Origin of the sequence: Homoserinimonas sp. OAct 916 (assembly GCF_003260275.1) — a bacterium.
In the GTDB taxonomy this organism is placed as follows: Bacteria; Actinomycetota; Actinomycetes; order Actinomycetales; family Microbacteriaceae; genus OACT-916.
Window position 1 is genome coordinate 115344 of record NZ_QJHB01000003.1, and the last position, 199385, is coordinate 314728.

A 199385-nucleotide genomic window follows, 5' to 3' on the forward strand; every position below is an offset into this window, starting at 1 on the left:
CCGAATAGGAGGCTGTTTCAGACTCAAGGCTCTAGTCAGATTAAGAGCTGTGTCAGATAGAGGGCTGTGTCAAATAGAAGACTCCGCCGAATAGCGGAAGCAGCACTTCATGTGGCGTGAAAAATTCTCCAGGAAAGCACCGCAATTGAACGCTGACGATTTTCTGGTGGTCGGGCTCGGTAATCCCGGGCCCGACTATCAGGGTCATCGGCACAACGTGGGGCAGATGGTACTGGTCGAACTGGCCGAACGAATGCACGCCACATTCAAGTCTCAGAAGACCCAGTGTCAGGTGGCGGAGGGTCGCCTCGTCCCCGGCGGCCCCAAACTGGTGCTCGCCAAACCCAACTCCTTCATGAATGTGTCCGGTGCGCCGGTCGCCGCACTCACCCGGTTCTACTCCAGCGAGCCGTCCCGGCTGATCGTCATCCACGACGAACTGGACATCCCGTTCGACACAGTCAGATTGAAGCTCGGCGGTGGGCACGGAGGGCACAACGGACTGCGCAGCATCATCCAATCCCTCGGAACCGGTGACTTCATCCGCGTTCGCGTCGGTATCGGGCGCCCGCCCGGCCGGCAGAGTGCGGCCGATTTCGTGTTGCGAAATTTCTCCTCGACCGAGCGTTCAGCGTTGCCGAACCTGATCGCGGATGCCGCAGATGCCGTCGAACTCGTCGCTGCCGCTGGTCTCACCGCCGCTCAACTCAAGGTGCACACTCGGCCGGCCGATTGAGCGGCTGCGGCCTCTGAATGGCCCCGAACTGATCGTGTCGGCCTACGTGAGTAAACTGGGACGAGTGATCCTTCAGGGCTTTGTTACCGCGCTCACCGGTGCCACCACGTTCGACGACGCGCTCGCGCACGCCGATCGTGACACCGATTTCTCCCTGACCGATGGTCTGCGCGCTCCGCTGATCGCCGGCCTCCTGCGGGAGCGGGGGGCCGAGTCTCCGCCGTCGGTGCTTGTGATCACGCCCACCACGCGGGAGGCCGAAGGGTTGCGGGCGTCGCTTTCCAGCGTGCTCCCCGATGCCCAAGTCGTCGACTTCCCGGCGTGGGAGACGCTGCCGCATGAGAGGCTGAGCCCGAGCGCCGAGATTGTCGGGCATCGGATCGACGCACTGCACCGCATCAGCCAATGGAGTGATGGCGCTGATTCGGCTGCTCCGTTGGTCGTCGTCGCGTCGGTGCGGGCCGCATTGCAGCCGTTGGCCGACAATCTCACCAGCGTCGCCCCGGTGCGACTGGCCGTCGGCAGCCGCGGTCACGATCTGCGCGCACTGACCGAGCATCTGGTAGAACTGGCGTACTCACGTGTGGATATGGTCACCCGGAGGGGTGAGTTCGCCGTGCGCGGCGGGATCGTCGATGTGTTCTCCGCCATCGCCGAGCATCCGTATCGGATCGATTTCTTCGGCGACGAGGTGGACTCGATCCATTCGTTCTCGGTGGCCGACCAACGATCACTGCCCGGGGCGGTCAGCGAAATCCGTCTCCTGCCCGGCCGGGAAATGCTCTTGTCTAGCGACGTCAGACAGCGGGCGCGAGAGATGCAGCATGAGTTTCCGAACCTCGGAGACATTCTTGCCAAGGTCGCGGAGGGCATCCCGGTGGAGGGGATGGAGTCGCTGGCACCCGCGTTGCTCGATCGGTTGGTTCCGCTGGCACATTACCTGCCCCAGTCAATGGCAGTGGCGGTCATCTCCCCGGAGCGAGTCGCCAGCCGTGCGCTCAGCCTGACGGAGACGAACCGGGAGTTCCTGGCCGCGGCGTGGAGTGCGGCGACCGCAGGCGCTGAGGCGCCCATCGACCTTGCTGCCGGCGAATTTCTCACGTTGAACCAACTGCACGATGCCATGCGCTTCACCGCCCCCGGCGCCGAAGCCGCCGACCACCCGTGGTGGACGATGAGCAGTTTTCAAGCCGGACCCGCGGAACCGATCCCGGGGTCAACCGACCACCCCGACTCCGCACGCCTCGATGCCGTTCGCCTCGATGCCGTTGCGGTACCCAGTTTTCACGGCAATGTGAACGGGGCGATCGAGCACGTGTCCGCCCGACTGAAGGCGGGCTGGCGAATGGCAATAGTCGCGGAGGGCATCGGGTTGCTGGAGCGCGCGGCCGACGTGCTCGCCGAGCAGGAAGTGCCGGCGCGGCTGGTCGACCATTTTCCAGATCCCTCGGCCGGAGAAGAGGTCGAGCCGGGAATCGCCTATCTCGTGCGGGCCTCGGCCGACCACGGATTCGAGATCCCAGATGCCCGCATCGCGCTCATCTCCGAGGCCGAGTTCTACGGGCGCACGGCGAATTATGACCCCAGACGCTCAAGCAGGGTCGCCACCCGCAGCAAGAACGTGGTTGACCCGTTACAGCTGAAAGCCGGGGACTTCGTCGTGCACAACAGTCACGGCATCGGCAAGTTTGTGGAACTCACCCAGCGCCAGGTGTCATCGGGCGGCCGCAACCCGGTGAAGACCATGCGCGAATACCTCGCGATCGAGTATGCGCCGTCGAAACGCGGCTACCCGGGTGACAAATTGTATGTTCCCACCGACCAACTGGACCTGTTGTCGCGTTATGTCGGGGGCGAGGCCCCCGCCCTGTCGAAGATGGGTGGCAGCGATTGGGCTCAGGCGAAGGGCCGTGCGCGCAAGGCCGTGCGCGACATTGCGGTCGAACTGGTCAAGTTGTACTCGGCGAGAATGGCCAGCATCGGGCACGCGTTCGGGCCAGACACTCCCTGGCAGCGCGAACTCGAGGAGGCGTTTCCATTCACAGAGACGCCCGACCAGTTGACCACCATCGACGAGGTGAAAGCCGACATGGAGAGGGCGATCCCGATGGACAGGCTCATCTCCGGCGACGTCGGTTTCGGCAAGACGGAGATCGCGGTGCGAGCGGCATTCAAGGCGATCCAGGAGGGCAAGCAGGTGGTCATGCTGGTGCCCACAACGCTTTTGGTGCGCCAGCACCTGGAGACCTTCCAGGACCGGTTCGCCGGATTCCCGATCCAGTTGCGGGCACTCAGCCGTTTTCAGAGCGACAAAGAGGCCCAGGAGACCCTCGCGGGTCTGGCCGACGGCACCGTCGACCTGGTCATCGGAACCCACCGTTTGCTCGCCAAGGGCGTCACGATCAAATCCCTCGGCCTCGTCATCATCGACGAGGAACAGCGCTTCGGCGTCGAGCACAAAGATGCCCTGAAGAAGCTGAAGACCAACGTCGACATCCTTGCGATGAGTGCAACGCCGATCCCGCGCACCCTGGAGATGGCGGTCACCGGCATCAGGGAGATGTCGACGCTGGCGACTCCGCCCGAGGACCGACACCCGATCCTCACCTTCGTCGGACCGTACTCCGAGCGGCAGGTGGGGGCTGCGATCCGGCGTGAACTGCTGCGGGAGGGTCAGGTCTTCTTCGTGCACAACCGGGTGTCGAGCATCAACAGGGTGGCCGCCCAGATTGCCGAACTCGTGCCGGAGGCGCGGATCGCCGTCGCGCACGGGCAATTGCCCGAACACGTCCTGGAGCGGGTCATCATCGACTTCTGGGAACGTCGATTCGATGTGCTCGTCTCGACCACGATCATTGAAACAGGGTTGGACATCCCCAACGCCAACACGCTGATCATCGACCGCGCAGACAAGTATGGGTTGAGCCAGCTGCACCAGTTGCGCGGGCGAGTCGGTCGAGGCCGGGAGCGAGCCTACGCCTACTTCCTCTACGACGCGGACAAGCCGTTGTCTGAGACTGCGCACGATCGCCTGGCCACGATCGCGGCCAACAACGAACTGGGCAGTGGCATGCAGGTGGCGTTGAAGGACTTGGAGATCCGCGGCGCCGGCAACCTGCTCGGCGGTGAACAGTCCGGCCACATCGCCGGAGTCGGCTTCGACCTGTATCTGCGCATGATCGGGGAGGCGGTCAGCACGTTTCGGGGCGACGAGACGACGGGCCCGACCGAGTTGCGACTCGAGTTGCCGGTCGACGCGCACATCCCCGAGGACTATGTCGACAGCGAACGCCTGCGACTGGAGGCGTACCAGAAGTTGTCTGCTGCCAGCAGCACGGCAGCTGCCGACGGCCAGATCGACCTGGTGCAGGAAGAGCTCGTCGACCGCTACGGTTCGCTCCCGGAGGCTGTGGAGAACCTGATCGCAATCTCCCGGCTGCGGAGAATGGCCGGCCAGGCGAACCTCGCCGAGGTCGTGGCAATGGGATCGAAACTGCGGGTGGCGCCGGCCGATCTCGCCGACTCGATCCAGGTGCGCCTGCAACGCATGTATCCCGGCTCCCGATATCTGAAACAGACGAATTCGCTGGTGGTGCCCATGCCTGTGCGTGATGGCGAGCCGCTTTCGGATGCGGCCCTGATCGCCTGGGTCACTGGGTTCTTCACGGCAATCTTCGCTCCCGTCGAACCGGCCACGGAACCGGCCACGGAACCGGCCGGCTGACACCCGCCGGTTTTCAGGTCCACCTGTTGCACACGGGTGGGCGGCCGGGAACACTGGGGGAATGACGATTGCACCCTCGGGCGAACAATTCACACTTCGGCACGGCGAGATGGAGGCGACGGTCGTCGAGGTCGGCGGCGGTGTTCGCAGCTTTCGCGACGCCGACCGTGATGTGTTGGAACCCTACTCGGTGGATGCCCTGTGCGACGGCGGCCGCGGCCAGGTACTCGCGCCGTGGCCAAACAGGCTCGCCGATGGCCGATACACCTTCGACGGCGCCGACCATCAGCTCGCACTGACCGAGCCGGCCGCGCATAACGCGATGCACGGGCTTCTGCGCTGGCAACCCTGGCGTTCTGATGGGGTCGACTCCGACCGCGTGAGCATGACCACGACCCTGTTTCCCACCCCGGGCTACCCGTTTCTGCTCGGTATGCGCGTCGACTACCTACTCGATGACTCGGGGCTCACAGTCACGACCACCGCGACCAATCTCGGTGACCGGGCGTTGCCGTACGGCTCGGGCCAACACCCCTACCTCGCGGTCGGTGGCGGCGTTCTGGACGAGAGCGCGCTGAAGTTCGAGGCCGAGACCCGGATCACCACAGATCCCGAACGTCAACTGCCTATCGGATCAGAACGGGTGGCCGAGGGAGCGTTCGATTTTCGAGAGACCCGCGTACTGGGCGACCTGGCGATCGATCACGCGTTCACGGGCCTGGCCAGAGACAGCGATGGAGCGGCGTGGGTGCACCTGACCGGTACCGACGGCCGCACGGTCGCGTTCTGGGCGGGGGCGGGCTATTCGCTGGTGCAGTTGTACACCGCCGACACCCTGGCACCTGCCAAGCGCCGGCGGAGCCTGGCCTGTGAGCCGATGACCTGCCCTCCGAACGCGCTCGCCACGGGCGACGGCGTCATTCGGCTGCAGCCGGGGCAATCGTCATCAGCGGCCTGGGGGGTGGGGTTACTGCCCGTCTGACCGGGGCGCCGAATCCAATTCGTCCGAGTCCGAGGTTGCCGCAGGCTCAGCAGCTGTTTCAGGTTCAGCTGCTGTCGCCTCAGCTATCTCAGTCTCAGCAGCTTTCTCGGCCTGCGCTGCGGCATCAATTCGCAGGTACCGCCGGGATTCGATGCTCACCACCACGGCTGCGATCACCATCGAGATTCCCGAGCCCAGCAGCACGGCCAACGTGCCCTCGTCGATGACCTCGTGTTCGCGACCGAACGCCAACTCGTTCATCAGCAGCGACACGGTGAAACCGATCCCGCCGAGGCAGGCAACCATGACGATGTTGCGCACCGTCAACGCCTGGCTGGATCCACGCCACTTCGCTACCGCGGCGCCCAGTGCCCCCGCGGCAGTGATCCCGATCAGTTTGCCGACCGGCAACGCGATCAGGATCCCCCAGAACGCCGGGCTGAGTTCGCTCATTCGCACCTGCGGAATGGCAACCATGGCCGCAGAGAAAGCGAACAGCGGCAACACGACCCCGTTGGAGAACGGCTGCAGGGCATGGGCCGCGGCACTGCCCGGCCACCGGTTCATGGCCAGCCCGAGCGCCACTCCGGCAATGGTCGCGTGCACGCCCGACTGCAGGGTGAAATACCAGGTGAGGACCCCCGCCACGATCATCGCGGCGACAAGCGGCCACTGCGGTCGACCGACGATGCCCCAGGTGCCCTCCGGCCGGATCAACCAGCTCAGGTACCAGAACACGGCGCAGCCGATCGCGGCCAGGCCGAGAGGTAGGAAAGCGACGTTGTCCGTGAAGAAGGTGGCGATGATGATGATGGCGACGAGATCATCGAGCACAGCCAGGGCGAGAAGGAAGATGCGCACCGGGCTGGGGATGCCCTTGCCGAAGACCGCCAGCACCCCAAGCGCGAAGGCAATGTCGGTGGCGGTCGGGATGGGCCAGCCCTGCGCGAGCCCGCTTCCGGTGGTGACCAGCAGGTAGACACCGGCCGGAACCACAACGCCGCCGAGGGCCGCGATGGCCGGCAGGGTCGCCTTGGCGGCGCTGCTCAGCTCGCCCACCACCAGCTCGTGCTTGAGTTCGATCGCGACGATGAAGAAGAAGATAGCCAGAAGGCCGTCACTGATCCAATGCCGGATCGACAGGTCGATGCCGAGCCACCCCAACGGATGCGTCCCACCGGCGAAACGGAGCAGGTCGGGCCCGAGCACGGTGTTCGCAATTATCAGCCCGGCCACTGCGGAGCCCAACAGGAGGGCCGCGGCGTAGCGTTCGGAACGGATGATGCGCATACGGCTTCTTTCTGGTCGCCTCCGGGTGATCCCGAAGTGTACTGCGCGGTCTCGCGCAGGCCGACCAGACTTCCCGGCACTCCGCGTGTAATCCTACTCTGGCCGAGCGATCCCCGTTTGCCCGGGACGAGAGTTCCGCTCAGCAGGTCACGAGCTCGGGTCGACCGCGTGCCGTTCGAGAAACTCGTAGACCTCGGTGTCATCCACGCCGGGGTAACTGCCGCCGGGCAGCGGGGAGAGGATGTGGGCGTGCGTCTTGGCGCTCGGCCAGGCCTGGTCGGACCAGCGTGTATAGAGGTCGTCGGGCGGGCGGCGGCAGCACGACTCGTCGGGGCATTCCGACTTCACCCTCCGAAGTGTTTCTCGGCCACGGAACCACTTGGCGTCTGCGAAGGGAACCCCCAGGGTGATCGAGAACTCACCCGTCTGGCCGGAGCTCGTCTGCGCTGTGCACCAGAACGTTCCCGATGGGGTATCGGTGTACTGGTGGAACTCGGTGGTGCGGGTAGCGCGCTCGTACGCCGTTCTTGCCGCCCACTTGCGGCAGACCAGCTGCCCCTCGATCGCCCCGTTGATGTCCCGCGGGAGAGGCAGCCCATCATTCTCATAGGCCTTGTACAAGGTGCCATCGTCTCCAGTGCGCAGAAAGTGGGTGCGCAGGTCGAGGTGCGAGGTGGCAAGATTCGTCAGTCGCAGCGCTGCGGTCTCCTGGGTGACCCCGAACGCGTCACGAAAATCTTCGACGGCGAGGTTCTTCTCGGCCTTGGCCGCCCGCAGGTATTCCAGGGCCGGGGTTCGCGGCATCAGGCAGGCGGAGGCGAAGTAGTTCGTTTCCAACCGTTGTTTCAGGAACTCGGCATAACTGGTCGGCTGCGGGTGTTCCAGAAGCCGGTTCGCCAGGGCCTGCAGCGCAAGAGAGCGCAGGCCGTGGCCGCCGGGAATGGATGCCGGTGGCAGGTAGATGCGCCCATTGGCAATATCGGTGACAGAACGAGTCGAGTGCGGCAAGTCGTCGACGTGAATCAGGGTGAAACCCAGCTTCTGCGCCATGATCGCGACCGTGCGGTGGGTCAGCGCACCGCCCTTGCCGCGATCGCAGGCCCGCAGTAGGTCGTCGGCGACCTTCTCGAGCTCTGGCAGATAGTTGTCCTTCTGTCTCATCTCGGCACGCTGCTCGGCGACCGCTCGCCTGGTCTCCTCCGGAGTGGCGGCCGCTTCCTTCTCTCGGCGTTCGATCTCGCGGTGCAGACCCACCATTGCCTCCAGTGCGGCGGTCGGCATCGACTTGCCGGGTCGCACGTGCGGCAGGCCGAGGGTGGCGAAGACCGGGCCGCGCTGGGCGCGATCCAATTCGATCTCCAACGCCGCGCGGTGATCGGGGGCGCCGCCCGTGAGCAGGTCGGCCAGGCTCACACCCAACGCTTGGGCGACCGCGGTCAGCAAGGAAATCTTGGGTTCTCGCTTGCCGTTCTCCACCTGCGACAATTGGCTGGCTACCACTCCGACAGCCTCCCCGAGTTGGTCAAGCGTGAGTCCGGATGCGGTGCGGAAGTGTCGCATTCTCTTACCGAGGGTTAAAAGATCTTGTGCCATCTATTCACTATATGTAAAGAATCGCGAATATTCACGCACGAATTTACCCATTTTTTGCCAGTTTTGCGCCATAGTTAGGGGACAAGGCATGATATTACAGCGGATCACCCTCTTTCGTGGGGGTTAGTTGAGAGAATAGATCCCAAATGCAGGAGGTAAGAGAGAATGACTCACGTTGCGAGCGCTCGAACCGAAAGTACTGCGGCTGGCTATCCGCTGTCATTGGTGCAGAGCGCAGAGCCGTTGACCCTCGTCGCCGGTGTCGACGGTGTTCCCGCTGAAGTGGACAACGATGAGCTGTTGGCCTGGGTTGCGGAAGTCGCCGCGATGACACAGCCGGCTCAGATTCATTGGTGTGACGGGTCTGAAGAGGAATGGACCGCCATCACCGACGGGATGGTCGATGCCGGAACCCTCATACGGCTCAACCCCGAGCTTCGCCCCAACAGTTTTCTCGCCCGCTCGGATGCCGCCGATGTGGCCCGGGTCGAGGACCGCACGTTTATCTGCTCGAAGACCGAGGCAGACGCCGGGCCGACCAACAACTGGCGTGAACCGACCGCGATGAAGAAGACGCTGGTCGAACTGTTCACCGGAAGCATGCGCGGCCGCACGATGTACGTCGTGCCGTTTTCGATGGGGCCGCTGGGCGGCCCGATCTCCCAGCTCGGCGTTCAGATCACCGACTCGCCCTATGCCGTGATCAACCTGCGCATCATGGCGAAGATCGGGCTGGAACCTCTGCGGCAGATCCAACAGGACACCGAGTGGGTTTCCGCCCTGCACGGGGTCGGACACCCGTTGGTCGATGATGAAGGCAATGCGGTGCCGGAGTTGACGTGGCCGAGCAACGAGACCAAGTACATCACCCACTTCCCGGAGTCCCGAGAGATCTGGTCGTATGGCTCCGGTTACGGCGGAAACGCGTTGCTGTCCAAGAAGTGCTTTGCCCTGCGGATCGGCTCGGCGATGGGCCGTGACGAGGGCTGGTTGGCCGAGCACATGCTGGTGCTCAAACTGACCAGTCCTGCCGGTCGGAACTACCACATCGTCGCGGCCTTCCCCTCGGCCTGTGGCAAGACCAACCTGGCCATGATGGCGCCGACCGTCCCCGGCTGGACCTCACAGACCATTGGCGATGACATTGCCTGGTTGCGGCCGGGATCCGATGGCAGGCTCTGGGCGATCAACCCGGAGGCCGGCTTCTTCGGGGTCGCGCCCGGAACGTCGCCGAAGACGAACCCGGTGGCACTGGCGACCATGGAAGCGAATACGGTCTTCACGAATGTCGCCCTCACCGATGACGGAGACGTCTGGTGGGAGGGGCTGACGCCCGAGGCTCCCCAGCATCTGCTCGACTGGGAGGGCAACGATTGGACCCCCGACTCGGGCACGCTGGCAGCCCACCCGAACTCGCGCTTCACGGTGCCGATCGAGCAGTGCCCAACGATGGCGCCCGAATGGTACGCACCGGAAGGAGTGCCGATCGACGCGATCGTGTTCGGCGGCCGACGTGCAAGCAATGTCCCGCTGGTGGCCGAGGCCTACGACTGGCAGCACGGGGTGTTCCTCGGTGCCACTGTGGCCAGTGAGCAGACCGCAGCGGCTGAAGGCCCGGTGGGCGAACTGCGCAGGGATCCATTCGCCATGCTGCCGTTCTGTGGTTACAACATGGCCGATTACTGGTCGCACTGGCTTGAAATGGGGCGCAGGCTCGGCGACAAGGCGCCGCGTATCTATCAGGTCAATTGGTTCCGGAAGGGCACCGACGGCCGTTACCTCTGGCCCGGGTTCGGCGAGAACTCCCGGGTATTGGAATGGATCGCGCGGCGCGTGGACGGCCTCACCGATGCGGTGGACGCCCCGACCGGCCGGGTACCGGGAGACGGTCTGAACCTTGACGGCCTCGAGGTTCCCGCCGAAGACCTGGCGGAAATGTTCATGGTGGACCGAGAGTCGTGGGAGATCGAGTGTGACCTCACCGAAGAGTATTTCGAACAGTTCGGCGACGCGATGCCCGACGAGCTGCTCGACGAACTGAAATCCCTTCGGAACAGGCTCTCGAAGATCTGAACACCGCTCAGGCGGCGTGTTCGGTTGATGCCGCAAGCACGTTCTCCTCTACGGAGTTGACAGCGCGGTATCTACCCAGCCAACGTCTTCACAGCCCGCGCCGTAACACTGCGACTGCCTACTCACAGTGATTGCGCGATGGCGTCGGCCGCCGCCTCAGTCACTTTTCGATCGACCATTTCCGGAGTCGCGGGGGAGTAGCGTGGGCCGCCGAAGGTGGACCACACGGTTGGCAACAGTAGAGATGCCGCACGAGCGTAGCCGGCGCTGGACGGGTGAAAATGGTCCGCGCCGAACATCAGTTGCGGCTGCCTGACGAAGATCGGCCCGAGGACTATCCCAAGCGGTACCGCGCTGCCCCCGGCGCGCAGCACCACCACCATCTGTGCCCGAGCCAGCGCGCGGCTGGCTCGGTGGGCCAAATAGCGCAGCGGTTGGATCAGAGTCGGCACGGTCCCCATGTCGGGACAGGTGGCGACCACGACGCGGCTCCCGGCACGGTGCAGCTTGACCACCGCGCTATAGAGGTGCCGCGCCGCGATAGGGATCGACTCGCGCTGCATGACGTCGTTACCGCCGATCACGATCACGGCGACGTCCGGAGGCTCGGTGATTGAGTCAAGTACCTGCAGTTGCAGGTCGAGGTCGGTCGAGATGCTGCCGGTGACCGCCACGTTGACCAGATCGACCGGTCGCTCAGCCAAGGTAGCCAGACCGCAGGCGAGCAGAGCTCCGACTGTTTGGGACGGTTTGTCGGCACCCACGCCGACCGCCAGCGAGTCTCCGATCATCGCCATGGTGATGGGGGCTCCGGTGAACTCCTCGCCGAAACGCCCGGAGGCACGGGGCTCAGGCTGTTCGGAATCGATGCGCAGCGCGCGCTCTGCGCGGTAGATCTCCAGCCCTCCGACTGCCACGAGGACCGCGGCAGCAGCGGCGAAAGCACCGGCGATTCCGGCGGCGATGGCAGCCGGATGCATCCCTGAAAGAATGTCTCCGAGCCGATTGAATTCCTTGGCACTGGATCCAGACACGCTCTGTCCCTTCTCTCGACTACTCCTCAGTATGTCCCCCGCCGTGGCTCCAGTCACCCAGGTGGTTCGAAGTAGCATGAACGCCATGGGTGATTCAGCTGTACACAATTCAGAACAGAGCCGAGCAGACCAGGTTCGACCAGATCAGAACCGAGCGCATCAGGATCGTTCGGGAGAGTCTGGACTCGATGAGTTGGTGCGGGTCCTGGCTCGATTGCGAGGCCCTGGCGGCTGCGCGTGGGATGCCGAACAGACTCACGCCTCGCTGGTCAAACATTTGATCGAGGAGACGCACGAATTGGTCGAGGCTATCGAGCAGGGCTCACGCGAAGACCTGATCGAAGAGTTGGGTGACGTGCTCTATCAGGTGCTGTTCCACTCTGACATCGCCGCCCACACGCCTGGGGAGGAGTTCGACATCAATGACGTCGCACAGGCGATGACCCGCAAGATGGTCGCCAGGCATCCGCACGTGTTCGGAGACGAGGTCGCCGATTCTGCCGAACTCGTGATGCTCAAATGGGATCAGTTGAAGGCGCAGGAGAAACCGGAACGCACCAGCGTTCTCGATGGGATTCCGCTCGGCATGCCGTCGCTGCTGCTCGCCGACAAGATCATCGGCCGGGCGGCCAAGGTGGGAGTGACTGTCAAAGAGGTCGACGGTCGGGGTCATTGCGGTCCTGTGTGGGAATTTGATACGGAGGAGGCCCTCGGAGAAGTGCTGCTCTCGATAGCGGCCACAGCCCGGGCCAGAGGATGGGACGCAGAGAGGGCATTACGCGGCGCACTTCGCGATCTGCAGGCCGAGGTCGGCGCCGCTGAAGGCACCGCTGGGGCGGTTCGCACGGATGTCGTCGGGTTTGCGCCAGGGACACAGGGCTGAGCACCGACACGTGCCTGAGCACGCCGGCCTGTCAGGCGGGAAGTCTTGCCGACAGTGGTTTGTGCAACGGAGCTTTGTGCAACGGAGCTTTGTGCAACGGAGCTTTGTGCAACAAAATGGTGCCCCTTCCAACCCGAATGGAAGGGGCACCCATGTTTTGAACACACCGGCGGATTTCCCGATCCCCCAGTGACAAAATAAGTGTATTACATAACAACCGTTAGCGCAATCATCCGTTATGTTTGTGTCCATGGCACGTAAACCGGACCCGGCGAGAAAGCAGGAACTCCTCGCCCAGATACTCGACTACCTGCTTGATCGCTCCCTGGCCACGGTCTCCCTTCGCACCCTCGCGAACGCGTTGGACGTGAGCACTGGAACGCTCGTCTACCAGTTCGGAACCCGTGCCGAGATGGTTCAGGAGATTGTTCAGGCGATCTCGTCCCGGCAGGTGGATATCCAGGAGAAGCTCGCCCAGAACCCGGGTGATCTGGATGCCTATTTCGATGGGCTTTACATGTCTTGGGACTGGACGCTGCAGTTGCGCAACCGCAAACTGCAGCGGATGGAGTTCGAGGCGGCCATGGTGGAGACGCTGGACCGTGACTCGTATACGATCATCCGCACGCTCTATTCGACCTGGCTCGACGATGGAATCACAGCGTTACTGGCCCTGGGGCTGAGCCCGAGCGACGCAGAGATCGAAGCGCGGGTCCTGGTCAACTTCATCTATGGCGCGCAGTACGACCTCGTTGTCAATGACAACGCAGAGGCGGCAACCCTCGCGTTCAATCGCGTCGTTGCTCGGCATCGCCGACACCTGGAGGAGTTGATCCGCGAGAGCAACGAGGCCGACTGACGTCACTCGTCAAACCCGCCCGGTGAATCCTCCCGAGCGGTAGATGGAAGAATGGGCTCATGGCTCGTGACATCAATCCTCCGCGCGGCATGCGCGATTTCCTGCCCGACGAGAAAGCGAAGCGGGAGCACGTGCTCCGGGTGATCCGTCGGGTATATGCCACGCACGGCTTCGACGAGATCGAGACCCCGATGATGGAAGACATCGAAAGGTTGCACTCCGGGCTGGGCGGCGACAACGAGAAACTCGCATTCAGCGTGCTCAAGCGGGGACTGAATGCTGCCGACATCGCGCGGGCGGTCGACGACCCCAGACAGCTCGCAGACCTGGGTCTTCGCTACGACCTGACCGTGCCGCTGGCCCGTTTCTACGCCTCCCACCGGGGCGAGCTGCCGAGTGTCTTCCGGGCGTTGCAGATCGCACCGGTCTGGCGGGCGGAGCGTCCGCAGAAGGGACGCTATCGCCAGTTCGTGCAATGCGACATCGACATCATCGGCGAGAGCGGGTTGCTTGCCGAAGTGGAACTCATCACGGCCACCGCCGCCGCGATTGCCGAGCTGGGGCTCGCGGACTGCATCATCCGGATCAACGACCGCCGCATCCTGGTCGGACTCCTGGAGTATTGCGGGTTCGCAGCCGACGCGCACGCCCCAGCCCTGATCTCGATCGACAAACTCGACAAGATCGGATCCGCCGGCGTGATCGCCGAACTGAACGACCTCAGCACCGAGGCGGCAGCGGTTCTGGGCCAGTTCTTGACGAAGATGGAGACGGCTGCCGCGGCCGGGGTGGCGCTCGATGAAGCGTCGATCATGGCCGTCCTGCCCGCGGGGATCGACCCGGCCGCCGTAAACGACCTGGTGAGGCTCGCGTCATCTTTGGGCGCACTGCCCGATGGGGTGACCCTCAGGTTCGACCCCACCCTCGTTCGTGGAATGGGGTATTACACCGGAACCATCTTCGAGATCGCACACCCCGGCTCAGGATCTTCGGTCGCCGGGGGCGGCCGCTACGACGGCATGATCGGCCGTTTCCTCGGAACCGACGTGCCGGCGTGCGGCTTCTCGATCGGCTTCGAGCGGGTCATCGACCTGATCGAGGTGCCCACGGAGCAGGCCAGAGATGCCGTCTTGCTGATCCATGACCCGATCACGCCCGGTGGCGTGAGCGTGGCGCAGTTGGTCGCAATCAAGGACGGCTTCGTCGCGGACGGATGCCGCGTGCGACTGGAGCGACGCACCAAGAATGTGCGCAGCCTGTTGGAGCGCGGACTGGCTTCCGGGTTCACGACGTTTGCCTTCGTCTCCTCCGATACTACGGCCGACGACCTGGTGTTGAAACCGCTCGGTTAACCGCCAAATATGGGAACTCGGTGGGAGCTTCGGCAGGGCCCGCTGTGCGAACAGGCCCAGTCGATACACTGGCACCGGCGAAAATTTCTTGAAACCGGCCCAAGGAGAGAACTGTGTCACTGATCGACGTCATCCATGCGCGCGAGATTTTGGATTCCCGCGGGAATCCGACCGTCGAAGTTGAGGTTCTCCTCGACAACGGTGCGACTGCCCGCGCGGCGGTGCCGTCTGGGGCATCCACCGGTGCGTTCGAGGCGTATGAGTTGCGCGACGGTGATCAGAAGCGTTACCAGGGCAAGGGGGCGCTGAAGGCAGTCGATTCCGTGATCGACGAGATCTGGCCGGAACTGGAAGGCTACGACGCCACTGACCAACGCCTGGTCGACCACACGATGATCGAGCTCGACGGCACCGAGAACAAGAGCCGCTTGGGCGCCAACGCCATTCTCGGAGTGAGCCTCGCGGTCGCCAGGGCCGCGGCGGACTCCGCCGACCTTGATCTTTTTCGCTACGTCGGTGGCGCCAACGCCCACACCCTGCCGGTGCCCATGCTGAACGTGATCAACGGCGGGTCGCACGCCGACACCAACGTCGATATTCAAGAATTCATGATCCTGCCCATCGGTGCCTCGAGTTTTCGTGAGGGTCTGCGTTGGGGAGTGGAGACCTACCACGCGCTCGGCAGCCTGCTGAAGTCGCGTGGACTCGCCACCGGTCTCGGCGATGAGGGCGGTTTCGCGCCAGACCTCACCAGCAACCGGGCCGCGCTCGACCTGCTGGTCGAGGCGATCTCTGCAGCAGGGTTCACCCCCGGGACCGACATCGCGCTCGGGCTGGATGTCGCATCCACCGAGTTCTTCGACAATGGAAAGTACGCATTCGAGGGGCGCTCCGTCGACGCCGGCGACCTGAGCGACTACTACGAGGAACTGTTGAACGCGTATCCACTGGTCAGCATCGAAGACCCGCTGGCCGAAGACGACTGGGACGGCTGGGCCCACCTGACCGAACGGATCGGCAACCGCGTGCAGATCGTCGGCGACGACCTGTTTGTGACCAACCCGGCGCGTCTCGCCGATGGCATCGCCCAGTCATCGGCGAACTCCATCCTGGTCAAGGTGAACCAGATCGGCACCCTCACCGAAACCCTCGATGCCGTGGCGATGGCCCATCGCGCCGGATTCACCGCCGTGATGAGCCACCGGTCGGGTGAGACGGAAGACACGACCATCGCCGACCTCGCGGTCGCCACCGACTGCGGTCAGATCAAGACCGGTGCGCCTGCGCGCAGCGAGCGCGTGGCCAAGTACAATCAGTTGCTGAGAATCGAAGAGGACCTCGGGGATTCCGCTGTCTATGCCGGGCGGGGCGCCTTCCCGCGGTTCACCGCCTGATTCTGCTCGGAAAGCTACAGCGCTCCGTCAGTGAAGCGCTCAAAAACAGTCCGTTCAGCCAGACAGACCGGGAGACGCCATGATCAGGGCGCGAAAGCGCACGGTGCCGGTCGCCTTGCCCCAATCGGATGAGGCGACGGGTAGCTGGTTGCGCGGTATTCGATTCTCTGGGTTCACCATGCTGGCGCTCGGGTTGCTGATCGTGGCGATCATGGTGCTCGCACCCGGGTTGCGTATTTTCGTCGAACAACGCAATGAACTCGCTGACCTGCGGGCGCAGGTCAGTCAGCAGCAGGAACAAGTGACGAAGATGGAGGCTGAGCGTGCGCGCTGGGACGACCCCAGCTATTTGCGCGCGCAAGCGCGCAACCGCCTGTTCTTCGTCATGCCGGGCGACGTGAGTTACCTGGTCATCAACGATGTTGTGGTCGAGCAGGACGACACGACGCTGGTCAGCAAGTCCATCCAGATGACCGAGACGGATTGGGTGCAATCGGTGTTCAACTCGGTCATGGTCGCCGGGCTCAGCAGTAAGCCGGCCGATGAACTCCAGGTCGTCGGGGGAACGGACAAGTGACGACACCGCCCTTCGCCCCGGTGACGGAAGACGACATCGCTGTGGTGTCGGCCCAGCTCGGTCGTCCCGCACGAGATGTCGTGGGGATCGCCGCACGTTGCATTTGCGGGGCACCGACTGTGGTGGCCACCGCGCCCAGGCTCAGTGACGGTTCACCGTTCCCGACCCTCTACTATCTCTGCCACCCGGCTGCCACCGCGGCGGTGTCCACCCTCGAGGCCAATCAGGTGATGGCCGAATACTCGGACCTGGTGCTGGGCGATGCCGCCGTGGCGTTCGCCTATGCGCGTGCCCATGCTGCATATCTGGCGGATCGGGACCGGATCGAGGTCGTGCCGGAGGTGGCCGGGATCTCCGCGGGTGGGATGCCGAATCGTGTGAAGTGCCTGCACGCGTTGGTCGGCCACGCGCTGGCGGCCGGCCCCGGCGTGAACCCGATCGGTGACCTCGCCCTTGAACGCGCCGACTGGTCGCCCCTGGTCTGCGAGTGCATCGACTACACGGACAAGACGTGAGGCGAACCGGGCGACGCTCCGGTGGGCTGAAGGCCGCTGTCGCCATTCTTCTCGGCTCATTCCTTGTGCTCGCGGTCGCGGCTCCTGCTGCCGCCGACAGCATCCGTGACCAGCAGTACTGGCTGGCCGATTACGGCTTCACTGCTGCCTGGCAGTTCACCCAGGGCGAAGGGGTCACGGTTGCCGTCATCGACACCGGGGTGGACGGCAGTATCAAGGATCTGGCGGGAGCCGTGGTTGGCGGCACCGATGTGTCGGGCATCGGTTCCCCTGACGGCCAGAAGCCCATCGGTTCAAACCCAGACCACGGCACCCTGGTTGCGTCGATGCTGGCGGGGCGGGGGAGTGGCGCGGGTAATGCCTCCGGCATCATCGGGGTCGCGCCCAAGGCGTCGATCCTGGCGATCTCGGTCGCGTTCGGTGACGCTGCTGCAGAGATCAACAGCGACGACCAGATCGCCAACGCGGTTCGTTGGGCGGTTGACAACGGGGCTGATGTTATCAACATGTCGCTGACCCGCAACAGCCTGCAGTGGCCAGAGAGCTGGGATGACGCCTTTCTGTACGCCTTCGAGCATGATGTCGTCGTCGTCGCCGCAGCCGGCAATCGCGCGGGCGGCACGACCGAGGTGGGTGCCCCGGCGACGATTCCGGGGGTGCTGACGGTGGCAGGGGTGGATCGCAACGGGGAGGCGAGTTTTGACGCCTCATCCCAGGGGATGACGATAGCCGTCTCCGCGCCGAGTGAGGATCTGGTCGGGGCCGCGCCCGGTAACCGCTACTTCGTCTGGGACGGCACCAGTGGCGCCGCACCCCTCGTGTCGGGGTTGGTGGCGCTGGTGCGGTCCGAATACCCGGAACTCGACGCCGCGAATGTGATCAACCGGGTGATCTCCACCGCGACACCGGTGGGCGACTCCAAACACAGCCCGATCTATGGGTTCGGGCTGATTGACGCCTATGCGGCCCTGGTCGACTACGTGGCCGAGATCGATGAGAATCCCATGGGTGATCTGAGTGAATGGATCCGTTTGTATCGCCGGGCTGACGCCCCCGAGGTCGTTCCGAACCCAGAGGAGGCTCACGTGCCTGCGGCCATTCTGCCACCCCCGCCACCGGACCCGGCGAGTGCCGATGGTTGGCCGGATAGGCGGGAGACCATAATTTCTACTGGGATTCCCCTCGCACTGGCCCTCGGATTCGGTAGTCTTGTTACTTTGGGCTCCATCGGGGCTCTCCGACACTTCAAGCGTGCGACGCGAAAGTAACAAAACCGCCCACGCCGATGTTTGTGCCCTGAACGAAAGCTATAAGGAGACATGTGTCCGTGCCCCAAATCCTGATCGTCGGCGGTGGTTACGCCGGTTTTTACACGGCCTGGAAACTCGAGAAGCAGTTGCGTCGTGGCGAGGCCGTGGTGACGCTCGTCGACCCGCTTCCCTACATGACCTACCAGCCGTTCCTGCCCGAGGTGGCGGCCGGCTCGGTGGAGTCACGGCACGCAGTGGTCTCGCTGCGCAGGCACCTGCGCAAGACCACGATCATTACGGCTGCAGTCAGCCATATCGATCACGCCACCAAGACGGCGACGATCACCCCGGCCGAGGGCGAGCCGTGGACAATGACGTATGACCACGTGGTCGTCACTGCGGGCGCCGTCACGCGCACGTTCCCGATTCCGGGCGTCGCCGACAACGCCATTGGGCTGAAGACCATCGAAGAGGCCACGAACCTGCGTGATCGGATGCTCGCCAACTTCGATCGCGCAGCAAACCTGCCCGACGGCCCCGAGCGCGACCGGCTACTGACCGTGGTGGTCGTCGGCGGCGGATTCAATGGCATCGAGGTGCTCGGTGAGCTGCGCTCTCTGGCCAGTTCGCTGATCAAGTACTATCCGCGGATCTCGTTCGACGATACACAGTTCCACCTGGTCGAGGCGATGAGCCGCATCATGCCGGAAGTATCACTCAAGACGGCCGAGAAGGTTGTTCAGCAGTACATCCAGCGCGGCGTGCAGATGCACCTCGACACGCAGTTGACCTCAGCGGTGGACGGTGTGGTCGAGATGTCTTCTGGGCTCATCGTTGAAACCGACATGATCATCTGGTCGGCCGGTGTGATGGCGAACCCAGTCGTGAAGAACACCGACCTGCCGCTGGACGACCGCGGTCGCCTGCGAGTGCAGCCCGACCTGCGCGTCGTCGGCGATGACGGTGTCATCGAGGGTGCGTGGGGTGCAGGTGACGTCGCTGCGGTACCCGACCTCACCGGCGGCGGTGTCGGGGGGTACTGCGTGCCGAATGCCCAGCACGCCGTGCGCCAGGCCAAGCGGCTGTCGAAGAACCTCGTGGCGCTGCTGCGCGGGGAGGTTCCTGTGGAATACAAGCACAAGGGCCTCGGCGCAGTGGCCGGACTCGGCGTCGGCCACGGCGCCTTCCAATCGGGCAAGTTCGGCTTTACCGGCCCGCTCGCGTGGATTGCGCACCGTGGCTACCACGGCTTGGCTGTTCCCACCGTGGAGCGCAAGATGCGCGTGTTCGGAAACTGGCTGTTCAACTTCCTGGCCACGCGCGACATCGTTGGTCTTGAAGCGATCCAGACTCCGCGTGCGGCGTTCGAGGCGGTGGCGGCGCGACCGAAGCCCGCCGTGGAGAAGCCCGCTGAGAAACCGTCATCCGAATCCACTGCAGCCAAGGTCGACACGGAAAAGGTAGCGGTCACGGCAGCGGCAGCGAAGGCTCCGTCTGGGAAGGCTCCGTCTGGGAAGGCCCCTGCCAAGAAGGCCCCGGCAGCAAAGGCAGCAACCGCGACGGCCCCGGCCAAGGCGCCGACCTCCAAAGCCGCTGCGTCTCGGGCAGCAGCGACAGCGGCCACGAAGGCCCCGGCCACGAAGGCCACCCCGAAGGAGACTGATTCCGCGGCCGATTCAACGGAGAAGGCCGACCCCTCGAAGGCATAAAAGGCGCGGTATCCGCGGGCCCCCATAGCCCAATCGGCAGAGGCAGACGACTTAAAATCGTTCCAGTCTGGGTTCGAGTCCCAGTGGGGGTACTTGGGCACGAACAGTTGATGTCAGATGCGAACAGTGCCTCGTGATTCTGGCGCGTTTCGCCCTTACTTGACTGGCGCGGCGTGATCCGGGTGGTGGGGTGGAAAGGATTCGGGGAGCACAGATTCCCCTTGTCGTTTACCGCAGGCGGCGAGATGCTGCATACTATGGTGATGAGTGGGACGATTGACTCACTCTCATCGAGCAAGGATGCACGATGCTGTGCGACCGAAGGAGCTGCGTGACTTGATCATGCACGAACCAACCCAGCACGAACCAACCCAGCACGATTCAACCCAGCACGACCCAGCCAGCCAGGCGACCCAATGACCGATGAGACGGTGATGACGTCGAGCACGTCCGACGTCAAATCGCCCCAGCGCATGCCCGTTGCCGAGCGACGGACCGCCCTCATCGACGCGGCACTACGGGTCGTTGCCCAACACGGGGTGTCCGGGGCGACCACGAGGGCGATTGTTGCCGAGGCAGGTATGGCGCTGGCGAGCTTCCACTACGCCTTCTCCAGCCGTGACGAATTGATGACCGAACTTGTGAATCACGTCATCGAGCACGAACAGACAGCGCTGGTGCCGCCGCTGCCCCATGAGGCAGCGAGCGTGCGCAATGTTCTCCGTGACGGCCTTCAGCGCTATTTCGATCACCTCGTCGAGGAGCCCGAACGCGAACAGGCGATGCTCGAGCTGACACAGTACGCGCTGCGCACTCCAACGCTGCAATCCTTGGCCCGCCGGCAGTATGACCGCTACTTCGAGATGGCCCGGGATTCGCTGACTCTGGCGGCTGAGCTCACCGGAGCCGTCTGGCGTGTTCCCACCGAAGAGATCGCCCACCTACTGGTCGCCGTCACCGACGGGCTCACCGTCGGCTGGTTGGTGAACAGGGACGACGCCGCTGCCCGCGCCCTCATGGACCTCGCCGCCGACAGCATCGCTCACCTCGCGGAGGAAAGCGCATGAGTGGCGTGGTCAAGGCGCCGGCGACGACCATTGGTGTCTTTCAGGAACCCACCGCCCGGGTCACCTCCGGCTGGATCGCGGTTTTCGCCACCGCCTGGTTCGGTATCTGGATGGCGCAACTCACCCCGATCCAGCTCTTGTTGCCGGCCCAGATCGAAGCGCAGCTGCACGCCACGAACTGGGTCGACAACGTGGTCGCCTTCGGCATCATCTCGGGTATTGCGGGCCTGTGCGCGCTGGCCGCGTACCCGTTGACCGGTGCCCTGTCTGACCGCACCACGAGCCGCTTCGGTCGACGGCGTCCGTGGATGGCTGCAGGGGCGCTGGTGTTTGCCCTCTCATTGTTCCTGCTCGGTCTGCAGTCGTCGATGATCGGGATCGGATTCTTCTGGTCCTGCGCGCTGATCGGGTTCTGCATGCTGACAGCGGCACTCACCGCCACGATCTCCGACCAGGTGCCAGTGACCCAGCGAGGGTACGTCTCCGGCTGGTTGTCGGCCCCGCAGGCCATCGGCACGATCGCTGGTCTCATGCTGGTGACCATGCTGTTCACCGGCCAATTCGTCGGATATTCCGTGATGGCCATCCTGCTGGTGGTTCTGGTCACCCCGTTCCTGTTGTTCGTGCGCGACACCCGGTTGCTGCCTGACCAGCGGGAGCCGCTCACCGCGCGGGGAATCCTGGAGAGCCTATGGATCAGCCCACGTGAGCATCCGGATTTCGGCTGGACCCTGCTCAGCCGAATACTGGTCAATTTCGGCAATGCGTTCGGAACCACGCTTCTGCTGTATTTCTTGGCGTTTGGTTTAGACCTCGGGATGGGCGACGCCGAAGACGGCCTGCTGCTGTTGACCGGGATCTACATGGTGTTCGTCATCCTGGCCTCCCTCGGCGCCGGCAAATGGTCGGACAAGGTCGGCAGACGCAAGGTGTTTGTGTTCGTGGCATCCACGCTGCAGGCGATTGCCGCCCTGTTGCTCGCGTTCGTGCCCAGCCTCGATGTGGCCATGGTCGCCGCCGGCCTCCTGGGGCTCGGCTACGGCTGTTTCCTGTCGGTCGACCAGGCTCTCGCAACGCAGGTGTTGCCCGACCCCGCCTCCCGAGGCAAAGACCTCGGCATCATGAACATCGCAACCGCCGTGCCGCAGGCCATCGCTCCGCTGCTCGGTGCAATCACCGTCGCCGCGCTCGGGGGATTCAGCGGTTTGTTCATCATGGCCGGAGTGTTTGCCTTCGCGGGTGCGCTCGCGGTGGCTCAAGTGAAATCTGTGCGTTGAAATAGTCGTGCGTTCGAGAGTTTGTGCGTTGGAGAAGTGGCGTGTTGACGAAGCAGCGTGTTGAAGAAGCAGCGTGTTAAAGATGCAGCCGCTAGAGAAGGTGTGTTGAGGTAAATGAAACTGACACTGTCCCCGCCCGAGGGGTCGATGGGCCGCCCCGCGACTCCCTGGACCAGCCCCGAGCACTACTGGCCCGAGCTGACGCGCGCGACCGAACATCTGGATCCACCTGTTGCCGTGCTCCACCTGGGTGCGCTCGAGCACAACGCGGCCGACATGGTGCGGCGCGCGGCGGGCAAGCCTATCCGGGTCGCCTCCAAGTCGGTGCGGGTGCGCGGAGTGATCGATGCGGTGCTGGAGTTGCCCGGTTATCACGGGGTGCTCGCCTACACCTTGGCCGAGGCGCTGTGGTTGGCCGAGCCCTCTGCCGCGCGCTCGGGTATCGACGACGTGGTCGTCGGCTATCCGACGGTCGACCGGAAGGAGATCGCCCGGTTGGGTGCCTCCGCGGAGTTGGCCGGTCGGGTGACCCTGATGATCGACTCCGTCGCGCAACTCGACCTGATCGACCACGTGTGCCCACCGGGAAAGCGGGAATCGATTCGGGTCTGCCTGGAACTCGACGGCTCTTGGCTGGCGCCCGTGCTGGGCAAGCTCGGCGTGTGGCGTTCACCGATATACACTCCGGCCGACGCGCGGCGGCTCGCCGAAGAGATCGTGCAGAGGCCCGGCTTCGAACTGGTCGGAATGATGGCCTATGAGGCGCAGATCGCCGGGGTCGGGGATGCCCCGGCCGGGCAGCCGGTGATGGCACGGGTGAACCGGTGGATGCAACGCCAGTCCAGACCGGAGATCGCCACCCGTCGCGGCGAGGCAGTGACCGCCGTGCGGCAGGTCGCCGACCTCGAGTTCGTGAACGGTGGTGGAACCGGGTCGCTGGAGTCGACTTCTGCAGACGCCTCGGTCACTGAGATCGCTGCCGGCAGTGGCCTGCTCGGCGGCCACCTGTTCGACAACTACGCCGGATTCCTGCCGGCCCCCGCCGCGGCTTTCGCCCTACCGATTGTGCGCAAGGCCACGGCAGATTCGGCGACCATGCTCGGGGGCGGCTGGATCGCATCCGGCGTACCGGCCGCCGACCGGTTGCCGAGCCTGGAGTGGCCGCTTGGGCTGCGTTACGCACCCAGGGAGGCAGCGGGCGAGGTTCAGTCGCCGGTCTTCGGCACGGCGGCGGCCGGCCTGGTACCCGGCGACCGGGTGTGGTTGCGGCACACGAAATCCGGTGAGCTGAGCGAGCACGTCGACCGATTCCACATCGTTGACGGGAACAAGGTCATCGGCACGTTGCCGAGCTACCGAGGTGAGGGGAAGGTCTTCCTGTGACCGTCAGCGAACGCAATGAGAAGACGGGATCCACTCTGATTTCTGGAACGGTGTGGCGCAACTGGGCCCGCACGGTTGAAGTGCGGCCGACGCTGGTGGCGCGACCCACCAGCGTCGCAGGTGTGCAGCGTGCCATCGAAACGGCTCGTGCGCGCGGCATCACGGTGAAGGCAGTAGGGGCGGGGCACAGTTTCACAGCCATCGCTGAGGCGCCGGGTGTGCAACTCGACCTGACCCGGCTCACGGGGCTGATCGACGTGGATCAGGCCCGGCGCCGTGTGAGGCTTCTGGCCGGCACCTGCCTGCGCGACATCCCCGAGCTGCTGGCCCCGTATGCGTTGGCGATGGAAAACCTCGGCGATATCGACTCACAGTCGATCAGCGGTGCGATCTCCACCGGGACCCACGGAACCGGGGCGTCGTTCGGCGGCATCGCAACGCAGGTGGTGGCAGCGCTGGTGGTTACGGCATCCGGGGATCTGCTGAGAATCGACGAGAACCAGAACAGCGAATTGCTGCCGGCACTGTCGCTCGGGCTCGGTGCCCTGGGAATCCTGGTCGAAGTGACACTGCAATGCGTGCCACAGTTCGTGCTACAGGCCGTGGAGCAGCCCGAACGACTCGACGCCGTGCTGGAGTCGGTGTTGGAGCGCGCGGCGGCGGTTGACCATTTCGAGTTCTACTGGTTCCCGCACACGAAAACCGCTCTGACCAAGTCGAACACCCGGCTGCCGGCCGACGCGCACCGTGAACCGTTGACCGTGACCAAGGCCTATCTTGACGACGTCGTCGTCGCGAACGGCGTGTTCCGCCTGACCTGCAACCTCGGCCGGATCGCGCCGGCTGCGATACCCGGCATCAACCGGATGGCGGAGAAACTGACCGGTAACCGCCGATTCACCGACCTGTCGACCAACGTGTTCATCACCAGGCGCACGGTGCGGTTCAAAGAGATGGAGTACGCCATCCCGGCTGAACACGTGGTGAGCGCACTGCGCGAGATCAACGCGGTGATCCAGCGGAGGGGGTTGCGAATCTCCTTTCCCCTTGAGGTGCGGTTTGCGAAGGAGGATTCGTTGTGGCTGTCGACCGCCAGCGGGCGGGCAACGGTGTACATCGCGGCGCACCGGTTCTTCCGCGAAGACCACCGCGAGTACTTCGCGGCGCTGGAGGAAGTGTTGCGTTCCTTTGGCGGGCGACCACATTGGGGCAAGATGCACACGCAGGACGCCGAGTCACTGCGCCAGGTGTACCCCCACTTCGACAACTTCATCGAACTGCGGGACCGGCTCGACCCGGAACGGTTGTTCGCCAATCGGTACTTGGACCGCGTGCTCGGCGCCTGAGCTGTGGGCGCCAATTGAGCTGTGTGGGCGCCCCTGAGCGGTGTGGCCCTCCTGGCCCCGACTTGTCCTCGTCATTGCCCCCGGGAGTGCAGTAGATGGGGGAATCCGCGTCGGTTAACCCCATCTGCTGCACGCTCGGCGGAGGACGGGAGGATATCCAGAGGTCAGGGCGAGAGGTGTGGGCGAGGGGTGAGGGCGAGAGGTCAGGACGGCTACGGGGTCCGGCGGCGCAGGGTGATGGCACCGAGCACGATGAAGCCGACGATGAACGCGGCGATGATCAGCAGTTCCACCCCGATCCAGGCCGCGTCATGGCTGCCGGTGGCGACGGCGTTCAACGCGTCGATGGCGTGGGAGAGCGGCAACCAGTCGGAGATGAAGTGCAGGAAGTCTGGCAGTTGATCACGGGGCAGGAAGATGCCCCCCAGCAGGATCTGGGGAAATATCAACGCCGGCATGAACTGCACCACCTGGAACTCGGTGCGGGCGAACGCGCTGGCGAGAAGGCCGAGCGTGGTGCCGAGAATTGCGTCCACTACAGCGATCGCGAACAGCAGCCAGAGGGAACCCTCGATGGTCAAGCCGCACACCCAGACGGCGAACGAGACCGTGACCGCGGCCTGCAGCAGGGCCAGCAGACTGAACGCGATGGCGTAGCCGAGGATGAACTCAAGCTGCCGGATCGGCATGGTCAGTAGGCGCTCCAGCGTGCCCGTGCGGCGTTCGCGCAACGTGGCGATGCTGGTGATCAGGAACATGATGGTGAACGGGAACAACGCCAGCATTGCCGGGCCGATCTGTTCGAACACCGGGGTGTCGACGAACAACCAGGCGATCAGCCCGATGAGCAGGCTCGGTACGACCAGCAGCAGGCCGACGGTGCGGGGATCGTGACGGATCTGCTGCAGTGCCCGGCCCGCCGTCGCAAACGTGCGCCGGGCGTTCACGACCCACCTGCCCGATGCTTCGGGTGCTGCCGGATGATGGCGAGGAATGCCTCCTCCGCCGTGGCAGCGCCGGTGCGAGCGAGTAACTCGCTGGGGGTGAGATCCGCTACGAGGTCACCATCGCGCATCAGCAGCAGACGGTCGCAGCGAGTGGCCTCATCCATCACATGCGAGGACACCAGCAGGGTACTGCCACCTCGGGCCAGATCGTGGAAGAGGTTCCAGAGATCTTCGCGAAGCACCGGGTCCAACCCGACAGTCGGCTCGTCGAGTACCAGGAGGGGCGGGCTGGACAACATCGCGACGGCCAAGGAGACCCGGCTGCGCTGGCCTCCGGACAGGGTAGCCACCAGTTGGCCGGCCGTGTCGCTCAGCGCGGTCTCCTGGAGTACCCGGTCGATGTCCTCGGCCCGGGCGCCGAGCACAGACCGGAAATAGCTCAGGTTCTGCCGCACCGTGAGGTCGTCGTAGATGCTGGCCGCCTGGGTGGAATATCCCACCAGTCTGCGTAGCCGTGCGTCTCCGGAGGGTAGACCGAGCACCTGCACACTGCCGGATGCGATCCTCTGCACGCCGACGATTGATCGCATCAGAGTCGTCTTGCCGCCGCCGCTGGGCCCCAACAGCCCAACCACCTGTCCGCAGGGTACGGTGACTGTGATGCCGTGCAGTACCAGCTTCTTGCCGCGCCGCACACGCAGGGACTCGCATTCGATGGCGGGGGCGGTGTCGGGCATCCGTAGTCCCTTTCCTCCGTGATGCTGAAAACCTGAGTGTACTCGCTGACTCGCGTGCGGAAAAGGTGAGGGCGTACCGCCAGTTGACTGAGAGGATACTCATTCTCAGCGACTGTCACAGGACTGTCGATATAGTGAAGATCATGGAATGGCTGATCCCTGTACTCATCGTTGTTGCACTCGTTCTGATCATTGGTATTTACCTGTGGTCCACATACAACGGGTTGGTGACGCTCAACGTTCGCGTTGATGAGGCATGGAGTGACATCACGGTGCAGCTCAAGCGGCGTGCTGATCTGATCCCCAACCTGATCCAAGCGGTCAAGGGCTATGCGGCGCATGAGAAGGGCGTGTTCGAGTCGGTCACGCGGGCCCGGGCAGAGACGCTGTCGGCGCAGGGGCCGGTCGAGGCCTCCGCCGCCGAGAATCATATGCAGCAGGCGTTGAAGAGCATTTTCGCAGTCGCTGAGGCATACCCGCAACTGCAAGCCAGTCAGAACTTTTTGCAGTTGCAGGGCGAACTGGTCGACACCGAAGACAAGATCCAGGCATCTCGCCGCTTCTACAACGGAGGTGTGCGCGAGTTGAACACCAAGATCAAGGTGTTTCCGAACAACATGTTCGCCAAGGGCCTGGGTTTCACCTCTCGCGATTTCTTCGAGGTGGCAGATGTCGCAGCGATCGCCGAGCCGCCACGCGTTCAGTTCTAGGAGTTCCGATACTCGCATGAACCACGCTCGAATCCAGCCGCCCAGGCCGGTTCGGTGGGCAACGGGTACCCGTTCACGAGTTGAGTCGATATGTACAGTGCGATAGCGCGCAACAAGCGCAACACCGTCTTCATCATCATCGTCTTTCTGGCGGTGATCGGAGGCCTGGGCTATCTCGCCAGCGTGGTCTATGCCGACCCGTGGATCACCCTGATCGTCTTTGTCGTGGCCACTGCCTATGCCCTCATCCAGTATTTCGCTGCCGACAAGCTGGCGGTGTCGATGGCCGGTGGGCACGAAATCCAGAAGGCCGACAATCCCAGGCTCTACCGGGTGGTGGAGAACCTGGCCATCACCGAGGGACTGCCGATGCCCAAGGTGTACATCGTGAACGATCCGGCGCCGAACGCGTTCGCCACCGGGCGGGATCCGAAGTCGGCGGCGGTGGCCGCCACTTCCGGGCTGCTCGACCTGATGACCGACCAGGAGTTGGAAGCGGTCATGGCGCACGAGATGGGGCACGTCAAGAACTACGACATCCGGGTCTCCATGATCGTGTTCGGGCTGGTCGTTGCAGTCGGCTTCATCGCCGACATGTTTCTGCGCGTCGCCATCTTCGGCGGGGGGCGCAGCCGCAACAACAATGGGGGAAACCCGATCATGCTGGTGTTCGGCCTCGTCGCCATGATCATCGCTCCGCTGATTGCTGCAGTGGTTCAGGCCGCCATCTCCCGCCAGCGCGAATACCTTGCCGACGCCACCGGCGCGATGACGACAAGAAACCCGGATGCCCTCGCGAGCGCGCTGGCAAAGCTGGGTGAATACGGCCGCCCGATGAAACGGCAGAACTCAACCATGTCGCATCTGTGGATCTCTGACCCGAACCGGCCCGGCCTGATGAGCCGCATGTTCAGCACCCACCCGCCGATCCCAGAGCGGATCGCCCGCCTGGAAAAGATCGGTCGCACCTTCTAGCCGGCACGTCCTTCTAGCCGGTACGTCCTTCTGGTTGTACTGCCCATCTGACTGGCGTTGCCTGTCAGGCGATGGCAGCCACCTCACTGCGCAATGCAGTCGCCAGGTTGCCGCGAGCGGCCACCCACACATCGTCTGCACCCTGCCAACGGGCGGTGGCGGCCAAAACCGCGGCCAGCCGAGCTGCGGTATCCGGCGGCGCTCCAGCCTCCTGCCAGGCCGCCTGGACACGCAACACCCCGGCCTGACGATCATGCTTCAGGTCGACACGGCCCACGACCCTGTCGTCAACCAGCACCGGGAGCACGTAGTAGCCGAAGACACGTTGGGGCGCTGGCGTGTAGATCTCGATCCGATAGTGAAAGTCGAACAAGCGCTCGGTACGTTTGCGGTCCCAGACGACGGGGTCGAATGGTGACAACAGCGCGGTGGCCTCGATGGTGCGTGGCTGCCGGGCGTCACGATGCAGCCAGGCGTTCTGCTTCCAACCGTCCACGCGCACCGGAACCAGCACTCCGGCGTCTTCGAGTTGGCGCACGGCAACAATCGAATCGGCGATACCGAGACGAAAATAGTCAGCGAAGTCGGCGACCGTTCCGATGCCGTGGGCCCGGGCGCCGACCTCGACCAGGCGCCGGTGCGCCTCGGCGCGCGGTACATCTTGCGTGAGCAACTCCGGTGTGAACACGTGGTGCGGAAGTGCGTAGTGGCGTTCGAAACGTTCGCGACCGGCGATCACCACATCGCCCCAGCGAAAGAGCGTCTCCAGCCCGCGCTTCACGTCAGACCAGCCCCACCAGGGCCCGCGACGCTGATTGGCATCATGCTCGATCGCACTCGCCGGTACCGGGCCGGTCGCCTCGAGTTCGGCCACCAGCCAGCCCAGCAGGGTTTCGTTCTGCCGGGCCCAGGAGTCTGCTTCGACAAGGGACCGGTCACGAAACTCAGTCATTCGCCAACGCATCAGTGGCCACGTCTCCCGGGGCAGGAAGGAGGCCTCATGCGCCACGTACTCGATGAACCTCGGGGCTGGGCCGAGGGTCAGGCGGTCGAGATCGCCCTTGTCATAAGCGCCCAGCCGTGCGAACACCGGCAAGTAATGAGCGCGCTCGAAAACGTTGACGCTGTCAATCTGAAGCAGACCCAACTTCTCGACCATGTTGGACAATGAGCGTATCCCCGGCCGGCGTTCAGACGACGTCTGATCGTGCTGTCGGCGAAAGCCCTGCGCGGCCAGGGCTATCCGCCTGGCCAGTCGGGGTGAGATCGAGTCCGTCACGCTGACGACTCTAGCGCGGTGTTCCGTCATCGTTTCAGTGTCGGTGCGCGGTGATTCATGGCGCCGTCGGCATATAACCGGCCATAGACTGAAACGGTGGAGGATCACCAGGGAGCAGGCCCCACGGCGGAGCCGGGTGAGCGCTCGCTGGTGCCACCAGGCGTGAGGGTTGCTGGCGCCTGGTCGTGGCGCATTCTGGTCATGGTCGGGGTGCTCGCCGTTCTGGTCTATACAGCGATCCAGTTCAGCCTGATCGTCATTCCGGTCATGGTCGCCATTCTCTTGGCAGCCCTCCTTGTTCCCCTGATCAATTTTCTGCAGCGCCACGGTTGGCCGAAATGGCTTGCCGTCATAGCGGTCACCCTGGGGTTCATCGTGGTGGTGACCGGACTGGTCGTTCTGATCGTCACCCAGATCACCTCCGGGATGGACGAACTCCGGGTTCAGACGCTGGCCTCCTATGACCAATTCAAGGACTGGTTGCGCGCCCCTCCGTTTGAGCTCAGCGAGTCGCAGATCTCCGGGCTCGTCGGGGATCTGATCGCGGTCGTCCAAGGAGACCCCAACCTGCTGTGGAACAGGGCGCTCACCCTGGGCAGCGGCGTGGGGCACTTCCTTGCCGGGTTTCTGCTGACCCTGTTCGCGACGCTGATCTTCCTGATCGACGGCAAGGGCGTTTGGCGTTGGCTCGTGCGACTGTTCCCGAAAGCGGCACGGCCCGCGGTGGACGGAGCGGGCCAGGCCGGTTGGCGAACCATGGGAAACTTCGTTCGAGTGCAGATCGTGGTCGCCGCTATCGACGCGACGGGAATCGCCGTCGGTGCCGCGATCCTGCAACTGCCCCTCGCCATTCCAATCGGGATACTCGTCTTTCTGGGCTCGTTCATTCCGATCGTCGGGGCTGTTCTGACCGGAGCACTGGCAGTGTTCATCGCGTTGGTCTACCAGGGTTGGGCCATCGCGTTGGTGATGCTGGCCATAGTGCTCGTGGTGCAGCAGGTGGAGGGTCATGTGTTGCAACCGCTGATCATGGGGAATGCGGTCAAGATTCACCCGCTCGGTGTCGTGCTGGCAGTGACTGCGGGGGCGCTGGTCGGGGGAATTGCCGGGGCGCTCTTTGCGGTGCCGATCGTCGCCTCGCTCAACGCCATGATTCTTTACGTCGCCCGGGGGAGCTGGCGGGAACCAGAGCCCCCACCTCGGGCCGCGATGGAGGCGGAACCGGCCGCGGCCCCTTAGGGCGCGAGCGGGCGGCCGTTGATGAGAACCCGCGACCGTGACGATCCGCGATGACCACCTGACGATGATGCCCCGCTACAACCAGACAGACGACAGCGGCAGACAGACGACAACAGCAGTGAGATGACAGGCAGTGAGATGACAGGCAGTGAGATGACAGGCAGTGAGATGACAGAGAATCCCTTTCCGGGCCCGACACTCGATCAGTTCCGGGCAGCCCGGGAAACCGTCTACCGAGTGGCCAAGGTCACCCCGATGGACACGTCCCAATACTTGTCCGAACGGTTGGGAACATCGGTTTATCTCAAGTGTGAGAACCTGCAGCGCGGTGGATCCTTCAAACTTCGCGGAGCCTTCTATCGGTTGTCGCAACTGAATGAGGAGGAGCGTCGGCGGGGTGTGGTGGCGGCGTCGGCCGGCAACCACGCGCAGGGTGTGGCCCTGGCGGCTCGAGAGTTGGGGATCGCCGCAACCATCTTCATGCCCGAGGGGGCGGCACTGCCGAAACTGCAGGCAACCCGGCGTTACGGCGCCGATGTCATCCTGCAGGGGGCAACGATCACCGAGGCATTGCAGGCCGCTGCAGACTTCGCTGCCGAGACCGGGGCGTTGATCATTCCCCCGTTCGACCACGAAGACGTGGTGATCGGACAGGGCACATTGGGGTTGGAGATCCTGGACGAGATCCCCGACCTGGAGACCGTCATCGTCCCGATCGGTGGCGGCGGATTGGCGGCCGGAGTGGCCAGTGTGGTCAAACAACAGGCTGCGGCGACCGGCCGGACTGTGAAGGTCATTGGGGTGCAGGCCGAGGCCGCTGCGGCCTACCGGCCGTCCTTACTCGCTGGAGAGCCTGTGCAGATCCAAATGGGCCCCACCATCGCTGATGGCATCGCCGTGGCGAAGCCCGGTGACCTCAACTTCCAGATGCTCGAGAAGACCGTCGACGAGATTGTCGAGGTGTCTGAAGACGAGGTGGCTCAGGCGATCCTGATTCTTTTGGAACGCACCAAATTGGTGGTGGAGGCCGCCGGCGCTGTGGGAGTTGCTGCGATCATCGCCGGCAAGGTGCACGCGGTCGGCAAGACCGTCGTCATCCTGAGCGGTGGAAATATCGACGCGTTGCTGTTGCAGCGTGTGATCAGCCAAGGCCTCGCGGCCTCGGATCGCTACCTCACGGTGCGGGTGATCCTTCCCGACCGTCCCGGACAATTGGTGCGTGTGGCGCAACTGGTCGCCGAAGCGAACGCGAATGTCGTCGAGGTGCTACACACCCGTCATGGACTGGGCGCCCAATTGAGCGAGGTGGCAATCGAATTGAGTGTCGAAACGCGCGGCGGAGACCATAAACAGCAGGTGATCGACACAATTCGTGCCGGCGGCCTCGACGTGTTCGTCGAAGAGTAGCGGGTGGGGCCGAAAGGCGTTCAGCGGGGGACGAAAGGTGCTCAGCGCGCCAGGTAGGTCTCCACCTTGTTGATTGACACCTGAATCTTCTTGCCGTTCGGGGCCTCGTAGCTGGCCTTGTCGCCCACCTTCAAACCGAGGATCGCGGTGCCGAGGGGGCTCTGCGAACTGTAGACGGACAAGTCGCTCTTGTCGCCGGCCATCTCGCGGTTTCCGATCAGGAATACGCTCTTGTCTCCGGCGATCGTGGCCGTGACCACCGTTCCGGGCTCGACGACCCCCTCGCTGGCAGGTGCCTCGCCAACCTCGGCGTCTCGCAGGAGGATGGTGAGCTGGCTGATCCGTGCCTCGATCTTGCCCTGCTCGTCTTTGGCCGCGTGGTAGCCGCCGTTCTCCTTGAGGTCGCCCTCTTCGCGGGCCAGTTCGATCTTCTTCGCGATATCTATGCGCCCAGCCGTCCGCAACGTCTCGAGTTCGGCGGAAAGTCGTTCGAAGGCTTCACGCGTGAGCCAGTTCGCTGGAACAGTATTGGACACGGTGGCCTCCCTTAGGCTTCACGATCGTATGAATCAGCGCCCCGGCGGTGACCGTCAGGGCGCATCAACCCATTATTCTACCGGCCAGCATCGGTAAATCAAACCGGTCACGCTCAGTTCGGTGGTGCGAACTGTCTCGGTGAAAGCGCGTGTTCGTTGGGTGGACGCGGGGATGTCCACCACCTTCCAACCGACGATTGCGAACGATTCGTTCATCGCTTGCAGCGCGCAGGCGGCGGCCTGCCCGGGGGGCATGCTCACTTCGAAGGAGACGCTGACGGCGTGCTCTCCCAAGACTGTGTGTGCGGTGTCTCGCGCATCCACCGGGTTGGGGCTGCCGCCTGCCCACACCACCCACGCAGTGAGCACGACGACGAAACCCACCGCTGCCAACCACCAGACGAGTCGAATCCGGCGCCCACGACCCGCACTGCGACCGTAGCGCTTGTCAAGGTCGGGGTGAGTCGAGGTGTCGAGAACGCCGCCGCCGGATGGCGGCGTGCCGGAGGAGTCAAAGTCTTCCGCGGCCTCATCGCTGACCGGGTCGGACACTCTCATACAACTCCAGATCGGGTTCGTTACTCTAGTGGGGGCCAGTATTGTTGACTGACATAGCCTGTCTACCATTCAAGGTTAGGCGAATACCGAAGAAGGAGTGAGACCACTCACGTGTCCCTGCGAATGATGGCGGTTCACGCCCACCCCGATGACGAATCGAGTAAGGGCGCCGCGACGTACACCTATTATCGCAGCATCGGCGCCGAAGTGATGGTGGTCAGTTGCACCGGCGGTGAACGCGGGGACATCCTGAACGACGGGATCGAGAACCGCGCCCAGGCTGAACGTGACATCACCGGGTACCGGCGGCGGGAGATGGCACTGGCCGCGGAGGTCATGGGGATCGAACATCGCTGGCTCGGCTACGTCGACTCCGGTATGGCTCAGGAAGACGGCACACTGCCGGTGAACTCGTTCGCAGCCATCCCGCTGCAGACCTCGACCGAACCGTTGGTGCGATTGATTCGCGAGTTCCGGCCCCAGGTGCTGATCACGTACGACGAGAACGGCGGCTACCCGCATCCCGACCACATTCGCTGCCACGAGATCTCGGTGGAGGCGTACCGGGCCGCAGCCGACCCAGACAGATACCCCGACACCGGGGACGCCTGGCAGATCAGCAAGCTCTATTACGACCGCATTTTCAATGCAGAACGAATGAACAGCGTGTACGAGCTGATGAAGGTCGAGCACCCGGACTCTCCGTTGCTCGAACAGATGGCCCAACGACGCTCCTGGGTAGACCTGATGCCGAAGCTGGCGACCAGCCGGGTGTCGGTGGGAGAGTTCTTCGAGCACCGCGACAACGCGCTGCGGGCACACGCCAGCCAGGTGTCGCCGGATAGTTCGTTCTTCTTCTGGCCCAACGACATCCAGCGTGAGGCGTGGCCTTACGAGGACTTCCAACTCGTCGACTCAAAGGTGGAAAGTGTGCTCCCTGAAACCGACCTCTTCGCCGGTGTGAAGGACCTGTCGTGATCACCGCCCTCGGCATTGGTGCCGCAGGTGCGCTGCATGCGGCATCGACGCCCCCGTCCGCGCCCACCGAGGCGCAGGCGAATCCGGGCGTGTGGGGATTCGTGATCACCTTTTTGCTCGCCCTCGCCGTGATGGTCATCATCTATGACATGATCCGGCGAGTGCGGCGCATGAACTACCGCGCCCAGGCCCAAAAGGAGTTGGCGGATGAGGCAGCCGAAGCAGCCGAGCTGGAGGCGTTGAGCGGGCATGTCGGCACTGATGGTGCTGACGGTGCCGATGGTACTGACGGTGCCGATGGTACTGACGGTGCCGATGGTACTGACGGTGCCGATGGTACTGACGGTGCCGGCGATGCGGCGAAACCACCGAAGGCGGCTCCGCCAACGTCCTAACCGGGCAGTTCATCCAGCCGGGTTGCGCAACAACGAGGCCAGTGCGAGCAGCTGGCCAGCGCGCCTAGCCGGCTGGACCAGCAATGCAGAAGTCCTGGATGGTTCCGACCAGGATTTTGGTGAGTGCACGCACGGATGAGCCGGTGGTCCATTCGTCGGCTTCGTGTGCGCCGGCTCCGTCGACACCGAGCAGCAGGCACGGAATGCCGGCGGCCGCGATGAGCCCGGCATCCGTCCAGAAGGGCTCGCCGCGTCTGCCGGGTGCGACCCCGAGAATCTGCGTGGCGTGTTCTTCGAGGATGCGCACCAGAGGGGCCTCCGGGTCGGCCTGGAGGGCTGCTCGTGCGACCTGTCGCCGAAGGGTGAAGGTGAAATCAGGAATCATCGCGGCCAGTTCGGACAGAAGCAGGTGCAACTCCTGTTCCACAGAGTCTGGGGATTCGCCCGGCAGCATGCGTCGTTCGACGCTGATCCGGCATTCGTCGGCGACGGTTGCCTCATCGGTGCCACCGTGAATCTTGGAAACCCGCACTGTGCTGTGGCCCAGAAGTGGATGCCCGGGTCCGGCTGAAAGCCGGCCCGCCAGACAATCAAGTGCGCGCAGCACATGCGTGGCGTGGGCGATTGCATCCACCCCGCGTTCGGGCATCGACCCGTGGGCGGCAACGCCGGTCAGGACGATCTCGAACCACGCGAATCCGCGATGCGCGACGACGAGCTGCAGATTCGTGGGCTCCGCGACAATCGCAGCATCTGCGGTGAACGTTCGCAACACCTCCTCGGTGCCGAGGCTGCCGAACTCCTCGTCGGCCACCAGGGTCACCAGCACGTCGCCCGCCGGTCGATTCCGCCCCGCGGTCGCAGTGGCCGCCAGAATCGCTGCCACACCGCCCAGCATGTCGAAGGTGCCGCGCCCATGCAATTGGTCTCCCCGTTCGACGAGTTCGAAGGGGTTGCCGGAGTACCCGGCCACAGGCACTGTGTCGAGATGGCCGTTCAGCATCAGCGAACGGCCGTCACCGGTTCCGCGCAGGATGCCGACTACCGACGGTCGACCGGGGGTCTCTTCGAGGCGATGCACCTCGAACCCGTGCCGGGTCATCCACTCGGCACAGAAGGTGGCGATTGCGCCCTCGCCGGCTCCTGAAACAGTCAGATCTGGATTCACCGAGTCGATGGCGACCAATTGCCTCAGCAGGTTCACGGGGTCGATCGGCGGCACGGCTCTCCTTGTGGCTGGTTTCAGATGGGTGATTCAGGCGGTTCGGGGGTTCAGAAGGTCGGGCGTTCAGAAGGTCGGGAGTTCAGAAGGTCGGGGGTTCAGAAGGTCGGGGGATTGACGGCCACCAGGAGAATCGCCGTCCAGTGGCAGAGGAAAGCCAGCACGGTCAGGGTGTGGAAGATCTCGTGGAATCCGAATGCACCGGGGAAGGGATTGGGGCGCTTCAGGGCGTAGATAATGGCGCCCACACTGTACAAGAGCCCCCCGACGATGATCAGTATCATCGTTGCCGCATTGGCCAGGAAGAACTGCGGCATGAACATGACCGCGGCCCAGCCCAGCAGCAGGTAGAGCGGAACGTAGAGCCACCGCGGTGCACCGATCCAGAACACGCGAAAGCCGATCCCAAGAACCGCTCCTCCCCAGACCAGGCTGAGCAGTAGGGCGGCCTGTTTGGGAGGCAGGCACAGCACCGTGATCGGCGTGTAGGAACCTGCTATCAGCAGAAAGATATTGGCGTGGTCCAGCCGCTTGAACAGTCTCTTGGTCGCTGGCTTCCAGTTGAACCGGTGGTAGAGCGCAGAGACGCCGAACAACAGTAACGAGGACGCCACGAACACACTGCTGCTGATGGTGGCCGCCGCTCCATCGGCCGCGACGATGAGGATGATTCCCAGGACCACGGCGAACGGAAACGTGCCGGCGTGGATCCAACCGCGCCAGGTCGGCTTCAGGTCGAGAGGGTCTGCTGTGGCCGCCTCCAGCAGTGGCATGTGCAGGCTGATCGGCTCATCAGCGTCATTCCCGGTTGCCTCATCGGCGTGGGCATCTGCGCGGCGGCTATCTCTCGAGTTGCTGTCTGCGGAGCGCGGATCGCCTACTGAAGGATGACCGGTCATTCCACAAGCCTAACGGCGTGAGCCGGGCCCGCCATGAAGGTGGGCGTCGCCCGCGAGCGCGCGATCGGAAGGCGAAAACTGCGGATTGCACTCATTCGGGCCAGAAGTGCACTAGCGTGACTGTGTGCAGAAGCAGAGACTACCAATGGCTCGCGGGTTTCTCTATCGCGTCTACCAGAGTCGACTCAGGCGCCGACTCGACACGACCAGCCTGCCCTGCCATGTCGCGATGATCATCGACGGCAACCGCCGTTGGGCGAAGCAGTTGGGCCTGGAGACGGCGGCGGCCGGTCACCGTGCCGGGGCCGCGAAGATGAGGGAGTTCCTGGAGTGGTGTGACGACCTCGGCATCCCGATGGTCACGCTCTACCTGCTCTCGAGCGATAACCTGGTGCAGCGTTCCAGCCAAGAACTCGCCGACCTCATCGAGATCATCGCCGAGCTGGCCGAAGACCTTTCGCACTACCGCAACTGGCGGATCAAGAAGGTTGGATCGGATACGGGTCTCGCTCCCGGCCTCACCGCAGCTCTTGACGCCGCCGAGGCGCGTACTTTGAACAACTCGGGAATGCACATCAATCTGGCCGTCGGCTACGGGGGACGCACCGAGATCACGGATGCCATGCGGAACATCGTCGCGGAGCACATGAAGGGTGGCGGCACCCTGGACACGCTGGCCGAGCGGCTCACGCCCCAACTGATCGGTGAGCACCTCTACACCGGTGGCCTGCCCGATCCAGACCTGGTCATCCGCACGTCGGGGGAACAACGGTTGAGCGACTTCATGCTCTGGCAGAGTGCCCACAGCGAGTTCTACTTCGTGGAGGCGCTCGGTCCCGATCTGCGTGAAGTTGATTTCTTGCGCGCGTTGCGCGACTATTCTCGTCGCAAGCGACGCTTCGGCAGTTGAGGGAGGACGTGGGCAGATGATGACCATCGACGAGTTCACGCAGCAGTTCAACGAAGAACCGGGCTATTTCGACTTTGCCCGGGTCGGGCCGCCGGGTGCCGCCGTTCTGGCAGAGATGCAGGGGCAGGGGGAGATCTTCTCCCGTGCTCGGTTCGGCGGCCTCGACAACTTTGAGTATCAGGACGAACGGGTACGCGACGTGGTCGGCGCCCTGACCGGATTCCCGGCAGATCAAGTCGTGTTCCAGCCGAATACGTCGATGGGGCTGATGCACACCATGTTCGGCCTGACCGGCGGCGTGCTGATGTCGGGTTCCGAGTTTCCCAGCATCACCTATGCCGCAGTGCGCGCGGCCCAGTCGCTGGGGGTCGTGGTTCCCCAGTGGCTGGAGACCGACCATGGGCGGGTGACCCCCGGGCAGATCAGGGAGCAGATCACACCGAACACAGTCGCTGTCGCGGTCAGCCTGGTTGACTTTCGTACCGGTTACGTTGCAGATCTGGAGGGCATCCGCCAGGTCATCGGCGACCGATTGCTGATCGTTGACGCCATCCAGGGGTTCTCTGTCGTCGACGCAGCGTACGAGGCAGCTGACGTTGTCGTGGCTGGCGGTCAGAAGTGGGTACGGGCCGGCTGGGGGACCGGGTTCATGGCGCTGAGCCAACATGCCCTGGAGCGGATCACTCCCGTCGTCTCCGGGTTCAACGCGACAGATCTGGCCGAACCCTGGTCGAACTCCGAGATCCAGGAGCCCACAGCAGGCGCGGCCGCGTTCAGCGTGTCCATGCCCGATTGCATCGCTCAGGCCCGGCTGGCCGCCGCTTTGGAACAAGTCGACAAGGTCTCCGTGCCCGAAATCGTGCAGTCGATCTCACAGAAAACCTCTCGCCTGATCGACCTTGCCGACGAATTTGGGTTGCAGGTGACCTCTCCGCGCGACGTCGCAGAGCGTGCCGGGATCGTCGTCGTCACCCCGAGGCCCGACTGCGCCAGCCTTCTGACCGCCTCGCTGTTCAACCACGGCATCTCTGCAACGAGCAGGGAGGGGTCTGTTCGCTTCGGCGTTCACGTCTCGACCGACGATGACAGTTTCGATGCCCTGGCACTCGCGTTCACCGAATTCGGCAGGCTCGCCGCGGCGCGGTAGGGCAGCGTCACCCCCTCCTGTCTCTCATCCCGTCCTGCCCCTCACCCCGTCGCACGAGTGATTCTCGAACGCGATCGACCGACTGCGGCGTGTCGAAGGAGCGGTGTGGCGATCGGGTCGTAGCGTCACGACTATCAGGCAAGGCGCTTGATCGAGAATGCCTCAACGGGAGTGCTCGACATCGGCGCAGGACTGAACGCCGGTACTGCGCCAACACATGACAGCCGCTCCCGCGGGGCACTCGAGGCAGAGCCCGCACGCTTCGCGTCGGGATAGGGGAGTGCAACATGGTCGTCACCCGAACACCAGCAGGCCCGGTCACAGGTTCAGCATCCAAGGGGGCGAGCACCTCTCGACGGCCGCAGGCCCAACTGACCTACGTACTCGACACCTCGGTTCTGTTGTCAGACCCGAGGGCGCTGTTTCGATTCGCCGAACACGATGTGGTGTTGCCAGTGATCGTGATCAGCGAGCTTGAGAAGAAGCGGCACGATCCTGAGATCGGCTATTTCGCGCGGCAGGCGCTCCGTCTACTCGACGACCTGCGCGAAGAACACGGGAGACTCGACTTTCCGATCCCGATCGGAGATGGTGGGTCGCTTCGCGTGGAACTCAACCATTCCAGCCAGGCTGCTTTGCCGTCGGGGCTGCAACTCGGCGACAACGACTCGCGCATCCTGGCGGTTGCGCTGAACCTCGCCCATGACGGGCTCGACGTGATTGTGGTGTCGAAGGACATGCCGATGCGGGTCAAGGCGGCGTCGATCGGCTTGACCGCCGAAGAGTATCGGGCGGAGCAAGTGGTCGACTCCGGCTGGACAGGGATTCAAGAGGTGTCGGTGACCGAGCAGGACATCCTCGACCTGTACGATGGCGCGCAATTGCAGACCGACCTGGTGGCCGGGATGCCGGTGAACACCGGGCTCGTGCTGCAGTCCGATCGGGGTTCAGCGCTCGGGCGGGTCACCGGAGACGACGAGGTGACCCTGGTGCGTGGTGACCGGGACCTGTTCGGGCTGCACGGGCATTCCGCACAGCAACGCATCGCCATCGACCTCTTGCTCGACCCCGCAGTCGGCATCGTCTCGTTGGGCGGCCGCGCGGGAACCGGCAAGTCGGCGCTCGCCCTCTGCGCGGGGTTGGAGGCCGTGCTCGAACATCGCCAGCACCAGAAGATCATGGTCTTCCGACCGCTCTACGCCGTTGGTGGGCAGGAACTGGGATATCTGCCCGGCGACTCCGCCGAAAAGATGAACCCGTGGGCCGAAGCCGTGTTCGACACGCTCGGTTCGGTCGTCTCGCAGAATGTACTGGAGGAGGTGCAGGCCAGGGGCATTCTGGAGGTGCTGCCTCTGACACACATTCGTGGGCGGTCGTTGCACGACGCGTTCGTGATTGTGGATGAGGCCCAGTCGCTGGAGCGGAACGTGTTGCTCACGGTGCTCAGCCGAATCGGTCGCAATTCGCGGGTGGTCCTCACCCATGATGTGGCGCAGCGGGACAACCTGCGGGTCGGGCGACACGATGGGGTGGCCTCGGTGATCGAATCGTTGAAGGGGCACTCCCTGTTCGGCCACGTCACGCTCACCCGGTCGGAACGCTCGGAGATCGCGGCATTGGTCACCCAGTTGTTGGAATAAGTACTACTGGAATAAGCGGTGGAATAGGTGCTGCTGGAATAAACATTGCTGGAATAAACATTGCCGGAATAAACACTGCCGGAATAAACACTGCCAGAATAAATGCTGGGGCGATAAGAGTCGGGTCACCGCCGCACAGGCGACCGCCCACGGTCGTAGTCTGGGGGGATGACCGAATCCGTGCTCTCTGACGAACTGTTGGCCAGAATTCGCGGCCGTGCGGCCGGGTATGACCGTGACAACGCCTTCTTCCACGAAGACCTCGCAGAATTGGTGGAGGCCGGGTACCTGCGGCTGTTCACCCCGACCGCACACGGCGGACTCGGCCGCGGCCTGTTGGACGTGGCACGCGAACAGACGCGTCTGGCCACGGCCGCCCCGGCGACCGCGCTCGCAATCAACATGCACCAGGTCTGGACCGGAGTGGCGAAGGTGCTGCTTGACCGGGGCGACGATTCGCTGCTGTGGGTTCTCAAGGAGGCCGCCGCCGGTGAACTGTTCGCGTTCGGCAACAGCGAGGGCGGCAATGACCAGGTGTTGTTCGATTCGCGCACCCGTGCCGAACCCGACGGCGATGGGGGCTACCGCTACTACGGCACCAAAATTTTCACCTCGATGTCTCCGGCATGGACGCGGTTGGGCATCTTCGGAAAGGATGCGACCGACCCCGACAACCCCCGCCTGGTGCACGGTTTCATCACCCGCGACAGCGAGGGTTATACCATCAAGGACGATTGGGACACTCTCGGCATGCGTGCCAGTCAGAGCTGCACCACCGTGCTTGACGGGGTGCATGTGCCGGCCGAACGGATCTTCCGGTCCTTGCCTGTTGGGCCGAGTGCCGACCCGTTGATCTTCGCGATCTTCGCGAATTTCGAGTTGCTGCTGGCGGCGGTCTACGCCGGAATCGGGCAGCGCGCCATCGAATTGGCCGTTGAATCCGGCCGCCGACGTACTTCGCTGAAGCATGGCGGCCGGAGCCTGGCCGATGACCCAGACATTCGCTGGCGGATCGCCGACGCCGCGATCTGGCAGGATGGGCTGTACCCCCAGATCGATCAGGCGGCAGCCGACGTCGACAACCTGGTTGACCATCAGGCCGCCTGGTTTCCGAAGCTGGTCGGCGTTAAGGTGCGCGTGACCGAGACCGTCCGCCAAGTGGTCGACGGTGCAATCCGGGCCTCCGGTGGCTCATCCTATTTTTCTTCGAGCGAGTTGGGCAGGCTCTACCGAGACGTATTGGCTGGGTTGTTTCACCCCTCCGACGACGAGTCGGCGCACAGCACTTTCGCGAACGCGGTGCTCGGCCCGCCGGCATAGGAACTTTCTCCAAAGGTGTTTGTTCAGAGGACCGTTCTCATCTGCAAGTACCGGTCACGCTTTCGGTGAAGGTGGGCCAGGTGTCTGGCTGGTCGGTGATTACCCGGCCGGTGGGGGTGGTCCATTCCAGTACTCCCGGGGAGACTTGTTTCACTCCCCACCCGCCGTGGTGTTTCAACGTGTGGTGGCCGCGGCAGAGGTGGGCGAGGTTGTCGGGCACGGTGGGGCCACCGGTTTCGGCGGGGATGGTGTGGTCGATGTCGCACCGGCCGGCAGACCGGGTACACCCCGGCTGTCGGCACCGGCCATCTCGCAATCGAAGGAACCGGCGAAGTTTCGCCGACGGCCTATACGTGTCGGCGGTCAAGGCCATCCCGGTGACCGGGTGGGTGAGCAGCCGGGTCAGCCTGGGTGCGTCGGCGGCCAACCGGCGGGCGGTGGCCGGGTCGATCGGACCTTTCCCCGCGAGCGTCGGTGGTTCCAGAGGAACTTTCCCGGGTTTCGTCCCAGTGCCGGTGCCAGCGCCAGTGCCACCGCCACCGCCGTCAGTGTCAGCGTTGTCTGTGTTGAGGAGGGTGAGTGCGGGGATCACGATGGCGATCTCGGCGCGGATGCCGATGCCGGCGTGGTGGGGTGCGTCTTCGCAGCCGGTGGGTTGCCCGGTCAGTAACAGCTCACAGGCCAGGTCGGTGCGCAACTGGTCATAGCTGCGTGGCTCACCGGTGACCAGGTCACCGGTGTCAGGGTCGAGGGTGCGGGCGCCGGCGGCGCCGGTGATGGCTTTGGCCTGCTGGGTGAGCCGGTCCAGGATGCCCTCCGCCAACACGGTCGGCACGGTCATACCCAGCTCGGACAGGCCGTCACCGATGTCCTGCACCCATACCCGGCGTTGCTTGTACACCTGGTCGTACCGTTGCTGAAAAGTGACCTCGCCGCACGTCGCGGCCGCCCGTTGCGCGTACCGGCCGAGCCTGCCCGGGGTGGTGTCGGCCGCTTTGTCCAACACCGCTTGTTCGTAGACGGACCGGGCGGTGTCGTCCTGGATGGGCAGGCCGTGGTCGGCGATCACCCGGATATGGCCCAGGTCGATGCGGCCGTCGTTGAGAGCGGCAACCGCTGCCGGGTAGTCGGTGACGAACCGTTCCGCGTCAGCGAGGCGGCGACCCATGGTGCGGTCAGAGACCCGGTGGGCCGCGGCGAGGTCGGCGACCAGGGACCGGTGCGCGATCGCCGTGTCACAACCGTACAGTTCGGTGTTGCCGGCCCGCACCCACACCGCCAGGGTCGCCAACTCGTGCAACTCCTGGGCCTGCAGGGCACCCATCTGCTGCCGGATCACCACCGTGCGGGCGATCGCAGCCGCCGCCTCCTCATCACCGGGACCAAACAGGACAGCGTTCCCAGCTACAGCGGAGTCGTCGGACCGGGTCGGGTTGGCCGGGATATTCGACGGACCCGGCACCTTGTGGTCGGCTGGAACCCCCAGGAGGTGAGGACCTTCCCCCGCGCTAGGTTCGAACATATGTTCCATGCAAGCAGTCAACCATGACCCACCGACATCCGCCCAGCAACGGGTAAAACTGTGGATAACTCCGATCACTTCCACCTGGACGGAGAACTAACGGGTCAACTCCCGGGACGGCCAGTCATAGAACTCGTTACCGCATCGATCCGTGCCTGTGGCCGCGTGAGCGCGCGCTGCCGGAGCATCAACTGAAGTATCAGGCTCAGGGGAGCGATCGCGGCGAGACCCGGACGAGTTCGAGCTAAGACCGCCGCAACGCCGACGAGCTCGGTCTTCTTCGCGGGCACGCGACCGAAGCCGGTCACAGACGATCGGTCGCGAGCGGTGCGCACGTGCGCACCGCTCAACGGATTGCTCTACCAGCTGCCGCCCTACGCTGACGGTGCCTTCGTCATCGACAGCACGTCGAGTGCGTCATCGAGGATCTGCTCCGTCAGCTCACCACGTTCGACGAATCCGAGTTCGATCACGGCCTCGCGCACGGTGATGCCCTTCTCCACTGCACGCTTTGCCACTGTCGCAGCCGCCTCATAACCGATGACCTTGTTCAGCGGGGTGACGATCGCAGGCGAGGATTCGGCCTGGGCGCGCATCCGCTCCACATTCGCCTCAAGCCCATCGATGGTTTTGTCGGCGAGCAGGCGGGAGGCGTTCGCGAGCAGTCGGATCGATTCGAGGAGCGCGGTTCCCATCACCGGGATCGCCACGTTGAGCTCGAAGGTTCCCGATGCGCCACCGTACGCCACGGCGGTGTCATTGCCGAGCACGCGCATGCAGACCATTAGGACGGCCTCGGGAACCACCGGGTTGACCTTGCCGGGCATGATCGACGATCCGGGCTGCAGGTCGGGGATGTGCACCTCGCCGAGACCTGCGTTCGGGCCGGAGCCCATCCAGCGCAGGTCGTTGCAGATCTTGGTCAGACCGATTGCGATGACGCGCAGCGCACCGGATGCCTCGACCAGCCCGTCGCGGGCGCTCTGCGCCTCGAAGTGATCGCGCGCCTCGGTGATCGGCAGTCCGGTCTGCTCAGCCAGCAACGAGATGGCCAGTTCGGGGAAGCCGGGCAACGTGTTGATGCCTGTACCGACCGCGGTGCCACCGAGTGGAACCTCGGCAACACGGGGAAGCGCGGCCTCGATGCGTTCGATCCCGTAGCGCATCTGCGCGGCGAACCCACCGAACGACTGACCGAGTGTGACCGGGGTCGCATCCATCATGTGGGTGCGGCCAGCCTTCACCACGTCAGACCAGAGAGCCTGCTTGGCCTCGAGTGCTGTGGCGAGGTGCTCCAACGCCGGGATCATGTTCGAAATCAGCGCGCTGGTGACGGCGACGTGCACCGAAGTGGGGAAGACGTCGTTCGACGACTGGGAGGCGTTCACATGGTCGTTGGGGTGCACTGGTGAGCCCAGGCTCTTGGTGGCCAGGGCGGCGAGCACCTCGTTCATGTTCATGTTCGACGACGTGCCGCTGCCGGTCTGGTAGACGTCGATCGGAAACTGGTTGTCGTGCTTGCCGGCGGCCACCTCGTCGGCGGCGCGCGCGATGGCGTCGGCCATCGGCTGCTCGAGCTTGCCCAGTTTCGCGTTGGCCAGTGCGGCGGCCTTCTTGATCTGAGCCAATGCCGCGATGTGCGCGGGTTCTAATCCGGTGCCGGAGATCGGGAAGTTCTCGACCGCTCGCTGGGTCTGTGCGCTGTAGAGCGCATGAGCGGGTACGCGAACCTCACCCATCGTGTCGTGTTCGATCCGGTATTCGGTGTTGTTGTCCACCACGGTGTTTTCCTCTTTCTGTGAGAATGAACTTAGGCTGGCAAAAAATCGTGGGCCGCGCAGATGTTCGCAATACTGGCGCCCATTTCAGGCAAATGTGTTCAGGCATTCCCGACAACAATGTCGGAGACAACCCGCCCGTCCTGCAGTACGTAGTTGGCTCCAACGATAGCCAATGTGCCGTCGGCAACGGCGTCGCTGATCATTTCGGAACTCGACAACAACTCGGCCACCGTCTCGCGCAGATGTTCGCGGCCGACGACACTCGGGTCGACGAGGCTGGTGTCGACCTCGGCCCCATCGGCGACGCCTGCAGCCCGGCGGACGGCCGGGATGATCGGCTGGATCAACACGTCGATGTGAGGCGGAAGCGCGGGAACGTCGGGATCCATGCAGTCGATTGCAGCCTGCACTGCGCCGCACTCATCGTGGCCGAGCACGAGTACGAGCGGAACGTGCAGCACTCCGACGGCGTATTCGATGGAACCGAGCACCGATGTGGAATTCACCTGTCCGACATTGCGAATCACGAAGGCGTCGCCAAGGCCCAGGTCGAAGATGATCTCTGCGGCCAGACGCGAGTCGCTGCAACCGAAGATTGCGCAGACCGGATACTGCCGGTGCGCGAGTTCGGTGCGGCGTTCGACATCCTGGCGCGGATGGCGTGGTGTGCCGTCGATGAAACGTCGGTTGCCCTCTTGCAAGACATGCCAGACTTCGCCGGGGGTGAGCGTGGTCGGTTCGCTCATGGATTTACCGCCTTCCCGGCCGCCAGGATCTGGTCGGCCAGCGTCGCCTGGACCGTGTGGAACTCTTGATCGGATGCGGTGCCGTGCAGCACAAGGATGCTGGACGCTGTGACAGTGCTCACCGCGAACTGCAGGTTGCCCTCGCCCTTACTGGCAGCCCGGTTGTCATAGACCTGCCAAGTGACTCCATCCACGGTCTCCTCACCGGTGACCTGGAGCGTGGGCAACTCGGCGGCGAGCCAAGTGGGGCTCGCATCGAGGCCCTGCTTCAGCGCGATGTACTCGACGGACGGCGTCAGAAGACCGATTTGCCAGTTCAGCACATCGTCTGCGCCGGTACGCAATGCTGCGACGTTCGCTGTCCAGTTCTCCGGGAGCGCGGGCACGAACAGCGTTTCGGCGACAGAGGTCTGCGCCTGGCTGGCCACCTGGGCATAGTCCACATCTGGCATATGATCCTGGTCGCCCCGCGGAACGATCAGAACGATCAGGATGACCACGCCGACTGTCGCCAGCAGCGATAGCACCAGATTGTTGGGGGTCTGGCGCGCGCGGTGATTCTTCGAGTTCTGGGCCTTGCGTGCCGCTGTCTCCTCGGGGGTCTCTGGGCGGCCCAACTCGGCCACCACTCGTGGCTCGTGAGCCATCAGGCCTTCTCGTTCGCGTCGGTGGTGGGCTCGGCGATGGAGGCGCGCGCGGCCTCGAGGCGCTGCTTGGCTCCGATCAGCCACTGTTCGCAGCGGCGGGCAAGCGCTTCACCCCGCTCCCAGAGCGCAAGCGACTGCTCCAGCGTCGAGGCGCCCTGTTCGAGGTCGCCCACCACCCGGATGAGTTCATCGCGGGCCTGCTCGTAGGTGAATTCCTCGATATCGGCATGCGGGTCGACGGTTTCGGGCGCGGTGGCATCAGATTTCGGCATGGCTTCCATTCTAACCGTCGGTCGTCCGGTCTCGCCGGGCCCCTCGGGAGGCTGCATCGACGGTACCGTCGGCCAGGGTCAGAGTGAACACGGTGCCGTCGGGGGCGTCGGTGTGCGATCGCATGACCGACCCGTCTGCCAGCTGCGCGATCGCGTACCCGCGATCGAGGGTGCGTTGCGGCGACAGCGCCCGCAGGTGAGAGCGCAACTGGGTGGTTCGGGCGGTCTGGTCCTCGACCAGTCGCGTGGTCAGTTCGACCCCGCGCGCCACGTAACGCGTGAGATCCTCCGATCGGGAATCAATGATCCAAGTTGCAGAGGCCAGCGCCGGACGAGAACGCAATTGCCCGAGCCGGTCGATCTCCGTCGCTAGGTACCCTGTTAGCCGCTGGCGAAGCCTCAGCCGGGCCTGCTGCACGAGGGTCAGCTCCTCGGAGACATCCGGAACCACCCGTTTGGCGGCGTCAGTCGGGGTGGACGCGCGCAGGTCGGCCACGTCATCGAGCAGTGGCCGGTCGGCCTCGTGGCCGATCGCACTGACGATCGGGGTGCTGCAGGCTGCGGCCGCTCGCACCAGGTTCTCGTCGCTGAAGCCGAGCAGGTTCTGGAAATCACCACCGCCGCGGGCAACGATGATCACCTCGACTTCGGGGTCGGCATCCAGGGTGCGCAGAGCCTGGGTCACCTCTCCGACGGTGCGATCGCCCTGCACCGCCGTGTGGATGGTGCGAAATCGCACTGCCGGCCAGCGTAACTGGGCGTTGCGCAGTACGTCTTTCTCTGCATCTGAATCCTTGCCGGTGATCAGGCCGATCACGCCGGGCAGGAAGGGCAGACGCTTCTTTCGGGCCGGGTCGAAAAGGCCCTCCGCTGTGAGGGTGGCACGCAGTCGCTCCAGCCTCTCCAGCAGGTCGCCGAGACCGATGTGTCGCATCTCGAACACCTGCATCGTGAGAGTGCCGCCCTTGACCCAGTAATTGGGTTTCATCAGGGCGACCACCCGGTCACCCTGTTTCAGGTCGGCAGGAATCTTCTGGCGTACTGAAGACCAGATCGTGAAACTGACGGTGGCGTCCTGGTCGAGGTCCTTGAGCTTGCCGTAGACATTCCCGCCGCTGCCGCCCCACTGGGTGATCTCACCCTCCACCCAGACCGTGCCAAGGCGTTCGATGTATGCGCGGATCTTCGTCGCTAGCAGGCTGACGGGCCACGGTGCCTCGGCCGTGGCTGGGCCCTGGGTCTCGGTCATGCTTCGGGCGCCTCGTGGACCCGCACGATGTAGTCATCGACGGTCGACATCGAGACCAGACGCTCGCGGAAGAAGGTAGTGACGCGGGCATCGTCCAAGGATTTGTGAGACAGCGCTCTTCCTTCACGATAGCGTGGAGCGAGACACCGCATGCTGGTATCGGCCCACGAGCCGCCTGCCATGCCCGGGTAATACGACTTCAGATCGAGTGGGGCGTTGCCGAACGGGTTGGTCACGCCGAACCGTTCGAAGTAGTCGCACACGAACATCCAGTCGAACGGAGCGTTGAACCCCACGAAGACCGGTGCGTGGCTCTCGCCCACCTGCGCGGTGACCCAGTCGGCGAATGCCGTCATGGCCGCGACCGGGTCAGTTCCGTTGATCGCCGACTGCTTGAGCGACCGGCCGCTCACTGCCCGGGCTTCGTCAGTGGAGCGATCGTTCACCGGAGCGAACTCGATAGAGAACTGCAGATCGGGCTGATCCACCACGCAGGCACTGATCGACAACAACGAGAACCTGCTGGGCGCCGCACCCGCCGTCTCCACGTCGATACTGAAGTACATCTCCGGTCGGGAGGTTTTCTGCGGGGCGGTCGGAACGTTGTTCATCGGGCTCCTGAAAGATTGTGATGGGGATACTGACCCCCGACAATGGCTGATATCAGGCTACGGGATACCACCAGCATCGCCTGCGCTCCTGAGCCTGTGGTGGCCCGAGCACGCTGTTTTCCGAGGCGCACATTCGCCGCCCAGTCGGCGGACCTAAACTGGCACCGGAGCCAGGCCCAGGCGAGAACTGAGCCGGTATTGCACAATGGACACCCACGAGAACAGTTGATTGGCAGATGCGATGACCGACCCCAGGCCAAAACCCCAATACGGCGAATATGCGCCGCCCGGGTGGGTCTCACCGGTGCAACAGCCGGTGTCACACGCACCGGAGTCGATACTGCAGCGTCAGCCCGACAGGCGCGCCCCATCTGCTGGCCCGCTATCACCCCGACGGCCGCTTGCCCGCGCCTGGGACCGGGCGGTGACATTCGGCCTGCTGGTGCTGTGGACGATTCTCACTATCGAGGGTCTGTTCAGTTTTCCGCAGCTTTCGGAAACCCTCAACGTCATCTACGCGCAGTTGGGGATCGGCACCTTCACCCTCGTGGACGAGGCTCGTACTGCCGGATTCGTGCTCGCCGGAATCCAGGTGCTCTTACTCGCACTCACCATCTGGCGGTCCTACCGAGCGCTCCGGCGCGACCGGCTCGCCTTCTATTGGCCATTGGTCGGTTTCGTGATCTTCTACGTGACGCTCATGGTGGTCATGGCGGTCGTGGTCTTCTCCGACCCGGCCTACCTGGCGTACGTCAAGACGCTCGGCGGCTGAGCATGGGCTCAGCCGATCGAGTTGCCCGCCGACCCCAGGTCAGTGGCGGCTTCCACCACACGGGCGGCCATCGCTGTCTCCGCGGTCTTGCCCCACGAGCGCGGGTCGTAGACCTTCTTGATGCCGACCTCGCCGTCGACCTTCAGAAACCCGTCGTAGTTACGCAGCACGGTATCCGCGACGGAACGGCTGAACGCGTACTGGGTGTCGGTGTCGATGTTCATCTTGATGACACCGTAGGAGACGGCATCCGAGATCTCCTGGTCGCTTGATCCTGAACCACCGTGGAAGACCAGGTCGAGCGGTTTTTCTCCTGTGCCGTAGTGCGCAGCCAGACCCTCTTGGATCTCTTTCAGCAGCTCGGGTCGCAACTTCACGTTGCCCGGCTTGTACACACCGTGCACATTTCCGAAGGTGAGTGCGGCCATATAGCGCCCGTTCTCGCCGAGGCCGAGCGCTTCGACCATCTTCACAGCGTCTTCCAGTGTCGTGTACAGGTGCTCGCCGATGTCGTGGCTGATCCCGTCCTCTTCGCCGCCGACGACACCGATCTCAACCTCGAGAATCGAGTTGATCGCTTTCATGCGCGGCAGCAATTCCTTCGCGATTCGCAGGTTCTCGGCTATCGGAACCGCGGAGCCGTCCCACATGTGTGATTGGAAGATCGGATTGCGGCCGGCCTTCACCTCCGCCTCGGATGCCTCGATCAACGGCATCACGAATCCGTCGAGCGCATCTTTCGGGCAGTGGTCAGTATGCAGCGCGACGGTCACGGGATAGTTCTTGGCAACCTCGTGAACGAATGCAGCAAAGGCGAGGGCCCCGGAAGCACGGGCCTTCACCGATTGACCGGCGAAATAGTCGGCTCCTCCGGTGGAGACCTGAATGATTCCATCCGAGCCGGCGTCGCTCAATCCCTGCAGCACCGCGTTGACCGTCTGAGAACTGGACACGTTGATCGCAGGGAAGGCGAATTGCTCCGCCTTGGCCCGGTCGAGCATCTCGGCGTACTGGTCCGGTGTGGCGATGGGCATGAAAACTCCTTGGCAGTGGGCTCGTTCTTGGTCAAAGTCTACTCAGGGCGGCGCCGGCGGGGCCGGGCACGGCTAGGCTGACAACGAGTTATTCCGGTGAAAGCCGTCCGCTTATGCGCGACACAGCCAGTGGTGATGTGCGCGTTGAACGGGCCCCACACGAAGGATATGAACGTGACCAGCACAGACACCGCCTCCCATTACCTGCACCCGGATCGCAACCTCGCGATGGAGTTGGTGCGGGCGACCGAGGCCGCAGCCATTCGCGCGTTCCCCTTCATCGGGCGCGGCGACAAGAACGCCGCTGACGGCGCGGCGGTCGATGCGATGCGAGCCTTCCTGGGCACCGTCAACTTCGACGGTGTCGTCGTCATCGGTGAGGGTGAGAAGGATGAGGCGCCGATGCTGTACAACGGCGAGCACGTGGGCAACGGCCGCGGGCCCGCCTGCGACATGGCGGTTGACCCGATCGACGGCACCAGCCTCACCTCGGCGGGGCGCCAGAACGCGATCTCGGTGATCGCCGTGTCCGACCGCGGCACCATGTTCGACCCGTCAGCGGTGTTCTACATGGACAAGATCGTGACGGGGCCCGAGGGGCACGGTGTGGTCGACCTGCGCCAGCCGATCGGTGAGAACCTGCGCGCATTGGCCAAGGCGAGCGGCAAGAGCGTCGGTGACCTCACCGTTGCCGTGCTTGACCGCCCGAGACACGCCCAGTTGATTGCAGACATCCGCGCGGCCGGCGCTCGCACCCGGCTGATGCTCGACGGCGACGTGGCCGGCGGGATCAACGCGGTGCGCGAAGGCACCCGCATCGACATGTGCGCCGGGATCGGCGGAACCCCGGAGGGCATCATCACGGCCTGTGCGGTGAAGGCCCTCGGCGGGTTCATCCAGGGCAAGTTGCATCCGCAGGACGACGCCGAGAAGCAGAAGGCGATCGATGCCGGCCACGACCTCGACCGAGTACTCGACGGCGACGACATGGTGCGCGGCGACAACACCTACTTCGTCGCGACCGGGGTGACTGACGGCGGGCTGGTGTCGGGCGTGCAACATTTCGACCGGATCATCCGGACTGAATCTGTGGTGCTGCGTTCCAAGACCGGCACCATGCGCCGCGTGATCGCGGAACACCTCGTGGAGAAGTGGCTGTAACGGATCGCCCACGTTTGAATCAGCGCCGTCCGCTCTCGGCGAGCGAGGTCTCTGCAGTGTGAACGAGCCAGGAGCTGCGTCAACCCATCACGCGCTGCGCCAACCCATCAGGCGCTGCGCGAACGGATCAGGCGCTGTGCACAGGCTCTTCGGCAGGCACCAGTTCTCTGGTGTGCACCGGATCTCTGCCATCCATGGGTTCGGCGGGCATCAGTTCGGCCGCGGTCAGCTGCTGGGGAGATGTGTCGATGCCTTCGACGGTGCCGAGTACCTTCGATTCGTCGAGTGCTTGGAGCTTGCGGGCGGTGACCAGCACCCGTGACTCCAGCGAGCTCGCGAACTGGTTGTAACTCCTGACCGTCGCTTCGATCGAGCGGCGCAACTTATCAGCGTGCTCAGACAGGGTCGACAGTCGCTGATAGAGCTCTTTGCCCAGATCGAACAGGTGCTTGGCGTCTTCAGTCAGTACGTCTTGTTGCCAGCTGTACGCCACGGTCTTCAACACGGACCACAGCGTGACGGGTGACGCGAGTGCAACGCGTTTACTGAATGCGTAGTCGAGCAGGGCAGGGTCGGCCTCCAACGCCGATGAGATCAGCGATTCACTCGGAATGAACGCGATCACCAGTTCCGGGCTTGCCGCCAAGCCCTGCCAATAACTGCGCGACGCAAGCGCATCGATGTGACCACGAACGGCTTTCACGTGCTTGAGTATCAATTCGCGTCGCCGATCGGCATCTTCCCCGTTCGCCCCGACGGAGATGTGACTTGCCTCCAAATAGGCGCTGAACGGAACCTTGGCGTCGACGGCGATCGATTTACCGCCGGGGAGCCGCACGACCATGTCGGGGCGTCCTGTCCCGGCATCAGACTGGATGCTCGCCTGCACGTCGAAGTCGACCCGTTCGAGCAGGCCTGCGGCTTCGACCACATTGCGCAATTGGGTCTCGCCCCACACGCCCCGCACATCGTTGGAGCGCAGCGCCGATGCGAGCGACTCGGCGGTCGACCGCAGTCGCTCCTCAGATGCCGTTGCCTGCAACAACTGCTGGCTCAGCTCGCCATGCTGCACGCTGCGCTGTTTCTCCAATTCGGTGACCTGCCCCTGCATGGTTCTGAGCGCCTCCTGCACCGGCGATAACGCCTGCAGCACGCGGCTCTCATCCTCGGCGCGTCGTTTCTGGGCGACCTCGTCACTGCGGCGAAGCTCCAACTGCTCACGCAGTTGCTGTTGCAGGCCCTCGACACGTTCGCGTTGGGCATCCACTGTGGCACTCGCGTGTGCCAACTCTGACTGGAGGTCAGAGCGCTCCTGGAAACCTTCGGCACGGAGCGATGCCAACTCGGCCTCATGCCGGGCGCGGATCAGCGCCGGATCGTCGGCGCCGCCGGTCACACGCCTCTTGTGCAGCATCACGCCGAGAAGAACGCCGATGAGCAGGCCGAGAATCAAGCCAATCAGGAGGTACACAGAGGAATCCATACCTGCCAGTGTGCCAGCAGCCACCGACATCTCCCTCTAAGCCATAGAGTAGTTGGTATGCAGACTATTGACCATTGGATTTCAGGCAGAACACACACCAGCACGAGCGGGCGCACTGCCCCCGTTTATGACCCGGCGCTGGGACAGCAGACCAAGGCGGTCGCACTGGCCGACGCGAATGAGATCGACCTAGCGGTCGCGGACGCCAAGGCTGCGTTCCCCGGCTGGCGCGACATGTCGCTCGCGAAGCGCTCGGGAATCATGTTCCGTTTTCGGGAACTGCTGAATGAGCGCAAGGGTGAGCTCGCAGAGATCCTGACCAGCGAACACGGGAAGGTCATCTCAGATGCCGCTGGCGAGATCGCGCGCGGCCTGGAGGTCGTCGAGTTCGCGATCGGCTTCCCGCACCTGCTGAAGGGTGATTTCTCGGAGAATGTGTCGACGGGTGTCGACGTGTACACCCTGCGCCAGCCACTCGGAGTGGTCGCCATCATCAGCCCGTTCAACTTTCCGGCGATGGTGCCGATGTGGTTCTTCCCGATCGCTATTGCCGCCGGCAACACGGTCGTGTTGAAGCCCAGCGAGAAGGACCCCTCGGCCGCGAACTGGATGGCTGAGCTGTTCACCGAGGCGGGCCTGCCCGACGGCGTGTTCAACGTGTTGCACGGGGACAAGGTCGCCGTGGACGGCCTGCTCGAGCACCCGGATGTCAAGGCGATTTCTTTCGTCGGATCGACGCCGATCGCTCGCTACATCTACGAGACCGCAGCCAAGCACGGCAAGCGGGTGCAGGCGCTCGGTGGCGCGAAGAACCACATGTTGGTGCTTCCGGATGCCGACCTCGACGTGACCGCCGACGCGGTTGTCAACGCAGGATTCGGCTCGGCCGGTGAGCGCTGCATGGCGATCAGCGTCGTCGTGGCCGTCGAACCCGTCGCCGATGACCTCATCGCCAAGGTCGCCGAGCGCATGTCGGGGCTCAAGGTCGGCGACGGCCGTCGCAGCTGCGACATGGGCCCGCTGATCACCGAGGCGCACCGCGACAAGGTTGCCAGCTACATCGAGATCGCTGAAGAAGACGGCGCAACTGTAGCCGTGGACGGCCGCGGGATCAAGGTCGATGGCGCGGACGATGGCTTCTGGCTCGGCCCGACACTGATCGACAACGTGCAGACATCGTCGAAGGTATACATCGACGAGATCTTCGGCCCGATCGTGGCAGTCGTTCGCGTGGAGAGCTACGAAGCCGGTGTCGAGCTGATCAACAACAGCCCGTACGGCAACGGCACGGCCATCTTCACCAACGATGGCGGTGCCGCGCGCCGCTTCCAGAACGAGATCGAGGTCGGCATGGTGGGCGTCAATGTGCCGATTCCGGTGCCCGTCTCCTACCACTCGTTCGGTGGCTGGAAGGACTCCGCGTTCGGCAACGCCAAGGCGTACGGCACACAGGGGTTCGACTTCTTCACTCGCGAAAAGGCGATCACCAGCCGGTGGCTCGACCCGAGCCACGGTGGCATCAACCTCGGGTTCCCCGAGCACGACTGATCACCTGAAGTGACAACGAGGGGGCCGCGGACACTGTCCGCGGCCCCCTTCGTCGTCTGTACGAGGCCAGCTGTGCACCAGTCGGTGCTCCTCACTATGATTCGAGGGTGACGTTCCTTTCTGCGCTGAGTGTGATCGTGGGGGCCTTGGGGCTCGCTGCGGGGGTGATCGCCTATTTTCGGGCGCAATCTGCAGAGCAGGAAGCGCAGAAGGCCGTGCAGTACGCGCTCGCCCAGTCGGCGGAGGCACTTGCCCGTGCGTCCGATGCGGTTGGCCGGTCACAAGCGGCGTCTGCGGCCGCCGCCGGTGTGGCCCGGCAGGCCGGCGACCTGGCTGATGTGGCCCAGTTGGCCGATCGCAAGGCTGATCGGGCGCTGCAGGCCTCGGATGAGGCGCTGACGCGTTCGGGCGCCGCCATGCAGGGGATCACCGCCGTGGTGAAGCGGGTGGATGAATCAGGTCAAGCCCGACTCGAGGCGGGCGTCGTTCGCTGGGAGTGCGAGCAGGTCAAGAAATCGCTCTGGGTGGCGCGCAACGTCGGCACCCTCGTGGCGCGTACAGCTCTCCTGAGTGATGCGACCGAGCCGCCGAAGCCGATTCGCCCCGAAGAGGTCATCCCGCGCGATGTGGCACCCGGTGATCACCTCCAGTTCCAGGCCTTCCCCGAGAAGGGCGTGCGCTCGCCACGGGTCAGGCTGGCGTGGAAGGTCGACGGCGATCCGGCCATGCACTCCCAGGAGTTGACGCTCATCATCGAGTGAAACCGGGCTGTTGGGCGAATGACGCCCGGCTGATGCCTGAGTGACGAGCCGCCGGTGTCCGGGTGCCACCCGAGCGATCAGGCCGGCTCGGTCTCGAACCGTGGCCGAACTACGAGACGGCCGAGACCGCCGGCTCTTTTGGCGGCATCAGACTGTTGATCCCGATTCCGGTTGCCCTCGCCAGTTCGATGACGGTTGCCGCTCCGTGCCGCTTCGCCGCGTGCACCATGATCGCAGCGCAGGCTTCGGCATCGGCCAACGCATCGTGGTGGGCGAAATCCTCGAACCCGGCGGCCATCGCCGCCACCGGCAGGCGGTAGGAGTCCAGCTCGTAGGTCTTGCGCGCGACCTGCAGGCTGCAGACATAGGCGAGGTCGGGGCAGAGAACGGATGCCGCGGTGCACGACGCCCGGATCACACTCATGTCGAAGCTGGCATTGTGTGCCACGAGGTGGTCGCCGTCTGCGAAGGCGACCAGATCAGGAAACTGCTCGGCCCAGCTCGGGGCATCCGTCACATCGGCCGCGGTGATTCCGTGGATGCGGGTGTTCCACTCCAGAAACTCGTCGAAACCCGCCTGGGGCCGGATCAGCCAGCCGGCCCGGTCGACCACCACTCCGTTGTGCACTTTCACCAGGCCCACCGAACAGGCAGACTCCCTGGCAGAGTTTGCGGTCTCGAAGTCGATGGCGGTGAAATTCAATGGCACTGATTCATCGTCTCACGCGGCCGCTGGGAAGCCGCGCCATCGGCCGGGGCGGTCAACCAAGTACCATTGACCAACGTGGCCCTTACTATTGCAATCGTCGGACTCCCCAATGTGGGCAAGTCAACCCTGTTCAACGCCCTCACCAAGAACACCGTGCTCGCCGCGAACTACCCGTTCGCCACGATCGAGCCGAACGTGGGCGTGGTGACGCTGCCGGATGAACGACTCAACACGCTGGCCGAGATCTTCGGCAGTGAGCGCATCCTGCCCGCTCCGGTGTCGTTTGTCGACATCGCCGGCATCGTGCGCGGCGCGAGCGAGGGGGAGGGGCTCGGCAACAAGTTCCTCGCGAACATTCGTGAGGCCGACGCCATCGCGCAGGTCATCCGCGGCTTCGACGACCCCGACGTGGTGCATGTCGACGGCAAGGTCGATGCGGCCAGCGACATGGAGACCATCAACACCGAGCTGATCCTGGCCGACCTGCAGACCCTCGAGCGGGCCGTGGCACGCCTGGAGAAGGAGTTGAAGGGCAAGAAGGTCGAGCCGATCGTCGTGGCAACCGCGAAAGAGGCGCAGGCGTTCCTGGACACCGGCAAGCCGCTGTCCAGCTCAGACATCGACCTCACCCCGATCAAGGATCTCGGGTTGCTCACCGCGAAGCCGTTCATCTACGTGTTCAACGTTGACGAGGCTGTGCTGACGGATGACGCGAAGAAGGCCGCCTTGGCCGCCCTTGTCGCCCCGGCCGAGGCGATCTTCCTCGACGCCAAGCTCGAGAGCGAACTGATCGACCTTGATGCCGCAGATGCCGCAGAGTTGCTGGAGTCGACCGGCCAGACCGAGAGCGGGCTCGACCAACTCGCCCGAATCGGCTTCGACACGCTCGGGCTGCAGACCTACCTCACGGCGGGACCGAAAGAGGCCAGGGCCTGGACGATCCACAAGGGCTGGACCGCGCCTCAAGCAGCCGGGGTCATCCATACCGACTTCCAAAAGGGCTTCATCAAGGCCGAGGTCATCTCGTTCGACGACTTGGTCGCCACCGGCTCGGTGCACGAGGCGCGCGCCCACGGCAAGGCTCGCATGGAAGGCAAGGACTACGTCATGAAGGACGGCGACGTCGTGGAGTTCCGCTTCAACGTGTAGTTCTCGCTAGCTTCTGGGACGGCCCGGGAGGGACTGCTGTCGATCTAGTTGACTCGGATGAAGGATGGAGGCGCTGATCGCTAACTAGGCAAAGCGGGGCACGCACCTAAGGCAGCGGTCGTTCTTCGCGACGCTGAAGACCGAGTTCTATCACCGCCGGGTCTGGCCGACGAAGAAGCAGGCCAAACTCGAGGTCGGCGAATGGATCGAGGACCGCTACAACCGGCGCCGCCGGCACGCCTCACTCGGGCAGGTGACCCCGGTCAGCTTCGAGCTGCGATACTCAGACCAGACCGCGGAGCTTCAACAAGATGCATAACCCCGTGTCCACGAACCGGGGGCAGGGCCACGTGCAACACAACACCAGCATGTTGATTCAGGTCACTCACCACTCTCATCCGCGCGGGCGCCTGTACGGGCGGGCCGCCGTGAGACCGGATCGGTGGCTGAGGCTCGCACGAATGGTGAAGCTCCCAGAGCGGCGGGCCCGACAGTGCTTCTTGGTAGGGTGGGCGCATGTCCCGTGAGCCAAGCATGGTGATTGAGCGATGAGGCGGGTGTTGTGTGGGCTTGCCGCAGTGCTTCTTCTTACCGGATGCGGAATCGATGGGCGCGGCGGACTGAGCCCGAGCGAAGCGGCGTCGATGGTCAACGAGATTGATGGTCTCTCCAATGCGGAGGTCATGTGCGCTGAAACAGCGCCGCGATTCCTTGATGTTGGCGGTACCGCCTTCTGCCAACTCGAGGTCACCGTTGAGGATGGTTATCAAGTCAAGGGTGCCGCAGAGTTGGCGGAGTTCTTCTTGCAAGTCATTTGGTCGGTTGAAACTCGCAACGAACCGCCCAAGCTCACCGTTACATTGAACCTCCCGCAGGGCACGAAGTTTGACCCGGTTGCGGCACTGCAAGCGAACGGCTGGGAAACCACTCGTGGCAAGTACGTCGGTGAGCTTTGGGGCGTTTTCGCGCACGAGAACGGTTACTTCACGGGGCATACGGAAGCTGCTGAACACTTCGGTTCATGGCCGGGAAAGGTACCGGCAGCGCCACTCGGCCTGCTCACGCTACTCTCCTGAGCGAACCTAAACTCGATTCATCGAATGTGCATAACGTAATGGAATCCGTGAAAGCAGAATTTACGCCCTGCTGATCCGGATCGCTGGCTGAGGCTTTAATGTATAGCTCTTTGAGTTTCTGAGACGGCCCCGTCTGCTTCGGCAGGCGGGGCCGTCGTTGCTTGAGCGTGCGCATAGAGTCGGGCCATGTTCCAGAGATATTGGTGAGTCGGTGTGCTGGGAATGGCATTCGGATTCACTCTGGGGGCAGCGCTCTTCGGGCTCCTAGTCGCCATCGGGAATCCAGACTGGCGGTCATACCTGACCGCCGAGGAAGTTGTGCGGTCGGTCGCTTTCTATGGACTGTGCGGGGTGGGCGTTGCGGTCGCTTCCATCGTGGGAAGCGGGATTTCGATTGTGGCCGTCGACAGAGGAATCCAGAGGCCGCCGGGCGTCCGTGTCCGTGCCTCCGTGGTCGGTGCCGCAGCCGGAGCTCTTGTGCTCGGAGTCGATGTTTCTGCGTCGATCGCGCTGGTTGATGGTTCAACATCATAGGCGGCGTTTCAACTGGGAATTACTGCAGTGTTGGCGTTGCTCTCAAGCGTCGCCGCCGCGGTGTTGGTCTCGCTTCAAGAGAGTCGCTTCCCGCCGAGGCTGAGCGGGGAAAGGGAGTCCGCACCGCTCTGAAACTCGGACTTTCCCAGTATGTCGTTGCGTGCGAACGACCCGCCCCAGATGTTATCCGGCTACGGAACGCGGTGGAGTTCCGCTTCAACGTCTGACTCTCCAGCGGTCTCTCCTCACACAGTGAAGTCGAAGCGGATGTTTTTCGGCATGATGTGGATGGCTTGGAAGTCAGGAGTACCCACCACGTGGTGCACCACATTGGCGGGGACGAGGAAGGTGTCGCCGGGCCGCAACTCGTGGACGGCATCCGGGAAGGCGATAGTGCACGACCCCTCCAGTATCACCAGCGCCGACTCCAGCGAAGCAGTGTGCTTCGGGAACTCAGCGCCGTCGGTACCCTCCATCCGCTTGGTCATGAGCACAGCACCATCGAGCAGGTCAACGGTTTTTCTCACAGCTTCCCCTTCCGACATGTTTTCATGATGCCACCGAAGACTCGAGGTCAGGAGCGGCTCGTCGAGTCCACTGCACATGACGGAACTTCTCGTAACTCACCATGGTCCGACCGAAAGTGTTCGGAAGCTTCTCGAGGTTACGATACGCGGCGTCCACCGCTCGCCGCGCACCTCATGACCTGACGCACGGGTTGTGCGCATTCATGTCGTAGGGTGCGGATGTCGACTCAGTTCGGTGGGCTATCGTGATCGTCGAATCGTTCCTGACCGAGGAGGACAGCATGGAATTGAACATGGCGAAGGGCAACCAGTTCGTCGAGGAGACTCAGTCTGCAGAGAGTGCGGCGGCGTGGAAGAGGCAATTGGACGAGTTCGCTCCGGGTGCGTCTGACTGGGTGGTCGGTGCGGTGTTCGGGGGCACATACCAGCGCGAGGGCCTCGAGCTGCGTGATCGCCAGATGCTGAACATGGCGGCGCTCGCGGCCATGGGCGGAACTGAACCGCAGCTGACCGGTCACATCAAGACGGCGGTAGATGTCGCCCGCATGAGCAAAGAAGAGGTAGCGGAATGCTTCGTGCATCTCATGCCCTACATCGGAGTTCCGAAGACCCTAGCGGCCATGCGCTGCATGAAAGCTGCGTTCGGGGACTGACAACGCGCGTCGAAACGCCACCGTCGGGGACTTCGAGGTGAACTGGGCCTCAAGAAATCTTGACCCGACGGGGGAAGCAGCCACCTGGGATGAGAATGCCGACGGTCGGCTCGACAACATCAGCATCTCCTACGGTGCGACCGTGTTGCGTTCGGGGAAATCCGATGAGCACGCTCGTACGATTCAACCGTTCCTCGGCCGAGAACGGCCCGCTTCGACAACATCCGACTAAATGCCCTCGCCTCGGCACAGGCGTTCGCCGGGAAGAGTTCTGCCGTTGAAGCGATTGACGAGCGGAATCGAACTGCTTCAGATTTTGGTCATGCCTTTTGGCAACGGAACGTGGTCGAGTTCCGCTTCAACGTGTAGTTCCACACCCCTGCTGTGGCGAAAACAGGACGGATTCGCCTGGAGCAGACAATTCGTCCTGTTTTCGTTGTCGGGGCCGCGATTTTTCCCTGATTTCGGCACCTGCGACTGTCGCAGGTAGAAACCCGACCGCGTGGACGGCTCGGCGTTCAGATCGGAAGGTGCTGTGGCGCGAGCTTATAAACTAGACGAAAACGAGAGGTTTGGACATGCGGATTGTGATCGGGGCGCCGGCGAATGGCGCGGCGTTGAAAGACGAGCTGAAAGCACTGCTCGAAGCGGATACGCGCGTCAGCGAAGTCGTGGACTTGTCGACCGCGGATATCACTTACCCGGCGGTGTCCTTCATGGCGGCGCAGGCCATCCTCGATGGAAAGGCAGATCGGGGAATCCTCGTCTGCGGGACCGGCATCGGGACCGCAATCGCAGCGAGCAAGGTCGCTGGGGTGCGGGCCGCGACGGCTCACGACCTGGTGACGGTGCACGGTGCTGTCGAGAACTACAACGCCCAAGTCCTTTGCATGGGGCAGAACGTCATCACTCCTCCTGCGGCCAAAGCGCTCGTGGACATCTGGTTGGATCTGCGCCATGACCCGTCGAGCGCTTATGGGCAGAAGCTCGAGGAGATCGCGGCCTACGAGTCGCGCTGAATCGCATCAGCGAGTTGATTCGAAAGGGTGCTCGATCGGGTTCAACTTCAACTTCAACTTCTCGACAATCTCCGCATCTCGTACGGCACGACTGTGGTGCGTGCAGGAAAATCAGATGAGTACGCTCGCGCGATCCAGCCGTTCCTTGGCGTTGAAGAGCCAGCATCCACAACGTCTAATTACGCGCACTCACCCCGGCCGCGGTTTTTCGGCGTCAGCCTCACCAGGTCATTCTGGTGTGGGATTCTCGAGCGGAGGCAAAGGTTTCAGGCAGCCGCCATACAATTCGGCGACGTAACGGGGTGGAGTTCCGATTGAACGTATAGCTCCACGCCCCGCTGTTTCGAGAACAGGGGGAATCACGCGAAGGCGGCGATCCGCCCTGTTTTCGTACGCGGAGCTGCGATTCGTCCTGTATTCGGCGCCGGATGCGCGGTCAGGGTACGACAGTCACGGGCTTGGAAACGCGGCACGGCCACCTGTGCATTCGTATCCATATCGGGCGACAACCGCCTCATATATTTCCAGCACGGCCGAAGGGCGGTCGAGATTCGCGGCCCGGCGGATTCGAAAACAGGAGGGATTCGCCTCTAGCGTGCGATCCGACCTGTCATCGCTGGCGGGGCCGCGATTCGTCCTGTTTTCAGCGCCGGATAGGTGAGACCAGGCGCCGAACGGTGCAGCGAATCCAAGTTGCTCGGAATGCCGGCCAGAGCCAGACTTGAACGCAACTGGATGGAGCCCATGGACACCGACGTCATCGTCATCGGCGCAGGCCTCGCCGGTCTGCAGTGCGCACGTCGTACCCAGCGCAGCGGTCGAAGTGTCATTGTTCTCGAGTCCGAGGAGGCTGTCGGCGGCCGGGTGAGGACTGACCATATCGATGGCTTTCAGTGCGACCGAGGCTTCCAACTGCTGAACCCGGCTTACCCGGCGGTGCGCGACTGGATCGACGTGCAGGCGCTCGAGCTGCAGAAGTTCGGCGTCGGAGTAGTGGTTCGCACAGGCGCGACCACCACCACCCTTGCTCATCCGATTCGTCATCCGCGGCTCGCCCTCCCCACGCTGCGGAGCGAGCTCACGCCCCTTCCTGACCTGGTCGCTCTCGCCCGATGGTTCGGTCCAACCCTGCTGCGACCCACAACCGCCTCCCGTTCCGCGCGCGACCAGGCACTTCGCACGTCTCTCGACGAAGCAGGTTTCACCGGTCGGTTGCGAAGCGACGTGCTCGACACCTTCTTGGCGGGGGTACTTGCCGATAGCACGGGCGAGAGCTCCGCCAACCACGTTCGGCAGCTGATGCGTTACTTTGCACTCGGTGCCCCGGGGCTGCCACGCGCGGGGATGCAGGCGCTGCCCGAGCAGATGGCTGCCTCGTTGGTGGAGCCGGTGCGGCTGGGCACCGCGGCGCGCGAGGTGCGCGAGGTGCCGGGCGGCGTCCAGGTCACGACAGACAACGGGACGATCAGGGGACGAATCGCGGTTGTCGCCGTTGGCCCTCAGGATCTCGCTGAACTCACAGAGCTACCCGCACCTCTCACCCGCGGGCTGACCACGTGGTGGTTCCGGGCTCCAGAACGGCCGCACGCAGGGCCGTTCTTGATGATCGACGCCAGCACACCAGGTGGCGGACCTGCCGGACCGATCTGGCACACCGCCGTGGTCTCCGAAGTTGCAGCGTCCTACGCCCCGGCCGGACAGCATCTCGTCGAGGCGACCACGTTGTTGGACCGCCCCGACGGCCTCGCGGGAGAGGACGACGTTCGCCGTGACCTCGAGCGCCTGTATCAGAGATCCACCCAGGGCTGGGAGGTGTTCGTGCACCACGTCGTACCCCACGCGCTCCCGGCCCAGCTGCCGCCACTCGAGGATCGCCGACCCACGTGGACGGGTGACCGCGTGCTCGTGACGGGGGATCACCGGGGAACAGGCTCGATCCAGGGCGCGCTCGTTTCCGGTGACCGTGCAGCCCGGGCTGTCGCGGATCTGCTGGAGCAGTGGCAGTAAAGCTGCAAAAGGGAACTGGCTGCTCCCACAGCCACGGAGCACCCCACTCCGAGAAAACGGAGGTGCTTCAATTCTGGCTAACGGAGACGCTTCTGCCGCTGCGGAGACGCGAAGTCGGTGATGACCTCAGCGGCGTACAACACCGAATCGGGAGCTCGATCCGCCAGGTCTGAGAAGCCGGCCGCAGCCAGCAACCCGTCTTTCACATGCACAAGTTCAGCATGCTGAAGCGGCCAGGGCTCGTGGTGATTGCGACAAAATATGGTGCGACCGCGGTGGGTTTCGTGAAAACCCCAGCGTGCAGTCAAAAATATAGAAACAGGATCGGCGGAGATCGCAGCATTCGCCACCGGGTCGTGACTCGGTCGCACGATAATGTGCGATGCGGCATCAGGCCGACCGAGGCGTTTCGTACGGTACGCGACTTTGCCGTTGCGTCGCCCCAGCTTCATCACCGCCCACTGATACTTCAGACCGAATAGTGCCCGTGCGATGAGCACCGGTATGAGATGCGATGCCTCAAGACTGAGAAAGACAACTCCCCGCCGGCCCCGTTCGTCAATCGAGTAGAGACGAACGTTCACCTCAGGAAAGTCACCGAGCCACGGGATGGGTGGGCCACCGAAGAACGAACTCTTCGACATCTGAAACGCGATGAGACCCACCCAGGAGCTCCCGTCAATCACATCGGGAGTGCACCCTGCAGGCAAGTAGCGTTCGACCACCTTAGGGTCGACCCGCCAGTGCAGAAGCGTCACGTCGCTCCACCGTTGTCGCAGAATAGCGCGCCTGCCGAGTGGGGGTGCGAGTGTGGACGGTGCAACGGAGTTCATCGTAAGAGTTGATTATTGTTTGTGGGGCATGGGATCCGCAACAACACGTCGTGCGTGAACGGACGCAACGACCGTCGTCGGTCGGTGCGGCCTGAGCAACGCACCAATTCGTGCATCCATTCATCTGAAGTCTCGCGGATAGTCGTAGGCGCCACGTTCAGCGCGAGCCGTACTGACTATGAGCGGCCCGCCTCAGAGTGTGGATCACGGATGCCTGGCCGCATCGGCGTGTGCGGCACCTCCGGTAGCCTCGAAGCACGTGCACAGCCTGAGGAGCCATCAATGACCCGTGTTGCCGCCGTCGATTGCGGAACGAACTCAATCCGCCTGCTCATTGCCGACCTCGATGGCGAGGGCGGCCTTCTCGATGTGGTGCGTACCCGCGAGTTGGTGCGGCTCGGAGAGGGCGTTGACCGCACCGGCCGCTTCAGCGATGCTGCGCTCGAGCGCACCCTCACAGCAACGAGAAACTACGCTGACATGTGTCGCAAGCACGGGGTGGAGCGCATTCGATTCGTGGCCACCTCGGCGACCCGAGACGCTGCCAACCGAGCGGAGTTCACCGACGCGGTGCACGCGATCCTGGGTGTGCCCGCCGAAGTCATTCCGGGCACCGAGGAGGCGGCGTTGTCCTTTCGCGGCGCGCTGATTGCGCTCGCAGCATCGGGCGCACCCGCCGTCACCGACAAATATCTCGTTGTCGACCTCGGGGGCGGATCCACCGAGTTGGTGCTCGGCACCCACACCCCCGACTCCGCCTATTCGATGGACGTTGGATGCGTGCGTCTCACCGAGCGACACCTGCACAGCGACCCACCATTGGAAGCAGAGCTTGACAGCATTCGGCGCGACGTGAACGAGGCGCTGGACACGGCCACCGATGCCGTTGATCTGGGTCTGGCCACCGAGGTCGTCGGAGTGGCCGGCACCATCGGCACCATCACGGCACACGCCCTTGGCCTCAGCTCCTACGACGTGCAGTCCATCAGCGGCAGCCGTCTCCCACTGGCCGATGTGCTGGAAGCATGCGCGGCGCTCAGCCGCATGCCCCGCGCGGAGCGGGTGGCGCTGCCATACATGCACCCGGGCCGTGTCGACGTCATCGCCGCCGGCGCGGTGATCTGGTCGACTGTTCTGCACCGGGTCGCGGAGGCCACGGCGGAAGCCGGTCGCCCCCTCGAAACCGTCACCACAAGCGATCACGACATCCTCGATGGTGTCGCGCTGTCACTGGGATCTGCTGGGGCTGCGCACTGACGTCATTCGGTTGCGCAACGCGTTCGATTTCAACTGATAGACGGGCGGCTTTACCGAGTGTGCGCTAACGGGCATTCCGGGGCGCCAGGAAGGCCCGTTAGCGCGAAACATGCGCGCGGGATGAATCTGAAGGTCCACCGATTCTTCACCGGCGAATCGGGTGAAGAGGCTTGCACGTCCTGCCTGTCCGACGCAGTGTGTAAAGGAGCAACGCATTCGGTGGGACTTGAGTGCGCACCGTGTTCGAAGTCAGGAAGAGGTCGGGCAATGGCGAAGAAATCGGTGAAAGCCGTGGAGGTGGTTCACGGAATCGACCGCTTGGTGCGCAACGTGCGAACCGGCCGTTTCGAACGCAGCCTGGCGGCGCTGACCGCCGGTGGGGCACTGGCGGTCAGCGCCGAGATCTTCTTTGAACACGACTCGGCCAGTTACGGCAACAAGTGGATGTGGGTACCGGTCGTACTCGGTCCGATCGGTGCGGTCGCCGGGGTCGCGGGCGTGGTCAACCATCGTGCGGCCAAGACGGTGCTTCCCCTGGTGTCGGCAACGATCGTCGCCAACGGTCTGCAGGGGGTCTGGTTTCATGGTCGCGGCATCAAGCAGAAACCGGGTGGTTGGAAGAACTTTCGCTACAACATGGAGATGGGGCCGCCACTGATGGCGCCCCTGTTGGTCACCCTGGTCGGCGGCATGGGGTTGCTGGCCGCGATTCTTCGGCGCGAAAAATGAGCACTCTCCCTCTTGACCCCCGCCACGGCGGTGGCCGCTTTCCCGATTTCGACGTGACCACCCAGGCACGGCACTGGGATGAGACCACGCGGGCCGTCGTCGAGAAGCGCCTCGGCATGCAGACCCCGGTGCGCTTCTTCACCGAGTCGGAACAGGCAGCGGCAACCGCATTGTTCGACCAACTGCTCTACCAGCGTTCCGAACCACGGGTACCGGTCACCGAGATGGTCGACGCTCGGCTCGCGGAGAACCTGACCGATGGTTGGCACTACGAGACCATGCCGCCGGATGAAGCCGCCTGGCGTGCGTCCCTTACAAACCTCGATGACGACAGCCGCGAGGCACACGGCTGCCTCTTCGCGGAATGTGACTGGGATGACCAATCGGCCATCCTCACGGCGATACAGAACCGGGGGAGCGACCAGTGGCACGGAATGGTCGCCGCGCAGGTGTGGAGCCTGTGGACGCGCTATGCGTGCACCGCGTTCTACTCGCATCCGCAGGCGTGGAACGAGATCGGCTTCGACGGTCCGGCCTACCCGCGCGGTTACAAGAACATCGGCGTCAACCGGCTCGAATCGTTTGAGGTGCACGACGCCCGCCCCGGTGACGACCCGGTGGAAGGAAAAGGGCAATGAGCGAAGTCAGGGAACGCAACGAATCGGCCTGGCTGATGACAGCCGACGGCTCGCGCATGGAACCGGGGCTGCGCGACAACATGCGCCGATTCGACGACGACGACGAGGTCGATCTGGTCATCGTCGGCTGCGGGGCCGGGGGATCGACATTGTTGCAGCGAATGGCCAGGGCGGGTGCGCGGGTGGTCGCATTGGACGCTGGCCCGTTCTGGGAGCCGGAGACCGACTGGGTCAGCGATGAGGCGGGCTCGCACCACCTGTATTGGACAGAACCGCGGAAGATCGGCGGGAGCGACCCGGTGCCGCTCGGGTCGAACAACTCCGGGCGCGGTGTCGGCGGATCGATGGTCCATTACGCCGGGTATGCCCCGAGGTTTCATCCCAGTGATTTTCGTACTCGCACAAACGACGGCGTCGGCGCAGACTGGCCGATCGACTACGGCAACCTCAAGTCGTATTACGAGTTGATCGAAGAAGAGCTGCCGGTTTCCGGTGAGGACTGGCCCTGGGGCGACCCACACGGCTATCCGCAACGTCCGCACCCGGTCGGGGGTAACGGGGAATTGTTCCAGCGTGGTGCGCTCGCCTGTGGGATCACCGCGAAGGTCGGTCCTGTGGCAATCTCCAACGGCCGGTTCGGCAACCGGCCGCACTGTATCTACCGCGGCTTCTGTCTGCAGGGCTGCAAGGTGAACGCAAAGGCATCTCCGTTGATCACCCATGTGCCGGATGCCTTGGCCCATGGCGCCGAGGTGCGCCCTGATTCGATGGTCACCCGAATCGAGATCGACCAGCGCACCGGGCGCGCCACCGGCGTGCACTACGCCCGAGGAGGCGTCTCCCGTTTTCAACGAGCGAGCATGGTCGCCGTCGCTGGCTACTCGATCGAGACGCCCAGGTTGCTGCTCAACTCCACGTCTGACAGGTTTCCCAACGGCTTGTGCAACGACTTCGACCAGGTCGGCCGCTACCTGATGGTGCAGGGAGCGCCGCAGACCGCGGGCCGGTTCGACGACGAGGTTCGCATGTGGAAGGCGCCACCCCCCGAAGTCAGCTCGGAGCAGTTCTATGAGACTGATCCAGGCAAGCCATATAAGCGCGGCTTCTCGATCCAGACGGTCTCCCCGTTGCCGATCACGTGGGCGGAACACGTCTCGGCGCAGGGCTACTGGGGTGCTGACCTCCGCAATTACATGAGTGACTACGTGCACTGGGCCTGCCTCGGGTCGCTGTGTGAATTCTTGGCGCTGCCGGACAATCGGGTGACCCTCGCAGACGAGAAGGATCGCCACGGAATGCCGATCGCCCGCTTCGACTACAGCCAGTGCGACAACGACCGCGCGCTGATGAAAGCCGCGACCGGAGTCATGGAAGACATCCTGAAGGGCGCCGGTGCCGACGAGGTGATCACCATAAACAGGTATGCGCATCTGGTGGGTGGCGCCCGCATGGCCGCCACCGAGCAGAAGGGAGTCGTGGATGCCGATTGCCGCAGTTTCGCAGTGCCCAACCTGCTGATCGTCGACGGCAGCGTACTGCCGACCCAGGGAAGCGCCAACCCGGCGCTGACCATCATGGCCGTCGCGGCCCGCGCCGCCGCTCGGCTGACCCAACAACGCACGTAGGAAGGCCCCACCATGGGCACAGTAAGTGATTTTGTGATCCAACGAATCAAAGAATGGGGTGTGACGCGAGTCTTCGCGTTTCCCGGCGACGGAATCGGCGACTTCGACGGTGCGCTCGGCAAAGCCGAGCGTAAGGGGGAAGGGCTCGACTACATCCGCCCGACCCATGAGGAGATCTGTTCGCTCATGGCCACCGCTCACGCGAAGTTCACCGGGGAGGTCGGGGTGTGCATCGCGACCTCCAGCCCTGGTGCGTTCCATATGATCAATGGTCTGTACGACGCGAAGTCGGACAACCAGCCGGTGGTGGCCATCATCGGACAGCAGGGCCTGGATGCGCTGGGAACCTTTACCCAGCAGGAGAACAACCTCGAGCGCAGTCTCGCCGATGTGGCCGTCTACGTGCAGACGATAGTCTCACCAGCGCAGGCGCAAGCCGTCGTGGACACGGCGTTCCGCACTGCTCGCGTGCACCTCGGACCCGCCGCGATCATCATCCCGCATGACGTGCAGGGAATGGACATGCCCGAACTCGAGCCACAGAACTGGGTGTCCCGCTCCAGCGCAGTCGCCCCGTCGATCCGGATCACCCCGGCCGAGAGTGACCTCCGGGCCGCCGCAGACATCATCAACGCGGGGAGCAAAGTCACCTTCCTCGTGGGCCATGGTTCGAACGGTGCGACAAATGAGGTTCTCAAAGCCGCAGAACTCTGTGGTGCCGGCATCATCACCGCCCTCCGGGCCAAGCAGGTCATCCCCTCCGATGTGCCTCACTACTCACAACAACTTGGTCTTCTCGGCTCCCTGCCGAGTCTTCACCAGATGAGCGGATGCGACACCCTCGTGCTGCTCGGAACCAACTATCCGTACGGCCAGTTCCTGCCGAAGAGTGGGCAGGCCAGAGCGATTCAAGTGGATCTGAAGCCTGAACAGATGGGTCTGCGGTACCCCACGGAGGTGAACCTCTGGGGTGACGTGAAGGCGACGTTGAACGCACTCATCCCGCTCTTGGAGCAGAAGTCAGATCTCTCCTGGCAGAAGACCGTCGCCGACGAGATGGTCGAGTGGGAGAACGAGATGGAGGCCCAGGCGATGGAGACCTATGACGATGGGGTGAACCCGCGGCGCGTCTACCATGAGCTCAACAAGCGTCTTCCTGCCCGTGCCATCGTGACCTGCGATGCGGGGTCGACCGCGGACTGGTACGGGCACCACATCCGGCTGCGTGATGGAATGATGGGTGACCTGTCGGGGCGGCTGGCCAGCATGCTGGCCGCTATGCCGTACGCGACAGCCGCGAAGTTTGCGTTCCCTGACCGGACGGTGGTGTGCACGATCGGTGACGGTGCATTTCAGATGCTCGGTATGAACGAATTGATCACCATCAAGAAGTACCTCAAGAAATGGGACAATCCACAGTTCATCATCATGGTGCTGCACAACGATGACCTCACCCAGGTGTCGTGGGAGATGCGCACCGAAGACGCCAACCCGGTGTGGTCCACCTCACAGGATGTCGAATCGGTGGACTATGCCGGCTGGGCCGAACTGCTCGGTTTCACGGGAATCCGCGTAAAGACCGACGACGAGGTGGGGAGGGCCTGGGACACCGCTTTTGCGAACCGGGGTGTCACCCTGATCGACGCCTACACGAGCAAGAACGTGCCACCGCTTCCGCCGCACATCACATTTGAGTACGCCAAGAACACAGCGAAGGCCCTGCTGAAAGGCGACCCCGACGAACTCGCGGTTATCAAGGATTCGGCCAAAGCACTCTTCACCGAGGGTGTCGAACGGGTCAAAGGAACACTCCACATTGGTCAGGACGACGAGGATGATCGCGACTGAGTAACGCATTGTGCACCATTCGAAGGGTGGATAAGGATAAGCGATGCCTGAATTCTTTCCATGGTGGGTGGCGGTCACCCACTTCCTGAACATCTTCTTCCTGCTTCTCCTGGCGCGGAGCGGGCTAGAAGTACTGTCCGCATTTCCCAAGCTGTACTGGTACGACAACTGCCCTCCCGGCCGGGAATGGTTGAGGTTCTCGAAGAAGATGTATGGGGCGGACTCACGCAAACTCTGGTCGTCATTGGACGAGGAAGAGGCTTGGTGGCCGATGATCGCGTTGCCCGGCAAGAGGAACATCGGAATCGGCAGACATTGGCACTTCTCCGGGGTGCAGTTCTGGATCCTCACCGGGGTGGTCTACATCGTCATGGTCTTCGCCACCGGATACTGGCAGTACCTGATCCCCACGCACTGGTCGATCGTCCCCGATTCGATCAACTCCATCGGCACCTACCTGCACTTCGAAATCCCGGCAAAGATTGTCGGCGAACCGTTCGAGCCCGCCCAGAAGCTGGCGTATTTCATGGTCATCTTTTTGCTGGCACCATTCCAGGTGCTCACCGGCGCTGCGATGTCACCGTCGGTACTGGCACGATTCCCGTGGTACGGAAAAATCTTCAAAGGCAAACAAGGAGCGCGCAGCCTGCACTTTCTCGGGCTGGCTGCCTTCGGCGTGTTCACCGTCATCCACACGTTCATGGTGCTGGTTCACAACATCCCGAACGAAGCAGCCGGTATCGTCCTTGCCGACCAGAATGCCAACGGCACGAAGGCAATCATCATTGGCCTTACCGGAATCGCTCTGATCGTCATCGTGCATGTGGTGATCACCTGGTTCTCTCTGCGGTACCGCCGCGCCACCCAACGAACGCTCGGAGTGATGGTGAACCCCTTCGAGAAGATGTTCTCCAAGGCGTTCACCTCCCGCCAACGGTTCACGCGCAGGAACATCTCACCGTATTTCCGGGTCAACGGCTACCCCCCGGTCGATCATGCGTACGAGCGGTTGGTGGCGAGCGGATTCACGGAGTACCGCCTGCCGATCGGCGGTCTGGTCGACCATCCGGTCTCGCTCTCACTGGGAGACCTTCGCAAAGTTGGTGAGCAATCACAGATCACCAAGCACAATTGCATTCAGGGCTGGACCGCCGTCGCCGAATGGGGCGGGGTGCCATTGGCGACGATCATCGAACTGGTGCACCCGCAGGAGGCCGCCAAGCACGTCGTGTTCTACGCCATGGATGACAAGGGGCTCACGGAGGGGGAGGGGCGCTACGGCTTTTTTTACGGCAGCATCCCCTTGCACCTCGCCAAGAACCCGCAATCGATCCTCGCTCTGGAGATGAACGGTGCACCACTGCCGATTGAACACGGTGCCCCGATACGGGTCCGACTCGAGACCCAGCTCGGTTTCAAGATGGTGAAGTGGGTGTGCGCCATCGAATTCGTCGCCGATTACCGCAACATAGGCATGGGCCAGGGCGGGTGGCGCGAAGATCAGCAGTTCTACGCCAATGCGGCCGGCATATGACTCTGTTGGCACGTCCGGTGGCCGTCTCCCCGCAACGGGGCGGCGAGGGTCGTCGACTGGCCGGAGGCACACAATCAAGGAAGTATCGCAATGGCAGACACCACAGATGAACCCCAGTTTCCTCCCCGTGTTCTGAGAGAATATTCGCTGATCGCCGACGGGGAGCGTGGCGCCCTGATCGGTCCGCGCGGTGAAATCGTCTGGATGTGCGCTCCACGGTGGGACTCCGACGCCGTGTTCTCGAAACTGATCGGTGGTGAAGGAATCTATGCGATCACGCCGGTCGACGAGTTCGTCTGGGGAGGCTACTACGAAGAGGGCAGCCTGATCTGGCGCAGCCGGTGGGTGACCACAAGCGGCATCATCGAATGCCGCGAAGCATTGGCTTTCCCGGCCGAGCCGGGCCGTTTGGTGTTGTTGCGACGGGTCATCGCCGTCGACGGCGAAGCCCACGTCACAATAGTGCTGGAGCCGCGCGCCGGGTTCGGCCGACACAAGACCCACTCGCTTTCTCGAAAGAGCGGGGTTTGGACGGCAACATCTGGGCAGCTGAAGGTTCGTTGGACGGGCGCGGATGACGCACGCCCGAAGGGCGACGGTTCACAACCGCTCACGATGGATCTGACCGTTCCAGTCGGCGGTCACCACGATTTCGTGCTGGAGATCTCTGAAAGGGCCGTGCCCGAGCAACTCATCGATGCGGACACGGCATGGGAAGCCACGTCAAGCGCGTGGCGCGCCGCCGTTCCAGAGTTCGGGGAAACAATCGCTCCCTCGGACTCCAGGCACTCGTACGCGGTGTTGCGTGGGCTGACCAGCACGGGAGGTGGGATGGTCGCCGCCGCGACCATGAGCCTCCCAGAGCGCGCCAAGCAGGGCCGCAACTATGACTACCGCTATGTATGGATCCGGGACCAGTGCTTTGCCGGTCAGGCAATCGCCGCCAGCGGCACGCATCCGCTTCTCGATGACGCCGTTCGTTTCGTCTCCGAACGAGTGCTGGCAGACGGCCCCGACCTGAAACCGGCATACACCACACTCGGTGGCCGGGTCCCGGATGAGAAGCCCCTGAAACTGCCGGGATACCCGGGCGGCTCCGATGTGGCCGGTAACCATGCCAACGCTCAGTTCCAGCTCGACGCGCTCGGCGAGTCGTTGCTCCTGCTGGCTGCTGCAGCCAGGCATGATCACCTCGACGCCGATGGCTGGCGGGCTGCTGAGACGGCTGCCGCCGCGATCGGTGCACGTTGGCGTGACCCGGAGGCCGGCATCTGGGAACTGGACGACAAGAACTGGACCGAGAGTCGCCTGATCTGCGTTGCGGGCCTTCAGGCGATCAGCAAAGTCGGCGCTCCGGCGAGCAAAGTCGGCGACTGGCTTTCTCTGGCTGACACCATTCTGGCGGAGACGGCTTCGACATCGACCCACCCGACCGGGCGCTGGCAACGGGCGCCCGACGACGAGGGACTTGACTCGGCGCTGCTGCTTCCTCCGATCCGTGGCGCTGTCGCAGCAGATGATCCGCGCACACTGGCCACCCTGCGGGCGATTGAGAACGAACTGGTCGACGACAACTATCTCTACCGGTTCCGGCAGGGGCCAGGACCACTGGCGCAGGCGGAAGGATCGTTCCTACTCTGTGGGTTCACGATGGCGCTTGCCCAGCACCAGCAGGGCAACGAAGTCGCCGCTGCCCGTTGGTTCGAAAGAAATCGGGCCGCCTGCGGCTCTCCCGGTCTTTTCACCGAGGAATACGATGTGACCCAGCGCCAGTTGCGTGGCAACCTGCCGCAGGCATTCGTGCATGCGCTGATGCTGGAATGCTCCGCACGGCTCGCCGGTCCGTGGGCCGCATCATAGCCTGCGGTCACCAGCAGAAACACGCGAATAACGAGTGGTCAGACGCACCACCTCGACCAGAACCAGAGACACCAGGCCGACCATGAACAGGCTCCGCTGGGCGATCCGGAGCATGCGTCCGAGCAGGCCGGTCGTGTCACCGCGTGCACTGAGGGTCTGTTCCGCCAGGTCTTCCCGCTGCTGGGGTATCGGCCGTCCGGCGATCACCATACGGTCGCGTGTCATAGCGTTGATGGTCGCTTGGCTGGCCCCGGCCCCATATCCGCCCATCATGAGCGCCTTGATCTGTTGGATGCTCTGATCCGGTGCCATTTCGCACAGGATCACGCTGCCTGGTGATCCTGGCACGGTTGCCCGGCCAGATCGATGCGTCTTCGTCATCGTCGTACCGTCCTGGCCGTGATCAGTGCCATCAGCCCGAGTCCGCCGACAGCAGAGCCGATGACCAGCTTGACGTGGTGAGAGAACCACATCTGCCCAGAGTGTCCCTTTGATTTGTCATCGAAGATGCCGTGCGCCCCGAAGTCGTGACCGTCGGCGCCGTCGCGTGGTTCCCAGAGATTGTTCGGACGGTCCGGTGAGACCTTCTCGGATGTCTGTTGGGATTTGTAGCCGGTTCGAGCCAGGTAGTGATCCAACAGTGGCGCAATGAACTTGTTGCCGACAATGGCCTTGACCGTCGATAGCCCGACCCAGTACTGCTTGCGCGACGGGTGCCGGGCCGCGTAAAGCACTCCGCGGGCGGCGACCTCGGGCTGGTAGATCGGCGGTACCGGTTGTGGATGGTTCGGCAGGCGCGACAACACCCAGGAGAACTGCGGCGTGTTCACCGCCGGCATCTGCACGACGGTGATCTTCACCTTGCTGTGGTCGTGGATCAGCTCGGTGCGCACGGATTCCGTGAAGCCGTTGATCGCGTGCTTGGCGCCGCAGTAGGCGGACTGCAACGGGATGCTGCGTGATCCGAGGGCGGATCCGACCTGCACGATGGTGCCGCGGTCGCGTTTGATCATCCGGGACAGTGCGACGTGGGTGCCGTAGACGAAGCCGAGGTAGGAGACTTCAGTCACCCGTTTGAATTCATCCGGTTTGATCTCGGTGAACGGGGCGAACACAGACGTGAAAGCCACGTTGACCCAGACGTCAATCGGCCCGAAGGCATCTTCAACGGCGACCGCCGCAGCCTCCATCTGGTCGTAATCGGCCACGTCGGTGGGAATCGTCAACGCGTGCCCCCCGGCAGCCTCCACATCTTTCTTGGCCCCGGCCAGACCGGTCTCCCCTCGGGCGATGAGCCCAATGTTGGCGCCCGTCTTCGCAAACAACTTCGCCGTGGCGCGCGCGATTCCAGCGCTGGCACCCGTGATGACGACTACTTGTGGATCTTTCATGGGAACTTCTTCCTTGTCATGTCCTTTTTTCATCCAGATGGTTTGGTGTCTCGGCTCACGACGCACTGTTCCTAGGCGTACGGCTCGATACCCCAGGTCGCACTGTGGCTCTGCCCCGGTTTCAGGGTGATCAGGCCCTCGCCGGAATTGAAGGCGTTCGGTGCGCAGGTCATCGGTTCCACACCCAATCCGGTGCGCCGCCGCCCGGGTTCAGGCAACGCGTCGCCCGTGAAGATCTCGAGATACGGGTATGCGTCGTCCACCCAGAGCGCCACTGAGACACCCTCGCGCGTCGACAATCTGACGCGGGCCCGCCCGTCGGCGTCCCGGGTAAGGTTGGTATAGGTCACATCGATTTCTCGAGTGCCCAGCTCGGAGGCACTGCGCAGGTCGTACTCGGTGCCCTCCACCGTTTGTCTCCCCGTGGGAATCCCTTTGTCGTCCACTGGCAGGTAGATGTCTCCGGGCACCGTAGCCAGCGCGGGGTTGATCGTCTCGGTCCCCACGGTGAGGTAGGGATGGGCACCGGTGCCGTACGGGCAGGTGCCCTCGCCGATGTTCGTCGCCGTTGTCCGAACGGTGAGGCCCGTGTCGTTCAAGGAGTAGTCGATCCGGCAATCCAGAACCCATGACCAACCGGGGCAGTTGTACAGGATGTGGCGGAAGGAAGCATGATCATCACCGTGTTCGACCACCTGCCACGATGCCCACCTGGTCAGCCCGTGGATCGCACCGCAGGTCGCCGGTTCGGTGAGATCAAGTTGCCGATCGACACCATCCCAGGTGTATTTACCGGACTTGATCCTGTTCGGCCACGGGATCAGCGAATGGCCGCGCGCGCCGGTACACATCTGTGATACCGGGTAGCCGTCGATCACGCGGCGGGATCCGGCCGTATACGACCGCAAGCCTGCGCCGACCTCAGCGATCTCGACGACCTGTTCGCCGCGTCGTAACTCCCACTGATTTCCGGAAGGCATCCCGGTCATGGTGTGCTCCCATCTTGAACCATCGGCGACTCGTGCCCGGCGTCATTTGGAGGATAAGAGAACCTGAGTTCGAAAAAGTTCACCGTCGAAACTCGAGGACCGCGAATGTGCTCGCCACGGCGGCATCCGACAGGGCGGCCCGGCGATGGCCGCTGCTGATGATACCCACGCCGATCATGCTCAACGCGTGCAGAACATCCACGATCCCGGCGAGATCGTGGACGCTGCTGCGCTGGGTCCTCAGGGTGAGCACCGCCTGCACCAGGTGCCGCCCAGCCAGCACCCGGATCACGGTGGCCTCAGATTCACTCACCGGCACCCGAACCACTGATTCGGCCACGAGGCGTGGTGCAATCAGAAGGCAGAGGCCGTACAGTCCACGCACTACTTCCAGGCGATTTGTCATGTAGTTTCTCTTTCCGGCGTGAGAATACTTCGAGCTAAAGCCCGCTTTTCGCCATGTTACGTCTGCCGTCCCGTACCTCCCAGTGCGAAGTGCGTCCTTTTCAGCGGGTGCGACACTGTGAAAATCCGGGCCTGCCAGCCACCCACGGCAAGGGGCAAACTGCGAATAGGGGACATAATGCCTGCTCTCTGATCGTGAGACTGTCGGCAATTCGCCCCTCCCTCGCAAGTCGGGACGGAGAGTGTGTCATGAGCAACTTCATCACCGGGCTGAAAGCCAGCGGCAACGGAATGCTCGTGCGAATATCGATCATCGCGGCCATCGGAGGGTTGCTGTTCGGGTTCGACACGGGAGTCATCTCCGGCGCGCTCCTTTATCTGAAGAAGGATCTGAACGCCAACAGCACGGCACAGGAATGGATCGTCTCGGTGCTGCTGCTCGGTGCCATCCTGGGCGCCATCGGGTCAGGCTATCTGGCGGACAAGCTCAGCCGAAAGTGGACGAAGGTGATCTCCGGTTGCATTTACGTGGTTGGTGCGCTGGGCTGTGCGTTCGCCGTGTCGATCCCGATGCTGATCGGCTTTCGGTTCTTGCTGGGGCTGTCCGTCGGAACGGCATCCTTCGTTGCACCGCTTTATATCGCCGAAGTCTCTCCACCGAGGGTGCGGGGTGGCTTGGTGTCTTTCAATCAGTTGCTGATCACCTCGGGGATCCTGCTCGCCTATCTGGTGAATTTTGCTTTCTCCTCCACGCCTGACGGATGGCGCTGGATGCTCGGGGTCGGCGTGATCCCCGGAGCGGCACTTGCGATCGGGATGCTGACCGTCCCGCACACGCCTCGCTGGCTGATGGAGCAGGGCAGGGAGGACGAAGCCCGTGCTGTGTTGACGAAGCTTCGCGGCAGCGACCCGCACGCCGACATCGACAAAGAAATCGAAGAGATCCAGAAGGCCAAGGAAATGGAGAGTTCGTCGAGGGTACGAGACCTCCTCAAGCCGAATATTCGCCCACTGATCTGGATCGGTGCGGGCCTGGCAATCTTCCAGCAGTTCGTCGGCATCAACACCGTGATCTACTACGCGCCGACGATTCTGAAAGGCACGGGGTTGACTAACAGCGCCTCGATCGCGCAGACCGTGTTCGTCGGTGTGACCAACGTGGTGTTCACCATCGTCGCCGTGCTGCTGCTCGACAAGGTCGGGCGCAGACGGTTGCTCCTGATCGGCACGGTGGGGCTCACCGTCGCCATTATCTTCCTCGGAGTGTTCTTCGCATCATCCTGGTTGCAGACCAACGCCAGCTATCTCGCGCTGGTCGCTCTGATCGTCTACATCGCAGCATTCGCAGTCGGCCTCGGGCCGGTGTTCTGGCTGATGATCTCTGAGATCTACCCGACCGGAATCCGCAGCAAGGCGATGTCGTTCGCGACGGTGCTCAACTGGGCGGCCAACTTCGTTGTCGCAGGAACGTTCCTGACGTTGATCGCCCTCATCAGCACACAGGGCGCATTCTTCGTGTTCGGAGGCATGGGTATTCTGGCGATCGTCTTCTTCGCGTGGAAGGTGCCCGAGACGAAGGACAAGTCGCTGGAGCAGATCCAGCAGGAACTTCTGGGCGGGGACGCCAAGGTATCAGCTGCACTGAAGTCAGGTTCTGATGAGTGAGAAATTGAGTGATCCGATCATCGAGCGGGTCGAGGCTCGCGTCTACACCGTACCGACCGACGAACCGGAAGCAGACGGCACCATCACTTGGGACTCGACGACAATGGTGCTGGTTCAGGCGTATAGCGGATCCTCTGTTGGCATCGGCTGGACCTACGGCGCCGCCGAGTGCGGCGCTGTGGTGCAGAACACGTTGGCGCCGTTGGTCGTCGGCCAGAGTGCACTGGACCTCGGGGGCCGGTTCGACGCCATGGTGAAAGCAGTGCGAAACAGCGGACGCCAGGGCGCGATCGGTTATGCCATATCTGCGGTCGATATCGCTCTCTGGGATCTTAAAGCGCGGTTGCTCGACCTCCCGCTACACCGGCTGCTGGGTGCGGTTCGGGACACTGTTCCGGTGTATGGCAGCGGTGGTTTCACCACGTACTCCGAGGCACGGCTCGCTGAGCAGTTGGGTGGATGGGCACACGGCCAGCAGATTCCGCGAGTGAAGATCAAGATCGGCGAATCGTGGGGTACGAACCCGACCCGGGATCTCGCGCGGCTGCGCCAGGCCAGGCACATCATCGGCGACGACGTGGAACTGTTCGCCGATGCGAACGGCGGTTACACGCGCAAACAGGCGATCCGCATCGCCCACCGGGCGGCAGACGTGAACCTGCACTGGTTCGAAGAGCCGGTGTCTTCTGACGATCTGGCAGGACTGCGCGAGGTGCGCGACGCTGTCGACGCAGACGTGACCGCGGGGGAGTACGGCTTCGACCTCACCTACTTTCGTCGGATGTGTGACGCACACGCCGTGGACTGCCTGCAGGTGGATGCCAGCCGTTGCGGCGGCATCACCGAATGGCTGCGCGCAGCCGCCGTTGCCGCAAGTCACGGGCTGGAGATTTCGGGCCACTGCGGGCCGCACCTGCACGTACACGTTGCGGCGGCGACGCCGAACCTGCGCCACCTGGAGTGGTTCCATGACCATGTACGCATCGAGACGATCTTCTTCGACGGCACGCTGGATCCGAGCGGGGGAGTGTTGCGACCGCGCGAGGAGCCCGGCAACGGCTTGACATTGCGAGAGGCCGACGCCGCCGAATTCCGCATCGCCTGACCGCATATCTTCGCTGAGGGCGCCCACAAGCGTCCTCCCAGCGCTCGGATCGCCGAAATCATCGATCGGGTGCAAGTCGCCGATGCCGCGTCACTGTATTGCTCTCGGATTCGGCGAGAGGTCCGTTGGACGGTGTTGTTCCGGTGACAACAGATGCGGTGAACTCGAGCTGAGGATCACGCCCACCTGGCCGCAGTCATCGGCTCGGACTCCACGCCGTAACGCAACCTGATGAGCTTTGCTTCCCGTTCTGGCAGGAGGTCCACCCGTCGTCGGATCTCCTGATCCCGGAACATCGCTGATACGGTGTCGTCCACACGGGTCGCATTGACATCCTCGATCCCTTGCGCAGGACAGGAAGGAAAGCCTGCGTGAGCCGGGCACGGCCGAGCAGATCCACGGTGATCGTGTTCACCCAACCTTGGTCATCGATCTCGTGGAACTGCCCCTGGGCGCCGGTAGCGCCGGAGGATTGGGCGAGGATGTCGATATCACCCACCGCGCCCTCGGTCTGCGAGCACAACCCGGCCACGTCGTCAAAGTCAGCGATGTTGGCCGTGAACGTGAACAGCTTTCCCTTGGGGTCGTTCAGCTTGCCCGAGGCGGCGTGCGCGGCATGCTCACAGGTGGATCAGCGCGAGGCCCGATTCAGGGTCGATGTGCTTTGTCAGGTGCGCCGGCGTCTCGGTCAGGATCAGCTCGCAGGTGGGTCTGACGATCGCTTCCTGCAGGTGCCCACCGTGCGCTGTGCCATTTCGCCTGCCAACGACGACATGGCCGTGCACCACCGGTTCTCCGTCTTTCAGCACAATGTCGCCGATCAGGGAAAGGAGTTCGACCTGCTCATTCAGATCTACGGAGGTTCGGTATTCCTTGGTCTCCCAATCGAACCAGGCGAGGGTGACAGATGAGAGCGCCCCGATAGCGGTGAAGCTGCTGGCCGAGACGTCCTGCTCCACCGCGAAACGCTCCAGCCCGGCTACCAACTCGTCACCGGCATCGAAGATCAGAGCGAACGTCTTTGGATCCTCGTCGATCAGTTTGTAACGCATTCATGCTCTCCGTTCCCTGGCGTGGGTCCGCTCTACCGAACGCCGCATTATAATGTAACGCGAATGACGCACTGTAACTCCAACTGCGCGGGTCGAATTCTGCCAGTGTGCACGCCAGCGTAGTCGTGCAGATCCAAACGACGGGTGCGTCTTGCCGCGATGAGCCGCACGACGCAAGATGGGATATGGCCGCGATTCGACTCCCCGATCCCATACTCACCGAGCAGTCGATTGATATCGCTGGACTGGAGCGCGAACTGCTCGCCCGGGTCGACGGCGAGGTGCGGCTCGACGCCGGTTCGCTGGCCGCCTACTCCACCGATGCCTCCAACTACCGGCAGGTTCCGATCGCGGTGGTCGTGCCGCACACGGTGGATGCGGCGGCAGAAACGGTCGCGGTCTGCGCCGAATTTCAGGCCCCGGTGCTGTCCCGCGGCGGCGGGACCAGCTTGGCCGGGCAGTGCTGCAACGTGGCGGTCGTCATCGACTGGTCGAAATACTGCAACAAAGTGGAATCCATCGACCCGGCGGCGCGCACCGCGATCGTTCAGCCCGGGGTGGTGCTGGAGCGGTTGAACGATCTGGCCGGCGCCCACGGCCTGATGTATGGTCCGAAGCCGGCTACGCACAAGCGCTGCACGCTCGGCGGGATGATCGGCAACAACTCGTGCGGTGCCACTGCCCAGGCGTTCGGCAAGACCGTCGACAACCTAGTGCGGCTCGAGGTGCTCTGCTACGACGGCACCCGGTTCTGGGTCGGCGGCGAGAAGACCCTGGATCTCGGGGCCGAAGGCAGGGTGGGCGACATCCACCGAGGGCTCAAGACGATCGTCGACGAGTTCGGCGACGACATCCGGCAGAAATTCATAGACATTCCGCGCCGGGTGTCCGGCTACAACCTCGATGACCTGCTGCCCGAGCGCGGGGTCGACCTCGCGAAGATGCTGGTTGGCTCTGAATCGACGCTGGTCACCATCCTCCGTGCCGAGCTCACGCTGGTGCCCGTGGTGCCAGTCACGTCGACCGTGCTGCTGGGGTACTCATCGCTGCCGGACGCCGCGGACGCAGTGCCACAGATCCTGCCCCACCAGCCGCTGCAACTCGAAGGCTTTGACGCGCACCTCGTCGACCGGGAACGGGCTCGGGGGGCGAACGCTGCCGGCATCAATGTTCTGCCACACGGTGACGCGTGGCTCATGGTCGAATTCGGAGGCTCTGACAGCGACGAGGCACAAGCGCGGGTGAACGCCTTTATCGATTCGCTGGATGACGTGAGCCCGCGTCCGTCTATCACGATCCTGGACGACGAGCGGTCCCAGCAAGCGGTGGTCAGCCTGCGCGAAGACGCTCTGGGTGCCGCCGCCGGTTTACCGGCGGAGCAGTCGAGCTGGTCGGGCTGGGAGGATGCGGCGCTCCCGCCCGCGCGGCTCGGCGATTATTTGCGCGACTTCGACAGGCTGCTCGGAGAGTTCGGTTACGGTGACGCCACCACGATCTACGGTCATTTTGGGCAGGGTTGCGTGCACTGCCGCATCCCGTTCGAGCTGGGATCGCTGCGCGGCGTCGCCCGTTTTCGCCAATTCGTCACGCGGGCGGCCCAACTGGTCGTCGGCTACGGCGGCTCCCTGTCCGGTGAGCACGGGGACGGCCAGTCTCGCGCTGAACTGTTGCCGATCATGTTCGGCGACCGGGTGGTGGAGGCGTTCCGGCGCACCAAGACGCTTTTCGACCGGACCAACCGCATGAACCCGGGCAAGATGGTGCTGCCCTACGGGGTCGGCGAGAACCTGCGCGTCACCGGGTACCGGCCACGGGCTGTGCGCCACCAGCAGTTCGACTACCCAGATGACGGCGGAGCGTTCGGCAACGCGGCGTTGCGTTGCATCGGCGTCGGTAAGTGCCGTGAACATTCCGGCGGTGTGATGTGCCCGTCGTATCGTGCCACCGGTGAAGAGGAGCATTCCACCCGCGGCCGCGCCCGGTTGCTGTTCGAGATGCTCGATGGGCCGCGCTCCGGTGGCAGCGTCCAAGATGGGTGGCGCTCCACCGACGTGCGGGATGCTCTCGATCTGTGTCTGTCCTGCAAGGGCTGCAAATCCGACTGCCCAACTGGGGTCGATATGGCCACCTACAAGGCAGAGTTTCTCTCGCACCACTACGTCCGGCGCATCCGCCCGGCCGCCCACTATTCGATGGGCTGGCTGCCCTACTGGGCTCGCCTGGTGCGCTGGGCGCCGCGTCTGGTGAACCTGCTCACCCATGCGCCGGGCCTGGCATGGCTCGCATCTCGCGTCGGAGGGTTGGAGCCACGCCGGCCGATCCCATATTTTGCCGCCGAGCGGTTCACCGACTGGTATCGTCGGCGCGGCCCACGGGGAAGCGGCAACCGCGGCGAGGTCATGCTCTGGCCCGACACGTTCAACAACTACCTGCAACCGGCGGTGGCGCAATCCGCCGTAGAGGTGCTCGAGGATGCCGGCTACCGGGTGGTCATTCCCGACGACGACCTGTGCTGCGGGCTCACCTGGATCTCCACCGGCCAGCTGGATCGCGCCAAGAAAGTGCTGACCCACACCGCCCGTTCGCTCGCACCCGCCCTGCGCGGCGGAACACGTCTGGTGGGGCTGGAGCCGAGCTGCACCGCCGTCTTCCGCTCCGATGGACCAGAATTGCTCTCCGAAGATGCCGATGTTGCCCTGCTCGCGGAACGCACCGTGACGTTCGCCGAACTGCTGAACGACACCGACTGGGTGCTGCCACAGATCGACCGGTCGGCCGTGGTGCAGCCACACTGCCACCAGCACGCGGTGTTGACGGTGGAGGCCGACACGGAGCTGATGCGCAAGGCGGGTATCGAGCCGCAAACCGTCGGCGGATGCTGCGGACTCGCGGGAAATTTCGGCTTCGAGGCCGGCCACCTGGAGGTGTCGATGGCGTGTGCCGAGACCGAGTTGCTTCCCGCGGTGCGGGCAGCCGATCCTGGTGCGCTGGTTCTGGCCGACGGGTTCAGCTGCCGCACCCAGATCGAGCAGGCCGGGGTGGGCAGGCAGGGCGTGCATCTGGCCGAGGTGCTGGCCGCAGCGCTGCGCGGGGCGGAGTTCACAGACTGCGCCGAGGATGCCATCCTGGTGCGTCCAGCACCCCCGCAGGTCTTGCGCGGCCGGCCTGACGCGAGGCCGTTTGTGAGACGCTGAATACCCTGGGGAGACTCACCAGAGCGTCTTCCCGGGCGACCGTTTCCGTTCTCTGGCACAACAAACCCTGTCCAGGAACGATGCCATTCTTTTGACTCGAAAGGACAGCGAGGAAGCTCGACTGATCGAAGCCGAGCGTTTGGAATGATGTGTCAGTGAAAGCACGCAGGTCCGTGACGCCGCTGGCCCAGAGAGCACCTTGCGCAATGTTCCAGTGCAGCCTCACGTCAGCCGGGTCGCGGCCCAGAATCAATTGATCGTGTGTCGACGTGTCAGTTCTTCGGGGTTGCCCGACGCATGAGATAGAAGCCGGTGATCGCCGCGAGCGTCGTGGGCACCAGGCTCCACAGGGCCACGCCCATGGCACCGTTCCGGGCAAACCAGGCGCCGACGGCCGGCCAGTTGTCGGCGAAGGTGGTGAGAGCAACGAACCCGATGACGAGCAGGGTGAGGAAGGCGAAGAACACGTACATTCCGTTCGCGCGCCACCTCACGTAGACCGATGCGGTGGCCGCGCCGATGAAGAAGAAGAACAGGAATATCAGGAGGAACAGGACGAATTGCAGAACGGGGTTCTCTTCGCGAAAGTAGACGACATCGAACATCGACCCGCCCAGACCCCAGCCGTTCGTGACTCTCTCGAGCACAGCCATCACGGTCATGATCGCGGCGTAATACGCACTCAGCAGCACGAAGGCAACGCATGTCCCGAGGTAGAAGTCGCGCCGGGTGACGCTGAAGCCGAGCGCGAACGGGAAGGTGAGATTGACCGCCTGCACCGCCACGACCAGCATGTAGATGAAGATGAATGAGGATGCCCCGCTGAACTGGATCCCGTCGATGGCATCCTGCCGGTCTGCCACGCCGACGGCGTCGAAGAGCAGCCACCAGATGACGTAGTTCACCAGGAAGATGAAGGCGAGGATCAACAACGGCAGCACCATGATCGGAAACCGGTTGATCAGGTGCAGCCTGGTGACGTTGAAGATTCGGGCCAGTGTGGCACTTTCTGGCCGGTGGGTGGTTTCGGTGAGGGTTGTCATGCGCTCTGCTCGAATTCTGTGGTGGAGGTGTCGGTCTTGCGGACAATGAGCTGCTGGAGGGATACCGGAGACAGCTCCAGGCCGGCTGCGGTGGCCTTCTGGCGTGCCGCCGGGCTGAGCGCTTCGACGGTGACGGACGCGAGCCCACCGACTCCTTCGCGGTGCACGACCGAGTGGGAGGCGACGAACGAGTCCACCGCTCCCCGGGGGCCCACAACGGTGGTCGCCGACATTCGCAGGTCTTCGGCGTTCTGGTCAATGATGATGCGGCCCTCGTCAATCACGAGGACGTGTTCGAGCAGGTTGCTGACCTCGTCGATCAGATGTGTGGACAGGATGACTGTGCGCGGATGCTGCGTATAGTCCTCAAGGAGCCGGTCGTAGAAGATCTGGCGAGCAACGGCATCCAGGCCCAGGTACGGTTCGTCGAAGAATGTGAGAGGCGCCCGGGAGGCGAGACCGACGATGACCCCGACGGAGGAGAGCTGCCCGCGGGAGAGCTTCTTGATGCGCCGGTCCGTCGGTAGGCGAAAGTCCTGAACCAATCGCTCGGCGAAATCGGCGTCCCAGTTACGGAAGAACCAGGGCGCACTCTTCAGCACGTGTTTGACCATGAACTCATCCGGGTACTTCTGACTCTCTTTGATGAAGCAGAGGTTCTGCAGTACCCGGGCCGCCTCGACCGGGGATTCGCCGAAAACGCGGATCTGTCCCCGCGTTGCGAAGTCCTGCCCGGTGAGCAACTGCATGAGCGTGGTCTTTCCTGCACCATTTCGGCCAAGCAGGCCGTAGATCGTGTTCTCTTCGACGGCAAAACTGACGTCGTCTACAGCATTCAAGTTGCCGAAGCGCTTGGTGAGGCCGGAGACCTCGACGACTGGGCTCATGCGATGTCTTCTTTCGTGATGGCGGAGATCATTTCGGCCAGTTGAGATTCTGGGATGCCGAGCTTGCGGGCCTCCAGCACCAGGGGCCGCACATAGTCGGCCTCGAATTGTTTGCGGCGGCCCTTCAGGATGATCTCCCTGGAGCCCTCGTTCACAAACATTCCGATGCCTCTTTTCTTGTAGAGGATTCCCGCGTCAACGAGTAGGTTCACCCCTTTGGCTGCCGTTGCCGGGTTGATTCGATAGAAGGTGGCGAACTCGTTGGTAGACGGCACCTGGGCCTCTTCGGGAAGAGAACCGCTGATGATGTCGTTCTCGATGCGCTCGGCGATCTGATGGAAGATCGGCCTGCCTTCTTCCATTCAGCTGTCCTCCGCGTGTTACTTGGTTAGTTACTCAACCAGTTAACCCACTTGCAATGCGCGTGTCAAGAGGAATCTTCTCGGATTGCCGGGCGCCTTCCGCTGCCTGCGCCAGGTGAGGAGTGTGCTGAGGGCTGGACGAGGACCCTAGGATGGGTCGCATGGCAGTGTTGCTCTCGGTGATCACCTTCGTTGCGCTTCTGGGCGCCTTGATCGACATCGTCACGAAGCAGGACTCACAGGTGAAGCACCTGCCGAAGATGGCGTGGATCATCCTTGTGATCCTGCTCCCGCTGATCGGAACAATTCTCTGGTTCGCGATCGGTCGAGAATACGAGGAACAGTCCGGCCGGGGAGGCTTCGGCGAATCGCTCCGGCGGCAGCGACCCGCCGTCACCACGGGCCAACCGGTCACCTCGACCGAGCAGGAATTGGCCGACCTCGAGCGCGAGATCGAAGAAGAGCACCTGAGGCGCCTCGAGGCCGAGTGGGACAAGCGGCGCAGGCAGTCGGGCTGCGATGCCCAGTAGCCTGCCGGTGCACCACGAGACGGGCCGATGCAACGTACAATCCGGCACCCGCCGGCCCGGTATACTACACAGTGTAGAAAAGACGGTGTAGAAAAGACAGTTCAAAAAAAGTTGGAGAAAAGCATTCCGATGCATTCTGCCGAATGCAGATGGTGAAGCGCCCGAACGCCAGCACCTCATCGTTCCACCCCTGATCCACCTCAAGATCGAAGGTCAACGGATGCCAGAAGCAAAAAGCCCGGTCATGTTCTCCCCCGCCGAAATGGCGTCGGAGGCTGAGAATGCGTTGGCGCACAAGGCGCTCAACAATCCGACACGGGCGTTCATGCTCGCCCTCTCAGGCGGTGGCTACATCGCGCTCGGCTTCGTCTTCTTCATCACCAGTCAGGTCGGCACTGTCGAAGTGCTCGGCTACGGACTATCGAGGGTGATCGGCGGACTGACCTTCTCGGTTGGCCTCGCGCTGGTCGTGCTCACCGGCGCCGAATTGTTCACCTCGACATCGATGACGCTGGTGGCCAGGGCATCCGGGTTGATCACCTGGCGCAGGTTGATAGCGCACTGGTCGATCGTGTACATCGGCAACTTCGTCGGAGCAGCCACTATCGTGGCGCTGATCTGGTTCGCCGGCTCCTGGCACCAGGCCGGGGGGATGTGGGGCAAGGTCGTGCTCAATACCTCGCTGGCCAAACTCGACCACGGCTTCCTGGAAGCATTCGTGCTGGGCATCTTGTGCAACCTCATGGTCTGCCTCGCCGTCTGGGTGGCGTTCGCGGGCCGAACCATCACCGACAAGGTGCTCGCAGTCACCGGCCCGATCGCTCTCTTTGTCGCGGCGGGGTTCGAGCACTCCGTCGCCAACATGTTCATGATCCCACTCGGCATCCTCATCAAGAATTTCGCGCCAGCTGAGTACTGGGTTCAGATCGCCACCGATCCCGTGGCCTACGCATCGTTGGAGTGGGGCAATTTCTTGGTCGGCAACCTGCTTCCGGTCACCCTCGGCAACATCGTCGGCGGCGGCCTGATGATTGGCGTTTACTACTGGCTGATCTTCCGCTTCGGAAAGAAGAAGGACGACGAACTCGCCTGAGACCAACGCAGCCACGCGACCGAAGCGACCCCATGAGCCTCGCGACGGCGCCCACGGCTCGGCCGAGTCCTAGGCTAGAGGGGTGACTGAACAAGCCCCCTATGGTTCCTGGCCCTCACCCATCTCCGCGTCGGACCTCGCCGGCAGCGTGCATCCGGTCGACGGCGGCGCGTTCGTCGGTGACGACGTCTGGTGGGCGGAGTTGCGCAGCGCTGAAGGTGGTCGGTACGCCATCCGCCGTACCGGCCCAGGCGGTCAGCCGATCGACGTGCTGCCCGCGCCCTGGAACGCCCGCAGCCGGGTGCACGAATACGGCGGCGGCGCCTGGGCGGCCACGAGTGGCCGCGCGCTGGTCTTCGTCGAGTTCAGCGATCAGCGGCTGTATACGCTCGCCGAAGGGGGAACGCCGCGACCGCTCACGCCGGCCGGTGCCGGCTTCCGGTTCGGTGAGTTGTCGATCGTCGGCGACCGTGTGCTCGCCGTTCGTGAGGTGCACGCCGAATCTGACCTCACCCGCGATATCGTCACCGTTCCGCTTGATGGGTCAGCGGCGGATGCCGCAGAGAACATCGTGCAGGTCGTCTCAGGGTCGCACTTTCTTGCGTACCCCAGGCAATCGCCCGACGGCACGAAACTGGCCTGGATCGCGTGGGAACACCCGCAGATGCCGTGGGACGGCACCGAACTGCGGGTCGGCGACTTGACCGCTCCGCTTGAGGAAGGTGGAACGGTCGGTGAATGGGCGACCGTGGCAGGCAACACCGACGAGTCGGTGCTGCAACCGGAATGGGATGCCACACCAGGCGGTTCTGAGGTGCTCTTCGCGCTCAGCGACCGCACCGGCTTCTGGAATCTGTACCGTGTCTCCCTGGCGGGAGAGATGACTCTGGTCAGCGAGAGCAAGGCCGATGTCGGCGGCCCACTCTGGACGCTCGGACGGCGCTGGTACCAACAACTCGACGATGGCCGCATCGTCACCGTCAACACGTTCGGGAACGATCACCTGTGCATCCTTGACCCGGGCACCGGTGAGCTGAACGAACTCGACACCCCGTTCACCACTGTCGGGCTGTGCGACATGCGGGGGAGCCGCCTGCTGCTCGTTTCAGCCAGCGCGCAGCTCACCCGCGGACTGCGCATCCTGAACGACGACGGCCGGATCCAGGACGTGCGGCGCAACGTCGACCAGTTGCCCGACACGGGATACCTGTCCGAGGGCCGCCCGATGACTTTCAAGGGCCCAAAGCGTGAGGTGCACGCGTTCGTCTATCCACCGACCAATCCAAAATATGTCGGTCTCCCCGGTGAGAAACCACCCTATATCGCCTTCGTGCACGGCGGCCCGACCTCCCATGTGCAGGCCACACCCAGCCTCACCTATGCGTACTACACCAGCCGCGGCATCGGCGTCATCGACGTGAACTACGGAGGTTCGACCGGCTACGGGCGTGAATACCGCAACCGGCTGCGCGGGCAGTGGGGCGTCGTGGACGTCGAAGACACGGTTCAAGCCGTTCTCGGTCTGGCCAAGCAAGGAATGGCCGACCCCTCCCGGCTCGGCATCGAGGGCGGTTCGGCTGGCGGCTGGACGGTACTCGCCTCGCTCACTTCCACTGATGTCTTCGCCGCCGGGGTGTCCTATTTCGGCGTGGCCGAGCTGACTGCCTTCGTCACAGAGACCCACGACTTCGAATCCCGGTACGTCGATGGGCTCATCGGTCCACTGCCCGCCAGCGCCGAACTGTACGAGAAGCGAGCCCCGCTGAACAACGTTGCCGGGTTGAACGCACCGGTGCTGCTGCTGCAGGGCCTCGATGATCCGATCGTGCCGCCCGCACAGGCCGAACGTTTCCGTGATGCGCTGGTCGCGAAGGGCATCCCGCACGCCTACATCGCCTATGAGGGGGAGTCACACGGGTTTCGGCGAGCAGACACGGTGATCAGCGCGCACGAGGCGAGCCTGTCTTTCTACGGCCAGGTGTTCGGTTTCACGCCGCCGGATGTGCCCGAACTCCCGCTTTGGCGGCCAACCGAACACGCGTGAAGATCGTCGGATGATCCGGTGAGATCCGTGGCCGGGCTGTGATTCACGCCCGCAATCGGTGCCGGGGTCGAGGGTGCGGATGGGCTCAAAAACAGTGCACGCCCAATAGGAACAGCGCATCCGATAAGATGGGCCCCAAGACAACTGAATACGCATCAGGCCACAAGGTCGACGCGGGAGAGCCAGCCCGGCACCGCAAGAATCGTCAATGCGATGCCCGAGCAGGCACCGAAGGAGCAATTCTCCCCGCAAATCTCTCAGGTACGCGTACCGCGTCGAACTGGCCACTCTGAAAAGCGAATGTGCGCAGCAAATTCGGGTTGAGGGGTCGCTTGCGACCGTCTCGAAACCCTGAAGGTGCAGCAATTTCGGGTTGAGAAGGTCGCTTGCGACCGTCTCGAAGCCCCCGAAGGCGCAGCAGGTTCCGCCCACGGTGAAAGCCTTCAGTCTCCGATCGTCACGATCGGAGACCGGGGCGAAACTCTCAGGCACCATGACAGAGGGGGAGTTCCCGTGTCGGCCCAGCCGGGTCGACATACGATCTTGCCCGTAGCCCGATGAGTCGGCTCGGCGCAGACCTGGAGAACTCATGACCCAAACATCATCTTCTACCGGCGCCGACGAGCGTCACTCTCCGTTGCATGAGGTGCACGTCGCCCAAGGCGCGACTTTCACCGACTTCGCCGGCTGGCAGATGCCGGTGCGCTACACCAGCGACCTGGCCGAGCATCACGCGGTGCGCACCGCAGCCGGTGTCTTCGACGTCTCCCACATGGGCAATGTGGTGGTGTCCGGCTCCAACGCTGCGAAGTTCCTTGACTACGCGCTCGCGGGCAACATGTCTCTCGTCAAGCCCATGCAGGCCAAGTACAGCCTCATGCTCGACGAGAATGCCGGCATCATCGACGACCTGATCGTGTATCACACGGCACCCGACGAGTACATGATCGTGCCGAACGCAGGCAACCGTGCCGCAGTCGTCCAGGCGTTGACCGAACGCGTCAGCACATTCGACGGTGTCTCGGTGCGCGACATCAGCGACGACACGGCGATCTTCGCCCTGCAGGGCCCGAACGCGGTCGACATCCTCCAGTCGGTTGCACCCCTGGCCGTGATCGACGGCCAGCCGTCCTTCTCCGACCTGAAGAACTACTGGGCAACCGGCGCGCGATACGGCGAGGGCACGGTTCTGGTCGCCCGCACCGGATACACCGGCGAGGACGGCTTCGAGCTCTACGTCGACGCCGCGGATGCGGTCGCATTGTGGACAGCGATCCAGGCCGCCGGCGAATCGTATGGCCTCGTCCCTGCGGGGCTCGCCTGCCGAGACACCCTGCGCCTCGAAGCCGGCTTTCCGCTCTACGGGCATGAGTTGACTCTCGACATCCTTCCTGTCCAAGCCGGCCTCGGCCGCGTCGTCAGCCTCAAGAAGGAGAGTGACTTCGTTGGTCGTGCCGCGGTCGAGAAGGGCCCGGATGCCGGAGCCCGAGTCTTGGTCGGCCTCGCCGCCGACGGCAAGCGGGCAGCCCGCGCCGACTACGACATCTACCTCCCCGACGCCGCCGACGGGGAGCAGCCGATCGGGCGCGTCACCAGTGGCGCCCTGTCACCGACCCTCGGGCACCCGATCGCAATGGCGTTCGTCGCCCACGAATCCTCCGCCGCCGGCACCCAGCTGAGCGTCGACATCCGGGGCAAACGCCTCCCCTACACCGTTACCGAATTGCCCTTCTACAGCAGAAAGAAGAACTGATCATGGCCCACGAAGCAAACCTCAAGTACACCTCCGACCACGAGTGGCTGGACATCGACGGCAACACCGCGACGATCGGAATCACCGCCTTCGCCGCCGACCAGTTGGGCGACGTCGTCTTCGTCGAACTGCCGAGCGTGGATGACGCGGTCGAGGCAGGCACCGTCGTCGGCGAGATCGAGTCGACCAAGTCGGTCGGCGAGTTGTTCGCCCCGATGAACGCCACCATCACCGCGGTCAATGACGCGGTCGTCGACGCACCGGAACTGGTCAACAGCGACCCGCTCGGCGACGGCTGGCTGATCAAGGTGTCGTTCGACTCGCTCGACGGCGTCGAACTGCTCAGCCTGGACGAGTACAACGCCCTGGTGACCAAGTAATGGCCGACATTTTCGAAGACCGTCACATCGGGCTCGACGAGGAGTCCACGGCACGGATGCTCGACGTCGTGGGTTACGACAGTGCCGACGAGCTGGTCAGCGCCGCTGTTCCCAAAGACATCCACGTCGACCTGTTCCGGGAGAACGGCGAGGGCATCTTGCCGCCGGCCGCCACCGAACGTGAAGCCCTGGAGGAGCTGCGTTCCCTCGCAGACCGCAACTCGGTGAACCGGTCGATGATCGGGCTCGGCTACTACGACACGATCACCCCCGCGGTGATCAAGCGCAACGTGTTGGAGAACCCCAGCTGGTACACGGCCTACACTCCGTACCAGCCGGAGATCTCGCAGGGACGCCTTGAGGCTCTGATCAACTTCCAGACCATGGTCGCCGACCTGACCGGCCTGGACACGGCCAACTCGTCGATGCTCGACGAGAGCACCGCGGTGGTCGAGGCGATGCTTCTGGTGCGTCGCGCCAGCAAATCGAAGTCGAATGCTTTCCTCGTCGACACGGACACCCTGCCGCAGACCAAAGCACTGCTGGCCAGCCGTTCCGAGGCCCTGGGCATCGACCTGGTCGAGACCGACTTCGCCGACACCGCCGAGCTGCCCGACGCGTTCGGCGTCTTCGTGCAGTATCCAGGTGCGTCCGGGCGTGTGTGGAACCCGGCAGCCGCGATCGACCGGGCCAAGAAGGCCGGCATGCTCGTGGTTGTGGCCGCCGATCTTCTGGCGCTCACCCTCATCACGTCGCCGGGAGAGATGGGCGCCGATGTCGCCGTTGGCACCAGCCAGCGGTTCGGGGTGCCGATGGGCTTCGGCGGGCCCCACGCGGGCTACCTGGCCATCCGTGCCGGCCTGGAACGCCAACTGCCGGGCCGCCTGGTCGGTGTGAGCGTGGACGCCACCGGGTTCCCCGCCTACCGGCTCAGCCTGCAGGCGAGAGAACAGCACATTCGTCGAGAGAAGGCCACCAGCAACATCTGCACCGCCCAGGTGCTTTTGGCCGTCATGGCCAGCATGTACGCCGTCTACCACGGGCCGCAGGGCCTCAAGGCCATCGCCGAGCAGGTCGCCGGCCATGCCGCGACACTGGCGCAGCTATTGTCGGATGGTGGCGTGGAGCTTGTGCACGAGACATTCTTCGACACCGTGCAGGTGCGGGTTCCGGGGCGCGCGGCCGAAGTCGTCGCGCAGGCCGCGGCGGCTGGCACCAACCTGTGGCAGATCGACGACGACATCGTGAGCATCGCCTGCGATGAGACGACCACCGCCGATGACTTGTTGCGGGTGGCGGCAGTTCTGATCACGCTGCCCGAGACATCCGGCTTCGCGGCCGGTACCGCCAACCGGTTGCCCGCCGAGTTGGCGCGCACCAGTGAATACCTGACCCACGCGGTGTTCAACACGCACCGGTCGGAGACGAGCATGATGCGCTACCTCAAGCGCCTCGCCGACTACGACTACGCGCTTGACCGAGGCATGATCCCACTCGGCAGCTGCACCATGAAGCTGAACGCGGCCAGCGAGATGGAGTCGGTCACCTGGCCCGAGTTCGGCCGGCTGCATCCGTTCGCGCCCGAGGCCGATGTGTCAGGAACCCTCGAGCTGGTTCACCAGCTCGAGAGCTGGCTGGTGGATGTCACCGGCTACGACACCGTGTCTTTGCAGCCCAACGCCGGCAGCCAGGGTGAATTGGCCGGCCTGCTCGCGATTCGCGGCTACCACCGCTTGCGCGGCGACGACCACCGCACGGTGTGCCTGATCCCGTCCAGCGCCCACGGCACGAACGCGGCCTCCGCGGTGCTGGCCGGGATGAAGGTCGTGGTCACCGCCTGCGACAGCGAGGGCAACGTCGACCTGGACGACATTCGCGCCAAGATCGATGTGCACGCCGAGAACCTGGCCGCACTGATGATCACGTACCCATCGACGCACGGGGTGTATGAGCACCAGGTCAAGGAGCTCTGCCAGATCGTGCACGATGCCGGCGGTCAGGTCTACGTCGACGGTGCCAACGCGAATGCCATGATCGGTCACTCCCGGTTCGGCGACTTCGGCGGCGACGTCTCGCACCTGAACCTGCACAAGACCTTCTGCATCCCCCACGGCGGCGGCGGGCCGGGCGTCGGGCCGGTCGCGGCGAAGGCGCACCTGGCGCCGTTCCTGCCCGGGCATCCGCTCGCGCAGCGCGCCGAGCACTATCTCGCCGGCGTCGAGGGCTCCACGATCGTGCACGGCGGCGGGCCGGTCTCGGCGGCACCGTATGGCAGCCCGAGCATCCTGCCGATCACCTGGGCGTACATCCGGATGATGGGCGCCGACGGCTTGAAGAAGGCGACTGGGGCGGCGGTGCTGGCTGCGAACTATGTGGCGAAGCGCCTCGAGGAGCACTACCCGGTGCTCTACACGGGGGACAACGGGCTGGTGGCCCACGAGTGCATTCTCGACATCAGACCTTTGACCGACGCAACCGGCGTGACGGTGAACGACGTGGCCAAGCGTCTGATCGACTACGGATTCCACGCCCCGACCATGAGTTTTCCGGTTGCCGGAACGCTGATGGTCGAGCCGACCGAGAGTGAAGACATCGGCGAGATCGACCGGTTCATCGAGGCGATGATCCAGATCAAGGCCGAAGCCGACCGGGTGGGCTCAGACGGGTGGACCGCCGAGGACAACCCGCTGGTGAACGCCCCGCACACCGCGCAGTCGGTGGTGGAGGGGGAGTGGACGCATCCCTACAGCCGCGAGACCGCGGTGTATCCGGTGCGCTCGCTGATCCGCAACAAGTACTGGGCGCCGGTGCGCCGGGTCGATCAGGCCTACGGCGACCGCAATCTGGTCTGCTCGTGCCCGCCGCCGGAGGCCTTCGAGGACTGACTGTTTTCGCGGGTTGACGAACCCGCGCGCCAGCTGGCACGCTTCGCGCCGGTTTGAACCGGGGCGAAGCGTGCCAACTGGCGCGGCAAGAAAATGGCGCGGCCGCGGCCAGCGATCAGCGGCCTGGAGCTACGTGGGGGAGGGGCCGAACAGGCCCGGCCACCAGGCGACGGCCAACGCATAACCCACGAACGACGCAATGTCGATGATCCAGTGCGCGACCACCAGCGGCACCGTGCGGCCCCAGCGCGTGTAGCACCAGCCGAAAACAACCCCCATGGCCACATTGCCGAAGAACGGTCCGATGCCCTGGTAGAGGTGGTACGTACCGCGCAGCACCGCACTGCCGAGTATGATCTGCCAGCGGCCCCAGCCCAGTTGCTTCAGCCGCGTGAACAGGTAGCCGACCACGATCAGCTCCTCGGTCAGCGCCGCCCGAAGCGCAACCAGCACCAGGATGGGCACCGTCCACCAATAGGTGTTCAGCGCGGTCGGAACCACGTTGACCGTGATCCCGATCTCTCGCCCCAGCCAGTACAGGCCGAGCCCGGGAATACCGATCACCAGCACCAGACCAACGCCGCCCAGCACATTGCGGCCTAGCCGGGAGCCATCGAATCCGATCCGGCGAAATGCGTTTCGACCGGGCTCCCAGAGCAGGTAGAGCACCAGGGCCACCCCGAACAGTGCGAAGAAGACTGCCAGCAGTTGGTACGTGAGATCCAGCCAGGGCCGCGGGCTCAATGGCGCGTTGATGGTCGCCGACTGGTCGGCCAACGGCGTCTCCACCGTCAGCCGGGCGATGATGTTCACGATCGAATAGATTGCGGATGCCCCGAGCGACAGCCCGAGCACGATGACGACCTCCAGCCACAGGCGTCTCCGGCCGTGCCCGGCCGCTGTAATCACCTCACGAGGGAACCAGGGCCCCGCGGTGCTGGCGTCCCCGGGCGTCTGCGCCGGCCCGGTGCCAGAGATGGGACCCGGGTCAAACGGCCCCTCGGAGTTGCTCATGACTCCCATCTTCGCGCATCGGGAGCCCCTGTAGTAGGGCGGAGAACGTGGTGAAGGCACACCTGACCAGACCTCAGAAGCGGGAAGATGAGTGGTGTCTCAAAAGTCACCGTCCGGTATCGATTTGAGTTTCAGGTCGTTAACAGCGTGACGTCTCGCTTAGGATCGTCGGTATCAGAGTGTCGGTTCGGTCATTATTCATCGTGCCGCCGCAAAATTTTCCGCACATGGAGGAATATTGAAAATCTCACGCATTGGCCTGAGCGCCGCCGCGTTGCTTTCTGCAAGCGCGCTCGTGCTCACAGGCTGCGCATCAGGTGACGGCGGAGCCCCGGCTCCCGGCACCAGTGACACGCCCGGCGCGTCCACCAGCACCGGCATCGTCACCGCAAACAGCAACGAGCCGCAGAACCCGCTGTACCCCGCCAACACCAACGAGGTCGGTGGCGGCAAGATTCTCGACATGGTGTTCGCCGGGCTGTACTACTACGACGCCGACGGCAAGGCCATCCCCGAGGTTGCCAAGTCGGTCGAGTCGGATGACGCAACCAACTACACCGTCAAGCTCAACGACGGCTGGACCTTCACCAACGGTGAAAAGGTCACCGCCAGCTCATTCGTCGACGCCTGGCAGTACGGCGCGCTGCTCAGCAATGCGCAACTGTCCAGCTACTTCTTCGAGACCATCGACGGCTTCAGCTACGACAAGGACAGCAAGCTGGCCCTCAACGTGGTCGACGACCTCACCTTCACGGTGAAGCTGTCAGCACCTGAGGCCGACTGGCCGCTGCGTCTGGGCTACTCGGCATTCATGCCGTTGCCGACGGAGGCACTGGTCGATGGCAAGGCAACCACCGCGTTCGGCGAGAACCCGATCGGCAACGGCCCGTACATGCTCGCCTCGGCCGATGCCTGGCAGCACAACGTGCAGATCGATCTCGTTCCGAACCCGGACTACAAGGGCACCCGCACCGTCAAGAACGGCGGCGTCACGCTGAAGTTCTACGACAACCAGGACTCCGCCTATGCTGACCTGCAGTCCGACAACCTCGACGTGCTCGACGCGATCCCGGCCAGTGCATTCGAGACCTTCGAACAGACTTTGGGCGACCGTGCGATCAACCAGCCGTCTGCGGTCTTCCAGTCGTTCACCATTCCGGAGAAGCTGGAGCACTTCGGTGGCGAAGAGGGCAAGCTGCGTCGTGCCGCGTTGTCAATGGCCATCAACCGCCCGGAGATCACCGATGTGATCTTCTTCAAGACCCGCACCCCTGCCAGCGACTACACCTCCCCGGTGATCGCCGGCTGGAGTGACTCGCTCGCCGGTTCTGACGTGTTGAAGTTCAACGCCGACGAGGCGAAGGCCAAGTGGGCCGAGGCTGAGAAGATCTCGCCCTACACCGGAACGTTCACAATCGGTTACAACTCCGATGGTGGCCACCAGCCGTGGGTCGACGCTGTTGCGAACAGCCTGAAGAACACGCTCGGCATCAAGGCGGAGGGCCAGCCCTACGCGACATTCGCCGAACTGCGCACCGATGTCACCGACCGCAAAATCAAGGGCGCGTTCCGCACCGGTTGGCAGGCGGACTACCCGTCGATGTTCAACTTCCTCGGGCCGCTATACGCCACGAACGCCGGCTCCAACGACGGTGACTACTCGAGCCCTGAGTTCGACGCACTGCTGAAGGAGGGCGCTTCGGCCAAGTCGGTCGACGACGCAACTGGGTTCTTCCAGAAGGCCCAGGAGGTTCTGCTGCAGGACCTGCCCGCGATCCCACTGTGGTACTCCAACGTGACCGGTGGTTTCTCGACCCAGGTTCAGAACGTGAAGTTCGGCTGGAACTCGGTTCCGCTGTACTACGAAATCACGAAGGACTAATGTAACGTCGCATAGACTGACGTAACGAAAATACTGAAGTGTCCGGGGCGGACGCAATCCGCCCCGGACATTTCGTTCGGTTCACCACATCTCTTCCCCTCACGAATGAAGTCCCAATGACACAAACCGCGATTCGGACCCTCTGATGCTCTGGTTCATCGGGCGCCGCCTCCTGCAGATGATTCCCGTCTTCTTCGGGGCGACATTTCTCATCTACTTCATGGTCTTCGCCCTTCCCGGCGATCCCATCCTCGCCCTTTTCGGCGAGAAGACACCGTCACCGGCAGTGGTCGAGCAATTACGGGCTCAATACCACCTCGACCAGCCATTCATTGTGCAATACCTGCTCTACCTCAAGAGCTTGGTCACGTTTGATCTCGGCAACTCGTTCTCCGGCCGCCCGATTGCCGACGTCATGGCGAAGGCATTCCCGGTCACTCTCAGGCTTGCCACCCTGGCAGTTCTCTTTGAGGCCGTCGCCGGTATCACAGTCGGCCTGATCTCGGGCCTGCGCAAGGGCAAGTTCTTCGACAGCTCGGCGCTCGTGGTCAGCCTTCTGCTGATCTCGATTCCGACCTTCGTCATCGGTTTCGTGCTGCAGTACGTCTTCGCAGTGCAACTGGGCTGGACCAAGGCCACGGTCGGTCCTCAGGCCGGATGGAGTGAGTTGGTGCTCCCGGCGATCGTGCTGGCCTCTGTCTCGTTCGCCTACATCATCCGGCTCACCCGCACCAGCATCTCGGAGAACATGGGTGCCGACTACGTGCGCACCGCGTCATCGAAGGGGTTGACTCGGGGCCGAGTGGTTCGCGTTCACGTACTGCGCAACTCGTTGATCCCGGTGGTCACGTTCATCGGCGCCGACTTCGGAGCACTGATGGTCGGTGCGATCGTGACCGAGGGAATCTTCAACATTCCTGGCGTCGGAGGCACCGTGTTCCAAGCGATCAAGCAGGGGCAGGGTCCGACGGTGGTCTCCTTCGTGGCCGTGTTCGTGATCATCTTCATGGTCGCGAACCTGCTCGTCGACCTCCTCTACGCCGTTCTCGATCCGAGGATCCGCTATGCCAACTGATACCGTAAGTCCACCCGGCCGAGGTGGGCGCAGCCCCGACCACTACGTCGCCCCGATCGAAGACACTCCGCTGCAAGCTGTGGACTCGGTCAAGGTCGACGCCAAGGTGAGCAGTCTGTGGGCCGACGCCTGGCGTGCGATGCGCGCACGACCGCTGTTCTGGTTCTCCTCTGTGATGATCCTTTTCATCGCCTTCGTCGGGATCTTTCCGCAGCTGTTCACGAACGAGCTTCCGAACGACAACTGCTTGCTGGCGAACAGCAACGGCGGGCCGACCGCCGGCCACCCGATGGGTTTCACCAAGCAGGGATGCGATGTCTTCGCCCGCGTCATCTATGGGGCACAGGCTTCGCTGACGGTCGGTGTCGTCGCCACGGTCGTCGTCGTGCTCATCGGTGTGGTTCTCGGAGCTGTTGCCGGCTTCTACGGCGGCTTTTCTGACGGGTTGATCTCCCGAGCCACCGATATCTTCTTCGCGATCCCATTCGTGTTGGGAGCTATCGTGCTCCTGTCGGTGTTCCAGGGTCCGTCGAACGCGATCATCGTGGCACTGATCCTGTCGCTCTTCGGATGGCCCCAGACGGCGAGGATCACGCGGGGCGCCGTGCTCGAAGCGCGCGGAGCCGACTACGTCACCGCATCGATCGCATTGGGCGTCACTCGGTTCAAGGTCCTTCTGAAGCACGTTCTGCCGAACGCGATCGCACCAGTGATCGTGGTGGCAACCGTATCTCTCGGTATCTTCATCGTCGCCGAGGCGACGCTTTCATACCTGGGGGTCGGACTCCCGCCGAGTGTGATGAGTTGGGGCAATGACATCGCCCAGGCCCAGGTCTCCATCCGCACAGCGCCCATGACCCTGTTCTACCCGGCCGCAGCCCTGTCGCTCACCGTCCTGAGCTTTCTGATGCTCGGCGACGTCGTGCGAGACGCGCTCGACCCGAAGGAGCGTGCTCGATGAGCATCGACACTCAGGCCAACGTCGGTACCGCATCGGCGGCCACCGCTGACCAGCGCAAGCCGATGTTGGAGGTGCGCGACCTCCAGGTCGGGTTCACGACCCAGGACAAGGGCATCGTGCCTGCCGTGCGCGGTGTGAACTTCACGCTGAACGCAGGAGAGACTCTTGCGATCGTTGGAGAGTCCGGAAGCGGCAAGTCGACGACGGCGCACGCGATCATCAATCTGCTCCCCGGCACCGGCAAGATCACCGGCGGCTCGGTTTTCTTCGACGGTGAAGAGATCAGCGCGATGAACGCGAGACAGATCGAGGATGTGCGCGGGCGCCTGATCGGCTTCGTACCCCAGGACCCGATGTCCAACCTCAACCCGGTCTGGAACATCGGTTTTCAGGTGGAGGAGACCCTCCGGGCGAACGGCCTGGCCGACTCGAAGACGGATGCTCGGCAGAAGGCAATCAAAGTGTTGCAGGAGGCCGGCCTGTCTGACGCGGCCAGCCGATTGAAGCAGTACCCCCACCAGTTCTCGGGAGGCATGCGCCAGCGGGTGCTGATTGGTATCGGACTGTCTTCGCAGCCGAAGCTGCTGATCGCCGACGAGCCGACCTCGGCGCTGGATGTCACCGTACAGAAAGTGATCCTCGACCACTTGGCCATGCTCACGCGGGAGACAGGCACTTCAGTGCTGTTCATCACCCACGACCTGGGTCTTGCTGCCGAGCGGGCGGAGAAGCTGGTGGTGATGTACCAGGGCAAGATTGTCGAGTCGGGGCGGTCCAAAGACATTCTGGCCGACCCGGTGCATCCCTACACTCGTCGCCTGGTGGCTGCGGCTCCGAGCCTGGCGTCGAAGCGGATGCAGATCCAGAAGGTTGAAGACGCCGACGCCACCGAGTTGACCGACGCGCTCGACGTGACCATGATCGAACGGGCTGAGCAGCGAGAGGAACGGGCAAAGTCCGGTCGCGGTTACATCACGGTGTCGGATGTCTCGAAGACGTACACGATTCGCCGAGGTGGTTTCAAGGCGGATCTCTTCACCGCGGTCGACAAGGTCTCGTTCCAGATCGACAAAGGCACGACGATGGGCATCGTCGGGGAGTCCGGCAGCGGTAAGTCGACCCTCGCCAAGCTCATGCTCAAACTGGAGCCGTTGTCTGGTGGGGCGATCTCGGTCGACGGGAAGGACATCGACAGCATCAAGGGTGCCAAGGAGTTGTTGGCGTTCAGGCGCAAGGTGCAGCCTGTTTTCCAAGATCCGTACGGCACGCTCGACCCGATGTACAACATCGCCAACACCATCGCCGAACCGTTGAACACGCACAAGATCGGTACTTCCAAGCAGCGGCGTGCGAGGGTCAGGGAATTACTCGACCAGGTGCTCATGCCCCAGTCGACGATGAACCGGTACCCGGGCGAGCTCTCCGGTGGTCAGCGCCAGCGCATTGCGATCGCGCGAGCGCTCGCGTTGAAGCCTGAAATACTGGTTCTCGACGAGGCGGTTTCGGCCCTCGACGTTCTCGTGCAGGGCCAGGTCTTGAACCTTCTGACCGAGCTGCAGCAGGAGCTCGGTCTGACTTATATGTTCATCACCCACGACCTCGCAGTCGTGCGGCTGGTGGCTGACCGGGTCTGCGTCATGCAGAAGGGTCGCATCGTGGAGACGGCGACCACCGACGAGGTGTTCGACAACCCCAAGGAGCTGTACACGCAGGAGTTGCTCTCGGCGATCCCCGGCGCGGGCTTCGAGTTCGGTCGGTAGGTCTTCGGTCGGTGGGTCGCGCCTCCAACTGGATCGGCCTGCACCGATGCCGTCGAAGATTCAGGATGACAGGCGAGCGGACGACCAGAGACGGTCGGCAGTCCTGTCGACCTGAATTTTCCGTGTGTTCAGCGCGACGATTCACCCGGGGATTACCAGCAGGGGAGAGGCTCACAGCCGGCCGGTGAGCCTCCGGTGGAACTCGGCGCTGCGGTCGTCGAGCCCGACAAAGCTGACGAGGGTATTCTGCGCGCGGTACTTCTCCTCGACCGAGTCGAGCACGGCAACGGATGACGCATCCCAGATCTGAGTGTTTGTGAAGTCGATCGTGACCCGGGCAGGGTCACTTGTATAGGAGAACTGCTCCACCAGGTCGTTGCTGCTGCCGAAGAACAGCGGACCGTGCACCAGGTACCGCACCGACGTGAGATCGGACGTCAGAATGCGCTCCACCCGGATGACGTGGGCGACCCGGCGGGCGAACAGCACGATTGCCAGCAGTGCGCCGGCGGCGACACCGATCGCCAGGTTGTTCGTCGCGACCACCACCCCCACCGTCGTGAGCATGACCACGGTCTCTGGGATGGGCATGCGTCGAAGCGTTGACGGTCGCACACTGTGCCAGTTCACCGTGCTGATGGCCACGACCATCATCACCGCGGCAAGAGCGACCATCGGGATCTGCTCCATCAGGTCGCTGAGCACCGTCATCAGCAGGAGTAGGAACACCCCCGCCACGAACGTGGACACGCGGGTGCGCGCCCGGCCGAGTTTCACATTCACCACGGTCTGGCCGATCATGGCACAGCCGGCGATCCCACCCCACAGGCCGGCGAGGATGTTCGCGACGCCGAGCGCCCATGATTCGCGCGTCTTGTTGGAGCGCGTGTCGGTGAGGTCGTCGACGAGTTTTGCGGTGAGCAGCGTCTCCATCAGCCCCACGAACGCAACGCTGAGCGCCGTCGGCGTGATGATGCGCAGCGTCTCCAGATCGAGTGGCACCAGAAGTGGCGTGATCCCCGGTAGCCCGCCGGAGACCGCGCGCTGGTCGCCCACAGTCGGCACGTTCAGGTGGGCGATCATCGTGATCGCCGTGACCACGACAATGGCCACCAATGGGGCCGGCACGGTCTTGGTGAATCGGGGCAACACCGTGACGATCAGAATTGTGATGATGAACAGGGGGTAGACCAGCCAGGGCACGCCTAAAAGGTGTGGCACCTGGGCGACGAAGATGAGGATCCCCAAGGCGTTCACAAAGCCGATCATCACCGAGCGCGGGATGAAGCGCATCAGTCGTGCCATCCCTGTCACACCGAAGAGTATTTGGATCAATCCGGCCATCACGACCGCAGGGAGAAGGTACTCGACCCCGTGTTCGGTGACCATGGGGGCGACAACCAGGGCGACCGCCCCCGCGGCTGCCGTGATCATCGCCGGTCGGCCGCCGAGAATCGACATCGAGATGGCAAGGACGACGGATGCCAGCAGGCTGACCTTCGGGTCGACCCCGGCGATGATGGAGAAGGAGATGACCTCGGGGATCAGCGCGAGGGTCGTGACGATGCCGGCGAGCACCTCGACGCTGAGTGTGCGCGGGTTGCGCAGCACCGTGCGGAGCGTGGGGGCGGGGTTCTTGGTCACAGTGTTGAAGGCTAACAGGATTGAAGCCCGGCGGTGTATACAGGGGCTGGTGCGGAGCATTGGGTGGTGGACACCTGCGCGACGGAGAATTTCGGTTACCGATCGATAACATTCGGCGCGTTGCTCTGTAAAAAGTGGGCCCCCCGATCTAGGGTCAAGTCAAGAGGAGACATCGGTGTTATCCATCACGGTGTCTCAGACCCATGTTTATCAATAGGGAGGAACACCGTGAGACTACGACGACTAATGGCGGCGGGTGCCGTCGTCAGCGCCGGCGCACTCGTGCTGAGCGCCTGCGCACTGCCGCAACAGTCCGAGGTTATTCAGGGCACGTCGATAACCGTGGCCTGGAACGACCCATTCCAGGCGTACAATACGTCGACCGCTGATGACAATGCGAGTGCGAACGCGAACATTGTCTATCTGGCCAACCGCAACTTCAACTATTACAACGCGGAACCCAAGCTGGTGCAGGACACCGATTTCGGCAAGTACGAGGTCACCAACGAAAGCCCGTTGACGGTCAAGTACACCGTCAACGACGGTGTCAAGTGGTCCGACGGCACTCCCGTCGACGGTGTCGACCTGTTGATGCAGTGGGCGGCGACGACCACCCACATGAACAGCGTCGAGCCGAAGTACGACGACGCAACCGGTGAGATCACCAACCAGGCTGAGGTGGACGCGGGCACCTACTGGAACAGTGGCGCCGTTGCCGGCCAGGCCCTCGACCTGGTCACCCAGACCCCGGTGCTCGGGGACAACAATCGTTCGTTGACGATCATCTACGATGAGCCCTACGTGGACTGGGAACTCGGACTCAGCGTGGGCGTTGCCGCTCACGGTACGGTGCAGATGGCCTACCCCGACAAGAAGTACACGGGCGAAGACGCCAAGAAGGACTTCGTCAAGGCCGTGCAGGACAAGGACTTCGCCTGGCTGAAGCCGGTCGCGCACTCCTGGAATGTCGACTACAAGTACGTCGACATGCCGACCGAGGCGCAGAAGACCCTGTCGAACGGTGCCTACACGATCACGGATCTGAAGAAGGACCAGTACGTGACGCTGACGGCCAACCCCGACTACAACTGGGGCCCGTCACCGAAGTACGAGAAGATCACTGTTCGGTTCATCAGCGACCCGCAGGCCCAGATCCAGGCGCTCCAGAATGACGAGGTGCAGATCGCTTCGGGTCAACCCACCGCTGACCTGATCACGCAGCTCAAGGGCATGCAGGGCGTCACCTACGTGGGTTCCATCGATGCGGTCTACGAGCACGTGGACATGCAGGTCACCAACGGCGGGCCGTTCGACGCCAAGAGCTACGGCGGCGATGAGGCCAAGGCGCTCAAGGTGCGCCAGGCGTTCTTGAAGACGATTCCTCGCCAGGAAATTCTCGACAAGCTGATCAAGCCGCTGCAGGAGAACGCCGAGATTCGTAACTCGAACGTCTTCGTTCCGGGTTCGGAGGGTTACAAGGCCTCGGTGGCTGTCAACGGTTACTCCGCCTATGACGTGGTGGACATCGCGGGCGCGAAGGCTCTGCTGGCTGAGGTCGGTGTCGCCACTCCGATCAAGGTGCGCCTGATCTACGGTGAGGGAAATACGCGCCGTGCCCAGGAATACGAACTGATGCGCCAGAGCGCCGAGCAAGCCGGATTCACCCTGATCGACGGTGCATCCGGCACCTGGGGCAACGACGTGTTCGCCAAGCCGGATGTCTATGATGCGGCCTTGTTCGGCTGGCAGTCGACCAGCCTCGCTGTGGGCGAGTCGTCGGCCAACTACCAGACGGGTGGGGCGAACAACCCCTACGGCTGGTCGAATGCCGACGTTGACAGCGAGTTCAAGGCGCTGCAGACCGAGACCGATACCCAGAAGCAGATCCAGATCCTGGTGAAGGCCGAGACCGACATCGTCAATGAGGCGTGGACGATCCCGATCTTCCAGTTCCCTGGCGTGACCGCGTGGAGCGACAAGATCACCGGCGTGAGCGCGGCGCCTCTGTCGCCGACCTACTTCTGGAACTACTGGGAGTGGGCGCCGGTCTCAACGGCATCCAGCAAGTAGCATCACAGCACCACGGCAATACCTTCACGATCCGGTCGCACCACGCGGTGCGGCCGGATCGTGCGGCCGGGTGCAGAACACAACTTGTTCTACCGCCCGGCACCTGGGCCAGTCCACAAACCGGTGTCAGCGGATAGAATCCGAACACGAATGGCTGACCCGCTTTCCCATCCGGAAAGAATTGAAGAAGGGTGCGACACACCGCTGTGTTAACTTTTGTGATTCGGCGCCTGGGCGCCTCGGTGCTCGTACTCCTCGGGGCCAGCTTCATCATCTATGTGCTCGCGGCGAACGCGGGAGACCCGCTTGAAGACCTGCGTGCATCGACGGCCATCAACAAGGAACAACTGATCCAGGCACGCATCACGTTGCTCAATCTGGATGTGCCCGCACCGCTTCGGTACTTCATCTGGCTGGGCGGCGTGCTCCGCTTCTTCATCGGCGACTTCGACCTCGGCAAGAACCTCGCCGGGCAGGAAGTCACGGCCCTGGTCGGCTCCTCGATGTGGCAGACCATCCAACTCGTCACCTTCGCCACCATCATCGCCATCGTGATCGGTGTGGCAATCGGCATGACCACCGCGCTGCGCCAATACAGCGGCTACGACTACTCGGTCACATTCTTGGCGTTCCTGTTCTTCTCACTGCCCGTCTTCTTCGTGGCCGTGCTGCTCAAACAGTACGTGGCAATCGGTTTCAACAATTTTCTGGCGGATCCGGTGATACCACCGGTCACGATCGTCGTACTCTCGCTGATATCCGGCTTCGTGTGGATGAGCATCATAGGCGGGGATCCGAAACCGCGACTGATCGTATTCGGTTCAGCGACCCTCATCACCGCGGCCGTGCTCGGCTACCTGTTGGTCACCAACTGGTTCCAGTACCCGGGGCTCGGCCCCGTGCTGATCCTCGGTCTCGGGGCACTGGGGGCAGTGGCCGGAACGGCGATTTCGACCGGAATCAGCAACCGCCGTGCCTTGTATGCATCGCTTGTTCCACCGGTCCTCGGTGCGCTCCTGTGGTATCCGTTGCAGTTCGTGATGACCGTGCAGGCCAGCGCGTGGCTGGTGCCCATCCTGATCGGCGCATTCCTCGTCGGCGGCGGCGCGATCGGCTATGCGATGGGTCTCCACGACAAGTGGGTCGCCGCTCGCGGGGGTGCCGCAAGCGGCGCGTTCGTAGCGATCCTGCTGGTGCTCGACCGGATCATGCAATCGTGGCCCGACTACGTGACCAACACCGGTGGGCGTCCGATCGCGACCATCGGCGGTTCGACCCCCGATCTGCACGGCTCGATCTGGATAGGGATGCTGGACTCGTACACGCACCTGCTCCTCCCGACGGTCGCCCTGCTGCTCATCTCCTTGGCCAGTTACTCGCGGTACGCCAGGGCGAGCCTGCTCGAAGTGATGAACCAGGACTACGTGCGCACCGCACGGGCAAAGGGTCTGACCGAGCGCACGGTGATCATGCGCCACGCCTTCCGCAACGCGATGATTCCAATCGCGACGATCATCGCGTTCGACGTCGGCGGGCTGATCGGCGGCGCGATCATCACCGAGCGCATCTTCGCGTGGAAGGGTATGGGCTCCCTGTTTCAGGATGCACTCGACCACGTCGACATGAATCCGCTGATGGCCTTCATCCTCATCGTGAGCGCACTGACAGTGATCGCCAATCTTTTGGCCGACGTCGCATATTCGATTCTCGATCCCCGGATCAGGGTGGGTTAGACAAATGACGAACACAATTCTTCCCTCGGACCCCGCGTTGCCCGACGATGTCAACCGAGAACTCACGATCGAGCAACGAGAGACCGAGGGACTCAGCCAGAGCCAGGTCGTGCGTCGCCGTTTCTTTCGGCACAAGGGCGCGATGACCGCCAGCGCGGTGCTCCTGTTCACGATCATCTTCGTGTACTCATCGATCGGCGTCGAGATCTACGATTTCAAGATCCCCGGTTGGTGGATCTGGAACTACACCGAGACCTCCGCCATCGTCAACGGGGGCAACCCCACCTGGAACACGTTGTTTGCTCCGGGTGAGCATCCGTTCGGCCAGGACCAGATCGGCCGTGACATCTTCGCCCGCGTCATGCGCGGCACGCAGCAGTCGATCGTCGTCATGGTGCTGTACGGGCTGATCGCCAGTCTCATCGGCGTGGTCATCGGGGCCATCGCCGGGTACTACCGCGGTTGGCTCGACAACCTGCTCATGCGGTTCACCGACCTCATCATCGTGATCCCGATCATCGTGATCGCGGCCGTGATCGGCCGCGGCGTCGGCGCCAGCGGCGCGGTGGTGCTCGGCCTGTTGCTGGGGCTGGTCGGCTGGACCGGGCTGGCCAGGCTGGTGCGTGGCGAATTCTTGGGTCTGCGTGAGAGGGAGTTCGTCGATGCGGCCCGCGTCGCCGGCGCATCCGATTCCCGAATCGTGTTCAAACATATTCTCCCCAACGCGGTGGGTGTGGTGATTGTGAGCATGACGTTGCTGATGAGTGCCGCCATTCTGCTGGAGGCGGCGATCAGCTTCCTGGGTTTCGGCATTCGGCAACCGGATGTCTCGCTGGGTCAGATCATCAATGAGTATCAAGGCGCATTCGCGACCAGGCCGTGGCTGTTCTGGTGGCCCGGCGTGATGATCATCATCCTGGTGCTGACGATCAACTTCATCGGTGACGGGTTGCGTGACGCGTTCGATCCCCGGCAGAAGCGTGCCCCGGGAACCTCAGGGCCGTATCGCCAGATGTGGGGGATGATGTTTGGTCGAGGGCGGCAGGGCACACCGCAGATCTACGCCATCGGCTCGGACGGATCGTCGGGGGCGAATGACCGATCAGTGCCCCCGGGCGATCGAAAGCCGCCGCCGGGAGAGATTCAATGATGCCGGCGCCCGTTGAGGCGGGCCCCACGGCGCTCCTACAACACCCAGCCGAGCACACTCGCCACGAGCAATACGCCCACTATGGCCAGCGAGACCACGTGCAATCGGATGCGAACCGTCTCACCGGTGGTTGTGTGGGGTGCCGGTTCGCGGCCGGCCAGGCGCGTACGCAGAACGGTCGCAGCGTCACCCGAATCGGTGCGTGGCACGTCGCCGGCGCGCACGGTACCGCCCCGGTAGCTGGAGTCGGGCAGATTCTTGGCATCGGACTCAGTGGTGCGTGCTGCAGTGTGCCGGCCGGGGGCGGGCGCGGCCCAGGCGACATAGCGGCCATGAGCGGTGAACAGGGTCAGCGCGAACCGGGTATCCACCCGGGAGATGGCATCGAACTCGATCGTGATCGTACGGAACACGTTGATCAGGTGCACGGCATCGTTGCCGATGATGACGCGGGGGAGCCAGAACGCCTGCCACACCACGAACCAGAACAACAGCAGCGGCCAGAGATAGCGCAGCAGGGCCTCCAGGTTTGCGGCGGCCACGAGGGATATGACAGAGACCAGAACGATGAGGGAGACCATGATCGACAGAATCCTGCCGAAAACGGGTCTGATGATGATGTCGGATGCCATTTCCCCATATTCGCACGGGAGCACAGCATGAGCACACCCCGCAGGAGCGAGCCCCGGATGGGCACCCTCCGGATTCAGGCAGAACGGATGAGCGCCGCAGCATGCCGACCGGGGGCACGAGCGTGAACGCCCGTGTCCATGAGCGCCCAGGTCGCGGCGTGGGAGACCCGATCCTCGAGGTCTCGAATCTTGGCGTTGAGTTCTTCGTCAACGGCGAATGGGTTCCGGCCGCGATCGACATCAACTACACGGTTCGGCCCGGTGAGGTGCTGGCGATCGTGGGCGAGTCGGGGTCGGGCAAGTCCGTCAGCTCCATGGCGCTGCTCGGTCTTCTGCCCGACAACGCCCGAATCACCGGCAGCGCCCTGCTCAACGGGGTGCAGATGGTGGGTGCTGACCAGGCGACACTGCGTCGGGCCCGCGGCAAATCGATCGCGGTGATCTTCCAGGAGCCGATGACCGCGTTGAACCCGGTCTATACGATCGGGTTTCAGATCGTCGAGGCACTGCGGGTGCACTTCCCGATGCCGCCATCCGAGGCCAAGGCACGCGCGCTGGAGTTGCTTGACCTGGTTGAGCTGCCCGACCCCGAGAAGGCGTTCAATTCGTATCCGCACCAATTGTCGGGCGGGCAACGCCAGCGTGCGATGATCGCCCAGTCGCTTTCCTGCGACCCGGACATGCTGATCGCCGATGAACCGACCACGGCGCTGGATGTGACCATCCAGGCCGAAATCCTCGACCTGCTGCGCAGCCTGCACGAACGCCTGAACTCGGCCATCGTGATCATCACGCATGACATGGGGGTCGTCGCCGACCTTGCCAGCAATGTGATCGTGATGAAGAGCGGGCGGGTGGTCGAGCGCGGCACGGTGGAGGACATCTACCATCGCCCGAAGGAGCCCTATACCCAGGAGTTGCTGGCATCGGTGCCTCACCTGGGGCTCGGCGAAGCCACGGCCGACGTCGAGGTCGTCCGCACCGAGGCGCCGACACTGTCGCTGCGGGGCGTTGATGTCGTCTATCCCAAGCGCGGGCGGGTGCCGGCGTTCAAGGCGGTCGACGATGCTTCGTTCGACATCTACCCGGGAGAGATCGTCGGTGTGGTCGGCGAATCCGGCTCGGGAAAGACGACGGTCGCGCGGGCCGTGGTCGGCCTGCTCCCGGTTGCCGCAGGGTCGATGAGCGTGGCCGGGCAGGACATGACCGAGGTGACCGGCCACCAGCTGCGCGCCGTGCGGCGCAAGATCGGGATCGTCTTCCAGGATCCGGGCTCGAGCCTGAACCCGCGTTGGCCGATCGGACAGTCGATCGGGGAGCCGATGCTCCTGTCCGACGAATTCACCAAAGCCCAGATGAACACCCGCGTCGAGGAACTACTCGATCAGGTCGAATTGCCGAGGGAGTTTCGCAACCGTTACCCGAACGAGCTCTCCGGCGGCCAGCGGCAGCGCGTGGGCATCGCCAGGGCGCTTGCGCTCAGCCCCGAGATCCTTGTCGCAGACGAACCGACGTCGGCGCTGGACGTGTCGGTGCAGGCCCGAGTGCTCGACATCCTGCAGGAGATCCAGCAGCGCCTGCGCTTCGCCTGCATGTTCGTCAGCCACGACCTCGCGGTCATCGATATGCTGGCTGATCGCATGGTGGTCATGCATAACGGTAGAATTGTCGAGCAGGGCACCACAGAAGCGATCCTGCGCAATCCACAAGACCCATACACTCAGCGCCTGATTGCCGCCGTGCCCCTGCCCGATCCGATCAAGCAGCGCGAACGGCGGGAAGGGCGCGCAGCCTCCAAGGAATAAAGACACATGGCGCTAGCCACCCGCGAAAACCTCCGAAATGTTGCCATCGTCGCCCACGTCGACCACGGCAAGACGACGCTGGTCGATGCCATGCTCAAGCAGACCAATTCGTTCGACTCGCACTTCGAGACCGACGACCGCATGATGGACTCCAATGACCTGGAACGTGAGAAGGGCATCACGATCCTCGCCAAGAACACGGCGATCTCCTACAACGGCGAGCACGCGGTGAACGGACCCATCACCATCAACGTGATCGACACCCCCGGGCACGCCGACTTCGGCGGCGAGGTGGAGCGCGGGCTGTCGATGGTCGACGGCGTCGTACTTCTGGTCGACGCGAGCGAGGGCCCGCTGCCACAGACCCGCTTCGTCCTGCGCAAGGCGCTGGAAGCCCGGTTGCCGGTCATCCTGCTGGTGAACAAGACCGACCGGCCGGATGCGCGGATCGACCATGTCGTCACCGAGAGCCAGGACCTGTTGCTCGGCCTCGCCAGTGACATGGCCGACGAACACCCCGACCTCGACCTCGACGCGATCCTGAACGTACCCGTGGTCTACGCTTCGGGCCGCAACGGGATGGCGTCGACGGTGAAGCCCGAGAACGGCACCCTGCCTGACCATCCCAACCTCGAACCGCTGTTCGAAGCGATCCTCACTCACATCCCGGCGCCCGTCTATGACGACGAGCACCCGTTGCAGGCACACGTCACCAACCTCGACGCATCGCCGTTCCTCGGCCGACTGGCGTTGCTGCGCGTCTTCCAGGGCACCATCCACAAGGGCCAGACGGTCGCCTGGGTGCGCCACGACGGCACCATCCAGAACGTGCGGGTCACCGAATTGCTCGCGACCAAAGCCCTCACTCGCTACCCGACTGAGGAAGCGGGCCCCGGCGATATCGTCGCGGTCGCCGGATTCGACGACATCACCATCGGTGACACGCTCGCCGATCCCAATGATGTGCGCCCGCTGCCGCTGATCCACATCGACGACCCGGCCATCTCCATGACCATCGGCACCAACACGTCGCCGTTGATGGGTAAGGTTCGCGGCCACAAGCTCACCGCCCGTATGATCAAAGACCGCCTGGACCGGGAACTGGTCGGCAACGTGTCGCTGAAGGTTGTTGATATCGGACGCCCCGACGCCTGGGAGGTTCAGGGGCGCGGTGAACTCGCCCTGTCGATCCTCGTCGAGCAGATGCGCCGCGAGGGCTTCGAGATGACCGTCGGCAAGCCACAAGTGGTGACCCGCATAGTGGACGGCAAGGTGCATGAACCGTTCGAGCACCTGACCATTGACGCGCCGGAGGAGTACCTGGGTGCGATCACGCAACTGCTGGCGGGGCGCAAGGGCCGCATGGACGGCATGGCCAACCACGGCACGGGCTGGGTGCGGATGGAATTTGTGGTTCCGGCTCGCGGGCTCATCGGTTTTCGCAACGGCTTCATGACCATCACCCGCGGTACGGGCATCGCCAACGCCATCTCGCACGGCTACGCGGAGTGGGCCGGCTCGATCACGACCCGCTCGAACGGCTCGATCATCGCCGACCGCTCCGGCGTTGTCACTCCGTTCGCCATCATCGCCCTGCAGGAGCGCATGAGCTTCTTCGTGAACCCGACCGAAGAGGTCTATGAAGGCATGGTCATCGGTGAGAACTCGCGCACCGAGGACATGGACGTGAACATCACCAAGGAGAAGAAGCTCACCAATATGCGCCAGTCGACGTCGGACACGTTCGAGTCGATGACACCGTCGCGCCAACTCACCCTGGAGGAGTGCCTCGAGTTCGCCCGGGAGGACGAGTGCGTCGAGGTGACCCCCAATGCGATCCGCATCCGCAAGGTCGAGCTGGACGCCAACGCGCGCGCACGGTCGCTGAGCAGGCAGAAGAAGCAGGACGCCTGACCGCGGCGGGGAGGGGACACTCAGCTCGCTGATTGGTCACTCGGTGTGATCAGGGTCTGCCTGATCTGGTCGTACCGATCAGCGGCGGCGCGTGCCTGCCCGTGCGCGCCAAGTTCTTTCAGCGCGGCAATCAACGTCGTGTGGGCGAGTCGGTCCAGTGGATCGATATCGAGGATTCCGCGACACGCATCAGCCGCGACCAACGGTGCGTGCTGCGTCGCGGCAGTCGTTGCCAGGTGTTGCGAGACCTCGATGAATGCGGACTGGCATCGCAATCGGAAGTCCAGTGCCCAGTCGGTGTACGGTTCATCGGGGAGGGCGTCGCCACGATACAGGCGCACCACCCGCCGGAGCTCGATCAGGTCGGGCTCGCCACCGGACCTCACCTGCTCGGTGACCGTCTGTGCCTCGGCGAGAAACTCCCAGGCGTCGACCCTCAGCCGACTCGGGGACAACGACATCGTCATGCCGTCGGTGGCCAGGTACACCTCGCTTGAGTGTCTGCGGCCCGGGTCCAGGGCCCGTCGAACAGCTGAGACTGCGACGGCCAGCCGGTTTCCGAGCGTCCAACTGTCTTCCCCGGGCCACAACAGGTCCATCAAGGAGTCCTTTGCCACCGGAGAGCCGCCCCGCGTGAGAAGGATTTTGAGAAGTTCTCTGGCCTTGCGGGAGTTCCAGTTCGCTACGGCACCGTCTGTTCCGCGTACCTCGAAAGTGCCCAGAACGCTGATTCGTGGCACGGAGTGAGCCGACCTGGCGAAATGGTGCTGCTCGGGTCCGACAGGCGATACCTGGTGAGGTCCCAGGCGCGAACGGTGGGCGGCGGCCCTATTCTCCAATAACCGCAGTCCCAGCGTCCTCGCCGTGACTTCGGCCTCAAAGATCAGTTGTGAGGCGCGGCGCCGTTCGCTGCCGCCATCGGTGCCACCGGGTGTCGAAGCGGTTTCAACCTCGGCGAGCGCCAGCTCGTCAAGTTCCAGTTCGGCGAGGTCAAGCTGGGCTTCGGCAAGCCAGGGAAGCGCCCCCATCTGGGCGCTGACCTCGATGGCGGCATCGAAGTGGATGCGAGCCTCGTCCACGCGACCGAGCCTTCTGGCCAGCAGGCCGAGCGGACGCGCGATGGTGCCCCAGCAGGCGACTCCCAGCCCTATGGGCACCAGGTTCCTGGCGTACGGCAGCAACGACTCCCGCAGGTCGAGAACCCTCTGGTCCTCGCCCAGCTCAGCGACTACCTCTGCCAACGTGGCCATCGTCATCAGCCAGTTGCGGTCACGGGGAATGTGTTCGAGGTCACCGAACTCGGCGAGGACGCCACGCGCGGCGCTGCTTCGGCCGGTGCGCAGCCACAGCCAGGCGAGTGCAGCACTCCAGACCGGAACATCCGGTTGCTGCCTTCGCGCTTCCAGAAAGAGCGGCTCGATCTCCTCGACGCGGCCCTGAAGCCAACGCACGATCGCGATCTGCGCGGCCCAGACGTCCCCGGCATCCGGATCGCCGGCACGCGTGGCAGCCAGGTACGATTCGTTGGCCCGCTGCTCGGCGTCATCCGTTCGGCCATCGAGCAGTGCTCGGGTGCATCGGAACCACCCCGCGTGGCGCCCGTCGGCCAGGTCGGCCAGTGGCCCCCCGTCGGCATCGGCCAGCGCAAGCTGGGCGTCCAGCGCTCGGATATCGCCTTTCTCGAGCAGCGCAGCAAGAAGAAAGAAGTACCCGTGCGATGCCAGCGATTGATTTTTCTCGCGGCGAGCGATTGCGAGGATGCGGTGGGCAGCACGTAGTCGAAATTCCAGGGAGTCTGGCGACAGGTCGGTCACTGTCATCGCACTCAGGGCGTAGCCGACCGCAATCGGGTCGCCGACGAACTCTGCCATCGCGAGTGACTCACGCGCCAGGACCTGGGCTTCACCGTCGTCGGACAGACGCGCGGCAGAAAGGGCGGCGAGCAGCCGAGCACGTAATGCGCTGGGCTTCTTCGGCAACGCGTCAAGCGCCGCCTGGCAGCGCGCGGCCCGAACGTGTCGTTCGTTTCCGGCGAACGAGAAGCGGAACTCGCCTTCGAGTGCCGCACGTGCCTGGGCCTCACCGTCGGCAGCCAACACCGCCTGCTCCCATGCCGTGTCTGCGACGTCACGGGCCTGTTCAGATCGGCCGGCCAGGCGAAGGGCGATGCCATACTCGACCAGCAGGCGCAGCCTGGTCTTTTTCGCCTTCGGGGATCGGAGGCTCACAGAGTCCACAGTGTGCAGGGCCCGCTCGATGTGGCCGGCCGCTTCGTCATAGGCATAGGCTGCATGGGCGTCCTGCGCCGCGCCCAGACAGGCCTCAACCGCGTCTGGGCTGTGATCGGGCCCGAGTTGCAACAGGTGATGCGCGCGTTCTGCGTGGCGCCCGGGAAGGCCGCGAAGCATGTCGGCGCGTCTGAGGTGCACGCTCTGCAGCACGGCGGGTGCCGCCAGTGTCGACGCAGCCTCAGCCAGCAACGGATGGGTGAACTCGATGCTTGGGGCAGAGGAGGTCGACCGCGAGCGGTGAAGGGTGAGAATCTCGGAATCCAGTGCCGGTTGCAATGCGGCGACGGCCTGATCCGGGCTGAGCCCCACCAACTCCGCGACCACCTGGATCGTCGGCTGCGGCCCAGCCAGGGCGCAGCCGCTGACGAAGGCATGAGTACTGACGGGCAGAGAGGCCAATCGTCGGCTGGTGATGTGCCGCAACAGGGCGGACTGCGCCGCGGCGCTGCGGGCTCCGGCGCCTGGTTCCCCGGTACTGGCTTCCTCAGTACCCGGCGAAGGGTCGGACCGCGCACCGTTTCGCAGGATGTATTCGATGAACAGCGGATTTCCGCCGGTGATCGACAGAATGTCGCTCGCCTGTTCCGGCGCTGTGAGAACCGACCGGACGTCCTCCTCGGCCAAACCTGACAGGCGCAGCCAGTCCTCCGGCAATTGGAGGGTCGACAGTTGCTCGCGGAGTCCGGGCCGCTCGGCGGCATCGTCGGTACGGAACGTCATGATGATCAGGAGCGGGCAGTCGGCGAGGTGCTGCACCAGAAAGTCGGCCAGGAGAATGGATGGGCCGTCTGCTTCGTGAACGTCTTCCAGGATCACCACGACCGGCGCTTCCTCGGTCGCCACCCGAATGCACGAGGCAAGCGCATCGAAGAGTTCGAAGCGATCGGATGCCGAGTCGCTCAGGAGCACAGTGGCAAGATCTGTCGGCTCCTGATTGCCCGTCAGTGTTCTGGCCACTTGGCTCCACGGCCACAGGGGAGGGGTGATGGAGGCATCCCAGCAGCGGCCCCAGAGAACCCGATTACCGTTCTGCCTCGCGTGGGCGGCGATCTCCGCAACCAGCCGCGATTTTCCGATCCCTGCTGCCCCAGACACGATTTGCAACCGGGCACGAGAGCCGGGACGAGGCAAAAGAGCCCTGAGGTGCGCGCATTCGGGTTCGCGGCCGATGAACTCGAAACCGTGGGTGTCCGATTTTTTGGTCACCGGGCTTCCTGACCCCAGAAGCACTTCATCGAACGCAACCATATCCCTACCAGATGATACCGACTTTAAGTTGAATCACAGCCAAGCCCCTACGCTGGGGAACTGATAATGAGTCAACCTCGAGGAGCCAATTATGTTGAGACCTGCCAGCACGCGACGTTTTCTGAAAACAACTACCGCGGCGATCATCGCGGCGACACTCGCATTCACATTGACCGCCTGTTTCGGCAACCCCCTGGAGAAGATTGCCTCCGGTTCAGTGGGCAAGATTGTCGAGCAGGCAACGGGGGGCCAACTCGAAGTCGGCAGCGAGGGATCCATGCCAAAAGACTTTCCGGCCGAGGTTCCCCTGGTCTCCACCGATGTGGTCACGAGTTTCTCGATGAAGGTCGAGGACGGCAAGGCGTGGACGATCGGAGTGCGTGCGGCCGGTTCGTTGGACCAGGTCTCCGACTAGGTGCAGGCGGCGTTCGAACAGGGCGATTGGGAGGAGGCGAGTTGGGGTACTTTAGGCGATGAAATGGTCACCGGCATGTTTACCTCGGAAGCCAACAAGACGAATGTGATCATCAGCATCATGATCGATGACGATAGCGGCAAGGTGCTCGTGAGCTACGTGGTCAACAAGAACCTCGAGTAGATCTCACCTGCGAGCTGGCGTTCGTCGTCGCTATGATGCGAGGGTGCAGAACGCATTGATCCCAGCGGTTGACCCGCGCCCGAGCGATCTCCCGAAAGTCCCGCGGACGTGGTACGGGCGCCTGCTTTCGTGGTTGGGGATGTTTGCAGTCGGCGCCGGTTTCGGGCTACTCGGCACCATCGCCCACCAGGCGACTCTCCCGATCTGGCCGGTGGTTCCCTTGGGCCTCGTGGCTGCACTAGCCGCGATCCTGTGCCTGATGATCGGTGTGCGACTCAGTGCCTCGCGGGCGCTTGTTCTGGCCACCGCTCTGGGAGTGATCGGCGCGATCCTCATGCTGTCGGGCAGAGGCCCGGGCGGGTCTGTCCTGGTGCCCGACAATTTGCTCGGTGTGGTCTGGAACATCGCGCCCGCGGTGATTTCCCTGGGCGTGGTGATCTGGCCCCGGCTTCCCGCGGAGACCTCAGCGTAAGATGGTGAGCCAGCGTGATGAAGGGTAGGTAATGACGTACATCATTGCTCTTCCGTGTGTCGATGTGAAAGATCTGGCCTGTGTTGACGAGTGTCCGGTCGACTGCATCTATGAGGGTGAACGGATGCTGTACATCCACCCGGACGAATGCGTCGATTGCGGGGCATGCGAACCGGTCTGTCCGGTGGAGGCGATCTTCTACGAGGATGACACCCCCGACGAGTGGGCAGACTACTACAAGGCGAACGTTGAGTTCTTCGATGACCTCGGCTCACCGGGTGGGGCGGCGAAGCTCGGTGTGATTCCGAAGGATCACCCTCTGGTCGCGGCGCTGCCGCCGCAGGGCTGAGAGACAATCACCAACGGATCCTGCACTCTATTGTGGAGTGCAACAGTTGCCTGAGATACGCTCTAGGCTGTATCCAGCTGTGCCGAATCCGTCATGAGCGGTCAGTCGGCCAGACCCCTGAGACACCCAGACGCGGCACGAACCGCCGGAGCTTTCGAGGAGAACCAAGTGAGAAAACCACGGAGAGGTTCGGCGAGCGAATCGCAGTTCACGCTTTTCAAGCCGAAGTCCGCCTCGAAGCAGGTCGCCGAAGGCGAAGCCGATACCCGGGCACCGAAGAACAACGACGTTTCTGGGCGCGCTGAATCAAAGCCGAGCAAACAGCCGAAGACGGCGCGGGAGAGCACAGTTCCGGAGCCGGCATCCGGTGATGAAGCGGTGCTGACATTCCCTGGCGGAACCGCCCGCTTCCCCCTGTTGAAAAGCGTGGACGGGGCTCCGAGCATCGATATCTCCACGCTGACCCGGCAGACCGGCTACACGGTGCTCGACCACGGTTTCGTGAACACTGCGGCGACGACTTCCGCCATCACCTTCATCGACGGCGACGCCGGGATCCTGCGCTACCGCGGCTACCCGATCGAACAGCTCGCCCAGCACTCGACCTTCTTGGAGACTGCGTGGCTGTTGATCTATGGCGAGCTTCCCTCGGCCGCTGAACTCGCCGAGTTCGACGAACGAATTCGTCGTCACACCCTCCTGCACGAGGACCTCAAGCGTTTCTTCCGCGCCCTGCCGCATGATGCCCACCCCATGTCGGTGCTGTCCAGTGCGGTATCGGCGCTGTCGACCTACTACCAGGGCTCGCTGAACGTGGACAACCCGGAACACGTCGAGCTCGCAACCATCCGGTTGTTGGCAAAACTGCCGGTGATCGCGGCGTACGCGCACAAGAAGAGCATCGGCCAGGCCTTCCTCTACCCAGACAACTCGCTGAGCTTCGTCGACAACTTCCTGCGTCTGAACTTCGGCAACCTGGCCGAACCGTATGAGGTCAACCCCGTGCTGAGCAGAGCTCTGGAACGACTGTTGATCCTGCACGAGGACCACGAGCAGAACGCCTCCACATCGACGGTGCGCCTGGTCGGCTCCACCCAGGCGAACATGTTCGCCTCGATCTCGGCCGGAATCAACGCACTCTACGGGCCGCTGCACGGCGGCGCCAACGAGGCTGTGCTCGACATGCTCGCCGAGATCCGCGACTCGGGAGAGGGCGTGAAGAAGTATGTCGAGCGGGTCAAGAACAAGGAGGCGGGCGTGAGGCTGATGGGCTTCGGGCACCGTGTCTACAAGAATTACGACCCGCGGGCGAAGCTGGTCAAAGAGAGCGCCGATGAGGTACTGGCCGCCCTGGGCATCAAGGATGACCTGCTGGAGTTGGCGAAGGAGCTCGAGGGCATCGCGCTGTCGGATGACTACTTCATTGAGCGCAAGCTGTACCCGAACGTCGATTTCTACACCGGACTGATCTACAAGGCGATGGGGTTCCCGCCCCACATGTTCACCGTGCTGTTCGCGATCGGGCGGCTCCCGGGCTGGATCGCCCAGTGGCGAGAGATGAACTCCGACCCTGCGACCAGGATCGGCCGCCCGCAGCAGTTGTACCTGGGCTCCCCGGCCCGCGACTACCCGCACTCCCGCCGCTGACTCCCGTAAAATCCACCTCCCCTTCGAAGCGCCGACGGGTGGACTCTGTCGTCTCGGGAACTGATTTCGAAGTGATTCCTCGTGCTTTTTCAACCCCTCGACCCACAGGGGGCGCACTCCTTGTCAGGCTTCTGACAGTGCGGATGTGGATCGCGCCGGGATGCGGGAGAGTACCTCGATCTGGCCGCTGAGCGAGTTGCGCCGAAACAGAATGTCGGGAACCCCGGAGAGCTCGGCAGCCTTCACTGTTTGCCGGACACCGGACGCGAGCGGCGGTTCGTCGGCCAGAACGACCTTCGTGCCGGCGGTCACGTAGAGGCCGGCCTCGACCACACAATTGTCTCCGAGCGAGATGCCGAGGCCCGAGTTCGCGCCGAGTAGGGACTGTTCTCCGATGGAGACGGTCCGGCTGCCGCCGGAGTGGGTGGCCATCACAGATGCACCACCGCCGACATCCGACCCGTCACCGACCACGACACCCTCGGAGAGTCGGCCCTCGATCATGGAGGCGCCGAGGGTCCCCGCATTGACGTTGACGAACCCCTCGTGCATGACCGTGGTGCCGGGCGACAGGTACGCGCCCAGGCGCACGCGTGAGGCGTCAGCGATCCGTACCCCGTCAGGCAACAGATAGTCCGTCAAGCGCGGAAACCTGTCTACTGCCAGTGCGTGGATACCGGCACGCTGCAACAACAGCCGACGTGCCTCAAAATCGGAAGGCAGCATCGGGCCGGCGTTGGTCCAGACCACGGTTGCCAGCTTTGCGTGTAAGCCCGCAAGGTTGATCGAGTTCGGCCTAACAATGCGGTGTGAGAGCAGCTGCAGTCGCAAGTAGGCGTCCTCAGTGCTCACCGGGCCATGCCGCAGGTCGATCTCACAGGTGATGTAGTCGACACGAACACCACGCCGCCTGTCGGGCACCGCGAGTTCCTCGAGCCAGGCCGGGGCGATCCATCGGTCGTGGTCGGGCGGGATGGGCCCCAGGGCAGGTGTGGGGAACCACGCATCCAGCACGGTGCCATCATCGGCGATCGTGGTCAGGCCGTTTCCCCATGCGTGGATGGGCGACTCGGCTGCGACGGTCGTGGGACGTGGTTCAGGCATGTCTCCAGAGTACTGGCGCGCCATCGGAGCAGCACCATGGTCTGTCGTCAAGAAGGGGGGTCCTGGGGCGGTGTTTTCGGGAAGACAGTGGCATGCGCGATAATGGAGGTATACATAATTGAAAGGGGAGCTTTATGGCGGCCATGAAACCACGGACCGGAGACGGCCCAATGGAGGCTGTGAAAGAGGGCCGACTGATTATCGTTCGCGTTCCTCTTGAAGGCGGCGGGCGGCTCGTAGTGTCAGTCAATGACGCAGAAGCCAAGGAACTGCACGATGTCCTCGCGGGCGTCGTGGCTGCGAACGTCAAATAACGTTCGCAGCGCACGGTCGGCTCGCACCGGCGGCTTCAATCGCCGAGCTTGATGATCTGAAGCAATCCGTCGCCGACTGGAGACACCGCACTGACAACGGCACTCGACGTGGAGATCTCGCGCAGCAACGTGCGAAAGCCTGTTGCAATTTCATCGCGCTGCGCGGGATTGGCCACACGGCCGCGCCACAGTACGTGCGGAACCAGAACGATACCGCGGGGGCGAGCGAGGCGCAACCCGTGTTCCACGTATTCGATGACAGACAACGGGTCGGCGTCGACGAAGACCACGTCATACGAGTTCTCGTTCATCCGGGGCAACACATCACCGGCATCCCCGGTGATCAATCGTACGCGGTTCGCGCTGACCTGCGCCTGGGTGAAATGGGTGCGGGCATGCTGCTGGTGATCGACCTCGGTGTCGATCGAGGTGAGATGGGCGCCCGGGGCGCCGGCCAGCAGGCACAGGCCGGAAACGCCGACGCCGGTGCCCACCTCGATGATCTGCCGCGCGCCGGAAACCGCGGCCACGACCGCGCACTGCGCCCCCGTCGCCGGTGAGATCGTGTCGATTCCCAACTCGCGGGACAAGGCGCGTGCCTCGGCGAGGATCTCGGACTCGATGACCAGGTCCTCGGTGAACTTCCAATTTGCATCGTTGTCTGACACGGTCACTCCTGCTCATCGGGTCGGGCGTCGGTATTCAGGGTACGGCCACTCGGGCGGCTGAACGGCGAGGCGCGCTGAATCCCACCGGTCACTCAGCCTGATCAGGATAGTCTGAATGAGTGGGCATGGGACTGACTTTCGACAAGCTGCTGATCATCGGTGTGATCGCGGTCTTCCTGCTTGGCCCCGAGCGCCTGCCCCACTATGCCGCTCAGCTGGGGCGCCTCGTGCGGGGAGTGCGCGACATGGCCAACGGCGCCAAGGAGCGCATGCGCGAGGAGATGGGGCCGGAGTTCGACGAGGTCGACTGGAAGAAGCTCGACCCCCGGCAATACGATCCTCGCCGAATCATCCGCGAAGCGCTGATCGACGACGAACCGGCGCCTGCTCCGCGACGGGCGAACCGCACCATGAGCGACCTGACGGCAAATGCGAGCGCAGCAAGCGCGGTGGCGGCCGGCGTTGCCGTCGGAATGACAGCGGAAACGACTCAAATGGTCACCGTGCCATTCGACGCGGAGGCAACCTGAGCCCGACGATTGTCTGGCGACCAACACTCCCCGACGGGCAGCCCCGGTTCCGGTCGCGAGTCCCCCGCACGATAGCATTGAGACATGGCCCCAGCTGAGAAAAGTTCGCATATTCCGCGAGGGTCGGTCCTCACCCGCACGACTGTAGCCGGGTATGCCATCGGTTCGCTCGGTACCGGGGGCTTCGCCACACTCCCGGGTCTGGTTCTCGTCATCTACATGACCGACACCCTCGGGGTCGCCCCGCTGATCGCCGGAATCATGATCACCCTTGCGAAGGTGTGGGACGTCATCATCGATCCGGTGATCGGCGCCTACAGCGATCGCAGCCTGGCCCGCACCCATTCGCGCCGGCGATTCATGGTGTTGGGAGCAATCCTGCTGCCGGTGTTCTTTGTGCTGACGTTCGTCGTTCCCCCCGGGCTCGGGCAGTGGTCTTCCGGGGTGTGGGTGCTCATCGCTTTCATGGCGGCGGCCACGGCGTTCAGCCTGTTTCAGGTGCCGTACATCGCATTGCCGGCCGAACTCTCGGATGACTATGACCAGCGCACCACGCTTTTGACGTGGCGTGTGGTGGTGCTCAGTTTCGCAATTCTGCTCTTCGGCGCAGGCGGGCCTGCGTTGCGCGCGCTCGGCGGAGCGGACGAACCTCTGGGCTACCTGCTGATGGCAATCGTCGCCGGTGTCGTAATCGGCGCGGGGATGCTGATCTCCAGCCGGGTGGCACCTCGGTATCCGCAATCGGCGCGGGTGGAGGTGCCGCGAACATCGATCCGCCAGAACTATGCCCAGAGCATTCAGATTTTGAAGCGCAGCCAGCCGATGCGTGCGCTGCTCGGTACCTTCATGCTCCAAGGGCTCGCCGTCGGGGTGATGCTGACCGGTGCCAACTTTGTGGCCAAGTACGTGCTCGAATCAACGGCTGCGCTGACGTTCCTGTTCGCCGCGCTGATCGCTCCAGCACTGCTCTGTGCCCCGCTGTGGGGCCTGATCTCGGCGCGCATGGGTAAGGAGCGCGGCTACTTCATCGCCAGCGCACTGTTCGCTGTCGCTCTGACGTCGATGATCGCACTGGTCTGGATGCCGGGGGCCTGGGTGTATCTGCCGGTGGCGCTGGCCGGTGCTGGATACGCCGGCATGCAATCCCTGCCGATGGCGATGCTGCCCGACGTGATCACTCATGACGCGGCCACCCACGGCGATGGTCAGGCGGGCGCCTTCGGAGGGGTCTGGACGGCGGGCGAGACCACGGGCATGGCCCTCGGCGCCACGGCGTTCACGCTGGTACTCGCTGTTACGGGCTATATCGAATCGACCGGTCCGGGCGTAGTGCAACCGGGTAGTGCGATCACTGGAATCTCACTGAGCTTCAGCGTGCTCCCGGCCGCCATCGTCGCACTGAGCCTGGTGACCTTGCGGCGATATCGGCTGCGCAAGGCCGACATCGAAGCACTCGCACGTGACCAACCGTCGGTGGACGCACGATGAACGCGGCCTCGATCTTCGCCAAGGAACCGTCTGAAGTTCTCGCGCGTCTGGCGCGGTTGCGGGCCGAAGACGCCCCCACATGCGGCGGCTCGGTTCTCAGCTATATCTATGACTCCGGGCTGCGTGAGATTGAAGCACTCGCAGGCGATGCGATGGCGGCGGTGCAGCAGGTGAACGGTCTCGACCCCACCACCTTCCCGTCCGTCGCTGTGATGGAGCGTGAGGTGCTCGGTTTTGCGTTTCGTGTCCTCCACGCTGACGAACAGACGGCCGGATCGGTGACCACCGGCGGCACGGAGAGTTGCCTGCTCGCGGTGAAGACGGCCAGGGATGTCTGGAGGGCGGCCGGCGGAATTGGCACTCCGCGCATTGTCGCACCCATAACGGCGCATGCCGCCTTCAGGAAGGCGGCGCACTACTTCTCGCTCGACTTCGACGCGGTTGCGGTCGACCCGTCCACGGGGGCCGTGTCGGCGCAGGCGTTGATCAACCGGATCGGGCCCGATGTCGCGATCATGGTGCTCTCGGCGCCGTCGTACCCGTTCGCTGGGCTCGACCCCGTGGCCGAAGTGGCTGCGGCATGCGAGGCAGCCGGGGTCGCGGTGCACGTCGACGCCTGCATCGGTGGCTGGGTGTTGCCGTGGTGGACGACGACGGACGGACGAACGCCGTCACTCTGGGACTTCCGCGTTCCCGGGGTGACGAGCCTGTCGGCTGATCTGCACAAGTTCGGCTACGCCCCCAAAGGGGCCTCGGTGCTGTTGCAGCGCGATCTCGACCGCCAACGCCACCAGTACTTTGCGACTACCGGGTGGCCCGGGTACCCGGTCATCAACCCAACGATTCTGGGGTCGAAATCGGCGGCACCGCTGGCGGCCGCCTGGGCGATCACCCAGACTCTCGGCGAGGCCGGCTTCCAGGCGCTGTCTGAATCGTGCCAGCGCTCCACCAACGCACTCTGGAGGGCCGTCGACGCGATCGAGGGACTGCACGTGGTGGGCGACCCGGTCGGCCCGCTATTGGCGGTGGCCCGCGACACCACGGTTGCGCCCGAACACCAGGTCGACCCGCACCACTGGGCCGACCAACTGCGAGAGCTCGGCTGGCAGTTGCAACCACAACCCGGCCTGACCCAGCCCGACGGCACGTACCTCGCACCCACGACCCACTTGACCATCACCCCGGTCACCGAAGGACGGCTCGATCAACTGGCCGAGGCCCTGGCGACGGCGGCCGATCAGGTTCGGGGGGTGCCCCCGATTGATCGACGGCAGGTGCTCGCCGAGTTTCCGTTCGGCTCTGCACCGATCCGTGATTCAGAGACGGCGTTCCAGGTGCTGCGCGGTGCGGGCCTGCTCGGCGAATCCGGCCAGACGACGTTGCCCGATCGGATGGCGCCGATCGTCGCGCTGCTCGAGGCGTTGCCGTCTGAAACGGGCGAGCGGTTGCTGATCGAGCTGTTCGGCCGGCTGTTCACACCCGACCGGTGATCGGTGCGAGGGCCCTGCTTCGAGGCTGAAACCCGAGAGACGGCTCTGAGCCTGCCCTGGCCTGTGCCCGGATCAGTGCACGCTGACGTTCAGACTGCGTCCGGCCAGGCCGCGGCCGCGCCCGGCCAATTCGTCGGCCAGCTGACTGATCACCGCGCTGGCCGGGTCTGACGGGTCGGAGAGCACTATAGGCAGCCCGGAGTCTCCTCCTTCGCGCAGGCCCATGCTCAGCGGCACCCGTGCCACCAGCGGCACACCCAGACGCCGGGCGACGTCGTCGCCGCCTCCCGAGCCGAACAGTTCCAGAATCGTTCCGTCTGGCTGCGTCAGACCCGACATGTTCTCGATCACGCCGTACACCTCCTGCCCGGTCTGGCGAGCGACCAGACCACTGCGCTCGGCCACATCGGCGGCGGCCGGTTGTGGTGTGGTCACCACGAGAGCCTCGGCGTGCGGCAGCAGCTGGCCGACGGAGATCGCGACATCACCGGTTCCCGGCGGCAGGTCGAGCAGCAGAACATCGAGGTCACCGAAATAGACCTCGGTGAGAAACTGTGTGATCGTGCGATGCAGCATCGGGCCGCGCCAAGCCACCGCTGCGCGCTGCCCACCGGAGGAATCGGGATCGACGAACATTCCGATCGAGATCACCTTGACCCCGTGTGCGACCGGTGGCAACATCATCTCGTCCACACGGGTCGGTCGTGCCACGCTCTGGCTTCCATCGGCGTTGTTCGTGACCAGGCCGAGCAGGCCCGGGATCGAGAAGCCGTAGACGTCGGCGTCGATGATGCCGACCGACAGTCCGCGCTCGACGAGTGCGACGCCAAGGTTCGCTGTCAGGGTTGACTTGCCGACTCCGCCCTTGCCGCTGGTCACCGTGTAGATGCGGGTGAGCGTCTCTGGGCCGAATTGCGTCTCGCGGTCGGCTCGGGTTCCCCGCAGTTTCGCGGTCAGGGCTCGTCGCTCATCCGGGGTCATCACGGTCACGACGACCGTTGCCGCCGTGACGCCGTGCACGCGCTCGATGGCCTGCTGGGTGTCAGCGGTGATCGACTGGGCTGCGGGGCAGCCGGCGATCGTCAGCCGGATGGTCACCGTCGCAGCACCGTTGTCGTCGACCTCGATCGCAGCGACCATGTTCAACTGGGTTATCGGCTTGCGAAGCTCGGGGTCGATCACCTGCGCCAGTGCCCCACGGATTCGCGGCACCAGGTAAGCGTACGGTCCCACCGCACCGTCGCCCTCAGTGCCCTCAGTGCCCTCAGTGCCCTCAGTGCCTTCTGCGCCCTTGATACTGCCGGTGGTGTGGTGCTCGGTCACGATGCGACCTCCGGCCCCTGCGTCTGGTCTCGAGCATCGAGTTCCTCGAGCAGCGCGCGCATTTCCGCTCGGATGAACTCCCTGCTGGCCATATCTGTCATGGCCAGGCGCAGTGCGGCGAGTTCCCGGGCGAGATACTCGGTATCGGCCAGATTGCGTTCGGCGCGGATGCGATCCTGTTCGATCTGCACCCGGTCGCGGTCGTCCTGCCGGTTCTGCGCGAGCAGGATCATCGGTGCCGCATAGGACGCCTGGAGGGAGAGCATCAACGTCAGCGCGATGAAGCCGAGCGCAAAGGAGTCGAATCGCCACGCGTCCGGCGCGAGGGTGTTCCAGAGGATCCAGCAGGCGACGAACAGGGTCAGGCCGAGCATGAACCAGGGCGTTCCCATGCCGCGGGCGATCGCCTCGGTCACCCGGCCGAAGCGATCGGTCGACTGTTTCGGCCGCGGGAGCATCCCCTGGCGAAGACCCTTGGGGGCGTCCAGGCGACCATCAGACCTATGTGCCCACAACATAGGCACCTCCGGGCTCATCGTGGCTGCGCCAGTCGTCAGGCAGCAGGTAGTCGAGCACGTCGTCGATGGTGACGACCCCGACCAAGTGGCCGCTGTCATCGACGACCGGTACCTGAACCAGGTTGTAGCTGGCAAGGATGCGGGACACTTCGGCCGCGGAGGTTCGTGCGTGCACGGGCTCGAGAGTGGTATCGAGCAGAGTGCCCAGGCGCTCGTGCGGGGCGTAGCGGAGCATGCGTTGGAAGTGCACGATTCCGAGGTAGTGCCCGGTTGGCGGCTCGTAGGGCGGCAGGGTCACGCAAACGGCAGCGGCCAGCGCAGGCGCGAGGTCCTGTCGCCGGATGAGGGCGAGTGCCTCGGCGACGGTCGCGTCCGCGGAGAGGATGACCGGCTCGGTGGTCATCAGACCGCCGGCTGACTCAGCCGGGTAGGTCAGCAGCATGCGCACGTCCTCGGCCTCATCCGGTTCCATCAGGGTGAGCAGCGCTTCGCGGCGCTCCAGACTCAACTGGCCGATCAGGTCGGCGGCGTCGTCGGGCTGCATCTGGTCGAGCACATCGGCAGCGCGCACATCCTGGATGTGGCCGAGTACGCTCACCTGGGTCGTTTCGGGCATCTCCTCGAGAACATCCGCCAGACGGGCGTCTGGGAGCTCGTCGATGACGTCGAGCATGCGCTGGGTGGGCAGGTCGAGAAGAGTGGTGGCGAGGTCGGCGGGTTTGAGGTCGGCGTACGTCGCGATGAGGTGCTCGGCACCCTGGGTGCCGGCCCCCGTGCGCTCGTGCATGTCGTTCCACGAGGCGAACACGGTTGCACCCTTGGTGAACGGCCCGGTTCTCGGGCGCCTGACGAAGAGTTGGCTGATGGCCCAGTTGCCGTGCCCGGGCGATTCGATGGCCACATCCTCGATGGTGCCCTCACCGGAGCCGTCGTTGAAGACCATCACCCGGCTGAGCAGTTCGGCAATCACCCGTACCTCACCACCGCGCTGCTGGAAACGGCGCACGTTGATCAGCCCGGTGGTGATCACCTGCCCGCCTGCGATCGACGTGACGCGTCCGATCGGCAGGAACACCCGACGCTTGCCGGGAATCTCAACGATCAGACCGACGACCCGCGGGGGTTCCGACCGACGGTAGACCACGAGCACGTCGCGCACACGGCCGACCCGGTCGCCGGCGGGATCGAAGACGGTGCAGCCGGCCAACCGGGCGACGAAGACTCTCGTGGCGCTCACAGGTACCAACTTACCGCCCGGCCGGATGGAACGAATCGCGAGACCCCCCGACGTGGATGATGCTCTCAGCGGAATTTGGCATTCGCCCAGCCAATGCTCGACTGAGGCGTGGAACAATGAAGGCGTGAGCAATCCCAGTGTTTTCGGTCGACGACGCGTCGCATTCCCGAGCATTCCGCGCGGAGAGGTCCTGGCCACGTATGAAACGTATGACGACGCCCAGAAAGCGGTCGACGCGCTCGCCAAGGCAAACTTCCCGGTAAAGGAATTGTCGATCATCGGAAACGACCTGAAAAGCGTCGAACGGGTCACCGGCAAGCTCAACTACGGTCGTGCCTCCGTGGCGGGTGCAGCCTCCGGTGCCTGGCTCGGCCTGTTCTTCGGCCTGCTGATGCTGATCTTCTCGCCCACCCCTGACTACGGCCTCGTTGCCGCGGCCCTGCTGATCGGCGCGGGGTTCGGCATGCTCTTCGGCATCATCTCGTACCTGATGAATCGGCGTCGCCGCGACTTCACCTCGGTGATGCAGGTGATCGCCGCCAACTACCAGATCATCGTCAGTGCGGAGTCGGCGAGCACGGCGCGCAACGCGCTCGAGCACATCGGAATGCGGCACTCCCCGGCCCGAGCCTCGGCGGCCGTTCACCCGACTGCCGGCACCGGTGGCACCGCGCCCGCCGGAGACGGCGACGAAGCTCCCGGCGCGGAGGGTTCGCCAGATGAGCCTGGGCCCACCAAGCAGGACCCCGCTCATTCGCCGTCTGACCCGCTGCCACCGCCCCAGTACGGCGAGCGGATCTGAGCCGGCCCGCCATCCGCTGAGCCGTGCCGGACGCCCGCGCTGCAGATCGTCGCCCGGGATGGCCTGCACGGGCTCTCTTTCCGCGGTGGCCGATCCGCGGCGGCCGGTGCGCAGCGGCGGAGCGGGCCGAGAGTCTGGCCGGTTCGGCAGATTCTCAGCCCATGTCCGTCAGACGGCCAGGCGAGCGATCCATTCTTCCACGTCGTCAGCGGTGCGTGGGATGTGCGCCGACAGGTTTTCGGCGCCGTCGGCGGTGACCAGGACGTCGTCTTCGATGCGCACGCCGATGCCCCGGAACTCCGCCGGTACGGTGAGGTCATCCGGTTGGAAGTACAGGCCGGGTTCGATGGTGAACACCATGCCCTCCTCGACCACACCATCCAGGTACATGTCGCGCCTGGCCTGTGCGCAGTCGTGCACATCAAGGCCCAGATGGTGGCTGGTGCCGTGCACCATGTAGCGCCTGTGGTGCTGATTCTCGGGCAGGAGCGACTCGTCTGCGGTCACCGGTAACAGCCCCCATTCGGCGGTGCGCCTGGCGATGACCTCCATGGCGGTGGCATGCACATCGCGAAAGATGATCCCTGGGCGCACGATCTGGAAGGCGGCGTCTGCGGCTTCACGCACCGCCTCGTAGATCATCCGCTGCACGTCGGAGAACCGGCCCGAGATCGGCAGCGTGCGGGTGATGTCGGCGGTGTAGTAGCTGTCGAGTTCCACCCCGGCGTCGATCAGAATCAGGTCGCCGTGCGAAACCGGCCCGTCATTGCGGGTCCAGTGCAGCACGCACGCATTCGGCCCGGCTGCCGCGATGGTGTCGTAGCCGACCGCGTTTCCATCGGCACGTGCCCTGGTGTAGAAAACGCCCTCCACCAATCGCTCGCCGCGGCTATGGGCACTGATGCGGGGCAGGTCACGAATGACGTCTTCGAAACCTCGGCCGGTTGCCTCGACGGCCTGACGCATCTGCTCGATCTCCCACGCGTCTTTCACGAGGCGCAGTTCGGAGAGTGCAGTGGCGAACCGGGTGTCGGGTTCGTGGGTTCCGCCGAATTCCAGGCTGAATGCGGAGTCGCCTGCGGTGCCGCCGAGCGCTGCTTCGGCCGTGTGTCGGATGCGCGCAGAGTCCACCTGGTCGGCGATGGCCGGATCGGCCTCCCGAAGTATCAGCGTGTCATTGCCCGTGACGGCGAGCACCCGTTCGAACTCGGCGAGTGCGGCGGTGGCAATATCGAGGTCGGCACTGACCTGGGTCAGGGAGGGGCGCGCGCCGGTCCAGAACTCGCCGATTGCCGGGTTCGCGTAGAACTCGTCGGAGTCGCGCCCTGCGCTCTCGCGCAGGTACAGCGTCACCTCGTGCCCCGAGCCGTCGGCATGCGGTTCAAAAACCAGTACGGAGCCGGGAACCGTGTCTGATCCCCAACCGGTGAGGTGAGTGAAAGCCGAATGGGCGCGGAACGGGTAGTCGGTGTCGTTGGAGCGCTGCTTCGGGCTGCCAGCGGGAACCACCAGTCGTTTGCCGGGGTGGAGCCGGGAGATGTGCTCGCGACGCGAGGCCGCCCAGGCGGCCTGCTCCCGCGCAGGCGGCAGCGAATCGTCTGCCGGGGCCCAGCGGCTGCCGATGTAGTTCTTGAATGCGTCCGAGCCGGGAGTGGTCGAACGGTTGGTGTTCGAATCTTTCAGACCCCGGACAGCGGAATTCTTCTTCGCGACGGTTTCGGTTGCGGGGTCAGTGTCAGTGTTTGTTGCAATGTCGGTCATAACCCCATTCTCCCATCCGTCGGCGGGGAGATCGATGGGTGCGGCCAACAGGCGAATGGCTCAAGCGGTGTGGGTCTCCGACCCGAGCGTCATTCCTCGGGAGGGGCGACCGCCTTTTCGACGGGTGCGAGCCAGACCAGGACGGGCCGATGGTCGCTTCCCGCCGCGTCGAGGTCGGACACCACGCGCATGCCGGTCGGATGCCAGTCGGGGGAGAACATGATGTGATCGATGGGAGTGCCGAGGGCCGGGGGAAGTGCGGTGGGCCAGGTTCCGACGGCCTCAGAACCGGTGAGTTGCCCGGCGCTTGTGCAATTGCCGAGGGTCGCCGCACCGAGAGAATGCATGTGGTCGATGGTCGCGTTGAAATCGCCGGCGAGGATCACATTTCCGCGGCGGCACTGGTTCTTGAGCCAGGACAGGTCGGCGCGCCAGTTGGCCATTTCACCCAGGATCGGGCCGATCGCGTGCACCGCCACAATGGTCGGGCCCGCGGGGTTGACCGGGGTCGCCACCACGCTCGGCACTGCGTTGGTGTTGCCGCGGCCGGTTTCCAGCGTGTACTCACCCATCAAAACGCTGGTCAACAACGACGTCGCCATGGCGGGGTCACCCGAATACGCCTCCCGGGTCAGCTCACTCATCGGGTTTCCGGCGGTTGCCATCAACGCGGCAACCTTCCGCGCGGTCGCCGCTGACGTCTCTGGAAGTGCGATTATCGACGCATTGTAATCGAGTGCCAGGTCGGCGATCTGCTCCGCACTGACCGCGCCGCCCGTGTTCCAGCTGAGCACTCGAACGGTCGAGCCGAAACCCGTCGGCGTCGAGCCGAGGCCGCGGCCGGCCACGGTCACAACGTTGACCAGGGCGAACACCGCGAGCATCACTGCGAGTGTCGCTATGAACCGCCTGAGGCGCGGGAGAAACAGGGAGACCACGAGCAGCACGACGACGCCCGCCACGGCCACAAGCGCCGACAGGCCGCGAAACGACACCGCCTGCGCAACGATGACCGTGCGTTGGGCGCTGAAAATCTGCGGCCACGCGAGCGCGAGCAGGGCGAACGCGACGGCTACGCCGGCAACGGTTTGGAGGATTCGATTTAGCATCGCAACTAGCATTACATCATGTCAGTCGTTCAGCGTTTCGCCGTACCCATCGATCTGCACACCCACAGCAGCATCTCTGACGGCACCCAGACGCCAGAAGAACTGGTGCGGGCTGCGCAGCAAGCCGGGTTGGGGACCGTCGCCCTCACCGACCACGACTCCAGCAAGGGCTGGGCCGAGGCGGCCGAGGCAGCGCGCCAGGAACGAATCACCCTCATACCCGGCATGGAGCTCAGCACGAAGGTCGGCGGTACCAGCGTGCACATGCTGGCGTATCTGTTCGACCCTGAGAACGTGGAGCTCGTCGAAGAACTTCAACGCATCCGTGAGGCTCGGCGCACCCGCGCCGAAAGCATGGTGTCTCGGATCGGCCGCGACTATGACTTCACCTGGGATGATGTGGTCGCCCAATCCGCCGTCGGTACGACGCTCGGTCGGCCCCATATCGCCGACGCACTGGTGGCGCGGGGCCACGCAACATCTCGGAAGGATGCGTTCGCAGGCATCCTGAATTTTCGGCACGGCTATTACGAGCCACACTACGCACCAGACCCGGTGACCGGGGCCCGGCTCATCAGGGCGGCCGGCGGAGTGCCGGTTCTGGCCCACCCAGCCACTCGCGGCATCGAGCATGTGATCGACGAGCAGCGACTCGCGGAGCTGGTCGACGCCGGGTTGGCCGGGCTGGAGATCGACCACCCGGAGAACGAGCCGAGCGGCATGGCGCGGTTGCGCGAACTTGCCGTGGAGCACGACCTGATCGTCACGGGTTCCAGCGACTACCACGGAACCGGCAAGGTGAACCGACTGGGGGAGTGCACCACGGCACCGGATGCGCTGGCGCGCATCATCGAGCAGGCCACCGGCTCGGAACCGGTCTACCCCGACTGAATGGCGCGGTCAGCCCGATTGCTTACGCGGTCGGTGCCTGCCTGCGGGTGCGGTTGCGGGTGCGCTTGCGCGGCGTGCGCTGGCCGTCGTGGTGCTGTGGGCCGTGCCCGTCGTGGGTTCCCGCCGCCTGGGCGGGTGCATCGGCTTTCACCGCGGCATCCGAGCCCTGGGCCGGGGCGCGACGGGTGCGTGAACGCGGTGGCCGCTGGCCGTCTCTGGGGGTGTGCCCGTCCCTGGGGGCGCGGTCACGGGGAGTGCGGCCGTCAGAGGCCTTGACAACGGCCGGCTTCAGGCGACCCTTGATCCCCTCAGGGATGTCCAGGTCGGTGTACAGGTGCGGTGACGACGAGTAGGTCTCGGTCGGCTCCGGCTGCCCGAACTCGAGGGCGCGGTTGATCAGCGACCACTTGTGCAGGTCGTCCCAGTCGACGAAGGTCACCGCGATACCGGTTTTACCGGCGCGGCCGGTGCGACCGACACGGTGCAGGTAGGCCTTGTCGTCTTCGGGGATGGTGTGGTTGATCACATGGGTGACATCGGCCACGTCGATGCCACGGGCCGCCACGTCGGTGGCGATCAACACGTCTTTCTTGCCCGCTTTGAAGGCGGCCATCGCCCGTTCGCGTTGCTCCTGGTTCAGGTCGCCGTGGACTGCCGCCGCGTTGAAGCCACGATCGTTCAGCTCTTCGACGATCTTCGCAGCCGAACGTTTGGTGCGGGTGAAGATCAAGGTCTTGCCGCGGCCCTCCGCCTGCAGGATGCGAGCGATGATCTCATCCTTGTCGAGGTTGTGGGCGCGGTAGACCAGGTGCTTGATGTTGGCCTGGGTGAGGCCCTCGTCGGGGTCAGTGGCGCGAATGTGGATCGGCCTGATCATGAATCGGCGGGCGAGGGCCACGATCGGCCCCGGCATGGTCGCCGAGAAGAGCATGGTGTGTCGGTTCGCCGGGGTCTGGGCGAACAGCTTCTCGACGTCGGGCAGAAATCCGAGGTCGAGCATGCGGTCGGCTTCGTCCAGAACCATCTCCTTCACGTTTGCAAAGGAGAGTATGCGCTGGCTCATGAGGTCGAGCAGGCGGCCCGGGGTGCCGACGACGATCTGCGCACCGGCCTTCAATTCCTCGATCTGGCCCTCGTAGGCCTTGCCGCCGTAGATGGCCGCCACGCGAGTGCTGCGGTTGGACGCGGCGAGTGCCAGGTCTTCGGCGACCTGCACGCACAGTTCACGCGTGGGTACCACGATCAGGGCCTGCACCCCGGGGGCGGGGTCGGGACCCAGACGCTGGATCAGAGGAAGGCCGAATCCGAAGGTCTTGCCTGTTCCGGTCTTGGCCTGGCCGATGACATCCTGACCGCCGAGCGCCATCGGGATGGTCTGGGTCTGGATGGGGAATGGTTCGATAATGCCCTTGGAAGCGAGCGCGTCGACCATGTCCTGGTCGATGTTGAGATCAGAGAAAGTCACTGTGATTAGCCTGTTCGTTGCAGAGATGAAGTGCAGAATAAAAGAGGGGATACGCCTCAAATTTTGCGTCATCATCACAGGCGTATGATCCCGATCCAGCGCCGGGACAGGTCAAGTCTAGGGGCGCGGGCCGTCAATTGTCTGTAATTCGGGTGTGTTCCGGGCCATCACGCCTTCAGACTCGGGTGGCGGGCGGGCCCGAACCGGCCGAACGGACCGAATCGGCCACCATGCACGGCGAACCTCTAAGCTTGCATCGTGGTACCCAAGATGAGTAAGCGCCGGCCGTTGTCACCGTTGCCCCGCCTTCGTGCGCGCGGCGATTCGGTCGAGGTCGACAGGGTCGAACTGACCGATCTGACGCCCGCGCTGCTGCCGTACCTCGGCCAGGTGGCCTACCTGCAACTGGTGGTGTTCGAGTCGCTGTCTCGTCTGATATCGGCTGCGGCCGACCTTAACGAGAAGGCCATGCTCAGCGAGACCGCTGGCACCGTATTGACCAAGCAGCAGGGTTTCGTGGCGGAGATCCGTCGGGCGGGTGAAGACCCGGCTGAGGTGATGGGGCCGTTCACCGACGCCATCGACGAGTTCGAGAAACTGACCCGCGGCAAGGATTGGGCCGAGCGGCTGACGAGTATCTATCTGACCATGGGCCTGCTGGATGACTTCTTCCTACGGTTGAGCGGCGGGTTGCCGGGGGATGTGGGGCCACGTGCCGCGGCCCTGTTGGGGGCAGACAGCCGCGACGACGTGATCATTGAGATTCTCCAGCGCGCCATCGCCCACGACCCGCGACTGGCGTCCCGGCTCGCGATGTGGGGCAGGCGGCTGGTCGGAGACACATTGCTGATGGCACGGTCGGCGTTACACGTGACCGGCGACAGAAAATCCGACGAGTCTCGGATCGAGCCGGTGTTCACCGAGTTGATTGCGGCGCACACCCGGCGGATGGATGCGCTCGGGCTCACCGCCTGATTCTCAGACGGCTCGGCTGAGTGTGTCCAGCATGAGGGCGTCGTCTTCACGGCGGCGGTGCACGATCACCAGGTTGGACACGACCACAACCAACGGCGTGAGGATCAGGGTGATGGTCCAGATCCAGCCACCGGCCCAGGGCATGCCCAGCCAGGTGAGGGCGACCCAGATCAGGGCGGCCGCCCCGGTGCCGATGGCGGGAATCAACATGCTGCCGTGCAGTTCACGCCCCGGCATCGCGTAGCGGCCAATCGCTCCGTACACGGCGCCGGCGAGGCAGACGAAGAGAAGTTCCATGATCGGCTACGCGAAGAATCCGACGCGGCGGGTCTCTTCGCTGCCGAGCTCGACGTAGGCGATCGTGGCGGTGGGCACGATATAGACGGCACCCTTGCTGTCGGTCAGCCGGACATAACCGGTCGTGCCGGCTAATGCGGCGGCGATGGTCTCCTCGACCTCGGTCGCCTTGTCCTCGGATTCGAACGTGAGCTCGCGCGTCGTGTTGAGGACGCCGATACGGATTTCCACGTGGTCTGCCTTTCACGAATGCGGGGGAACACCCCGCCGAACACTGCCATAGACAGGTTACGGTAGTTCTCTGGCAGTCGCAGACGTCTTCGCTTCGTGGATCGATCCTCTGGAGCAGATCTGGGCCAGAGGAGGAATGTCCCAGGCAGCCGATAGCGTGGTGCCGTGGAAGATTCACCAATCATCGAAACCGGTCATGGTCCGGGCGCGCAGGCTGACACGGCTCCGTCCGCCTTCGCAGGCGCACAGGTGCTCGTCGATGCGGAGCCCACAGGGCTCGATGACTCGCAGCGTGCCGTTCTCGCGCTCGACGACGACGAAACGGCCGCGGTGCTTGGTGGCCCGGGAACCGGCAAGACGCACACCATCGTCGAGTTGGTCGCCGAGCGCGTCGAGCTGCGCGGCTGGTCCCCTGACCGGGTGCTGGTGCTGGCCGCGACGCGCACCTCGGCCACCAGATTGCGTGATCGGATCGCGCTGCGGCTCGGTATCCCCACCGGCGGCCCTGTCGCGCGCACCGCGAACTCGGTGGCATTTCAAATCGTTCAGGAGGATGCCGCGATCCGGGGGCTCGAGCCGCCCACGCTGCTGACCGGGGGCGAACAAGACCAGATCATCGCCGACCTGATCCGCGGCGACCTGGAATCCGGGACCGGGCCCGACTGGCCAGAACCGCTGGATGCCGATGTGCGCGGGCTGCGCGGCTTTCGCACGCAATTGCGTGACCTGATGGCCCGCTGCGTCGAATATGGGCTGAGCACGACCGAACTCGCGGAACTCGCCCGACAGGCGCATCAGCCCCAGTGGTCGGCCGCCGCAGAGTTCATTCAGGTCTATGACGAGGTGAAGGCGAGTTTTCGCGACCGCCATTTCGATTCCGCCGAACTGGTGCGCCAGGCCACGTGGATCCTGAACGATTGGCCGACGGCCGAGGCGGGTGCCCTGGCCACGTCGCCATTGGCCGGGATCAGGCTCGTGGTACTCGATGACGCACAGGAGTCGACCCAGTCCACGATGACCCTGGTGCGGGCGCTGCACGCCCGTGGTGCCGCCGTGATCGCTTTCGGTGACCCCGATCTGACCTGCGGTACCTTCCGAGGTGCGCGTCCCGACACCCTGAGCCGGCTCGGCCGATATCTGGCCGACGCCCGCGGAGTCGGGCCGGCCGTGACAACGATGAGCCTGACGACTGATCACCGACGCGGAAAAGAGCTCGGTGAATTGCACCAGAAGATCGTCGGACACATCGGAACCGCCGGGGCGTTCGGCCATCGTCGGGTCGTGAGTGCGGCGGCGGCCGGCTCGGGCCCCGAGGTTCAGGCCGGCGAAACGCGAGCCGGCGACATTGATCGGATCCCCCTCAGCTGCGCCCACGCAACCAGCCCCGAGGATGAGATCGCGATCATCGCCAGGCGGTTGCGCGAGCGCCACATCTTCGGCGGCGTGCCATGGCGCAGAATGGCCGTGATCGTTCGAAGTGGCGCCACAGTCCCGTCGCTCGTGCGCGGGCTGGCCGCACTCGAAGTGCCCACCCGTGAGAAGAGCCCGCAAACAGCCCTGCGCGATCACTCGGCGGTGCGGGCGATGACCTCGGCACTCGACATCGCGCTGGGGCGCACCCACGTCGATGCGGAGGCCGTCATCGCGTTGCTGACCGGGCCACTCGGCGGGCTCGACCCCGTCGGGCTGCGTCGTTTGAAAGCGGCACTGCGTCACCAGGAGCTCGAATCAGACGGCCGTCGCGGCGCCGACGAACTGCTGGTCGAAGCCATCTCACTGCCCGGCTCGCTCGCGGCCATCGACACGGCCGTCGCCAGGCGGGCCGAACGCCTGCGGTCCAATCTCCACGCGGCGGGTGAAGCTGCGAGAAGCGGTGCGAGCATCGAAGAGCTCCTCTGGGGGCTCTGGGAACGCAGTGGCCTGGCCATGCCCTGGTACGAGCAGGCGTTGGGGCAGGGCATCATCGCCGATGAGGCCAACCGCAACCTCGACGCTGTCGTTGCGCTGTTCTCATCAGCCAGGCGCTTCGTCGAACGCACCCCCGACTTCCCGCCCTCCCAGTTCTTGGATCAGCTCGCTGACGCCGACGTGCCCGAAGACTCCCTGGCGCCGCGTGCCGCCGGGCAGGCGATCACGGTCAGCACCCCCGCGGGAGTGATCGGTGAGGAGTTCGACGTGGTGGTGATCGCCCGGGTGCAGGAGGGCGTGTGGCCCGACCTTCGGGTGCGCGGCTCTCTGCTCGGCGCCCAACTGCTGGCCGATCTGGCCTCTGGCGGCCCCGCACCGCACGAGGGAGCAATCGAGGATGACCCTTCCGAGGCGCGAACCGCAGTGCTCCACGATGAATTGCGCATGTTCGCCCAGGCTGCGTCTCGGGCCCGGTCAGAGGTCTTCATCACCGCAGTGGCCGACGAGGACAGCGTGCCGTCCCCGTTCTTTCGCCTGCTGCCACCACCCGACGAGAGCGCCGTCGGCGGCTATCCGCTTTCTCTGCGTGGGCTCGTCGGCCGGCTGCGCCGCGATCTCACTCGCAACCGTGATGCCGATGCCGCGCGGGCATTGGCACGGTTGGCGGCCGAGAACGTGCCCGGGGCCGACCCGCACCAGTGGTACGGCCTCGCCCCGATCAGTGTCGAGCGTCCGTTGGTCGACCTGGAAGCCCCGGACGCCACCGTCTGGGTGTCACCGTCGAGAATGGACGCATACGAGAAGTGCCCGCTGCACTGGCTGCTCGGCCAGATCGCCCCCGGGGCGTCGGGGGTGGCCCAGGGGCTCGGCACGGTCATCCACTCGGCCATGGAACACGCGGCCGAGGGCGAGGAGCCCACGAGCGCTGACGCGTTGTGGGACTCTGTCGACGGGCGCTGGGGCGAGCTGGCGTTCGATGCCTCGTGGGAGTCTGAGGTCGCCCGGGCCAGGGCGCGCGAGATGACCGGGCGACTGGCCTCGTATCTGCGCGACGCCCAGGCGGCCGGGGCCACACTGTTGGGGGCCGAGTTGCGTTTCAAGCTGCCGATACCGCTTGAGCAGGGCACGGTGCAATTGAGCGGATCGATCGACCGCGTCGAGGCATACCCGAACGGTACCGCAGTGATCGTCGATCTGAAGACCGGAAAGAACGAGCCCACATCGGATGCTGCGGTGGCCAAGCATTCACAGCTCGGCGCCTACCAACTCGCCTTCGCCGACGGTGCACTCGCCGAGGTGACCGGCGACCTCGCCTCGGGCGGCGCCAAGCTGGTGATCATCTCAGCCGGAACCCAGAAGAAGAACTACTACGACCCCGGACAGCTGCCGTTCGACGACGAACAGTTGGCCGCGTTCCGCAACCGCGTGGTCGAAGACGCCACGGGCATGGCCGGAGCCATCTTCGTAGCAAACGTCACATCGCACTGCGTCGACCCGTATTCGTTCGGTGACTGCCGGGTGCAGATCATCAAGGCGGTGAGCGCGTGAGCATCTCTGCGGTGCAACTCGCCAGGGCGCTTGGCCAGCCCGAGCCGACCGAGCAGCAGCAGGCCGTCATCGAAGCACCCCTCAGCCCGGCACTGGTCGTTGCCGGGGCGGGCAGCGGCAAGACCGAGACCATGGCCAACAGGGTGCTTTGGCTGCTGGCCAACAATCGAATCGACGTCGCCGAGGTGTTGGGGCTCACCTTCACCCGTAAAGCGGCGGGGGAGCTCGCCCTGCGCATCAACCGCAGAATCCAGCAGCTCCGTGAGGCGGGGCTGCTGGGAGCACCAAGCGCTTCCGGCGATGCTGCGGCAGGGCCCACCGACGTCGGGTCTTTCGAGCAGCCCACCGTGTCGACCTACAACGCCTTCGCGAACGGCATCTTCCATGACAACGCGCTTCTGGTGGGGCGGGAGCCCGAATCGGTGCTGTTGAACGAGGCGTCGAGCTGGCGGCTCGCCCGGCGCGTGGTCATCGAGCACGGTGATCACCGTTTGGTCCCCTTCCAGAAGACGGTCGACCAGGTGACCGACGCCGTGCTCGCCCTCAGCCGAGAACTGAGCGAAAGCGATGCCGGCCCGGACGAGATCCGCGAACTGGCCAACGATTTCGGTTACCTGGCCAACCTCCCGTACACCGAGGGCCGGGCCAAGGCGACGCCGTACGCGTCGGTCACCGAGGCGGTCGGCCATGTTCAGGCGTTGCCCGTGCTGACCGAACTGGCCATGCGCTATGCCGAGGAGAAGAAGCGTCAGGGCCTGGTGGAATACTCCGACCAGGTCGCGCTGGCGCTCGCCGTCTGCCGTAAGGTACCGACGGTGGTCGCGGGGTACCGAAGCCGGTACAAGGTCGTTCTTCTCGACGAGTATCAGGACACGTCAGTTGTGCAGACACGTTTGCTGAGCACTCTGTTCGCCGGGCACGGTGTGATGGCCGTGGGCGACCCACACCAGTCGATCTACGGCTGGCGCGGCGCCAGCGAAGCGAACCTCAGCCGGTTTCCGAACGATTTCTCCGGCGCCTCGCACTCCACGGGACGGTTCGCCCTGTCGGTCAGTTGGCGAAACGATCGCACCGTGCTCGATGCAGCCAACATTCTGGTGGACCCGCTGCGTAAGGTTGCGCGCACACCGGTTCTGCCGCTGGCGGCCAGCCCCGCCGCGGGTGAAGGCGCCGTGACCGCGCTGATGGCCGAAACGATTCAGGCTGAGGCGACCGGCGTCGCCGAGTGGTTGGCTGATGTGCTCGACATCGATCGCCGCACCCCTGGCTCCATCAACTCCGGCCGGTCGGCGGCGATCCTGTTCCGTGCCCGACGGCACATGGAACTGTTTGCCAGGGCACTGGCCGAACGCGGTGTTCCCCATCACATCCTCGGGCTCGGCGGTTTGCTCAGCACCCCAGAAGTCGTTGATGTTGTGAGCACGTTGCGGGTTCTGCACGACCCGTATGCCGGAGACGCGCTCGTGCGCCTCTTGGCCGGCGGTCGGTGGCGGCTCGGCGTGCATGATCTGAAGGCGCTGGCCGATCTGGCGGGATGGCTGCACTCGCGTGACTGGAGAATGGCCGCGTTGAGTGACGAGGTGAAGCAACGCATGCGGGAGTCAGTGGCCTTGAGCGACGGGCGATCCACCATCGATGCACTCGACTTCATCGCCAGCGCGCCGCCGACACATTCCCAGATGGCGGGGTTCAGCGAGCCGGGCCTCGCCCGGCTGCGCGACGCCGGGCGCCTGTTCGCCTCGTTACGCTCACGCGACCTCGGACTTCTCGACCTGGCGCGCCTGATCGAACAGGAACTGCTGCTCGATATCGAGGTGGTCGCCAACGAGACCCAGACGGTCGGCCACGGGAACCTGCACGCGTTCCACGACGAGATCAGCTCGTTTCTCGCGGCTGACGACCTGGGCACGATCGGTAGCTTTCTGTCCTGGCTGAAACGGGCTGAGCGACAGGACTCGATGGCGCCGCGCACCGAGGAGCCCGAGGCCGGCACCGTACAACTGTTGACGATCCATGGGGCGAAAGGGCTGGAATGGGATGCCGTGGCCGTGCCACGAATGGTGGTCGGAGAAATGCCGGGTTCGTCGAGGGAGGGCGCCGGCTGGTTGCGTTTCGGTACCCTGCCTTTCGAATTCCGCGGCGACGGCGCGGAGCTTCCCCAGCTCGGCTGGCGCGGGCTCGCAGCGCAGAGTCAGTTCAACGACGAGCAGAAACGGTTCAAGGCCGAATTGGCCGAGCGTCATCAGGCCGAGGAACGTCGCCTGGCCTACGTCGCGGTCACTCGCGCGCGTTCCGCCCTGTTCATGAGCGGATCGTTCTGGTCGGGACAGACCAAACCGAGGCCCCCGAGCCCGTTCCTGGCCGAATTGGTCGAGGCGGGGGTTCTTCCGGCACTGCCCGAGTCAAGCGAACACGAGGACAACCCGCTGGCCGACAACGGCCGCGTCGAGCCGTGGCCGCTCGACCCGCTGGGTGAGCGCCGCGGCGCGGTGCAGGCAGCAGCCATCGCGGTCGCCGAAGCCGGCCGTGCTGAATCGGGCCGTGCTGAATCGGGCCGTGCTGAATTCGGCGGTGCCGAATCCGGCGGTGCCGAATCCGGCGGTGCCGAATCAGGCAGTACCGCGGTCAACACCGCCGGTTCGTCCCGCTGGGAGCGTGATATTGATCTGCTGCTGGCCGAACGCGTCGCCAGGAGGCGTACCGCACACCAGATCGAGCTGCCCACGAGGATCCCGGCTTCCCGATTCAAGGATTTCGTGTACACCCCGAACGAAGTGGTCGCATCGTTGCGTCGCCCGATGCCGGTGCGCCCCTACCGACAGACACGGCTGGGAACCCTCTTTCACAGCTGGGTGGAGCAGCGCACGATCGGCGCCGCCCGGGGCACTGCCACCGGCGACCTGATCGACGCCTCCGAGATGGAACTCGACGACCAATGGCTTGACGCCGGCATCGATACCGAAGAACTGGCGCGGCTGCAAACCGTCTTCGAGGCTTCTGAATGGGGCCAGCGCATCCCGGAATACGTGGAGGAGGAGATCCACCTTCCGTTCGGGGACCGGGTGGTCATCTGCAAGATCGACGCTGTCTATGTGCAACCATCCGGCGACGACGGCCTCGAACGGTACCAAGTGGTTGACTGGAAAACCGGTAAGGCCCCGAACGACGAGGCCGACCTGGAATCCAGGCAGTTGCAGCTCGCGCTGTATCGCCTCGCATTCGCTCACGCCCACGGAGTCGACCCGGCGCAGGTCGACGCGGTCTTCTACTATGTGTCGGTCGACACCGTGGTCAGACCCAAGCGGCTCTATTCCGAGTCGGAACTCCGCTCACTCTGGTCGTCTGTGACCGGAGGGAGCCCGGTGTAGGTCGAGTTCAGGTCGTCGCCGGGTAAGGTCTCCAGCATCGCCTCGACGTCGGCGACCGCCATGATCGGGCCGGTCGCATCGGTCAACGGGTTCATCGCATCATCGCGCACGCTGTCGACCATCCGGTCGAGCATCTGAACGGCGTCGTCGACGACCACAGTATCTCGCTGCTCCAGCCCGTGCAGCAACCAGCGGGCCACCTCCAGCTCCGAATACAGTGTCGCGCGTTGCCTGATCTTCTGATCGGTCGAAGACGACCGGGCCATCGCGTAGGCATCGAACACCGAGTCCTGGGCTTCGGGGTGAAGACTCGAGAGCCAATGCAGGTCCCTGGCAGGGTCGCCGACTCGCAGAGAGGCCCAGCCGAGCACGGCTGTCACCGACTCCCCGTCGGTGAGAAAGGACGAACTGGTCATTGACCCGTGAATGAGCGCCGGGGAGAACTGCCACATTCCCGTGTCTGCCATCGCCCCCTCCCACCGGGTGCGAATGGTCGCGGGCAACAATCCGCTGCCGGCCGCCTGCTCGACGAGCGCGGCAGTGGATTGTTGGCATTGTTCGGTGCTGAGCGAGGGAAACGCGGAGTTCACGATCACCGAAGTGGGCAGCGCGTGGATCGCGGCCACCGTGCGGCCGATCGAGACCGCGACCGGCCCGGCCGGCGGAACCTGGCCGGGGGCGATGCTGCGGCCGGGCAGAAATTCATAGACGATCGCGCGGGCGGCCTTGGTGCGCAATTCACCCACCACAGTCGGAACGTCGAACGGGAGCCGACTGCGAACCCCGTGGCTGAGCAGTGCGAGCGCGGCAACCTCGGCGGCCTGTTCAGCTTCGGCTGTCTCGCCGTTCGGCACCCGCACCAGAAGCAGGCCGCCGCCTTTTTCGGTGAGCACCGCGGAGTCGTAGTCTCCCTGCTCACCGGTGGAGAACGGGCGGGCGTGGGTGATCGTGAGACCGGCCACGGCAGAAGCGGCCAACGCCGCTAGAGTGAGATGGGATCTGGCCATGCCTTCTAGGTTAGGTCGGTTCCGTGTTTCCGGGGGCATTCGCCACGCCTCTAGAGTCCTTCCCCGCGCAGATTGGTCGTATGTCTCGAATCGAACTGACCCGGCACCAGCGTTTTGAGGATGTCGTTGACCGCGATCATCGTTCGAGGCCGTCGCCCGAGCGTCTGCGTGAGTTGATGAGCGGCCCCGATGCGCGAGTGCTTCTGCTCTGGCGGGGGCGCACACTGTTGGTACAGGATCAGTACATCGGTTTGGTCGCTGCCTCCCGATGGGTTCGCTGGCCACACCGGATCTACCTCGGCCTGACGTTGCGCGCGTCCAAAACCGTCGACGCCCGGGCTGCCGTGTTCGCCGTTCTCCTCGACGATGCAACGGCGCTGGCCGAAGAGCCCGACGAGACCAGGTGGCACCCGCTTTTGACCGTCGGCGAAGATCTGGCCGATGTTGACCTGGCCCTGTTCACCCAAGCGGTCGCCGTCGGCAATTGGCACGAATCCAGCCGTTACTCACCCCGCTCCGGTGACGAGACGCGGGTGGAGCAGGGCGGCTGGGTGCGTCGATCACCCGCAGACAATTCGGAAGTCTTCCCGCGCACCGACCCCGCCGTGATCGTACGGATTCTCGATGATGAGGGCCGCATCCTGCTCGGCTCGAACGCACTCTGGGCAGCCAACCGGTTCTCGCTGCTGGCAGGATTCGTCGAACCGGGGGAGTCGCTGGAGTCGGCGGTCATTCGGGAGATGGAGGAGGAGTCGGGGTTACGCGTTGTCGACCCCGTCTATCTCGGCTCCCAACCGTGGCCCTTTCCCGCATCACTGATGTGTGGGTTCGAGGCGAGACTCGCCCCCGATCAAGACGCTCGTGAGCTCGTGCCTGACGGTGACGAGATCCTTGACCTGCGCTGGTTCAGTCGAGACGAGTTGAGAAACGCCCTACCGCACCTCGTGCTTCCGGGGCGGATGTCGATCGCCCGGGCGATCATCGAACAGTGGTACGGCGGCCCGCTCGATGACGAATGATTCACCCGAATCGCTGCTGGCCGGTCTCGACGACCAACAACGGGTGGCGGCCGAAGCGGTGCTCGGACCGGTGTGCATCCTCGCCGGGGCCGGCACCGGAAAGACGCGGGCGATCACCCATCGCATCGCATACGGCGTGGCCAGCGGGGTGTACGCGCCGAGCCGCGTGATGGCATTGACCTTCACGGCCAAGGCCGCCACAGAATTGCGCAGCCGTCTGCGAATGCTCGGGGCACCGAATGTCGCGGCCCGCACGTTCCACGCCGCGGCGCTCAGCCAGCTGAGCTATTTCTGGCCTCAGGTCGTCGGCGGCAACATGCCGAAGATCGTCGAGTCGAAGGGGCGCCTGCTCGGGCACGCGGCCGAAATGATCCGGGTACCCGTCACCACTGGTTCGTTGCGCGAGTTCGCGGCCGAGGTGGAATGGCGCAAGGTTTCCCGGCTGGGCATCGAACAGTACGCAAAGGCCCTGGAGTCCCGGCCGGTGCCGGGCAATCTCAGCGTCGACCAGGCGGTGGCATTGCAACAGGCCTACGAAGACATCAAGGACGAGCGTCGACTGATCGACTTCGAGGACATCCTCCTCGCCACGGCCGGCATGATCGAGGCGGAGCCCCGGGTGGCACTCCAGGTGAGGGAGCAGTACCGGTTCTTCGTCGTGGACGAATACCAGGACGTCTCACCGCTTCAGTACGAGTTGTTGCAGGCCTGGCTCGGTGACCGTCGGGACCTCTGCGTGGTCGGCGATGCCAGCCAGACCGTGTATTCGTTCGCCGGGGCCACGGCGACGTACCTGCTTGAGTTCGAGCAGAAGTACACCGACGCCCAGGTGGTGCGGTTGGAGCAGAACTATCGGTCGACGACCGAGATCATCCAGACCGCGAACGCGTTGATGCGCGGGCGGGCGGGATCGCTCGAGTTGCGGCCGGCGGCTGCCCGGGTGACGGAGCCGAGTGCCGCGGTGGTTCGTGCGGCATATCCCAGCGACGTTCTGGAGGCGCGCGCCGTGGCGCAGGCGATCAAGGCGACGATCGACAGTGGGGTGCAACCGAAGCAGATTGCGGTGCTCTACCGCATCAATGTGCAGTCGGCCGTGCTGGAAACAGCACTGGCCGACCTCGGCGTGCCCGTACAGTTGTCGGGTTCGACGAGATTCTTCGATCACCCCGAGGTGCGCCAGGCCGTGATGGCCCTGCGTGCCGCATCGGTGTCTATCGTGGGTGAGCCCCTGTTCAAGTCGGTCAGCGATGTGTTGCGTTCGCTGGGTTGGAGCCAGCACCCGCCAGAGACTGCCGGCGCGGTCCGTGACCGTTGGGAATTGCTCAACGCGTTGATGGGGCTGGTCGACCTCGTTCCGGCGGGCACGACATTCCGCGACTTCACCGATGACCTGCTGCAGCGACAGGCCGCGCACCATGCTCCCGATCTTTCGGCCGTCACCCTCGCCACGCTGCATTCCGCGAAAGGCATGGAGTGGGACACCGTGTTTCTGGTCGGGTTGAGTGAAGGCCTGCTGCCGATCAGTTACGCCACCACCCGGCCGCAGCAGGACGAGGAGCGGCGGCTGCTCTATGTCGGCATCACACGGGCGAAACGCGCGCTGCAGCTGTCGTATGCCGAATCCTCGGCGGGGCGGCGGGAGGTGCGAAGGCCGTCACGGTTCCTGGCAGAGCTTGACATCCGCACTCCGGATGGAAGACGACCGGACGCGTCGTAGCAGCCCCTGTCGCCACCACGAAGTGCCTGCTGATGCGGCCAAGATCCGCGACCGGTTCGCTCATCGAACAGATCGGTGCGCGGTTCACGGCTCGCTCGCGGCCGAGTGCGCGCACCAGGATGCGGGTGACGAGCGCTGCGATCTCCCAGGCGACGAGGGGCTGCTCGATTGTCGCACGACGGTGGAGCAGTTGTGCGGCGATGGCGACCCTGGCCGGGTCGAGATCGCGTCGATGGAGTTCCACGCAGTGCCAGCACGGGCTCACACCGGGCGAGATCAGGGGGCCGATGCCCACCTCGGTGTCTCCGAAGACGACCGGAAGGTGGGGAATGTCACGCCGCAACCAGGCGCCGGCACGGGGCGGGGTGATCACGAAGTGCGCCAGCAGTACGGCCGCGGCCACCTCGGCTGGGGCTCGCTCCGCTGAGCCCGAAACCACCGTGAACCCGGCTTCTGGCAGCAACGCCGCCAATCGTTCCGCGGTGGGACCCGCGCCATCGATGGCGATCAGCGGGAAGGATTCAACGGGTTTCTCCGTGGTCAGAACGGTCGGCCCCAGCGCGGCCAGGAGCGCCTCGACATCATCGGAGTCGGCACCCGCCTGCATCCCGATCATCTCGAGGCCGCTGCGGGTGATCCCCAGCCGAAGTGCCGCCACCATTCGCTCTTTGGCGGCGGACATCGTGTCGACGCGCGCGCGAGGTCGGTCCACTCCGATTTGAAGCATCCAGGGGGTGCGCCAGACGACCGCGAATCGGGGATCCAGGATCAGTACCATGCGCCGATTGTGCCGTGTTTCGGCGCACCGGCGTGAAATCTATCCACAGGCGTCCCGAGCCGAAGGGGGGAGCCGGGCGTTCCCCGCCTACGAGTCCGTGGCGTCCGTGTCGTCGCCAGAATTGCGGTCGGTGCCGCCACCGTCGCTGGTTTCGGCGTCGTTGCCGTCGGTCCCGTCGCCAGTGGCATCGTCGGCTCCGTGGTCGGTGGAAGGTTCGTCGCGAAGCAACTGCGCCAACGCCTGATCGAACTCGTCCGGTTCCGGCGCCGTGTCGGAGGACTCGGCCTGGAGCCTGGCCACCAGAGCGCTCGGATCGTCGAGATCGCTGGCGCCGGGAAGAATATCGGGGTGTGCCCACAATCGGTCTCGGGCCTCGGGCCCGACTGAGTCGCTGACCGCCTGCCACATGATCGCCGCCTCGCGCAGGCGGCGTGGCCGCAACTCCAGCCCCACCAGGGTGGCGAAGGCCGACTCAGCGGGCCCGCCGGAAGCGCGCCTGCGGCGCACCGTTTCGGCGATTGCGTCAGACTTGGGAAGGCGCTTGGTCGCGTCAGCGGTGACCTGATCGACCCAGCCCTCGACCAGGGCGAGCATGGTTTCAAGCCGCCCGAGGGCCGCGAGTTGGGCATCCGACTTGGGTGGGATCAATGCGCCACTGACCATGGCCTGTCGCAACTCCTCCGGGTTGGACGGATCGAAACTCGATGCGAGCTCTTCCAGCGCGGAGGTATCGATGTGCACCCCTCGGGCGAACTCGGTGATTGCCGAGATCAGGTGCAGACGCAACCAGCGGGCGTGCCTGAACAGGCGGGCATGGGCGAGCTCCCGCACCGCAAGATAGATCTGCACCTGGTCGGCGGGGATGTCTAGCCCAGCCCCGAATTCCTGCACATTCTGGGGCAGCAATGCGGCCTGCTGTTCGTTGAGCAGGGGGATGCCGATGTCGCCGCCCGAGACCACCTCGGTGGAAAGCTGCCCGACCACCTGCCCCAGTTGCACTGCGAACAGCGTGCCGCCGATCGAACGCATGATCTTGCCGGCTCCGGCGATCATCGATTGGAATTCCTCGGGCGCCTGTTCGGTGAGCATGTCAGTGAGGGAGTCAGAGATGCTGGAAGCGACGGGTTCGGCCATCTGAGTCCACAGATCCATGGTGGCGACAACCCATTCGGTGCGCGTCATCACCCGCGGGGTCGCCGTCAGCTCCGACACGAAGGTGACGTCATCCAGCCACAGGGCTGCAACCTGGAACGCCTGTTCGATGTCGTGGCGCAGCGCTGTGCTGGTCGGTGTCGCCGAGGCGCTTGCCGTCGTCTTGGCCTGGTCGAGGGCGAGGGACCAATTGATGGACCCGTCAGTTGTTCCACCGGCCATCGCCATGTTCAGCTGCCGCATCAGCTGCGCCATCGCGGCCGGGTCGTCGGGCAGTCCGGCAGCACTCGCCAATTGACTGGGGTCGATGCCACCGGCACCGGAAAGCAACTGGTTCAGCATTTCGCGGAACTCGTCTTCGGGACTCTTGTCGGAATCCTGGGCCATTGTGGCTCCCTCGTTCTACTCGGTTGTTTCCACGGTAGCCGCAGAACGTCTGAATATGATGGGTTTTCGCCTAGGCTGAAGTGTCTTCACAGTGCGCTGATCGCGAACAGACAAGCGAAAGGATGGGCGGTGGCCCTCTTCCCCGGCGACGACCTGAACGACGACTCGACCCCTGGCCTCCGTCCGCGCCGATCCACGGGCTCTGCTGGTGACCGCCGCCGAGGGCGTGGGCTGATCTTCCTGTTTGCCGCATTGCTGCTGGGAGTGGTTCTCGGGTCCATCCCGGCACCGTACGTGATTGAGAAGCCGGGACCGGTTTTCAACACGCTCGGTGAGGAGACCCACGATGGTGAACCGGTGCCGCTCATCACGATTCCCGACCACAAGACCTACCCGACCGCCGGGGCCCTCTACCTGCTCACGGTCTCCGCGGTCGGCCAGCCGGGCAACCTGCCGAACTGGTTCGAGGTGGCGCGGGCCTGGGTCGACCCGAGCGAGGCGGTGCTGCCGGTCGACCAGGTGTACGCGCCGGACCAGACGGTGGATGAACGCAACCAGGTCAACCAGGAGATGATGGTCAACTCCCAGCAGGAGGCGATCGCCGCGGCGTTCACCAATCTCGACATCGCCTACACCGCGACGCTTTCGGTCCAGCAGGTGATGGCTGATTCTCCCGCAACGGGCATTCTCAACGCGAAAGACGTGATCGTCTCGGTGAACGGGACCGCTGTGTCCGATATCACGGCGTTGCGCCAGGCGATCAACGACAATGGGACCACCAAGGCGGCCAAGTTGGGCATCACCCGGGACGGGAAGCCGCACACTGTCGAAGTGACCCCGGTCGAGAATCAGGGTTCGGTCATTCTCGGGGTGACGGTGTCGACGACCTTTGAATTTCCGTTCGACGTGAAGATCGAATTGGACAATGTCGGCGGACCGAGCGCCGGCATGATGTTCTCGCTGGGGATCATCGACAAGCTCACCCCGGGCGAGTTGAACGGCGGCACCGAAGTCGCGGGTACGGGCACGATCGACGCGGCGGGAAATGTCGGCCCGATCGGCGGGATCCGGCAGAAGATGTACGGTGCCAAAGACGCGGGTGCTGCGTGGTTCCTGGCTCCCGCGAAGAACTGCTCTGAGGTGGTCGGCAACATTCCGGGTGACCTTGAGGTGTTCGCGGTGGCAACCCTGGACGACTCACTGCACGTGCTGGAAGGCATCCGGGGAGGCACGGATCTCGATTCGCTGGCCCGCTGCACCACCGGCGGATAACGCAGGGTGCAGTCACAGCTGGGTAACGCAATGAGGAGCCCGGGGAAAACTCAGTCACGTTTCGCATACGATTGGTGGGTTGACCCAAACTGTCGACCCGTACTTCCCAATCAGTAGACGAGCCACAGAACACGAGGCCCATCAGTGAGTTCCGCCCAAGAACAGCAGCCACAGCACAAGTCACGTGCCAAGCTCACCGTCACGATCATCGCGGTGGCGGTGCTGGTCATTCTCTTCTTCATCTTCGCGAACCTGTACACCGATGTGCTCTGGTACGCCCAGCTCGGTTTCCTGAATGTGTTGACCACCCAGTGGCTCGCGGGCGGTTTACTGTTCGTGATCGGGTTCCTCGCCATGGCGATCCCGGTGTGGGTCAGCATTCAACTGGCGTACAGGCTGCGACCGGTCTACGCGAAACTCAATGATCAGCTCGACCGTTACCAGGAAGTGATCGAACCGCTGCGCAAACTTGCGATGTGGGGGATCCCGGCCGTCTTCGGTTTCTTCGCGGGGGTGTCCGCATCGACGCATTGGCAGGAAACGCTGATTTGGCTCAACCGCACGCCAACGGGCAAAACCGACCCGCAGTTCGGCCTGGACATCTCGTTCTACCTGTTCGAGCTGGGCTTCTATCACAGCGTGCTCGCGTTCGCCTCGGCCGTCGTCATCCTCTCCGGGTTGGCCGCGATCGCGACCAGTTACCTCTACGGCGCCTTCCGGGTGCGCGGCCGCGAGGTGCGCATCTCGAAGTCGGCGCGCGTGCAGCTGGCGATCACTGCTGCCGTTTATCTGGCGCTGCAGGCGGCCAGCATCTGGTTCGACCAGTACTCGACCCTGACCGAGACCGGCCAGGTGATCACCGGTGCCTCCTATGCGGATGTGAACGCGACCATCCCGGGGCGTGCCATCCTGGCCGGCATCGCCGCACTCGTCGCGATCCTTTTCATCGTCACCGCCGTCAACGGCAGATGGCGCCTGCCGATCATCGGCACCGCCCTGCTGCTGGTCAGCGGCCTGCTGATCGGCGCGGTCTACCCCTGGGTGGTGCAGAAGTTCCAGGTAGACCCGACTGAGCTCACGATGGAAGAGCCCTACATCCAGCGCAACATCGAGATGACGCGCGAAGCCTATGGTGTCTCTGACGTGGAAGAGATACCGTATAAGGCGAAGACGGATGCCGAACCCAACGCACTGCGCAACGACGCCGCAACCACCGCCAACATTCGAATCATCGACCCGGCATTGGTGAGCGCCACCTTCGGCCAGCTGCAGCAGTTCCGGCAGTACTACAGTTTCCCGAAGCGGCTCGACGTCGATCGGTACAAGATCGGCGAGACCGTCCAGGACACAGTGATCGCGGTGCGTGAGCTGAACCAAGCCGGCCTCGGCGGGTCGCAGACCTGGTACAACAACACCGTCGTGTACACCCACGGCTATGGCGTCGTCGCAGCATTCGGAAACCAGCGCTCGGTCGACGGGCAGCCGGTGTTCCTCGAATCGGGCATCCCGACCACCGGAAAGCTTGGCGAGTTCCAGCCACGCATCTACTTCGGTGAGAACTCGCCGCTGTACTCCATCGTCGGAAAGGTGGCAGGGGCGAAAGATATCGAACTCGACTACCCGAGCGGCTCCGAGGGGACCCAGCAGCAGACCACGTTCGACGGAGACGGTGGGCCAAAGCTCGACAACATCTTCAAGCGCCTGATCTTCGCGCTGAAGTTCCAGTCGGAGCAGATCGTGCTCTCCGATGCTGTCAGTGACAGCTCGCAGATTCTGTACGACCGCGACCCGATCCAGCGGGTACAGAAGGTCGCCCCGTACCTGATCCTCGACTCGGATGCGTATCCGACGGTGGTCGACGGCCGGGTGAAGTGGGTGGTCGACGCGTACACGACCAGCAACCGCTACCCCTACTCGCACATCGAGAGCCTGAGCAGCGCGATCACCGATACCGAGACGCCGCCGAAGCCGTTCGCACTGGACGACATCAACTACATGCGTAACTCGGTGAAGGCCACCGTCGATGCCTACGACGGGTCGGTCACTCTCTACGTCTGGGACGAGAACGATCCGATTCTGGAGACCTGGCAGAAGATCTTCCCCGCGACGACCGTGCCGCTCAGTGAGATGAGTGCTGATCTGATGAGCCACGTTCGCTACCCGGCCGACCTGTTCAAGGTGCAGCGTTCGGTGCTGGGGCTCTATCACGTCACCGACGCACAGTCGTTCTACCAGCGTGATGACGCCTGGGTGCCGCCGAACGACCCGACGTCGCCCGCCGGAAACCCGACCACGCAGCCGCCCTACTTCCTGACTTTGCAGATGCCGGGACAGAAGCAGCCGTCGTTCTCGCTGTACACGACGTACATCCCGCTCGCAGCGGGAGACACCACGAGAAACGTGTTGACCGGCTACCTCGCAGCGGATGCCGACGCCGGCTCCACCAAGGGAGTGCGGGCTGACACCTACGGCAAGCTGCGCATGCTGGTTCTGCCTAAGGATGTCACGATCCCGGGCCCGGGGCAGGTGCAGGCGTCGTTCGACTCCGACACGTCGGTCTCGACCGAGCTGAACCTGTTGCGTCAGGGGCAGACGAAGGTGCTGAATGGCAACCTGCTGACGCTGCCGGTCGGTGGCGGTCTTCTGTATGTGCAGCCGGTCTACGTGGAATCGACTGGTGAGACTGGTTACCCGCTGTTGCAGAAGGTGCTGGTGGCCTTCGGAGACAAGATCGCCTTTGAAGCGACCTTGGACACAGCACTCGACACGTTGTTCGGTGGCAGCTCTGGTGCCAGTGCGGGCGACAACGCACTGCCGCCGGACACTCCCGGCGCGAAGCCCGTGCCGAGTCCGACAACGCCTGGCACGGCAAGTGAGGCAGTGACCGCGGCGCTCAAGGAGGCGCAGACCGCACTGCTCGCCAAGCAGGCCGCCCTTGCCAAGGGCGACTGGACGGCATACGGCGAAGCCGATGCCGCACTCGCGAAGGCGATCGAGGCGGCCATTGCGGCCGAGGGCGGATCCACCACTCCCGCGCCGTCTCCCGCGCCGTCGCCGGCCCCGTAACCCGGGTCCAACCTGTTCGAAACCGCAGCCCGCGGCCACTTCAGTGGTCGCGGGCTGCGGTGTTCTCGGGGTCGGCCGCTGCTGACTCCCGGGTTGGTCGGCACCCGCTTCTGGCCTGTGCTAGAGTTAGTTCTTGTGCCGCGGGGTGGAGCAGTTCGGTAGCTCGCCGGGCTCATAACCCGGAGGTCACAGGTTCAAATCCTGTCCCCGCAACGGAAGTGCTTGCGAAGGCACCAAGTCCCGGTCTCTCACGAGGAGACCGGGACTCACATCTTTAAGGCACGCTTCACTGAGTGAACGCAGCCCTGAGCGAACCCCGATCCACGTGAACCCAGCCTCCTTCGGTAGGGTCGAGAGATGCAGACATTCGTAAGTTCGTCCGGTTCCTCTGTTGGAGTCGCGGTTGCGCAGTTCGCGCCCGGTCCGGACACCACCGCCAACCTCGACCAGGTCACACAGCTCGCAACGGCTGCCGCTTTACGCGGGGCGGCGCTGGTGGTGTTCCCGGAGTACACCAGCTACTTCAACGATCCGATGGGTGACGACTTCAAACGCAACGCCCAACCACTCGACGGCCCGTTCGTCGACGCGCTGACAGCACTCGCCCGCCGATTGGACATCCATATCGTGGCCGGATTGCTGGAAGCAACCGACGACGATCGCCGCTTCGCCAACACGGCGATCGCCGTCGACGGCACTGGGTTGCTTGCCACCTACCGCAAGCTGCACCTGTACGACGCGTTCGGCCAGAAGGAGAGCGACTGGGTGCTGGCCGGCGAGATCGCCGAGCCGGAGACCTTTCGGGTGGGGGAGATGACCGTCGGCATGCAGACCTGTTACGATCTGCGTTTTCCCGAGGTCAGCCGGCGCCTCGTCGACGCCGGTGCGGACCTGTTCGTAGTGCCGTCGGAGTGGGTGCGTGGCCCGCTCAAGGAGGCGCACTGGCGCACGCTGGTCACGGCACGGGCGCTGGAGAACACCGTCTACATCGCCGCCTCAGACCAGGCGCCGCCCATCGGCGTGGGAAACAGCCTGATCGTTGACCCGATGGGCGTCTGCCTGGCCTCGATCGGGGAGGCCGCCGGTGTCGCGGTCGCCTGGGTGGACCAGCGTCGCATCGCCGAGGTGCGCCGCAAGAACCCAGCACTCACCCTGCGGCGCTTTCGCGTCGAACCGGCCTGACGCACTCCCGCGCTCTCGTCACATCTGCCCCGGCCAGCACATCCCCGCGCGCGTGGCGGTGAGGGGTCAGGATCGGCGCTTCACAACGCCGGTTCGATCGGCTCACGTGCCGATTCTGACCCTTCAGCAGAGGGCATGATCACTCAGCGGGCGGCCGGTACCTGAAGCTCGGCCAGTTGCGCCGCGGCCTGCTCGAGCACCTCGGTTCGCTTGCAGAACGCGAAGCGCACCAGCGAGGAGTACTCGGCTGCGAGCTCGTCATGACAGAACGCGGAGATCGGAACCCCGACCACCCCTGCCAGCCGGGGGAGCTCGCGGCAGAATGCGGCCCCGTCGGTGAAACCGAGGGGGCGGGCATCCGCCACCACGAAATATCCGCCCTCGGGGGCCGACACCTCGAAACCGGCAGCGGTGAGCCCGGCCGAGAGCAACCGAGATTTCGCCTTGAGCCCGGCCGCGACCCCGGTGAAGAAACTATCGGGCAGGGCGAGACCGACCGCGATCGCCGGCTGGAAGGGTGCGCCGTTCACAAAGGTCAGAAATTGTTTGACCGCGAGAATTGCGGTGAGGATCTCTCGTGGGGCGGTGAGCCAGCCGATCTTCCACCCGGTCGTGTTGAACGTCTTGCCAGCCGATGAGATGCTGACCGTGCGTTCCCGCGCGCCGGGCAGCGACGCCACCGGGATGTGCGGTTGGTCAAAGACCAAGTGTTCATAAACCTCATCGGTCACGATCAGCGCGTCATGCTTGTGCGCCAACTCGACGATGAGCTCCAGAGTCTCCTTCGGCAGAACCGCGCCGGTGGGGTTGTGCGGGTTGTTGACCAGGATGACGCGCGTACGGTCGTTGATCGTCGAGCGCAGGCGATCATGGTCGGGCAGGAAGTGTGGGGCCAGGAGCGGCACCGTGCGGTGCACTCCGTTGGCCAGGCCGACGATCGCGCCGTACTCGTCATAGAACGGTTCGAGGGTGACCACTTCGTCACCCGCGTCCAGCAGCGCCAGCAGCGTGGCAGCAATCGCCTCTGTCGCTCCCGCGGTGACCAGGACCTCCCGGTCCGGATCCACATCGAGACCATAGAAACGCTTCTGATGCGTGGCAATCGCATCCCGAAGGACCGGCATGCCGAGCCCGGGCGGATACTGGTTGTAGCCCTCGCTGATCGCGCGCCGGGCTGCTTCGAGCACCTCAGGTGGCCCGTCCTCGTCGGGGAATCCCTGGCCGAGGTTGATCGCACCGGTCGACTGGGCGAGAGCGCTCATCTCTGCGAAGATCGTGGAGGCGATGCTTCCGTCAGGGCCGAGCAATCCCGCCCCGCGTGCCGTTCGCTTCCAACCACCGGAGATCGTCATACCATTTCCTCAATCATTTGCTGTCTGATGGCCGGATGTTTGCAGAGAAGCCCTCACCGAATGGCCGTGGGCGCAGTTTACTGTAGACAGGCGCGTCACCACTTTTTGGCCCTTCATCAGTTACTCGGCATCTCGCATGCCCACATACAGGTGGCGCCAAGAAAACGTTCAGCTTCAGCAGGGAAGCTAAGACTGCTTGGAAGGAGCATCTCATGACCGAGAACAGCGAAGGCGCCAATTCAACTCCTGAGCAACCGAAGGCAGGTACTGAAGCCCCGGCTGCTGCAACACCCCAGATGCCCCCAGCATCGACGCCCGATGCAGAGCGTGCAGCAACAGTTGAACCATCGCCCGTTTCCTCGGAACCGGCAATCCAATCGGCGGTCTACCAGCCGGGTGCGGCCACCCCGGACACCGGGTCAACGCTGGCACAGCAGTCGGCTCCGTTGGACGCCGAGCCGACACAGGCACCGCAGCCGGCTCTGCTGGCTGGCGAAACTCAGCCGACCGAGCCCCTCAATCCGGTTTCCGCAACCCAGCCGACTGCGCCACTGCCACCGTTGCAGTCATCGCAGTACCTCTATCAGGATCAGATTCCCTACGCCCAGCAGGCTCAGCCGGTTCACGGCCAGCCCGCGCCCTATAACCCCGGCACGCCAATGTCTCAGCAGGGCGCACCTCGACAGGGCCCGTACACGCAGCAGTCCGCATTCGGAACGTTGCCGACGCCGGATCATTCCCAGGGCCGGCCCCACGGTGCAGGCAATGGTTCTGGAGGAAACGGAACGGGCAACCACGGGTCAGCTTCGACGGGCCACCCGCACACGCCGCGCCGACGTAGTGCGCTCGCAATTGTTGGTGCTCTGGCAGTCGGAGCGGTTGTCGGCGGGGCCGCAGGCGGCGGAATCGTCGGCCTGTATGCCCTGAACCAGAACGGTTCATCCACCTCCAGTACGGCCAGCGCACCCTCGAACATCACCGTCAACAACCCCAATGACGCCACCATGGTGACAGCGGTGGCTCAAAAGGCTTCACCGAGCGTGGTAACCATCTCGGTCGAGGGGAACAACACGGGCGGTACGGGCACCGGCATCATCTTGAGTGCCGACGGCTATGTACTCACCAACACCCACGTGGTGACTCTCGATGGCGCGATCAACGATCCCTCGATCCAGGTCAGCGACAATTCCGGCCACCTGTACACCGCGAAAGTTGTTGGCACCGACCCGATCTCCGACCTCGCGGTGATCAAGCTGCAAGACGCGTCTGGACTCACCCCCGCGACCTTTGCCGACTCCAGCAAGCTCAACGTCGGTGATGCCGCGATTGCCATTGGGGCCCCGCTCGGATTGAGCGGCACGGTGACCAACGGAATCGTCAGCGCGCTGAACCGCAGCATTACGATCGCCTCATCTGCTGCGCCGAGTACTCCGAACAATGACCAGGGCAACAACTCCAGCCAGAGCCCGTTCAACTTCTGGAACCTCCCGCTGCCCGGAACCCCGGGCACCCAACCACAACAACCACAACAACAGGCCCCATCGGCGACCATCTCGTTGCCGGTCATCCAAACCGACGCAGCCATCAACCCCGGCAACTCGGGTGGACCGCTGCTCAACGACCAGGGCCAGGTGATCGGGGTCAACGTCGCCATCGCCAGTGCCGGTGGTTCGTCGGCGGGCGCCCAATCGGGCAACATCGGTGTGGGTTTCGCCGTTCCGAGTGACCTCGCCCAGCGCGTGGCCAACGAGCTGATTGATTCGGGTAAGGCCAGTCACGGGCTGTTGGGGGCGTCGGTCTCCGACGCAGCCAACACCGGAACCAACAGAGTTCTTGGTGCGGAGATCAAGGCCGTGACGCCTGATGGGGCGGCCGCGAAGGCCGGGTTGCAGGTTGGTGACGTCGTGACCGAGTTCAACGGTTCGCCGATCACCAACGCGTCAGACCTGACCGCTCAGGTGCGGGTACTGGCCGGCGGCGCGACCGCCAAACTGACCTATGTTCGTTCGGGCAACTCAGCGACGGCGTCGGTGACGCTCGGGGAGCTCACTCAGTAGAACCGGCTCAATCTCGCGAGACCGCGGGGGCGTCGACGGAAATGTACCTCGGCGCTCCCGCTTCCTCGTGCTCGGGAGTAACCAGTCGGCCATGACGCGTGGCGGAGAAGATCCGACGCACGGCAGTTTGCTCCGTGTCGGTCAGGCCGAGGCGGCTGCCAGGCTCCAACTCGGCCGGGAAGGTGCTTCGAACCACAAGGAACGCCTGGCGAGAGCTCGAGACGACCTTGCGGGACAGCATGAAGTTGCCAACCCCGCCGACAGCGGCACCCACTCCGAATGGAATGACTTTTCCGACCACCCCAGCAGTACCACTCACGGCAAATCTGCGGGTGAATTCAGACCGGAGCTTCTTCGACAACGGAGAAACAACGAACTGGGGAAGCCCGGCCGTGATCAATTCCCCCCAATAGTCGGAACGCAGAGGGCTGATGCCGGTGAACTCACCAGCTAGTTGCCGAACCATGGAAGCTCCGGCATCGCCCAGCATCATGGTCATCACGAGGGCACTGGCTCGTTGAGGATCCTCGACAGCCAGGCCGTGGACCTCGCTGATGGACTGCGCGAAAAGTGCGCTGGCTTCGAGAAAACCCATGGTTTCAATCCCGGAAAGAGACAGGGTGATGCCGGTACCGATCCCCGGCACAACTGCGGTGGCACCGACCGCAGCACCGCCGGTGGTGACAGCGGCCTGGTACCGGCGTTCAAGAATCTGGATGATCCGCGCCGGAGTAGCGTTCGGATTGCGCCGCCTGATCCGCCGGATGTGCGCGAGCACCACGGGCCGCTGCACCGAGAGAACCCGTTCGAAGCCGGAGAAGACACGAGAAAATTTTGGCACCGGCTCAGGCATCGCCACGTGCGGGGCAGGCGGGCTGATGTGGTTCTCATCGCGAGTTCGCGCCATGGCAGAATCTCCTTATTTCATGCAATTTCGCTTGCAAACTGCGTTTCATGTGCTGAATTCCACACAATTGGGTGCCGGTAAGTCTAAAGCCGGCAGTTCTGGATCGACCGAAAGCGTCACACACCCGGAGGTGGCAAACAGTTGCCGGTTGCACTTGATACTTTGGAGCAGTGACTTCCAACACCGAACCGAGCGAATCTGCTGAGAACACAGAGGGTTCTGCGGCGCGGTCTCCGGAAGAGCGCGCAGGCACCGCTGCGATAGTGTTCTCCTCGAAGCTTGTCGCTGAGAAACCAACTGCCGGCGGCGATGCGCACGACGCATCAGCCGAAACCGGCGCAAAACGCCAGGCCGTGCAGAAACCAGAGGGGCGCAAACCCGCGACACGGAAGCCGGCGGCCAGAAAGCCTGCGGCCAGGAAGCCCGCCGCGCGCGCGACAACAACCCCAAAGCCTGCAACCGAGCCGTCTGCCGCGACTGCTGCGCGGCGCACCGCCGTGCGCAAGCCCACGGCAAAAAAGACAGACCAGGCAAGATCGGTGGTGGATGAGCACTCGATCTCTGCGGAGGACGTCGAGACCGTATCAGACCACGAGTCTGCATCCGGTGCCGAGTCGTCCACAGCTGATCGCGCCACAGCGCAGTCGTCTGCCGCCGAAGCAGCTGACGCGGGTACCAAGCCTGCCGCGATGAAACCCGCGACGAAACCCGCTGTGAAACCGGCTGCGAAGAAGTCGGCGACGAACACGACGGCCACGAAAAAGTCCGGCACGAAGAAGGCGGCGGCAAAGAAGACTGCGGCGAAGAAGCCGGTCGTGCCCGGCGCGGCGACCAAAGACGCGTCAATGGAGGGTGTGTCCACAGCGGCGCCGTCGACTGAGAAACTCAATTCTGAGGAGCAGACTGCCACGACGGTGGAGGTGGAGATGGTTGGTACAGAAATTCCGGCCTCCCTCACTGGCGATTCTTGGGCAGAGGACAAGTCTGCAAAGGGAGTCGAGCCTGAGTCAGGTGCGGGGCCCGAGCCCACTCCAGATCTTGCTACGACGTTTCCAGAACCCGAAGAAGAACCGGAAGCCGAGCTGGAAGCCGTGCCCGAGACCGAGACCGAGACCGAGACCGAGTCGGATTCGGGAGCGGCACCGGAGCCGCAAGAGAACGCCGAACGGGACCGGAAATCCGAGCTCGAAGCTGAACCGGAGGCAGAATCAGGACCGGATTCACAGGCTGTTGCAGATGCAGATGCAGATGCAGATGCAGATGCGGTTGCAGATGCAGGTGTGGAGTCAGAGATCGACGTGGAGCCGAAAGCTGAAGACGAGGCTGCGTCGGAGGTTGGGGTCGACGCCGAGTCCGAATCGGGGGCACAGGCTGAGCCACTCCCCGAAGACGAGGTCGAGCACGAGCCCGAAATCGAGACAGATTTTGGGGCCGAATCCGAGCCGGAAGTCGAGACACCACTCGAAGCTGATGCAGCGGCCGAAGCCTCTCCCGAGCCTGAAACTGATGCCGAGGAAGAAGCCGACGTAGAGGAAGAAACAACCTCCGAGACCGATCCGGTGGTCGCGGTCGAACCCGCGGCCGCGGGGTCGAAGCCTGCTCCGGCCGTCGGCGCGCGGGTTGCCGCCCTCGCGGCGGCCACGGTGCCCATTGCACGCTCGTTCGGCCGCGCGACGGTTCGCCTCGGCGAACGAGCCCGCACGACGGCCGCAGCGCAGCTCGAGGAAGCGCGACGACGCGCGGCCGAACGGCGCCGCGCTGCCGAGGATCGCCGCGTTGCAGAGCGGCAGCCAGCCCCCATATCGCCGCAACCCGAACAACGTTTGCTCGCGGCGGAAGCCGTGGTCAGTGCCGGGCTGACAAAGTCGTTCGGGAGCACCACAGCGGTCGACGGGATCGACCTCCGGGTGCCGACAGGCTCGCTCTACGGGCTCGTGGGTCCGAACGGTGCCGGCAAGACCACGACACTGTCGATGATTGCCGGGTTGATGCGCCCTGACTCCGGCGAGGTGACAGTGTGCGACACCGATATGAGGGCGCATTCGATCCAGGCGAAAAAGAGGATCGGAGTGCTTCCCGACCAATTGCGGCTCTTTGACCGACTCACCGGCGCGCAATTGTTGTACTACGCGGGCTCGCTGCGCGGCCTCGAGCACAGGCTCATTCAGCTGAAGACGGAGCAGCTGGCGCATTCCCTCGGTCTGACGGAGGCCCTCGATCGCCTGGTGCTGGACTATTCGGCGGGCATGCGCAAAAAGATTGGCCTCGCCGTCGCTATGATTCATTCACCACAGCTGCTGGTGCTCGATGAGCCTTTCGAGTCGGTGGATGCCGTCTCCGCCGACAGCGTGGTCGAAACCTTGCGAGAGTACGTTGCCGCGGGGGGAACAGTTCTTCTTTCCAGCCATGGAATGGGGCTGATCGAGCGCGTCTGCAGCCACGTCGCGATCATGTCGGAGGGCGCCATCGTCGCATCCGGGCCGATCGATGAGGTGCGTGACGGGAGGTCGCTCGACGAGGTTTTCACGACGTTGGTCGGAAAAGCTTTCGAGGGCGAGGACGCGTAGTGTTCGCCACGTTCGTCCGGTTGAGGGTGCAACTGACGCTGGGGTCGTTCCGACGGGGCCCCTGGCTGACCGTTGCGGTGTTGCTTGCCGCCATACTCGGGGTCTTTCTCGTCATTGTGACAATGGGCATTCAGCTCGCGATGCGTGGCTTGGATGCGGATCTCGTCCGGGTGGCATCCATTCTGTTCGGAGCGTTGATCTTCACCGGATTGGCCATTGTGCCGTTGATGCGCGGCGGCCCCGATCCGATGGATCCCCGTGCGTTTGCCGACTTCGGGCTTTCCAACAAGAAATTGGCGAACCTGCTTCTGGTTGCGGCCGCCGCCAGCGTGCCGATCGCCGCGGTGATCCTCGTCGTGTTCGCCGGAGTCGTCAGCTGGAGCAGGGGGTTCTGGCTGACCGTGCTCGCGATCATCTGCGGTGTTCTGGCGATCGCGACCGCGACCCTCATACTGAGGCTGATGACCAGTGCGGCCGCGGTGTGGATTCGAACCCAGAGCGCCCAAGACAGTGCAGGGACGATCGGCGTTTTTCTGCTGGTCGTCCTGCCCCCGTTGCTCGTGATCACGGCGGCCTACCGCTGGGTTGCCGAACCGGGGCTGGCCCTACGTTTCGCCGAGGTTCTGAGTTGGACCCCGCTCGGCGCCATCTGGGCTGTACCGGGGGAGGCGGCGGCAGGAAACGGAGGCGCGGCCGCGGTCAAGCTGCTGGTGGCCATCGGCTATCTGGCTGGCCTGTGGTGGCTCTGGCAGTGGAGTGTCGCCCGCATGCTGGTGCTCGTGGCTGGCCGGCCTCGTAGGGCGAATGCGGCGCTCGGCTGGTTCGAGCTGCTCTCGTTCGGTCCGACCGGGGCAATCGCGGCTCGCAGCATCACCTATTGGATGACCGATTCGCGCTACCGGATGTCGCTGGTGATAGTGCCGATCGTGCCGATATTGATGATGCTGCCCCTGGCGGTGGCCGGGGTTCCCACCAACTGGCTCGCGTTGATTCCGATTCCGGTGATGTGTCTGTTTCTGGGGTGGTTGCCCCACAACGACGTCTCCTATGACGGCACGGCGATCTGGATGAACGTGGCGTCGGGCATCCACGGCTTCAGCGACCGGCTCGGACGGCTCGCCCCGGCGTTGATCCTCGGGCTGCCGGTGCTCTTCTTCGGGTCGATCATCAGCGCGGGCGTGTTTGGAAATCCCGCGGCGTTCGCCTCACTCATCGGCGTCGGTGCCAGCCTGCTTCTCGTCGGACTCGGATTGTCCAGCATGGCAAGTGCACTTCTGCCGTATCCGGCGACCAGGCCCGGGGACAGCGCGTTTGCGGGCCCCCAGACGGCGAGTTCTCGTGGCGCCCTCGTGCAGACGGGACTGTTCATCGTCACCGTGCTGCTCTCTGTGCCGACCCTCGTCTTCGCCGGGTATGGATTCTGGGTCGACCCGGCCTGGCATCTGACGGCTCTGGTCACCGGCCTGGGGACCGGCATCGGGGTGTTGCTGATCGGCATCTTCGTGGGCGGCTGGGCCTTCTCCCGGCGCGGCTCCCGGCTGCTCGAGGCATCATTACGCACCTGAACCAAACCGTGTGCCGGGCATGTGCTGTGTGGAACCGGGGCGAGTGCCGGGCGGAGTCACGGTTCATGAGCCTACAATTGAATCATGATGATTCAGCCCAGCGCACACCTCCCGGGCGCGCATCAAACCCGAGCACACCGGCACAGTGCCAGCACGATTGAACCGGGTTCGCCCGGCACAGGCGGCACCGACACCCTTGACCGCGAACTTGAGGAACTGCTTCAGCGGGAGAGCATCGAGCCCGGTGACCACGAGCGATTCTCGCACTATGTTCCGAAGGAGAAGATTCTCGAGTCGGCGATCACGGGCAAGCCTGTGATCGCCCTGTGCGGCAAGGTGTGGCTGCCTGGACGGGATCCGCAGAAGTTTCCGGTCTGCCCGACCTGCAAAGAGATCTACGAAAAGATGAAGAAGTAGCAGGCCGGTTTGCTCGACGACCCGGCCGCGCGACTACTCATAAATGGTCGGCAACACCGGATCGCCGCGTCCGAGCCGGAACGCGACCGGCGGCAACTCCGCAATCGCTCGCTTGTGGTGGGCGCGCGCCGCCGAAACCCCGTCAGGACCGGTGTATGCCGAAGCCACGGCGCCGTCGACGATCAGCGGGACGAGCAACGCACGGCCGGCGACATCCGAGGCCACGGGATCCCTTGGCCGGGTATCGGTGACCCCGGTCGCGTCAGGGACACGGTGGTCGACGACATCGATCACTTCGGCCACGGCGATCCCTTGGCCGCTCAGCCGGCGGATCGGCTGCTTGCGACCCCCGACGCTGATCTTGTCGGCAGATTTTTTCGCGACCGCCACCCATTCGCCCGCATCATTCTTGCGGGCGACCAGCTTGTAGACCATGCCGGCCGCGGGTGATCCGGAGCCGGTCACCACGGCGGTGCCCACCCCGTAGGAGTCGACCGGTGAGGCGGAGAGAGCGGCGATCGCGTACTCGTTCAGATCGCTGGTCACCGTGATCGTGGTCGTGGTGGCGCCGAGAGAGTCCAACTGGTCTCGCACTGTGCGCACCACCGACGGCAGGTCGCCCGAATCGATGCGCACCGCTCCGAGTGCGGTGCCCGCCACTTCGACCGCGGTCTCGATTGCCGTCGGGATGTCGTAGGTGTCGACCAACAGGGTCGTCTGAGGCCCGAAAGCATCGACCTGGGCCTGGAACGCCTGCCGCTCGCTGTCGTGCAGCAGGGTGAACGAATGGGCGGCAGTGCCCATGGTGGGCACGCCCCAACTGCGACCGGCTTCGAGGTTCGAGGTCGCGCTGAAGCCGGCGATGTACGCCGCCCGGGCGGCACAGATCGCCGCGTTTTCGTTGGCGCGGCGGGAGCCCATCTCGGCCAGGGGTCGACCACTCGCGGCCGACACCATGCGTGCGGCCGCGCCTGCGACGGCTGAGTCGTAGTTGAAGACGCTGAGGATGAGCGTTTCCAGGATCACCCCTTCTGCGAACGGGGCATCCACCACGAAGATGGGGGAGCCGGGAAAGTAGAGTTCTCCCTCCCGATAGCCGTGGATGGTTCCTGTGAAGCGGTATCCGGATAGCCAGTCGATGGTGGCTGGGCTGACCACGCGATGTTCGGTCAGCCAGTTCAGTTCGGCATCGGTGAACCGAAAACGGTCGATCAGCTCCAGCAGGCGACCGGTGCCCGCGACGACGCCGTAGCGCCGGCCGGCCGGCAGGTGCCGTGCGAAGACCTCGAAGGTGGATTCACGATCATGGGTGCCGGCTTTGAGGGCGGCATCGACCATGGTCAATTCATAGTGATCGGTGAGAAAGGCGGTAGTCACGAGGCCATGCTACGGCGTTTCGGGCCTTCGATCCGGCGGCACGACTAACATTGACTCTCGTGACCGATTCACCGATAGGCATCTTCGACTCTGGGGTGGGCGGGTTGACCGTCGCCCGGGCGATCATCGACCAATTACCCAACGAATCGATTCTGTACGTCGGAGACACCGCCCATTCCCCGTACGGGCCGAAGCCCCTCGCCGATGTGCGGCGCTATTCGCTCGAAGTGCTCGACGGAATGGTCGCCCAAGGGGTGAAACTTCTGGTCATCGCCTGCAACACGGCGTCGAGTGCCATGCTGCGGGATGCCCGCGAACGGTTCAGCGAGGGGCACGGCATCCCGGTGCTCGAAGTGATTCAACCCGCAGTGCGACGCGCGGTGCGTGACACCCGCAACCACCGGGTGGGGGTCATCGGCACGGAGGGAACGATCAAGTCGAAGGCCTACGAAGACGCTTTTGCTGCCGCGCCGCACCTGGAGCTGTTCACCCAGGCCTGCCCGCGCTTCGTCGAGTTCGTCGAAGCGGGCATCACCTCCGGCGACGAACTGCTCGACGTGGCCGAGGGCTACCTGCGACCGCTCCGCGACGCCAAGATCGACACCCTGGTGCTCGGGTGCACCCACTATCCGCTGCTTCGCGCCGCCATCGGCTACGTGATGGGGCGCAAGGTGAGTCTGGTCTCCAGCGCTGAAGAGACCGCCGACGACGTGTACCGCCGCCTGGTGAAACACGGCATCGAACGAACGGTGGAAACCCCGCCCAGCTACCGCTGGGAGGCCACCGGAGAGTCCCGACGCGAATTTCTGCAACTGGCCCGCAGATTTCTCGGGCCCGAGGTATCGGCCGTCGACCTGATCGATGCCGACGGAGCGGCCACTCGTGAGACGGCCGCCCCGGACACCGCTGACCTGGATTCCGCCGACAACCTGACCTGGCAGCCGAGCTGACGCCGCCGGGACCGGGCGCTGAACAGCTCTCGAACTGACCTGACCTGACCTGACCTGATACCCGCAGACCTGATACCCGCACACCTGATACCCACAGACCCAAGAGATGACGTGACCGTGACTGAAACAACTTCCCCGAACTCCCGTGCCGACGGTCGGCAGGTCGCCGACCTGCGCGAGATCACCATCGAGCGCGGCTGGAGCACCCAGGCCGAAGGCTCTGCACTGATCTCGTTCGGCAACACGAAGGTGCTCTGCACGGCATCCTTCACGAACGGGGTGCCGCGCTGGCTGAAGGGCAAGGGCAAGGGCTGGGTCACCGCAGAATACTCGATGCTGCCTCGCTCCACGAACGAGCGCATGGACCGCGAATCGGTCAAGGGGCGTATCGGAGGCCGTACCCACGAGATCTCCCGCCTCATCGGGCGAAGCCTCCGTGCAGTCGTCGATATGAAGGCGCTCGGAGAGAACACGATTGTGATCGACTGTGACGTACTGCAGGCCGACGGCGGCACCCGCACGGCGGCCATCACCGGCGCCTACGTCGCGTTGGTCGATGCGATCGAATGGGCGCGCGAGAAGAAGTTCATCGCCGCCAAGTCGATGCCGCTGACCGACAGTGTGGCCGCTGTCTCGGTCGGCATCGTCGCCGGGGTGCCCGTGCTCGACCTCGCCTATGTCGAAGACGTGGCCGCCGACACCGACATGAACGTGGTCGTCACCGGCGCCGGCAGGTTCATCGAGGTGCAGGGCACCGCGGAGGCAGAACCGTTCGATCGCGCCGAACTCGACTCCTTGCTCGACCTGGCGGTCGCCGGTTGTGCCACGTTGAGGGATCTGCAGGCCGACACTTTGGCGAGCCTCTGATGAGTCTGCAGCTCGTGCTGGCCACCCACAACCAGCACAAGGTCGACGAGTTCCGGCGCATGCTCGAGCGGGATCATCCGCACATCGGCATCGTCGGCTATGACGGTCCGGAGCCGGTCGAGGACGGCACCGACTTCAGCCAGAACGCCCTCATCAAGGCGCGGGCTGCCGCGCAGCACACCGGTAAGATCGCCCTCGCCGACGACTCCGGCCTCTGCGTGGACATACTCGGCGGTGCCCCGGGCATCTTCTCTGCCCGGTGGGCTGGCTCCGCGCACGACGCCACCGCCAATCGTGATCTGCTGCTCGATCAGTTGAGCGACATCAGTGACCCCCACCGAACGGCACGCTTCGTGTGCACGATCGCGCTGGTCGTACCCGAGACCGTTTTGGCAGGCGGCCACGAAGAGATCGTCGAGGGCATCTGGCCCGGCTCGTTGGCCACCGCCCCGCGGGGCACGAATGGGTTCGCCTACGACCCGATCTTCATCCCGGAGGGCATGGAGGCCACGAGCGCCGAACTCGCTCCCGAGGAGAAGAACCGCCTGAGTCACCGGGCCCGCGCACTGTCCGCGCTCGGAGGAGTTTTGGCGACGACCCTCGAAAACCTCGTCAATTGATCCCTTGATGTCCCACACCCACGACCACCACGCGAACTCTGCGAACCGATCGCGACTGCTGATCGCGATCGGGATCATCGCGGTCGTGCTGATCGTGGAGGTGATCGGCGCGGCAATCTCCGGATCGTTGGCCCTGCTCGCGGATGCCGGGCACATGTTCTCCGATCTGGCCGGGCTGCTGATCGCGCTGTTCGCCACCATCATCGCCGCGAGGCCGCCCACAGACCGGCAGACGTTCGGGTACCAGCGTGCCGAGGTGTTCGGGGCACTGGTGAACGGGGTGATCGTATCGTTGGTCGCGATGTTTGTGCTCATCGGCGGGATCAGCCGGCTGCTCGCGCCGGAGAACGTGGAGGTGCACAGCACCCCAATGCTCGTGGTGGCCACCATCGGTGCTGTCGCCAACGTGGCGGCGCTACTGGTACTTCGCGGCGGCGCGAAGACGTCGATCAACATGCGCGGAGCCTACCTCGAGGTGCTCGGCGATCTGCTGGGCTCGATCGCCGTGATCATCGCCGCGCTCGTGATCATGACAACTGGCTTCGTGGCTGCCGACGCGATCGCGTCGATCCTCATCGCGCTGATGATCGTCCCTCGCGCGTTCGTACTTTTGCGGGAAGTGTTCCGGGTGCTCAGCCAGGCCGCTCCGGCCGACACCGATGTGGCCGAGATCCGCGCCCACATCCTCGGTGCCGAAGGCGTCGTCGCCGTGCATGACGTGCACGTGTGGGCCATCACCTCAGGTGCTCCTGTCTTCTCGGCCCACGTGGTTGTCGCGCCGGAGGTTTTCACGGGTGGGCGCACCGGCGCACTGCTGGACGAGCTCGGCGCCTGCCTTTCCGAGCACTTCGACGTGGAGCACTCCACGATCCAGTTGGAGCCGCGGGAGCACTCGGAACACGAGGGTACCCAACACGGCTGAGACTGGCCGCCGTGAGCCGTGAGCCGTGAGCCGTGAGCCGTGAGCCGGGTGCTGGTCAGGGTCGCGGGTTGGCCAGTGAGCGCGCGGGTTGGGAAGTGCAAGCGTCAAACAGGGGGCATGCCCTAATTCGACTCTGGTCCCGGTGCTGGCTTGTGGTCGAAAACGCCTTCGTCGAGCGTGATCTTCACCTGCGGAGCATCGCTGGCTCCCGCCTGCGCGTTCAGCCGATGCTGTTTGCGCGACTTCAACCAGGCGCGCGAATAATGAATCACCGAGGGTGTGAGCGAGATCACGATCACCGCGAGCAGGACCAGATCGATGTATTGCGTGGCGAATTCGGCCACCCAGGGGATCTGCCCGAGGAAATAGCCTCCCAGGGTCACGCCGGTGCCCCAGATGAACGCACCGATCAGGTTGTAGAGAGAGTACTTGCGGTAGTCCATGTGGCCAACGCCAGCCGCAACCGGGGCGAACGTGCGAATGATCGGCACGAAGCGGGCGAGTACCACTGCGAGTGGTCCGTGCCGGTTGAAGAACGCGTTGGTGCGCTCGACGTTCTTGACACTGAACAGCCCTGTCTCCTTGCGCTCGAACACCTTCGGGCCCAACCGGTGCCCGATCAGATACCCGACTTCACCGCCAAGAAACGCGGCGACCGAGATGGCCAGACAGATCCACCAGATGTCGATATCGAACTTGCCGCTGACGGCGAGCACGCCGGTGAAGAACAACAGGGTGTCCCCGGGCAGCAGAAAACCGACCAATAGTCCGGTCTCGGCAAATACGATCGCGCAGACGACGATCAACGCCACAGGACCGAAGAACCCCCCCAGAATGACATCTGGGTTGAGCCACGGAATCAGAGCGGTATGCATCGTGATATGGCTCCATCAGATAAAAGGGTGACCGAAGTGGTCAGATTGCAGTTTAGTCAGAATGAGTGGGCGTTGAGTGAAAGAATTCTGAACGCCGGAATTCTGCATTTGCATGGATCAGCTCTCGGTCGGTGAGGCCCTTGACCACGTGAGGGCTTCAGCTTGACCCCGCAACCTCCTCGCCCCGAATTGGGGGTTCGTCGTGGAGCTGACCCTCGGCGGTGATCAGCTCTTCACCGACGACCTGCCGCCCCATCTTCGTCAGGCTCCAGGGTCAGATTGCGCACCGGGCCGGGAGGAGAGCTCTGCGCCGGGTCGATGCCGGCTGTTGAACCGCGGTGAAGGGCTCATTGCGCACGTGCCACAGTGCGGATCGCTTTGTGCTGCCAGCAGCAGTCGGCCACGGTGCGGGAAGGGGGACTTGAACCCCCACGCTCGAAAGCACAGGAACCTAAATCCTGCGTGTCTGCCAATTCCACCACTCCCGCGTGACGATTCAGTGTAATGGCTCGAGCTCTCAGCCGCGCCATCCTCGACCGGAGCGCAGCCGAAGAGGGTTTCGTCGCGCCAGAGAATCAAACATCGACCCCGGGCAGGAGCAGGGGACTGCGGGCCTGTGGATAACTTAAACGGCCGCGGGGGGTTCTGGTTCATGATGCTGGGATGGACGACGCGGTTCAACTGATCACCGACCGGGTGCGCTCGCGGGTGCGAACAGACGGTGTCGACCTCGCCTCCAGTGCGACCGTCGCTGAACGGTACGTACACGACGAGGTGCAGCGCTATAGCGAGCGGGCGCTGGGCGGGTCGATGCCGCTCCTCCACGATGAGTTCGCGGCTGCCCGCACGATCATGGCCTCGTTGACCGGATTCGGCGCAGTGCAGCCGTTCCTTGATGACCCCGAGGTCGAGGAGATCTGGATCAACGCGCCTGACCGGGTATTTGTCGCCAGGGCGGGCATATCCGAACTGACCGATTGTGTGCTCGCGGAGTCCGAGGTGCGCGACCTGGTGGAGAGAATGCTGCAGTCCTCCGGGCGCCGAGTCGATCTGAGCAGTCCGTTCGTCGACGCGTCCCTGCCCGATGGCTCCCGCCTCCACGTCGTGATCCCCGATGTGACGCGCACGCACTGGTCGGTGAACATTCGCAAGTTCACCCAACGCATCAAAGAGCTGAACCAGTTGGTGCACCTCGGCTCGCTGACCGTTCAGGCCTCGGAGTTTCTGCGAATGTGCGTATTGGCCGGTCAGAACATCTTGGTCTCCGGTGCCACGCAGAGCGGCAAGACCACCCTGCTCAACGCCTTGCTCTCAGGCGCACGTGCGGGCGAGCGCATTGTCACGGTGGAGGAGACCTTCGAACTGCAATTGACCGGCCGCGATGTGGTTGGCATGCAATGCCGACAGCCGAGTCTGGAGGGCACGGGCGAGATCACCCTGCGCCGCCTGATCAAGGAGGCGATGCGGATGCGCCCGGACAGGCTCGTGGTGGGCGAGGTGAGGGAGGCCGAGAGTCTCGACCTGCTCATCGCCCTCAACGCCGGGCTGCCGGGAATGTGCAGCATCCACGCCAACAGCGGCAGGGATGCACTGGTCAAATTGTGCACCCTGCCATTGCTGGCGGGGCGCAACATCGATTCAGCGTTCGTGGTGCCTACTGTGGCATCGTGCATCGACATCGTCGTGCACTGCGAAATGGACCGGCGCGGCAATCGCACGGTTTCAGAGATCTTGGCTCTCAGCGGGCAGGTCACCGACCAGGTGATCGAGGCGAGCCTGATCTTCGCTCGTGATCGGGGCGAACTTGTAACGGCTGGCGGGTATCCGACCAAACGCGCAAAGTTCGACGCCCACGGGCTCGACCCGGTCGTCGTTCTGGGGGAGCGAACCTGATGGTCACGGCCATCGGCGTGATGCTCGGTCTGGGGATGCTGCTCGTATTCTCGCCGCTCTTGTGGCCGCGGGGTGTGCGCCCACGGGCGGCCGCGACTGTCCGCTCTCGACTGGAATCTTTGCGGACCCACCTGGCGCTCGCCGGTTTCGAACGGGTTCCCGTCGTGGTGTTCCTTGTGATCTGCGCCGTGCTCGGGGTGCTGGCGGCGGCCGCGTGCCAGGCCATGTTCGGGGTCGGTGCGCTCTCGGTGATCGCCGGCCTGCTCGGTGCCATCCTCCCGCTCGTAGTGGTGAGGCGCCGGGCCAGGGCGGCCAGGCGGGCCAGCCGCACGGTGTGGCCCGACGTCGTGGACCATCTGGTCTCCGCCGTGCGCTCCGGGCTGGCGCTTCCTGACAGTGTGAGCACGCTTGCCCGGTCGGGCCCCCTCGCCACCCGGGTCGCATTCGCGTCGTTCGAGGCCGACTATCGGGCGACCGGCAGCTTCGGCTACAGCGCGAATCGGCTGAAAGTGACCCTGGCTGACCCGGTCGCCGACCGGCTGGTGGAGACCTTGCGCATGGCACGGGACGTGGGCGGCAACGATCTCACCCGGGTTTTGCGGGATCTGGCCGCGTACCTGCGCGAAGATGCGTCGGTGCGGGCCGAGGTGGAGGCACGGCAGGGCTGGATCATGAACGCGGCACGGCTCGGGGTGGTCGCTCCGTGGATCGTACTGGGGATGCTCGCCACCCGCACCGAGGCAGCCCACGCCTACAACACGCCGACCGGTGCTCTGGTGATCATGGCCGGGCTCGTGGTCACCGTGCTCGCCTACCGGCTGATGATGCTGATTGCCCGGCTGCCCGAGCAGAAACGGTGGTTCTCATGACAGCGTTGGCAGCCTGGGGTGTCGTCTGCGGCACCGTTCTGGGGCTTGGGCTGTGGTCGCTGGTCAGCATGATGCCGAGCCTGCGCCGACCCCGACTGGCGGATCGGCTCGCCCCCTATCTCCTCGACGTGTCTTCGGAGGCGCGGATTATGGTGAGCCGCGCCACGGTCAACCCGTTGCCGGTGATCGGAGGACTGTTTGCGCCGGTGGCACGGCGGGCGCGCCTGCTCCTGGCAGCGGCAGTGGGCAGTGCGGAGCCGACGATCTTGCGCCTTGCGCAGGCGGGCTCATCCGTGACCCTGGAGGAATATCGGTCCCGGCAACTGGTCTGGGGGCTCGCCGGCTGCGGTGCCGGCCTGCTGGTCGCCGCCGGGGTCGGAGGATCTGCGCCGACAGTCGTTTACCTCCTCGCTCCCGTGCTGGGTGGCGTGCTGGGGGTGCTCACCAGCGACCGGTGGCTGCAACGGATGGCATCCGCGCGCATCCGACGCATCGCAGCCGAATTGCCGACAGTTCTGGAGTTTCTTACCCTCAGCCTGTCTGCTGGCGATGGGGTTGTCGGTTCGTTGCGGCGCGTCAGCGAGGTGTCGACCGGTGAACTCGCCGCCGAGTTTCGACTGGTGCTGGCCGATGTGAACACCGGCGTACCGCTTGGCGCAGCGCTTTCTCGCCTCGCCGCGCGCGTGCGACTGCCCGCGTTGAGCCGGTGTGTGGAGCAACTCATCGGTGCCCTCGACCGCGGCACGCCGCTGTCTGAGGTGTTGCGGGCGCAGGCCCAGGACTCCCGCGACGAGACCAAGCGTGACCTGCTCGAGATGGCCGGAAAAAAAGAAGTGGCAATGCTCGTTCCGCTGGTCTTTCTGATTCTGCCCGCCACCATCATCTTCGCGATCTTCCCGGGCATCCACGTGCTGCGAGCAGGATTCTGACCCCCGACCGTTTCAAAGAAAGTAGGCCGACATGTTCTGGTTCAGGCGCTCCATGCGCAACCTGATGATCGACGATCGCGGCGACGTGCCCGGGTGGGTGCTGATCACATTGATGACCGCGGGCCTGGTCCTCCTGATCTGGGCAGTCGCCGGCCCGGCACTCAGCGGTGTGTTCGACGAGGCCATCCAGCGCGTCACTTCGTTCTGACACTCGCACTCGACTTCGAACCGACCATGACACCGGCGCCACTCGGCCATCTTGCCCTGACCCCGACTCGTTCCCGAGCGCCCAAATCGGGGAATGGGAGCGGATGCCGTGACCGGTCGGGCTCAGATGCTGGCTCGGCCGCGGTGGAGTTCGTACTCGTCGGAGCGTTGCTGACGGTGCTGACCCTCGGCGTGATGCAATTGGGCCTCGCTCTGCACGTGCGCAACACGGTGGTTGACGCGGCAGCCGAGGGCGCGCGATACGCTGCCCTCGCCGACAACACGCTCACCGACGGGGTGCGACGAACGCAGCAGTTGATTCGCGCGGCGATCGGTGCGGGCTATGCCGATGACGTGCGCGCCGCCTATGACAACTACCTCGGGCATCCGGCTGCCACGATCACCGTGCGCACTCCGCTGCCCCTGCTGGGTCTGGTCGGCATCGACAGCGGGTTGGAGGTGTCGGGGCATGCAGCCGTCGAAGAAGTGGGCTGAGCTCCTGGGGCAGCGGACATCCGACACGCCCCCGGCAGGGAAAAAGCCTGCCGGCAACGAACTGACCGGTGACGCGGGGACCGCATCCCTCGAATTCATCACAGCCGGAATGATCCTGCTGGTTCCGCTCGTCTACCTGGTGCTCGCGCTTGCTGCGATCCAGGCCGGAGCGTTCGCCGTGGAGGGAGCCGCACGGCAGGCTGCGCGGGTCTATGTGCAGGCCGGCACCATGGTGGATGCGGAGGAACGCGCAGCGCGTGCCGTCGAGTTCGCGCTCGCCGACCACGGGGTGTCGGCCGCCGACGCCAGCGTGACGGTGAGCTGCCAGCCGAGCCCGGAGCAGTGCCTGACCCGGCTCGGCCGGGTGAGCGTGACGGTGCGTGTGCAGGTGACGCTGCCCCTGGTACCCGACGTGCTCACCCTGTCCCAGGCGGCACGTGTGCCTATCGAGGCCACAGCAACCCAGCAGGTGTCCAGGTTCTGGCGGCAGCCATGAACCGGCTGCGAAATGGTGCGGGCGACGACCGCGGCTCGACCCTGCTGCTCACGATCTTCTACGGGTTTCTGGCGCTCGCGCTGATCTTCGTGACACTGGCGGCGTCCAGCCTCTACCTGGAGCGCAAGCGCCTGTTCACGCTCGCCGACTCGGCCGCCCTGGTCGGGGCCGAAGCGTTCAGCCTTGAGGGTGTCGCCACTCACGACGGCGAGGTGCGCCCGGGCCTTCGCACAACGGATGTGTATGCGGCGGTCAGCGATTACCTCGCCGGCACCGCGAACCATCGGTTCCACGGCCTCAGGCTCGCCCGCGCCGAAACGAGCGACGGGATGAGCGCCACTGTCGAGCTCACCGCCGAGTGGCGGCCGCCGATCGCGTCTCTTGTGCTGCCACGCGGGGTGCCTCTGAGCGTCACCGCCGACGCCCGCGCGGTGTTCTGGTGACCCGCGACCTGGCCTCAGCGGTGCCCAGGCACGTAGCGGGGGATGTACCGGGCGAGGGTACCGGCCCCAATGAGCCCGAGCACGCCGGTGATGGCTGCAGCGACGGGCAGCGACCAGATCGCGGTGGCCACGGCGATGAGCACCGGCGCGGCCGCGCTGCCGCCGTCGCCGGTGAACCGGAACGCCCCGAGAAACGGTGCCGGGTTCTCGGGTGGCGCGAGGTCAGCGCCGAGGGTCATCAGGAGGCCACTTCCGATACCGTTCGCGAGCCCCAGGAACATCGCGAGAGCGATGAACCAGTTGACCGCATCCGGGCTCTGATGGGTGAAAGCCAGCACCAACAGCCCCAGCCCCAGGCCCAGCATGCTCGGCATCGCCGTCCACATGCGTCCGAACCGGTCCATGATCTGACCGCTGGCATAGAACAGCGCGAAGTCGAAACCGCCCGCAATCCCGATGATCAACGCCGTGCTGGCATCGTTCACCCCGATCGAGACCGCCCACAGGGGCAGAATGATCACCCGTGCCGCGCGCACCGCGCCGACCAGACCCGCACTGCCACCCATCCGCACCAGCGCGCCGCGATACTCCCAGATGGTGCGGAACAGTCCCACAGATTCGGGGGTTCCCGCGCTGCCGGCTGACGAGGGGCTCGTACCGTGCACGACCTGGCCGAAGGTCTTCTCAGGGTCGGGCAGCAGGAGCAGCACGGCGGCCGCAGCGACGCAGCAGGCCACGTGAATCCAGAACACGACCTGCACGGCCCCGGTCAGGTGGATGAGGAACGCGGCGATGAACGGGCCGAGAAACATGCCGGCGCGAAACGTTCCCCCGAGCGATGACAGTGCCCTCGCCCGGTAGGCCAGAGGCACGAAGGTGGTCATGAATGCGTGGCGAGCCAGCGCGAACACCGCGGTGGCCAGCCCGACCAGGAACACCCCCGCGGTGAGCAGCACCGGGCCCTGGGCGGCCGCGCAGACCACAAGACCCGCCACGGCCACGAGCGCCGCCCCGACCATGGCGTTTCGCTCACCGACCCGATTCACGACCCAGCCGCTCGGGATGTCGCCGACCAGTTCGCCGATCATGATCATCCCGCCGATGAACCCGGCGATCGCGAGGCTCGCCCCGAGGCTGGTGGCAGCGATCGGGATCATGGGGATGATCGCGCCCTCACCGATCGAGAACAAGAGGGTCGGTAGGAACACCGGCAGAAAAATTGATCTGAATGAGAAGGGGCGGTCGGTGGTGGACATGGCTGAACCCCATGGTAGTCGCGTCGATCACGGTGCCAGCATCGATCGAAAATCGCCCGCTTCGGCCAGTCTCATCGAGCGATTTCACCGGCAAAGCCGGAGACGGTCGGCGGGTAGGCTTGAGCCACCATGATGGAGCTGGATATAACCGCCAAGATCGCCGCGTTGCGCTCGACCTTCAACGACATCGCCGCCGTGGCCGACACCGCCCGGCTGGAGCGCGAGATCGCCGATCTGAGCGAGCAGGCGGGCGTGCCCGACCTGTGGGACGACACCGAGAAGGCGCAGAAGGTCACCAGCGCGCTGAGTCACCGCCAATCCGATCTGGCGCGGATCAACAACCTCGCCGCACGCCTCGACGACCTGGAAGTCTTGGTCCAACTGGCCAACGAAGAAGACGACGAGCAGTCACAGCTCGAGGCGCAGGATGAGCTGAAGGCTCTCCAGAAGACACTCGGCGACCTCGAAGTGCAGACCCTTCTGAACGGCGAGTTCGATGACCACTCCGCCGTGATCACCATCCGTGCGGGTGCCGGCGGCGTGGACGCCTCCGACTTCGCCGAAATGCTGATGCGCATGTACCTGCGGTGGGCCGAACAGCACAAATACAAGGCAACCGTGCTCGACACGAGTTACGCCGAAGAGGCCGGCATCAAGTCGGCGACCATCGAAGTCGACGCCCCCTACGCGTTCGGCACCCTGTCGGTCGAGGCCGGCACGCACCGGCTGGTGCGGATGAGCCCGTTCAACTCGGCCGGCAAAAGACAGACCTCGTTCGCCGCCGTCGAAGTGGTGCCCCTGATCGAGCAGCTCGACCACATCGACATTCCGGAGAACGAGATGCGGGTGGACGTGTACCGCTCCAGTGGCCCCGGCGGGCAGTCGGTCAACACCACCGACTCCGCGGTTCGCATCACCCACCTGCCGACCGGGATCGTGGTGAGCTGCCAGAACGAGAAGAGCCAGATCCAGAACCGCGCCGCCGCGCTGCGAGTGCTGCAATCCCGGTTGCTGCTGGTCAGGCGCGAGGAGGAGAGCGCCAAGAAGAAGGAGATCGCTGGCAACATCACCGCCAGCTGGGGCGACCAGATGCGCAGCTACGTGCTCGCGCCCTACCAGATGGTCAAAGATCTGCGCACCAACCATGAGGTGAACAACCCGTCTGACGTGTTCGACGGAGACATCGACGGATTCATCTCGGCGGGCATCCGCTGGCGCAAGCGGGCAGTTGACGAGTAGCCGCACCGTGGGGTACCGGGTGCGGTGGCAGGAGAGTGTCACAGTGCTCGCTGTGGGATGGCGCCGAACGGTATGTCGTTGCCGACAAATCCCCGCGGGGTGCTTAGGCTCGGATGGCCATGATCAGGTTTGACAACATTTCCAAGAAGTATGCCGGCACTGCGCGCCCGGCGTTGAATTCCGTGAACCTCGAGATTCTGCGGGGCGAGTTCGTGTTCCTGGTGGGAGCATCGGGTTCGGGGAAGTCGAGCTGCCTGCGCCTGATTCTCAAAGAGGAGAAGCCGAGTACCGGCAGCATTCACGTTCTCGGGCAGGATCTGGGCTCGATCTCGAACCGCAAGGTGCCGTATTTCCGACGCAATCTCGGCGTCGTCTTCCAGGACTTCCGCCTGTTGCCCAACAAGAGCGTCTTCGACAATGTCGCCTTCACGCTTCAGGTGATCGGCAAGTCACGGGGTTTCATTCAGGAAGCGGTTCCGGATGTACTGAAGATGGTCGGTCTCACCGGCAAAGAAGCCCGATTGCCGCACGAACTCTCCGGTGGCGAGCAGCAGCGCGTGGCCATCGCCCGGGCGATTGTGAACAAACCGGCACTCCTACTCGCCGACGAGCCCACCGGAAACCTTGACCCCGTCACCAGTTCCGGCATCATGAGCCTGCTGGAACGTATCAACGCCGGGGGGACGACCATCATCATGGCCACCCACGAGGCGGGCATCGTGGACAAGATGCAACGCCGCGTCATCGAACTGGTCAACGGGCAGATCGTGCGTGATGAGCGACACGGCGGATACGGCCAGACCACAGCGGTGAACATCATCGCCGATGAGGCGGTGCTCGACACCGCATCGGGGCAGACCCCGGTTTCGGCGCCGGTAGGAGCGGCGTCACCCCCTGAGGTGCAGGCGGCCGAGGTTCCGCTGGTTCCGGACTGGACCGGCATGGTTCCTGTTCCGGCCGAGGTGCGCACACGGGCGGAACGCTCGACCTTCGCACCCGAACCAGCCGACGAACAGGCCATCGAGCCCGCGCTCGCTGCTGCCCGATCATCGCGCTCGACCGACGAGTCTGTTCGGGAGCCGGTCGCCGCTTCTGCCCCACAGCCGGCAAAGTCCGAACCCGGCACCACCACGAGCGCCGTGCCGCTCAACGACCATTTCGCCACACGCCCGGTGCAGCCGGTCGCGCCGCCCACCGCCGTGCCCACCAGCGCCTCAGACGACGACGGATTCGGCGACGCAGCCGGCTCCGAGCATCCCGTCCCGCTGAGCCTTGCGGAAAAACTCGGATTGCGGGCGGGCCCGCGCAACGACTCCGATGACCAGAATGTGGGGCCCACCTCATGAGGTTCGCACTGGTCTGGTCCGAGGTGACGCACGGCCTCAGACGCAACATGTCGATGGTGATCTCGGTCGTGCTGGTCACCTTCATCTCTCTCACATTTGTGGGCACCGCGATCCTGATGCAGATGCAGATCGGCCAGATGAAGAACTACTGGTACGACCGCGCCCAGGTCGCCGTCTACATGTGCCTGCCCACGTCAGGCACCGAAAACTGCGTTGGCGGCGAGGCTTCCGAGGAGCAATTGGCGGCGGTGAAGACCCAACTCAATTCGGACACCTTGAAACCGTTCATCAAGGAGTTCTACTTCGAAGACCACGACCAGGCCTACGCGAACTTCCAGGAACAGTTCAAAGGCACCCAGTTCGCCGACTATGTGACACCGGACCAGCTGAACCAGACGTTCTGGGTGAACCTGATCGACCCGAGCAACGCCGACGTGATCAAAGAGAGTCTGTCGGGGATGGCCGGCGTGGAGGGGGTGACCGACCAGCGCAGCCTGCTCGACCAGATCTTCTCGGTGTTGAATGCCGCGAGTTACACGGCGATCGGCATCGCATCCCTGATGCTTCTGGCAGCGACGTTGCTGATTGCCACCACCATCCGACTGTCGGCGTTCGCGCGCCGCAAAGAGCTGGGAATCATGCGTCTGGTCGGCGCGTCCAACGGTTTCATTCAGACCCCGTTCGTTCTCGAGGGGGTGTTCGCCGCGCTGATCGGATCGATTCTTGCCGGCGGCGCCGTTGTGGGTATCGTGCACTTCTTCGTGCAGGGTTACCTGGGTCAGGTGATCGTGTCGACCACATTCGTTCAGGTGTCCGATGCCTTTGTCGTTGTGCCGATCCTGTTGGGTGCGGGCGTGCTTCTGGCGGCGCTCTCCGCGAATTTTGCGATCACTCGTTATCTGAAGGTCTAGCGTCTTGTAAGATGTAGGGCTGTCCTGCGGATGCCGGATGGTCGGCCGCCCGGTCCCGGGCAGGCATACAGAACGCGATGAAAGGCTCAGCAACGTGGCCAAGGAACACGGTGAAAAGGTCGTGGCGACCAACCGAAAGGCACGCCACGACTACCTCATCGAGTCCACGTTCGAAGCCGGCATGGTACTCACGGGGTCGGAAGTGAAGTCGCTGCGGATGGGCCGCGCATCCCTGGTCGACGGCTACGCGTTCATCGAGAACGGCGAGGCCTGGCTCGACGCGGTGCACATTCCCGAGTTCTTCCAGAGCTCGTGGAACAACCACTCGCCACGGCGTAAGCGCAAACTGCTGCTGCACAAGGAGCAGATCCTCAAGATCCACAACAAGACCAAAGAGGGCGGCTACACCATTGTTCCCTTGCGGATCTATTTCCTTGACGGTCGTGCCAAGGTCGAGATCGCGATCGCGAAGGGCAAGAAGGAGTACGACAAGCGCCAGACGCTGAGAGAGCGTCAGGACAAGCGCGAGGCCGACCGGGCCGTGTCGACCAGGCGGAATCTCGGAGAATAGGCCAGCATCAGCAGCGCGTCCAGTATCCAGCGCGTGGTGTCCTGATCGGATTCCAATGGTAGGCCTCAGCGGGCGCTGAATCGTGCTTCAACGGCCGCGTGCACGATGATCGGTTCCGGTGTGAACTCCACCGGATCAATCTCGCCCTGGTCGCCTGAGGCTCGGGCCATGCCCAACATCCTGCCCGGAAAGGGCTGAGCGCCGTCGCCGGAGAGCCCGACGTCGCTCAGGGCGACTGGGTCAAGGTTCTCCAGCCCGAGGCTGCGCGCGTAGCCGGTTGCTTTCAGAACCGCGTTCTGCACGGCACGGTCGCGAGCAACTTTGTTCGCTTCGGCCAGACTCGTCTCGGTCAGGCTCCAGTTCACCCCGTGCACGGTCACGCCCTCATGGGACGAAACGTCGGCGAGCCAGCGGGAGAGTTCACCGAAGTCGCTGAACGTCACGGCGAGGGTCGCATCCGCACGGTGCACGAGCGGAAGGACTGCGCCGTCCTGGCTCCACGGCCTGGTCGATGACGCGGTGGCGTTGCTTGCTGAGTACTCCGTGACCGGGCCCTTGTTCGGGTCGTGCAGCGGGGCGAGACCCGCTTGCAACTCGGTGTGTAATTGCGCAGTGTGGGTGAGCACGATGTCGCGAGACTCGCCGTCGTGCGAGACCGTGATCTGCACTGTGGCGCGCTCCGGCTCGTGTCTCGCCTCGTACTCGCCGTGCACCGTGATGAGTGTTTCAGACATCTCACCGCTCCTTTGATCGGGGCCGAGCGGGCCGGAGACATATCGGGTGTGCTTAGATCGTAGTCGGCGGAGGGGCGACCGGAACCGTGTGGCGGCCGAGAGCGGCTCTCTAACATCCGTCGGTGGCGATCGGCCGCGGCAACCGGTATACTGGAGGGCTGTCAGGAAGAAGTCCTCGGGCTACGAATGGCAATTGGTAATTCAACAGCGTGCGATAGTGATCCACCTTCACCGGTGTTCATGGGGATGATCGGTTTCGACATTGCCTGAGCGACTGTGGGAAGCGGGTCGAGGATGCAGAGTTATCTCGTAAACGATCTCTGCAAAACAATAAGTGCCGATACAAAGCGCACTGACTTCGCCCTCGCTGCCTAAGCGAGCGCACTAAAGAAGTCCGTCAGGCCGGGAATGCTCTCTACCCGGGTCCTGGCGCCATTCAGAGAGATTGCTTTCATGTTCTGTCTTGGGGCATGAAGGGACTTTAACCAGGGCTGGGCTTGTCGGATTAGGTGCCAGTGGCAAATTCCGGAGCCGAGTAGAACGCCTGCACTGGCTACACCCGTAGAAGACACATGACCACAGCAGTGGACGGGGGTTCAATTCCCCCCATCTCCACCATCGATCACTATCGCACGCTCGCGACCGAAAGGGGTCGCCCGATTCGTCGGGCGACCCCTTTCGTGTTTGTCGTGGTGTCGCACGCCCCGGCAGCAATAGTGTCGCGCGCCCCGGCAGCAATGTCGCGCGCCCACGCAATGTGGCGCCCTGGCCCTGGGGGTGGTCAGCGGCCGCGTGTGCTCGGCCCGCGCGCGGGGTCGCCGACAGTCGATCCGTCTGTGAAGAATTCGTCAGCGCTCTCGATCATGACCTGGCCATCGCCGATGGATTCGGGAATGATGTCGCGTTCGATGGTGGTCTTCAGCGGAACTTCCTTGACGAAGAACAGAAGCACGACGGCCGCGACCGCGAGCGGAGTCATCCATAGAAATAGTGGCGCGAGCGCGTCGTTGTAGCCGTGCACCACGATCGAATTCAGGGCGACCGGCAATGCGAGCACGCTGTGGGGTGTCAGGGAACTGATGTCGCCCACCTGGGCCGCACTACCTGCAGGAAGCCGCTCGCCGATAATGCTGAGGAGCCGAACCGTGAACAGGCTGCCGATGATGGCACTGCCCAGCGACGCACCGATCTGCCGGAAGAAGTTGTTGGCCGCCGTCGCCGTGCCCACGATGCGATTCGGGAACGAGTTCTGCACGATGAGCACCAGGATCTGCATGTTGGCCCCGAGCCCGAGTCCCATCACTCCGATATAGATCCCGAAGAGCCACAACGGGGTCTCGGGGGTGAGCGTCCCGAGTAGGACAAGGGCGAGCCCGATCAGGAGGGCGCCGGCAATCGGCATCCACTTGTAACGGCCATATCGGCTCACCAGCCAACCCGTCCCGAGCGAGGACACGAGCATCGCCCCCATCATCGGAACCATGAGGATCCCCGCCAAGGTCGCATCCGCCCCGAATGTCATCTGCAGGTGCGTCGGCAGGTAGCCGATTGCGCCAAACATTGTCACCCCCACGAGCAGCCCGGCCGCCGTGGTGAGATTGAAGTTGCGGTCGCGGAAGAGCGCGGGAGGGATGATCGGCTCCACCGCCCGGCGCTCGAAAAAGACGAACAGCGTGGAGAAGACCACGGTGGCCACGATCAAGCCGATGATGACGGGGGAGTTCCACTCGTAATCGTTGCCGCCCCACGACGCGACCAGAATCAGGCTGGCCGTCCCAGCGGCAAGGGTCATCATGCCGGCCACGTCGATCTTCGGCTTCGAGTTCGTGCCTTTGGGCAGATGCAGCAGAACGATCGCGGCGAGGAGGGCGATCAGCCCGAGCGGCACGTTGATCCAGAAGGTCCAGCGCCAGTCGACCTCTTCGGTGAGCCAGCCGCCCAACAGTGGGCCGGCGACCGACGAGACCGCGAAGACGGCTCCGATGATGCCCATGTATTTGCCTCGTTCGCGCGCCGGCACTACGTCGGCGATGATCGCCTGCGACAGAATGATGAGACCGCCCCCACCGAGGCCCTGCACGACACGGCCCACAATGAGGATGCCCATGTCTGGGGCGATCGCGCCGATGACCGAGCCCACGATGAAGAGCAGGATCGCCGCGATGAGCGGCGGCTTGCGACCGATCAGATCACTCATCTTTCCGTAGATCGGCATCATGATGGTGGAAGCGAGAATGTACGCCGTCATCACCCAGAGCATCTGGTCGACCCCGCCGAGTTCGCCGACCATGGTGGGCATCGCGGCGCTCAACACTGTCTGGCTGAGGGCCGCGAGAAGCATCGCGAGGATGAGGCCGATGAAGAGCAGGATGAGGCCTCGACGGGACTCGTGGGACTGTTTGCGCGGCGTGATGGTGGTCATGGGAGTGTGCGGAGTACCTCTCTCAAGGTGGTGAGGGTTTCGCCGAGGCGGTGCTCGAGGCCGGCAGGATAGTCGCCGAGGTCAATCGTCTTGCGGATGCTGAGGCGCAGAATGCTGCTGCAGGTCACGACGAGTACGAGCGCGGCCGAGGGAATATCGCTGAGATGCTCGAAGGCTCCGGATGCGCGCATGCGTTCGGCAACAACCTCGGCCGTGCGTTGTTCGACCCCGATCAGTCGGGCCCATTGGCGCTGGATCAGACGCGGGTGTTCGGTCATGAGCGCACGGTGTTTCAGTATGAGCTCGTCGTCACTGGGTGAGAACACCCCCAGCAGCAACTGGATGATGTCGCTGATGAGGTCATCGCAGGTTCCCGAACGAAACTCGTCGAGCTCCGCGTCACTGGGGAGCCCCTCGTGCAGCCCGACGATCGCGTCCTCTTTGCAGGGGTAGTAGTTGAAGAAGGTTCGTACCGAGATGTTCGCCCTGTTGCTGATTTCGGCGACCGTTGCCGCGTCGGGGCCCTGTTCGAGAGCCAGGCCGACGGCGGCGCGGTGAATGGCGCGTCGGGTCTCGCGCTGTTTGCGCGCCCTCAGTCCTTCGCCACCATCCATTGGCGCCATTCTTGCAAGAGTTGCAATTATGCACAAATGCAGAATTATTGTGCGTCGGTGATCGCGATAGTCATGCGACCCGTTGTCGCGGTGGCACCTTCCAAAAAGAAACTGGTCGCTCGGTTCAACGGATGGCCACTTCATCGGTGTGTAACGTTTGCATAAGCTCCCGGAGAAAAGGCGACAACGGCCCGGGTTCCCCCTACACTCGGGGGAGTGTGCACGGGGAGGTGCGCAGACAGGGGGAAGTGCAATGTCCGATATGACAACGAAGCGTGGCCGACTCATGGGGGCGGGAGCTGTCGTGGCCGTGGCCCTCTTGCTGGCCGCATGCGCGCAGGCCCCCGCTGGCCTGTCGCCGAGCGCGTCGGCAGTGGCTCAAACGCCCGCCACATCGCAGACAGACCCCGCCGAGACAGACGCCGAACCCGGTGTTTTGACGGATCCCCAGCCTTCTTCGGGACCGCCGTCATCCGATCCGAACTCGACCGCGCCCGGCTCGGCCCCGTCGGATGAAGCCTGCCTGGCCGGCAAGTGGAAGATGGACAACGACGTCTTCGCGAAGGCCATGCTCGCGATGGCGAAGGCGCACCCGGAGGCCGCGAAGGTGACGCAGGATTTCCGGGCATCCGGTGACCGGTTCCTCTGGTTCAGCGGTGACGGCGACTACGGAGCCACTGACGACAAATTTGTCCTGACCACGGTCGGTGGGACCAACGGGAGAACCATGGAGGTGGTGACCACGCTCGACAGCGCGCGTATTGGTGCATACGGTGCTGTTGACGGGTTCCTCTGGGTCGCTGAGACCGAAACACTCTTCGAGGACGCCACGATGACGGTCGATAAGATCCAGGTGAGTATCAGCACGTCCTTGGGCGGCCCGACCGACGTGGATTTGTTCGGTTATACCGGTCAGATCCCCAACATCACCGGCGACCACAACTTCGATGGCGTGGCAATCTACCGCTGCGCGGGGAACGAGCTCGAACTCGAAGTCGACGGCGGCATCATTTCACGTTTCACCCGCACCAAATAGCGCGAGTCGCTATTCCGATGCGACTGCGCATCGCACGGACACGGGTGACTCCAGAAGTTCAGGAGAAGAGCACGCCCGGCCCGGATACCGGATCGGCCCACCTCTCCTCCTGAACTTTTGGCGTAGCCACCGAACCTGAGGGAGCCTCGCTGCGGCATCGCTGCACTTTCGGCGTGCGGTCTTCCGCCTCGCCTTCGAGCTGACACCCGTCCGCGAAGTTCAGGAGCAGAGCACGCCCGGCCCGGCTATAGGCTCGGCACCGCCATCATCCTGAACTTTTGCGCCGCCGCCTCGGCCTCCCAACCCGTCCTCCACAGGATCCACGCCACACGATCCCGCACATATTTGTGCCGTGCCGCCCCGGTTGTCGGGCCGGGACGGCAGTCTGAGACGATGACGCCCGCGGATGCCCTGGCCCAACTGTCCGGAGTCGGGCACTACTCGGCGCTCGAAGCCGCAGGCGTCAGCCGGCGTGAGGTCCTTGCGGCCGTGCGCCGCGGGGAGATCACCCGGGTGCGGAACGGCTGGTTCGCCTGTGTGGGTGCGCCGGTCGAAATGGTCAGGGCGGTCCGTGTCGGCGGTTCCCTCACGGCCGGTTCGGTCGCACGGCTGCACGGACTGTGGACCATGCCTGATTCTCGCCTCCACGTGCGGGTCGCGCTCAACGCAAGCAGGCTCTCCAGTGCGGACGGGGCGAGCCCGCTCGACCCGACCCGTCACGGCGTATGCGTGCATTACCGTCCCAGGCTCCCGTTGACAGCCGTTGACAGCCTCATTCGGGCTCTTGCTGAAATGTTCACCTGCGTCGATGAGGTCGCCGCCATTGTCTCCGTGGAATCTGCGCTCAACTCCGGTGCGTTTCCATCGTGGAGGTTGGCTGAATTGCGCGAACTCATTCTCCCCAGTAAGCGAGCCAGCCTCGCCAAGGTCGACGCGGGCGGCCAGTCAGGCCTGGAGACAATAGTGCGCCTGCTGATGCGGTCGCACGGAGTTCGTTGTCGCACCCAAGTGGCGATTTTTGGTGTGGGTCGCGTTGACCTATTGATCGGTGACCGGTTGGTGGTGGAACTCGACGGCCGCGAGTTTCACGGGTCTGACTTCGAAGCCGACCGCCGGCGCGACTGGGAGCTGACGCAGCGTGGATACCACGTGGTGCGAATCAGCTACTCCATGGTGATGTTCGAGCGGGAGCGGGTCGAGGAGGGGTTGCTGGCGCTTGTTCGTCGTGGTGATCATCTCTGGCGCTACCGGCACCAGAAATCAGGAGCAGGGCGGCGCTGAGGGTGTGGGCGGGTCGGCAGCGCCCTGCTCCTGAACATTCGAGTCGCGTCACGTGCTGCAGTTTGACCGGGGGCGCGGAGCTGGGCCCGATGTGCGGTGGTGCTGGAGCTACCCGACCGATGGGTGGTGCGGAAGTTTCAGGTGGAGGGGCTCACCGAGGCTATAGCTGAACCGGGTGTGCTCTGCTCCTGAGTTTTGAGCTGCCCTGAGGGCCGATGGGCTGTGGGAGATTGGCGGTGTGGGGCGCTGGCAGCGCAGCACCATCGGCAGCGCAGCACCGCCGGCAGCGGCGGCGGCCCGGTCAGCCGAAGGCAATGGTGAGGCCGGCCGCAACGGCGTAGAGCACCATGGCCCCGAGGATGCCTCCGAGCAGGCGCCACCCCTCCCGGCCCAGGGCGCACAGCGCACTGCCGACCGCGATCGACAGACCCAACAACGCCAGCGCGACCACGTCGTCTTCTGCCGGGTTCTCGAACAGGCCGCCGGTGAGCCTCCACCCGATGACACCCGCTGCAAGGGCGAGCCCAATCGCGCCCACAACCGCGAACACGGCGCTCAGAGACCGCGTCGGGCCGCCGGCGGCGTCGGGTGCGCCACCGGCGGCGATCTGTCGCCGCGCCGGATGCAGGAGCACAAGCGGGACGGCGAACAGGCACAGCGTCACCAACCCGGTGAGCGCGGCGCCGATCCAGCCGTCGTGCCCCTGGAGCATCGTGGAAACGGCAGATCCGATGCTTATCAACGTGAGGGTGCCGGCAACCCACGCGACCACTCCGGAGCGCCGGAGGGGCCGGATCGCGAGCAGCATGGCGGTCACGCCGACGGCCAGCATCAGAACCCCGCTGGCGGCGTCGGCGAGAACGTGCAACTCGTTGGTGCGCGTCCACCCGTGATCGGCGCTGTCGGGGAGCGCCAGCCATGGAGCGAGAATCGTCTGCCAGGCGCCGAACAGCACGATGTAGATGGCGGCCACCACGGCCGCAACGATTCGAAAGATGATCGCCCGTGATGCCCGTCTGGTCGGTTGAACGGTGGGTTCGAGGGTTGTGGTGGTCATAGTGCTTCCTGACTCGGGGGTTCCGCAGCGGTCGGGCAGTTGTCGGCCGTTCGGGATGACACCGGGAGGTGACCGGCTGAGATCATCCTGCAGGCACGGAGGTGTCCCCGACAGGGCCCACGGTCCCGGGCAGCCGGGCAGTCTGCCCGCGGCCTGGGACATCCGGTCCTGCCCGATCGGGCCGACAACCGGACGGCGACGGCAGCATGCTGGTCGGTGTAGTGCTGGCTGGGATCGTCGGCGGTGTGTCCGACTTGACCCGTCAACCGGAGCCTGCGACGACACCGTGTCAGGAGGTTGGGCCTCCACGAGGCACACCGGCCGGGCAGCGGTTCGTCCCCGGGTGAACCGGGCGCATTGCCCGGATGTTTGGGACCTGGTCCACTGGCGGCCCGGACATGCCAGCTCGAACATGGAGGAAACCAAACATCGGCCGGCGTGCTCGGCCGCTGTTTCCCAGCCAGTAGATAGCTAGGAGTCCGCTCATGTTAACGCTTCCAGCCCGCACCACCAGCACCGCACATAAGAGCCGCCGCTTCAGTTGGTCGTTGTTGGCGTTTCGCTTCTTTGCCGCATTGGTGGCAGCTCTTTTCATCATCCTCTTTGAGGAGTGGCGGAAGATGATGCTCCCCTGGACCGGCTATCCGGAAGTCGACAGCTCTGAATTCGGTTGGCCACGGCACCATGAATTGTTCCTTGTTCCAGATACAGCCGCCGCTCTTTTTCAGTTTGCCCTGGGAGTAGCAGCGTTGATCCTGGTAATCCGCCCGCTGGGGCGTTCGGCAGTGGTCAGCTGGCTTGTCGGAGGCCTGTTGATGATCTCCTGGGCGGGCATGTTCACCGCTCACTTCGCGGGCACCAGCCTGGTCGAGACCACACTTCTCGGGGTGGTCATGACCGTGGTCCTTTGTGTGCCGCTGGTATTGCTTCACCCGCATCGCACGGCAATCATTGGTGGCGGGCTGCCGGGGAAGGGAGCGGGGCCCGGGAATCTTCTCCGGCTTGAAGTTCTGGTGATTGGCCTTGCGGGGCTGGGACTGGCCGTCGGCTCGATCATCTGGAGGGCGAGCGGGGGAGTCTTCGAGAACCCACTCGAAGACAGCGTTCTCTCTCTGGTGATGTTTGGCCTGGTGCTCGCACTGGGAGCACTTCTTTGCTGGCTGGGGAGGGAAGGTTGGAAGACACTGGCCTACATCCTCAACGGCATTGTTGCCTTCGCCCTGATCGCGCTGTTGACCATCGCAATGTCCTAGTGCCGCAAAATACCGCGGGGACGGGCATTGACACCCTCTCGCAGTTCACGCACGAGGGTTCTGGATGCCAACCCGTCCGCACCTACGGGCAGTGCGCCCGGGCACCCGGGACATCCGAGCCTTGCTCGATCGAGTCGGAAACCAGCAGACTGGGCATCATGCGGGTATACCGGGTGGTGATCGTCGTTGTGCTGCTGATCGCCGCGCTGGTCGCGACTGTGGGCGGTGTCGCCGAGTGGACCCGGCAACAGGATCTCGGCACGCCCACCGTGCGAGCCCTCGCCTTTGTCGGCTTCACTGTCGTGGCCCTCAGCTGGGCGATGATCGGCGGGGTGCTTTCCTGGTTGCGTCCCCGCAACCGACTCGGCGCCCTGATGCTGGGTGTGGGATTCATCACCCAACTCAGCACGACGGAAGAAGCCTTGGCTCAGGCTGGCCTGTTCGGTGGGCTCGACCCGGCCGCTCCGGGGACTGATCGGTCGGTGGGGATGCTGTTGAGTCTGCTCGTCGGGTTCGCTCTCTACGTAACGATCGGCCTCCTGCCAGCCCTCTATCCATCTGGTCGACTGCCTGCTCGATCGTGGCGATGGCCGGCGGCGGTCGTCGTGCTCGGTGCCGCACTCATGCAGCTGCAGTGGCTCGCCGCTAACCTCAGCGCCCCGGTGCAGAGCGCATCGCCGGCGTCGGAGCTCCTGCAGGCGCTGACGACGGCCGTCTTCCTGCTTGGCGTACTGGCCGTCTGGGTGCTGTGCATCGTGAGGCTGGCCCGATCCAGATATCCTGAGCGTCAACAGCTGATGTGGCTGTTCGCCTCCGTCGTTGTCGTCGTCATCACCCTTTTTGCCGGCGAAAGCACGATCGGGCTCTGGGTACAGTTGGCCGGCCTCTACTTACTGCCCGTCGCGATCGGAATCGGAATCGTGCGTTACCGCTTGCTCGGCATCGAGACCGTGCTGCGACGCGGCTTGGTCTACGGCACGCTCACTGCGGTGATCGTCGCCGCCTACGCTGGGGTCTCGGCGCTCGCGGGCACCCAATTGACCGGCGCCGCGTTCCCCGCCGTCATTGCCGCCGCCCTCGTCGCGGTCGGGCTCAACCCGCTGCGCATCCGATTGCAGAACGCGGTGGATCGGCTGGTCTACGGGCAGCGCTCCGATCCGGCTCGCGCGCTGAGCGATCTGGGCCACCGGGTCGTCGGTGCTGCCGAAGGCGAACTTGTCGCGGTGCTTTTGGGCGGCGTGCAGAATGCCGTGCGTTCGGCGGGCGTGCGTATTCATCACGGCGACGGCACCCTGCTCGGCCGGCTCGGCGACGAAGCGTCGTTTCATGGTGCGGATGCCCAGGCAAGCTGTTTTGTCGCAGAGCTCACGGTCGGCGGTGCGGTGGTGGGCAGCCTGGAGGTTGCGGGGCGTAGGCCCGGGGAGCGCTACTCAGGTCAGGATGAGTTGCTCCTTCGGGCGATCGTGCCCCAGGTGGCGGTGGTGGTGCGGGCGCTCCAATTGACTGCCGAGTTGGAACGGGAACGCGAAGCCGTCGCGGCCGCGACCAGCCAGGAACGTGAACGACTGCGACGAGATTTTCACGACGGGCTCGGTCCGTCGCTGACCGGTGTCGGTCTCGGCCTCGAGGCGCTGAGTGACGCGCTGGAATCAGGAGACCGGGCGACAGCCGGGCAGATCACCACAGTCCTGCGCCAGGAGATGCAATCGACGGTGATCGAAGTGCGACGCATCCTCGCCGACCTCGGGCCGGTCGTGCTGGCCGAACAGGGGCTCGCCGCCGCCATCGAGCGACGAGTCACAGCGGCAGCCTCACCAATGCCGATCGAGGTGCGGATCCTTCCTCTGCCGCCCCTGCCCGCCGAGGTCGAGGAGGCCACCTACCTGGTCACTGCGGAAGCGGTCAATAACGTGCTCAAACACGCGAACGCCAACCGGGCTTCGGTTGAGGTTGGCGTGTATTCTGGCCGCTTGGTCGCGCGAGTCACCGACGACGGCATCGGGTTCCAGACAGACGAAGGCGCCGGGATCGGTCTGGAGTCCATGCGCACTCGGGCGGCAGCGCTCGGGGGAGAATGTGAGATAACCACGGCCGATACCGGAACGACCGTGACGTTCACCATTCCGATCGGGGGAGAGTCGTGACAAATATACCGGTGCGCGTAGTGGTCGCTGACGACCACCCCATGTTTCTCTACGGACTGTGTGCCGCCCTCGCCGGCTCCAACGAACTCGCCGTGGTCGGTGAGGCGACAGACGGGGCCGCCCTCGGTGAGATGGTCGACCGGTTTCGACCTGATGTTGTGCTCACCGACCTGGCGATGCCGGGAGTCGACGGGCAGACCGCGACGCAGATGATCACCGACCAGTTTCCGGAAACCTCCGTGCTGGTGCTCACGATGAACTCCGAGGATGAGGCAGTCATTGGGGCGCTTCGGGCGGGCGCGCGCGGCTACTTGCTCAAGGGAGCCGAGCGAGACGAGATCGTGCGCGCGGTACTCACCGTGGCGTCAGGCGGAACCGTCTACGATCGCGAGATCGGCCATCGGATTGCCTCCTACTTCGCCGCCGGCCCACGCCGCGACACCCGCAAGGCCTTCGAAGAGCTCACCGCGCGTGAGAACGAAGTGCTGGAGCACGTGGCCGCCGGGCGGGGCAACCATGAGATCGCCGGTCTACTCTTCCTCTCGGAGAAGACGGTGCGAAACCACGTGGCGAGCATCTTGACCAAGCTGCAGGTGCGTGATCGGGCAGCTGCGGTCGCGAAAGCCCGAGATATGCGGATGGGCCAGTCGCCGGTCTGATCAGACTGTGGCCGCACACCGGCGGCAGGGGTACCGTTTGTTGTGTGCGAAACGCACGCAACGACAGGAACGCACGCAACGATAATGAAGGCCATGGCCCGCTCAGGGGGTGACTCACCCCGGCACCAGGGGCACGGAACCGCCACGGTCAGTGCATCCGCCACGGCCCGCGTGAAGCCCGTCGCAGTGGTTCTGCGCGCCTACAAGACGGAGCACGCGATCTACGGCACGGTGCTGGTGAGCGCCCTGGTTGCCGTGGGCTGGAAATTCGACACTGACTGGGAAGTGCTCGTGTTCATCGTCGGCACTGTTGCGGTCTTCTGGCTCTCACACATCTATTCGATGGTGATCTCCCGCGAAGAGGCCCGCGCGCCCCATGGCCGGGCGCTTATGGCTGAGTGGCTTACCGCAGCCCATGAGTCGGTCGGGATGGTGCTTGCCATGTTGGTGCCCGCCGTCTTCCTCCTACTGGCGACCGTCGGCGTGCTCGACGAGTATGTCGCCTATTACATTGCGCTCTGGGTGGGTGTCGGGATCCTCGCCGTTCTCGGGTTCGTGAACGCCAGACGGCGGGGGCGAAGCTGGCCCCGGCAGCTGGTCAACGCCTCGCTCACTTCGGCGTTTGGGCTGGTCATCATCTGGCTCAGTACCCTCGTGCACTGATTCGCGCGTGGGCGCTGTAGGGTGCTAGTGTTATCCCTCGGTTCGGGTTGTTATTTTCGGGCCACAAAACGCACCTCTAGCTCAATCGGCAGAGCAACTGACTCTTAATCAGTGGGTTCCGGGTTCAAGTCCCGGGGGGTGCACTTTCACTGAGGCCCGATCCCAGTAATTACCTGGTATTACGGGGCTCACGTGGTTACACCAATGCCGTCTACGACACTCAAGTCGTCACAAACTCGTCATAAACCTCCGCTGGGGCACCCTGGGTGGGCGTGGTCATCCGGTTGTTTCGGTGTGTTCCCCGCCCAGTTCTGGGTGAACCCGGCACGCCCAGCCCACCTACCCGGTATGAATGAACTACGTCCCTTCACAGAACCACCGAGCCGCCTGGAACGGCTGCTCACGGTGCAGCAGCTTTCGGACTACCTGGGTGTGCCGGTCAAGACGCTCTACGACTGGCGAACGCAGAAGGTTGGCCCGCGGGCGGTCAAGGTCGGCCGGGCATTGCGCTACCCGGAGAGCCGGGTCATCGTCTGGCTGGAGGAGCAGTCGTGAGCCGCCCCATCCAGCCGTTGGGCACCTACGGGGCGATCTCTGTGCGCAGAGTCGGCTCAAAGTACGCCGCCACCACCCGCTACCGGGACATGGACGGCAGGTACACCCGCATTCAGGCCACGGACAGCACCGAGACGAAGGCGGCGTATGCGCTCAAGGCCAAGGTCGCCGAGCACACCCGTGCCGGTGGCGACGGCGACCTGAACCGCAACAGCACCGTTGCCGATCTGGCCAACTACTGGTTGGTGGAGGCCCGGGTCGGTGGACGCCAAATGCCGCAGACTCTTGACTGTTACGAACAAAACCTCAAGGCCGTCGTCCTGCCAGCCCTGGGCCGGCTCCGACTGCACGAGGTGACCGTCGGCCGGGTCGACCGATTTCTGAAGGTGCTCGCTCCCGCCCACCCGTCACGGGCACGCCGGGCCAGGATTGTGCTGTCACTGGTGTTCGATCTGGCCGTGCGCCACGATGCGGCCGGCAAGAACCCGGTTCGCGACGCGGCGCCCGTGCCGCACCCGCGCAAGGAGATCCGCAGCCTAAACCACTCCCAGCTGCAGGCCCTGCGGGCCTCGGTGGCGACCTGGCGCACGGGCGAGAATGTGTACGGCCCCAGGCCCGATGGCCGGCTGGCGGACGTGATAGAGATGCTACTTGGAACCTCGGCACGCATCGGTGAGGCGTTGGCGATCCGCAAGTGCGACGTCGACATGAGCGTGTCGCCGCCGACGGTGACGATCAGCGGCACCCTGGTCGGCCGAAAGGGGCAGGGCCTGTATCGGCAGCCGCACACGAAACATTCGAAACAGTGGCGGATCATCGCGGTGCCGAGCTACACGGCGCAGGCGATCCGCTCCCGGCTGGCCGCCCAAAGCGCTGCGCCGGAGGATGCTCCGCTGTTCTGCACCCGCAACGGCACATTCGTCTCGCCGCACAACCTGCGTCGTCAGCTCCGGGCCGTGCTCGCAGATGCCGGGCTGCCGGAGGGCATCGAACTGAGTGACATCACGCCGCACACGTTCCGCCGGACGGTCGCGACGACGATCAACCGGGCTGCCTCCAGCGATCTGGCCGCGGAGTTGCTCGGGCACACGTCGAGGGAGATCACCGAGGCCTTCTATATCCAGCCCACGAAGCGTGTGAACCCGGTGACTGCAGAGATCCTCGAACAGCTCGCGCCGGACGGAGGGGAGCTCCCTCTGAGCTCCATTGACCTGGACGGACACATCGAGTGAAGCCGAGGCCTCAGCACCTTGACGTCAACGGCCGGGGAGCACCACGCCGAGCTCGACCGCACGGTGAAGTCGGCGCCGGCGACGGTGCTGCAAGGGCTGGCACCGGAATCGTAGCAAGGCTAGGTGTCGATCCGGGAGTATCTGGGCGTTGCGGTCGGTGGTCATCACGGCAGCCGGCTGCCGGGCCTCCCGGACGGCATCGCCACGGTGGCGGCACCGCCTGATCTGGGGTTTTGACTGTGCGTGCCGAACCTGGTGTCCGCTGACGGTGGGTTCACGGTGAACCCACCGTGTGATCTGGCGTTTTGTTGACTCCGGCCGAACCTCGCGCCTGCTGACGGTGCGGCCACGGTGGCCGCACCGTGTGATCTGGCGTTCTGTTCACTCCGGCCGAACCTCGGGACCTGCTGGCAGCGCTCGACACGGGAGAGCTCCCGAGGGCACCGACCATTGCGCAGGAGTCCGCCGCCGCGGCAAGCACCGACCGCGAAGCCGCGCCGGCCGAGCGCGTGACGGCCGGACGGGACATGCTCGGCCCGGTCGAGACTCTCCCAGGGTCGGTATCGGGAACGGGGGTGCCGTCGAACGCAGGGTGAGAGTCGGTGGGCGAGCCCGCTCGGTCGCAGAACAGTTCGACATCGGGAAACGCCGAATACTGGCGGCCGCGCGCCGGATGCGGGCAACACAACCACCCGTCGGCGCGATGCGAAGGGTCATGTTCATGCATACTCGGGTCACCTCCTGAACAATAGGTGCACACCTGCTCCCCAGAAACCCGGGAAGCCTTCAGGCAGGCATGTCGGCACTGCCTCAACTCGGTGGCGCAGCCCTTTTGGGGCGTAGATTTCTGGCGGTATCCGATTGTGGCTATCCATGCCTGGCGCACCTCCTGAACAGTAGGTGCGCATCTGCTCCCCAACGGGTCTGGCCTCCCCGCGGATTGCCATGTTCTGTTCGCCTCTACTGAGATGCCGGTGCACAATCGGTGTGTCGGACCGCTTTCTGTGTTCGACCCAAAGCCGGGGGAGGAAGGGGACGGCAGCAAACGCTGTTACGGGCACGATGGCGCCGCGACCGTGAAGTTGGGGTCGACTCGGCCAGCCGACGCATTAGCACACCGTCGCTCGATCAATGATGTGCCGGTATCCCATAGTCCCAAGATGCCTTCTGCCGATTCGCGAGGGCGTCCGCGCGTGAACCGCGCAGTTCACGAGTGAGGGTTCGGTGCTGCGCTTCGTACCTCATCGATGAGGTCGCGCCACGGCCCCTGGGCAGCTTGTTCGGGCAATTCGACGGTGCGTTCCCGGGTGCCGTACTGGGCCCGGATCCACCACGTGAATCTGTCGGCGCCGTTGCCGTTCTCGGCCGTCGCATCCCAGGGGGCGCTCTTGATCAGGGCGATCCACCGCGACTCGTCATCGATTGCCGGCTGGACACGCCATTCCCGACGTAGCCCGGCGAATCCACCCGTGCGGGTAACGATGACTACGACGGAGTGGCGATGCGCTGAATCTTCGGGCGCCGCGGCATCCGGTCGTTCGTCAAGTTGGGCCATCCTCAAGCACGCCTACAGCGATCCACGCGGCGCGGACCGTGTTGACCACCTCCGACATTTATCGTACGCCCGCCCCGCCGCGGTGAGGGCAGGTTTCGACAGGCACGGGATGATGCAGGTCGGCGGAATCCCGCGCCGGGTTTTGGCCCTAACGTGTGTTACTCCTTGCTGGGTGCCAGAACGACCCAGGTCTGACCGTAGTCGGGGCTCGCACTGATGCCGCGCTCGTTTGAGACAAGAATCCACGGCTCATCACCGCCGGCATAGCTGAACGCTTCCGGGACACTTTCGACCTTGCCGGGCACAAACCACTCGCCCGTGGCTCCGTTCTGGTGCCAGACATCGCCTTCTATGCCGATCCCGATGAACCCGCCGCCCTCATCCGGGTCGACAGCGTCGATCAGGTAGAGCATTGGTGCATTGGGCTCTACAACGAACGAACGTGCACCATCGTTACTGACCATGAGCCCTTGCTCGGTGGTCGCAAAGACACGGTCGGGCTCGGTCGGGTCTGCAACCAGATTGCGCAGCGGGATGCTCGCTCCAGTCGCCCACGTGGCTCCGCCGTCATCACTGACCTTGATCTCCCCGGTGCCTGAGTCATAGCCAAACACGCGCAATGCATTGTTGGGGAGCATCACGGCATCGATATCGTGGAAGTCTGTTTCACCGTGAAGCGAGATCGAGGCCCACGTCTTCGCACTGTCGGTGCTGGAGATTAGCCCAAGATTCGGTCGAGCCAGATCAGGTTGCTCCCCGGGCGCGGGATGCCCGGAGGCCAGGAGCAGACCTGGGTGCGCGACAACGAAACCCATCGTGTCCTGAGAGCCGTCACCCACCTTGATGACATCTTCCTGCGTGCTTCGCGGGGCACCGGTGAGATAGGTTTCCGGCAGGTCGCCGGTCGGGACCGTCCACACACCGTTATGGGTTGCGGCAAACGTTTCCCCCGTCTGCCGATCCACCCCAAGCGCGTGAACGTGCCCGAACCCGGCCTCTGGGGCCGCTGTTTTCGCAACGGGGGGTTGCACTGTGGTTGCCGAGCAGCCTGCGACGAGCAGCAGTATCGCGGTTGAGAACGTGATTGCGGTGATGGAGCTGAATCGGGTCATGTGTTTTCTATCCAAGTTGTACTCCTCGTGCGCTCATAAAAGGTTGGGGGTCGATGCGGGCGCCGTCGACGCGGGTTTCAAAGTGCAGGTGACAACCGCTGGAGGCACCGGTTGTTCCCACAAGTGCGACGCGCTCACCAGCAGCAACACGTTCGCCTTCACCGATCAGTACCGCACTGTTGTGGGCGTAGCCGGTCTGGATCCCGCTGCCGTGATCGATGAGTACCCAATTGCCGTAGCTTCCGAGCCAGCCGGCATACACAACGGTGCCGGCCGTCGCCGCGTACACGGGCTGGCCGCAGCCAGCTGCGAGGTCGGTGCCGTAATGGAAGGCTCCGACGCCAGCAACCGGCCTGTCCGGGCGGGGCCCAAACCGGTCGCTGATCCAGCCAGAGACCGGCAACGCCCAACCCTGGCCGCTCAGCTGACCGGAATCATCGGAATCTCTGGCCGCATCCGCCGCATCTGCTGCTGCTGCTGCCGCTGCTGCTGCCGCTGCTGCTGCTGCTTTTGCCTCTGCAGCTTTACGCGCCTTTTCGCCCTTCTCGAAATCGGCTTCGGTAGCTGCTCGGTCCTCGGTCAGGACAGCCAGTTGCGCGTTCAATCGGCCGGCGTTCGCTTCTTGCCGATCCAGGTTGTCTTGTACCGCGAGACGTGCCGCCATGGCCGCCTTCAGCGACTTCTCGGCCTCCGCGGCGAGCTCACCCAACGATTGTTTCGCCACGGCCGCTTGCGCGCCCAGTGATCGCGCGTTGTTCTTCTCCGACTCCGCGTTGGAGAGCAAGGTGCTGGTGAGATCGGAGAGTTTGCTCATCGCACCCAACTTGTAGAGCACATCAGTGCCGTCCCCGGTGTCAAGAAAGATACCCAGCGATAGGTCAGGCACCGCCGCTGTTTTCGCGAACGTTGAAGCGATCCGGCCCAGCTGCTCTTGAGACTCACCGGCACGAAGTTCTGCTTCATCGGCCTGCTCTTGTAGCTGACCTGCACGATAGGTGGCTTCGTCGAAAGCGGCCTGGGCCCGTTCGTATTCGACACCTCGGCTTTGAGCGATTTCTTCCGCGCTTACCAAGTCCGCATCCAGCCCGGCGATATACGCCTTCAGCTCACTGATCTGCGCCTGTTTCGCCGTTTCATCCGACCGCGCACTCTCGACATCAGACCAGGACGGGTATTCCAGTGCCCGGGCCGGCTCAGGAATTGCGACCGCGGCGGCGATCACCACCACGGCCCCGATCGCCACGAGAGCATTCGACACCCGTCGACCGGTCGCCCGGATCATTGCGCAGCCACATTCTCTGCAAACCAGGTGACAGGGTCGGTGGGGGAGACCCCGTCCAAGAGGATCTCGAAGTGCAGGTGTGGCCCGGTACTCTGACCCGTGTTGCCGACGTTCCCAACAATGTCACCGACCGCGACCGACTGGCCAACATAGACGTTGAGAGACCCCTCGATCATGTGGGCGTACACGCTACTGACCTGTCGCCCATCAACCAGATGGTCGATCACCGCGTAGACGCCCAAACCACCGGCATCAGTCGTGGAGACCTCGCTCACGACCCCGGCGGCTATCGCTTGTACCGGGGAGCCGATGCCGGGGTTCATGTCAATGCCTTTGTGGAAGCTGGAGCACCCGCCACACGGCGGTACTCGGGGGCCGAAGTCGGTGGTGATCGGCACGCCAACAAGGAAGGGCCACTGCACGGCACCGGCGTAATTTATGAACGTTGAAGCCGTCTGGGCGTATGAGCCCTCGGTGGGTTGTGGCACCAGTGTCGAGTCATACCCGTCACGCTCAACCACCAGGGAGTCACCTCCGTGCGCGACGAAGGACTGACCGGGCTCGATGAGCTTTGGCGCTGGCTCGTATTCGTAATGGTTCGGGTAGGTCGCATCGGTGGCCGCAATCGCCGTGGCCGGCACCGAGACAGACACCGCGAAAAGTGCCGCCACGACAACTACCAGGCCGCCGGTGGTCTTACGCAGAGACGACGTCACCGGTACGCTCACGGCACGCGCACTGACCTGTTTCGTACGCGCCCTGGCGTGACCGGTGCGAGCGTCCGGCCTGCTCTTCAAACTCCCGTCCGCGAGACGTGCCTGCCGTCTTGTCGTTAACGGTGTCAGGGTCTCATCCGCTGATCTCTGTCTGGTTGCCTGTCGCGGGAGCACGCCGTCGCCGGGGCACTTGGGGATGAGTGCGGCCGGTGCAACTGTGGCGCGCGTGGATTGTGAATCACGCATTCTTGAACTTTCATTAGTCGTCAGATCTAGGGACACCTGTTTGCCAGGGGCATGGCAAACCCACACGGCCGAACCGGGGTCGTGTGGGTGTGGTGTCGGTCTAAACGCGACTAATGGATAAGAGTTGGAGGTTCGGGCGGTGAACCTCGAGCAGCAAGACCTGGAAGAACGGCAACGCAAAGAAAACGGGCCCCACGCGCGGCAACCATGAAGGAAGCCGAACAGCAAGAATCACAAACGATGCCAGCACAAACAGGAGAGCACAGGCCATTCCGATAATTGCACAGTGCAGCGGATCATGGCCTGAATGGTCGTGTGAGGCTGCTGCAGTCGCGGCGGGCACCGCAATCTCGCCCGCTCCGGATGCGGTCAGGTCGACAGTGGTGGTGGCGCTCACCGGTGACGATGTTAACGCCACCGTACCGTTGGTATGCACAGCGGACGCAGCGTGGGTTGTTTCTGACTCGGCAGTTGAGGCAGCAACCGAAGGAGTGATGAAAAGCCCGATCAGTATTGCGAGAATTGCGAAGATCGGGAGAAGAATGATCCGTGCAGCATGGCGTCGTGAGCCACTGTGGGCATCAACGCGAGTCGGTATCATGTCACCTCCACCGGTAGATCGATACGTGGGAATGTCTCAGGACAGAATCTCCTCGGAAAGGCTAACACGGCTTTCCGAAGCGATTCGGTGCAGAAAGAGACCGCGGTCGGGATCACCCTCATTCCCATCAGGCTGCCGGTACTAGGACAGCCCACGACTTTCCACCGTCGGAGGTGGTGGCCACGCCGCTGTCGTCGGCTACGGCGATCACACCATTGCCGTTGACGGTGAGGGCGGCCGCAGCACCAGTGACCGTGCCCGCAGTAGCCCACGAGGCGTCGGCTTCGGCGGATCCAAGCCACAGTGCGCCTTGCTGATCGATGCCTACCAAACCGCCGGCACGAGTAGGGTCGGCGGCGATCAAAAAGAGTAGGGGCGCACCCGCCAGCGGCTCAAATGTTGTTCCGGCGTCGTGGCTGACGAGCACACCGTCGGGCGTGGTCGCGGCAAGCAGGGTTGGATCCACGCTGTCGATGCTCAGGTCCCGAGCGTTCAACGGCGACCCTTCGGCCCATGTGCTGCCAGCATTTGTGCTGCGCAACAGCACTGGACGGTCCGAGGGCACCCCGATCACGAGATTCGGATCCGCGGGCGTGCTTTGCAGGATGTGAAAGTCGGTCGATCCGGAGAGGGACACCGCTTCCCAACCGGCCTCAGGGGTGTGCCTGACGAGGCCGATGTGCGGCCCAGCGAATGCGTCGTGGTTGTTTGCGCCAGGGTGGCCGGACACGAGCACGGTCGAGCCTTGCGCGGTCATTCCCATTGCGTCGAAAGCGACGTCGCCGAGGAGGGTGACGGTTCCCGCCTGCATTCCGGTGGCGTAGACCCCATCGTGGGAGCCGATCAACAACTGCTCGGGTTCGGTGAAGGACAGCTGGTGAATGTGTTGAAGCACAGGCGGTTTCGCAGCAGAATCTTGGCTGCTTGTCGCGCATGCGGTAGCTAGGAGAGGGATCGTTAGTGCCAGAGCGAGGGGGAGCAGGAGTCGGTGGGGGCGGATGGCCATGGTGGGGTCTCTTTCTTGGGGTCAGGGGTGTTCAGGTGGGAGCCCACCACCTCACCGGCGGTGGGCTCCCTCAGTGTTAGAGGCTGGTGAGGATGGTGCGCATTGTGGTGATCTCGGCGGTCTGGGCGTCGTCCATCCGCTGCGCGAGGGCTACGACGTCCGGGTTCTGTCCCGTGTCCACTTCTGATTCGGCCATCTGGATTGCACCCTCGTGGTGTTGGATCATCTGTTCCAAGAACAGTCGGGATGCTTCGTCACCGCTCGCACGATCGAGGGCATCCATGTCGGTGCCGGTCATCATCCCATCACCGTGATTCATCCCACCCATCCCTGAGTTGCTGTCGACGCCCCACGCTTCCAACCAGCCGCGCATAGTTTCGATCTCGGGACCCTGCGCGGCCTTGATCTGTTCGGCCAGTGCCGTGACCTGGCTATCGATTCCATTCTTGGCGAGGACCATGTCGGCCATTTCGACCGCTTGTTCGTGGTGCGGGATCATCATTGTTGTGAACATGACGTCGGCCGTGTTCGCGTCGCCGACCGCGATGGGGGCGGCCGAGCTCGGGGTGGTTGCCTGATCGGTTGTGGGTGTTGTCGCGCATCCGGAGAGCGCGATGAGAGCGCTCAGTGTGATGGCGGTCGTTAAAGCGGCACGAGTGTGCATTGTGGAAGGTCTCCTCAGTCGTATATGAATCGTGCGGGGCCGGTTTGACCGTGCACAGGGGCGTATCGGGGCATGCCCGACCGGGGCCCTTCACGTACGACTGATACAGAGAACGTTCAAGGAGGGCGGCGGCAAAGTGGCCTTGCCCCCGGTTGGTGGACACGGGTTAAGCGGCGAGTTGAACTTCCGCGGTCTGTGATGAGTATTGCAGTTCGAAGTCGGCGGGGCTGACATTCCCGATCGAGGAGTGTCTGCGATGCCGGT

At 64.1% G+C, this 199385-nt stretch carries 172 protein-coding genes, 4 tRNA genes, 1 other RNA gene, 2 pseudogenes and 1 riboswitch (1 of these 180 only partly in view); of the genes and pseudogenes, 113 read left to right on the forward strand and 66 right to left on the reverse strand.

Annotation, left to right across the window (positions count from 1 at the left end):
• From DL891_RS04395 to DL891_RS04410, 4 genes are all read left to right on the forward strand, one after another.
• Positions 1 to 8, forward strand: partial view of a 50S ribosomal protein L25/general stress protein Ctc gene (locus DL891_RS04395; RefSeq protein ID WP_111719214.1) — the 3' portion only. 619 nt of this gene lie to the left of the window's left edge; the window shows 8 of its 627 coding nt (coding positions 620-627); the start codon falls outside the window, past its left edge; the stop codon is at positions 6 to 8.
• Between the two features lie 101 nt (positions 9 to 109).
• Positions 110 to 736: an aminoacyl-tRNA hydrolase gene (pth, locus tag DL891_RS04400; RefSeq protein WP_111719215.1), complete on the forward strand. Its 627-nt coding sequence runs from the start codon at positions 110 to 112 to the stop codon at positions 734 to 736.
• A gap of 64 nt (positions 737 to 800) precedes the next feature.
• Complete coding sequence (mfd, locus tag DL891_RS04405; RefSeq protein WP_111719371.1) at positions 801 to 4460, forward strand: transcription-repair coupling factor; 3660 nt, start codon at positions 801 to 803, stop codon at positions 4458 to 4460.
• A gap of 61 nt (positions 4461 to 4521) precedes the next feature.
• On the forward strand, positions 4522 to 5442 hold the full coding sequence (locus DL891_RS04410) for an aldose 1-epimerase family protein (RefSeq protein ID WP_111719216.1): 921 nt from the start codon (positions 4522 to 4524) through the stop codon (positions 5440 to 5442).
• On the opposite strand, the gene DL891_RS04415 is transcribed toward DL891_RS04410, so the two are convergent.
• Together DL891_RS04415 and DL891_RS04420 are read right to left on the reverse strand one after the other, a co-directional pair.
• Positions 5428 to 6732 (reverse strand): Na+/H+ antiporter NhaA, encoded by a 1305-nt coding sequence (locus DL891_RS04415; RefSeq protein ID WP_111719217.1) that lies wholly within the window; start codon positions 6730 to 6732, stop codon positions 5428 to 5430. The genes DL891_RS04410 and DL891_RS04415 overlap by 15 nt on opposite strands.
• Before the next feature lie 147 nt (positions 6733 to 6879).
• The gene (locus DL891_RS04420) at positions 6880 to 8325 is read right to left on the reverse strand and encodes a helix-turn-helix domain-containing protein (protein ID WP_111719218.1); all 1446 of its coding nucleotides are present in this window, start codon (positions 8323 to 8325) and stop codon (positions 6880 to 6882) included.
• 165 nt (positions 8326 to 8490) lie between these two features.
• Between DL891_RS04420 and DL891_RS04425 the strand changes: the two genes are divergently transcribed.
• Entirely contained in the window at positions 8491 to 10398 is a 1908-nt protein-coding gene (locus DL891_RS04425; RefSeq protein ID WP_111719219.1) for a phosphoenolpyruvate carboxykinase (GTP), read from the forward strand.
• Between the two features lie 122 nt (positions 10399 to 10520).
• On the opposite strand, the gene DL891_RS04430 is transcribed toward DL891_RS04425, so the two are convergent.
• Positions 10521 to 11432: an SGNH/GDSL hydrolase family protein gene (locus DL891_RS04430; protein WP_157962384.1), complete on the reverse strand. Its 912-nt coding sequence runs from the start codon at positions 11430 to 11432 to the stop codon at positions 10521 to 10523.
• Between the two features lie 85 nt (positions 11433 to 11517).
• On the opposite strand from DL891_RS04430, the gene DL891_RS04435 reads away from it, so the two are divergent.
• The 13 genes from DL891_RS04435 (at position 11518) to DL891_RS04495 (ending at position 25044) form a co-directional block, all read left to right on the forward strand.
• Entirely contained in the window at positions 11518 to 12315 is a 798-nt protein-coding gene (locus DL891_RS04435; protein WP_111719221.1) for a MazG family protein, read from the forward strand.
• Between the two features lie 250 nt (positions 12316 to 12565).
• Entirely contained in the window at positions 12566 to 13174 is a 609-nt protein-coding gene (locus DL891_RS04440) for a TetR/AcrR family transcriptional regulator (RefSeq protein WP_157962385.1), read from the forward strand.
• Positions 13175 to 13233: 59 nt separating this feature from the next.
• Complete coding sequence (gene hisS / locus DL891_RS04445; protein ID WP_111719223.1) at positions 13234 to 14526, forward strand: histidine--tRNA ligase; 1293 nt, start codon at positions 13234 to 13236, stop codon at positions 14524 to 14526.
• A gap of 113 nt (positions 14527 to 14639) precedes the next feature.
• A complete protein-coding gene (gene eno / locus DL891_RS04450; RefSeq protein ID WP_111719224.1) occupies positions 14640 to 15920 on the forward strand; it encodes a phosphopyruvate hydratase in 1281 nt (426 codons plus the stop codon).
• A 79-nt stretch (positions 15921 to 15999) separates the two neighbouring features.
• Positions 16000 to 16497, forward strand: coding sequence for a septum formation initiator family protein (locus DL891_RS04455; RefSeq protein ID WP_198668767.1), 498 nt, complete (start codon positions 16000 to 16002; stop codon positions 16495 to 16497).
• The gene (locus DL891_RS04460) at positions 16494 to 17012 is read left to right on the forward strand and encodes a DUF501 domain-containing protein (RefSeq protein WP_111719225.1); all 519 of its coding nucleotides are present in this window, start codon (positions 16494 to 16496) and stop codon (positions 17010 to 17012) included. Before DL891_RS04455 ends, DL891_RS04460 begins: the two co-directional genes overlap by 4 nt.
• Positions 17009 to 18280, forward strand: a complete 1272-nt coding sequence (locus DL891_RS04465; protein ID WP_111719226.1) for a S8 family serine peptidase — start codon at positions 17009 to 17011, stop codon at positions 18278 to 18280. Before DL891_RS04460 ends, DL891_RS04465 begins: the two co-directional genes overlap by 4 nt.
• A 59-nt stretch (positions 18281 to 18339) precedes the next feature.
• The gene (locus DL891_RS04470) at positions 18340 to 19971 is read left to right on the forward strand and encodes an NAD(P)/FAD-dependent oxidoreductase (RefSeq protein ID WP_111719373.1); all 1632 of its coding nucleotides are present in this window, start codon (positions 18340 to 18342) and stop codon (positions 19969 to 19971) included.
• Positions 19972 to 19989: 18 nt separating this feature from the next.
• Positions 19990 to 20063: transfer RNA gene (locus tag DL891_RS04475), tRNA-Leu, on the forward strand.
• Positions 20064 to 20387: 324 nt separating this feature from the next.
• Positions 20388 to 21038, forward strand: coding sequence for a TetR/AcrR family transcriptional regulator (locus DL891_RS04480; protein WP_111719227.1), 651 nt, complete (start codon positions 20388 to 20390; stop codon positions 21036 to 21038).
• Complete coding sequence (locus DL891_RS04485; RefSeq protein ID WP_111719228.1) at positions 21035 to 22315, forward strand: MFS transporter; 1281 nt, start codon at positions 21035 to 21037, stop codon at positions 22313 to 22315. The genes DL891_RS04480 and DL891_RS04485 overlap by 4 nt, the downstream gene beginning before the upstream one ends.
• A gap of 114 nt (positions 22316 to 22429) precedes the next feature.
• Positions 22430 to 23698 (forward strand): alanine racemase, encoded by a 1269-nt coding sequence (locus DL891_RS04490; protein ID WP_111719229.1) that lies wholly within the window; start codon positions 22430 to 22432, stop codon positions 23696 to 23698.
• Positions 23695 to 25044 carry a D-arabinono-1,4-lactone oxidase gene (locus DL891_RS04495; protein WP_232819001.1) on the forward strand — a complete coding sequence of 450 codons (1350 nt, stop codon included), beginning with the start codon at positions 23695 to 23697 and terminating at the stop codon, positions 25042 to 25044. Before DL891_RS04490 ends, DL891_RS04495 begins: the two co-directional genes overlap by 4 nt.
• A 212-nt stretch (positions 25045 to 25256) precedes the next feature.
• On the opposite strand, the gene DL891_RS04500 is transcribed toward DL891_RS04495, so the two are convergent.
• Together DL891_RS04500 and DL891_RS04505 are read right to left on the reverse strand one after the other, a co-directional pair.
• A complete protein-coding gene (locus DL891_RS04500) occupies positions 25257 to 25991 on the reverse strand; it encodes an ABC transporter permease (RefSeq protein ID WP_111719230.1) in 735 nt (244 codons plus the stop codon).
• The gene (locus DL891_RS04505) at positions 25988 to 26728 is read right to left on the reverse strand and encodes an ABC transporter ATP-binding protein (RefSeq protein WP_111719231.1); all 741 of its coding nucleotides are present in this window, start codon (positions 26726 to 26728) and stop codon (positions 25988 to 25990) included. The genes DL891_RS04500 and DL891_RS04505 overlap by 4 nt, the downstream gene beginning before the upstream one ends.
• Positions 26729 to 26871: 143 nt before the next feature.
• Here DL891_RS04505 and DL891_RS04510 point away from each other — a divergent pair, with 143 nt between their 5' ends.
• A complete protein-coding gene (locus tag DL891_RS04510) occupies positions 26872 to 27438 on the forward strand; it encodes a LemA family protein (RefSeq protein WP_111719375.1) in 567 nt (188 codons plus the stop codon).
• A 90-nt stretch (positions 27439 to 27528) separates the two neighbouring features.
• On the forward strand, positions 27529 to 28413 hold the full coding sequence (locus DL891_RS04515) for a M48 family metalloprotease (protein ID WP_111719232.1): 885 nt from the start codon (positions 27529 to 27531) through the stop codon (positions 28411 to 28413).
• A 64-nt stretch (positions 28414 to 28477) separates the two neighbouring features.
• On the opposite strand, the gene DL891_RS04520 is transcribed toward DL891_RS04515, so the two are convergent.
• Positions 28478 to 29692 carry a winged helix-turn-helix domain-containing protein gene (locus DL891_RS04520; protein ID WP_111719233.1) on the reverse strand — a complete coding sequence of 405 codons (1215 nt, stop codon included), beginning with the start codon at positions 29690 to 29692 and terminating at the stop codon, positions 28478 to 28480.
• 96 nt (positions 29693 to 29788) lie between these two features.
• On the opposite strand from DL891_RS04520, the gene DL891_RS04525 reads away from it, so the two are divergent.
• The gene (locus DL891_RS04525; protein WP_232819002.1) at positions 29789 to 30931 is read left to right on the forward strand and encodes an AI-2E family transporter; all 1143 of its coding nucleotides are present in this window, start codon (positions 29789 to 29791) and stop codon (positions 30929 to 30931) included.
• A 168-nt stretch (positions 30932 to 31099) separates the two neighbouring features.
• Positions 31100 to 32338 carry a threonine ammonia-lyase gene (gene ilvA, locus DL891_RS04530; RefSeq protein ID WP_111719377.1) on the forward strand — a complete coding sequence of 413 codons (1239 nt, stop codon included), beginning with the start codon at positions 31100 to 31102 and terminating at the stop codon, positions 32336 to 32338.
• Between the two features lie 41 nt (positions 32339 to 32379).
• On the opposite strand, the gene greA is transcribed toward ilvA, so the two are convergent.
• Together greA and DL891_RS04540 are read right to left on the reverse strand one after the other, a co-directional pair.
• Entirely contained in the window at positions 32380 to 32874 is a 495-nt protein-coding gene (gene greA / locus DL891_RS04535; protein ID WP_111719234.1) for a transcription elongation factor GreA, read from the reverse strand.
• 72 nt (positions 32875 to 32946) lie between these two features.
• Positions 32947 to 33432 (reverse strand): DUF4307 domain-containing protein, encoded by a 486-nt coding sequence (locus DL891_RS04540; RefSeq protein WP_157962386.1) that lies wholly within the window; start codon positions 33430 to 33432, stop codon positions 32947 to 32949.
• A gap of 126 nt (positions 33433 to 33558) precedes the next feature.
• Between DL891_RS04540 and mca the strand changes: the two genes are divergently transcribed.
• Together mca and DL891_RS17270 are read left to right on the forward strand one after the other, a co-directional pair.
• Complete coding sequence (mca, locus tag DL891_RS04545) at positions 33559 to 34410, forward strand: mycothiol conjugate amidase Mca (protein WP_111719378.1); 852 nt, start codon at positions 33559 to 33561, stop codon at positions 34408 to 34410.
• On the forward strand, positions 34407 to 34805 hold the full coding sequence (locus tag DL891_RS17270; RefSeq protein ID WP_198668768.1) for a hypothetical protein: 399 nt from the start codon (positions 34407 to 34409) through the stop codon (positions 34803 to 34805). Before mca ends, DL891_RS17270 begins: the two co-directional genes overlap by 4 nt.
• Positions 34806 to 34869: 64 nt before the next feature.
• Here the strand turns inward: DL891_RS17270 and DL891_RS04555 are convergent, their stop codons facing one another.
• Both DL891_RS04555 and DL891_RS04560 read right to left on the reverse strand, forming a co-directional pair.
• Positions 34870 to 36027, reverse strand: coding sequence for a M20/M25/M40 family metallo-hydrolase (locus tag DL891_RS04555; RefSeq protein ID WP_232819003.1), 1158 nt, complete (start codon positions 36025 to 36027; stop codon positions 34870 to 34872).
• Positions 36028 to 36125: 98 nt separating this feature from the next.
• Complete coding sequence (locus DL891_RS04560; RefSeq protein ID WP_111719237.1) at positions 36126 to 36800, reverse strand: hemolysin III family protein; 675 nt, start codon at positions 36798 to 36800, stop codon at positions 36126 to 36128.
• A gap of 271 nt (positions 36801 to 37071) precedes the next feature.
• On the opposite strand from DL891_RS04560, the gene DL891_RS04565 reads away from it, so the two are divergent.
• The 3 genes from DL891_RS04565 (at position 37072) to DL891_RS04575 (ending at position 40623) form a co-directional block, all read left to right on the forward strand.
• Positions 37072 to 37836 carry an isoprenyl transferase gene (locus DL891_RS04565; RefSeq protein WP_111719238.1) on the forward strand — a complete coding sequence of 255 codons (765 nt, stop codon included), beginning with the start codon at positions 37072 to 37074 and terminating at the stop codon, positions 37834 to 37836.
• 16 nt (positions 37837 to 37852) lie between these two features.
• Positions 37853 to 38983, forward strand: coding sequence for an aminotransferase class V-fold PLP-dependent enzyme (locus DL891_RS04570; protein ID WP_111719239.1), 1131 nt, complete (start codon positions 37853 to 37855; stop codon positions 38981 to 38983).
• Between the two features lie 287 nt (positions 38984 to 39270).
• Positions 39271 to 40623, forward strand: coding sequence for a PhoH family protein (locus DL891_RS04575; RefSeq protein WP_111719240.1), 1353 nt, complete (start codon positions 39271 to 39273; stop codon positions 40621 to 40623).
• Here DL891_RS04575 and DL891_RS17040 read toward each other — a convergent pair.
• Positions 40604 to 40774: a hypothetical protein gene (locus tag DL891_RS17040; RefSeq protein WP_157962387.1), complete on the reverse strand. Its 171-nt coding sequence runs from the start codon at positions 40772 to 40774 to the stop codon at positions 40604 to 40606. The genes DL891_RS04575 and DL891_RS17040 overlap by 20 nt on opposite strands.
• A gap of 17 nt (positions 40775 to 40791) precedes the next feature.
• Between DL891_RS17040 and DL891_RS04580 the strand changes: the two genes are divergently transcribed.
• On the forward strand, positions 40792 to 41943 hold the full coding sequence (locus DL891_RS04580; RefSeq protein WP_111719241.1) for an acyl-CoA dehydrogenase family protein: 1152 nt from the start codon (positions 40792 to 40794) through the stop codon (positions 41941 to 41943).
• Between the two features lie 37 nt (positions 41944 to 41980).
• Here the strand turns inward: DL891_RS04580 and DL891_RS04585 are convergent, their stop codons facing one another.
• From DL891_RS04585 to DL891_RS04615, 7 genes are all read right to left on the reverse strand, one after another.
• Positions 41981 to 43474, reverse strand: a complete 1494-nt coding sequence (locus tag DL891_RS04585; protein ID WP_111719242.1) for an HNH endonuclease signature motif containing protein — start codon at positions 43472 to 43474, stop codon at positions 41981 to 41983.
• Between the two features lie 365 nt (positions 43475 to 43839).
• Positions 43840 to 45246: an aspartate ammonia-lyase gene (locus DL891_RS04590; RefSeq protein ID WP_198668770.1), complete on the reverse strand. Its 1407-nt coding sequence runs from the start codon at positions 45244 to 45246 to the stop codon at positions 43840 to 43842.
• A 98-nt stretch (positions 45247 to 45344) separates the two neighbouring features.
• The gene (locus DL891_RS04595) at positions 45345 to 45992 is read right to left on the reverse strand and encodes a carbonic anhydrase (RefSeq protein ID WP_111719243.1); all 648 of its coding nucleotides are present in this window, start codon (positions 45990 to 45992) and stop codon (positions 45345 to 45347) included.
• Positions 45989 to 46639: a DUF4245 domain-containing protein gene (locus DL891_RS04600; protein ID WP_111719244.1), complete on the reverse strand. Its 651-nt coding sequence runs from the start codon at positions 46637 to 46639 to the stop codon at positions 45989 to 45991. Before DL891_RS04600 ends, DL891_RS04595 begins: the two co-directional genes overlap by 4 nt.
• Positions 46639 to 46920 (reverse strand): exodeoxyribonuclease VII small subunit, encoded by a 282-nt coding sequence (locus DL891_RS04605; protein ID WP_111719245.1) that lies wholly within the window; start codon positions 46918 to 46920, stop codon positions 46639 to 46641. The genes DL891_RS04600 and DL891_RS04605 overlap by 1 nt, the downstream gene beginning before the upstream one ends.
• Before the next feature lies 1 nt (position 46921).
• Positions 46922 to 48160, reverse strand: a complete 1239-nt coding sequence (gene xseA / locus DL891_RS04610; protein WP_111719246.1) for an exodeoxyribonuclease VII large subunit — start codon at positions 48158 to 48160, stop codon at positions 46922 to 46924.
• A complete protein-coding gene (locus DL891_RS04615; protein ID WP_111719247.1) occupies positions 48157 to 48771 on the reverse strand; it encodes a 3'-5' exoribonuclease in 615 nt (204 codons plus the stop codon). The genes xseA and DL891_RS04615 overlap by 4 nt, the downstream gene beginning before the upstream one ends.
• A gap of 241 nt (positions 48772 to 49012) precedes the next feature.
• Here DL891_RS04615 and DL891_RS04620 point away from each other — a divergent pair, with 241 nt between their 5' ends.
• Complete coding sequence (locus DL891_RS04620) at positions 49013 to 49543, forward strand: DUF6264 family protein (RefSeq protein ID WP_157962388.1); 531 nt, start codon at positions 49013 to 49015, stop codon at positions 49541 to 49543.
• 8 nt (positions 49544 to 49551) lie between these two features.
• Here the strand turns inward: DL891_RS04620 and fbaA are convergent, their stop codons facing one another.
• Positions 49552 to 50577 (reverse strand): class II fructose-bisphosphate aldolase, encoded by a 1026-nt coding sequence (fbaA, locus tag DL891_RS04625; RefSeq protein WP_111719249.1) that lies wholly within the window; start codon positions 50575 to 50577, stop codon positions 49552 to 49554.
• A gap of 228 nt (positions 50578 to 50805) precedes the next feature.
• On the opposite strand from fbaA, the gene glpX reads away from it, so the two are divergent.
• Positions 50806 to 51738: a class II fructose-bisphosphatase gene (gene glpX / locus DL891_RS04630; RefSeq protein WP_232819017.1), complete on the forward strand. Its 933-nt coding sequence runs from the start codon at positions 50806 to 50808 to the stop codon at positions 51736 to 51738.
• Positions 51739 to 51865: 127 nt separating this feature from the next.
• Here glpX and rmuC read toward each other — a convergent pair whose 3' ends face one another.
• On the reverse strand, positions 51866 to 53221 hold the full coding sequence (rmuC, locus tag DL891_RS04635; RefSeq protein WP_111719380.1) for a DNA recombination protein RmuC: 1356 nt from the start codon (positions 53219 to 53221) through the stop codon (positions 51866 to 51868).
• Positions 53222 to 53278: 57 nt separating this feature from the next.
• On the opposite strand from rmuC, the gene DL891_RS04640 reads away from it, so the two are divergent.
• A complete protein-coding gene (locus DL891_RS04640) occupies positions 53279 to 54769 on the forward strand; it encodes a CoA-acylating methylmalonate-semialdehyde dehydrogenase (protein WP_111719251.1) in 1491 nt (496 codons plus the stop codon).
• Between the two features lie 107 nt (positions 54770 to 54876).
• Positions 54877 to 55530 carry a hypothetical protein gene (locus DL891_RS04645; protein ID WP_111719252.1) on the forward strand — a complete coding sequence of 218 codons (654 nt, stop codon included), beginning with the start codon at positions 54877 to 54879 and terminating at the stop codon, positions 55528 to 55530.
• 109 nt (positions 55531 to 55639) lie between these two features.
• Here the strand turns inward: DL891_RS04645 and DL891_RS04650 are convergent, their stop codons facing one another.
• A complete protein-coding gene (locus DL891_RS04650; protein ID WP_111719253.1) occupies positions 55640 to 56239 on the reverse strand; it encodes a 3'-5' exonuclease in 600 nt (199 codons plus the stop codon).
• Positions 56240 to 56314: 75 nt separating this feature from the next.
• On the opposite strand from DL891_RS04650, the gene ychF reads away from it, so the two are divergent.
• The 4 genes and pseudogenes from ychF to DL891_RS17440 all read left to right on the forward strand — a co-directional run bounded on the left by ychF (position 56315) and on the right by DL891_RS17440 (position 58998).
• Complete coding sequence (gene ychF / locus DL891_RS04655; protein WP_111719254.1) at positions 56315 to 57388, forward strand: redox-regulated ATPase YchF; 1074 nt, start codon at positions 56315 to 56317, stop codon at positions 57386 to 57388.
• Positions 57389 to 57506: 118 nt separating this feature from the next.
• Positions 57507 to 57707, forward strand: a pseudogene (locus DL891_RS04660) (IS3 family transposase); the annotation flags it as partial.
• Between the two features lie 259 nt (positions 57708 to 57966).
• Entirely contained in the window at positions 57967 to 58464 is a 498-nt protein-coding gene (locus DL891_RS04665; protein ID WP_111719255.1) for a hypothetical protein, read from the forward strand.
• A gap of 222 nt (positions 58465 to 58686) precedes the next feature.
• Positions 58687 to 58998 (forward strand): hypothetical protein, encoded by a 312-nt coding sequence (locus tag DL891_RS17440; RefSeq protein WP_232819004.1) that lies wholly within the window; start codon positions 58687 to 58689, stop codon positions 58996 to 58998.
• A gap of 245 nt (positions 58999 to 59243) precedes the next feature.
• Here the strand turns inward: DL891_RS17440 and DL891_RS04675 are convergent, their stop codons facing one another.
• Positions 59244 to 59525, reverse strand: coding sequence for a cupin domain-containing protein (locus DL891_RS04675; protein ID WP_157962390.1), 282 nt, complete (start codon positions 59523 to 59525; stop codon positions 59244 to 59246).
• A 281-nt stretch (positions 59526 to 59806) separates the two neighbouring features.
• On the opposite strand from DL891_RS04675, the gene DL891_RS04680 reads away from it, so the two are divergent.
• From DL891_RS04680 to DL891_RS04695, 4 genes are all read left to right on the forward strand, one after another.
• Positions 59807 to 60178 carry a carboxymuconolactone decarboxylase family protein gene (locus DL891_RS04680; RefSeq protein ID WP_111719382.1) on the forward strand — a complete coding sequence of 124 codons (372 nt, stop codon included), beginning with the start codon at positions 59807 to 59809 and terminating at the stop codon, positions 60176 to 60178.
• Positions 60179 to 60215: 37 nt separating this feature from the next.
• Positions 60216 to 60410 (forward strand): hypothetical protein, encoded by a 195-nt coding sequence (locus tag DL891_RS04685; protein WP_111719258.1) that lies wholly within the window; start codon positions 60216 to 60218, stop codon positions 60408 to 60410.
• Positions 60411 to 60756: 346 nt separating this feature from the next.
• Positions 60757 to 61197 carry an RpiB/LacA/LacB family sugar-phosphate isomerase gene (locus DL891_RS04690; protein WP_111719259.1) on the forward strand — a complete coding sequence of 147 codons (441 nt, stop codon included), beginning with the start codon at positions 60757 to 60759 and terminating at the stop codon, positions 61195 to 61197.
• Between the two features lie 744 nt (positions 61198 to 61941).
• The gene (locus DL891_RS04695) at positions 61942 to 63204 is read left to right on the forward strand and encodes an NAD(P)/FAD-dependent oxidoreductase (protein WP_111719260.1); all 1263 of its coding nucleotides are present in this window, start codon (positions 61942 to 61944) and stop codon (positions 63202 to 63204) included.
• A 77-nt stretch (positions 63205 to 63281) separates the two neighbouring features.
• Here the strand turns inward: DL891_RS04695 and DL891_RS04700 are convergent, their stop codons facing one another.
• Complete coding sequence (locus DL891_RS04700; protein WP_111719261.1) at positions 63282 to 64037, reverse strand: YqjF family protein; 756 nt, start codon at positions 64035 to 64037, stop codon at positions 63282 to 63284.
• 282 nt (positions 64038 to 64319) lie between these two features.
• On the opposite strand from DL891_RS04700, the gene DL891_RS04705 reads away from it, so the two are divergent.
• The 7 genes from DL891_RS04705 to DL891_RS04735 all read left to right on the forward strand — a co-directional run bounded on the left by DL891_RS04705 (position 64320) and on the right by DL891_RS04735 (position 73528).
• On the forward strand, positions 64320 to 65294 hold the full coding sequence (locus DL891_RS04705; RefSeq protein ID WP_111719262.1) for a Ppx/GppA phosphatase family protein: 975 nt from the start codon (positions 64320 to 64322) through the stop codon (positions 65292 to 65294).
• Positions 65295 to 65561: 267 nt separating this feature from the next.
• Positions 65562 to 66023, forward strand: a complete 462-nt coding sequence (locus DL891_RS04710) for a hypothetical protein (protein WP_111719263.1) — start codon at positions 65562 to 65564, stop codon at positions 66021 to 66023.
• Complete coding sequence (locus DL891_RS04715; RefSeq protein WP_111719264.1) at positions 66020 to 66661, forward strand: gluconate 2-dehydrogenase subunit 3 family protein; 642 nt, start codon at positions 66020 to 66022, stop codon at positions 66659 to 66661. The genes DL891_RS04710 and DL891_RS04715 overlap by 4 nt, the downstream gene beginning before the upstream one ends.
• On the forward strand, positions 66658 to 68286 hold the full coding sequence (locus tag DL891_RS04720; protein ID WP_111719265.1) for a GMC family oxidoreductase: 1629 nt from the start codon (positions 66658 to 66660) through the stop codon (positions 68284 to 68286). The genes DL891_RS04715 and DL891_RS04720 overlap by 4 nt, the downstream gene beginning before the upstream one ends.
• A gap of 12 nt (positions 68287 to 68298) precedes the next feature.
• The gene (locus tag DL891_RS04725) at positions 68299 to 70134 is read left to right on the forward strand and encodes a thiamine pyrophosphate-requiring protein (RefSeq protein WP_111719266.1); all 1836 of its coding nucleotides are present in this window, start codon (positions 68299 to 68301) and stop codon (positions 70132 to 70134) included.
• Positions 70135 to 70177: 43 nt separating this feature from the next.
• Entirely contained in the window at positions 70178 to 71668 is a 1491-nt protein-coding gene (locus tag DL891_RS04730) for a molybdopterin-dependent oxidoreductase (protein WP_111719267.1), read from the forward strand.
• Between the two features lie 90 nt (positions 71669 to 71758).
• A complete protein-coding gene (locus DL891_RS04735; protein ID WP_111719268.1) occupies positions 71759 to 73528 on the forward strand; it encodes a glycoside hydrolase family 15 protein in 1770 nt (589 codons plus the stop codon).
• Here the strand turns inward: DL891_RS04735 and DL891_RS04740 are convergent.
• The 4 genes from DL891_RS04740 to DL891_RS04755 all read right to left on the reverse strand — a co-directional run bounded on the left by DL891_RS04740 (position 73523) and on the right by DL891_RS04755 (position 76314).
• The gene (locus tag DL891_RS04740; protein WP_111719269.1) at positions 73523 to 73840 is read right to left on the reverse strand and encodes a hypothetical protein; all 318 of its coding nucleotides are present in this window, start codon (positions 73838 to 73840) and stop codon (positions 73523 to 73525) included. The two genes, DL891_RS04735 and DL891_RS04740, sit on opposite strands and share 6 nt — an antisense overlap.
• Before the next feature lie 65 nt (positions 73841 to 73905).
• Positions 73906 to 74919, reverse strand: a complete 1014-nt coding sequence (locus DL891_RS04745; RefSeq protein ID WP_111719270.1) for an SDR family oxidoreductase — start codon at positions 74917 to 74919, stop codon at positions 73906 to 73908.
• A gap of 71 nt (positions 74920 to 74990) precedes the next feature.
• Positions 74991 to 75908, reverse strand: a complete 918-nt coding sequence (locus tag DL891_RS04750; RefSeq protein ID WP_111719271.1) for an aldose 1-epimerase family protein — start codon at positions 75906 to 75908, stop codon at positions 74991 to 74993.
• Positions 75909 to 75987: 79 nt separating this feature from the next.
• On the reverse strand, positions 75988 to 76314 hold the full coding sequence (locus tag DL891_RS04755; protein ID WP_111719272.1) for a hypothetical protein: 327 nt from the start codon (positions 76312 to 76314) through the stop codon (positions 75988 to 75990).
• 248 nt (positions 76315 to 76562) lie between these two features.
• Here DL891_RS04755 and DL891_RS04760 point away from each other — a divergent pair, with 248 nt between their 5' ends.
• Both DL891_RS04760 and DL891_RS04765 read left to right on the forward strand, forming a co-directional pair.
• Positions 76563 to 77978 (forward strand): sugar porter family MFS transporter, encoded by a 1416-nt coding sequence (locus tag DL891_RS04760; protein ID WP_111719273.1) that lies wholly within the window; start codon positions 76563 to 76565, stop codon positions 77976 to 77978.
• Complete coding sequence (locus DL891_RS04765) at positions 77971 to 79083, forward strand: enolase C-terminal domain-like protein (protein WP_111719274.1); 1113 nt, start codon at positions 77971 to 77973, stop codon at positions 79081 to 79083. The genes DL891_RS04760 and DL891_RS04765 overlap by 8 nt, the downstream gene beginning before the upstream one ends.
• 196 nt (positions 79084 to 79279) lie before the next feature.
• On the opposite strand, the pseudogene DL891_RS17770 reads toward DL891_RS04765, so the two are convergent.
• Both DL891_RS17770 and DL891_RS04775 read right to left on the reverse strand, forming a co-directional pair.
• Positions 79280 to 79687, reverse strand: a pseudogene (locus DL891_RS17770) (SDR family oxidoreductase); the annotation flags it as partial.
• Positions 79688 to 79703: 16 nt separating this feature from the next.
• Entirely contained in the window at positions 79704 to 80135 is a 432-nt protein-coding gene (locus DL891_RS04775; protein ID WP_111719276.1) for a PPC domain-containing DNA-binding protein, read from the reverse strand.
• A 185-nt stretch (positions 80136 to 80320) separates the two neighbouring features.
• On the opposite strand from DL891_RS04775, the gene DL891_RS04780 reads away from it, so the two are divergent.
• The gene (locus DL891_RS04780; RefSeq protein WP_111719277.1) at positions 80321 to 83329 is read left to right on the forward strand and encodes an FAD-binding and (Fe-S)-binding domain-containing protein; all 3009 of its coding nucleotides are present in this window, start codon (positions 80321 to 80323) and stop codon (positions 83327 to 83329) included.
• Positions 83330 to 83601: 272 nt separating this feature from the next.
• Here the strand turns inward: DL891_RS04780 and DL891_RS04785 are convergent, their stop codons facing one another.
• Genes DL891_RS04785 through DL891_RS04795 form a run of 3 tightly spaced genes read right to left on the reverse strand, consistent with a single transcriptional unit; the run spans position 83602 to position 85621 of the window.
• Positions 83602 to 84372 carry an ABC transporter permease gene (locus DL891_RS04785; protein WP_111719278.1) on the reverse strand — a complete coding sequence of 257 codons (771 nt, stop codon included), beginning with the start codon at positions 84370 to 84372 and terminating at the stop codon, positions 83602 to 83604.
• Positions 84369 to 85259, reverse strand: coding sequence for an ABC transporter ATP-binding protein (locus DL891_RS04790; protein WP_111719279.1), 891 nt, complete (start codon positions 85257 to 85259; stop codon positions 84369 to 84371). The genes DL891_RS04785 and DL891_RS04790 overlap by 4 nt, the downstream gene beginning before the upstream one ends.
• Positions 85256 to 85621 (reverse strand): GntR family transcriptional regulator, encoded by a 366-nt coding sequence (locus DL891_RS04795; RefSeq protein WP_111719280.1) that lies wholly within the window; start codon positions 85619 to 85621, stop codon positions 85256 to 85258. The genes DL891_RS04790 and DL891_RS04795 overlap by 4 nt, the downstream gene beginning before the upstream one ends.
• 161 nt (positions 85622 to 85782) lie before the next feature.
• On the opposite strand from DL891_RS04795, the gene DL891_RS04800 reads away from it, so the two are divergent.
• The 6 genes from DL891_RS04800 (at position 85783) to gcvP (ending at position 94306) form a co-directional block, all read left to right on the forward strand.
• Positions 85783 to 86151, forward strand: coding sequence for a PLDc N-terminal domain-containing protein (locus DL891_RS04800; protein ID WP_111719281.1), 369 nt, complete (start codon positions 85783 to 85785; stop codon positions 86149 to 86151).
• Between the two features lie 220 nt (positions 86152 to 86371).
• Positions 86372 to 87244 (forward strand): formate transporter FocA, encoded by an 873-nt coding sequence (focA, locus tag DL891_RS04805; RefSeq protein WP_111719282.1) that lies wholly within the window; start codon positions 86372 to 86374, stop codon positions 87242 to 87244.
• Between the two features lie 82 nt (positions 87245 to 87326).
• On the forward strand, positions 87327 to 89288 hold the full coding sequence (locus DL891_RS04810) for a prolyl oligopeptidase family serine peptidase (protein WP_111719283.1): 1962 nt from the start codon (positions 87327 to 87329) through the stop codon (positions 89286 to 89288).
• Between the two features lie 164 nt (positions 89289 to 89452).
• Positions 89453 to 89571: riboswitch (glycine riboswitch) on the forward strand.
• A gap of 306 nt (positions 89572 to 89877) precedes the next feature.
• Positions 89878 to 91041: a glycine cleavage system aminomethyltransferase GcvT gene (gene gcvT / locus DL891_RS04815; protein ID WP_111719284.1), complete on the forward strand. Its 1164-nt coding sequence runs from the start codon at positions 89878 to 89880 to the stop codon at positions 91039 to 91041.
• A gap of 2 nt (positions 91042 to 91043) precedes the next feature.
• Positions 91044 to 91421, forward strand: a complete 378-nt coding sequence (gcvH, locus tag DL891_RS04820; RefSeq protein ID WP_111719285.1) for a glycine cleavage system protein GcvH — start codon at positions 91044 to 91046, stop codon at positions 91419 to 91421.
• Entirely contained in the window at positions 91421 to 94306 is a 2886-nt protein-coding gene (gene gcvP / locus DL891_RS04825) for an aminomethyl-transferring glycine dehydrogenase (protein ID WP_111719286.1), read from the forward strand. The genes gcvH and gcvP overlap by 1 nt, the downstream gene beginning before the upstream one ends.
• A 129-nt stretch (positions 94307 to 94435) precedes the next feature.
• On the opposite strand, the gene DL891_RS04830 is transcribed toward gcvP, so the two are convergent.
• Complete coding sequence (locus DL891_RS04830; protein ID WP_111719287.1) at positions 94436 to 95320, reverse strand: CPBP family intramembrane glutamic endopeptidase; 885 nt, start codon at positions 95318 to 95320, stop codon at positions 94436 to 94438.
• Between the two features lie 238 nt (positions 95321 to 95558).
• Between DL891_RS04830 and DL891_RS04835 the strand changes: the two genes are divergently transcribed.
• The 4 genes from DL891_RS04835 to DL891_RS04850 all read left to right on the forward strand — a co-directional run bounded on the left by DL891_RS04835 (position 95559) and on the right by DL891_RS04850 (position 100998).
• Positions 95559 to 97202, forward strand: a complete 1644-nt coding sequence (locus DL891_RS04835; RefSeq protein ID WP_111719288.1) for an ABC transporter substrate-binding protein — start codon at positions 95559 to 95561, stop codon at positions 97200 to 97202.
• Positions 97203 to 97347: 145 nt separating this feature from the next.
• Positions 97348 to 98277: an ABC transporter permease gene (locus tag DL891_RS04840; RefSeq protein WP_111719289.1), complete on the forward strand. Its 930-nt coding sequence runs from the start codon at positions 97348 to 97350 to the stop codon at positions 98275 to 98277.
• On the forward strand, positions 98267 to 99238 hold the full coding sequence (locus DL891_RS04845; RefSeq protein ID WP_111719290.1) for an ABC transporter permease: 972 nt from the start codon (positions 98267 to 98269) through the stop codon (positions 99236 to 99238). The genes DL891_RS04840 and DL891_RS04845 overlap by 11 nt, the downstream gene beginning before the upstream one ends.
• Entirely contained in the window at positions 99235 to 100998 is a 1764-nt protein-coding gene (locus DL891_RS04850; RefSeq protein WP_111719291.1) for an ABC transporter ATP-binding protein, read from the forward strand. The genes DL891_RS04845 and DL891_RS04850 overlap by 4 nt, the downstream gene beginning before the upstream one ends.
• A gap of 171 nt (positions 100999 to 101169) precedes the next feature.
• Here the strand turns inward: DL891_RS04850 and DL891_RS04855 are convergent, their stop codons facing one another.
• A complete protein-coding gene (locus DL891_RS04855; protein ID WP_232819005.1) occupies positions 101170 to 102642 on the reverse strand; it encodes a SulP family inorganic anion transporter in 1473 nt (490 codons plus the stop codon).
• A 228-nt stretch (positions 102643 to 102870) separates the two neighbouring features.
• Here DL891_RS04855 and DL891_RS04860 point away from each other — a divergent pair, with 228 nt between their 5' ends.
• From DL891_RS04860 to DL891_RS04870, 3 genes are all read left to right on the forward strand, one after another.
• Positions 102871 to 104712 (forward strand): ABC transporter family substrate-binding protein, encoded by a 1842-nt coding sequence (locus DL891_RS04860; RefSeq protein WP_111719293.1) that lies wholly within the window; start codon positions 102871 to 102873, stop codon positions 104710 to 104712.
• A gap of 206 nt (positions 104713 to 104918) precedes the next feature.
• Positions 104919 to 106445 (forward strand): ABC transporter permease, encoded by a 1527-nt coding sequence (locus DL891_RS04865; protein ID WP_111719383.1) that lies wholly within the window; start codon positions 104919 to 104921, stop codon positions 106443 to 106445.
• 4 nt (positions 106446 to 106449) lie between these two features.
• The gene (locus DL891_RS04870) at positions 106450 to 107595 is read left to right on the forward strand and encodes an ABC transporter permease (RefSeq protein WP_111719294.1); all 1146 of its coding nucleotides are present in this window, start codon (positions 106450 to 106452) and stop codon (positions 107593 to 107595) included.
• Between the two features lie 35 nt (positions 107596 to 107630).
• Here DL891_RS04870 and DL891_RS04875 read toward each other — a convergent pair whose 3' ends face one another.
• Positions 107631 to 108227 carry a PH domain-containing protein gene (locus DL891_RS04875; protein ID WP_111719295.1) on the reverse strand — a complete coding sequence of 199 codons (597 nt, stop codon included), beginning with the start codon at positions 108225 to 108227 and terminating at the stop codon, positions 107631 to 107633.
• Positions 108228 to 108328: 101 nt separating this feature from the next.
• On the opposite strand from DL891_RS04875, the gene DL891_RS04880 reads away from it, so the two are divergent.
• Both DL891_RS04880 and typA read left to right on the forward strand, forming a co-directional pair.
• Entirely contained in the window at positions 108329 to 110032 is a 1704-nt protein-coding gene (locus DL891_RS04880) for an ABC transporter ATP-binding protein (RefSeq protein ID WP_111719296.1), read from the forward strand.
• Between the two features lie 6 nt (positions 110033 to 110038).
• Entirely contained in the window at positions 110039 to 111946 is a 1908-nt protein-coding gene (gene typA / locus DL891_RS04885) for a translational GTPase TypA (protein ID WP_111719297.1), read from the forward strand.
• A 20-nt stretch (positions 111947 to 111966) separates the two neighbouring features.
• Here typA and DL891_RS04890 read toward each other — a convergent pair whose 3' ends face one another.
• Entirely contained in the window at positions 111967 to 115443 is a 3477-nt protein-coding gene (locus tag DL891_RS04890) for an AAA family ATPase (protein ID WP_198668771.1), read from the reverse strand.
• A gap of 133 nt (positions 115444 to 115576) precedes the next feature.
• On the opposite strand from DL891_RS04890, the gene DL891_RS04895 reads away from it, so the two are divergent.
• The 4 genes from DL891_RS04895 (at position 115577) to DL891_RS04910 (ending at position 118551) form a co-directional block, all read left to right on the forward strand.
• On the forward strand, positions 115577 to 115900 hold the full coding sequence (locus DL891_RS04895; protein ID WP_111719299.1) for a hypothetical protein: 324 nt from the start codon (positions 115577 to 115579) through the stop codon (positions 115898 to 115900).
• A 322-nt stretch (positions 115901 to 116222) separates the two neighbouring features.
• The gene (locus DL891_RS04900) at positions 116223 to 116555 is read left to right on the forward strand and encodes a hypothetical protein (RefSeq protein WP_157962391.1); all 333 of its coding nucleotides are present in this window, start codon (positions 116223 to 116225) and stop codon (positions 116553 to 116555) included.
• Between the two features lie 31 nt (positions 116556 to 116586).
• Positions 116587 to 116904, forward strand: a complete 318-nt coding sequence (fdxA, locus tag DL891_RS04905) for a ferredoxin (RefSeq protein WP_111719301.1) — start codon at positions 116587 to 116589, stop codon at positions 116902 to 116904.
• 378 nt (positions 116905 to 117282) lie between these two features.
• A complete protein-coding gene (locus DL891_RS04910) occupies positions 117283 to 118551 on the forward strand; it encodes a citrate synthase (RefSeq protein ID WP_111719384.1) in 1269 nt (422 codons plus the stop codon).
• Positions 118552 to 118674: 123 nt separating this feature from the next.
• Here DL891_RS04910 and DL891_RS04915 read toward each other — a convergent pair whose 3' ends face one another.
• Positions 118675 to 119655 (reverse strand): DapH/DapD/GlmU-related protein, encoded by a 981-nt coding sequence (locus DL891_RS04915; RefSeq protein WP_111719302.1) that lies wholly within the window; start codon positions 119653 to 119655, stop codon positions 118675 to 118677.
• A gap of 134 nt (positions 119656 to 119789) precedes the next feature.
• Here DL891_RS04915 and DL891_RS04920 point away from each other — a divergent pair, with 134 nt between their 5' ends.
• Positions 119790 to 119969: a DUF3117 domain-containing protein gene (locus DL891_RS04920; protein ID WP_111719303.1), complete on the forward strand. Its 180-nt coding sequence runs from the start codon at positions 119790 to 119792 to the stop codon at positions 119967 to 119969.
• 35 nt (positions 119970 to 120004) lie between these two features.
• Here the strand turns inward: DL891_RS04920 and DL891_RS04925 are convergent, their stop codons facing one another.
• Positions 120005 to 120637 carry an O-methyltransferase gene (locus tag DL891_RS04925; protein WP_111719385.1) on the reverse strand — a complete coding sequence of 211 codons (633 nt, stop codon included), beginning with the start codon at positions 120635 to 120637 and terminating at the stop codon, positions 120005 to 120007.
• Positions 120638 to 120762: 125 nt separating this feature from the next.
• Here DL891_RS04925 and DL891_RS04930 point away from each other — a divergent pair, with 125 nt between their 5' ends.
• From DL891_RS04930 to DL891_RS04940, 3 genes are all read left to right on the forward strand, one after another.
• Positions 120763 to 121167, forward strand: coding sequence for a twin-arginine translocase TatA/TatE family subunit (locus DL891_RS04930; protein ID WP_111719304.1), 405 nt, complete (start codon positions 120763 to 120765; stop codon positions 121165 to 121167).
• 84 nt (positions 121168 to 121251) lie between these two features.
• Positions 121252 to 122655, forward strand: a complete 1404-nt coding sequence (locus DL891_RS04935) for an MFS transporter (protein ID WP_111719305.1) — start codon at positions 121252 to 121254, stop codon at positions 122653 to 122655.
• Positions 122652 to 124145, forward strand: a complete 1494-nt coding sequence (locus DL891_RS04940) for a pyridoxal-dependent decarboxylase (RefSeq protein WP_111719306.1) — start codon at positions 122652 to 122654, stop codon at positions 124143 to 124145. Before DL891_RS04935 ends, DL891_RS04940 begins: the two co-directional genes overlap by 4 nt.
• 72 nt (positions 124146 to 124217) lie before the next feature.
• Here the strand turns inward: DL891_RS04940 and DL891_RS04945 are convergent, their stop codons facing one another.
• The 3 genes from DL891_RS04945 to DL891_RS04955 form a co-directional block, all read right to left on the reverse strand.
• Entirely contained in the window at positions 124218 to 125348 is a 1131-nt protein-coding gene (locus tag DL891_RS04945) for an Mrp/NBP35 family ATP-binding protein (protein WP_111719386.1), read from the reverse strand.
• 116 nt (positions 125349 to 125464) lie between these two features.
• Positions 125465 to 125986 (reverse strand): DUF1003 domain-containing protein, encoded by a 522-nt coding sequence (locus tag DL891_RS04950; protein ID WP_111719307.1) that lies wholly within the window; start codon positions 125984 to 125986, stop codon positions 125465 to 125467.
• The gene (locus tag DL891_RS04955) at positions 125970 to 127223 is read right to left on the reverse strand and encodes a CBS domain-containing protein (RefSeq protein ID WP_111719308.1); all 1254 of its coding nucleotides are present in this window, start codon (positions 127221 to 127223) and stop codon (positions 125970 to 125972) included. The genes DL891_RS04950 and DL891_RS04955 overlap by 17 nt, the downstream gene beginning before the upstream one ends.
• Before the next feature lie 124 nt (positions 127224 to 127347).
• Here DL891_RS04955 and DL891_RS17275 point away from each other — a divergent pair, with 124 nt between their 5' ends.
• Positions 127348 to 128025 (forward strand): general stress protein, encoded by a 678-nt coding sequence (locus tag DL891_RS17275; protein ID WP_198668772.1) that lies wholly within the window; start codon positions 127348 to 127350, stop codon positions 128023 to 128025.
• A gap of 168 nt (positions 128026 to 128193) precedes the next feature.
• On the opposite strand, the gene DL891_RS04965 is transcribed toward DL891_RS17275, so the two are convergent.
• Positions 128194 to 129786, reverse strand: a complete 1593-nt coding sequence (locus tag DL891_RS04965; protein ID WP_111719309.1) for an aminopeptidase P family protein — start codon at positions 129784 to 129786, stop codon at positions 128194 to 128196.
• Between the two features lie 89 nt (positions 129787 to 129875).
• Positions 129876 to 130895 (reverse strand): endonuclease/exonuclease/phosphatase family protein, encoded by a 1020-nt coding sequence (locus tag DL891_RS04970; RefSeq protein WP_111719310.1) that lies wholly within the window; start codon positions 130893 to 130895, stop codon positions 129876 to 129878.
• 18 nt (positions 130896 to 130913) lie between these two features.
• Here DL891_RS04970 and DL891_RS04975 point away from each other — a divergent pair, with 18 nt between their 5' ends.
• Positions 130914 to 131786, forward strand: a complete 873-nt coding sequence (locus DL891_RS04975; protein ID WP_111719311.1) for a PHP domain-containing protein — start codon at positions 130914 to 130916, stop codon at positions 131784 to 131786.
• Between the two features lie 22 nt (positions 131787 to 131808).
• Here the strand turns inward: DL891_RS04975 and DL891_RS04980 are convergent, their stop codons facing one another.
• Positions 131809 to 133251 (reverse strand): DEAD/DEAH box helicase, encoded by a 1443-nt coding sequence (locus tag DL891_RS04980; protein ID WP_111719312.1) that lies wholly within the window; start codon positions 133249 to 133251, stop codon positions 131809 to 131811.
• A gap of 258 nt (positions 133252 to 133509) precedes the next feature.
• On the opposite strand from DL891_RS04980, the gene DL891_RS04985 reads away from it, so the two are divergent.
• Positions 133510 to 134226: a ferritin-like fold-containing protein gene (locus tag DL891_RS04985; protein ID WP_232819006.1), complete on the forward strand. Its 717-nt coding sequence runs from the start codon at positions 133510 to 133512 to the stop codon at positions 134224 to 134226.
• 3 nt (positions 134227 to 134229) lie between these two features.
• Here DL891_RS04985 and DL891_RS04990 read toward each other — a convergent pair whose 3' ends face one another.
• Together DL891_RS04990 and DL891_RS04995 are read right to left on the reverse strand one after the other, a co-directional pair.
• Positions 134230 to 134523, reverse strand: coding sequence for a hypothetical protein (locus DL891_RS04990; protein ID WP_111719314.1), 294 nt, complete (start codon positions 134521 to 134523; stop codon positions 134230 to 134232).
• A gap of 6 nt (positions 134524 to 134529) precedes the next feature.
• Positions 134530 to 134754, reverse strand: a complete 225-nt coding sequence (locus DL891_RS04995) for a DUF3107 domain-containing protein (RefSeq protein ID WP_111719315.1) — start codon at positions 134752 to 134754, stop codon at positions 134530 to 134532.
• 165 nt (positions 134755 to 134919) lie between these two features.
• Between DL891_RS04995 and DL891_RS05000 the strand changes: the two genes are divergently transcribed.
• Positions 134920 to 138210, forward strand: coding sequence for an ATP-dependent DNA helicase (locus DL891_RS05000; protein WP_232819007.1), 3291 nt, complete (start codon positions 134920 to 134922; stop codon positions 138208 to 138210).
• Entirely contained in the window at positions 138207 to 141578 is a 3372-nt protein-coding gene (locus DL891_RS05005; RefSeq protein ID WP_232819008.1) for an ATP-dependent DNA helicase, read from the forward strand. The genes DL891_RS05000 and DL891_RS05005 overlap by 4 nt, the downstream gene beginning before the upstream one ends.
• Here DL891_RS05005 and DL891_RS05010 read toward each other — a convergent pair.
• Complete coding sequence (locus DL891_RS05010; protein WP_111719317.1) at positions 141518 to 142585, reverse strand: phosphotransferase; 1068 nt, start codon at positions 142583 to 142585, stop codon at positions 141518 to 141520. The two genes, DL891_RS05005 and DL891_RS05010, sit on opposite strands and share 61 nt — an antisense overlap.
• A gap of 80 nt (positions 142586 to 142665) precedes the next feature.
• Between DL891_RS05010 and nudC the strand changes: the two genes are divergently transcribed.
• Positions 142666 to 143604: an NAD(+) diphosphatase gene (gene nudC, locus DL891_RS05015; protein WP_111719318.1), complete on the forward strand. Its 939-nt coding sequence runs from the start codon at positions 142666 to 142668 to the stop codon at positions 143602 to 143604.
• Positions 143594 to 145321 carry an ATP-dependent helicase gene (locus DL891_RS05020; protein ID WP_111719319.1) on the forward strand — a complete coding sequence of 576 codons (1728 nt, stop codon included), beginning with the start codon at positions 143594 to 143596 and terminating at the stop codon, positions 145319 to 145321. Before nudC ends, DL891_RS05020 begins: the two co-directional genes overlap by 11 nt.
• Positions 145322 to 146186: 865 nt before the next feature.
• Here the strand turns inward: DL891_RS05020 and DL891_RS05030 are convergent.
• Positions 146187 to 147638: a zinc-dependent metalloprotease gene (locus DL891_RS05030; RefSeq protein ID WP_111719321.1), complete on the reverse strand. Its 1452-nt coding sequence runs from the start codon at positions 147636 to 147638 to the stop codon at positions 146187 to 146189.
• Between the two features lie 129 nt (positions 147639 to 147767).
• Between DL891_RS05030 and DL891_RS05035 the strand changes: the two genes are divergently transcribed.
• The 4 genes from DL891_RS05035 (at position 147768) to DL891_RS05050 (ending at position 153158) form a co-directional block, all read left to right on the forward strand.
• Positions 147768 to 148910, forward strand: coding sequence for a PDZ domain-containing protein (locus DL891_RS05035; protein WP_232819009.1), 1143 nt, complete (start codon positions 147768 to 147770; stop codon positions 148908 to 148910).
• A 144-nt stretch (positions 148911 to 149054) separates the two neighbouring features.
• Positions 149055 to 151976: a UPF0182 family protein gene (locus tag DL891_RS05040; protein WP_111719322.1), complete on the forward strand. Its 2922-nt coding sequence runs from the start codon at positions 149055 to 149057 to the stop codon at positions 151974 to 151976.
• 139 nt (positions 151977 to 152115) lie between these two features.
• Positions 152116 to 152189 (forward strand) — tRNA-Met (locus DL891_RS05045).
• Positions 152190 to 152333: 144 nt separating this feature from the next.
• Complete coding sequence (locus DL891_RS05050) at positions 152334 to 153158, forward strand: carbon-nitrogen hydrolase family protein (protein WP_111719323.1); 825 nt, start codon at positions 152334 to 152336, stop codon at positions 153156 to 153158.
• 143 nt (positions 153159 to 153301) lie between these two features.
• Here the strand turns inward: DL891_RS05050 and DL891_RS05055 are convergent, their stop codons facing one another.
• Positions 153302 to 154510 carry an aminotransferase class I/II-fold pyridoxal phosphate-dependent enzyme gene (locus DL891_RS05055; RefSeq protein ID WP_111719324.1) on the reverse strand — a complete coding sequence of 403 codons (1209 nt, stop codon included), beginning with the start codon at positions 154508 to 154510 and terminating at the stop codon, positions 153302 to 153304.
• A gap of 212 nt (positions 154511 to 154722) precedes the next feature.
• On the opposite strand from DL891_RS05055, the gene DL891_RS05060 reads away from it, so the two are divergent.
• Positions 154723 to 156567 carry a S1C family serine protease gene (locus DL891_RS05060; RefSeq protein ID WP_232819010.1) on the forward strand — a complete coding sequence of 615 codons (1845 nt, stop codon included), beginning with the start codon at positions 154723 to 154725 and terminating at the stop codon, positions 156565 to 156567.
• A gap of 7 nt (positions 156568 to 156574) precedes the next feature.
• On the opposite strand, the gene DL891_RS05065 is transcribed toward DL891_RS05060, so the two are convergent.
• A complete protein-coding gene (locus DL891_RS05065) occupies positions 156575 to 157474 on the reverse strand; it encodes a hypothetical protein (protein ID WP_111719325.1) in 900 nt (299 codons plus the stop codon).
• On the reverse strand, positions 157455 to 158336 hold the full coding sequence (locus tag DL891_RS05070) for a hypothetical protein (protein ID WP_157962392.1): 882 nt from the start codon (positions 158334 to 158336) through the stop codon (positions 157455 to 157457). The genes DL891_RS05065 and DL891_RS05070 overlap by 20 nt, the downstream gene beginning before the upstream one ends.
• A 64-nt stretch (positions 158337 to 158400) precedes the next feature.
• Here DL891_RS05070 and DL891_RS17280 point away from each other — a divergent pair, with 64 nt between their 5' ends.
• From DL891_RS17280 to DL891_RS05085, 3 genes are all read left to right on the forward strand, one after another.
• Positions 158401 to 160041 carry an ATP-binding cassette domain-containing protein gene (locus DL891_RS17280; protein ID WP_198668773.1) on the forward strand — a complete coding sequence of 547 codons (1641 nt, stop codon included), beginning with the start codon at positions 158401 to 158403 and terminating at the stop codon, positions 160039 to 160041.
• On the forward strand, positions 160041 to 161606 hold the full coding sequence (locus DL891_RS05080; protein ID WP_111719327.1) for a hypothetical protein: 1566 nt from the start codon (positions 160041 to 160043) through the stop codon (positions 161604 to 161606). The genes DL891_RS17280 and DL891_RS05080 overlap by 1 nt, the downstream gene beginning before the upstream one ends.
• A 156-nt stretch (positions 161607 to 161762) precedes the next feature.
• On the forward strand, positions 161763 to 162023 hold the full coding sequence (locus DL891_RS05085; RefSeq protein ID WP_232819019.1) for a DUF3039 domain-containing protein: 261 nt from the start codon (positions 161763 to 161765) through the stop codon (positions 162021 to 162023).
• 33 nt (positions 162024 to 162056) lie between these two features.
• Here the strand turns inward: DL891_RS05085 and DL891_RS05090 are convergent, their stop codons facing one another.
• On the reverse strand, positions 162057 to 163400 hold the full coding sequence (locus DL891_RS05090) for a nicotinate phosphoribosyltransferase (RefSeq protein WP_255563074.1): 1344 nt from the start codon (positions 163398 to 163400) through the stop codon (positions 162057 to 162059).
• 59 nt (positions 163401 to 163459) lie between these two features.
• Here DL891_RS05090 and murI point away from each other — a divergent pair, with 59 nt between their 5' ends.
• From murI to DL891_RS05110, 4 genes are all read left to right on the forward strand, one after another.
• The gene (murI, locus tag DL891_RS05095) at positions 163460 to 164350 is read left to right on the forward strand and encodes a glutamate racemase (RefSeq protein WP_111719328.1); all 891 of its coding nucleotides are present in this window, start codon (positions 163460 to 163462) and stop codon (positions 164348 to 164350) included.
• A gap of 117 nt (positions 164351 to 164467) precedes the next feature.
• Positions 164468 to 165217: a ribonuclease PH gene (rph, locus tag DL891_RS05100; RefSeq protein WP_111719393.1), complete on the forward strand. Its 750-nt coding sequence runs from the start codon at positions 164468 to 164470 to the stop codon at positions 165215 to 165217.
• Positions 165217 to 165837, forward strand: coding sequence for an RdgB/HAM1 family non-canonical purine NTP pyrophosphatase (gene rdgB / locus DL891_RS05105; protein ID WP_111719329.1), 621 nt, complete (start codon positions 165217 to 165219; stop codon positions 165835 to 165837). The genes rph and rdgB overlap by 1 nt, the downstream gene beginning before the upstream one ends.
• Before the next feature lie 7 nt (positions 165838 to 165844).
• Entirely contained in the window at positions 165845 to 166759 is a 915-nt protein-coding gene (locus tag DL891_RS05110) for a cation diffusion facilitator family transporter (protein WP_111719330.1), read from the forward strand.
• A 122-nt stretch (positions 166760 to 166881) separates the two neighbouring features.
• On the opposite strand, the gene DL891_RS05115 is transcribed toward DL891_RS05110, so the two are convergent.
• Entirely contained in the window at positions 166882 to 167634 is a 753-nt protein-coding gene (locus DL891_RS05115) for a DedA family protein (protein ID WP_111719331.1), read from the reverse strand.
• Positions 167635 to 168040: 406 nt separating this feature from the next.
• Positions 168041 to 168122, reverse strand: a tRNA-Leu gene (locus DL891_RS05120).
• 175 nt (positions 168123 to 168297) lie between these two features.
• Between DL891_RS05120 and DL891_RS05125 the strand changes: the two genes are divergently transcribed.
• Genes DL891_RS05125 through DL891_RS05150 form a run of 7 tightly spaced genes read left to right on the forward strand, consistent with a single transcriptional unit; the run spans position 168298 to position 172966 of the window.
• Positions 168298 to 169527: a CpaF family protein gene (locus tag DL891_RS05125; RefSeq protein ID WP_111719332.1), complete on the forward strand. Its 1230-nt coding sequence runs from the start codon at positions 168298 to 168300 to the stop codon at positions 169525 to 169527.
• A complete protein-coding gene (locus DL891_RS05130) occupies positions 169527 to 170396 on the forward strand; it encodes a type II secretion system F family protein (protein WP_111719333.1) in 870 nt (289 codons plus the stop codon). The genes DL891_RS05125 and DL891_RS05130 overlap by 1 nt, the downstream gene beginning before the upstream one ends.
• Complete coding sequence (locus DL891_RS05135) at positions 170393 to 171325, forward strand: type II secretion system F family protein (RefSeq protein WP_111719334.1); 933 nt, start codon at positions 170393 to 170395, stop codon at positions 171323 to 171325. Before DL891_RS05130 ends, DL891_RS05135 begins: the two co-directional genes overlap by 4 nt.
• Before the next feature lie 31 nt (positions 171326 to 171356).
• The gene (locus tag DL891_RS17285) at positions 171357 to 171533 is read left to right on the forward strand and encodes a hypothetical protein (RefSeq protein WP_198668774.1); all 177 of its coding nucleotides are present in this window, start codon (positions 171357 to 171359) and stop codon (positions 171531 to 171533) included.
• A 26-nt stretch (positions 171534 to 171559) separates the two neighbouring features.
• Entirely contained in the window at positions 171560 to 172027 is a 468-nt protein-coding gene (locus DL891_RS05140; RefSeq protein WP_111719335.1) for a TadE family protein, read from the forward strand.
• Positions 172002 to 172523, forward strand: coding sequence for a hypothetical protein (locus DL891_RS05145; RefSeq protein ID WP_232819011.1), 522 nt, complete (start codon positions 172002 to 172004; stop codon positions 172521 to 172523). The genes DL891_RS05140 and DL891_RS05145 overlap by 26 nt, the downstream gene beginning before the upstream one ends.
• Positions 172520 to 172966 carry a pilus assembly protein TadG-related protein gene (locus tag DL891_RS05150; protein WP_111719336.1) on the forward strand — a complete coding sequence of 149 codons (447 nt, stop codon included), beginning with the start codon at positions 172520 to 172522 and terminating at the stop codon, positions 172964 to 172966. The genes DL891_RS05145 and DL891_RS05150 overlap by 4 nt, the downstream gene beginning before the upstream one ends.
• Before the next feature lie 14 nt (positions 172967 to 172980).
• On the opposite strand, the gene DL891_RS05155 is transcribed toward DL891_RS05150, so the two are convergent.
• Positions 172981 to 174222, reverse strand: a complete 1242-nt coding sequence (locus DL891_RS05155; RefSeq protein ID WP_111719337.1) for an MFS transporter — start codon at positions 174220 to 174222, stop codon at positions 172981 to 172983.
• Between the two features lie 129 nt (positions 174223 to 174351).
• Here DL891_RS05155 and prfB point away from each other — a divergent pair, with 129 nt between their 5' ends.
• The 4 genes from prfB (at position 174352) to smpB (ending at position 178289) form a co-directional block, all read left to right on the forward strand.
• Positions 174352 to 175461, forward strand: a complete 1110-nt coding sequence (gene prfB, locus DL891_RS05160; RefSeq protein ID WP_111719338.1) for a peptide chain release factor 2 — start codon at positions 174352 to 174354, stop codon at positions 175459 to 175461.
• Between the two features lie 119 nt (positions 175462 to 175580).
• Positions 175581 to 176807: a cell division ATP-binding protein FtsE gene (gene ftsE, locus DL891_RS05165; RefSeq protein WP_111719339.1), complete on the forward strand. Its 1227-nt coding sequence runs from the start codon at positions 175581 to 175583 to the stop codon at positions 176805 to 176807.
• Complete coding sequence (gene ftsX / locus DL891_RS05170) at positions 176804 to 177718, forward strand: permease-like cell division protein FtsX (protein ID WP_111719340.1); 915 nt, start codon at positions 176804 to 176806, stop codon at positions 177716 to 177718. The genes ftsE and ftsX overlap by 4 nt, the downstream gene beginning before the upstream one ends.
• Positions 177719 to 177812: 94 nt before the next feature.
• On the forward strand, positions 177813 to 178289 hold the full coding sequence (gene smpB, locus DL891_RS05175; protein ID WP_111719395.1) for an SsrA-binding protein SmpB: 477 nt from the start codon (positions 177813 to 177815) through the stop codon (positions 178287 to 178289).
• A gap of 65 nt (positions 178290 to 178354) precedes the next feature.
• Here the strand turns inward: smpB and DL891_RS05180 are convergent, their stop codons facing one another.
• Positions 178355 to 179023 carry an SIMPL domain-containing protein gene (locus DL891_RS05180; protein WP_111719341.1) on the reverse strand — a complete coding sequence of 223 codons (669 nt, stop codon included), beginning with the start codon at positions 179021 to 179023 and terminating at the stop codon, positions 178355 to 178357.
• 242 nt (positions 179024 to 179265) lie between these two features.
• Between DL891_RS05180 and ssrA the strand changes: the two genes are divergently transcribed.
• Positions 179266 to 179641, forward strand: a transfer-messenger RNA (tmRNA) gene (ssrA, locus tag DL891_RS05185).
• A 163-nt stretch (positions 179642 to 179804) separates the two neighbouring features.
• On the opposite strand, the gene DL891_RS05190 is transcribed toward ssrA, so the two are convergent.
• Together DL891_RS05190 and DL891_RS05195 are read right to left on the reverse strand one after the other, a co-directional pair.
• Positions 179805 to 181445, reverse strand: a complete 1641-nt coding sequence (locus tag DL891_RS05190; protein WP_111719342.1) for an MDR family MFS transporter — start codon at positions 181443 to 181445, stop codon at positions 179805 to 179807.
• Complete coding sequence (locus DL891_RS05195; protein ID WP_111719343.1) at positions 181442 to 182059, reverse strand: TetR/AcrR family transcriptional regulator; 618 nt, start codon at positions 182057 to 182059, stop codon at positions 181442 to 181444. The genes DL891_RS05190 and DL891_RS05195 overlap by 4 nt, the downstream gene beginning before the upstream one ends.
• A gap of 253 nt (positions 182060 to 182312) precedes the next feature.
• Here DL891_RS05195 and DL891_RS05200 point away from each other — a divergent pair, with 253 nt between their 5' ends.
• Both DL891_RS05200 and DL891_RS05205 read left to right on the forward strand, forming a co-directional pair.
• The gene (locus DL891_RS05200) at positions 182313 to 183095 is read left to right on the forward strand and encodes a hypothetical protein (RefSeq protein ID WP_157962393.1); all 783 of its coding nucleotides are present in this window, start codon (positions 182313 to 182315) and stop codon (positions 183093 to 183095) included.
• A gap of 393 nt (positions 183096 to 183488) precedes the next feature.
• Positions 183489 to 184376, forward strand: a complete 888-nt coding sequence (locus DL891_RS05205; protein WP_111719345.1) for an endonuclease domain-containing protein — start codon at positions 183489 to 183491, stop codon at positions 184374 to 184376.
• 301 nt (positions 184377 to 184677) lie between these two features.
• On the opposite strand, the gene DL891_RS05210 is transcribed toward DL891_RS05205, so the two are convergent.
• Positions 184678 to 185433, reverse strand: coding sequence for a hypothetical protein (locus DL891_RS05210; protein ID WP_111719346.1), 756 nt, complete (start codon positions 185431 to 185433; stop codon positions 184678 to 184680).
• 485 nt (positions 185434 to 185918) lie between these two features.
• Here DL891_RS05210 and DL891_RS05215 point away from each other — a divergent pair, with 485 nt between their 5' ends.
• From DL891_RS05215 to DL891_RS05245, 7 genes are all read left to right on the forward strand, one after another.
• Positions 185919 to 186686: a hypothetical protein gene (locus tag DL891_RS05215; RefSeq protein WP_111719347.1), complete on the forward strand. Its 768-nt coding sequence runs from the start codon at positions 185919 to 185921 to the stop codon at positions 186684 to 186686.
• 158 nt (positions 186687 to 186844) lie between these two features.
• A complete protein-coding gene (locus tag DL891_RS05220; RefSeq protein WP_111719348.1) occupies positions 186845 to 188830 on the forward strand; it encodes an ATP-binding protein in 1986 nt (661 codons plus the stop codon).
• Entirely contained in the window at positions 188827 to 189489 is a 663-nt protein-coding gene (locus DL891_RS05225) for a response regulator transcription factor (RefSeq protein WP_198668775.1), read from the forward strand. Before DL891_RS05220 ends, DL891_RS05225 begins: the two co-directional genes overlap by 4 nt.
• Positions 189490 to 189582: 93 nt before the next feature.
• Complete coding sequence (locus DL891_RS05230) at positions 189583 to 190152, forward strand: hypothetical protein (RefSeq protein ID WP_157962394.1); 570 nt, start codon at positions 189583 to 189585, stop codon at positions 190150 to 190152.
• 70 nt (positions 190153 to 190222) lie between these two features.
• Positions 190223 to 190295: transfer RNA gene (locus DL891_RS05235), tRNA-Lys, on the forward strand.
• A gap of 205 nt (positions 190296 to 190500) precedes the next feature.
• Positions 190501 to 190707 (forward strand): helix-turn-helix domain-containing protein, encoded by a 207-nt coding sequence (locus DL891_RS05240; protein WP_111719351.1) that lies wholly within the window; start codon positions 190501 to 190503, stop codon positions 190705 to 190707.
• The gene (locus DL891_RS05245) at positions 190704 to 191939 is read left to right on the forward strand and encodes a tyrosine-type recombinase/integrase (protein WP_111719352.1); all 1236 of its coding nucleotides are present in this window, start codon (positions 190704 to 190706) and stop codon (positions 191937 to 191939) included. Before DL891_RS05240 ends, DL891_RS05245 begins: the two co-directional genes overlap by 4 nt.
• 1207 nt (positions 191940 to 193146) lie before the next feature.
• On the opposite strand, the gene DL891_RS05250 is transcribed toward DL891_RS05245, so the two are convergent.
• From DL891_RS05250 to DL891_RS05280, 7 genes are all read right to left on the reverse strand, one after another.
• Complete coding sequence (locus tag DL891_RS05250) at positions 193147 to 193494, reverse strand: protealysin inhibitor emfourin (protein WP_232819012.1); 348 nt, start codon at positions 193492 to 193494, stop codon at positions 193147 to 193149.
• A gap of 158 nt (positions 193495 to 193652) precedes the next feature.
• Positions 193653 to 194606: a hypothetical protein gene (locus DL891_RS05255; protein WP_111719353.1), complete on the reverse strand. Its 954-nt coding sequence runs from the start codon at positions 194604 to 194606 to the stop codon at positions 193653 to 193655.
• Positions 194607 to 194613: 7 nt separating this feature from the next.
• The gene (locus DL891_RS05260) at positions 194614 to 195888 is read right to left on the reverse strand and encodes a M23 family metallopeptidase (protein WP_111719354.1); all 1275 of its coding nucleotides are present in this window, start codon (positions 195886 to 195888) and stop codon (positions 194614 to 194616) included.
• Complete coding sequence (locus DL891_RS05265; RefSeq protein WP_157962395.1) at positions 195885 to 196616, reverse strand: M23 family metallopeptidase; 732 nt, start codon at positions 196614 to 196616, stop codon at positions 195885 to 195887. Before DL891_RS05265 ends, DL891_RS05260 begins: the two co-directional genes overlap by 4 nt.
• 334 nt (positions 196617 to 196950) lie before the next feature.
• Positions 196951 to 197451, reverse strand: coding sequence for a hypothetical protein (locus tag DL891_RS05270; protein ID WP_111719356.1), 501 nt, complete (start codon positions 197449 to 197451; stop codon positions 196951 to 196953).
• Between the two features lie 127 nt (positions 197452 to 197578).
• On the reverse strand, positions 197579 to 198346 hold the full coding sequence (locus DL891_RS05275) for a hypothetical protein (RefSeq protein WP_111719357.1): 768 nt from the start codon (positions 198344 to 198346) through the stop codon (positions 197579 to 197581).
• A 187-nt stretch (positions 198347 to 198533) separates the two neighbouring features.
• Positions 198534 to 199121, reverse strand: a complete 588-nt coding sequence (locus DL891_RS05280; protein ID WP_111719358.1) for a DUF305 domain-containing protein — start codon at positions 199119 to 199121, stop codon at positions 198534 to 198536.
• Positions 199122 to 199385: the final 264 nt, after the last annotated feature.

Bases quoted from the DNA above. Each gene is read 5' to 3' on its own strand.
- pth (WP_111719215.1), top strand. From the start codon at position 110: ATGTGGCGTGAAAAATTCTCCAGGAAAGCACCGCAATTGAACGCTGAC.
- DL891_RS04410 (WP_111719216.1), top strand. From the start codon at position 4,522: ATGACGATTGCACCCTCGGGCGAACAATTCACACTTCGGCACGGCGAG.
- DL891_RS04415 (WP_111719217.1), bottom strand. From the start codon at position 6,732: ATGCGCATCATCCGTTCCGAACGCTACGCCGCGGCCCTCCTGTTGGGC.
- DL891_RS04420 (WP_111719218.1), bottom strand. From the start codon at position 8,325: ATGGCACAAGATCTTTTAACCCTCGGTAAGAGAATGCGACACTTCCGC.
- DL891_RS04425 (WP_111719219.1), top strand. From the start codon at position 8,491: ATGACTCACGTTGCGAGCGCTCGAACCGAAAGTACTGCGGCTGGCTAT.
- DL891_RS04435 (WP_111719221.1), top strand. From the start codon at position 11,518: ATGGGTGATTCAGCTGTACACAATTCAGAACAGAGCCGAGCAGACCAG.
- DL891_RS04440 (WP_157962385.1), top strand. From the start codon at position 12,566: ATGGCACGTAAACCGGACCCGGCGAGAAAGCAGGAACTCCTCGCCCAG.
- hisS (WP_111719223.1), top strand. From the start codon at position 13,234: ATGGCTCGTGACATCAATCCTCCGCGCGGCATGCGCGATTTCCTGCCC.
- DL891_RS04455 (WP_198668767.1), top strand. From the start codon at position 16,000: ATGATCAGGGCGCGAAAGCGCACGGTGCCGGTCGCCTTGCCCCAATCG.
- DL891_RS04480 (WP_111719227.1), top strand. From the start codon at position 20,388: ATGACCGATGAGACGGTGATGACGTCGAGCACGTCCGACGTCAAATCG.
- DL891_RS04485 (WP_111719228.1), top strand. From the start codon at position 21,035: ATGAGTGGCGTGGTCAAGGCGCCGGCGACGACCATTGGTGTCTTTCAG.
- DL891_RS04490 (WP_111719229.1), top strand. From the start codon at position 22,430: ATGAAACTGACACTGTCCCCGCCCGAGGGGTCGATGGGCCGCCCCGCG.
- DL891_RS04505 (WP_111719231.1), bottom strand. From the start codon at position 26,728: ATGCCCGACACCGCCCCCGCCATCGAATGCGAGTCCCTGCGTGTGCGG.
- DL891_RS04510 (WP_111719375.1), top strand. From the start codon at position 26,872: ATGGAATGGCTGATCCCTGTACTCATCGTTGTTGCACTCGTTCTGATC.
- DL891_RS04515 (WP_111719232.1), top strand. From the start codon at position 27,529: ATGTACAGTGCGATAGCGCGCAACAAGCGCAACACCGTCTTCATCATC.
- ilvA (WP_111719377.1), top strand. From the start codon at position 31,100: ATGACAGAGAATCCCTTTCCGGGCCCGACACTCGATCAGTTCCGGGCA.
- DL891_RS04540 (WP_157962386.1), bottom strand. From the start codon at position 33,432: ATGAGAGTGTCCGACCCGGTCAGCGATGAGGCCGCGGAAGACTTTGAC.
- mca (WP_111719378.1), top strand. From the start codon at position 33,559: ATGGCGGTTCACGCCCACCCCGATGACGAATCGAGTAAGGGCGCCGCG.
- DL891_RS04560 (WP_111719237.1), bottom strand. From the start codon at position 36,800: ATGCCACTGCTGGAGGCGGCCACAGCAGACCCTCTCGACCTGAAGCCG.
- DL891_RS04565 (WP_111719238.1), top strand. From the start codon at position 37,072: ATGGCTCGCGGGTTTCTCTATCGCGTCTACCAGAGTCGACTCAGGCGC.
- DL891_RS04570 (WP_111719239.1), top strand. From the start codon at position 37,853: ATGATGACCATCGACGAGTTCACGCAGCAGTTCAACGAAGAACCGGGC.
- DL891_RS04575 (WP_111719240.1), top strand. From the start codon at position 39,271: ATGGTCGTCACCCGAACACCAGCAGGCCCGGTCACAGGTTCAGCATCC.
- DL891_RS04580 (WP_111719241.1), top strand. From the start codon at position 40,792: ATGACCGAATCCGTGCTCTCTGACGAACTGTTGGCCAGAATTCGCGGC.
- DL891_RS04585 (WP_111719242.1), bottom strand. From the start codon at position 43,474: ATGGAACATATGTTCGAACCTAGCGCGGGGGAAGGTCCTCACCTCCTG.
- DL891_RS04595 (WP_111719243.1), bottom strand. From the start codon at position 45,992: ATGAGCGAACCGACCACGCTCACCCCCGGCGAAGTCTGGCATGTCTTG.
- DL891_RS04600 (WP_111719244.1), bottom strand. From the start codon at position 46,639: ATGGCTCACGAGCCACGAGTGGTGGCCGAGTTGGGCCGCCCAGAGACC.
- DL891_RS04605 (WP_111719245.1), bottom strand. From the start codon at position 46,920: ATGGAAGCCATGCCGAAATCTGATGCCACCGCGCCCGAAACCGTCGAC.
- xseA (WP_111719246.1), bottom strand. From the start codon at position 48,160: ATGACCGAGACCCAGGGCCCAGCCACGGCCGAGGCACCGTGGCCCGTC.
- DL891_RS04615 (WP_111719247.1), bottom strand. From the start codon at position 48,771: ATGAACAACGTTCCGACCGCCCCGCAGAAAACCTCCCGACCGGAGATG.
- DL891_RS04620 (WP_157962388.1), top strand. From the start codon at position 49,013: ATGACCGACCCCAGGCCAAAACCCCAATACGGCGAATATGCGCCGCCC.
- fbaA (WP_111719249.1), bottom strand. From the start codon at position 50,577: ATGCCCATCGCCACACCGGACCAGTACGCCGAGATGCTCGACCGGGCC.
- glpX (WP_232819017.1), top strand. From the start codon at position 50,806: ATGGAGTTGGTGCGGGCGACCGAGGCCGCAGCCATTCGCGCGTTCCCC.
- rmuC (WP_111719380.1), bottom strand. From the start codon at position 53,221: ATGGATTCCTCTGTGTACCTCCTGATTGGCTTGATTCTCGGCCTGCTC.
- DL891_RS04640 (WP_111719251.1), top strand. From the start codon at position 53,279: ATGCAGACTATTGACCATTGGATTTCAGGCAGAACACACACCAGCACG.
- DL891_RS17440 (WP_232819004.1), top strand. From the start codon at position 58,687: ATGGCATTCGGATTCACTCTGGGGGCAGCGCTCTTCGGGCTCCTAGTC.
- DL891_RS04680 (WP_111719382.1), top strand. From the start codon at position 59,807: ATGGAATTGAACATGGCGAAGGGCAACCAGTTCGTCGAGGAGACTCAG.
- DL891_RS04690 (WP_111719259.1), top strand. From the start codon at position 60,757: ATGCGGATTGTGATCGGGGCGCCGGCGAATGGCGCGGCGTTGAAAGAC.
- DL891_RS04695 (WP_111719260.1), top strand. From the start codon at position 61,942: ATGGACACCGACGTCATCGTCATCGGCGCAGGCCTCGCCGGTCTGCAG.
- DL891_RS04700 (WP_111719261.1), bottom strand. From the start codon at position 64,037: ATGAACTCCGTTGCACCGTCCACACTCGCACCCCCACTCGGCAGGCGC.
- DL891_RS04705 (WP_111719262.1), top strand. From the start codon at position 64,320: ATGACCCGTGTTGCCGCCGTCGATTGCGGAACGAACTCAATCCGCCTG.
- DL891_RS04710 (WP_111719263.1), top strand. From the start codon at position 65,562: ATGGCGAAGAAATCGGTGAAAGCCGTGGAGGTGGTTCACGGAATCGAC.
- DL891_RS04715 (WP_111719264.1), top strand. From the start codon at position 66,020: ATGAGCACTCTCCCTCTTGACCCCCGCCACGGCGGTGGCCGCTTTCCC.
- DL891_RS04720 (WP_111719265.1), top strand. From the start codon at position 66,658: ATGAGCGAAGTCAGGGAACGCAACGAATCGGCCTGGCTGATGACAGCC.
- DL891_RS04725 (WP_111719266.1), top strand. From the start codon at position 68,299: ATGGGCACAGTAAGTGATTTTGTGATCCAACGAATCAAAGAATGGGGT.
- DL891_RS04730 (WP_111719267.1), top strand. From the start codon at position 70,178: ATGCCTGAATTCTTTCCATGGTGGGTGGCGGTCACCCACTTCCTGAAC.
- DL891_RS04735 (WP_111719268.1), top strand. From the start codon at position 71,759: ATGGCAGACACCACAGATGAACCCCAGTTTCCTCCCCGTGTTCTGAGA.
- DL891_RS04740 (WP_111719269.1), bottom strand. From the start codon at position 73,840: ATGGCACCGGATCAGAGCATCCAACAGATCAAGGCGCTCATGATGGGC.
- DL891_RS04745 (WP_111719270.1), bottom strand. From the start codon at position 74,919: ATGAAAGATCCACAAGTAGTCGTCATCACGGGTGCCAGCGCTGGAATC.
- DL891_RS04750 (WP_111719271.1), bottom strand. From the start codon at position 75,908: ATGACCGGGATGCCTTCCGGAAATCAGTGGGAGTTACGACGCGGCGAA.
- DL891_RS04755 (WP_111719272.1), bottom strand. From the start codon at position 76,314: ATGACAAATCGCCTGGAAGTAGTGCGTGGACTGTACGGCCTCTGCCTT.
- DL891_RS04760 (WP_111719273.1), top strand. From the start codon at position 76,563: ATGAGCAACTTCATCACCGGGCTGAAAGCCAGCGGCAACGGAATGCTC.
- DL891_RS04765 (WP_111719274.1), top strand. From the start codon at position 77,971: ATGAGTGAGAAATTGAGTGATCCGATCATCGAGCGGGTCGAGGCTCGC.
- DL891_RS04775 (WP_111719276.1), bottom strand. From the start codon at position 80,135: ATGCGTTACAAACTGATCGACGAGGATCCAAAGACGTTCGCTCTGATC.
- DL891_RS04780 (WP_111719277.1), top strand. From the start codon at position 80,321: ATGGCCGCGATTCGACTCCCCGATCCCATACTCACCGAGCAGTCGATT.
- DL891_RS04785 (WP_111719278.1), bottom strand. From the start codon at position 84,372: ATGACAACCCTCACCGAAACCACCCACCGGCCAGAAAGTGCCACACTG.
- DL891_RS04790 (WP_111719279.1), bottom strand. From the start codon at position 85,259: ATGAGCCCAGTCGTCGAGGTCTCCGGCCTCACCAAGCGCTTCGGCAAC.
- DL891_RS04795 (WP_111719280.1), bottom strand. From the start codon at position 85,621: ATGGAAGAAGGCAGGCCGATCTTCCATCAGATCGCCGAGCGCATCGAG.
- DL891_RS04800 (WP_111719281.1), top strand. From the start codon at position 85,783: ATGGCAGTGTTGCTCTCGGTGATCACCTTCGTTGCGCTTCTGGGCGCC.
- focA (WP_111719282.1), top strand. From the start codon at position 86,372: ATGCCAGAAGCAAAAAGCCCGGTCATGTTCTCCCCCGCCGAAATGGCG.
- gcvT (WP_111719284.1), top strand. From the start codon at position 89,878: ATGACCCAAACATCATCTTCTACCGGCGCCGACGAGCGTCACTCTCCG.
- gcvH (WP_111719285.1), top strand. From the start codon at position 91,044: ATGGCCCACGAAGCAAACCTCAAGTACACCTCCGACCACGAGTGGCTG.
- gcvP (WP_111719286.1), top strand. From the start codon at position 91,421: ATGGCCGACATTTTCGAAGACCGTCACATCGGGCTCGACGAGGAGTCC.
- DL891_RS04830 (WP_111719287.1), bottom strand. From the start codon at position 95,320: ATGAGCAACTCCGAGGGGCCGTTTGACCCGGGTCCCATCTCTGGCACC.
- DL891_RS04840 (WP_111719289.1), top strand. From the start codon at position 97,348: ATGCTCTGGTTCATCGGGCGCCGCCTCCTGCAGATGATTCCCGTCTTC.
- DL891_RS04845 (WP_111719290.1), top strand. From the start codon at position 98,267: ATGCCAACTGATACCGTAAGTCCACCCGGCCGAGGTGGGCGCAGCCCC.
- DL891_RS04850 (WP_111719291.1), top strand. From the start codon at position 99,235: ATGAGCATCGACACTCAGGCCAACGTCGGTACCGCATCGGCGGCCACC.
- DL891_RS04870 (WP_111719294.1), top strand. From the start codon at position 106,450: ATGACGAACACAATTCTTCCCTCGGACCCCGCGTTGCCCGACGATGTC.
- DL891_RS04875 (WP_111719295.1), bottom strand. From the start codon at position 108,227: ATGGCATCCGACATCATCATCAGACCCGTTTTCGGCAGGATTCTGTCG.
- DL891_RS04880 (WP_111719296.1), top strand. From the start codon at position 108,329: ATGCCGACCGGGGGCACGAGCGTGAACGCCCGTGTCCATGAGCGCCCA.
- typA (WP_111719297.1), top strand. From the start codon at position 110,039: ATGGCGCTAGCCACCCGCGAAAACCTCCGAAATGTTGCCATCGTCGCC.
- DL891_RS04895 (WP_111719299.1), top strand. From the start codon at position 115,577: ATGTTGAGACCTGCCAGCACGCGACGTTTTCTGAAAACAACTACCGCG.
- DL891_RS04900 (WP_157962391.1), top strand. From the start codon at position 116,223: ATGTTTGCAGTCGGCGCCGGTTTCGGGCTACTCGGCACCATCGCCCAC.
- fdxA (WP_111719301.1), top strand. From the start codon at position 116,587: ATGACGTACATCATTGCTCTTCCGTGTGTCGATGTGAAAGATCTGGCC.
- DL891_RS04915 (WP_111719302.1), bottom strand. From the start codon at position 119,655: ATGCCTGAACCACGTCCCACGACCGTCGCAGCCGAGTCGCCCATCCAC.
- DL891_RS04920 (WP_111719303.1), top strand. From the start codon at position 119,790: ATGGCGGCCATGAAACCACGGACCGGAGACGGCCCAATGGAGGCTGTG.
- DL891_RS04930 (WP_111719304.1), top strand. From the start codon at position 120,763: ATGGGACTGACTTTCGACAAGCTGCTGATCATCGGTGTGATCGCGGTC.
- DL891_RS04935 (WP_111719305.1), top strand. From the start codon at position 121,252: ATGGCCCCAGCTGAGAAAAGTTCGCATATTCCGCGAGGGTCGGTCCTC.
- DL891_RS04940 (WP_111719306.1), top strand. From the start codon at position 122,652: ATGAACGCGGCCTCGATCTTCGCCAAGGAACCGTCTGAAGTTCTCGCG.
- DL891_RS04950 (WP_111719307.1), bottom strand. From the start codon at position 125,986: ATGTTGTGGGCACATAGGTCTGATGGTCGCCTGGACGCCCCCAAGGGT.
- DL891_RS04965 (WP_111719309.1), bottom strand. From the start codon at position 129,786: ATGACCGACATTGCAACAAACACTGACACTGACCCCGCAACCGAAACC.
- DL891_RS04970 (WP_111719310.1), bottom strand. From the start codon at position 130,895: ATGCTAAATCGAATCCTCCAAACCGTTGCCGGCGTAGCCGTCGCGTTC.
- DL891_RS04975 (WP_111719311.1), top strand. From the start codon at position 130,914: ATGTCAGTCGTTCAGCGTTTCGCCGTACCCATCGATCTGCACACCCAC.
- DL891_RS04990 (WP_111719314.1), bottom strand. From the start codon at position 134,523: ATGGAACTTCTCTTCGTCTGCCTCGCCGGCGCCGTGTACGGAGCGATT.
- DL891_RS05010 (WP_111719317.1), bottom strand. From the start codon at position 142,585: ATGGCCAGATCCCATCTCACTCTAGCGGCGTTGGCCGCTTCTGCCGTG.
- nudC (WP_111719318.1), top strand. From the start codon at position 142,666: ATGTCTCGAATCGAACTGACCCGGCACCAGCGTTTTGAGGATGTCGTT.
- DL891_RS05020 (WP_111719319.1), top strand. From the start codon at position 143,594: ATGACGAATGATTCACCCGAATCGCTGCTGGCCGGTCTCGACGACCAA.
- DL891_RS05030 (WP_111719321.1), bottom strand. From the start codon at position 147,638: ATGGCCCAGGATTCCGACAAGAGTCCCGAAGACGAGTTCCGCGAAATG.
- DL891_RS05050 (WP_111719323.1), top strand. From the start codon at position 152,334: ATGCAGACATTCGTAAGTTCGTCCGGTTCCTCTGTTGGAGTCGCGGTT.
- DL891_RS05055 (WP_111719324.1), bottom strand. From the start codon at position 154,510: ATGACGATCTCCGGTGGTTGGAAGCGAACGGCACGCGGGGCGGGATTG.
- DL891_RS05060 (WP_232819010.1), top strand. From the start codon at position 154,723: ATGACCGAGAACAGCGAAGGCGCCAATTCAACTCCTGAGCAACCGAAG.
- DL891_RS05065 (WP_111719325.1), bottom strand. From the start codon at position 157,474: ATGGCGCGAACTCGCGATGAGAACCACATCAGCCCGCCTGCCCCGCAC.
- DL891_RS17280 (WP_198668773.1), top strand. From the start codon at position 158,401: ATGGTTGGTACAGAAATTCCGGCCTCCCTCACTGGCGATTCTTGGGCA.
- rdgB (WP_111719329.1), top strand. From the start codon at position 165,217: ATGAGTCTGCAGCTCGTGCTGGCCACCCACAACCAGCACAAGGTCGAC.
- DL891_RS05110 (WP_111719330.1), top strand. From the start codon at position 165,845: ATGTCCCACACCCACGACCACCACGCGAACTCTGCGAACCGATCGCGA.
- DL891_RS05115 (WP_111719331.1), bottom strand. From the start codon at position 167,634: ATGCATACCGCTCTGATTCCGTGGCTCAACCCAGATGTCATTCTGGGG.
- DL891_RS05125 (WP_111719332.1), top strand. From the start codon at position 168,298: ATGGACGACGCGGTTCAACTGATCACCGACCGGGTGCGCTCGCGGGTG.
- DL891_RS05130 (WP_111719333.1), top strand. From the start codon at position 169,527: ATGGTCACGGCCATCGGCGTGATGCTCGGTCTGGGGATGCTGCTCGTA.
- DL891_RS05135 (WP_111719334.1), top strand. From the start codon at position 170,393: ATGACAGCGTTGGCAGCCTGGGGTGTCGTCTGCGGCACCGTTCTGGGG.
- DL891_RS17285 (WP_198668774.1), top strand. From the start codon at position 171,357: ATGTTCTGGTTCAGGCGCTCCATGCGCAACCTGATGATCGACGATCGC.
- DL891_RS05140 (WP_111719335.1), top strand. From the start codon at position 171,560: ATGACACCGGCGCCACTCGGCCATCTTGCCCTGACCCCGACTCGTTCC.
- DL891_RS05145 (WP_232819011.1), top strand. From the start codon at position 172,002: ATGCAGCCGTCGAAGAAGTGGGCTGAGCTCCTGGGGCAGCGGACATCC.
- DL891_RS05150 (WP_111719336.1), top strand. From the start codon at position 172,520: ATGAACCGGCTGCGAAATGGTGCGGGCGACGACCGCGGCTCGACCCTG.
- DL891_RS05155 (WP_111719337.1), bottom strand. From the start codon at position 174,222: ATGTCCACCACCGACCGCCCCTTCTCATTCAGATCAATTTTTCTGCCG.
- prfB (WP_111719338.1), top strand. From the start codon at position 174,352: ATGATGGAGCTGGATATAACCGCCAAGATCGCCGCGTTGCGCTCGACC.
- ftsE (WP_111719339.1), top strand. From the start codon at position 175,581: ATGATCAGGTTTGACAACATTTCCAAGAAGTATGCCGGCACTGCGCGC.
- ftsX (WP_111719340.1), top strand. From the start codon at position 176,804: ATGAGGTTCGCACTGGTCTGGTCCGAGGTGACGCACGGCCTCAGACGC.
- DL891_RS05180 (WP_111719341.1), bottom strand. From the start codon at position 179,023: ATGTCTGAAACACTCATCACGGTGCACGGCGAGTACGAGGCGAGACAC.
- DL891_RS05190 (WP_111719342.1), bottom strand. From the start codon at position 181,445: ATGACCACCATCACGCCGCGCAAACAGTCCCACGAGTCCCGTCGAGGC.
- DL891_RS05195 (WP_111719343.1), bottom strand. From the start codon at position 182,059: ATGGATGGTGGCGAAGGACTGAGGGCGCGCAAACAGCGCGAGACCCGA.
- DL891_RS05200 (WP_157962393.1), top strand. From the start codon at position 182,313: ATGTCCGATATGACAACGAAGCGTGGCCGACTCATGGGGGCGGGAGCT.
- DL891_RS05205 (WP_111719345.1), top strand. From the start codon at position 183,489: ATGACGCCCGCGGATGCCCTGGCCCAACTGTCCGGAGTCGGGCACTAC.
- DL891_RS05210 (WP_111719346.1), bottom strand. From the start codon at position 185,433: ATGACCACCACAACCCTCGAACCCACCGTTCAACCGACCAGACGGGCA.
- DL891_RS05215 (WP_111719347.1), top strand. From the start codon at position 185,919: ATGTTAACGCTTCCAGCCCGCACCACCAGCACCGCACATAAGAGCCGC.
- DL891_RS05220 (WP_111719348.1), top strand. From the start codon at position 186,845: ATGCGGGTATACCGGGTGGTGATCGTCGTTGTGCTGCTGATCGCCGCG.
- DL891_RS05230 (WP_157962394.1), top strand. From the start codon at position 189,583: ATGGCCCGCTCAGGGGGTGACTCACCCCGGCACCAGGGGCACGGAACC.
- DL891_RS05240 (WP_111719351.1), top strand. From the start codon at position 190,501: ATGAATGAACTACGTCCCTTCACAGAACCACCGAGCCGCCTGGAACGG.
- DL891_RS05250 (WP_232819012.1), bottom strand. From the start codon at position 193,494: ATGGCCCAACTTGACGAACGACCGGATGCCGCGGCGCCCGAAGATTCA.
- DL891_RS05255 (WP_111719353.1), bottom strand. From the start codon at position 194,606: ATGACCCGATTCAGCTCCATCACCGCAATCACGTTCTCAACCGCGATA.
- DL891_RS05260 (WP_111719354.1), bottom strand. From the start codon at position 195,888: ATGATCCGGGCGACCGGTCGACGGGTGTCGAATGCTCTCGTGGCGATC.
- DL891_RS05270 (WP_111719356.1), bottom strand. From the start codon at position 197,451: ATGATACCGACTCGCGTTGATGCCCACAGTGGCTCACGACGCCATGCT.
- DL891_RS05280 (WP_111719358.1), bottom strand. From the start codon at position 199,121: ATGCACACTCGTGCCGCTTTAACGACCGCCATCACACTGAGCGCTCTC.